Annotated in this window: 219 protein-coding genes and 10 tRNA genes (2 of these 229 only partly in view); 98 read left to right on the top strand and 131 right to left on the bottom strand. The window is 62.1% G+C overall.

Annotated elements, in window-relative coordinates:
• The 3 genes from ACSQ2A_RS06045 to tpiA form a co-directional block, all read right to left on the bottom strand.
• On the bottom strand, positions 1-197 hold the 5' end (the start) of the coding sequence (locus ACSQ2A_RS06045; protein ID WP_295412222.1) for a CTP synthase. Its footprint begins 1,432 nt before the window's first position; the window shows 197 of its 1,629 coding nt (coding positions 1-197); its start codon is at positions 195-197; its stop codon lies beyond the left edge, outside the window.
• 114 nt (positions 198-311) lie between these two features.
• Entirely contained in the window at positions 312-881 is a 570-nt protein-coding gene (secG, locus tag ACSQ2A_RS06040) for a preprotein translocase subunit SecG (RefSeq protein WP_436071461.1), read from the bottom strand.
• Positions 882-991: 110 nt separating this feature from the next.
• Complete coding sequence (gene tpiA / locus ACSQ2A_RS06035) at positions 992-1,744, bottom strand: triose-phosphate isomerase (protein ID WP_295412226.1); 753 nt, start codon at positions 1,742-1,744, stop codon at positions 992-994.
• 122 nt (positions 1,745-1,866) lie between these two features.
• On the opposite strand from tpiA, the gene ACSQ2A_RS06030 reads away from it, so the two are divergent.
• The 7 genes from ACSQ2A_RS06030 to ACSQ2A_RS06000 all read left to right on the top strand — a co-directional run bounded on the left by ACSQ2A_RS06030 (position 1,867) and on the right by ACSQ2A_RS06000 (position 9,569).
• On the top strand, positions 1,867-3,738 hold the full coding sequence (locus tag ACSQ2A_RS06030; protein WP_436071460.1) for a SurA N-terminal domain-containing protein: 1,872 nt from the start codon (positions 1,867-1,869) through the stop codon (positions 3,736-3,738).
• A 36-nt stretch (positions 3,739-3,774) separates the two neighbouring features.
• Positions 3,775-5,283: an anthranilate synthase component I gene (trpE, locus tag ACSQ2A_RS06025; protein WP_436071459.1), complete on the top strand. Its 1,509-nt coding sequence runs from the start codon at positions 3,775-3,777 to the stop codon at positions 5,281-5,283.
• Between the two features lie 177 nt (positions 5,284-5,460).
• Positions 5,461-6,060 (top strand): anthranilate synthase component II, encoded by a 600-nt coding sequence (locus ACSQ2A_RS06020; RefSeq protein WP_436071458.1) that lies wholly within the window; start codon positions 5,461-5,463, stop codon positions 6,058-6,060.
• A complete protein-coding gene (gene trpD, locus ACSQ2A_RS06015; protein WP_436071457.1) occupies positions 6,057-7,079 on the top strand; it encodes an anthranilate phosphoribosyltransferase in 1,023 nt (340 codons plus the stop codon). The genes ACSQ2A_RS06020 and trpD overlap by 4 nt, the downstream gene beginning before the upstream one ends.
• A complete protein-coding gene (gene trpC / locus ACSQ2A_RS06010; RefSeq protein ID WP_436071456.1) occupies positions 7,076-7,888 on the top strand; it encodes an indole-3-glycerol phosphate synthase TrpC in 813 nt (270 codons plus the stop codon). Before trpD ends, trpC begins: the two co-directional genes overlap by 4 nt.
• On the top strand, positions 7,888-8,370 hold the full coding sequence (gene moaC, locus ACSQ2A_RS06005; protein WP_436071455.1) for a cyclic pyranopterin monophosphate synthase MoaC: 483 nt from the start codon (positions 7,888-7,890) through the stop codon (positions 8,368-8,370). The genes trpC and moaC overlap by 1 nt, the downstream gene beginning before the upstream one ends.
• Positions 8,367-9,569, top strand: coding sequence for a molybdopterin molybdotransferase MoeA (locus ACSQ2A_RS06000; protein ID WP_436071454.1), 1,203 nt, complete (start codon positions 8,367-8,369; stop codon positions 9,567-9,569). Before moaC ends, ACSQ2A_RS06000 begins: the two co-directional genes overlap by 4 nt.
• On the opposite strand, the gene ACSQ2A_RS05995 is transcribed toward ACSQ2A_RS06000, so the two are convergent.
• The 4 genes from ACSQ2A_RS05995 to clpS form a co-directional block, all read right to left on the bottom strand.
• Positions 9,566-10,723 (bottom strand): MFS transporter, encoded by a 1,158-nt coding sequence (locus tag ACSQ2A_RS05995; protein WP_436071453.1) that lies wholly within the window; start codon positions 10,721-10,723, stop codon positions 9,566-9,568. The genes ACSQ2A_RS06000 and ACSQ2A_RS05995 overlap by 4 nt on opposite strands.
• A 109-nt stretch (positions 10,724-10,832) precedes the next feature.
• On the bottom strand, positions 10,833-11,054 hold the full coding sequence (locus tag ACSQ2A_RS05990; RefSeq protein WP_436071452.1) for a DUF2798 domain-containing protein: 222 nt from the start codon (positions 11,052-11,054) through the stop codon (positions 10,833-10,835).
• Positions 11,055-11,527: 473 nt separating this feature from the next.
• Positions 11,528-13,873 (bottom strand): ATP-dependent Clp protease ATP-binding subunit ClpA, encoded by a 2,346-nt coding sequence (clpA, locus tag ACSQ2A_RS05985; protein WP_436071451.1) that lies wholly within the window; start codon positions 13,871-13,873, stop codon positions 11,528-11,530.
• Between the two features lie 9 nt (positions 13,874-13,882).
• On the bottom strand, positions 13,883-14,302 hold the full coding sequence (gene clpS / locus ACSQ2A_RS05980; RefSeq protein ID WP_436071636.1) for an ATP-dependent Clp protease adapter ClpS: 420 nt from the start codon (positions 14,300-14,302) through the stop codon (positions 13,883-13,885).
• Between the two features lie 330 nt (positions 14,303-14,632).
• Here clpS and ACSQ2A_RS05975 point away from each other — a divergent pair, with 330 nt between their 5' ends.
• The 3 genes from ACSQ2A_RS05975 (at position 14,633) to ACSQ2A_RS05965 (ending at position 17,184) form a co-directional block, all read left to right on the top strand.
• Entirely contained in the window at positions 14,633-16,213 is a 1,581-nt protein-coding gene (locus ACSQ2A_RS05975) for a serine hydrolase (RefSeq protein ID WP_436071450.1), read from the top strand.
• An 84-nt stretch (positions 16,214-16,297) separates the two neighbouring features.
• Entirely contained in the window at positions 16,298-16,570 is a 273-nt protein-coding gene (locus ACSQ2A_RS05970; RefSeq protein WP_436071449.1) for a hypothetical protein, read from the top strand.
• A gap of 17 nt (positions 16,571-16,587) precedes the next feature.
• Positions 16,588-17,184 carry an alpha/beta fold hydrolase gene (locus tag ACSQ2A_RS05965; RefSeq protein ID WP_436071448.1) on the top strand — a complete coding sequence of 199 codons (597 nt, stop codon included), beginning with the start codon at positions 16,588-16,590 and terminating at the stop codon, positions 17,182-17,184.
• Positions 17,185-17,220: 36 nt separating this feature from the next.
• Here the strand turns inward: ACSQ2A_RS05965 and ACSQ2A_RS05960 are convergent, their stop codons facing one another.
• Positions 17,221-18,579, bottom strand: a complete 1,359-nt coding sequence (locus ACSQ2A_RS05960; RefSeq protein ID WP_436071447.1) for an MATE family efflux transporter — start codon at positions 18,577-18,579, stop codon at positions 17,221-17,223.
• Positions 18,580-18,862: 283 nt separating this feature from the next.
• Between ACSQ2A_RS05960 and ACSQ2A_RS05955 the strand changes: the two genes are divergently transcribed.
• The 4 genes from ACSQ2A_RS05955 (at position 18,863) to ACSQ2A_RS05940 (ending at position 22,076) form a co-directional block, all read left to right on the top strand.
• Positions 18,863-19,591 carry an AzlC family ABC transporter permease gene (locus ACSQ2A_RS05955; protein ID WP_436071446.1) on the top strand — a complete coding sequence of 243 codons (729 nt, stop codon included), beginning with the start codon at positions 18,863-18,865 and terminating at the stop codon, positions 19,589-19,591.
• Positions 19,575-19,883 carry an AzlD domain-containing protein gene (locus tag ACSQ2A_RS05950; RefSeq protein ID WP_295416286.1) on the top strand — a complete coding sequence of 103 codons (309 nt, stop codon included), beginning with the start codon at positions 19,575-19,577 and terminating at the stop codon, positions 19,881-19,883. The genes ACSQ2A_RS05955 and ACSQ2A_RS05950 overlap by 17 nt, the downstream gene beginning before the upstream one ends.
• 53 nt (positions 19,884-19,936) lie before the next feature.
• A tRNA-Leu gene (locus tag ACSQ2A_RS05945) sits at positions 19,937-20,020 on the top strand.
• 205 nt (positions 20,021-20,225) lie between these two features.
• Positions 20,226-22,076, top strand: a complete 1,851-nt coding sequence (locus tag ACSQ2A_RS05940) for a CASTOR/POLLUX-related putative ion channel (protein ID WP_436071445.1) — start codon at positions 20,226-20,228, stop codon at positions 22,074-22,076.
• 23 nt (positions 22,077-22,099) lie between these two features.
• Here ACSQ2A_RS05940 and ACSQ2A_RS05935 read toward each other — a convergent pair whose 3' ends face one another.
• From ACSQ2A_RS05935 to ACSQ2A_RS05920, 4 genes are all read right to left on the bottom strand, one after another.
• Entirely contained in the window at positions 22,100-23,077 is a 978-nt protein-coding gene (locus tag ACSQ2A_RS05935; RefSeq protein ID WP_436071444.1) for a DUF4344 domain-containing metallopeptidase, read from the bottom strand.
• A gap of 145 nt (positions 23,078-23,222) precedes the next feature.
• Positions 23,223-23,501, bottom strand: a complete 279-nt coding sequence (locus tag ACSQ2A_RS05930) for a hypothetical protein (protein ID WP_436071443.1) — start codon at positions 23,499-23,501, stop codon at positions 23,223-23,225.
• Between the two features lie 59 nt (positions 23,502-23,560).
• Positions 23,561-26,044, bottom strand: coding sequence for a penicillin-binding protein 1A (locus ACSQ2A_RS05925; RefSeq protein WP_436071442.1), 2,484 nt, complete (start codon positions 26,042-26,044; stop codon positions 23,561-23,563).
• A 223-nt stretch (positions 26,045-26,267) separates the two neighbouring features.
• Positions 26,268-27,509 carry an N-acetylmuramoyl-L-alanine amidase gene (locus ACSQ2A_RS05920; RefSeq protein WP_436071441.1) on the bottom strand — a complete coding sequence of 414 codons (1,242 nt, stop codon included), beginning with the start codon at positions 27,507-27,509 and terminating at the stop codon, positions 26,268-26,270.
• A gap of 611 nt (positions 27,510-28,120) precedes the next feature.
• Here ACSQ2A_RS05920 and ACSQ2A_RS05915 point away from each other — a divergent pair.
• Genes ACSQ2A_RS05915 through ACSQ2A_RS05905 form a run of 3 tightly spaced genes read left to right on the top strand, consistent with a single transcriptional unit; the run spans position 28,121 to position 31,966 of the window.
• Entirely contained in the window at positions 28,121-30,805 is a 2,685-nt protein-coding gene (locus ACSQ2A_RS05915) for an Rne/Rng family ribonuclease (protein ID WP_436071440.1), read from the top strand.
• A 39-nt stretch (positions 30,806-30,844) separates the two neighbouring features.
• Positions 30,845-31,534: a helix-turn-helix transcriptional regulator gene (locus tag ACSQ2A_RS05910; RefSeq protein ID WP_436071439.1), complete on the top strand. Its 690-nt coding sequence runs from the start codon at positions 30,845-30,847 to the stop codon at positions 31,532-31,534.
• A 60-nt stretch (positions 31,535-31,594) separates the two neighbouring features.
• Positions 31,595-31,966 carry a VOC family protein gene (locus tag ACSQ2A_RS05905; protein ID WP_436071438.1) on the top strand — a complete coding sequence of 124 codons (372 nt, stop codon included), beginning with the start codon at positions 31,595-31,597 and terminating at the stop codon, positions 31,964-31,966.
• A gap of 27 nt (positions 31,967-31,993) precedes the next feature.
• Here the strand turns inward: ACSQ2A_RS05905 and ACSQ2A_RS05900 are convergent, their stop codons facing one another.
• Together ACSQ2A_RS05900 and ACSQ2A_RS05895 are read right to left on the bottom strand one after the other, a co-directional pair.
• On the bottom strand, positions 31,994-32,497 hold the full coding sequence (locus ACSQ2A_RS05900; RefSeq protein ID WP_436071437.1) for a GNAT family N-acetyltransferase: 504 nt from the start codon (positions 32,495-32,497) through the stop codon (positions 31,994-31,996).
• A complete protein-coding gene (locus ACSQ2A_RS05895; RefSeq protein ID WP_436071436.1) occupies positions 32,494-33,645 on the bottom strand; it encodes a pyridoxal phosphate-dependent aminotransferase in 1,152 nt (383 codons plus the stop codon). Before ACSQ2A_RS05895 ends, ACSQ2A_RS05900 begins: the two co-directional genes overlap by 4 nt.
• A 156-nt stretch (positions 33,646-33,801) precedes the next feature.
• Here ACSQ2A_RS05895 and ACSQ2A_RS05890 point away from each other — a divergent pair, with 156 nt between their 5' ends.
• The 6 genes from ACSQ2A_RS05890 to ACSQ2A_RS05865 all read left to right on the top strand — a co-directional run bounded on the left by ACSQ2A_RS05890 (position 33,802) and on the right by ACSQ2A_RS05865 (position 38,547).
• The gene (locus ACSQ2A_RS05890) at positions 33,802-34,656 is read left to right on the top strand and encodes a DsbA family protein (RefSeq protein WP_436071435.1); all 855 of its coding nucleotides are present in this window, start codon (positions 33,802-33,804) and stop codon (positions 34,654-34,656) included.
• A 123-nt stretch (positions 34,657-34,779) separates the two neighbouring features.
• Entirely contained in the window at positions 34,780-35,217 is a 438-nt protein-coding gene (gene aroQ / locus ACSQ2A_RS05885) for a type II 3-dehydroquinate dehydratase (protein WP_436071434.1), read from the top strand.
• Between the two features lie 32 nt (positions 35,218-35,249).
• Complete coding sequence (gene accB / locus ACSQ2A_RS05880; RefSeq protein ID WP_295416316.1) at positions 35,250-35,741, top strand: acetyl-CoA carboxylase biotin carboxyl carrier protein; 492 nt, start codon at positions 35,250-35,252, stop codon at positions 35,739-35,741.
• Positions 35,742-35,755: 14 nt separating this feature from the next.
• Entirely contained in the window at positions 35,756-37,102 is a 1,347-nt protein-coding gene (accC, locus tag ACSQ2A_RS05875; RefSeq protein ID WP_436071433.1) for an acetyl-CoA carboxylase biotin carboxylase subunit, read from the top strand.
• Between the two features lie 49 nt (positions 37,103-37,151).
• Complete coding sequence (aat, locus tag ACSQ2A_RS05870; protein WP_436071432.1) at positions 37,152-37,787, top strand: leucyl/phenylalanyl-tRNA--protein transferase; 636 nt, start codon at positions 37,152-37,154, stop codon at positions 37,785-37,787.
• On the top strand, positions 37,774-38,547 hold the full coding sequence (locus ACSQ2A_RS05865; RefSeq protein WP_436071431.1) for an APH(3') family aminoglycoside O-phosphotransferase: 774 nt from the start codon (positions 37,774-37,776) through the stop codon (positions 38,545-38,547). The genes aat and ACSQ2A_RS05865 overlap by 14 nt, the downstream gene beginning before the upstream one ends.
• Here ACSQ2A_RS05865 and ACSQ2A_RS05860 read toward each other — a convergent pair.
• The 4 genes from ACSQ2A_RS05860 to ACSQ2A_RS05845 form a co-directional block, all read right to left on the bottom strand.
• Entirely contained in the window at positions 38,544-39,041 is a 498-nt protein-coding gene (locus tag ACSQ2A_RS05860) for a GyrI-like domain-containing protein (protein ID WP_436071430.1), read from the bottom strand. The genes ACSQ2A_RS05865 and ACSQ2A_RS05860 overlap by 4 nt on opposite strands.
• Positions 39,042-39,063: 22 nt before the next feature.
• Complete coding sequence (locus ACSQ2A_RS05855) at positions 39,064-39,849, bottom strand: SDR family NAD(P)-dependent oxidoreductase (RefSeq protein WP_436071429.1); 786 nt, start codon at positions 39,847-39,849, stop codon at positions 39,064-39,066.
• Positions 39,850-39,930: 81 nt separating this feature from the next.
• A complete protein-coding gene (locus ACSQ2A_RS05850; RefSeq protein ID WP_436071428.1) occupies positions 39,931-40,350 on the bottom strand; it encodes a DUF2155 domain-containing protein in 420 nt (139 codons plus the stop codon).
• 6 nt (positions 40,351-40,356) lie between these two features.
• Positions 40,357-40,755, bottom strand: coding sequence for an NADH:ubiquinone oxidoreductase subunit NDUFA12 (locus ACSQ2A_RS05845; protein WP_436071427.1), 399 nt, complete (start codon positions 40,753-40,755; stop codon positions 40,357-40,359).
• 135 nt (positions 40,756-40,890) lie between these two features.
• On the opposite strand from ACSQ2A_RS05845, the gene ACSQ2A_RS05840 reads away from it, so the two are divergent.
• The 3 genes from ACSQ2A_RS05840 to ACSQ2A_RS05830 all read left to right on the top strand — a co-directional run bounded on the left by ACSQ2A_RS05840 (position 40,891) and on the right by ACSQ2A_RS05830 (position 43,151).
• Positions 40,891-42,075, top strand: a complete 1,185-nt coding sequence (locus ACSQ2A_RS05840) for an MFS transporter (RefSeq protein WP_436071426.1) — start codon at positions 40,891-40,893, stop codon at positions 42,073-42,075.
• A 63-nt stretch (positions 42,076-42,138) separates the two neighbouring features.
• Entirely contained in the window at positions 42,139-42,555 is a 417-nt protein-coding gene (locus ACSQ2A_RS05835; protein ID WP_295416341.1) for a VOC family protein, read from the top strand.
• A 116-nt stretch (positions 42,556-42,671) separates the two neighbouring features.
• Entirely contained in the window at positions 42,672-43,151 is a 480-nt protein-coding gene (locus tag ACSQ2A_RS05830; protein WP_295416344.1) for a hypothetical protein, read from the top strand.
• Positions 43,152-43,198: 47 nt separating this feature from the next.
• Here ACSQ2A_RS05830 and ACSQ2A_RS05825 read toward each other — a convergent pair whose 3' ends face one another.
• Positions 43,199-44,110 carry an SMP-30/gluconolactonase/LRE family protein gene (locus ACSQ2A_RS05825; RefSeq protein ID WP_436071425.1) on the bottom strand — a complete coding sequence of 304 codons (912 nt, stop codon included), beginning with the start codon at positions 44,108-44,110 and terminating at the stop codon, positions 43,199-43,201.
• A gap of 190 nt (positions 44,111-44,300) precedes the next feature.
• Between ACSQ2A_RS05825 and ACSQ2A_RS05820 the strand changes: the two genes are divergently transcribed.
• Together ACSQ2A_RS05820 and ACSQ2A_RS05815 are read left to right on the top strand one after the other, a co-directional pair.
• The gene (locus ACSQ2A_RS05820; RefSeq protein WP_436071424.1) at positions 44,301-44,786 is read left to right on the top strand and encodes a CAP domain-containing protein; all 486 of its coding nucleotides are present in this window, start codon (positions 44,301-44,303) and stop codon (positions 44,784-44,786) included.
• Positions 44,776-45,003 carry a sulfurtransferase TusA family protein gene (locus ACSQ2A_RS05815; protein WP_436071423.1) on the top strand — a complete coding sequence of 76 codons (228 nt, stop codon included), beginning with the start codon at positions 44,776-44,778 and terminating at the stop codon, positions 45,001-45,003. Before ACSQ2A_RS05820 ends, ACSQ2A_RS05815 begins: the two co-directional genes overlap by 11 nt.
• A 129-nt stretch (positions 45,004-45,132) precedes the next feature.
• Here ACSQ2A_RS05815 and ACSQ2A_RS05810 read toward each other — a convergent pair whose 3' ends face one another.
• On the bottom strand, positions 45,133-46,293 hold the full coding sequence (locus ACSQ2A_RS05810; protein ID WP_436071422.1) for a D-alanyl-D-alanine carboxypeptidase family protein: 1,161 nt from the start codon (positions 46,291-46,293) through the stop codon (positions 45,133-45,135).
• 166 nt (positions 46,294-46,459) lie between these two features.
• Between ACSQ2A_RS05810 and ACSQ2A_RS05805 the strand changes: the two genes are divergently transcribed.
• A complete protein-coding gene (locus tag ACSQ2A_RS05805) occupies positions 46,460-47,029 on the top strand; it encodes a DJ-1/PfpI family protein (protein ID WP_295416357.1) in 570 nt (189 codons plus the stop codon).
• A 139-nt stretch (positions 47,030-47,168) separates the two neighbouring features.
• Here the strand turns inward: ACSQ2A_RS05805 and ACSQ2A_RS05800 are convergent, their stop codons facing one another.
• Both ACSQ2A_RS05800 and ACSQ2A_RS05795 read right to left on the bottom strand, forming a co-directional pair.
• Positions 47,169-49,592 carry a beta-glucosidase H gene (locus tag ACSQ2A_RS05800; RefSeq protein WP_436071635.1) on the bottom strand — a complete coding sequence of 808 codons (2,424 nt, stop codon included), beginning with the start codon at positions 49,590-49,592 and terminating at the stop codon, positions 47,169-47,171.
• Positions 49,593-49,711: 119 nt separating this feature from the next.
• Positions 49,712-50,104 (bottom strand): DoxX family protein, encoded by a 393-nt coding sequence (locus ACSQ2A_RS05795; protein ID WP_436071421.1) that lies wholly within the window; start codon positions 50,102-50,104, stop codon positions 49,712-49,714.
• A gap of 96 nt (positions 50,105-50,200) precedes the next feature.
• On the opposite strand from ACSQ2A_RS05795, the gene ACSQ2A_RS05790 reads away from it, so the two are divergent.
• Positions 50,201-50,620: a winged helix-turn-helix transcriptional regulator gene (locus ACSQ2A_RS05790; protein WP_295416363.1), complete on the top strand. Its 420-nt coding sequence runs from the start codon at positions 50,201-50,203 to the stop codon at positions 50,618-50,620.
• A 108-nt stretch (positions 50,621-50,728) separates the two neighbouring features.
• On the opposite strand, the gene ACSQ2A_RS05785 is transcribed toward ACSQ2A_RS05790, so the two are convergent.
• From ACSQ2A_RS05785 to mgtE, 4 genes are all read right to left on the bottom strand, one after another.
• Positions 50,729-51,634 carry a division plane positioning ATPase MipZ gene (locus tag ACSQ2A_RS05785; protein WP_295416366.1) on the bottom strand — a complete coding sequence of 302 codons (906 nt, stop codon included), beginning with the start codon at positions 51,632-51,634 and terminating at the stop codon, positions 50,729-50,731.
• 104 nt (positions 51,635-51,738) lie between these two features.
• Positions 51,739-52,164, bottom strand: coding sequence for a DUF1489 family protein (locus tag ACSQ2A_RS05780; RefSeq protein ID WP_295416369.1), 426 nt, complete (start codon positions 52,162-52,164; stop codon positions 51,739-51,741).
• Positions 52,161-52,838, bottom strand: a complete 678-nt coding sequence (locus ACSQ2A_RS05775) for a glutathione S-transferase family protein (RefSeq protein WP_436071420.1) — start codon at positions 52,836-52,838, stop codon at positions 52,161-52,163. The genes ACSQ2A_RS05780 and ACSQ2A_RS05775 overlap by 4 nt, the downstream gene beginning before the upstream one ends.
• Before the next feature lie 315 nt (positions 52,839-53,153).
• Positions 53,154-54,569 carry a magnesium transporter gene (gene mgtE / locus ACSQ2A_RS05770; RefSeq protein WP_436071419.1) on the bottom strand — a complete coding sequence of 472 codons (1,416 nt, stop codon included), beginning with the start codon at positions 54,567-54,569 and terminating at the stop codon, positions 53,154-53,156.
• Positions 54,570-54,721: 152 nt separating this feature from the next.
• Here mgtE and ACSQ2A_RS05765 point away from each other — a divergent pair, with 152 nt between their 5' ends.
• Complete coding sequence (locus ACSQ2A_RS05765; RefSeq protein ID WP_295416375.1) at positions 54,722-55,087, top strand: MmcQ/YjbR family DNA-binding protein; 366 nt, start codon at positions 54,722-54,724, stop codon at positions 55,085-55,087.
• Positions 55,088-55,090: 3 nt separating this feature from the next.
• Positions 55,091-55,627 (top strand): GFA family protein, encoded by a 537-nt coding sequence (locus ACSQ2A_RS05760; protein WP_436071418.1) that lies wholly within the window; start codon positions 55,091-55,093, stop codon positions 55,625-55,627.
• 60 nt (positions 55,628-55,687) lie between these two features.
• Here ACSQ2A_RS05760 and ACSQ2A_RS05755 read toward each other — a convergent pair.
• Positions 55,688-55,772, bottom strand: a tRNA-Leu gene (locus ACSQ2A_RS05755).
• A gap of 124 nt (positions 55,773-55,896) precedes the next feature.
• Positions 55,897-56,130: a FliM/FliN family flagellar motor switch protein gene (locus ACSQ2A_RS05750; protein ID WP_056308177.1), complete on the bottom strand. Its 234-nt coding sequence runs from the start codon at positions 56,128-56,130 to the stop codon at positions 55,897-55,899.
• Between the two features lie 75 nt (positions 56,131-56,205).
• On the opposite strand from ACSQ2A_RS05750, the gene lipB reads away from it, so the two are divergent.
• Positions 56,206-56,943: a lipoyl(octanoyl) transferase LipB gene (gene lipB / locus ACSQ2A_RS05745; RefSeq protein WP_436071417.1), complete on the top strand. Its 738-nt coding sequence runs from the start codon at positions 56,206-56,208 to the stop codon at positions 56,941-56,943.
• A 40-nt stretch (positions 56,944-56,983) separates the two neighbouring features.
• A complete protein-coding gene (locus ACSQ2A_RS05740) occupies positions 56,984-57,517 on the top strand; it encodes a DUF4282 domain-containing protein (protein WP_295416383.1) in 534 nt (177 codons plus the stop codon).
• Between the two features lie 55 nt (positions 57,518-57,572).
• On the opposite strand, the gene ACSQ2A_RS05735 is transcribed toward ACSQ2A_RS05740, so the two are convergent.
• Positions 57,573-57,950, bottom strand: a complete 378-nt coding sequence (locus ACSQ2A_RS05735) for a DoxX family protein (RefSeq protein ID WP_295416385.1) — start codon at positions 57,948-57,950, stop codon at positions 57,573-57,575.
• 239 nt (positions 57,951-58,189) lie between these two features.
• Here ACSQ2A_RS05735 and rimO point away from each other — a divergent pair, with 239 nt between their 5' ends.
• The 8 genes from rimO (at position 58,190) to folK (ending at position 65,139) form a co-directional block, all read left to right on the top strand.
• Positions 58,190-59,515, top strand: coding sequence for a 30S ribosomal protein S12 methylthiotransferase RimO (rimO, locus tag ACSQ2A_RS05730; protein ID WP_436071416.1), 1,326 nt, complete (start codon positions 58,190-58,192; stop codon positions 59,513-59,515).
• A gap of 46 nt (positions 59,516-59,561) precedes the next feature.
• Complete coding sequence (locus ACSQ2A_RS05725; RefSeq protein ID WP_436071415.1) at positions 59,562-60,479, top strand: DMT family transporter; 918 nt, start codon at positions 59,562-59,564, stop codon at positions 60,477-60,479.
• A 168-nt stretch (positions 60,480-60,647) separates the two neighbouring features.
• Positions 60,648-61,631 (top strand): sulfate ABC transporter substrate-binding protein, encoded by a 984-nt coding sequence (locus tag ACSQ2A_RS05720; protein WP_035080904.1) that lies wholly within the window; start codon positions 60,648-60,650, stop codon positions 61,629-61,631.
• Between the two features lie 66 nt (positions 61,632-61,697).
• Positions 61,698-62,534, top strand: a complete 837-nt coding sequence (gene cysT, locus ACSQ2A_RS05715) for a sulfate ABC transporter permease subunit CysT (protein WP_295416396.1) — start codon at positions 61,698-61,700, stop codon at positions 62,532-62,534.
• Positions 62,534-63,346, top strand: coding sequence for a sulfate ABC transporter permease subunit CysW (gene cysW / locus ACSQ2A_RS05710; RefSeq protein WP_436071414.1), 813 nt, complete (start codon positions 62,534-62,536; stop codon positions 63,344-63,346). The genes cysT and cysW overlap by 1 nt, the downstream gene beginning before the upstream one ends.
• 118 nt (positions 63,347-63,464) lie before the next feature.
• Positions 63,465-64,307, top strand: a complete 843-nt coding sequence (gene folP, locus ACSQ2A_RS05705) for a dihydropteroate synthase (protein ID WP_436071413.1) — start codon at positions 63,465-63,467, stop codon at positions 64,305-64,307.
• Positions 64,308-64,324: 17 nt separating this feature from the next.
• Complete coding sequence (folB, locus tag ACSQ2A_RS05700; protein ID WP_436071412.1) at positions 64,325-64,708, top strand: dihydroneopterin aldolase; 384 nt, start codon at positions 64,325-64,327, stop codon at positions 64,706-64,708.
• Complete coding sequence (gene folK, locus ACSQ2A_RS05695; protein ID WP_436071411.1) at positions 64,708-65,139, top strand: 2-amino-4-hydroxy-6-hydroxymethyldihydropteridine diphosphokinase; 432 nt, start codon at positions 64,708-64,710, stop codon at positions 65,137-65,139. The genes folB and folK overlap by 1 nt, the downstream gene beginning before the upstream one ends.
• On the opposite strand, the gene ACSQ2A_RS05690 is transcribed toward folK, so the two are convergent.
• Genes ACSQ2A_RS05690 through ACSQ2A_RS05670 form a run of 5 tightly spaced genes read right to left on the bottom strand, consistent with a single transcriptional unit; the run spans position 65,136 to position 69,326 of the window.
• Positions 65,136-65,915: an ATP12 family chaperone protein gene (locus ACSQ2A_RS05690; protein ID WP_436071410.1), complete on the bottom strand. Its 780-nt coding sequence runs from the start codon at positions 65,913-65,915 to the stop codon at positions 65,136-65,138. The genes folK and ACSQ2A_RS05690 overlap by 4 nt on opposite strands.
• A 1-nt stretch (position 65,916) precedes the next feature.
• Entirely contained in the window at positions 65,917-66,582 is a 666-nt protein-coding gene (locus ACSQ2A_RS05685; protein ID WP_436071409.1) for an HAD-IA family hydrolase, read from the bottom strand.
• Positions 66,579-67,568: an RluA family pseudouridine synthase gene (locus tag ACSQ2A_RS05680; protein ID WP_436071408.1), complete on the bottom strand. Its 990-nt coding sequence runs from the start codon at positions 67,566-67,568 to the stop codon at positions 66,579-66,581. Before ACSQ2A_RS05680 ends, ACSQ2A_RS05685 begins: the two co-directional genes overlap by 4 nt.
• Entirely contained in the window at positions 67,565-67,948 is a 384-nt protein-coding gene (crcB, locus tag ACSQ2A_RS05675) for a fluoride efflux transporter CrcB (RefSeq protein WP_436071407.1), read from the bottom strand. Before crcB ends, ACSQ2A_RS05680 begins: the two co-directional genes overlap by 4 nt.
• A 49-nt stretch (positions 67,949-67,997) precedes the next feature.
• Complete coding sequence (locus tag ACSQ2A_RS05670; protein ID WP_436071406.1) at positions 67,998-69,326, bottom strand: replication-associated recombination protein A; 1,329 nt, start codon at positions 69,324-69,326, stop codon at positions 67,998-68,000.
• Between the two features lie 148 nt (positions 69,327-69,474).
• Between ACSQ2A_RS05670 and ACSQ2A_RS05665 the strand changes: the two genes are divergently transcribed.
• On the top strand, positions 69,475-70,041 hold the full coding sequence (locus ACSQ2A_RS05665) for a hypothetical protein (protein ID WP_436071405.1): 567 nt from the start codon (positions 69,475-69,477) through the stop codon (positions 70,039-70,041).
• Between the two features lie 359 nt (positions 70,042-70,400).
• Here ACSQ2A_RS05665 and ACSQ2A_RS05660 read toward each other — a convergent pair whose 3' ends face one another.
• A complete protein-coding gene (locus ACSQ2A_RS05660; RefSeq protein WP_436071404.1) occupies positions 70,401-71,885 on the bottom strand; it encodes a Do family serine endopeptidase in 1,485 nt (494 codons plus the stop codon).
• 242 nt (positions 71,886-72,127) lie between these two features.
• On the opposite strand from ACSQ2A_RS05660, the gene ACSQ2A_RS05655 reads away from it, so the two are divergent.
• From ACSQ2A_RS05655 to ACSQ2A_RS05645, 3 genes are all read left to right on the top strand, one after another.
• The gene (locus tag ACSQ2A_RS05655; RefSeq protein ID WP_436071403.1) at positions 72,128-73,312 is read left to right on the top strand and encodes a hypothetical protein; all 1,185 of its coding nucleotides are present in this window, start codon (positions 72,128-72,130) and stop codon (positions 73,310-73,312) included.
• A gap of 295 nt (positions 73,313-73,607) precedes the next feature.
• Positions 73,608-75,875, top strand: a complete 2,268-nt coding sequence (locus ACSQ2A_RS05650) for an LLM class flavin-dependent oxidoreductase (RefSeq protein WP_436071402.1) — start codon at positions 73,608-73,610, stop codon at positions 75,873-75,875.
• Positions 75,876-75,886: 11 nt separating this feature from the next.
• Positions 75,887-76,429: an AAA family ATPase gene (locus ACSQ2A_RS05645; protein WP_436071401.1), complete on the top strand. Its 543-nt coding sequence runs from the start codon at positions 75,887-75,889 to the stop codon at positions 76,427-76,429.
• Here ACSQ2A_RS05645 and ACSQ2A_RS05640 read toward each other — a convergent pair.
• Positions 76,410-77,441 (bottom strand): NAD-dependent epimerase/dehydratase family protein, encoded by a 1,032-nt coding sequence (locus ACSQ2A_RS05640; protein WP_436071400.1) that lies wholly within the window; start codon positions 77,439-77,441, stop codon positions 76,410-76,412. The genes ACSQ2A_RS05645 and ACSQ2A_RS05640 overlap by 20 nt on opposite strands.
• A gap of 189 nt (positions 77,442-77,630) precedes the next feature.
• Here ACSQ2A_RS05640 and ACSQ2A_RS05635 point away from each other — a divergent pair, with 189 nt between their 5' ends.
• Together ACSQ2A_RS05635 and ACSQ2A_RS05630 are read left to right on the top strand one after the other, a co-directional pair.
• Positions 77,631-78,020, top strand: coding sequence for a YciI family protein (locus ACSQ2A_RS05635; protein WP_436071399.1), 390 nt, complete (start codon positions 77,631-77,633; stop codon positions 78,018-78,020).
• Positions 78,021-78,199: 179 nt separating this feature from the next.
• The gene (locus ACSQ2A_RS05630; protein ID WP_436071398.1) at positions 78,200-78,607 is read left to right on the top strand and encodes a GFA family protein; all 408 of its coding nucleotides are present in this window, start codon (positions 78,200-78,202) and stop codon (positions 78,605-78,607) included.
• Positions 78,608-78,898: 291 nt separating this feature from the next.
• On the opposite strand, the gene rplQ is transcribed toward ACSQ2A_RS05630, so the two are convergent.
• The 31 genes from rplQ to rpsL form a co-directional block, all read right to left on the bottom strand.
• Positions 78,899-79,321 (bottom strand): 50S ribosomal protein L17, encoded by a 423-nt coding sequence (rplQ, locus tag ACSQ2A_RS05625; protein ID WP_056308219.1) that lies wholly within the window; start codon positions 79,319-79,321, stop codon positions 78,899-78,901.
• A gap of 32 nt (positions 79,322-79,353) precedes the next feature.
• On the bottom strand, positions 79,354-80,373 hold the full coding sequence (locus tag ACSQ2A_RS05620) for a DNA-directed RNA polymerase subunit alpha (RefSeq protein WP_295416433.1): 1,020 nt from the start codon (positions 80,371-80,373) through the stop codon (positions 79,354-79,356).
• A gap of 100 nt (positions 80,374-80,473) precedes the next feature.
• Positions 80,474-80,866 (bottom strand): 30S ribosomal protein S11, encoded by a 393-nt coding sequence (rpsK, locus tag ACSQ2A_RS05615; protein ID WP_035080867.1) that lies wholly within the window; start codon positions 80,864-80,866, stop codon positions 80,474-80,476.
• A 151-nt stretch (positions 80,867-81,017) separates the two neighbouring features.
• A complete protein-coding gene (rpsM, locus tag ACSQ2A_RS05610) occupies positions 81,018-81,386 on the bottom strand; it encodes a 30S ribosomal protein S13 (RefSeq protein ID WP_295416436.1) in 369 nt (122 codons plus the stop codon).
• Between the two features lie 177 nt (positions 81,387-81,563).
• Positions 81,564-82,127: an adenylate kinase gene (locus ACSQ2A_RS05605; RefSeq protein WP_295416439.1), complete on the bottom strand. Its 564-nt coding sequence runs from the start codon at positions 82,125-82,127 to the stop codon at positions 81,564-81,566.
• On the bottom strand, positions 82,124-83,461 hold the full coding sequence (gene secY / locus ACSQ2A_RS05600) for a preprotein translocase subunit SecY (protein ID WP_295416440.1): 1,338 nt from the start codon (positions 83,459-83,461) through the stop codon (positions 82,124-82,126). Before secY ends, ACSQ2A_RS05605 begins: the two co-directional genes overlap by 4 nt.
• A gap of 227 nt (positions 83,462-83,688) precedes the next feature.
• Positions 83,689-84,192: a 50S ribosomal protein L15 gene (rplO, locus tag ACSQ2A_RS05595; RefSeq protein ID WP_436071397.1), complete on the bottom strand. Its 504-nt coding sequence runs from the start codon at positions 84,190-84,192 to the stop codon at positions 83,689-83,691.
• Positions 84,193-84,209: 17 nt separating this feature from the next.
• Positions 84,210-84,398 (bottom strand): 50S ribosomal protein L30, encoded by a 189-nt coding sequence (rpmD, locus tag ACSQ2A_RS05590; protein ID WP_295416445.1) that lies wholly within the window; start codon positions 84,396-84,398, stop codon positions 84,210-84,212.
• Positions 84,399-84,422: 24 nt separating this feature from the next.
• A complete protein-coding gene (gene rpsE / locus ACSQ2A_RS05585) occupies positions 84,423-84,956 on the bottom strand; it encodes a 30S ribosomal protein S5 (protein WP_291418191.1) in 534 nt (177 codons plus the stop codon).
• 20 nt (positions 84,957-84,976) lie between these two features.
• The gene (gene rplR / locus ACSQ2A_RS05580) at positions 84,977-85,339 is read right to left on the bottom strand and encodes a 50S ribosomal protein L18 (protein ID WP_291418193.1); all 363 of its coding nucleotides are present in this window, start codon (positions 85,337-85,339) and stop codon (positions 84,977-84,979) included.
• A 12-nt stretch (positions 85,340-85,351) separates the two neighbouring features.
• Positions 85,352-85,885 carry a 50S ribosomal protein L6 gene (gene rplF / locus ACSQ2A_RS05575; RefSeq protein WP_295416451.1) on the bottom strand — a complete coding sequence of 178 codons (534 nt, stop codon included), beginning with the start codon at positions 85,883-85,885 and terminating at the stop codon, positions 85,352-85,354.
• Between the two features lie 183 nt (positions 85,886-86,068).
• Positions 86,069-86,467, bottom strand: coding sequence for a 30S ribosomal protein S8 (rpsH, locus tag ACSQ2A_RS05570; RefSeq protein ID WP_035080850.1), 399 nt, complete (start codon positions 86,465-86,467; stop codon positions 86,069-86,071).
• Positions 86,468-86,479: 12 nt separating this feature from the next.
• On the bottom strand, positions 86,480-86,785 hold the full coding sequence (gene rpsN / locus ACSQ2A_RS05565) for a 30S ribosomal protein S14 (protein ID WP_295416455.1): 306 nt from the start codon (positions 86,783-86,785) through the stop codon (positions 86,480-86,482).
• A 30-nt stretch (positions 86,786-86,815) separates the two neighbouring features.
• Positions 86,816-87,373 (bottom strand): 50S ribosomal protein L5, encoded by a 558-nt coding sequence (rplE, locus tag ACSQ2A_RS05560; protein WP_295416458.1) that lies wholly within the window; start codon positions 87,371-87,373, stop codon positions 86,816-86,818.
• Positions 87,366-87,677, bottom strand: coding sequence for a 50S ribosomal protein L24 (rplX, locus tag ACSQ2A_RS05555; protein WP_291418204.1), 312 nt, complete (start codon positions 87,675-87,677; stop codon positions 87,366-87,368). The genes rplE and rplX overlap by 8 nt, the downstream gene beginning before the upstream one ends.
• Complete coding sequence (gene rplN, locus ACSQ2A_RS05550; RefSeq protein WP_035080843.1) at positions 87,677-88,045, bottom strand: 50S ribosomal protein L14; 369 nt, start codon at positions 88,043-88,045, stop codon at positions 87,677-87,679. The genes rplX and rplN overlap by 1 nt, the downstream gene beginning before the upstream one ends.
• A gap of 67 nt (positions 88,046-88,112) precedes the next feature.
• Positions 88,113-88,346, bottom strand: a complete 234-nt coding sequence (gene rpsQ / locus ACSQ2A_RS05545) for a 30S ribosomal protein S17 (protein ID WP_035080842.1) — start codon at positions 88,344-88,346, stop codon at positions 88,113-88,115.
• 12 nt (positions 88,347-88,358) lie between these two features.
• Positions 88,359-88,553, bottom strand: coding sequence for a 50S ribosomal protein L29 (gene rpmC, locus ACSQ2A_RS05540; RefSeq protein WP_056308254.1), 195 nt, complete (start codon positions 88,551-88,553; stop codon positions 88,359-88,361).
• A gap of 11 nt (positions 88,554-88,564) precedes the next feature.
• Positions 88,565-88,978, bottom strand: a complete 414-nt coding sequence (rplP, locus tag ACSQ2A_RS05535) for a 50S ribosomal protein L16 (RefSeq protein ID WP_046141104.1) — start codon at positions 88,976-88,978, stop codon at positions 88,565-88,567.
• Between the two features lie 15 nt (positions 88,979-88,993).
• The gene (gene rpsC / locus ACSQ2A_RS05530; protein ID WP_291406734.1) at positions 88,994-89,734 is read right to left on the bottom strand and encodes a 30S ribosomal protein S3; all 741 of its coding nucleotides are present in this window, start codon (positions 89,732-89,734) and stop codon (positions 88,994-88,996) included.
• Positions 89,734-90,114: a 50S ribosomal protein L22 gene (gene rplV / locus ACSQ2A_RS05525; RefSeq protein ID WP_035080834.1), complete on the bottom strand. Its 381-nt coding sequence runs from the start codon at positions 90,112-90,114 to the stop codon at positions 89,734-89,736. The genes rpsC and rplV overlap by 1 nt, the downstream gene beginning before the upstream one ends.
• 1 nt (position 90,115) lies before the next feature.
• Positions 90,116-90,394, bottom strand: a complete 279-nt coding sequence (gene rpsS, locus ACSQ2A_RS05520) for a 30S ribosomal protein S19 (protein ID WP_291418209.1) — start codon at positions 90,392-90,394, stop codon at positions 90,116-90,118.
• A 3-nt stretch (positions 90,395-90,397) separates the two neighbouring features.
• Entirely contained in the window at positions 90,398-91,237 is an 840-nt protein-coding gene (rplB, locus tag ACSQ2A_RS05515; protein WP_436071396.1) for a 50S ribosomal protein L2, read from the bottom strand.
• An 18-nt stretch (positions 91,238-91,255) separates the two neighbouring features.
• On the bottom strand, positions 91,256-91,549 hold the full coding sequence (locus ACSQ2A_RS05510) for a 50S ribosomal protein L23 (RefSeq protein ID WP_198875315.1): 294 nt from the start codon (positions 91,547-91,549) through the stop codon (positions 91,256-91,258).
• The gene (gene rplD / locus ACSQ2A_RS05505) at positions 91,546-92,163 is read right to left on the bottom strand and encodes a 50S ribosomal protein L4 (RefSeq protein ID WP_035080824.1); all 618 of its coding nucleotides are present in this window, start codon (positions 92,161-92,163) and stop codon (positions 91,546-91,548) included. Before rplD ends, ACSQ2A_RS05510 begins: the two co-directional genes overlap by 4 nt.
• On the bottom strand, positions 92,164-92,859 hold the full coding sequence (gene rplC, locus ACSQ2A_RS05500) for a 50S ribosomal protein L3 (RefSeq protein ID WP_291418216.1): 696 nt from the start codon (positions 92,857-92,859) through the stop codon (positions 92,164-92,166). It lies immediately after the preceding gene.
• Between the two features lie 87 nt (positions 92,860-92,946).
• Positions 92,947-93,255 (bottom strand): 30S ribosomal protein S10, encoded by a 309-nt coding sequence (gene rpsJ, locus ACSQ2A_RS05495; RefSeq protein WP_035080820.1) that lies wholly within the window; start codon positions 93,253-93,255, stop codon positions 92,947-92,949.
• A gap of 67 nt (positions 93,256-93,322) precedes the next feature.
• Positions 93,323-94,513 (bottom strand): elongation factor Tu, encoded by a 1,191-nt coding sequence (gene tuf, locus ACSQ2A_RS05490; RefSeq protein ID WP_303988545.1) that lies wholly within the window; start codon positions 94,511-94,513, stop codon positions 93,323-93,325.
• A gap of 70 nt (positions 94,514-94,583) precedes the next feature.
• The gene (fusA, locus tag ACSQ2A_RS05485) at positions 94,584-96,674 is read right to left on the bottom strand and encodes an elongation factor G (protein WP_303988548.1); all 2,091 of its coding nucleotides are present in this window, start codon (positions 96,672-96,674) and stop codon (positions 94,584-94,586) included.
• Positions 96,675-96,686: 12 nt separating this feature from the next.
• On the bottom strand, positions 96,687-97,157 hold the full coding sequence (rpsG, locus tag ACSQ2A_RS05480; RefSeq protein ID WP_035080814.1) for a 30S ribosomal protein S7: 471 nt from the start codon (positions 97,155-97,157) through the stop codon (positions 96,687-96,689).
• 14 nt (positions 97,158-97,171) lie between these two features.
• Entirely contained in the window at positions 97,172-97,543 is a 372-nt protein-coding gene (rpsL, locus tag ACSQ2A_RS05475; RefSeq protein ID WP_035080811.1) for a 30S ribosomal protein S12, read from the bottom strand.
• 498 nt (positions 97,544-98,041) lie between these two features.
• Between rpsL and ACSQ2A_RS05470 the strand changes: the two genes are divergently transcribed.
• Positions 98,042-99,142, top strand: coding sequence for an NAD(P)-binding domain-containing protein (locus ACSQ2A_RS05470; protein ID WP_436071395.1), 1,101 nt, complete (start codon positions 98,042-98,044; stop codon positions 99,140-99,142).
• On the opposite strand, the gene ACSQ2A_RS05465 is transcribed toward ACSQ2A_RS05470, so the two are convergent.
• The 4 genes from ACSQ2A_RS05465 to ACSQ2A_RS05450 all read right to left on the bottom strand — a co-directional run bounded on the left by ACSQ2A_RS05465 (position 99,139) and on the right by ACSQ2A_RS05450 (position 103,246).
• Positions 99,139-100,254, bottom strand: a complete 1,116-nt coding sequence (locus ACSQ2A_RS05465) for a Gfo/Idh/MocA family protein (RefSeq protein WP_436071394.1) — start codon at positions 100,252-100,254, stop codon at positions 99,139-99,141. The genes ACSQ2A_RS05470 and ACSQ2A_RS05465 overlap by 4 nt on opposite strands.
• 49 nt (positions 100,255-100,303) lie before the next feature.
• Positions 100,304-101,086: an ATP-binding cassette domain-containing protein gene (locus ACSQ2A_RS05460; RefSeq protein WP_303988573.1), complete on the bottom strand. Its 783-nt coding sequence runs from the start codon at positions 101,084-101,086 to the stop codon at positions 100,304-100,306.
• A 3-nt stretch (positions 101,087-101,089) separates the two neighbouring features.
• Positions 101,090-102,214, bottom strand: coding sequence for an ABC transporter permease (locus ACSQ2A_RS05455; RefSeq protein WP_436071393.1), 1,125 nt, complete (start codon positions 102,212-102,214; stop codon positions 101,090-101,092).
• An 81-nt stretch (positions 102,215-102,295) separates the two neighbouring features.
• Entirely contained in the window at positions 102,296-103,246 is a 951-nt protein-coding gene (locus ACSQ2A_RS05450) for a sugar ABC transporter substrate-binding protein (RefSeq protein ID WP_436071392.1), read from the bottom strand.
• Positions 103,247-103,446: 200 nt separating this feature from the next.
• Here ACSQ2A_RS05450 and ACSQ2A_RS05445 point away from each other — a divergent pair, with 200 nt between their 5' ends.
• Genes ACSQ2A_RS05445 through ACSQ2A_RS05435 form a run of 3 tightly spaced genes read left to right on the top strand, consistent with a single transcriptional unit; the run spans position 103,447 to position 105,184 of the window.
• Positions 103,447-104,001 (top strand): hypothetical protein, encoded by a 555-nt coding sequence (locus tag ACSQ2A_RS05445; RefSeq protein ID WP_436071391.1) that lies wholly within the window; start codon positions 103,447-103,449, stop codon positions 103,999-104,001.
• On the top strand, positions 103,998-104,600 hold the full coding sequence (locus tag ACSQ2A_RS05440; RefSeq protein ID WP_436071390.1) for a GNAT family N-acetyltransferase: 603 nt from the start codon (positions 103,998-104,000) through the stop codon (positions 104,598-104,600). The genes ACSQ2A_RS05445 and ACSQ2A_RS05440 overlap by 4 nt, the downstream gene beginning before the upstream one ends.
• Entirely contained in the window at positions 104,597-105,184 is a 588-nt protein-coding gene (locus ACSQ2A_RS05435) for a TetR/AcrR family transcriptional regulator (RefSeq protein WP_436071389.1), read from the top strand. The genes ACSQ2A_RS05440 and ACSQ2A_RS05435 overlap by 4 nt, the downstream gene beginning before the upstream one ends.
• A 47-nt stretch (positions 105,185-105,231) precedes the next feature.
• Here the strand turns inward: ACSQ2A_RS05435 and ACSQ2A_RS05430 are convergent, their stop codons facing one another.
• The 9 genes from ACSQ2A_RS05430 to secE form a co-directional block, all read right to left on the bottom strand.
• Positions 105,232-106,320, bottom strand: a complete 1,089-nt coding sequence (locus tag ACSQ2A_RS05430; protein WP_436071388.1) for an esterase-like activity of phytase family protein — start codon at positions 106,318-106,320, stop codon at positions 105,232-105,234.
• A gap of 296 nt (positions 106,321-106,616) precedes the next feature.
• On the bottom strand, positions 106,617-110,801 hold the full coding sequence (rpoC, locus tag ACSQ2A_RS05425; protein ID WP_436071387.1) for a DNA-directed RNA polymerase subunit beta': 4,185 nt from the start codon (positions 110,799-110,801) through the stop codon (positions 106,617-106,619).
• A 79-nt stretch (positions 110,802-110,880) separates the two neighbouring features.
• Entirely contained in the window at positions 110,881-115,014 is a 4,134-nt protein-coding gene (rpoB, locus tag ACSQ2A_RS05420) for a DNA-directed RNA polymerase subunit beta (protein ID WP_436071386.1), read from the bottom strand.
• A 475-nt stretch (positions 115,015-115,489) separates the two neighbouring features.
• Positions 115,490-115,861 (bottom strand): 50S ribosomal protein L7/L12, encoded by a 372-nt coding sequence (gene rplL / locus ACSQ2A_RS05415; RefSeq protein ID WP_436071385.1) that lies wholly within the window; start codon positions 115,859-115,861, stop codon positions 115,490-115,492.
• 57 nt (positions 115,862-115,918) lie between these two features.
• Positions 115,919-116,437, bottom strand: a complete 519-nt coding sequence (rplJ, locus tag ACSQ2A_RS05410; RefSeq protein WP_436071384.1) for a 50S ribosomal protein L10 — start codon at positions 116,435-116,437, stop codon at positions 115,919-115,921.
• Positions 116,438-116,731: 294 nt separating this feature from the next.
• On the bottom strand, positions 116,732-117,424 hold the full coding sequence (gene rplA / locus ACSQ2A_RS05405; RefSeq protein ID WP_436071383.1) for a 50S ribosomal protein L1: 693 nt from the start codon (positions 117,422-117,424) through the stop codon (positions 116,732-116,734).
• A gap of 5 nt (positions 117,425-117,429) precedes the next feature.
• On the bottom strand, positions 117,430-117,858 hold the full coding sequence (gene rplK, locus ACSQ2A_RS05400; RefSeq protein WP_035080780.1) for a 50S ribosomal protein L11: 429 nt from the start codon (positions 117,856-117,858) through the stop codon (positions 117,430-117,432).
• 182 nt (positions 117,859-118,040) lie between these two features.
• Positions 118,041-118,571, bottom strand: a complete 531-nt coding sequence (nusG, locus tag ACSQ2A_RS05395) for a transcription termination/antitermination protein NusG (protein ID WP_035080778.1) — start codon at positions 118,569-118,571, stop codon at positions 118,041-118,043.
• A gap of 36 nt (positions 118,572-118,607) precedes the next feature.
• A complete protein-coding gene (gene secE / locus ACSQ2A_RS05390) occupies positions 118,608-118,802 on the bottom strand; it encodes a preprotein translocase subunit SecE (protein WP_436071382.1) in 195 nt (64 codons plus the stop codon).
• A 257-nt stretch (positions 118,803-119,059) separates the two neighbouring features.
• Between secE and ACSQ2A_RS05385 the strand changes: the two genes are divergently transcribed.
• Positions 119,060-119,326 carry a hypothetical protein gene (locus ACSQ2A_RS05385; protein ID WP_436071381.1) on the top strand — a complete coding sequence of 89 codons (267 nt, stop codon included), beginning with the start codon at positions 119,060-119,062 and terminating at the stop codon, positions 119,324-119,326.
• Between the two features lie 8 nt (positions 119,327-119,334).
• Here the strand turns inward: ACSQ2A_RS05385 and ACSQ2A_RS05380 are convergent, their stop codons facing one another.
• Complete coding sequence (locus ACSQ2A_RS05380) at positions 119,335-120,033, bottom strand: carbonic anhydrase (protein WP_436071380.1); 699 nt, start codon at positions 120,031-120,033, stop codon at positions 119,335-119,337.
• 137 nt (positions 120,034-120,170) lie between these two features.
• Here ACSQ2A_RS05380 and ACSQ2A_RS05375 point away from each other — a divergent pair.
• Together ACSQ2A_RS05375 and ACSQ2A_RS05370 are read left to right on the top strand one after the other, a co-directional pair.
• Positions 120,171-120,246, top strand: a tRNA-Trp gene (locus ACSQ2A_RS05375).
• 123 nt (positions 120,247-120,369) lie between these two features.
• The gene (locus ACSQ2A_RS05370; RefSeq protein ID WP_436071379.1) at positions 120,370-121,155 is read left to right on the top strand and encodes a phosphodiester glycosidase family protein; all 786 of its coding nucleotides are present in this window, start codon (positions 120,370-120,372) and stop codon (positions 121,153-121,155) included.
• Here the strand turns inward: ACSQ2A_RS05370 and ACSQ2A_RS05365 are convergent.
• Genes ACSQ2A_RS05365 through ACSQ2A_RS05355 form a run of 3 tightly spaced genes read right to left on the bottom strand, consistent with a single transcriptional unit; the run spans position 121,152 to position 124,612 of the window.
• Complete coding sequence (locus ACSQ2A_RS05365; RefSeq protein ID WP_436071378.1) at positions 121,152-122,114, bottom strand: ABC transporter permease; 963 nt, start codon at positions 122,112-122,114, stop codon at positions 121,152-121,154. The two genes, ACSQ2A_RS05370 and ACSQ2A_RS05365, sit on opposite strands and share 4 nt — an antisense overlap.
• 2 nt (positions 122,115-122,116) lie before the next feature.
• The gene (locus ACSQ2A_RS05360) at positions 122,117-123,637 is read right to left on the bottom strand and encodes a sugar ABC transporter ATP-binding protein (protein ID WP_436071377.1); all 1,521 of its coding nucleotides are present in this window, start codon (positions 123,635-123,637) and stop codon (positions 122,117-122,119) included.
• A gap of 42 nt (positions 123,638-123,679) precedes the next feature.
• Complete coding sequence (locus tag ACSQ2A_RS05355; protein WP_436071376.1) at positions 123,680-124,612, bottom strand: substrate-binding domain-containing protein; 933 nt, start codon at positions 124,610-124,612, stop codon at positions 123,680-123,682.
• Positions 124,613-124,729: 117 nt separating this feature from the next.
• On the opposite strand from ACSQ2A_RS05355, the gene ACSQ2A_RS05350 reads away from it, so the two are divergent.
• Complete coding sequence (locus ACSQ2A_RS05350) at positions 124,730-126,181, top strand: xylulokinase (protein WP_436071375.1); 1,452 nt, start codon at positions 124,730-124,732, stop codon at positions 126,179-126,181.
• Positions 126,182-126,245: 64 nt separating this feature from the next.
• Here ACSQ2A_RS05350 and ACSQ2A_RS05345 read toward each other — a convergent pair.
• Positions 126,246-126,330, bottom strand: a tRNA-Tyr gene (locus tag ACSQ2A_RS05345).
• 200 nt (positions 126,331-126,530) lie between these two features.
• Here ACSQ2A_RS05345 and ACSQ2A_RS05340 point away from each other — a divergent pair.
• From ACSQ2A_RS05340 to ACSQ2A_RS05330, 3 genes are all read left to right on the top strand, one after another.
• A tRNA-Gly gene (locus ACSQ2A_RS05340) sits at positions 126,531-126,604 on the top strand.
• Positions 126,605-126,667: 63 nt separating this feature from the next.
• Positions 126,668-127,423, top strand: coding sequence for a 23S rRNA (guanosine(2251)-2'-O)-methyltransferase RlmB (gene rlmB / locus ACSQ2A_RS05335; RefSeq protein WP_353922259.1), 756 nt, complete (start codon positions 126,668-126,670; stop codon positions 127,421-127,423).
• Entirely contained in the window at positions 127,420-127,812 is a 393-nt protein-coding gene (locus tag ACSQ2A_RS05330) for a hypothetical protein (RefSeq protein WP_436071374.1), read from the top strand. Before rlmB ends, ACSQ2A_RS05330 begins: the two co-directional genes overlap by 4 nt.
• 63 nt (positions 127,813-127,875) lie before the next feature.
• Here ACSQ2A_RS05330 and ACSQ2A_RS05325 read toward each other — a convergent pair whose 3' ends face one another.
• The 4 genes from ACSQ2A_RS05325 to ACSQ2A_RS05310 form a co-directional block, all read right to left on the bottom strand.
• On the bottom strand, positions 127,876-130,512 hold the full coding sequence (locus ACSQ2A_RS05325; protein ID WP_436071373.1) for a molybdopterin-dependent oxidoreductase: 2,637 nt from the start codon (positions 130,510-130,512) through the stop codon (positions 127,876-127,878).
• Entirely contained in the window at positions 130,509-131,813 is a 1,305-nt protein-coding gene (locus ACSQ2A_RS05320) for an NAD(P)/FAD-dependent oxidoreductase (protein WP_436071372.1), read from the bottom strand. Before ACSQ2A_RS05320 ends, ACSQ2A_RS05325 begins: the two co-directional genes overlap by 4 nt.
• Positions 131,810-133,078: an MFS transporter gene (locus tag ACSQ2A_RS05315; protein WP_436071371.1), complete on the bottom strand. Its 1,269-nt coding sequence runs from the start codon at positions 133,076-133,078 to the stop codon at positions 131,810-131,812. The genes ACSQ2A_RS05320 and ACSQ2A_RS05315 overlap by 4 nt, the downstream gene beginning before the upstream one ends.
• 327 nt (positions 133,079-133,405) lie before the next feature.
• Positions 133,406-134,284: a polysaccharide deacetylase family protein gene (locus ACSQ2A_RS05310; RefSeq protein ID WP_436071370.1), complete on the bottom strand. Its 879-nt coding sequence runs from the start codon at positions 134,282-134,284 to the stop codon at positions 133,406-133,408.
• A 253-nt stretch (positions 134,285-134,537) separates the two neighbouring features.
• On the opposite strand from ACSQ2A_RS05310, the gene ACSQ2A_RS05305 reads away from it, so the two are divergent.
• The 7 genes from ACSQ2A_RS05305 to ACSQ2A_RS05275 all read left to right on the top strand — a co-directional run bounded on the left by ACSQ2A_RS05305 (position 134,538) and on the right by ACSQ2A_RS05275 (position 140,945).
• Complete coding sequence (locus tag ACSQ2A_RS05305) at positions 134,538-135,674, top strand: benzoate/H(+) symporter BenE family transporter (protein WP_436071369.1); 1,137 nt, start codon at positions 134,538-134,540, stop codon at positions 135,672-135,674.
• A complete protein-coding gene (gene mobA / locus ACSQ2A_RS05300) occupies positions 135,671-136,270 on the top strand; it encodes a molybdenum cofactor guanylyltransferase (protein WP_436071368.1) in 600 nt (199 codons plus the stop codon). The genes ACSQ2A_RS05305 and mobA overlap by 4 nt, the downstream gene beginning before the upstream one ends.
• A gap of 97 nt (positions 136,271-136,367) precedes the next feature.
• A tRNA-Asn gene (locus tag ACSQ2A_RS05295) sits at positions 136,368-136,443 on the top strand.
• 148 nt (positions 136,444-136,591) lie between these two features.
• The gene (locus tag ACSQ2A_RS05290; protein WP_436071367.1) at positions 136,592-137,821 is read left to right on the top strand and encodes an MFS transporter; all 1,230 of its coding nucleotides are present in this window, start codon (positions 136,592-136,594) and stop codon (positions 137,819-137,821) included.
• Positions 137,818-138,282 (top strand): SRPBCC family protein, encoded by a 465-nt coding sequence (locus tag ACSQ2A_RS05285; RefSeq protein ID WP_436071366.1) that lies wholly within the window; start codon positions 137,818-137,820, stop codon positions 138,280-138,282. The genes ACSQ2A_RS05290 and ACSQ2A_RS05285 overlap by 4 nt, the downstream gene beginning before the upstream one ends.
• 49 nt (positions 138,283-138,331) lie before the next feature.
• Positions 138,332-139,744 (top strand): cryptochrome/photolyase family protein, encoded by a 1,413-nt coding sequence (locus tag ACSQ2A_RS05280; protein ID WP_436071365.1) that lies wholly within the window; start codon positions 138,332-138,334, stop codon positions 139,742-139,744.
• 151 nt (positions 139,745-139,895) lie between these two features.
• Positions 139,896-140,945 carry a cysteine synthase A gene (locus tag ACSQ2A_RS05275; protein ID WP_436071364.1) on the top strand — a complete coding sequence of 350 codons (1,050 nt, stop codon included), beginning with the start codon at positions 139,896-139,898 and terminating at the stop codon, positions 140,943-140,945.
• 16 nt (positions 140,946-140,961) lie between these two features.
• On the opposite strand, the gene ACSQ2A_RS05270 is transcribed toward ACSQ2A_RS05275, so the two are convergent.
• Complete coding sequence (locus ACSQ2A_RS05270) at positions 140,962-141,657, bottom strand: glyoxalase superfamily protein (RefSeq protein WP_436071363.1); 696 nt, start codon at positions 141,655-141,657, stop codon at positions 140,962-140,964.
• Between the two features lie 233 nt (positions 141,658-141,890).
• Between ACSQ2A_RS05270 and cls the strand changes: the two genes are divergently transcribed.
• Positions 141,891-143,342: a cardiolipin synthase gene (gene cls, locus ACSQ2A_RS05265; RefSeq protein WP_436071362.1), complete on the top strand. Its 1,452-nt coding sequence runs from the start codon at positions 141,891-141,893 to the stop codon at positions 143,340-143,342.
• Between the two features lie 37 nt (positions 143,343-143,379).
• On the opposite strand, the gene ACSQ2A_RS05260 is transcribed toward cls, so the two are convergent.
• The 5 genes from ACSQ2A_RS05260 to ACSQ2A_RS05240 all read right to left on the bottom strand — a co-directional run bounded on the left by ACSQ2A_RS05260 (position 143,380) and on the right by ACSQ2A_RS05240 (position 148,921).
• Complete coding sequence (locus tag ACSQ2A_RS05260; protein ID WP_436071361.1) at positions 143,380-144,411, bottom strand: amino acid ABC transporter substrate-binding protein; 1,032 nt, start codon at positions 144,409-144,411, stop codon at positions 143,380-143,382.
• Between the two features lie 248 nt (positions 144,412-144,659).
• On the bottom strand, positions 144,660-145,460 hold the full coding sequence (locus ACSQ2A_RS05255; RefSeq protein ID WP_436071360.1) for an amino acid ABC transporter ATP-binding protein: 801 nt from the start codon (positions 145,458-145,460) through the stop codon (positions 144,660-144,662).
• A 4-nt stretch (positions 145,461-145,464) separates the two neighbouring features.
• Positions 145,465-146,592 (bottom strand): amino acid ABC transporter permease, encoded by a 1,128-nt coding sequence (locus tag ACSQ2A_RS05250; RefSeq protein WP_436071359.1) that lies wholly within the window; start codon positions 146,590-146,592, stop codon positions 145,465-145,467.
• A gap of 9 nt (positions 146,593-146,601) precedes the next feature.
• A complete protein-coding gene (locus ACSQ2A_RS05245) occupies positions 146,602-147,792 on the bottom strand; it encodes an amino acid ABC transporter permease (RefSeq protein WP_436071358.1) in 1,191 nt (396 codons plus the stop codon).
• 112 nt (positions 147,793-147,904) lie between these two features.
• Positions 147,905-148,921, bottom strand: a complete 1,017-nt coding sequence (locus tag ACSQ2A_RS05240) for an amino acid ABC transporter substrate-binding protein (RefSeq protein ID WP_436071357.1) — start codon at positions 148,919-148,921, stop codon at positions 147,905-147,907.
• A gap of 226 nt (positions 148,922-149,147) precedes the next feature.
• Between ACSQ2A_RS05240 and metC the strand changes: the two genes are divergently transcribed.
• Positions 149,148-150,326: a cystathionine beta-lyase gene (metC, locus tag ACSQ2A_RS05235; RefSeq protein ID WP_436071356.1), complete on the top strand. Its 1,179-nt coding sequence runs from the start codon at positions 149,148-149,150 to the stop codon at positions 150,324-150,326.
• Here metC and ACSQ2A_RS05230 read toward each other — a convergent pair.
• The gene (locus tag ACSQ2A_RS05230; protein WP_436071355.1) at positions 150,308-151,051 is read right to left on the bottom strand and encodes a phosphatase PAP2 family protein; all 744 of its coding nucleotides are present in this window, start codon (positions 151,049-151,051) and stop codon (positions 150,308-150,310) included. The two genes, metC and ACSQ2A_RS05230, sit on opposite strands and share 19 nt — an antisense overlap.
• 103 nt (positions 151,052-151,154) lie before the next feature.
• Here ACSQ2A_RS05230 and ACSQ2A_RS05225 point away from each other — a divergent pair.
• From ACSQ2A_RS05225 to ACSQ2A_RS05215, 3 genes are all read left to right on the top strand, one after another.
• Positions 151,155-151,231: transfer RNA gene (locus tag ACSQ2A_RS05225), tRNA-Pro, on the top strand.
• 28 nt (positions 151,232-151,259) lie between these two features.
• Positions 151,260-151,565, top strand: coding sequence for an ETC complex I subunit (locus ACSQ2A_RS05220; protein ID WP_436071354.1), 306 nt, complete (start codon positions 151,260-151,262; stop codon positions 151,563-151,565).
• Between the two features lie 122 nt (positions 151,566-151,687).
• Positions 151,688-152,554 (top strand): TraB/GumN family protein, encoded by an 867-nt coding sequence (locus ACSQ2A_RS05215; protein ID WP_436071353.1) that lies wholly within the window; start codon positions 151,688-151,690, stop codon positions 152,552-152,554.
• Between the two features lie 33 nt (positions 152,555-152,587).
• On the opposite strand, the gene ACSQ2A_RS05210 is transcribed toward ACSQ2A_RS05215, so the two are convergent.
• The 8 genes from ACSQ2A_RS05210 to ACSQ2A_RS05175 form a co-directional block, all read right to left on the bottom strand.
• The gene (locus tag ACSQ2A_RS05210; RefSeq protein WP_436071352.1) at positions 152,588-153,739 is read right to left on the bottom strand and encodes a Gfo/Idh/MocA family protein; all 1,152 of its coding nucleotides are present in this window, start codon (positions 153,737-153,739) and stop codon (positions 152,588-152,590) included.
• A gap of 80 nt (positions 153,740-153,819) precedes the next feature.
• Positions 153,820-154,878, bottom strand: coding sequence for a sugar phosphate isomerase/epimerase family protein (locus ACSQ2A_RS05205; RefSeq protein WP_295409934.1), 1,059 nt, complete (start codon positions 154,876-154,878; stop codon positions 153,820-153,822).
• Positions 154,879-155,015: 137 nt separating this feature from the next.
• Positions 155,016-156,158: a Gfo/Idh/MocA family protein gene (locus ACSQ2A_RS05200; RefSeq protein WP_436071351.1), complete on the bottom strand. Its 1,143-nt coding sequence runs from the start codon at positions 156,156-156,158 to the stop codon at positions 155,016-155,018.
• 2 nt (positions 156,159-156,160) lie between these two features.
• A complete protein-coding gene (locus ACSQ2A_RS05195; protein WP_436071350.1) occupies positions 156,161-156,910 on the bottom strand; it encodes a sugar phosphate isomerase/epimerase family protein in 750 nt (249 codons plus the stop codon).
• Between the two features lie 173 nt (positions 156,911-157,083).
• A complete protein-coding gene (locus ACSQ2A_RS05190; protein WP_295409942.1) occupies positions 157,084-158,166 on the bottom strand; it encodes an ABC transporter ATP-binding protein in 1,083 nt (360 codons plus the stop codon).
• A 4-nt stretch (positions 158,167-158,170) separates the two neighbouring features.
• Entirely contained in the window at positions 158,171-159,103 is a 933-nt protein-coding gene (locus ACSQ2A_RS05185) for a carbohydrate ABC transporter permease (RefSeq protein WP_436071349.1), read from the bottom strand.
• The gene (locus ACSQ2A_RS05180) at positions 159,100-160,041 is read right to left on the bottom strand and encodes a carbohydrate ABC transporter permease (protein ID WP_436071348.1); all 942 of its coding nucleotides are present in this window, start codon (positions 160,039-160,041) and stop codon (positions 159,100-159,102) included. The genes ACSQ2A_RS05185 and ACSQ2A_RS05180 overlap by 4 nt, the downstream gene beginning before the upstream one ends.
• Positions 160,042-160,134: 93 nt before the next feature.
• Positions 160,135-161,376: an ABC transporter substrate-binding protein gene (locus tag ACSQ2A_RS05175; RefSeq protein ID WP_295409946.1), complete on the bottom strand. Its 1,242-nt coding sequence runs from the start codon at positions 161,374-161,376 to the stop codon at positions 160,135-160,137.
• A gap of 234 nt (positions 161,377-161,610) precedes the next feature.
• On the opposite strand from ACSQ2A_RS05175, the gene ACSQ2A_RS05170 reads away from it, so the two are divergent.
• The 4 genes from ACSQ2A_RS05170 to ACSQ2A_RS05155 all read left to right on the top strand — a co-directional run bounded on the left by ACSQ2A_RS05170 (position 161,611) and on the right by ACSQ2A_RS05155 (position 164,355).
• On the top strand, positions 161,611-162,678 hold the full coding sequence (locus tag ACSQ2A_RS05170; protein ID WP_436071347.1) for a LacI family DNA-binding transcriptional regulator: 1,068 nt from the start codon (positions 161,611-161,613) through the stop codon (positions 162,676-162,678).
• Between the two features lie 50 nt (positions 162,679-162,728).
• Positions 162,729-162,805 (top strand) — tRNA-Arg (locus ACSQ2A_RS05165).
• Between the two features lie 218 nt (positions 162,806-163,023).
• A complete protein-coding gene (locus tag ACSQ2A_RS05160) occupies positions 163,024-163,347 on the top strand; it encodes a hypothetical protein (RefSeq protein WP_295409951.1) in 324 nt (107 codons plus the stop codon).
• 261 nt (positions 163,348-163,608) lie between these two features.
• Positions 163,609-164,355 carry an HAD hydrolase-like protein gene (locus tag ACSQ2A_RS05155; RefSeq protein ID WP_436071346.1) on the top strand — a complete coding sequence of 249 codons (747 nt, stop codon included), beginning with the start codon at positions 163,609-163,611 and terminating at the stop codon, positions 164,353-164,355.
• A gap of 110 nt (positions 164,356-164,465) precedes the next feature.
• Here the strand turns inward: ACSQ2A_RS05155 and ACSQ2A_RS05150 are convergent, their stop codons facing one another.
• Complete coding sequence (locus ACSQ2A_RS05150) at positions 164,466-164,930, bottom strand: ArsR/SmtB family transcription factor (protein ID WP_436071345.1); 465 nt, start codon at positions 164,928-164,930, stop codon at positions 164,466-164,468.
• Positions 164,931-165,090: 160 nt separating this feature from the next.
• Between ACSQ2A_RS05150 and trhA the strand changes: the two genes are divergently transcribed.
• On the top strand, positions 165,091-165,780 hold the full coding sequence (trhA, locus tag ACSQ2A_RS05145; RefSeq protein WP_436071344.1) for a PAQR family membrane homeostasis protein TrhA: 690 nt from the start codon (positions 165,091-165,093) through the stop codon (positions 165,778-165,780).
• Positions 165,781-165,784: 4 nt separating this feature from the next.
• Here the strand turns inward: trhA and ACSQ2A_RS05140 are convergent, their stop codons facing one another.
• Positions 165,785-166,243: a DUF192 domain-containing protein gene (locus ACSQ2A_RS05140; RefSeq protein WP_295409959.1), complete on the bottom strand. Its 459-nt coding sequence runs from the start codon at positions 166,241-166,243 to the stop codon at positions 165,785-165,787.
• Between the two features lie 53 nt (positions 166,244-166,296).
• Complete coding sequence (locus ACSQ2A_RS05135) at positions 166,297-166,920, bottom strand: cold-shock protein (RefSeq protein WP_084587561.1); 624 nt, start codon at positions 166,918-166,920, stop codon at positions 166,297-166,299.
• 187 nt (positions 166,921-167,107) lie between these two features.
• On the opposite strand from ACSQ2A_RS05135, the gene ACSQ2A_RS05130 reads away from it, so the two are divergent.
• From ACSQ2A_RS05130 to ACSQ2A_RS05115, 4 genes are all read left to right on the top strand, one after another.
• Positions 167,108-167,524 carry a VOC family protein gene (locus ACSQ2A_RS05130; RefSeq protein ID WP_436071343.1) on the top strand — a complete coding sequence of 139 codons (417 nt, stop codon included), beginning with the start codon at positions 167,108-167,110 and terminating at the stop codon, positions 167,522-167,524.
• A 295-nt stretch (positions 167,525-167,819) separates the two neighbouring features.
• Complete coding sequence (locus ACSQ2A_RS05125; RefSeq protein WP_295409965.1) at positions 167,820-168,296, top strand: YcbK family protein; 477 nt, start codon at positions 167,820-167,822, stop codon at positions 168,294-168,296.
• 91 nt (positions 168,297-168,387) lie between these two features.
• Positions 168,388-168,462 (top strand) — tRNA-Glu (locus ACSQ2A_RS05120).
• 60 nt (positions 168,463-168,522) lie between these two features.
• Positions 168,523-168,597 (top strand) — tRNA-Glu (locus ACSQ2A_RS05115).
• 104 nt (positions 168,598-168,701) lie between these two features.
• Here ACSQ2A_RS05115 and ACSQ2A_RS05110 read toward each other — a convergent pair.
• The gene (locus ACSQ2A_RS05110) at positions 168,702-169,565 is read right to left on the bottom strand and encodes a DMT family transporter (protein WP_436071342.1); all 864 of its coding nucleotides are present in this window, start codon (positions 169,563-169,565) and stop codon (positions 168,702-168,704) included.
• An 83-nt stretch (positions 169,566-169,648) separates the two neighbouring features.
• Between ACSQ2A_RS05110 and ACSQ2A_RS05105 the strand changes: the two genes are divergently transcribed.
• The 4 genes from ACSQ2A_RS05105 to ACSQ2A_RS05090 all read left to right on the top strand — a co-directional run bounded on the left by ACSQ2A_RS05105 (position 169,649) and on the right by ACSQ2A_RS05090 (position 173,972).
• Positions 169,649-171,058: a PLP-dependent aminotransferase family protein gene (locus ACSQ2A_RS05105; RefSeq protein ID WP_436071341.1), complete on the top strand. Its 1,410-nt coding sequence runs from the start codon at positions 169,649-169,651 to the stop codon at positions 171,056-171,058.
• A gap of 95 nt (positions 171,059-171,153) precedes the next feature.
• Positions 171,154-171,993, top strand: a complete 840-nt coding sequence (locus ACSQ2A_RS05100) for an alpha/beta hydrolase family protein (protein WP_436071340.1) — start codon at positions 171,154-171,156, stop codon at positions 171,991-171,993.
• A 113-nt stretch (positions 171,994-172,106) separates the two neighbouring features.
• Positions 172,107-172,772 (top strand): helix-turn-helix domain-containing protein, encoded by a 666-nt coding sequence (locus ACSQ2A_RS05095; RefSeq protein ID WP_436071339.1) that lies wholly within the window; start codon positions 172,107-172,109, stop codon positions 172,770-172,772.
• Positions 172,773-172,850: 78 nt separating this feature from the next.
• On the top strand, positions 172,851-173,972 hold the full coding sequence (locus ACSQ2A_RS05090; protein WP_436071338.1) for an epoxide hydrolase family protein: 1,122 nt from the start codon (positions 172,851-172,853) through the stop codon (positions 173,970-173,972).
• 29 nt (positions 173,973-174,001) lie between these two features.
• Here the strand turns inward: ACSQ2A_RS05090 and ACSQ2A_RS05085 are convergent, their stop codons facing one another.
• From ACSQ2A_RS05085 to ACSQ2A_RS05070, 4 genes are read right to left on the bottom strand one after another with little or no spacing between them, the layout of a single operon-like run.
• The gene (locus tag ACSQ2A_RS05085; protein WP_436071337.1) at positions 174,002-175,138 is read right to left on the bottom strand and encodes an iron-containing alcohol dehydrogenase; all 1,137 of its coding nucleotides are present in this window, start codon (positions 175,136-175,138) and stop codon (positions 174,002-174,004) included.
• Positions 175,131-176,060, bottom strand: coding sequence for a dihydrodipicolinate synthase family protein (locus ACSQ2A_RS05080; RefSeq protein WP_436071336.1), 930 nt, complete (start codon positions 176,058-176,060; stop codon positions 175,131-175,133). The genes ACSQ2A_RS05085 and ACSQ2A_RS05080 overlap by 8 nt, the downstream gene beginning before the upstream one ends.
• Positions 176,060-177,007 carry a 4-hydroxythreonine-4-phosphate dehydrogenase PdxA gene (gene pdxA, locus ACSQ2A_RS05075; protein ID WP_436071335.1) on the bottom strand — a complete coding sequence of 316 codons (948 nt, stop codon included), beginning with the start codon at positions 177,005-177,007 and terminating at the stop codon, positions 176,060-176,062. Before pdxA ends, ACSQ2A_RS05080 begins: the two co-directional genes overlap by 1 nt.
• Positions 177,004-178,176, bottom strand: a complete 1,173-nt coding sequence (locus ACSQ2A_RS05070) for a sialidase family protein (protein WP_436071334.1) — start codon at positions 178,174-178,176, stop codon at positions 177,004-177,006. The genes pdxA and ACSQ2A_RS05070 overlap by 4 nt, the downstream gene beginning before the upstream one ends.
• A 301-nt stretch (positions 178,177-178,477) precedes the next feature.
• Between ACSQ2A_RS05070 and ACSQ2A_RS05065 the strand changes: the two genes are divergently transcribed.
• From ACSQ2A_RS05065 to ACSQ2A_RS05025, 9 genes are all read left to right on the top strand, one after another.
• The gene (locus tag ACSQ2A_RS05065; RefSeq protein ID WP_295410589.1) at positions 178,478-179,980 is read left to right on the top strand and encodes an ABC transporter substrate-binding protein; all 1,503 of its coding nucleotides are present in this window, start codon (positions 178,478-178,480) and stop codon (positions 179,978-179,980) included.
• 80 nt (positions 179,981-180,060) lie between these two features.
• Positions 180,061-180,975, top strand: a complete 915-nt coding sequence (locus ACSQ2A_RS05060) for an ABC transporter permease (RefSeq protein WP_436071333.1) — start codon at positions 180,061-180,063, stop codon at positions 180,973-180,975.
• 9 nt (positions 180,976-180,984) lie between these two features.
• Positions 180,985-181,908, top strand: a complete 924-nt coding sequence (locus tag ACSQ2A_RS05055) for an ABC transporter permease (RefSeq protein WP_436071332.1) — start codon at positions 180,985-180,987, stop codon at positions 181,906-181,908.
• Entirely contained in the window at positions 181,901-183,514 is a 1,614-nt protein-coding gene (locus ACSQ2A_RS05050; protein WP_436071331.1) for an ABC transporter ATP-binding protein, read from the top strand. The genes ACSQ2A_RS05055 and ACSQ2A_RS05050 overlap by 8 nt, the downstream gene beginning before the upstream one ends.
• A complete protein-coding gene (locus ACSQ2A_RS05045; protein WP_436071330.1) occupies positions 183,507-184,550 on the top strand; it encodes a four-carbon acid sugar kinase family protein in 1,044 nt (347 codons plus the stop codon). Before ACSQ2A_RS05050 ends, ACSQ2A_RS05045 begins: the two co-directional genes overlap by 8 nt.
• Entirely contained in the window at positions 184,540-185,238 is a 699-nt protein-coding gene (locus ACSQ2A_RS05040; RefSeq protein ID WP_436071329.1) for a FadR/GntR family transcriptional regulator, read from the top strand. Before ACSQ2A_RS05045 ends, ACSQ2A_RS05040 begins: the two co-directional genes overlap by 11 nt.
• Before the next feature lie 44 nt (positions 185,239-185,282).
• The gene (locus ACSQ2A_RS05035) at positions 185,283-186,101 is read left to right on the top strand and encodes an N-formylglutamate amidohydrolase (RefSeq protein WP_436071634.1); all 819 of its coding nucleotides are present in this window, start codon (positions 185,283-185,285) and stop codon (positions 186,099-186,101) included.
• The gene (locus tag ACSQ2A_RS05030) at positions 186,098-187,948 is read left to right on the top strand and encodes a flavohemoglobin expression-modulating QEGLA motif protein (RefSeq protein ID WP_436071328.1); all 1,851 of its coding nucleotides are present in this window, start codon (positions 186,098-186,100) and stop codon (positions 187,946-187,948) included. The genes ACSQ2A_RS05035 and ACSQ2A_RS05030 overlap by 4 nt, the downstream gene beginning before the upstream one ends.
• 9 nt (positions 187,949-187,957) lie before the next feature.
• The gene (locus ACSQ2A_RS05025) at positions 187,958-189,004 is read left to right on the top strand and encodes a glutathione synthetase (RefSeq protein ID WP_436071327.1); all 1,047 of its coding nucleotides are present in this window, start codon (positions 187,958-187,960) and stop codon (positions 189,002-189,004) included.
• Here ACSQ2A_RS05025 and ligD read toward each other — a convergent pair.
• Positions 189,001-189,933, bottom strand: a complete 933-nt coding sequence (gene ligD, locus ACSQ2A_RS05020; protein WP_436071326.1) for a non-homologous end-joining DNA ligase — start codon at positions 189,931-189,933, stop codon at positions 189,001-189,003. The genes ACSQ2A_RS05025 and ligD overlap by 4 nt on opposite strands.
• A gap of 182 nt (positions 189,934-190,115) precedes the next feature.
• Between ligD and ACSQ2A_RS05015 the strand changes: the two genes are divergently transcribed.
• Positions 190,116-191,177 carry a DNA topoisomerase IB gene (locus ACSQ2A_RS05015; RefSeq protein ID WP_436071325.1) on the top strand — a complete coding sequence of 354 codons (1,062 nt, stop codon included), beginning with the start codon at positions 190,116-190,118 and terminating at the stop codon, positions 191,175-191,177.
• A gap of 43 nt (positions 191,178-191,220) precedes the next feature.
• On the opposite strand, the gene ACSQ2A_RS05010 is transcribed toward ACSQ2A_RS05015, so the two are convergent.
• The 4 genes from ACSQ2A_RS05010 to ACSQ2A_RS04995 all read right to left on the bottom strand — a co-directional run bounded on the left by ACSQ2A_RS05010 (position 191,221) and on the right by ACSQ2A_RS04995 (position 204,295).
• Positions 191,221-192,570 carry an HlyD family type I secretion periplasmic adaptor subunit gene (locus ACSQ2A_RS05010; RefSeq protein ID WP_436071324.1) on the bottom strand — a complete coding sequence of 450 codons (1,350 nt, stop codon included), beginning with the start codon at positions 192,568-192,570 and terminating at the stop codon, positions 191,221-191,223.
• Positions 192,571-192,593: 23 nt separating this feature from the next.
• On the bottom strand, positions 192,594-194,417 hold the full coding sequence (locus ACSQ2A_RS05005) for a calcium-binding protein (RefSeq protein ID WP_436071323.1): 1,824 nt from the start codon (positions 194,415-194,417) through the stop codon (positions 192,594-192,596).
• Complete coding sequence (locus ACSQ2A_RS05000) at positions 194,414-196,177, bottom strand: type I secretion system permease/ATPase (protein ID WP_295410010.1); 1,764 nt, start codon at positions 196,175-196,177, stop codon at positions 194,414-194,416. Before ACSQ2A_RS05000 ends, ACSQ2A_RS05005 begins: the two co-directional genes overlap by 4 nt.
• A gap of 72 nt (positions 196,178-196,249) precedes the next feature.
• Positions 196,250-204,295: a peroxidase family protein gene (locus tag ACSQ2A_RS04995; RefSeq protein ID WP_436071322.1), complete on the bottom strand. Its 8,046-nt coding sequence runs from the start codon at positions 204,293-204,295 to the stop codon at positions 196,250-196,252.
• Positions 204,296-204,651: 356 nt separating this feature from the next.
• Between ACSQ2A_RS04995 and ACSQ2A_RS04990 the strand changes: the two genes are divergently transcribed.
• Both ACSQ2A_RS04990 and ACSQ2A_RS04985 read left to right on the top strand, forming a co-directional pair.
• The gene (locus tag ACSQ2A_RS04990) at positions 204,652-206,052 is read left to right on the top strand and encodes a sensor histidine kinase (RefSeq protein ID WP_436071321.1); all 1,401 of its coding nucleotides are present in this window, start codon (positions 204,652-204,654) and stop codon (positions 206,050-206,052) included.
• Positions 206,045-206,701: a response regulator gene (locus ACSQ2A_RS04985; RefSeq protein WP_436071320.1), complete on the top strand. Its 657-nt coding sequence runs from the start codon at positions 206,045-206,047 to the stop codon at positions 206,699-206,701. Before ACSQ2A_RS04990 ends, ACSQ2A_RS04985 begins: the two co-directional genes overlap by 8 nt.
• A gap of 21 nt (positions 206,702-206,722) precedes the next feature.
• Here ACSQ2A_RS04985 and ACSQ2A_RS04980 read toward each other — a convergent pair whose 3' ends face one another.
• The 9 genes from ACSQ2A_RS04980 to recJ all read right to left on the bottom strand — a co-directional run bounded on the left by ACSQ2A_RS04980 (position 206,723) and on the right by recJ (position 217,425).
• Entirely contained in the window at positions 206,723-207,712 is a 990-nt protein-coding gene (locus ACSQ2A_RS04980; RefSeq protein ID WP_436071319.1) for a GlxA family transcriptional regulator, read from the bottom strand.
• Entirely contained in the window at positions 207,709-208,272 is a 564-nt protein-coding gene (locus ACSQ2A_RS04975) for a cysteine hydrolase family protein (protein ID WP_436071318.1), read from the bottom strand. Before ACSQ2A_RS04975 ends, ACSQ2A_RS04980 begins: the two co-directional genes overlap by 4 nt.
• 119 nt (positions 208,273-208,391) lie before the next feature.
• Positions 208,392-209,648, bottom strand: a complete 1,257-nt coding sequence (gene dinB / locus ACSQ2A_RS04970) for a DNA polymerase IV (protein ID WP_436071317.1) — start codon at positions 209,646-209,648, stop codon at positions 208,392-208,394.
• Between the two features lie 196 nt (positions 209,649-209,844).
• A complete protein-coding gene (locus ACSQ2A_RS04965) occupies positions 209,845-210,657 on the bottom strand; it encodes an ABC transporter ATP-binding protein (RefSeq protein WP_295410026.1) in 813 nt (270 codons plus the stop codon).
• Between the two features lie 11 nt (positions 210,658-210,668).
• The gene (locus ACSQ2A_RS04960) at positions 210,669-211,718 is read right to left on the bottom strand and encodes a FecCD family ABC transporter permease (protein ID WP_436071316.1); all 1,050 of its coding nucleotides are present in this window, start codon (positions 211,716-211,718) and stop codon (positions 210,669-210,671) included.
• Complete coding sequence (locus tag ACSQ2A_RS04955) at positions 211,718-212,749, bottom strand: FecCD family ABC transporter permease (protein ID WP_436071315.1); 1,032 nt, start codon at positions 212,747-212,749, stop codon at positions 211,718-211,720. Before ACSQ2A_RS04955 ends, ACSQ2A_RS04960 begins: the two co-directional genes overlap by 1 nt.
• Positions 212,749-213,702, bottom strand: a complete 954-nt coding sequence (locus ACSQ2A_RS04950) for an ABC transporter substrate-binding protein (RefSeq protein WP_436071314.1) — start codon at positions 213,700-213,702, stop codon at positions 212,749-212,751. Before ACSQ2A_RS04950 ends, ACSQ2A_RS04955 begins: the two co-directional genes overlap by 1 nt.
• A gap of 314 nt (positions 213,703-214,016) precedes the next feature.
• The gene (locus ACSQ2A_RS04945) at positions 214,017-215,252 is read right to left on the bottom strand and encodes a class I SAM-dependent methyltransferase (protein WP_436071313.1); all 1,236 of its coding nucleotides are present in this window, start codon (positions 215,250-215,252) and stop codon (positions 214,017-214,019) included.
• A gap of 382 nt (positions 215,253-215,634) precedes the next feature.
• A complete protein-coding gene (recJ, locus tag ACSQ2A_RS04940) occupies positions 215,635-217,425 on the bottom strand; it encodes a single-stranded-DNA-specific exonuclease RecJ (RefSeq protein WP_436071312.1) in 1,791 nt (596 codons plus the stop codon).
• 93 nt (positions 217,426-217,518) lie between these two features.
• Here recJ and ACSQ2A_RS04935 point away from each other — a divergent pair, with 93 nt between their 5' ends.
• Positions 217,519-218,079, top strand: a complete 561-nt coding sequence (locus tag ACSQ2A_RS04935; RefSeq protein WP_436071311.1) for a chloramphenicol phosphotransferase CPT family protein — start codon at positions 217,519-217,521, stop codon at positions 218,077-218,079.
• 173 nt (positions 218,080-218,252) lie between these two features.
• Here ACSQ2A_RS04935 and glpX read toward each other — a convergent pair whose 3' ends face one another.
• Both glpX and ACSQ2A_RS04925 read right to left on the bottom strand, forming a co-directional pair.
• Positions 218,253-219,239: a class II fructose-bisphosphatase gene (gene glpX, locus ACSQ2A_RS04930; protein ID WP_436071310.1), complete on the bottom strand. Its 987-nt coding sequence runs from the start codon at positions 219,237-219,239 to the stop codon at positions 218,253-218,255.
• A gap of 32 nt (positions 219,240-219,271) precedes the next feature.
• Positions 219,272-220,612, bottom strand: a complete 1,341-nt coding sequence (locus tag ACSQ2A_RS04925; protein WP_295410591.1) for a homoserine dehydrogenase — start codon at positions 220,610-220,612, stop codon at positions 219,272-219,274.
• A 232-nt stretch (positions 220,613-220,844) separates the two neighbouring features.
• On the opposite strand from ACSQ2A_RS04925, the gene ACSQ2A_RS04920 reads away from it, so the two are divergent.
• Positions 220,845-221,660 (top strand): hypothetical protein, encoded by an 816-nt coding sequence (locus ACSQ2A_RS04920; protein WP_436071309.1) that lies wholly within the window; start codon positions 220,845-220,847, stop codon positions 221,658-221,660.
• Here the strand turns inward: ACSQ2A_RS04920 and ACSQ2A_RS04915 are convergent.
• From ACSQ2A_RS04915 to rlmC, 3 genes are all read right to left on the bottom strand, one after another.
• The gene (locus ACSQ2A_RS04915; RefSeq protein ID WP_436071308.1) at positions 221,654-222,637 is read right to left on the bottom strand and encodes an ABC transporter substrate-binding protein; all 984 of its coding nucleotides are present in this window, start codon (positions 222,635-222,637) and stop codon (positions 221,654-221,656) included. The genes ACSQ2A_RS04920 and ACSQ2A_RS04915 overlap by 7 nt on opposite strands.
• A gap of 25 nt (positions 222,638-222,662) precedes the next feature.
• Entirely contained in the window at positions 222,663-223,634 is a 972-nt protein-coding gene (locus tag ACSQ2A_RS04910) for an iron-siderophore ABC transporter substrate-binding protein (protein ID WP_436071307.1), read from the bottom strand.
• A 71-nt stretch (positions 223,635-223,705) separates the two neighbouring features.
• Positions 223,706-224,194 carry the 3' end of a 23S rRNA (uracil(747)-C(5))-methyltransferase RlmC gene (gene rlmC / locus ACSQ2A_RS04905; RefSeq protein ID WP_436071306.1) on the bottom strand. The gene runs 666 nt beyond the window's last position, so only the last 489 of its 1,155 coding nucleotides appear in the window; its start codon lies beyond the right edge, outside the window; its stop codon occupies positions 223,706-223,708.

Below are 224,194 nucleotides of genomic sequence, written 5' to 3'. Positions count from 1 at the left end.
GCGCCGTCGTCGGTCACGAAGACCTCGCCGTGCTGGGTCGGCGACATCGTGCCGGGGTCCACATTGAGATAGGGGTCGAGCTTCCTCAGGCGGACCTTATAGCCGCGCGCCTGCAGCACAGCGCCAAGTGCCGCTGAAGCCAAACCTTTGCCAAGGGAGGAAACCACGCCTCCGGTGATAAAAACGTACCGAGCCATGGGCGATCACCATAAGCACATCATGAACGATTCGCAGAGCCGCATGATGCGGTCCACACAAAAAGAAGAAGGGGATGTTTCCATCCCCTTTTTCGGCGGTCGCCTTTCGGCGCTTTAGTTACCGGTTGTCGTAGCCGGCGTTTGCGTACCAGTCGCTGGGGCCGGAGCCTCCGGGGTCGCTTCGGAAGAAGCTTCCGGGGTCGCTTCAGAGGAAGCTTCCGGAGCCGCGGGCGAAGCTTCCGGGGTTGCCGCGGGGACCGGCAGGTCGCTGGTCGGCGCGGGAGCCGCAGGAGTTGTAGCCGGAGCGGGCGTCGTAGCAGGAGCCTGAGCGTCGGCCGGAACCGGAAGATCAGAGGTCGAGTCGCCCTGAAGCGCGTTCAGCGCATCAAGAACGTTCGACGGAGCCGTACCATCTTCATTGGTGGTCGTGGCGCTATCGAGAATGCTCGACGTGCCGCGATCAAACTCATTGAGAATGGTCAGGCCAATGGCCGTGGCGAAGAACAGGGTTGCCAGGATTGCCGTGGTGCGGGTCAGAAGATTTGCCGAACCACGCGCCGTCATGAGGCCGCCGCCGCCACCACCGCCGATGCCAAGCGCGCCGCCTTCGGAGCGCTGGATCAGGATGACGCCGATAAGGGCCACAACGATCAGCAGATAGACAACAATAAGGACGTTCGCCATGAGGTCTTGGTCTTCGCGTCAGTCAGAAAGGATGCGGCGTCATACACGCCTAAAACGGCAAAGGCCAGACCGTTGCCGCGAAATTCGCGACAACCGCCTATGCCGTCCGGTCATACCGCCGAGATAATGGTGTAAAAGTCTTTTGCCAAGAGGCTGGCACCACCGACGAGCCCGCCATTGACGTTTTCGACCGCGAGAATTTCGCGCGCGTTCACGGGTTTGAGCGAACCACCATAAAGAATGCGGAATTCCTGGCCGCGCGGACCGAAGCGCTCGACGAGGCGGGCGCGGATGCTGGCATGCATCTGGGCGATGTCGTCATTGCTGGGGGTGCGGCCGGTGCCGATGGCCCAGATGGGTTCATAGGCGATGATGACTTCGTGCTGGCCGGCACCATCGGGAATGGAGGCGGCGAGCTGGGCGGCGACGACGGATTCGGCCTGGCCTGCATCGCGCTGGGCTTCGGTTTCGCCAACACAGATGATCGGCTTCAAACCAGCGCCGATGGCAGCTTCGGCCTTGGAGCGAACCTGATCATCGGTTTCGCCATGATCGGCGCGGCGCTCGGAATGGCCAACGATGACGAACTGGGCGCCAGCATCAGCCAGCATATAGGCGGAAATGTCGCCGGTATGGGCGCCGGATGCATTGGCGTGGCAATCCTGGCCACCGGCCATGATACCGCTCGATGCACCCTGCGCCGCGACGGCGGCAACGAGGGTCGCCGGCGGGCAGATGACGACAACAGCGCGTGGAGCCTCGCCAGTCGTGAGCAAATGGGCCAGTTCAGTCAGCTCGTCGAGCGACTGGGACACCCCGTTCATCTTCCAATTGCCGGCGATCAGCGGTGAGATGGTGGTCAATCTAGATACTCCTGCCTCTTGCGCCAAAGTGGGCTTTGCCCTAACCCCGGCTGTCGGAAAGTCTTACTAGTCTCAGGTGACCCTTCGGGTAAAGCCTCAGACCCCAAACTGGAACGTTCGAAATGCTCGATGGTTTGCGTAGCTTTGCAAAATCCTGGCCGGGGAAAATCCTGGGGGCATTTCTGCTAGTGGGTGTGGCCGGCTTCGGTATCAACAACGTGATCACCGATCTCGGCAGCAATACCGTGGCACGCGTAGGCGACCAGGAAATTACCTCTCGCGAATTCTTGCGGGCCTATCAGACCCAGGCGAACAACCTCGCCAACCAGATCGGCCGCGTGCCGACCGTGGCTGAAGCCGAGGCCATGGGTCTGCCGACCTATGTGCTGATGAACATTTCGCAGGGCGAGGCGATGAATGTGCTCGCCAACCAGCTCGGGCTTGGCGTTTCTGACGCAAAGCTGGGCGAGATGCTGCGCGCCGACCCGTCCTTCCAGGGAACGCTGGGCAATTTCGATCCGGCGATCTTTACGCAGGTTCTGCAGGCCAGCGGCTGGACGGAGTCCGAATATTTCGAGACGCGCGGCAATGAAGCCAAGCGCGAGCAGCTGATCTCGGCGCTCTTTGCCGAAAAGACCCTGCCCGACGTGGCCCAGGGCCTGATCAACGACTATGCCGGTACGCAGCGCACCATCGACTATATCACGCTGACCGATGCCAATATCGAGACGCCGGCTGCCCCGACCGAGGAAGAGCTGACGGCTTACCTCACCGAGCACCAGGCCGAGTATCGCACGGTGGAAACGCGCAAGGTGCAGATGCTGGACCTGTCGCTGGCCTCGCTCGCAGCGACCAAGACGATCGAAGAAGACGCGATTGTCGCCGAATATGAACGCATCAAGGCAACGCTGACGACGCCGGAAAAGCGCACCATCGAGCAGGTCGTGCTCAATGCGGAGCAGCAGACCGCTTTCGAGGCTGGCCTTGCTGAGGGCAAGGATTTTGCGACGCTGCTGACCGAAAACGGCCTTACGGCGACGAGCCTTGGCACACTGACCCAGGCGCAGGTGACCGACACGGCACTTGCAACTGCTGCCTTTGGCCTTGCGCAAGGTGGTGTGACGCTGATCGACGGGGTGACCGGCAAGCGTGCCGTGCACGTTGCCGCGATCGAGGCAGCCGGCCAGCCGACGCTGGAAGAAGCGCGCGAGCAGATCGTGACCTCGCTGTCGATGGCTGCGGCTCGCAACGAAATCAACGACATTCTCGACCAGATCGAAGAACTCCGCGCAGCCTTCCGGCCGCTGACGGAAATTGCCGAGCGTTTTGGGCTCGATCTCTATGAGGCCGACGTGACCTCGGGCGGCACGCAGCTGGAAATCCTGCCGAACCTGCAGGCCGAAGAGCGCACCAAGGTGAGCCAGGCCATTTTCAAGGCGACCGCTGGCCAGCTGACGCCGTCGATTCCGCTGAGCGGCAATGCGCATGTTTTCTTCGATCTCGTCGAAGTGCTGCCGGCGCGCGACCAGACGCTGGACGAAGTGCGCGAAGACCTGACCGCGACGCTGATTGCCGAGCGGACCAATAATGCGCTGCTCGCCAAGAGCGAAGAAATCGTCGGGCAGCTCAAGGGCGGTTCGACGCTGGCCGACCTGGCGCTGACGCTCAACCTCTTCCCGCAGCTTTCGCCGCCCTTCTCGCGCTTCGGCTCGGATGATGGCAGCATCGATAGCGTCATTGCGCAGGCCGCGTTCAATGGCGGACCGGAGCACAAGGGCTCGGTGGTGAGCAGCACGGGCGAATTCATCGTCTTCGAGGTGGTGGAAAACACCGTGCCGACCGAACCGCTCGAAACCGCGGCAGCCGATAACCTGCAGAACGAAGCCAAGAACGGGGTCTATGGCGACTTCGTCGGTGCTGTGCGTGATGATGCAGGCCTGAGGATCAACCAGCAGGCGCTGCAGCAACTGCTAACTCTCAACTTCGGCCAATAGAACCGAGCCGCTTTACCACCAACCGTAGAGACCACGATGGGCGACGATTTTTCCACGCGTTTTGCAGAGCAATATGAAGCCGGCAAATCGCAGATCGTCTGGCGTCGCATCGTGGCCGATCTCGAAACGCCCATCGGGACCTATCTCAAGCTAGCGCAGGAACGGACCCATTCGTTCCTGCTGGAAAGCGTGCAGGACGGGACGACGCGTGGGCGCTATTCGATCATCGGGCTCTTGCCTGACCTGATCGTTCGGGTCGAGGACGGCACGGCGAGTGTCAACCGGCAGGCGCAGCTTGACCCAGATGCCTTTGAGGTGATGGAGGCAAAGCCGCTCGACGCGCTGCGGGGGCTGGTGGCGGAAAGCCAGATCGAAGTGCCGCCGGGGCTGCCGCCGCAATCGGCCGGGATTTATGGCTATCTCGGCTATGAGATGGTCCGCTACATGGAAGTGCTGCCCAACAGCAATCCGGACGATCTCAAGACGCCGGAAGCTGTGCTGATGCGGCCGTCGCTGCTGGCGATTTTCGATACGGTCAAGGACGAGCTTTATCTGACGGCACCCGTCTACGTGAAAGCTGGCGTTTCGGCGCGGCAGGCGCTGGAAGCGGCGGAAGCGCGGATCGATGATGCGATTGCCCGGCTTGGGCGGGCGCTGCCGGCCACCCCTGCCCTGCCCGATCTCGAATCCATCGAGGTGACCAGCAATACGTCTCGCGACGAATATTTCGAGATGGTGGCGCGGGCTAAGGACTATATCGCGGCCGGCGATATCTTTCAGGTGGTGTTGAGCCAGCGGTTTTCGGCTGATTTCACGTTGCCGCCGACGGCGCTCTATCGGGCGCTGCGCCGGACCAATCCCTCGCCATATATGTATTTCCTCGATTTCGGGGATTTTGCCGTGGCCGGGTCGAGCCCGGAAATTCTGGTGCGGGTGCAGAATGGCGAAGTGACCATTCGGCCGATCGCCGGGACGCGAAAGCGTGGCGCGACGCCGACGCGGGATCAGGAATTGGCGGCGGAGCTGCTGAGCGATCCGAAGGAATTGGCTGAGCATCTGATGCTGCTGGACCTCGGGCGCAATGATGTGGGTCGCGTGGCGGAGACGGGTTCGGTGAAGGTCACCGACAAGTTCTTCCTCGAATACTATTCGCACGTGATGCACATCGTCTCGAACGTGGTTGGCAAGCTCGATCCGCAATATGACTTTGTGGATGCGCTGTCGGCAGGGTTCCCGGCGGGTACGGTTTCCGGGGCGCCGAAGGTGCGGGCGATGGAGATCATCGACGAACTCGAAAAGTCGCGGCGCGGGATTTATGGCGGTTGCGTCGGGTACTTTGGTGCCGATGGGACCATGGATACCTGTATCGTGCTGCGCACCGGCATCGTGAAAGACGGCAAACTTTACGTGCAGTCGGGCGCCGGGATCGTGGCCGATAGTCAGCGCGAGCTGGAACAGCTCGAATGCGAGAACAAGGCGCGTGCCCTTTTCAGCGCGGCAGAAGAAGCGCTACGCTATGCCGGCGAAGCGGGAGTGGGACAGTGAGTTTTGTGTGTTTTGAAGCAAGGGATTCCCGCTTTCGCGGGAATGACACGGTGAGTGTGGAAGCACTCGGCGTCATCCCCGCGAAAGCGGGGATCTCCAATCGATGGCGGGGTCAGCTCTGAAACAGAGATTCCCGCTTTCGCGGGAATGACACCGTGGATTGGAGAAGGCCCCAAAATGACAAAAACCCTCGTCATCGATAACTACGACAGTTTTACCTACAACCTCGTCCATTTCCTGGGCGAGCTCGGCGCCAAGATCACCGTGCGCCGGAATGACAAGATTACCCTTGAAGAAATAGCCGCCATGGCGCCGGAGGCGATCGTGCTGTCGCCCGGGCCGTGCACGCCGACCGAGGCGGGGATTTGCCTTGCCGTGATCGATCGGTTCAAGGGGCAGATTCCGATGCTGGGCGTGTGCCTGGGGCATCAGGCCATGGGCCAGGCGCTGGGCGGCGATGTCATTCGCGCACCGCATCTGGTGCATGGCAAGACCAGCAAGATCAACCATACCGGAAAGGGTATTTTCCGGGGGCTGAATGCGGGTTTTGAGGCGACGCGGTACCACTCGCTGATCGTCAAGGCCGAGACGCTGCCGGATGTGCTTGAGGTGACGGCGACGACCGATGATGGGCTGATCATGGGCATGCAGCACAAGACGCTGCCGCTGCACGGGGTGCAGTTCCATCCGGAAAGCATTGCCTCGGAAAATGGTCATGCGCTGCTGCAGAATTTTCTGAACATTGCTCATGACTTCAACGGGCAGAGGGCGGCGTGATGGATATCAAGCAGGCTCTGCACAAGATTTCCGAAGGGCGAGATCTCGCGGGCGAGGAAATGCGCTCGGTGATGCGGCTGATCATGGAGGGGGAAGCGACGCCGGCGCAGCTCGGTGCTTTCCTCATGGGCATGCGCATCAAGGGCGAAAGCGTGGGCGAGATTGCCGCCGCGGTTTCGATCATGCGCGAAAAGATGGTGCCGGTGGATGCGCCCGAGGATGCCGTCGATATCGTCGGCACGGGCGGCGACGGCGTCGGCACGCTGAATATTTCGACGGCGGCTTCGTTCGTGGTGGCGGCAACGGGTGTGCCGGTGGCCAAGCATGGCAATCGGGCGCTGTCGTCCAAATCGGGTTCGTCGCAGGCGCTTGAGGCGCTGGGGGTAAAACTCGATCTGACGCCGGCGCAGATTGGCGAATGCATCAGGCAGGCCGGGATCGGCTTCATGTTTGCCCCTTCGCATCATCCGGCGATGAAATATGTGGGCCCTGCCCGCGCTGAACTCGGCGTACGGACGATGTTCAACTTGCTGGGGCCACAGTCCAATCCCGCGAGCGTGCGGCGCTACGTGCTTGGGGTTTATTCCGAGCAGTGGGTGGAGCCGGTGGCGGCGGCGCTGCTCGCGAACCGGGCGGTAAAAGCCTGGGTGATGCATGGCAGCGATGGACTCGATGAGCTTACCGTGACTGGGCCGAGCTTTGTGGCGCAGATTGCCGATGGTGACTTGCGCAGTTTTGAAGTGACGCCGGAACAGGCGGGGCTGAAAAGGCACGAATTGAAGGATATTCTCGGCGGCACGCCCGAGGAGAATGCGGCGGCGATCCATGCGCTGTTTGATGGCGCCGAGGGCGCTTATCGCGATATCGTGCTGCTCAATGCCGCTGCAGCGCTGATCGTGGCCGACAAGGCGGACGATCTCAAATCAGGCGTTGCCATGGCGAAGGAAGCCATCGACAGTGGCGCGGCGAAACAGACCCTGGCCAAGCTCGTGGCCGTTTCCAACGGACAGAATGCATGACCGACATTCTCAAACAGATCGAAGCCTACAAGCGCGAGGAAATCGCGGCGGCAAAGTCGATGCGGCCATGGGCGGAAGTCGTCGCCCAGGCGCATGACCAGCCCAAGCCGCGCGGTTTTCTGAAGGCGCTGAAGGACAAAAGGGCGAAGGGGCAATATGGCCTGATCGCCGAGGTAAAGAAGGCTAGCCCGTCCAAGGGGCTCATTCGGGCCGATTTCAATCCGGCGCAGATTGCGCGGGACTATGAGACGGCTGGGGCGGACTGTTTGTCCGTGTTGACGGATCGGCCGAGCTTTCAGGGTTCGCCGAGCTATCTGATCGAGGCGCGGGCGGCGACGAAGCTGCCGGTGCTGCGCAAGGACTTCTTGTTCGAGACCTATCAGGTGGCGGAAGCGCGCTCCTGGGGGGCGGACTGCATTCTGATCATTCTGGCGGCGGTCGGCGACGACGTGGCGCGCTATCTGCTCGATGCTTCGGAAGAATGGGGCATGGATGCGCTGGTGGAAGTACACGACCAGCTCGAGCTGGATCGGGCGCTGGCGCTGGATTCAAAATTCATCGGCATCAATAACCGCAATCTCAGGACGTTTGAGACGACGCTGGACACTTCGGTGCAGCTCGCCGTGGGCGTGCCCAGCAATGTGCTGCTGGTGAGCGAGAGCGGCATCGTCAATCATGACCATGTTCGCATGCTCGATGAGAAGGCCGGAATCGGCACCTTCCTCGTGGGTGAGAGCTTGATGCGGCAGGACGATGTGGTGGCGGCGACGCGGGCGCTGTTGCAGGGCGTGCCCGAGACGGTGCGCTGATGAGCGAGCGGCGCCTGACCCATCTCGATGCCAAGGGCGAGGCGCATATCGTCGATATCGGCGAGAAGGCGATCACGCGGCGGCGGGCAGTGGCGCAGGCGCGGCTGAGCGGCGAGGCAGAGACGATTGCCACCATTCTCGGTGGCGGGCTCAAGAAGGGTGATGCGCTGGCTGTGGCGCGCGTTGCCGGGATCATGGGCGCCAAGAAGACCAGCGATATTATTCCGCTTTGCCATCCGATTCCGCTGACCAAGGTGAGCGTGGAGATCGAGGGCGAGAATGAGACCACCATTCTCATTCGGACTGTTGCCGAGACGACCGGGCAGACCGGCGTCGAGATGGAGGCGCTGACGGCGGCGACGACCGCGGCCCTCACGCTTTACGACATGGCCAAGGCGCTCGACCGGGCCATGGTGATTTCAGACATTTGCCTCATCGAGAAATCGGGCGGCAAATCGGGCGATTATCGAAGAGAATCATGAGCCTGCTTCCGGTTGATGAAGCGTTGAATCGCATTCTGGCACGGGTGCCGGATGTGGTCGGCGAGAGTGTTGCACTGGCCGAGGCGGCGGGGCGCGTGTTGGCCGAGCCGGTGGTGGCGAGCCATGACCAGCCGCCGTTCAATGCCAGCGCCATGGATGGCTATGCCATGCGGGCGGCCGACGTGGCCGAGGGTGTCTGGCTCAAAATTATCGGCATGTCGCAGGCGGGCGCGGGTTTTGCCGGCGCGGTCGGCGTCGGCGAGGCGGTGCGGATTTTTACCGGCGCGCCGGTACCGGAGGGTGCCGATACCGTCATCATGCAGGAAGAGGCGGAGCGGAACGGGGATCTTGTTCGCTTCACGGCCCCTGCCCGGCTGGGTCATAGCGTGCGGCCGCAGGGTTATGATTTTGCGGTTGGCCGGACGATCCTCGAGCGCGGGACGCGGCTGGGGGCGTTTCAGGTGGCGGTCGCCGCGGCGGCAAATGCGGGAACTGTGACGGTTGCTCGGCGGCCAAAGATTGCGCTGCTGGCGACGGGTGATGAGCTGGTGCTGCCGGGGACGGCATTGGGGCCGGACCAGATTGTTGCTTCCAATAGCGTTGGACTGGCAGCGGCCTTGGCGCCCTTTGCCGAGGTGGTGACCGATTTCGGGATTGCGCGGGATAGACGCGAAGATCTCGATGCGGTGCTGGAGCGGATTTTTGCCAGCGAGCCTGATGTGGTGGTGACCACAGGTGGGGCGAGCGTTGGCGAGCATGATCTCGTGCAGGCGGCGCTGCTGGATCATGGGGTAACGCTGGATTTCTGGCGGATCAATATGCGGCCGGGCAAGCCGCTGATGTTCGGCACGCGGGGCAAGACGCTGGTGTTCGGGCTGCCGGGCAATCCGGTTTCGGCCATGGTGACGGCGGAGCTCTTTGTGAAGCCGGCGCTGCGGCATTGGCTGGGATTGGCGGATTTGGAGCCGCTGCGCTTGCCGCTGCTGGGGTCGACGCCACCCAATACGGCGCGGCGGCATTTTATGCGGGCACGGGTTTTGGTGCGCGATGGCGTTACCGGGTTGTTGCCAATCAATGAGACGGATAGCGGGCATACATCGTCGCTGGCGGCAGCAGATGCGCTGATTGTGCAGCCGGAGTTCGATCCGGGGCAGCAGGTGGGCACGGTGGTTTCGGCGCTGCCGATCGGGGCGATCTAGGTCGGTCGACGCTGGTTGAGCAGAACTAGAAGCCCCAGCGCCAGACCTGAACAAATTAACGAAGCGATGAGAACAGCTTGAGGACCGATGCCGTCTAGCAGCGCGATGAGCGCTGGAGGCGCGGCGGCGGAGATCAGGTTGAGCGGCAGAGCGATGCGCGTCAGGGCGCGGGCGTATTCGGCCTTGTCGTAAAAGACGAGTGGCATTGTGGCGCGGGCGACGGCCAGGGCACCGGCGCCGATGCCGTAGACCACGATGAAGCTGACGACGCCGCCCCATGAGGTGCCGAAGACCAGCAGCAGGATCAGCGACAGGACAAGGGCCGGCGCGGCGACGAGGGCCGTGGAGAGGCCGTCCCAGCGGGTGCCGCCGAGAAGATCGAGGGCCCGGGCGGCGACCTGAATTATGCCGAGGGATGAGGCCAGGCCAACGGCGAGGTCTGGTTGTACGCCGAGGCTTTTCAGCAGCTCGATCAGGATGGCGGAGAAGCCGAAGGTGACGAAGGCGTTGAGGGCGATGGCTGCCGCGACGAGATAGAACGTGGTTTGTGCTGGGGCCGCTGCGGGTTCGATGGTTTTGGCCGGAGGGGCGGCGGCGGTTTGAGGGTGCGGCAGGCCTAGGGCGTAGAGGGCGGCGGCGAAGAGCAGAAGAGCTGCGAAGATCAGGCAGATCGTGCGCCAGTCGGTGAGGCCGGCGAGATAGGCCGTGGTGGGCCAGAAGATGGTGCCGGAAAGGCCGGAGGCCAGCATAAGGAGGCCGATGGCGTTTTTGGCGCGAGCGCCGAGGGCCTCGTTGAGGGCGATGTGAGAGGCGGTCGAGAGGGAGGCCGAGCCCGCGAGGCCCAGGATGGCCCAGGCGAGAAAATAGGGAATGGTGCCGTGGCTGGCCGCGAGAAGGATGAAGCCGAGCGCGGACATAAGGGAGCCGGCGGCGAGCAGAGTGCGGGCGCCAAAGCGGATGAAGGCGGAGCCGAGGAGCGGGGCGCAGAGGCCCATCGTAACGTAGAAGACGGACGTGCCGGCGAAGATGACCGGCTGCGGCATGTCGAGATCGGCAGCCATGGTGCTGCCGAGGACAGCGAGGAGGCCGACGGTGCCCCAACCGATATTCTGGCCGATGGCGAGGACGATGAGATAGCGGAGGGTGACGGGCACGGGGTGATCGGCGGCAGGAGGGAACTAGCCGATATCGTGGTGCTGTAGAGGTTTGATGACAAGGCCTGGTCATCTCAGGATGGGCCCCGGCTTTCGCCGGGGTGACGTGTCAGGCGCGCGGGGCGGGTGCGATGGTGTGCGCCAGCTTGAAGGCGAGCGGTGTGACGACCTGGGTCATGATGAAGGCGATGGGCCAGGCGGTGATGAAGCTCAGCGGCCAATGGGAGAGGAAATCGGGGCCGACGGAGATGAAGCCCATGATGCCGGACATGGAGAAGGCCATGCCGAAGGTGATGAAGAGCTGGGCGAGGAAGAGGGTTTTCTTGGGCATTGAGGTTCCGTCGGTGAAGAGGCTGACGGAGAAAAGTCCCGGTCAGCACCATCTTCAGGGTTGAAGGTATGGTGCCTGTGGGACGCGGAAGCGTCGAAACCGCGGATGCGGGGCCGGGATACCAACCGGCGACGTCTTTTCGGCTTGGATGGTTTAGGGGGCGGAGGCAGTCGGGGCAAGGCGTGGGTGTGGATGGGAGGCTTGCGTTACGAGGGGTGGTGGAAAAGGGAAAAGTGATAGCAAGCGGATGATTCAGGGGAGCCACCATCCAGCGTGCGGCGGCGTGGACCACCGGGACGAGCCCGGTGGTGACGATCGAGGGGGGCGTGTCCGAGGAAACAGAGATCCCCGCTTTCGCGGGGATGACACCGTGGGGTGGTGGGGCATTTGCGCGCAACGCCCCTCACCCGGCGCTGCGCCCGGTGACAGAGAGTGGGTAAGAAAAAGGCCGGGATCGCTCCCGGCCTTTTGGCTTAGCTGTTCTTGTCGGCCGTGGCCTTGGGCTTTTTGGGCTTCGGGAGGGCCTTGGGCTTGGCTGGGCGCGGGGGGACCGCGATCAGTTCGAGCTTGGCTTCCGTGCCTTCGCCAACCACGGCAACGGTGACGTTGCCGCCGTTGACGAGTTCGCCGAAGAGCACTTGGTCGGCCAGCGGCTTCTTGACGTATTCCTGGATCACGCGGCCGAGGGGGCGCGCGCCCATGCGTTCGTCATAGCCGTGTTCGGCCAGCCAATCGGCGGCTTCCGGGGTCAGGTTGATCGTGACGCCGCGCTCGGCCAACTGGCCTTCGAGCTGCAGCACGAACTTTTCGACCACGCGGCGCACCACTTCGCGCGGGAGCGGCGCGAACGAGATGATGGCGTCGAGGCGGTTGCGGAACTCGGGCGAGAAGGTGCGGTTAACAGCCTCTTCGTCGTCCCCCTGCTCGCGCTTGCGGCCGAAGCCGATGGGCGCGCGAGCGAGTTCGGATGCACCAACGTTTGACGTCATGATCAGGATCACATTGCGGAAGTCGACCGACTTGCCATTGTGGTCCGTGAGCTTGCCGTGGTCCATGACCTGCAACAGGATGTTGTAGAGGTCCGGATGGGCCTTTTCGATTTCGTCGAGCAGCACGACGCAATGCGGGTGCTGGTCGACACCGTCGGTGAGAAGGCCGCCCTGGTCGAAGCCGACATAGCCCGGAGGCGCACCGATGAGGCGCGAAACCGTGTGGCGTTCCATATATTCGGACATGTCGAAGCGGAGCAGTTCAACGCCGAGGGTATCGGCGAGCTGCTTGGCCACTTCGGTCTTACCCACACCGGTCGGGCCGGTGAAGAGATAGGAGCCGATCGGCTTTTCCGGTTCGCGCAGGCCCGCACGGGCGAGCTTGATGGCCGAGGAGAGCGCGGTGATCGCCTGATCCTGACCGAAGACGACCGTCTTGAGGCTCTGTTCGAGACCCGAGAGCAGTTCGGCATCTGACTTGGACACCGACTTTGGCGGGATGCGGGCGATGGTCGCGACCGTGGCTTCGATGTCTTCGACATCGATGATCTTCTTGCGCTGGTCTTCCGGCAGAAGCATCTGACCGGCGCCGGTTTCGTCGATCACGTCGATGGCCTTGTCGGGGAGCTTCCGATCATTGATGTAGCGCGCGCTCAGTTCCACGGCGGCCTTGAGGGCTTCGTCCGTGTACTTGATCTTGTGGAATTCCTCGAAGTAAGGGCGCAGGCCCTTCACGATCTCGATGGCATCCGGAACGGTCGGCTCGTTGACGTCGATCTTCTGGAAGCGACGGACGAGGGCACGGTCCTTTTCGAAGAACTGGCGATATTCCTTGTAGGTGGTCGAGCCGATGCAACGGATCGCGCCTGATGCCAGGGCGGGCTTCAGGAGATTCGATGCGTCGAGCGCGCCACCGGAAGTGGCGCCGGCGCCGATCATGGTGTGGATCTCGTCGATGAAGAGCACCGCATTCGGCATCTTCTCGAGTTCCTTCATGACGGACTTCAGACGTTCTTCGAAGTCACCACGGTAGCGGGTGCCGGCAAGGAGCGAGCCCATGTCGAGGGCGTAGATGACCGCTTCCTTGAGCACTTCGGGCACGTCGCCTTCGATGATCTTGCGGGCGAGGCCCTCGGCGATGGCGGTCTTGCCGACGCCAGCGTCACCCACATAGAGCGGGTTGTTCTTGGAACGGCGGCAGAGCACCTGGATGGTGCGGCGCAGTTCGCTGTCGCGACCGATCAGGGGATCGATCTTGCCGGCGCGGGCCTTCTCGTTGAGGTTGACGCAGAAATCGGCCAGGGCCGAACTCTTCTTGCCTTCGGCAGCGCCACCTTCCCCATTGCCTTCACCTTCTTCGGTGCCGCGGACCTTGCGGTCTTCGGCGGGGCCGGACTTGGTGATTCCGTGGGAGATGAAGTTGACAGCGTCGAGCCGGCTCATGTCCTGCTGTTCGAGGAAATAGGCGGCATGGCTCTCGCGCTCGGCGAAAATCGCGACTAGCACGTTGGCGCCGGTCACTTCCTCGCGGCCGGATGATTGGACGTGGATAACGGCGCGCTGGATAACGCGCTGGAATGCGGCTGTCGGGCGCGCATCCTGGCCGTTCTGGACGACAAGGCTGTCCAGTTCCTCATTGATGAAGTCTTCAAGATCGCTCTTGAGCGCGTCGATATCGACATCGCAGCCATTGAGCACGGCGATCGTTTCGCGGTCGTCGGTCAGGGCCAGCAAGAGGTGCTCAAGCGTTGCGAACTCATGGTTCCGCTCGCGCGCCAGGTTCATCGCCTGATGCAGAGCCTTTTCGAGTCCGCGAGAGAATGAGGGCATATGATGTTCCTATTGCTTTTCCATCACGCATTGCAGCGGATGCTGGTTCTTGCGTGCCGTATCCATGACGCGGGTCACCTTGGTTTCGGCAACCTCGTATGGATATACGCCGCACTCACCGACCCCCTTCTGGTGAACGTGCAGCATGATCTGCATGGCGTCTTCGCGTGATTTGTTGAAGACGTCCTGCAGGACCAGAACGACGAATTCCATCGGCGTGTAGTCGTCGTTGAGCAGCAGAACCCGATAAAGGTTCGGCCGTTTGGTTTTGGGACGAGTTTTTGTGACGGTCCCGGTCTCGAAGCTGTTTCCGCCGTCTCCCTTACGTCCGCCATCATCGTCCTTCGGGCCGCCCACAAGCTTTCCGAGGGGCAGCTCGAAGCCTTTGGCGGGACGGTCAGACGGCGAATGGCTGGTGGAACGTGTCATATTCATAGCGGCATTTCTGGGAGGAACCGAAGCAGCTCTTCGGACCCATTATGTAGGCAAAAAGGTCCCCGTGTTAAGGGGCACATGATCCCGAAAAGTTGAGCGCCGTTATCCGGGCTTCGCCAAGAGCTTGCCGCACGGGCAAGAGAGAAGGTCGGGCGTGACCGGATTGCGACTCTGAGACAGAAATCGATGGCATTTTACGGAATGGTAACGGGGTGGGCCTATTCTGCATCAATGGCATGGATCGGGCGGGGGCCTCGATCTGCGAGGCCGTGTTTCAGTTGCGTACGGGCAGTTTAGCCCGATGAGTAAAGTTGGAGTTCCGGGTTGACCTTCCAGGCCATGACCCCTTGGCGCGCTTCGTTTGTCCGCGCCATCGCTGCGATTGCCCTCGTGCTGGGCCTTTCCCTGCACCTTGCGGCCCCGGCGCACGCCATCGAAAATCTCAGGAAATATGCCGGCATCGTGGTCGACGCCAAATCGGGCGAAGTCCTCTATGAGGAAGCCGGCGATTCCAAGCGTTACCCGGCCTCAGTTGCCAAGGTAATGACGCTTTATGTGCTCTTCCAGGAATTGAGTGCAGGCAATCTCAGCCTTTCCACCAAGATGACGGTTTCCAAGCACGCGGCTTCGGCCGTGCCGACCAAGCTTGGCCTCCGCGCTGGTTCGACCATTGCGGTGGAAGATGCGATCAAGTCGCTGGTGACCCTGTCGGCCAATGACATGGCCCGCGTGATCGCCGAACATATTTCGGGTACCGAGAGCAAGTTTGCCGAGCGCATGACGGCTACGGCCCGTGCCATGGGCATGCGCAACACCACCTATCGCAATGCTTCGGGCCTGCCCGATGGCGGCCAGGTGACGACGGTGCGCGACCAGGCCATTCTCGGTATCGCGATCTATCAGCATTTCCCGCAATACTACGAATTCTTCCAGACCACGGCCTTCCGCTACAACGGCAAGACCTATGGCAACCACAACCGCGTGCTTGGCTATATGGGTGCCGTCGACGGCATCAAGACCGGCTATATCAATGCCGCCGGTTCGAACCTTCTTACGGCCGCCCGCAAGGACAACCGCCACATCGTCATCGTCGCATTCGGCTTCAACTCGGCCGGCGCACGTGACGAGAAGGTGCGCCAGCTCGTTGCCAACTACCTGCCCAAGGGCCGTCGTGGCGACTATCTGCAGACGGCCATGGTTCCCCAGCCGGGTCGCCAGGGCAATTCGAACGTGCAGGTTGCCGTGGCCCAGCCGACGCAGCCGGTTTTCGTGATGCCCATGCCCCTGCCCGGCTTCCGCCTTGCCGAGCTTGCAGCGGCACAGAATGGTACTGCGCAGCCGCAGGTGGTCGTGGCTTCCGCTGCGCCGGTTCCGGCTGCTGCGCCCGCCGATATCGGTCTTCAGCCGGCTGTGCAGGCTGCTGCGGTGCTTGCGGCACCGACGCAGGCGCCGACCCCGGCTTATCCCAGCCAGGACATTATCGGCGCCTGGCTGAGCGACACCTATAATCTCGGCGCGCCGCCGGCTGCGCTTGGCTCGACCCGTCCTTCCGCGCCGCTGGCTCCGCCAAGCGATGTCGGCACCGGCGCGGCTCCCGCCCCGGCCGAGCAGCCAATCGACCTCATGACCAGCGGCACCGTCGATACCGCCGGCCTCGTCAATGGGGCGTGGATCGTGCAGATCGGCGCCGGCCCCTCTGAGGACAGCGCACGCTCGATGCTTTCGGACGCGGCAGGCAAGGTCGGTGGTCTTGGTGACTTCCGCTCCTATGTCGAGCGCTTCGAAAAGAACGGCCAGGTTTTCTATCGCGCCCGCTTCGTCGGTTTTGGTGACCGTGACGATGCGACGGCCATGTGCAACCGCCTCAAGGACGCCAATATGGCGTGTCTGGCGATGCAGGGCTGATGCCCCGACGGATAGTGACGCGACGGGCCGTTCGCCTGCCGCCTCTTGTGTAAGCAGTTTGGTGCCTGTGTTTGGAGTAGCCCAATGAGCGAACGCAATTCCCTGGTGGAACTGGCCAATTTTATCGGCCGCTCCCCCCTCGCCTCGCCCGATATGAGCTCGCGCAACAAAGCGCTGTCGGGCATGACGGAACGCCTGCTGCCCAAGCAGCGGCGCTCGGTGGGCGACCTGATGAACGTGGTTCTCACCTTGTCGGCCCGTACGCGCCGCATGGTGCAGGAGCCGGTCAATATCGACCTCGACGTATTTGCCCCGGGTGGCAAGCGCGCGCTGGTCATGCGTCTGGGCGACAAGTAGGGGCGCAATCCCTGCTTATGCCTGAAAAGACCCTTTTCCTGCCCGGTGCGGGTGGCAGTGCCTCGTTTTGGCGTCCCGTGGCGGATCGCTTGGGGATCGAGGGCACGTTCTTTTCCTGGCCGGGACTTGGAAATGAAGCGCCCGACCCGGCTATCACCAGCCTCGACGATCTCGTGGCGATGGTGGTCGAGCACATAGACGGCCCGGTCAATTTGGTCGCCCAATCGATGGGCGGCGTCGTGGCGATACGGGCGGCACTCGCCAAGCCGCAATTTATTCAGAAACTGGTACTGGCCGTCACATCGGGCGGATTGCCGCTTGCCGATTTGGGGGCGGCGGACTGGCGTGGTGACTACTACCGGACCTTTCCATCGGCGGCTCGGTGGATAGCTGCGCCGGGCGTTGACCTCTCCGACGAGATCAAAACGATCAAGGCGCCGGCCCTTTTGCTGTGGGGCGATAGCGATCCGATCAGCCCAATCGCGGTCGGGGAACGGCTCAGCAAATTGCTGGCGGGATCGGAATTGCATGTGATTGCGGGCGCAGGACACGATCTGGCCCAGACGCATGCGCCCGCTGTTGCCGATCTGATAGGCGCGCACCTGCGAGGTTAGGAGTGGAAGGGCGCCGAAGCGCCCTCCCCTTGGCGCTCAGACGAGCGCGACGATCTTCTTTTTCTTCCAGACGAAGTGGTACCAGGCAGCCTGCATGATCATCATGCCGGTGAAGCTGGCCGCATAGGCCACCCAGATGCCCGAGAGGCCGAGGCTGGTCTGGCTGAGCCAGACGGCGCCGGGCAGCTCGATGAGCAGGATGCCGGCAAGGGCGAGGAGCATGGGCGCATAGACCATGCCGCTGGCGCGCATCATGCCCGAGAACACCACGCCGAAGCCAAAGGGCACGATGGCCCAGAGCACGATGTGCAGGAGGTGCTGGGTCAGTTCGATGACTTCAGGATCGGTGATGAACAGGGACACCAGCCAGCCGCTCGCGAGATAGGCGATCAGCACGAGGCCGCCGGTGATGACGAGGTTCATCATCAATGCAGTGCGGGTGATCGCCTGGAGCTGATCGATGCGGCGGGCGCCGATGGCCTGGGCCCCGAAGATCGAGGTGGCGATGCCGATCGACATGGCGGGGAACTGGACATAGTTCAGCACCTGGTTGAGCGCGCCATAGGCCGCGGTGGCGTTGGAGCCGAAGCGGTTGACGAGACCTACGATGACGATGCCGGCGACGGAGGCCACGACCATCTGCAGGCCGGCGGGGACGCCGAGCTTGAGGATGAGCTTCAAAAGACCGAAATCGGGCTTGAGGGCACGCAGCAGGTCCATGTCCGGCGCCAGCGGCAGTTTGCGGGCGCGCATATAGAAGAACAGGAAAACCAGCACGACGACGAAGCCGGCGATGAACGCCCAGGCGGCGGCGTTGACGCCCAGCTGTGGCAGGCCCCACCAGCCCTGGATGAGGGCGGGTGTGAGGATCACACCGACGATCATCGAGAGCACCAGCGAGAAGAGCGGCGTGATGGTATCGCCGACGCCGCGCATGATCGAGGTGACGATCAGGAACAGGAAGAAGCCCGGCATGCCGAGGAACATGATGCGGCCGTAGTCGACCGCCGTCTGGCGGATGTTTTCCGGCGCGCCGAGCACGGACATGATGTCCTCGATCCAGATGCCGCCGATGATGGCGACGACGAGGCCGAGCACGATAGCCGTGGTCATGGTGGTGCCGGTGACCTGCTTGACCCGGACGAGATTGCGCGCGCCCCAGGCCTGACCGATCAGAATGGTCGAGCCGGCTGAAAGGCCGATGATGAAGCTGATGAGGAAGAACAGAATCGGGAAGAAGGTGGCGAGCGAAGCGAGGGCTTCGACACCGATCATCTGGCCGATGAAAATGGAATTGAACGTTCCCGAGAGGGCCTGAAGGATATTCGAGGCCATGAGGGGAAGCAGAAAGATGGCGAACCGCTGCCAGAGGGGGCGGGTGGAATGGGGATCCATAGGAACGCTCCAGGAGAACACGTCATTTGGCTATCGTCACGGCGGCAGGCCCCGAACCGGCGGAACTGAACAAATCAGATGGCCGGAGGGACCAATTCACACCCCAAAAACGAGGTGCCGGCTGGACGGGCGCTGGAGGCTTGGCAATGACACGCAGGTTGTCTACGCCGCCGCGTCAGGAGCGTCAACGCCGCGATGACGGCCGTGTGATCAAAGATGGCGATGGGAGTCATCAGGACTTGTCATCGATGTCCCCGCACATCTCCGTGCTAGAGAATGGCGCATGACAGATATTGCAGCCAGCCCCGATTCCAGGATGGATCAGTTTCTCGCAGGCGCCCGCGCCTGCGTGCCCGTTGCCATTTCCGTGGCAGCCTATGGCCTGGTCTGGGGTGTGTTGGCGCGGGGCGCTGGCCTCAGCCTCCTCGAAGTCATCATGATGAGCGCACTGGTTTTTGCTGGCTCGGCGCAATTCGTGGCGCTTGATCTCTGGACGACGACGCCGGCCGCGTTGCCGATCGGCGCGCTGGTGCTGGCGGCCCTGATCGTCAACCTGCGCTATCTGCTGCTGACGGCGACGCTGCGGCCGCTCTATCCGACCAAGGGGCTCCTCGGCGGCGCGTTCAGCATGTATCTGGTGACCGACGAAAACTGGGCCATGACAGTTGCCGCCATGGCGCGCGGACAGGGTTCGGTTGCCTTTCTGATGGGCGGCGGCGCGCTCGCCTGGATGGCCTGGATGTGCACCAATCTCGTTGGCTACGGGCTCGGTTCGGCTATCGACGATCCGGCGCGATGGGGGCTCGACTTTGCCTTTACGGCGACGTTCCTGGCACTGCTGCTGGGCATGTGGAAGGGCCGCGGCGATCTCGTGCCCTGGCTTGTGGCGGCGCTGGCGGCCATTGTGACCTCGTGGCTTGTCGAGGGAAGCTGGCACATTTTGGTGGGTGGCGTGGTCGGCAGCCTTGTCGGTGCCTTCCTGGAGACGCGGAAAAATGCTGACAAGTCCTGAGGCCGTCGCGGCCATTCTCGGCATGGCTTTGGTGACCATGGCGATCAAGGCCAGTGGTTTCCTGTTGGCCGACCGCCTGCCCCGGGACGGCTTTGCGGCCGCCTGGCTGCGGCACATTCCCGGCGCGGTGCTGGCGGCATTGGTGGCGCCGGCCGTGGTGACCGGCGGCGTGGCCGAGGCCATTGCGGCAGCGGCGACGGCGGCGGTCTTCATCGTCTCGAAAAATCTCTTTGCGGCCATGGCGACGGGCGTTGCCACGGTTTACGTCGTGCGCTTGCTGGTCGCTGGATAAACACGACCAGGCAGTTGCCAGCCGCACCGCTCTAGGCTAGGAACCGTGCCCGTGCCCCTCTGGCGGAATGGTAGACGCAGAGGACTCAAAATCCTCCGCCGCGAGGCGTGCCGGTTCGAGTCCGGCGGGGGGCACCATTTCACTCCTACATCGCTGCCAGTACTGCGCTTTCGGTCCATGCCCCCCGGCGTTCACTTTCTTTTGAGCGACCCGTTGGCCGGTTGAAGCTCTTGCGATAACAGACTCTCCGCGCGGCCGCGTCTGGCCCGGAGATTTCCCATTATGACCACCCCCAAAAGGCGTTCAATTCGTGCGCGCCTGAGCTACGAGTTTGACAAATCCATGTCAGCGGGCCCCGTGGCCCTGATCGGCTGGCTGGCCCTGCTGTCGCTGGTGGTGATCATCGTGGCCTCGGTCGTGCTCGTGCTGTTCCAACTGGCGCCTGAAGGTGGGCAGCCGGTGGACTTCCTCGAGGCCGCCTGGGAATCGCTGATGCGCTCGATGGACGCCGGTACAGTCGCGGGCGACACGGGCTGGAGCTTCCGGATGGTGGGGCTCTTGGTCACCATTGCCGGCATTTTCATCTTTTCGACGCTGATTGGCGTGCTGTCTTCGGGCATCGAGGGCAAGCTCGACGAGTTGCGCAAGGGGCGCAGCCAGGTGCTCGAGAAGGATCACACGATCATTCTCAACTGGAGCCCGTCGATCTTCGACGTGATCTCCGAACTTGTCGTGGCCAATCGCAGCCGGCATCGGCCGCGCATCGTCATCATGGCCAATCGCGACAAGGTGGAGATGGAAGACGAGATATCGGCCAAGGTGGCCGATCTCGGGAATACGCGCATCATCTGCCGTCGTGGCGACCCGACGGACCTTTACGATCTGTCGCTGGTAACGCCGCAATCGGCGCGCTCGATCGTCATCCTGTCGCCCGAGGGCGAGGATGGCAGCATGGATGACGCCGATAGCAGCGTCATCAAGACGATCCTGGCGCTGGTGCATGACCCGCGCCGCCGGGCGGAGCCCTATCGCATTGCCGCTGAGATTCGCGATACGGCGAATGTCGAGGTGGCACGCGTGGTTGGCGGGCGCGAGGCGCAGCTGGTGCTGGCGGACGAGTTGATCGGCCGCATCGTGGTGCATTCGAGCCGGCAGGCAGGCCTTTCGGCGGTCTATTCCGAACTGCTCGATTTCGAGGGTTGCGAGATTTACACGCTCGAGCAGGCAGGGCTGGTCGGCAAGACCTTTGGCGAGAGCCTGATGGTCTATGACACTTCCACGCTGATCGGCATTGTCGCGGCGGATGGGGCGGTGGAGCTCAATCCACCCATGGCGCGGCGTATCGTGGCCGGGGATCGTGCCGTGATCATCGCAGAGGACGACGCGGCCATCCAGATCAAGGCGGCGGGCACCCTGCCCGACCAGACGCAGATGCGGTCTTCGACCCGCGCCGCTGCGCAGCCGGAGCGCGTGCTGCTGCTGGGATGGAATCGGCGCGCGCCGATCATTGCCTATGAACTCAGCCGCTATGTCGAGCCGGGTTCGGTGCTGACCATTGCTGCGGATACGCCGACGCTGGAAGACGATGTCGCGGCGCTTTCGGTGGCCAATACCAATCTGCAGATCTTTTTCGGCCGCACGGATATCACCAGCCGCAAGGCGCTGGAGGGGCTCGATATCGCCAGCTACGACCACGTGCTGGTGCTGGGCTATTCGGACCTGCTGGCGCCGCAGCCAACGGATACGCGCACACTGGTTACACTGCTGCATCTGCGCAAGATCGCCGAGACGACGGGGCGCCGCGTGAAGGTGGTTTCGGAGATGGTGGACGTGCGCAATCGCGAGCTGGCCGAGGTCACAAGGGCAGACGATTTCGTGGTGTCCAACAAGCTCGTCAGCCTGATGCTGGCCCAGGCTTCGGAAAACGACGCACTGACGGCTATCTTTGACGATCTTCTGGATGAAGAGGGATCGGAACTCTATATGCGCCCGGCCGGCGACTATGTGGCGCTGGGCGTGCCGGTGAGCTTCTATACGATAACAGAGGCGGCTCGCCTGAGGGGCGAAGTGGCGATTGGCTATCACCGGCCGCGGCCGGATGCGGCGGCCAATGGCATTCTCATCAATCCTGCGAAGTCGGCTGCCGAAGTCTATTCGGAGCATGATCGGCTTATCATCCTGGCGCGCGAGTGACGCGCCAGGATTTTTAGGCAGGTTTAGTCTGCCTGCACCGTCATGAAGGTGTCGACGATGTAGTCCCAGCTCGCATCGTAGCGGGCGAATTCCTGCGGGCAGCGCAAGGCGCGGGCGGCTGGCAGGATGTTCAGGGCATCGGTTTTCTTGAGCCAGTCCATGACCTTGTCCTGATCGAAGGCCTCCGGGTTCTTGTCGATGGTCTCGAAGACCATGACCATGCCGGGGGCCAGGATGCGTGCGTAGGTATCCATGTCGGAACCGAGGACCAGGCACATGACGTCGTAGTAGCGCTGCTGGCCGAGGCTGTGCTCATTGGCCAGAATGGAGCGCGAGATGTCTTCGGGCGCGAAGGAAAGCTGCTTGAAGAAATAGGCGCCCAGGAGCGCGATGCGGGAGGGGCGATCCTCGAAGGCATCGCCCTCCTCGTCGGCTCCGATCAGGGTGAGCGCCGCGAACTGATCGACTGCATCTTCCTCACGGCCGGTGATCGGCAGATCATATAGCGCCGTCAGCCCATGGCCGAGTTCGTGGAGGAGCACGAAAAGAGTCGTACCGCTGAGAACGGTTTCCTGATCGGCCCAGCGGAAGAACTCGCCATCCTGGCCTTCGAGGTATTCGTAGGACTGGTTGTAGTCGGCAATCAGCTCGTAGCAGAAGGTGATGCTCTGCTCGCTGGGGCTCCAATATGCATTCGAATAGCCGCAATCGGTGAAGGTGACCGGGACGTCAACCGGCAGCGCGATCTGGTCGGCGAGTTCATCGAGAACGTCGGCGAAAAGCCCATCCTTCTCGAACTTGGTACGGACGAGGCCGATCTCGCGAATATTGCTCGGCTCAAAGGTCAGGACGAAGCGATGTTCACCGAGGACTGGTCCGGCGGCAGCGCCTGGCGTCAGCGCTTCGACCTCCACGTCTTGCGGAAACGTAACGATATCCTGCGCGAGCGCCGGGGCGGCAACCAGGCCAGTCAGCAGGCTGAAAAGTGTTAGTGAACGCAAAGTACGCCCCTCTTCCTAAAATCTACGGGCGCACCATAGGGATGGACCGAGGGATGAAAAGGGAAAGCCGGGGTCAGCGTGAAGGCTTTCTTTATGAGGCCGCACAAAGGTTTAGACCGCCTGACGGCGGACCGGACCAGTTTGCCTAGAAAACCGGGGTGACGGGTTTGGGGAAGTTGAGCTGATCGAAGCGACGCTGGAGCTGGATGTCGTCGATCTTCCGCTCGATCGTGTTGATTTCGACCTTGTATTGGTACTGCTCGGCCGTCTGCGCCAGTTCGCGCTGCATGCAGACCAGCCTCTGCTGGTTGGCTTCCAAGGCGGCCGCGGTGTCACCCGCCATCGGCGCCGGGCAAGCGGCCGAGGCCGGCACGATGGCGCAGGCGGCGAGCAGGATGGCGAGGAGCAGGCGTTTCGTTTTCATGACCTCAAGATGGGCGCTTGGTGTGCCGGGTGCAAATCACGAGAGAGGGACTGTGCGCTCTAGTTGCCCGACAGACTTTGTGCTGCCCCCAGGCTTGGATCGAGGAACTGGCCATTGCTGCTGGGCTGGGTGACGACGGCGCCGCCATATTGCTGCTGCATCTGCATCTGGCGCTGGGCCGCGTCATAGCCCTCGACATCGACCCCGATGACCGAGGTCATGAGGTTGGGGCCGGTGCCGGGCTTGAAGGCTTCCTGGATGCCGGCTTCGCCTTCGAAGGCCTGCACGCCGGAGCTGGGATTGATCCAGGCGGTGGTCATGCCGGCGGGCGTGTTGAACGGGGTCGGCGGCTTGCCGGCCATCGCCTTGGCCATGAAATTGGTGAAGATCGGCACGGACATGCCGCCGCCGGTGGAGGCCGAGCCCATGGAGCGCGGCTGGTCGTAGCCGATATAGATGCCGACGGCCAATTCGGGGGTGAAGCCGACGAACCAGGCGTCCTTGTAGTCGTTGGTGGTGCCGGTCTTGCCGGCCACGGGGCGGTTGAGGGCGCGGGCGGCGGTGCCGGTGCCGCGCTGGACGACGCCTTCCATCATGGAGGTGATCTGATAGGCGGTCATCGGATCGAGAACCTGGGGGCGGTTGTCGAGGATGCGGGGCTCGCCCTGTCCGTGCCAGTCCTCGGCAGAGCAGCCTTCGCAGATGCGCTCGTCGTGGCGATAGACCGTGTTGCCGTAGCGGTCCTGGATGCGGTCGATGAGGGTGGGCACGATCTTGCGGCCGCCATTGGCGATGGTCGCATAGGCCGAGGTCATGCGCATATTGGTGGTTTCGCCAGCGCCGAGGGACATGGCGAGAACCGGCTGCATGTCGTCGTAAATGCCGAACATGCGGGCGTATTCGGCGATCAGGGGCATGCCGATATCGCGGGCGAGGCGCACGGTCATGACGTTTCGGCTGCGCTCGATGCCGCGGCGAAGGGTTTGCGGGCCGTAGAATTCCTGGGCGTAGTTTTCGGGGCGCCAGATGGAGCCGTCGCCATTGCGGATTTCGACCGGGGCGTCGAGGACGACGGAGGCCGGGGTGTAGCCGTTGTCGAGCGCGGCGGCATAGACGATGGGCTTGAAGGAGGAGCCGGGCTGGCGCAGGGCCTGGGTCGCGCGGTTAAACTCGGACTCGGCGAAGGAGAAGCCGCCGACCATGGCAAGGACGCGGCCGGTGCGCGGGTCCATGGCAACGAGCGAGCCTTCGACTTCGGGCACCTGTTCGAGGGTAAAGATGCCGTCTTTGCCCGCGACCGGGGAGACGTAGACGACGTCGCCGACCTTGACGAGTTCCTGCACGGGCTTTGACAGCCAGCGGATTTCGGGGCCGGACAATGTGCCTTCGACGCGTGCGGGGCTCGAGGCGCCGTCGACGTCGTTTTCGGGGCGGAGGCCAATGCGGGCTTCATTGCCGGAGACGGCGAGCACGACGGCGAGCTGCCACTCGGGGACGTCGCTCAGCGGCTTGATCTTGGCCACGTCGAGACCCCAGTCCTCGCCCAGTTCGATACTGGCGACGGGGCCACGGAAACCACGGGTGTGGTCGTATTCGATCAGGCCATCCATGAGGGCGCGGCGGGCGTATTCCTGGAGGCGCGGCTCAAGCGTGGTGCGGACCGAGAGGCCGCCACCATAGAGCTGGTCTTCGCCATAGAGCTTTGCCAGTTCGCGGCGCACGTCTTCGGTGAAGTACTCGGCGGCGTAGACCTGGCTGCCGGAGGCGCGCGGGATGACGTTGAGGGGAGCTTCCTTGGCAGCGGCAGCTTCCTCGGGGGTCGCGTAGCCGTTTTCGACCATGCGATCGATCACCCAGTTGCGGCGCTCGATGGCGGCCTGCGGGCGGCGGAAGGGATGGTAATTGTTCGGGCCCTTGGGGAGCGCGGCGATGTAGGCAGCTTCGGGCAGTGTGAGCTGATAGAGCGCCTTGTCGAAATAATTCAGGGCCGCAGCGGCGACGCCGTAGGAATTGAGGCCGAGGAAGATTTCGTTGAGGTAGAGCTCGAGGATCTTGTCCTTGGTGAAGGTCGACTCGATGCGGATCGCAAGGATCGCTTCTTGGATCTTTCGATCCCAGGTCTGCTCCGAAGTCAGCAGGAAGTTCTTGGCTACCTGCTGGGTGATGCTGGAGCCGCCGCCCTGGATGGAGCTGTTGCCATCCATGCGGGCGAGCAGGTTGTCGCGCAGGGCGCGGACGATGCCGTCGATGGCGATGCCGTTGTGGGAGTAGAAGTCCTTGTCTTCGGCCGAGAGGAAGGCGTGGACGAGGAGCGGCGGCACGGTTTCGATCGGCTGGAAGAGGCGACGTTCCCTAGCGTATTCGGCAAGCAAGGTGCCGTCAGCGGCGTGGACGCGGGTGGTCACAGGCGGCTGGTAGTCCTTGAGGACGGTGTAGTCGGGCAATTGCGCGGAAACGGTGGCGAGGTACACGGCGGCAGCGGCGACGCCGCCAAGCGCCACGAACATGCCGAAACCGAAGAGCCAGCCGAGTAGACGAAACATGCGATCAGATACTCCACGGACGCCGGTTACGTTCGGCGGCCACCGTCGTTGTAGTTTTCACCGTGTCATCCCCGCGAAAGCGGGGACCTCAGTTCCCAAACAGGGGTTCCCGCTTTCGCGGGAATGACACCGTGGGGGTGGATAGATCCACATGGTTGTCGCCGAGACTCTCCCTGCATTTTTCAACAATAGCAGAGCGGGCGCGGGCGCTTAATCACTTTGCTTAGGGCTCGGCTTCGACGCTGTCGAAATAGGTGGAAATGCCGCGGGCAATGGCTTCGGCGGTGCGGTTCTGCCAATCGGACTGGGTCAGGTTGGTGATGTCGTCGACATTGGAGAGGAAACCCAATTCGATGAGCACCGAAGGTACGTCGGGAGCTTGCAGCACGAAGAAATCGGCCTGGCGCACTGGGAAGCGGCGCAGGGCGACGCTGGGCTCGAGCTGGTGCACGATGGATTGCGCGGCGACATAGGACTGCTTGCGCATTTCGCGGCGCATCAGGTCGAGGAGGATGTCCACGACCTCGGGCGCCATTTGCGGCATGGCAAAGCCGGCGATGACGTCCGACTTGTTTTCGGTGTCGGCGAGAACCTTGTCGAGCACGTCGGTAGCGTTTTCATCGCGCGTATAGACGCTGGCGCCGCGGATTTCGGGCTGCTGAAAACTGTCGGCGTGGATGGAGAGGAAGATATCGGCCTTGTTGGTGCGGGCGAGATCGACGCGCTCTTCGAGGCGGAGATAGGTGTCGTCTTCGCGGGTCAAGGCGACGTCGAAGCGACCGGATTCGACGAGAAGCTCCTGCAGGCGCAGGGAGAAGGCGAGGACGATGTCCTTTTCGCGCACGCCATTGGGGGCTTCGGCGCCGCTATCGATGCCACCATGGCCGGGGTCGATGACAACGAGCGGGCGGGTGGCGATGGGGAGTTCGGAGCCGCCGGCCGGGGTGGACTCGGCTGTCGTTTCGGCGACCACGGCCGAGGTTTCCTTATCACGCTCGACATTGGCGGCGAAGGTTTCGGCATCGGCGGGGATGATGTCGACGACGAGACGTGCGGGCTGGTCTTCGAAGGGATCGAGGACATAGGCCTGCTGCACCTGGGCGGGCGCCGACAGCGTGAGGGTGGTGCGGATGCGGTCGGAGGCGGCCTGCTCTACGAGGTAGGACTCGATGAGCGTGGTCTCGGAGGGTGCGCCGCTCGGCTCGGGCACCGAGAAGGTACCGGCGCGCACGTCGATGGCGAGGCGGTTGGGCTCGGACAGCGAAACGAAGGAGAATTCGGTTTTCGAGGCGAGGTCGATGACGAGGCGCGCGCGGTCTTCACCAACGGTGACGCGCACATCGATGACGTTGGGCAGGCCCACCGGAATGGCAGCGGGCGCCGCTTCCTGTGCGTGGAGCGCAGGGGCCGGGGCAAAAGCCAGGAAGAGCCCGAGGACGAGCGAGCGGATGACGCGTAGATTCAAAACTGGTCGGGCCCCATGCGTATGGCAAAACCGTGTCACATGCCCTTCGGGCGATTCTGCGGCATTTTCGGCTTATGCGATGATTTGCAACAGGGCGCAAAGAATGGCACCCGGCAAAAAGCCCGATATTCCTCACATTTAGACTTTCCTGTTGCCAATCTGGCGCAACCACCATACACGCTTATATGAAGGCGCAGGAGTTTCGCGAGCGCCAGCGAGAGGGTTCAGAATTGCCCTTCGCGCCGCTGCGGACCCCCAGCCGGCCAGTGTGCCACACAAGCACCTGCCCGGAATGAAAGCGGCGATTTTCAGCGCCTTCGCAAACGAATTTCGGTCCCTCACAGGGATCGGACGGTGGCGGGTCTTTGGGACCGGCCATCCAATAGGAAGAGGTCATATGGCCCGCAGGCGGACAAAGCGCGACGCGATCGATACGAACGATTGCCGTTTTGCTTCGCCCTTTCTCCCGGCCATGACCGAATTTGCCGGTGCGCAGAACGTGAGAGGTTCGCGCCCGATTGTTTTCAACACATTCGCCCCGCAACGCGCCGAGCCAGGTTCTCCGGTTCGCCGGCCGACGCCCTTTGGCGCGCGGGTGCGCGGAGTTTACTATGGCAACCAAGAGAATGCTGGTGGATGCCATCCACCCGGAAGAAACACGGATTGTTGTTACAGCCGGTAATCGGCTGGAAGAATTCGACTTTGAATCGGCGTCCCGCCGCCAGTTGCGGGGAAATATCTTCCTCGCCAAGGTGACGCGCGTCGAGCCGTCGCTACAGGCGGCCTTCGTCGAATATGGCGGCAATCGCCACGGGTTCCTCGCTTTCAGCGAAATCCACCCGGACTACTACCAGATCCCCGTCGCCGACCGCGAAGCCCTGCTGCGCGATGAAGAGCACGAGGAAGACCACCACGAGGAAACGGAAGACGCTGTCTCCGTGCCTGAAGGTGTGGCCGAAACGGAAGCAGAGGCTGATCCTCAGGACACTGAGGAAGAGAGCCATATCGAGCAGGCTCCGGCCAATACTGAACCCGTCGAGTCGATCGGCGGGGCGGATGCGCTCGAGGAAGTGCCGGAGCGTCGCCAGCGCAGCCAGCAGCGCCGTCACCAGTACAAGATTCAGGAAGTGATCAAGCGCCGGCAGGTGATGCTGGTGCAGGTGGTCAAGGAAGAGCGCGGCAACAAGGGCGCAGCTCTCACCACCTATCTGTCGCTCGCTGGCCGCTATTCGGTGCTGATGCCCAATACCGCTCGTGGCGGTGGCATCTCGCGAAAAATCACCAACGCTGCCGACCGCAAGCGTCTCAAGGAAATCACTTCGGACCTGGAAGTACCGCAGGGCATGGGCGTCATCCTGCGTACCGCAGGCGCGACGCGCACCAAGGCCGAAGTGAAGCGCGATTTCGAATATCTGATGCGTCTGTGGGAAAGCGTGCGCACGCTGACCCTGCAGAGCCAGGCCCCGTGCCTCGTTTATGAAGAAGGCTCGCTGATCAAGCGGACCATTCGCGATCTCTATAACAAGGACATCGACGAAGTGTTGGTGGCTGGCGACGCGGCTTATCGCGAAGCCAAGGACTTCATGAAGATGATCATGCCGTCCCACGCCAAGAACGTGAAACCGTATGGCGAAGAGCAGCCACTGTTCTCCAAGTATGGCATCGAGTCCCAGCTCGACCAGATGTTCTCGCCGGTCGTCACCCTGCCCTCCGGCGGCTACATCGTCATCAACCCGACCGAAGCACTCGTTTCGATCGACGTGAACTCGGGTCGCTCCACCAAGGAGCACAATATCGAGGACACGGCGCTCCAGACCAACCTCGAAGCTGCCGATGAAGTGTCGCGCCAGCTGCGCCTGCGCGATCTCGCCGGCCTGATCGTCATCGACTTCATCGACATGATGGAGAACCGCTCCAATCGTGCCGTCGAGCGTCGTCTCAAGGACGCGCTGAAGGACGATCGCGCCCGCATCCAGGTAGGCCGCATTTCGCATTTCGGCCTCATGGAAATGAGCCGTCAGCGTATCCGCTTCGGCGTTGTCGAAAGCTCGACCCACAAGTGCCCGATCTGCGACGGCACGGGTCTGGTGCGTTCGACGGAAAGCCTGGCGCTGATGATCATGCGCCATGTGGAAGACCACGTGCTGCGCAAGCAGGGCCAGTCGATCAATGTGCGCGTGCCGACCGACGTGGCGCTTTATGTGCTCAACTACAAGCGCGACACGCTGACTGCGCTCGAAGCGCGCAACTCGCTTTCGATCACCATCACCGCCGACAGCAAGCTGACCGGACACCAGTTCTCGATCGAGAAGGGTGAGACCCGCGTCTCCTCCTATGTCGACCAGCGCGCGGCGAGCCATGTGCGTGTCGACAGCGCCGTGATCGAAGAGATCGACGAGGAAATCGTCGAAGAAGAAGAGATCGAAGAAGAAGCCACCGAAGCCCGCCAGGAGAATGCTGGCGAAGGTGACGGCAATGGTCGTCGTCGTCGCCGCCGTCGTCGCCGTGGCGGCGCCAATGGCGAGCGCAACGAGGAACGGGCGCCGGTTCAGGCACGCGAGAGCGATGCCGAGGCGGGCGACGAAGACAGCGCCGACGAAGGTGGCGAGGCCGAGGGCGAAGAGGCGCCGACTGCTGACGCTGATGGCGAAACCCGCCGTCGCCGTCGTCGCGGCCGTCGCGGTGGTCGCCGTAACCGTCGGGACCAGGAAGGCGAAGTCGCGGCCGAGGGCGGCGAAGCTGCTGCACCGGCCGCCGGTGACGCCGAGCAGGTTGCCGTCGTTGAGGCGGTGCTGGCTCAGGCAGAGGTTGCCGAGGAAGCTGCGCCTGTAGCTGAGGCTGTGGAAGCCGTGGCGGAAGAAGCTGTTGCCGAAAAGCCGAAGCGCAAGCCGCGTGCCCGCAAGGCGAAGACGGCTGATGCTGAAGCACCGGTGGAAGTGACGGCTGAAGCTCCGGCGGTGGAAGCACCGGTGGCTGAAGAGGCTGCCGAGAAGCCCAAGCGCAAGCCGCGCACGCGGAAGAAGGCTGAGCCTGTGGCGGAAGAAGCTGCAGTGGTCGTCGAGGCTCCGGCCGAAGCGGCACCGGAGGCCCCTGCTCCGGCAGCAGAGCCGGTTGTCGCCGAAGCGACGGAAACCCGTCCGAAGCGCCAGAAGAAGGAGCTGCCGCCGGAAGGCGTGGTGGTTTCGTCGAGCGCCAAGCCGGCTGAAGAGGCTGCGCCCGCGGAGGGCGAAGGCGAAGCTGAGCCGGACAAGAAGAAGAAGGTCGGCTGGTGGCAGCGGCGCCTCGGTCTCGGCTAGGATTTTTGAGGGCGGCCTTCGGGCCGCCCTTTTTGTCTCATGTCCCGCGCTGCGCGTCTTCTCGATCTCCTGCAATTACTGCGGAACCGCCACCAGCCGGTGACGGGGCCTGATCTGGCGCGCGAACTGGGTGTGTCTATCCGGACGCTTTATCGCGATATCGCGACCTTGCAGGCGCAGGGGGCCGATATTCGGGGCGAGCCGGGGCTGGGCTATGTGCAGCGGCCGGGATTTACGCTGCCGCCGCTGATGTTTTCAGCCGATGAGATCGAGGCGATTGTGTTGGGATCGCGCTGGGTGGCGGCACGGGCGGATGACACCAGGCTCAGCGCTTCGGCAAGGCAGGCGATGAGCAAGATATTGGCGGTGCTGCCGGCTGATCTGCGCGATCGGGCCGAGGCGACGAACCTGCTGGTGGCGCGGATCGGGCTGGAGCCGGCGCAGGTGGATGCGGGGCAGATACGGCTCGCCATTCGGAACGAGCGCAAGCTGGTTATTCGCTATGATGATCTCAGCGGCGCGGCGACGGAGCGGGTGATCTGGCCGTTCATGATCGGTTTTTTCGAGAAGGTGCGGATTGTTGCCGCCTGGTGCGAGATGCGGCAGGATTTTCGCAGTTTCCGGGTGGATCGGATCAGTGGAATGACCGTGTCCGAGGAGCGCTATCCGAAGCGGCGCGCAGTGATGCTGAAAGAGTGGCGGGAGCGCGAGGGAATTGCGCCGCCGTGAGCCACTGCCGGAAACTGGCAGTCCCGGCTGATAGGTGTTCTCCATCGAAAGGAGAACGCCATGCGCACCCTCAACTACATCCTGCTGGCCGTTGCTGACCCTGCTACAAGCAAGCAGTTCTATTCAAACCTGCTGGGGCTCGAACCGGTTCAGAACTCGCCGACCTTCGTGCTCTACGTGTTGCCCAACGGCATGAAACTGGGGCTCTGGATCAAGGACGAGATCGAGCCAAAACCGCTGCCGGTTGGCGGGGTCGAGGTGACGTTTAGCGAGGATGACGACGCAGCGGTTCGAGCGACCTATGCGGACTGGTCGGGCAAGGCGAAGGTTTTGCAGGAACCGGTGGCCATGGACTTCGGCTTTACCTTCGTGGTGGAAGACCCCGATGGGCACCGGATCAGGGTTTTCGCGCGAGCGGCAGACCCACGGTGAGTTTCTTGGGCGCGGCTTTGGCCGCGCCTATTTTGTTGGATGGTAGCGGTAGACGACGTCGCCTTCGTCTTGCAGCGGGGCGTTGTCGTCGCGGGTGCCGCCGAGGCGGGCGGAGACGGCCATGGAACGGTGGTTCTCCGGATCGAAGTAGCTGACAAGGGTTGGCAGGTTCAGGTTGGCAAAGGCCCAATCGCGCAGGGCTTCTGCGGCTTCGGTGGCGTAGCCGTGGCCTTCAAAACCGTCATAGAGGAGCCAGCCGAGTTCCTTTTCGGGGAAGAGCGGGCCGTGGTTGATGCCGACCTGGCCAACGCAAATGCTGGTTTCCTTGACGTCGATCATCAGGGCGCCGTGGCCGTAGAGGGACCACAGGGCGACGTCGTGGCAGAACAGGCCCCAGGCGCCGCGGTGATCGAATGGGCCGCCCATGTAGATGGAGCGAGGCGAGGCCATGAGGGTGGCATAGGCCGGGAAATCCTCCATGCGCGGGGCGCGGAGGATGAGGCGTGGTGTTTCGAGCGTTGGGATGATCATGATCCGGCTGCCAGGAAGGTTTTGAGGCGGTCGAGGGCGAGATCGACCGTGTTGCGTGTGCCGGCATAGCTGAAGCGGACGAAGCCGTGTCCGTTGACGCGGTCGAAGTCGACGCCGGGGGTAGCGGCGATGCCCGCCTGCTCCAGCATCGATTCACAAAAAGCCAGGGAGTCGTTGGAAAACCTCGATGTTCCGGCATAGGCATAGAAGGCGCCATCGGCTGGTGAGGCTAGGTCGAAGCCGAGATTTTGGAGGCCAGTGGTCAGGGCAGCGCGGTTGGCGGCGTAGCTGGCTTTTTGCTCTTCGGAATAGTCGCGCTCATCGAGCGCTGCGGTCGCGGCGATCTGGCTGAGGGTGGGCGCCGAGATAAAAAGGTTTTGCTGCAGGATTTCGGCGCGGCGGATCAGTGCTTCGGGGAGCACCATCCAGCCGATGCGCCAGCCGGTCATGCAGTAGTATTTGGAAAAGCTATTGATGACGATGGCGTCCGAGGTCAGCTCGAGCGCCGACACTGAGGGGCCGCGATAGTCGAGGCCGTGGTAGATTTCGTCCGAGATCAGGGTGACGCCGAGGCGGCGGCAGGTGTCGATGACGTCGGCGAGGCCGGCACGATCGATCGCGGCGCCTGTGGGATTGGCGGGGCTGGCGAACAGGAGGCCTTCGAAGGGGATTTCGCGATAGGCGGCTTCGATGTCGGCGCCCGTAAGATGCCAGTTGTTGGCCGCCGTGACGGGGATTTCGGCATATTCGAAGCCGAGGCCGATGAGGGTGTTGATATAGGCGGGGTAGCCCGGGCGGGTGATGGCGATGCGGGCGCCGGGGCGGAAGGCGGCGTGAAAGGCGAGGATGAAGCCGGCCGACGAACCCATTGTGGCCAGAATCATTTCCGGGTTTACGGAGACGCCGTGCTGCTCGGCATAGTAGCGCGAAAGCGCCTCGCGCAGGTCGATGCGGCCCTTGGCGCTAGTGTAGCCTTGCGGGTCGGGCAAGGCGCGGGCGACAGCTTCGATGACTTTCGGGGCGGGCGGATGGCCGGGTTCGCCCAGCTCCAGATGGCAGATGGTGCGTCCCTGCCCTTCGAGCACCTTGGAACGGTTGAGAATGTCCATGGCGAGAAACGGCATGAGGCCGTCGGCTGCGGGGGTCATAGGCGGCTCCTTCTGGTCCATGGGGACTAGCCGGAAGCGCGGGTTCACTCAACAACAATTGAAGCAGCGCTTTAGACTGCGGCAATTGTCCGGTGCCAGATTGGGCCGAGGTCTGCTAGAAGGCCCATGCGCAGAATCTCTGGGAGCATCCGTCCGATGAATCGTCTGTCTATCGTGCTGGCCGCCGTGGCGGGAATTCTCGCGGGGGCGTTGGGCTATTCCCAGCTCAACCGGCCGGAGCCGCAGACAGATACGGTCGCGGTGCGCGCCATCGTCGAGAGCGTTCTTTCCGAGCACGAAGCGACTGCCAGCGCGGCGCCGCAGGCTGTGGCGGCGATCGATCCGGCGGTTCTCAACCCGATGATCGAAAGCTTCCTGATGAGCGACCCCAAGCTACTGCAGCGGCTGTCGGTGGCGCTTGATGAAACGTTGCGCACCGAGGAAAGCGCCAAGGCGCAGGTCGCGATCACCGAGATGCAGGACAAGATCTTCAATGATCCCGGCCAGGTGGTCTTGGGAAATCCGGACGGCGATGTGACGCTGGTCGAGTTCTTTGACTATAACTGCGGCTATTGCCGTGCGGCGCTGCCGGATCTGGCGACGCTGCTGGCGGAAGACCCGAACCTGCGGGTCATTCTCAAGGAATTCCCCATTCTCTCCAATGAATCCATCGATGCGGCGCGCGTGGGCGTGCTCGTCGGGGAAGCCGATGTCGATTACTGGGCTTTCCACGAAGCGCTGTTTTCGAGCCGTGGCAAGGTGGACAAGGCCGTTGCGCTGGACGCCGCTGGTGCGCTGGGCTTGAGCAAGGTTGATCTGGAGCTGAAGATGGGTGAGCCGAGCGTGGCCAAGACCATTCAGACTTCCTATGAGATTGCACAGGCGCTGGGGATTACCGGAACGCCGACCTATATCATCGGCAATGAAATCATTCCGGGTGCCATTGGTGTCGATGATCTGCGGACGCGCATTGCGAATATGCGGGCCTGCGGCCAGTCGGTGTGCAGTTAGCCCGAATCTCGCCCGACTCTCCCGTTAGACGCGCGGAAAGCACCGAGGAGGCTCGCCTTTTCGGTGCAATTCGTGTAACCGCCCTTGCACCGCCGGAAAGAGCCGGTGCACAACGAAAAGACTATGGCAAAGCACGTTCTCGTCCTCAACGGCCCGAACCTCAACATGCTCGGCAAGCGCGAGCCCGGAATCTACGGCGCTCAGACCCTGGCCGATGTGGAGGCCATTTGCAGCGCCGCCGGCGACGAATTCGGCCTTTCCATTGATTTCCGCCAATCCAATCACGAAGGCGAACTGGTCACCTGGATCCAGGAAGCGCTCGGCACGGCCGATGGCATCCTGATCAATCCCGGCGCCTATTCGCACACTTCGGTGGCAATCTATGACGCCTTCAAGGCCGTCTCGTTGCCCGTGGCAGAAGTCCATATCAGCAACATTCATCAACGCGAGGCCTTCCGACACCACTCTTATGTGTCGGCAGTCGCCTTCGGCGTCATTTGCGGCTTTGGTACGCTGGGGTATAGATTGGCCCTGGAAGCCATGGCTCAGAAACTCGCATAACGCTTCGACTGGAAGCCGGGAGACCGACAAGAATGACCAAGTCATCGCAGGTGGATCAGGACCTGATCCGCGCCATCGCCGAACTGCTCAACAAGGAAAATCTCGCCGAGATCGAGATCGAGCAGGAGGACCTCCGGGTCCGCGTCACCCGCTCCTATCCGGTTGAAGCACCGGCCTATGCCCCTGCCCCGCAGTATTATGCGCCGCCCGCCGCGCCGGCTGCTCCTGCTGCCCCCGCTTCGGTCGTTCCGGCTGCCGCTCCTGCGAGCAAGGAAGACCTGACCTCCAACCCCGGCACCCTGACCTCGCCGATGGTTGGCACCGCTTATCGCTCGCCTGAGCCGGGCAAGCCGGTTTTCGTCGATGTCGGCACCAAGGTCACCGAAGGCCAGACGGTTCTCATCATCGAAGCCATGAAGACCATGAACCAGATTCCGGCGCATCGCTCGGGCACGGTGACCCGTGTTCTCGTGAACGACGCGCAGCCGGTCGAATATGGCGAGCCGCTCGTCGTCATCGAGTAAGGAGGGACTTTCACGTGTTCCAGAAAGTCCTGATCGCCAATCGCGGCGAAATCGCCCTGCGCATCCTGCGCGCCTGCAAGGAACTGGGTATCCAGACCGTTGCGGTTCACTCGACTGCTGACGCCAATGCCATGCATGTGCGCCTTGCCGACGAAAGCGTCTGCATTGGCCCCAATGCGGCCAAGGACAGCTATCTCAATATCCCGTCGATCCTTGCGGCCTGCGAGATCACCGGGGCGGATGCCGTGCATCCGGGCTATGGTTTCCTCTCGGAAAACGCCCGTTTCGCCAAGATTCTCGGCGAACACAATGTGACCTTCATCGGTCCTTCGGCGCACCATATCGAAATCATGGGTGACAAGATCACCGCCAAGAAGACGGCGGTCGAGCTGGGCATTCCCGTGGTTCCGGGTTCGGCCGGGGCGGTCGAAACCGAAGCCGACGCGCTCAAGACTGCCAAGGAAATCGGCTATCCGGTGCTGATCAAGGCAACTGCCGGTGGCGGTGGTCGCGGCATGAAGGTGGCGCAGAGCGAGAAGGACGTGCTGGTCGCCTGGTCGACCGCCCGTTCGGAAGCCAAGGCCGCCTTCGGCAACGATTCCGTCTATATGGAAAAGTACCTCGGCAAGCCGCGCCATATCGAAGTGCAGGTGCTTGGCGATGGTCAGGGCAATGCCGTGCACCTGGGCGTGCGTGACTGCTCGCTGCAGCGTCGCCACCAGAAGGTGTGGGAAGAGGCCGGCGGCCCGACCATTACGGTGGAAGAGCGCGATCGCATCGGCGAAATCTGCGCCGCGGCCATGCGCAAGCTGAGCTATTCGGGCGCGGGCACGATCGAGTTTCTCTACGAGAACGGCGAGTTCTATTTCATTGAAATGAACACCCGCCTGCAGGTGGAGCACCCGGTTACCGAGCGCATCACGGGCATCGACATCGTCTATGAGCAGATTCGTGTCGCCTCGGGCGAAGCGCTGTCGATGACGCAGGACAAGGTGCAGTTCTATGGCCATGCCATCGAAGTGCGTATCAATGCCGAAGATCCGCAGACCTTTGCGCCCTCGCCGGGCACGATCACCTTCTATCACCCGGCCGGTGGCGTGGGTGTGCGCGTCGATTCCGCGGTCTACCAAGGCTACAAGATCCCGCCCTATTATGACTCGCTGATCGGCAAGTTGATCGTCTATGGCCGCACCCGCGAGGAGTGCCTCAAGCGCCTGAGCCGTGCGATCGACGAATTCGTGGTGGATGGGGTGAAGACTACCCTTCCCCTGTTCCAGCGGTTGATCAAGCAGCCCGATATCATTGCCGGCAACTATGATATTCACTGGCTGGAAAAGTTCCTGGCCGAGAACAAGGCCTGACAATTTAAAGGGGCGCTTTGCGCCCCTTTTTTCATTTTGCTGACTGAGCATGGCCCGCCCCACCGATCCCTTCGACATCGAGGTGACGCCCGAGCTGATCGTTCGGGCTTATCGCGCCGGCATCTTCCCCATGGCGGAAGATGCGGCGGATGAGGACCTTTTCTGGGTGAGCCCGGAAATGCGCGGGATCATGCCGCTCGACGGCTTTCATGCGTCGAAGAGCCTGCGCAAGGCCATGCGGAAATCGGGTTGGGATATTCGCGTCGATACCGATTGGGACGGGATCATCGAGGGCTGCGCCACCGTTGGCGAGGACCGGTCGACGACCTGGATCAATGGGACGATCCGGGCGGTCTATGGCGAGCTGTTTCGGCGCGGGGTGGCGCATACGGTGGAGGTCTGGGACGGGGCCGATCTCGTGGGCGGGCTTTATGGGCTGGCCATTGGCGGGGCGTTCTTTGGGGAATCCATGTTTCATCGGCGGACCGATGCCAGCAAGATGGCCATGGCGCATCTGGTGGAGCGGTTGAATGCCGGAGGGTTTCAGCTGCTTGATACGCAGTTCGTGACGCCGCACCTGGCTTCGCTGGGGGGTATAGAGATCGAGCGCGCGGATTATGAGGACAGGCTGGCGCAAGCGCTGGCGGTCAAGGGGAATTGGGGAGCCTGGGATGAATCCGCGTGAGCGACTGCCGCTGCAATTGAAGGCTTTGCAGGCGCGGGAGTGGGAGCCGATCACTATCGGGGAGTCGCAGGCCTCGGTGTGGCGTGTTCCGATGGGTGAGAGTGCGCTGTTTCTGAAGGCCGAGCCGGCGCATGCACTCGACGAAATGGGCGAGGAATTGCTGCGGCTCGATTATCTTGCCGAGATGGGTTTTCCGGCGCCGCGCGTGGTCGATCATATCATGGCCGACGACTTCAACTGGCTTCTCATGACGGCGGTAAAAGGCAGGGATTTGACTCACCTGGGGGATGAACCTCAGGTTTTGATTCAGGTGCTTGCGGATGGTTTGAAGCGGTTGCATGCGCTTGATCCGGCCAATTGTCCGTTCGATCATAATCTTACGAAGCGGCTTGCCGATGCTGAAGCCAATGTTTTGGCGGGGCGGATCGACGAGACGGATTTTGACGATGAGCGCGATGGCTGGACGGCGCAGCAAGTGTTCGACTGGCTCGCGAATAATCGGCCGGACGAGACCAATCGGGTGGTGACGCATGGCGATGCTTGCCTGCCGAATTTCCTGGCGGATGGGACGCGGTTCGGCGGTGTGGTCGATTGCGCCAGGCTGGGCGTATCGGATCGCTGGCAGGACCTGGCGCTGGCGTGCCGCAGCATGGAGTTCAATGGCGGCGAGAATTACGTTGCCGATTTCCTCGCCGCCTATGGGGCGGAGTTCGATGCGGAGCGCTATGCGTTTTATTGCGCGATGGACGAGCTGTTTTAGTCCTTTAGCTTGAAGGCCAGGGTCGTCACCCAGTCTTCCATGTTTGGCACCTCGGCCGGGTCGGATTCGTAGATCTCGAGCCGGCAGGCGAAGTGGTCGCCGTCGGGCCTTTCTTCCATGTCGAATTTCTGCTGGGTCAGGTTTGCCCAGCCGATCAGCATGCCGGTGACGGTGATCAGCTTGTCGGGGTGGCCGGTCCAGCTCAGACCGATGAAATTGCCGGCAGGGAGCGTGCCGTTCTTCACCTGCCCCTCTTCGGGGCCGAGGGCTTCGACGGCGATGCCGGCTTCGACATCGAGCGTGTCTTCCATGTTGATCCGGCGATAGTTGTAGAAGGCCTCGCCGGCAGGCTTGAGACCGTGCCTTTCGAGGTGTGCGAAGAGCTGCGGAAAGCCTTCGCGGGCCGGCTTTTGCATCTGCTGCATGGTCACGGTGAAGGGCACGTAGATATAGGGCTGCGCGGCGCGCTGCTCGGTTTTGGGCAGGGTCAGCATGGGCGGTTCTCCTGTTCTGCGTTCAATCGACCTGCGCGCCGCCGGTTGCATTGGCGAGCGTGGCGGTCATGCTGGAGGCGAGGTCGCTGGCGAGCAGGACCACCGCGTCAGCCACCTGCCCCAGCGAGGAGATGCGACGTAGCGGGGTATCCTTGGCGACCTCGGCGTGCATTTCCTCGAAAGTGATGCCCTTTTCGCGGGCGTGGATCAGCCAGGCCTCGCGCACGCCGGGAGCGTCGGGCGAACCAGGGGAGCGGACCCAGCAACAGCGGACGCCCTTTGGGCCGTTCTCGGCAGCGAGATGGCGGAGGTAGTGTTCCACCGCAGCGCAGGCGATGCCGAAGCCGCCCATTTCGGTATAGGCCTCGCGTGCGGCATTGGCGGTAATGCCGAGAATGGCGCCGCCGCCGTTCTCGCCCATGTGCCGGGCCGTGGTGGCGCCGATATTGAACCAGGATTTGAGGCCCCGCTCGACTGGCATGATGAAGCGATCGTATTCGAGGTCGATGATCGGCGTGCCTTGCGCATCGCCCCAATCGATGGCGCTGAAGACGACGTTGATGGGGCCACCTTTGCCGATTGCGTCTTGTAGATGCGCTTCGACCGAGGCGCGATCCAACGCGTCTACGGTGCCGACGTGAACGGTGCCGCCTTTGGCGCGCAGCTCCTCGGCAAATGCCTCTAGCCGTTCGCGGCCGCGGGCGGCCAGATGGACCACCGCCCCCTCGCGGACGAAGGCGCTTGCCACCGCGCCACCGACGGCGCCGCTGCCGCCATAGACGATGGCGGTCTTTCCCTTGAGCAGCATAGATCGTCCTCCCATGCGCGGCCGTAGCCGCCTCCTGCCACGACGGGCGAGGATGGGAGATTTAGACAGGCTTCTGAAGAATTATCGCTGGTCTGGTGGGGGGACGTTGGTGCTGGTTTTGCACTCGATCAGCCAGACGTCGTAAACCGGGTGGTCGACGGCGTTGAGCGCCGGGCTATCGGCAAACATCCAGCCGGTGAAAATGCGCTTGGCGGTGCCGTCGAGCGAGCGCTGGTCGACTTCGAGAAAGGCCGAGGTGCGCTGCAGGGTGTCGGTGGCGGGACGGTCGTAGCAGGCGCGTGGCGTTATCTCGAGGGCGCCGAAGAGGACGGTTTCGTCGATATAGACGTCAAAGCGCGTGATGCGGCCGGTGATCTTGTCGAGGCCGGCTAGGGTCGCGACGGGATGGGCCATGGGTTGCGCGCTGGCGGGCACAACAGCAAGCGCCAGCCCGAGGAAGGCTAGCGCAGCAAAAAGGCGGGAGAGGAAGCGCAGAGGCATGGGCCCTTATTCGGGCGACCAGGCCTGATAGTCGCCGGTGACGCGCGGACGCTCGCCGCTCTTGAGCAGGCTGCCATCGGGGCGATAGGCTTCCGCCGTGCCGGTGAGATTGGCCTGATGCGGCTTTTCCCAGTCGCGCGGCTTGTAGTTTGCGTCGGTCGGGACAACGTCGGTGCGGTAGTGCATCCAGCCGTGCCAGCCGGGCGGGATGGCCGAAGCGTCGGCGTAACCGGCATAGGTCACGTAGCGGCGGTTGGCCTTCTTGTCCTGATAGTAGCGGTTGCCGAATTCGTCGGAGCCGACATAGTTGCCGAAACGCTTGATCCAGAGACGCGTTCCCCAGGTCTGGCCGCGCCACCAGGCGAAGATTTCGGTGAGGAATTGCTTGGTATCAGACTTGGCCACGAGACGATTCCGCTCAACAGGAACGATTTGTCTGGCGGTTTATCATGCTCGCCGCGAGGAGCCTAGACCAAAGCGACGCATTTTGGCTGCAACTTGGCGCGAGCGCAGGCAGGAATGGCACGGGAGGAGAATGGGGTGAGGCTTTCTGCTTTTCTCAGAGTCTATTACGCCTATGCCTTCCTGTTCGACTTCATCTTTGCCTATGCCATCTATACGGCGCTGTTTTCGCTCGAAGGGCTGAGCACGAGTGAGATCGGCGTGCTGCTGGCCTTCTGGTCGGCTTCGGCAATTGTGCTCGAAATGCCGTCGGGGGCGCTGTCGGATCATTTTGATCGGCGCGTATTGCTGGCGCTGGCGCCGCTGGCGAAGGCCGGGACTTTTGTGCTTTGGGGGCTCGCACAGGGCGATTTCTGGATCTACGGCGCGGGCTTTCTGCTCTGGAGCCTTGGGCAGGCGCTGCAATCAGGTTCGCGCGAGGCGCTGCTCTATGAGCGGATGGCTGCCGAGGGGCGGACGGACGAATTCGACAAGGTGCTGGGGCGGGACAATGCCGCCGAAGGGCTGGGCATTGGGCTTGGCACGCTGTTTGGCGGGTTTGTCGCCTATTGGAGCTTTGAGTGGGCCATCTGGCTCTCTATTCCCCCGCTATTGGTTGCTGCCATTCTGGCTTTCTGGCTGGAGGATGTGCGGCGCAATGGTGGTGCCGAGGACGAGGCTGATGTGGAAGGTGGCTACTTCACGCATTTCGTCCACGCCTGGCGCGAGTTCCGCGAGCGAGCGGAGTTGCGCTTTGTCACCACCTATATTGCGACCGGCCTGCTGGTCTTTGAGGTGCTCGAAGAGTTTGACGAGCTTTACTACCTCGCCGTGTCGCTACCGGTCTGGGCCTGGGGCATCGTGGCGGCTGGGGTCGAGGCCATTTTTGCGCTGGCCAGCATTCATGCCTATCGACTGGCGGGGCGTCCCTGGCTCGCCTGGACGCTGCCGGCTCTGGGCGGGGTTTTGCTGATAGCGGCTTCGCAGGGGCAGACAGCGCCTTATGTACTGCTCCTTGCCGCCGGCTACATCGTGGTTGCTCCAGTGACGGTGCTGGCCGAGGCGCGCTTTCAGAAGATCATGGAAGGCAAGAGCCGCGCGACGACGACTTCGGCACTGGTGATGGCCGAGAATGTCGTGGGCATCGCGGCGACGCTGGCGTTTGGGTTTTTGGCCGATTGGGTCGGCATCCTCCCGGCCTATGGGTGGGCTGGGCTGGTCATGGCGCCTTTTGTGTTCTGGGTGATCGCGCGGCAGAGGCGGGGTTTTCGGGCGACGGATTAGCCACCTATTTCCCGTCACAAGACAGGTTTAGGCTGGGCCATCGGCCAGCGAGAGGAGACAGCCATGACCGTACGTCTCAATCCCTATATCAACTTCCGCAACAATGCCCGCGAAGCGCTTGCCTTCTATCACTCGATCTTTGGTGGCGAGCTGAACCTGTCGACCTATGCCGAGGGCGGCATGCCGCATGATCCGGCCGAGGCGCAGAAAATCATGCATGGGCAGCTCGACGCACCCAATGGCATGACGCTGATGATTTCGGATGCACCGGCCAGCATGCCCATCCCCGACGAGAGCAATATTTCGGTGTCGTTGAGCGGGGACGACGAAGCCACCTTGCGCGGCTACTGGAACGGTCTTTCGGCCGGCGGGCAGCCCATGATGCCGCTCGAAAAGGCGCCGTGGGGTGACACGTTCGGCATGCTGGTCGACAAATTCGGCGTGAGCTGGATGGTCAATATCGCCGGCCAGCCGGGCTGAGCACGCAAGGCGGGCCTTCGGGCCCGCCCTTCCCCAGATCACATTTCATCACGCAGGCGAACTCGCGCACTGCCGAGGCGTTGTGCCGTCATCTCGCACAGATAGGGAGACGAGAAATGGCGCAGATGCATCATCGCGGCGGGCTGGTGCCGCAGGAAACCAATTTTGACAATGCCGACCAGGCGGGCATTGCTCAACCCTATAGCCAGAGCGAAATCGAAGACCTGCTCTATGGCGACGACCGGCCGGTCGATGAACGTTTGGCGCGGCTTCGCGAGATGCGCGAAGAAACGGCCATTCGCGAAAGCGGCGACTGGGGGGATGAAGACCCCGCGGCCATGCTCGAGGAAATCGACCGGGCCATCGAGGAACTGAGCGGAGATCGCGAAGCCAGCGATGCCAATTTCGGCATCGAGGACACGATGCTCGATGACCCGTCAAATCACTCCCACGCCCTCTCGCCCGATGACGAGGATGCGCTGCGGGAGCTTTCCGGCGAAGCGCAGGACGATGGCGAAGACAGCTTTTACGAGGAAGACGAAGACGGCCCAGCAGATGATGACCACTGGGCCGGCAGCGAAGAATTCCGGCACTAAAGAGCATGTCCTTGTCCTGAAGCCGGTGACCACTGCAGGAGACTGCCCTAGGGCGTCTGGACACCCTTTGTAGCGAGATAGATCGAGTAGACCGAGGTGGTGGCGGTGATGAAGAGCCGATTGCCCCTCGGACCGCCAAAGGTAAGATTGGCGACGCCTTCCGGGACGTTGATGCGGCCGAGCAGCGTGCCGTCCGGGGCGTAGCAGTGAACGGCGGGACCGCCGCTGGTCCACACATTGCCGTGGACGTCCACGCGCATACCGTCCGGAATGCCGCTCGCGAGCGTGCAGAACTCGCGGCCATTGGCGAGGGTTTTGCCGTCGATCACGTCAAAAACGCGGATGATACGCGGGTGGTCTAGCTTATGGCTGGAGCCGGAATCGGCGACGTAAAGCCGCTTTTCGTCGGGCGAGAAGGCGAGGCCATTGGGCTGCAGGAAGTCGGTGGCGACGGCGGCCAGGGTGCCGGTATCGGGATCGAGGCGATAGACGTTGTGCGTTGCCTGTTCGGGCTCGGCCTGGAAACCTTCATAATCCGAGAGGATACCGTAGGTGGGGTCGGTGAACCAGACGCTGCCGCTTGAATGCACCACGACATCATTGGGCGAATTGAGACGCTTGCCCTCAAAACGGTCGGCGAGGACGGTGATTGTGCCGTCGTATTCGGTGCGCGTGACGCGGCGTTGGCCGTGTTCGCAGGAAACGAGGCGGCCCTGACGGTCGCGAGTATTGCCGTTGGAAAAGTTGGAATCGGCACGATAGACGGAAACCGCGCCGTCGGGCTGGTAGCGCATCATGCGGTGGTTGGGGATATCGCTCCAGAGGAGATAGTCGCCATCTTTGAACCAGACCGGCCCTTCGGCCCAGCGGCAGCCGGTATAGAGCTGCTCAAGCTGGGCGCTGCGGATGATGAGATCGCGAAAGCGCTCATCGATGACTTCGTGGACCGAGCCCGACATTTCTTCCCCTCCAGCGGCAGGAAAGATGTGCCCTGCCAAGACCCTGCCGCAAATGTGGCGGACAAGGCAGGGGCGACCATAATTGGGGGTTTTACGCGCGGCAATGCCGAAGCAGAGCGGATTAACCTCACATCAGGCTCGCCGTGAGATTTTGGCGGCAATCGGCCCCACGAGCCCAAAAAGGATTCCAATGAAAACCTCGTTTCTTCGTATCGCCGCCATCGGTGTTGCCCTTTCGGCCACGATTGCCATCGCCGGATGCTCGATGATGGGCGGCGGCGGCGCTGCGCCGACGGCCCTTGCCTCGGGCCTGACGGCCCGCATGGACCAGCCGAACGCGCGCCTTGATCGGGCGCAGGCCATCAACCTCGTCAATGCCTATCGCTCGACGCGTGGCGTTCCCGCGCTGGCGGCAGATGCGGGTCTCGATGGCACGGCACAGGCGCTGGCCAATCAGTATGCCCAGACGGGCACGGCTCCGGCGACGCCGGCTGGCATGACCGTGATGAAGCTCAGCGCGGGGTATGCGACCTTCGCGGATACGTTCTCGGGCTGGCGCAATAGCCCCGCCGATGCGGCGGGTCTTGTGGCGCAGGGCAGCAAGGCGGGCCTTGGCGTGGCCTACAATGCCGCATCCAGCTACGGGGTCTATTGGGTGCTCGTCGTTGCCAACTGAGCCCGAACTGATCGACGCCAGGGGGCTGAAATGCCCCCTGCCCGTGCTGAAGCTGGAAAAGAAGCTGGAAGGATTGGCGCACGGCAGCCTGCTTAGCGTTCTCGCGACCGATCCGATGGCTGCGATTGATATTCCACTCTACTGCCGGCAGCGCGGGCATGCCTGCGAGGCCAGCACAGAGGGCGAGGTGCTGCGGTTCGAGATCGTGGCTGGGTAGAGCCCCTACCGTCCAACTTTGCGCAGTGTCATCCCCGCGAAAGCGGGGATCTTTGTTTCAAGTCAGGGATTCCCGCTTTCGCGGGAATGACGCCGTGACAGAGTGGGCAACTGACGCGATGCCTTAAGATTACCTGAACACCGGCCGGGGGCGCGGATAGGGGATGCCGGGATTTCCCGCCAGTTCGAGGCCGGGACGGAGGCTGGCTTCGGTGGCGGTGTTTTCCGCGACGTCCTGAACCGGGAAGGCCGGGATGTGGGCCGGACGCGGGCGCGGCAGGACGATGCCGGTGCGCATGCGGCCAAGATCGGTGGCGACGTGCTCCACCGCGGCAATGGTGTCGGTGAGATAGCTCGGCTGGCCCTTGAGACCCATGGGGAAGACTGCTTCCTGGGCTTTCACATATTCTGCTGCGCCCTTGCCGCAGATATTGGGGCGCATATCAACCGGCGCTGCGCCGACAGCGTTGGCAAGAGTGAGGACGTTCTGGCCGGTGCCCGACGCGGAGCCCGAAAGGCCCTTGAGGAGGAGTTCGGCGGCGCGCTCGTTGCGATCGCGGCCCGAGGAGCCGCCGAGAACCACCGCCATGAGGCGGCGACCGTTGCGGTCGACATCGGCGACAAGGTTCAGGCCCGAAGCACAGACATAGCCGGTCTTCATGCCGATGGCGCCGGCGAAGGTTGTCAGGATTTCGTTCTGCGATTCCAGCTTCTGGCCGTTGATGCGAACAACGCTGGTGCGGAACATCTGCATGTATTGCGGAAAGCTCTGCTCGATATAGAGCGAGAGAATGGCGAGGTCGCGGGCCGTCGTCACCTGGCGCGGGTCGTGCAGGCCGTTGGAATTTACGAAATGGGTCGCCGTCAGGCCCATGCGCTGGGCGACGTCGTTCATCTTGGCAACGAAGCTGGCTTCATTGCCGCCAATGGTTTCGGCAATGGCAACGGCCATGTCGTTGGCCGACTTGACGATGAGAATGTAGAGCGCGTCTTCGAGCGACACCGAGGTATCGACCTTGAGACCGGAGCGGCTTGGGGCCTGGCTCAGCGCATATTTGGAGAGCGTGACCGGCGTTTCGAGCGTCACCGTGCCCTTGGCGATCTCCTCGAAGGCGACATAGGCGGTCATCAGCTTGGTGAGCGAGGCCGGGTGCCAGGGCTGGCCGGCATCCTCGGCGTAGAGGACCTGCAGGGTATCGCGATCGACGAGGAGGAGCGGGGTCGCCCATGCCGGCACCAGGCTTGCGCAGCTCAGGACAAGGGCAATGGCGATACGGCGCAACAACAGCACGGGGAATCTCTTAAGCAGGTCTTACGGGGGCGCGGCCACTCTTAGCAGCGTCCTTCTGAAGCCTCAAGAAATGGGGCAAAGTTTGACGCGACCGTGAATGGGCTGCTGACGCAGATTGTCGCGGAGAAGCGAAATCGTGAGGCTCGAACCACTAAGGGATTACGCCATGACCACTTTCGTTACCATTCTCACGCCCGGCTATGCCGATTGGGAAACCGCGCTGCTCAATGCCGCAGCCCGCAGCTACTATGGGATTAACACGCTTTTCGCGACGCCGGACGGCGAGGAAGTCGTGTCCTCGGGCGGGCTGAAGGTGACGCCGCATATGGCGGTGGCGGATATCAATGTCGAAGAAATCGATGCGCTGCTGGTGAATGGCGGCACGATCTGGAGCACGCCTTGTGCGCCGGATATTGCCGATGTGTTGCGAAAGGCGCACGCCGCCGGCAAGACGGTGGGCGGGATTTGTGACGGGACACTGGCGCTGGCGCGGGCGGGGTTGCTCGACGAGGTGGCGCATACGTCCAACGGGCCGGAGAGCTTGCCGGATACGGGCTACAAGGGCGTGGAGCACTATCGGGATCAGCCGCAAGCGGTTTTGGCCGGCAAGATCATTACGGCGCCGGGCACCGCGCCCGTCAGTTTCATGGGCGCGGTGTTTGAATCGCTCGGCATGCGCAACGGCGATATGGATTTTTATCTCGGGCTTTATGGGACCGAGCACAAGGCGGCTTAGAGGCCAACTTGAGTGACGCTCTCGCAGCGGGTGTCACCACCGGGCTTGTCCCGGCGGTCCCATGCGGAGACGAGATGGATTGCCGGGACAAGCCCGGCAATGACGATGGAGGGGAGAGCACGGCTCCCGTCCACACACCTTAGACGGGCAGCATCAGGATCGTGTCGCGCTTGATCGTCGCCGTCAGCGGTAGGTCGGCCGAGGATTGGCCGACGCGGAGGGTGAAGTCGCCGGATTCGACCAGCCAGTGCTTTGCTTCAGTGCGGAAGAAGGCGAAGGAGCGGGCGTCGAGGGTGAGCGTAACCTGGCGGCTCTCCCCGGGTGCGAGGGCAACCTTGGCGAAGGCTTTCAGTTCCTTCGCCGGACGGGGCGACGAGGATTCTTCGTCGGAGACGTAGAGCTGGACGACTGTGGATCCGGCGCGGGCACCGGTGTTGGTAACTCTCACGGTCGCGGTGACCTTGCCGTCGGCTTCGAAAGCGCCGTCGTCGACGGTGAGATCGCTGACAGTTAAGGTCGTGTAGCCCAAGCCAAATCCGAAGGGATAGAGCGGGGTCATACCGAGGCGGTCGTAGTGGCGGTAGCCGACGAAGATGCCTTCCTCGTAGCGGACCTTGCCTTCGAGGCCGGGATAGACTTCGCGGTCCTGGCTGTGGGCGGGGTTGTCGGACCAGCGCACCGGGAAGGTTTGCGGCAGGCGACCGCCGGGTTCGGCGACGCCAGTGAGGACGTCGGCGATGGCGTTGCCGGCTTCCTGGCCTGGGTACCAGGCCTGGAGGACGGCTCGGACCGAATTGATCCACGGCATTTCGATGGGGCCGCCGGTCTGGAGGACCACGACGGTGTTCGGGTTGGCCTGGGCGACGGCGGCGACAAGTTCGTTCTGGCGGCCGGGGAGTTCGATGCCGGGGAGATCGCTGCCTTCGGTGTCCCACTCGCCATTGCGGCCGATGAAGACCACGGCAGTATCGGCATTGCGGGCGGCGCGGACGGCTTCGGCGATGTCAGCGTCGCCGAGCGGTAGGCCGATGCCGCAGGCGAAGGCGGCGAGGCCGAGGGTGGCAAAGTCCTTGGTGGCGAATTCGATCGTCACGTCATAGGTGCGGCCGGCTTCGAGGTCGATGGTGCCGACGACTTCGTCGCAGCCCTCTTCGAAGAAGGTGCGGCCCTTGGTCCAATTGGTCCAGGCATCGGCGACGAGCTTGCTGTCGACAAAAACCTTGGCGAAGCCGGCGGAATAGATGCCGACGCGGTGAGTGCCGGATTTTTCGGGCGCGTAGGTGGCACGGACGCGGGCCGAGAAGTGCAGCGGATCGACCTTGCCGTCGGCGACATTGCCGATCCAGAAGGCCTGGGCGTCTTCCTGGGTGCCGATATGGACCGGCTCGCCGGCGAGCCTTTCATTGGCGAAGTATTCGACGGTGAGCGTGCCGCGGAGCAGCGGCTCGAAACGGTCATTACCGCAGCCGACGGCGTAGCTCAGTTGCTCATCGCCGAGCTGGGCAACGAGGCCTTCCCATGGCGAGACGCGATAGTGGGCGTTGAGCTGGGCGCTGCCGCCGCCCATGATCTGGGCGCGCTTGGCATTGGGGCCGATAACAGCAATGCGGCTTTCGGGCTTTAGCGGCAGGGCGCCGTTGTTCTTGAGGAGGACGGCGGCTTCGGCGCCGGCGCGGCGGATCAGGGCGCGGTGCTCGGGGCGGTCGTTGGCGTGTTCCTGATGCGGGCGGTGATCGTCGAGAGAGCCGACACGTTCCATCAGGCGCAACATTGCGGTTACGCGCTTGTCGAGGGTTTCCGTGGAGACTTCGCCTGAGTTGACGGCATCGACGAGCTTTTGGCCGCGGTCGCGGGCTGGGCCCGGCATTTCGAGATCAAGGCCGGCATTGACGGTCTCGGCGGTCGAGTGGGAGCCGAACCAGTCGGACATGACGATGCCGTCATAGCCCCATTCGTCGCGGAGGACAGTGGAAAGGAGCCAGTTGTGCTCCGAGGTGAAGGTGCCGTTGAGGCGGTTGTAGGAGCTCATCACGCCCCAGGTGCCGGCCTTCTTCACCGCCCATTCGAAGGGGATGAGATAGATTTCGCGCAGCGAACGCTCGTCGATCTCGCTCGACATGGTCGTGCGCTCGATCTCACTTTCATTGCCGACGAAATGCTTGATGGTGGCGCCGATCCCCTGCCCTTGCAGGCCCGTGATGTAGCCGACAGCGAGTTGGGCCGAGAGGAATGGGTCTTCTGAATAGCATTCGAAATTACGGCCATTGGTGACCGAGCGATGGATGTTGACCGTGGGCGCAAGCAGCATATGCGCGCCCTTGGATTTGACTTCGTCGGCGAGGGCAGCGCCGATTTCCTCGACCAGTGGAACATTCCAGGTGGCGCCGATGGCGATGCCGACCGGGAAGCTGGCGGATTTGACGCCGCCGATGAGCGAGCCGCCACCGCGGGCGCCGTTGGGGCCATCGGTAACACGCAGCTTGCCGATGCCGAGGCGGGCGATGGCGGGAACGGACCAGAAATCCTCGCCGGAGAGGATGGACACTTTCTCCTCAAGCGTCATTTCCGACAAAAGCTGCTCGATGCGATCGGTCACCGTATTCTCCTCCGGGCGTACTCTTGGCGCGAAGAAAGACAGGCCCCGCGTGGGCCTGTCAACCGTTCTACCTGTGGTAAATCTACTCAGCGGGGCGCGATTGGCGCTTTTCGCAGGCGCCCCCAGAGGACGAAGAGCGAGAGGGCCAGCAGGACGAAATTGACCGGCAGGACCTGGAATTCGCCGCGCATGCTGTGAAGGCCGATGGCGAGGACCTGGATGGCGGAAAAGCCGAGAGCGGCGAGTGGCGTCAGGAATGGCGCGATGCGCGTCGCGGCAGGGAGGATGATGCCGATGGCGCCTGCTACTTCCATGGTGCCGATGAAGCGGGTGAGCAATTCGGGATAATCGCCCGCATAGGACATGCCCGAGGCGACCAGAGCATCGATTGGCTGCGTGAGCTTCATGAAGCCCGCCATGATGTAGACGGCTGCCAGAACAGCCTGGGCCACCCAGAGCCCGATATTCCATTTGTTCATAGGTCGTTTCCCCCTGCGGACGACGTGTCGCACTAGTCACAACTAGTAACTGTGTTTATATTAGTGCCCAAGTACCCGCAACAAGGAGGCACAGCCATGTCACTGACCGATACATCCAAGCACGCAAATTGCTCCGCGATGTCCGATGTGCTGAGCCGCATTGGCGACAAGTGGAGCGTGATGGTTGTGGGCATGTTGAGCCGCAACGGCACGCTGCGCTTCAACGAACTCAAGCGCATGATCAACGGCGTTTCGCAGCGCATGCTGACGCTGACGCTACGCAATCTCGAGCGCGATGGGCTCGTGAGCCGCACGATCTATCCCGAGGTGCCACCACGGGTGGAATATAGCCTGACCGAAATGGGCAAGACCCTGCAGGAACCGATCAACGCGCTCTGGGATTGGACGGCGGAAAACCACCATTCCATCATCGATGCGCGCGACATCTATGATCAGCGCCAGCATGCCGTTGAAGCGGCGGAGCCACGCAAGATTGCTTATGCTCGCGGGCAGTAGGTAGCGGGTTAGCTTCCCAACCTCACAACACATCGTCATTGCCGGGCTTGTCCCGGCAATCCATTTGGCATGCGCGTGTGGCGGCATGGCCCTAGCCTACTCCAGAAATCAGCTTTCGGACGGCGCCATGTGCACGAAGCGATTGGCGTCGTTCCCGCGCGTTCCTGCCTCCAGCACTTCGCGGCGCGCTTCGGCGCGGCGGCTGAAGGGAAGGTTCAGGGCGGCGACGAGGGCGCGGTATTCCTGACGAGCGCTCGTGTGAGACATGGACGGGACGCCACCGAGCAGTTCGTCGTCCAGGGGGTCGAATACGGTCATGCCGGTCGCAAAGAGCGAGCGGAAGATCACGCGCTCGGCGATACCATCGGAAACGCGGCAGCCGAGGCGCATGGCGATGCGCTCGAGCATGGTCTGCACCTGCCGCATGTTTCGCGACGAGAGCATGGAAATGCGGTTGCGGACCAGGACCCAGTCGATGGTGCGGCCATCGATGGCGAGGCGCTCGGACCGGGCGCGCTGCACGAGACGGGCATAGTGGCTGAGTTCGCGCGGTTCGCCGGTCACGGGATCGACATGGGCCATGACATTGAGGTCGATGAGGCTGTCATTGACCGGGGTCACCAGAGTGTCCGCCAGCGAATGGGCGAGGCGCGTCAGGTTGGTATCGAAGCCCGGCGTGTCGATGACGATGAATTCGCTCGACTGCTCCACCTCGGCAATGGCCTGGCGGAAAAGGTCGAATTCGACGCGGTTGTTTTCCTTGAGGGAATCGCCGCGGGCCAAAGGCAGGTGGAAATGGGTCGTGTGGGGCAGGCTGAGGCCGCGCTGGCGGGCCCAGTCGCGCCGATTGCGCACATAGTGGGTCAGCGTCTGCTGGCGGCTGTCGACGTCGATGGAGGCGACCTTGTAGCCTTGGTAAAGCAGGTAGATAGCCAGATGGAAGGCCGTGGTCGATTTGCCCGACCCACCCTTCTCATTGCCAACGACGATAACATGCGCCGCCTGCCGAACCATCACGCCCCCAAATCAGTCGTCGGATTCTCGACTCTTCACGCCTTATGCACAAGTGGGGCGAAGATTAACAATCGTTAAACGATTAATGCAGCGCGATTGCAGGTTTACAACAGGCCGAGACGGGCCAGTTCCGCGGCGATCTCGACGGAGTTTTCGACGTCATTGGCCGCGATATCGGGCGGGGCATCCTTGGGCTCAAGGTAGCGCCAGCCCTGGAATGGACGCTTAGGGTATGGAATCGTGCGGATGAGCTCGGGCGACATGATGATGTCGCAGTAGTTCTTGCCCTCGGCGTCGGTGAAGGGCGCCAGGCGCTGAATCACCTGCCGGCAGACGATGGACCCGGCGATAACCCAGTAGATCGACCCCTTGCCTTCCATTTCAGCGACGCGCTTGGGCATCATGCGGGTGCGATGCACATGCACGTCCTCGCCGTAGTCGGCATCCCACCAATGGGCGCGTTCGTCGCGGTAGCTTTCCAGTTCTTCGAAGCTGGAAACGCCGACGCAGAGTTTGACCATATGGATCATGCGATAGTTCCGGGGGCAATACGGCCCTGAATGACATCGATCTCGTCGTTGTCGACGATCCATGGCTCGTGCCGGGCCAAGGCGAGCCAATCCTGAAAGGCGGGCAGGCTGTAGATGGCTTCGACATAGCCGGCGGCCGTGTCGGAAATGGGCAGCGCATAGGTGCGAATGCGGGTCGCGACCGGGGCAAACATGGCATCGGCGGCGGAAAAACTGCCGAAAAGGAACGGACCGCCGGAGCGCGACAGAAACTCACCCCACAGCTGCTCGATTCGGTGCAAGTCCTGGCGGACGAGGTCGGCATCGACCTTGCCGGGATGGGACGCGCGCAGGTTCATCGGGGCATTGCTGCGCAGGGCGGTGAAACTGGCATGCATTTCGGAGGCGGCGGAGCGCGCCAGGGCGCGATCGCGACGGTCGGCCGGCCAGATCTGCTTTTCGGGGAACTTGTCCGCCAGATATTCGATGATGGCGAGGGTCTCGGGAATGACGAGATCCTCGTCGATCAGAACTGGCACTTTTCCGGTGGGTGAGCGGGCCGCGAGCACATCGCGCCAGCCCTCGCCGGAGAGCATCAACACCTCGTCTTCAAAGGGCAGATCGAAGTGGCGCAGCACCAGCCAGGGGCGTAGCGACCAGGAGGAATAGTTGCGGTTTCCAATGAGCAGCTTCATGCGAAAAACCTTACTGCAAAAGGAAGGGCGCCCTGTGGCAAAGGGCGCCCTTCCCTAAATCTTTTCGGTGCAGAATGCCAGCTAGACGCCGGCGACCACCGAGATAACGAGCCCCATCGAGAGAAGAGCTACGAGGGCCCAGCTAATGGAATGCCAGGCCAGGGTCTTCGGTTGACTGCGCATTTTGCCGCTCCTTGTCAGCCGTCCATTCCGACCCGCTCAGGACGCTGCGAGGGGCCAGTCAGCAAGCGTTAACTGTGTCACGTAACCTTTGCAAGTGACCCATCTGCAACAGTGCATAACCGGTTTTGGATCCTAGAAAAGTCCGAACCAGAGGCCGGCAATGCCCAAAAAGGCGAAGAATCCAATGACATCGGTGATGGTCGTGACGAAGACCGCTGAGGCGATCGCGGGATCCGCCTTGAAGCGATCGAGGGTGAGCGGAATTAATATTCCTGCGGTGCCGGCAACGACGAGATTGATGATCATCGCCATCGCGATGACCGCGCCGAGCTGCACGTTGTTGTAGCGCACCCATGTGACGAGGCCGATGAGAATGGCGAAAATGACGCCATTGAAAAAGCCGACCACCATTTCGCGGCGAATGAGGCGGCGAAGGCGACCGCCCTCGAGTTCGCGCATGGCGATGGCGCGCACGGTGACGGTCATGGTCTGGGCGCCGGCATTGCCGCCCATGGAGGCGACGATGGGCATGAGCACGGCGAGTTCCACCATGTGCTCGATGGTGCCATTGAAAAGGCCGATGACCAGGGAAACCAGAACGGCCGTGACGAGATTGACGGCGAGCCAGGGCGCGCGGCTGCGGACGGTGTCCAAGGTGGTGTCGGACACGTCTTCGTCGCCCACACCGGCGAGGAGTTTGATGTCCTCGTCGGCTTCTTCGGTGATGACGTCGACCATGTCGTCGATGGTGAGGACGCCCACGAGGCGCCCGTTTTCATCCACAACGCCGACTTCCACGAGGTCATAGCGTTCGAAGGCGCGGGCGGCCTCTTCCTGATCCTCGTCGGCTCCAACCAGGACCAGATTGGTATTCATGATCGATTCGATTCTGGTGGCGCGCTGCGCGCGCAGCACCCGATCGAGCGGCAGTGTACCGAGAACTTTGTAGCCGGCATCAACCACGTAGAGCTGGAAGAACTCGTCCGGCAGGTCGCGTTCGGCGCGCAGGTAGTCGATCATCTGCCCGACCGTCCAGAAGGGCGGGATGGCGATGAATTCAGTCTGCATCCGCCGACCGGCGGAATCTTCGGGAAAATCGAGGCTGCGCTTGAGGCTCAGGCGCTCGAAGGTCGGCAGGGCCGAGAGAATCTCATTCTGGTCTTCCTCTTCGAGGTCCTCCAGAATCGCCACCGCGTCGTCGCTGTCGAGACCGGCCACACCGCGGGCGATTTCAGCGTTAGGCAGCGCCTCCATCAGTTCGAGGCGGATGCTCTCATCGACCTCGGTCAGCGCGGAATAATCGAATTCGTCCCCAAGCAGGCGCACGAGGGCCAGGCGCTCGTCGTGATCGAGCAATTCGAGCACGTCGCCGACGTCGGCCGTGTGCAGGGGCTCCATGACCAGAGCCACGTCTTCCGAGCGACCGGCCGCAAGGAAGGCCCGTAAGCGTTCGAGCCAAAGCGAACTGATGCGATCGTCCGCATCGCGGAACGCGCTGGGGTCCATCTCGGCCTCCGTGCCGAGTTCGGTCTCGAAATCGCTGCTCATAGGGAGCCCTTTGTGTGTCCTGGGGGTTTCAGGGGCAAGGCAAGCAGTAGCCAATCAGCAATAAAGGCGCCAGACTGCGTCTGCGAAGTTTTCTTCCAATTTTGCAACGGGCAAGACGATGCTGCCGGTGCGACCAAGGGATGGAGATGGTCATGTCGAGCCAGGACGCTTTCGATGCCGCCTTCGACCGGTTAGTGGCGCTAGCGGAGGCCAGGGGTCTGGCGCGTGTCGCCCGGTCGACGAGCTATGGCACCCCTGCCCTCAAGGTTGAGGACCGGACCTTTGTGCGGCTACTCGACGAAGAGACCATCGTTCTGCAGTGTCCCCTCGAACAGAAGGTGCTGCTGATGGAGATTTCTCCGGCCATCTATTTCGAGACCGACCACTATGTCGGCTATGACGCGGTGCTGGTGCGGCTGGCGGCCATCGACGACGAAGAACTGAGCCTGCGGCTGGAAGATGCCTGGCAGTTCAAGGCACCAATGGGCCGGAAACCGCCCGAGAAGAAGGACACCTAGCCGATGACCAGCACGACCCATCTGACCTGCGCCTGCGGGAAGCTCGAAATGGTTGTTACCGGCGAGCCCTTCATCACCACGGAATGTCACTGCAACAGTTGCCGTGACGCGGGGGAACGCATGGCAAAGCTCCCCCTGGCGAGGCCCATGATGGAGGAGAACGGGGGTACGCGTTTCGTCCTCTATCGCAAGGATCGATTCGAAATCACCAGGGGCAAGGACCTGCTGCGTGGCTATCGGCTGAGTTCGACCGCCCCGACGCGCCGCGTAGTCGCGGCATGCTGCAACAGCCCGCTGTTTCTCGAATTCAAGGGCGGACACTGGTTGAGCCTCTATTCGAGCCTCTGGCCGGAAGGACAGGCGCCAAAACCAGAAATCCGGACTGTCACAGGCGACCGCGGCGCGGATGTCATGCTGGACGATGCGATTCCGTCCGGCACGTGGCAGACCATGGGCTTTTACGGGAAGCTCCTCACGGCCTGGATCGCCATGGGCTTCAAGGTGCCCAATATCGAGATCAAGGAAGAAGCGGTGATCTGAGGCCCAGAAAACAAAAAAGCCGCCCGCAGGCAGCTTTTTGTTTCTCCCCCGGAGGAAGAATGGTGCGGTCGAGAAGACTCGAACTTCCACGCCTCGCGGCACAGCGACCTCAACGCTGCGCGTCTACCAATTCCGCCACGACCGCACATCTGTGGTAGAAGCTTCAATCGCCGAAGCGCCTGAAGCGAGTGGGGATGTAGCAAAGGACTTGGCGAACCTCAAGCACCTAAATCGAGATTTCTTTCAAGCCTGTGGAGAGACGCAAAAAATCAGCCGTGCTTGTAGACCTTTTCCGTGACGAGCACGCGAAGCTGCCCATCCTCGACATTCACCTCGCCGCGAGCGATGAGCGTATGGTTGGCATAGATGGAGAGCGGATCGTTCTCGCCCTGCTCCAATTCGATCACAGCACCGCGACCCATGCGCAACAGGTGGTGGATCGGCATGGTGGTTGCACCGAGTTCAACGGTGATATCGACTTCAATATTGTCGAGGGTGTTCATAAATAAGGGTCTTATGACAGGGCCGCTCGCGGAATGCCGGGGGCTTCGTGAATTAAGGATTGCTCAGGCTTGGTTATGGAAGTCTTAACAACGGCCAATGAGGCGTGCCAAATTCGTTCGAAATTGCATCGAGCCGATCGGAAGCCGGTCGATTGGGTGCAGTTCGAAGGGCTCATGGATTACGAGAGCACGCTCGCCGCGATGGAGAATCGCGCGGCTCTCGTTGCCGCAGGTGAAGCGCCCGAGGCGGTGTGGCTGCTCGAGCATCCACCGCTGTATACGGGTGGTACGTCGGCGCAGCCCGAAGACCTTATCGATCCACGCTTTCCCGTCTACCCTGCAGGACGCGGCGGACAATATACCTATCATGGCCCTGGCCAGCGCGTGGCCTATGTCATGCTCGACCTGACGCAGCGCGGGCGCGATATCCGCTGCCTCGTGAAAGGGCTGGAGCAGTGGGTGATCGACACGCTTGAGGCGCACAATATCAAGGGTGAGCGGCGCGAGGGTCGCGTCGGGGTGTGGGTGCAGCGGCCGGACAAGGGTTCTGGGCGCGAGGACAAGATTGCGGCCATCGGCGTGCGGGTGCGCAAGTGGGTGACGTTCCACGGCATTTCGCTCAATGTGGACCCGGATCTCGGGCACTATGATGGTATTGTGCCCTGCGGCATTACCGATCAGGGCGTGACCAGCTTTGAAGATCTGGGACAGCTCGTTTCCATGGCGGAAGTTGATTCCGTGATGCGCAGCACGTTCGAGACCATTTTCGGCCCCACTACCTATGCGTCCGCTGCACTTGCCAGCGTCGCATGAGCCTCTAATTCTGAGCAAATCCCGAATCGAGGAGCCCGGCATGACCACGGACGACCTGAAACGCCTTCTCACCCGCCAGACGCTGTTCCGGCTCGACGCCATCCTGTCGCCCCGCCTCGTGCCGATTCTCTATGCGCTGGGCCTGGCTTCCATCCTGCTCTGGGCCGTCAGCCATTTCTTCTTCCGCTTCGGCAGCAGTTTTGGCGATGGGCTTTGGGGGCTGCTTGAAATTGCCGTGTTCGGGCTTGCCGGCATCGTAGCGCTGCGCATCGGCTGCGAAGCGTTGCTGGTTTGGTTCAAGGCTCATGAAGCAGCTGGCGAAACCGTCAACCGTTCGCGCTATTCGGCTTCGCTGCTCGACGAAGTGCGCGACGCTATTCGCGACCTTGCCGAACATGGCGAGGAAACGGACTATGCCGAGGCTGATGAGTATTACACCCCGGCGACCGAGCCTCCACCGCAGATCACGCCCGAAGGCGATAGCGTGAGGCGCGAGCCCTCCAGCACGGCGGGCGAGCCTTTCAAGCCAAAGCGGACCGCAAAACGGACGCCGCCGACTTCGCCAATCACCTGAAACAAAAAGGCCGCCCGGATCACTCCAGGCGGCCTTTTTGTTACTCGGTGAGCAATCAGCTCTTGTTGACGCTCCAGGCGCCCGGACCGGCAAAAATCAGATAGAGGAAGACGAAGCAGAACAGGATTGCTGCGTCGCCGCCATTGTTGGCGGGGAAGAAATTAACCGGGGCGTGCGCCATCCAATAGGCGACCGCCATGGTGCCGGAGGCGAGGAACGCGGCAGGACGGGTGAAGAAACCGATGGCGATCAGCACGCCAGTGACGATTTCGATCAGGCCGGAAATCCAGAAGATCGAGAAGGCGGGCGGTGCGAATTCGGCAGCGGGGAAGCCCAGGAGCTTCTGCGTGCCGTGGGCGAGGAACAGCAGGGCAGTCATGATGCGCAGCACGGCGAGGGCCTGCGGCGCGTAGGCGGAGAGACGATCGGACATTTAAACACTCCCGTGTGCGGCGCCGAACTGACGCCAGAAGGAGACGCCTAACTCAGACTTCCGGTTCCAAAAAGTGAACATTTGGTAACGCACTGTTCGCTGTTTGTGATGTTCAAGAGTGCGTGTCCACCGCCTGGCGAAGGTCTGCCAAGCCCCGCACGAGGGTCAGTCACATTGCGTAACCGTCAAACTTTCTGTATGACGCGCCATCCAACGCAATTCCGGACCTTCGCACGCGCATGACTCAGGCGCCCAAAATCGGTTTAGTCAGCCTCGGCTGCCCCAAGGCGCTCGTCGACAGCGAACGCATCATGACGACCCTGCGCGCGCAGGGCTATTCGTTCAGTCGCGACTATGCCGGCGCCGATATCGTGCTGGTCAATACCTGTGGTTTCCTCGACAGCGCCAAGAAGGAAAGCCTTGAGGCGATCGGCGAAGCGCTCAACGAAAACGGTCGCGTGATCGTTACCGGTTGCCTCGGCGTCGAAGAGAGCATGATCCGCGAAACGCACCCCAATGTGCTCGCGATCACCGGCCCGCATCAGTATGAAGACGTCGTCTCGGCCGTGCATGACCACTTGCCGCCGGTGCCGAACAAGTTTGTCGACCTCGTGCCGGAGAGCGGGCTGAAGCTGACGCCGCGGCACTATGCGTATTTGAAGATTTCCGAAGGCTGCAACAATCGCTGCTCGTTCTGCATCATTCCGCAGATCCGTGGCGATCTGGCATCGCGCCCGGCCGCCGGCATTCTCTCCGAAGCCGAAGGGCTGATCCGTTCGGGCGCCAAGGAACTGCTTGTCATCTCACAGGACACCAGCGCGTACGGTCTCGACCTCAAGTATGCGACCTCGAAGTATCGTGGCCGCGATGTGAAGGCGAAGTTCTATGACCTCGCCAAGGAACTGGGCGAACTGGGTGCCTGGGTGCGCCTGCACTATGTGTACCCCTACCCGCATGTCGACCCGGTGATGGAGCTGATGGCCGAAGGCCTCGTCCTGCCCTATCTCGACATTCCGTTCCAGCATGCGTCGCCGAATGTGCTGAAGGCCATGCGCCGTCCGGCACATCAGGAAAAGACGCTCAACCGCATTCTCGACTGGAAGCGCCAGGTTCCTGACCTGACCGTTCGCTCGAATTTCATCGTCGGCTTCCCGGGCGAAACCGAGGAAGATTTCGAAATGCTGCTCGATTTCATCGAGGAAGCCGAAATCGACCGCGCCGGCTGCTTCAAGTACGAGCCTGTGACCGGCGCCACCGCCAATGAACTCGAAGGCATCGTGCCCGACGAGGTCAAGGAAGAGCGCTTTGCCCAGCTGATGGAAGTGGCGCAGAACGTCTCGTTCCACCAGCTGCAGAAGAAGGTCGGCCGGACCATCGACGTGATCGTCGACGACGTGCAGCCCGAGCAGAACCGCGCCATCGCCCGCTCCAAATGGGACGCGCCGGAGATCGACGGCCAGGTGATCGTCGATAATGCCACCGGCATCAAGATCGGCGACATCGTCTCGGTCACCGTGACCGACAACGACGAATACGATCTCTTCGCCGAACCGGCGAAGGCCTGATCCACCGCGACCTCCACAACATCCCCGCGAAAGCGGGGATTCTTTTTTGCGTGACGTCATGGAATTGAGCACAGCGACGAGCGGCGGGACCAAGTCCAGCTGGGGAACGGCGGGCGGCGTTGCGGCAGTGTTCATCTGGTCGATGACGGCGCCGATTGTGGCATCGGCTGTTGGTGTTGATCCGTTTCTTTATGTTGGGCTCGGCGATGGCGTCGGCGCGCTGGTGTTCATCGCCATGTGGATTCTGCGCCGCCAGAATCCGCTGCCCGAGCTCAGGACGGTTCCCATCTGGCTCTATGCGCTGGGTGTCATCGGCATTGGTGGCCACAACCTGACCTGGGTGGCTGCGCTGCAGCAGGCGCCGCCGCTCGAGGCGACGCTAATCATCTATACCTGGCCGCTGCTGGTGGTCATTCTCACCACCATCTCGCTGGGCCAGCGGTTCCGCTGGTTCCATGCGGTTGCGGGTGTCTTGGGGCTTGCGGGCATTGTCACGCTGCTGCTCGGCAAAGGGCTCTCCGTCGGTGGCTTTCACCTCATGCCGGGGCATTTCTGGGCCGTCATCTCGGCTGTCACCTGGGCAGTGTTTTCGGCCATGGCGGCGCGCTATCCGGCGAGCAGCAGCAATTTCCTTGGCGTCATTTTCGGTGCGAGCGCCCTCATCAATGGCTCGGTGTGGTTGTTCGCCCTCGGGGCACCGCCGGCGCCGGTTTCGAGCGTCCTCATCGTGGCGTCGGCCTCGATCTTCTTCGCGCTGGCCTATGCGATGTGGGATTTTGGGATGAAGCAGGGCAATGCGCAGCTGATCGGCGTGGTCAGTTTTCTCACCCCGGTGTTGACGGCAGTCTATCTGGTTGCGCTCGGGATCGCCGATCTGACGCCCTATCTCGTGTTGTCGCTGCTGCTGGTGGTTTCGGGCATCGGCGTTGCCAAATATGGCGAGAAGCTGCGTCCCGGGGCCTGAGGTGCCGAAACAAAATCGCGCCTTAGCGGCGGGGAGCGCAACGGCTTTCCCCTGCTTTCCTAGCCTGTAAATTAGTCATCCGAGCCAATCATTTAGCGCTTTACGACCAAAAAGCGGCGTCGCATCACCTGTGACCAATGCCTTCGCTTTCACGGAAATAGCGTCACAATGAACAAGCTTCTCCTGTCTGCCGTTGCGGCGCTCGCTCTTGCCAGCAGCCCTGTTCTGGCTCAGCCCACCGACATTCTCAACGCCTCCTACGACATCGCTCGCGAACTGTTCGAAGCCGAGAACGCTGCCTATGCAGCGACCGGCGCGACCGTGACGATCAACCAGTCGCATGCCGGCTCCTCGGCCCAGGCCCGCGCCGTTCTGGAAGGCCTGCAGGCCGACGTCGTCACCTTCAACCAGGTGACTGACGTGCAGAAGCTGGTCGAAGGCGGTTATGTCTCGGAAGACTGGACCAGCGACTTCCCGAACAATGCTGCGCCCTTCTATTCCTTCCCGTCTTTCCTCGTGCGCTCGGGCAATCCCAAGGCCATCAAGGACTGGGGCGATCTCGCCGCCGAAGGCGTGCAGGTGATCTTCCCGAACCCCAAGACTTCGGGCAACGGCCGCTACACCTATCTCGCTGCCCGCGCCTGGGCGACCGAGGCCTATGCTGGCGACGAAGCCAAGATCGAGGAATTCCTCACCAAGCTTTTCGCTAACGTTCCGGTCTTCGAAACCGGCGGCCGCGCAGCCACCACCGCCTTCACCGAGCGCCAGCTGGGCGACGTGCTGGTGACTTTCGAAGCCGAAACCCTGGCCGTCGTGAAGCAGCTTGGCGCCGACAAGTATGAAGCCGTCGTTCCCTCGGTCAGCTTCCTGTCAGAATTCCCGGTGGCTGTGGTCGACAAGGTCGTCGATGCCCGCGGCAGCCGTGATCTCGCCAAGGCCTATCTCGATTTCCTCTTCACGCCGGAAGGCCAGGAAGTGGCTGCTGCCAACTTCCACCGCCCGCAGGACGCAACTGTTGCCGCAGCCCACGCCGCGACCTTCCCGGAAATCCGTCTCGTGACCGTCGAAGACGCCTTTGGCGGCTGGGACAAGGTTGCGGCCGACCACTTCGCTGACGGTGGCCTGCTCGACAAGGTTTTCGTGAACCAGTAACGGCCCCGGCCAAACCAGTTTTTGCGGCGCGACTTCGGTCGCGCCGTATCGTATTTCGAGGAACGCATGGCACAGCATCGCAGCAAACACCTGCTGCCCGGTTTCGGGCTGTCCATGGGCATTTCGCTGTTCTACCTGACGCTCATCATCCTGCTGCCGCTCGCTGCCATGTTGCTCAAGGTTGCGGGCATGGGTTTTCCCGAGTTCTGGCGGATCGTCAGCTCGAACCGGGCGCTGGCGGCCTATCGGGTGACGTTCAGCTCGGCCTTCATTGCCACGATCATCAATGGCGTGGTCGGGCTGCTGCTGGCCTGGGTTCTTACCCGCTACCGTTTTCCGGGGCGGCGGATTCTCGATGCGCTGGTCGATCTGCCTTTTGCCTTGCCGACGGCGGTGGCGGGGCTCGTGTTGGTGACGCTCTTTGCCGATACCGGCTGGTATGGGCAGTTCCTTGAGCCCAATGGCATCAAGGTCAACTACACCCAGCTTGGCATCATTGCTGCGATGACTTTTACCTCCATTCCCTTCGTGGTGCGAGCTGTGCAGCCGGTGCTGGAAGAGGTCGATGTGGACTTCGAAAGCGTGGCGACGACGCTGGGCGCTTCGCGCTGGCAGGTTTTCACGCGGATCATCTGGCCGACCATCCTGCCGGCGTTCATTGGCGGCTGCGTGCTCTCCTTTGCGCGCTCGCTGGGCGAATTCGGTGCCGTCGTTTTCATCGCCGGCAACCTGCCGGGGCTGACGGAAATCGTCTCGCTGCTGATCTTCATCCGGCTCGAAGAGTACAATTATGAAGGCGCGGCGGCGCTTGCCTTCGTGCTGCTGGTAGTGGCCTTCCTGACTTTGATCGCCACCAACCTGCTCGCCGCCTGGCAGGTGCGCTATGTCGAGAGGCAGACCTGATGAGCCACTCGGCCCAGCGCAGCATCGGCGCAAATGTCCTTATCGGGCTTTCCTTTGTCTTTGTGGCCCTCGCACTGGTGGTGCCGCTGGCGCTGATCTTCAGCTTCGCGCTGCGCGAAGGTCTCGGCGCCTATTTCGACGCCATTCTGAAGCCCGATACGCTGCATGCGATCTTTCTTACGGTGATCACCGCGGTGATCGTCGTGCCGATCAACATGGTGGTTGGCGCGGCGCTGGCGTGGCTCGTGACTCGCTTCAAGTTTCGCGGGCAGCAATTGCTGGTCGCGATTATCGAGCTGCCGGCCGCCGTCAGCCCTATCGTGGCGGGCATTGTCTACCTGTTTCTCTATGGCAATCAGGGGCTGTTGGGGCCGCTGCTGCAATCGGTCGGGTTGCAGATCATGTTCACCCCGCTCGCCATCGTGCTGGTGAGCTTGTTCGTGACGGCGCCGTATGTGGCCCGCGAATTGGTGCCGCTGATGCGGCAGCAGGGGACGGATGACGAGGAAGCCGCCTTGTCGCTTGGCGCCAATGGCTGGCAGATGTTTTTGCGCGTCACGCTGCCCAATATCCGCTGGGGACTCGTCTACGGCGCGGTGCTGACCAATGCGCGCGTGATGGGCGAATTCGGCGCCGTTTCGGTGGTTTCCGGTTCAATCCGCGGGCAAACCAATACCTTGCCGCTGCAGATCAACCTGCTTTTCAACGATTTCAATATCGCCGGCTCCTTCGCGGCCGCCTCGACGCTGGCGCTGATCGCGGTGATCACGCTGGTGCTGAAATCAATGCTTGAGAGCTGGGAACGCCGCTAGCGGCTTTGACGCTGGTTCTGATAGGTTTTGAGGACAGACGCGGAGCGGCGCGCGCTGCCCGGCAAGAATACGCTTGAGCCGAAGCCTTGGCGCCCCTAAGCGAGGGGCAGGATTTGCAATGCACACGACTCATATCGTTCCCCTGCCCCATCGCCCTGCCCTGGAACTGGGCCCGCGCCCGCTCATCATGGGCATCCTCAACGTCACGCCGGACAGCTTTTCAGATGGCGGGCTGCACAACACGCTTGACCAGGCAGTGACCCATGCCCGCGCCATGCTGGACGAAGGTGCAGATATCATCGACATCGGTGGGGAAAGCACGCGACCGGGCTCGGAAACCGTGGCTGTGCAGGAGGAGTTGGATCGCGTTATTCCGGTGATTGATGCGCTACGCGGCGCCGGGATCACGGCGCCGATTTCCATCGACACGTGCAAGCCGCTGGTGGCCGACCAAGCCATTCAGGCTGGGGCCGATATCATCAATGATGTCTATGGGTTGCAGGGGCCGCCTGAAATGGCGGAGGTGGCTGCGCTTTATGGCGCGCCAGTGATCGCCATGCACTGGGACAAGAGCTGGGACGCGCAGACGCTGCCGCTGCCGGCGATGGTCGACTATTTTGCGAGGACGCTTGCCATTGCTGATGCAGCGGGGCTGGCGCGGACACAGCTGATCCTCGATCCGGGCTTCGGGTTTTCCAAGACGCTGGCGCAGAATTATCAGATTCTGCGGCTGCTGCCGGAGCTGGTGGAGGCCTATCCCGAGCATGCCGTGCTCGTCGGCACATCGCGAAAATCGATGATCGGCAAGCTGTTGAACAATGAACCGGGCGAGCGGCTGCCGGGGACAATTGCCACCACCGTGCAGGGCTATGAGCGCGGCGGGCATATCTTTCGCGTCCACGACGTTGCCGCCAATCGCGATGCCCTGCGCGTGGCGCAGGCGACCCTTTACGGCCCCTAAATCTTAGGACCATCTCAATGACCGCACCTTTTACGGGCGACCGCATCATTCTCCGCGATCTTGGCTTTTACGGCTACCATGGCTTCTTTGCCGAAGAGGAGCGGCTGGGCCAGCGCTTTTTCGTTGATCTCGAATGTGGGGTCGACCTGACCGCGCCGGGCGAGACCGACGCCATCGGGCACACGGTTTCCTATGCCGACATCTACGATGTGGTGAAAGCGACCTTTGAAAGCCAGCGGACCAAGCTGATCGAGGCACTGGGGCAGAACATCGTCACGGCGCTGTTCGCGCGTTTTGACGACATCAACTGGATCATCATCCGCATTCGCAAGCCCGAGGCCCCGATCGCCATGGTACGGGGCGAAGCGGCGGTCGAACTGCATCGCGTGAGGCCGGCGTGATGGCGAAGGCGTGGCTTAGTCTTGGCGCCAATATCGGCGATCCGCCAGCGCAGCTGGCCGAAGCCATTCGGCTGCTCGATGCGCATCCGAATATTGAAGTGGTCAAGCAATCGTCGGTGATTGCGACAAAGCCCTGGGGCAAGACCGATCAGCCGGACTTTGCCAATATGGCGGCGGAGGTCGAGACCGATCTCGAGCCCATCGACCTGCTGCATGTGGCGCTCGATACCGAGCGCGAAATGGGGCGGGTGCGGCACGAGGTTTGGGGACCGCGGCTGATCGATGTCGATATCATCGCCTATGAGCGGGTGGAAATGCAGACGGGGCGGCTGACCCTGCCCCATCCGCACGCGCATGCGCGCGATTTTGTGCTGGTGCCGCTGCGCGAGATTTCGCCCGAGACGGCGGAGTGGATCGCGGCGCGGGCTTAAGCCCGCAGCGCGTCCACGACAGCAACGGCAGTGTCGAATTCCACGCGGCGCTTGGCGCGGCGGGTCATGGCTTCTTCGTCTTCGCCCCAGAGGCGAATCTGGTGGTCTTCATCGACATGGGCGGCGGTCCAGACCTGCTCGGCGCTAAGCAGCTGATGCAGCAGGGCGATGGCGAGGAGGCCGGAACCGGTGATGCCGGTGATGGAGACGAGAGCTGTCAGTGAGAGAAGCCCCTGCTCTTCGAGCGCGGTATCGAGCTTGGTCAGCGTCGCGACCGGCTGGGGCTGGTGGATGATGCCGATGGTGGGTTGGAAGGCGACGTCGAAGTGGCGGGCTAGCGTGACCAGCGCGCCATCCCAATGCAGTTCCTGATCGTCGACCAGTTCCTGCGGCGTGTCGGCACGGTAGAGCAGCAGGTCATTTCCTGCGAACTTGCCAATTTCGGCGCGGAAGGCGGGGACGTTTTCGTCGCCGCTTTCGACAGCCGAATTGATCAGGCGCACCATGGGCATGGTGGTGGGGTCGATGTACTTGTCCTGCGCAGCCCATTCGCTGGCCATGGCCTGCGCGATAGAGAGGGCGGGGACGATCACAGGCAGCTTGCGGCCCGGCGTGCGGGTCTGCTTGCCGTCGAGCGTAACGGCATAGCCGCCTTCGACGCGGGCGACGTCGACTTCCTTGTAGAAGCGCTTGGGCAGCTCGACCTGATTGATGTGCTGCGCCTGACCGTAGCCAAACTCCTGATTTTTCAGGGCATCTTCCAGCTGATCGCGCATGTCAGTGTTCCAGTACTTTCTTGATGGCGAGAGGCAGATCGGCATAGGTGTCGACCAGCAGATCCGCGCCGGCAGCAAGCAATTCATGGGGATCGTGGTGGCCCCAGGTGACGCCGATGGCCTTGGTGCCGGCGGACTTCCCCATCTCGATATCAAAGGTGGTGTCGCCGATGATGACAGTGTCACGGGCTTCGGCGCCCGTCTCGGCCATGGCGCGGAGCATCATGCCGGGATGCGGCTTTGACGGATTATGATCCGGCGTCTGCAAGGTGACAAAGTGCCCGGCGATACCGTGGAGCTGGGTTAGGCGATGGACGCCATTGAGGCCCTTGCCGGTGGCGATGCCGAGCAGGGTATCGGGCCAGGTGGCAAGGAAATCGAGGGCTTCGCGGGCGCCGGGAAAGAGGCCTTCGCGGCCTTCGGCCTGCACAAGCGAGGCGCGGTACCGGCTGCGGTAGTCGTCGGCCAGCTTTTCGGCCAGTGGAGTCACTTCGGTGCCGAGCAAGGTGGCGATGGCGACCGGCAGGGACAGGCCGATGACACGGCGCGATTGCGCCATGGTCGGAGGCGTGAGGCCGGCGGCCTCAAAAGTCGTGGTCATGTGTTCGACGATCAGGGCCTCTGTGTCGATCAGCGTCCCGTCCATGTCGAACATGATCAGCTTCATGCATTGTCCTCAGGGTCGGTGTCCTGCACGTCGAAGCGCTCGGCGTCGAAGCCCAGGGCATCCCAGCTTTCGCGCATGTGCGGCGGCAAAGGCGCTGAAATATCAAGGCGTTTGCCATTGCGCAGCGGGAGGGCAATGCGGCGAGCATGCAGGTGCAGGCCTTCGCCGAGGCCGGGAGCCGGCATCCAGTTTTCGATATTGAAATAGCGGGGGTCGCCGATGATCGGCGTGCCGAGCTGGGCCATGTGGACGCGCAGCTGATGGGTGCGGCCGGTGACCGGCTTCAGCGTAACCCAGGCAAAGCGGCGGCTGGCAGTGTCGGTGGTCGAATAGTAGCTCGACGAGTGGACCGCGCCGGGGGCACCGTTTTTCACCACGACCATCTGCTCGCCATCTTCGGTGGCGCGCTTGGCGAGGAAGCAGGAGATTTCGCCCTGGCGCGGCGTGGGATTGCCGGCGACGAGGGCCCAGTAGATCTTGCGGGCCGAGCGCGACATGAAGACCTTGCCGAAATGCGTGGCCGCGGCGGCGGTCTTGGCGACGACGAGGCAGCCGGACGTGTCGCGATCGAGGCGGTGTACGAGGCGCGGGGCTTCTCCGAGCTTGTTGGGCAGGCTCTTAAGAAGACCGTCGAGGTGGCGCACGGTGCCGCTGCCGCCCTGCACGGCAAGGCCGTGGGGCTTGTTGAAGACGTAGAGGTCATCGTCCTCATAGAGGATTATGTCCTTGAGAAATCTCACATCTTCCTGATTGACCTTGACCGGGCGAACGGTGCCGGGATCATCGACGGGCGGAATGCGGATAGCCTGGCCCGCGGCGAGGCGCGTGCTCGTCTCGACCTTGGCCTTGTCGACGCGCACTTCGCCATTGCGGATCAGTTTTTGCAGGCGGCCGAAACCGACCTGCGGGAAATGCCGGGCAAACCAGCGATCGAGACGCATGCCGTCTTCGTCTGCTGTGACTTCCCGATGTTGAACGCCACTCATGCGGGGCTGCCTCTGGTTATCAAAAGGCCGAGATATAGGCCTATGAGACAAACTACAACTGACAAGGCGACATAGGTGATCGCCTGAAACAGTTCGCCGCGCTCGATGAGGACGATTGTGTCGAGGGAAAAGGAGGAGAAGGTGGTGAAGCCGCCGAAAATTCCGACGGCGACAAAGAGCCTTAGCTCCTCCTGATTGGCGGGGAGAAGTTTGGCCATGAGGCCGACGAAGAGGCCCATGGCGATGGAGCCGATGATGTTGATGAGGAGCGTCGCGAGCGGAAAGCCCATGGGCCAGAGGCGGCCGATGAGGCTCGAAAAGCCGAAGCGGGCCATGGCGCCCAAGGCGCCGCCGGCGCCGACGAGGAGGAAGCCGTTCATGGCTGGTCCGATCTGAGGCGAGAATAGCACGACGACGGTGGCACGGGGATTACTCGTCCAGGCCATTGCGATTGCGGGATTTTTCGGCGCGGAGGCGGGCGAAATAGTCCATGCGCTTTTTCAGATCGCGCTCGAAACCGCGTTCGACCGGATGATAAAACTGTTGCCGGCCAAGCTTTTCCGGGAAGTATTCCTGGCCGGAGAAAGCGTCGGGGACGTCGTGGTCGTATTGGTAGCCGTCGCCATAGCCTTCGCCCTTCATCAGCTTGGTGGGGGCGTTGAGGATGACCATGGGCGGCATGGGCGAACCGGTTGATTTCGCTAGTGAAATCGCCGCTTTGAAGGCGGTGTAGACGGCGTTCGATTTTGGCGCGAGGGCGAGATAGACGACGACTTGCGCGAGGGAGAGTTCGCCTTCGGGAGAGCCGAGCATCTGGTAGGCGTCGCGGCCGGCGATGGCGAGAGGGAGCGCTTGGGGGTCGGCGTTGCCGATGTCCTCGGAAGCCATACGAATCAAGCGTCTAGCAAGGAACAGCGGGTCTTCGCCGGCATCGATCATGCGGGCGAAATAGTAGAGCGCCGCGTCGGGATCGGAGCCGCGGATGGTTTTGTGCAGGGCCGAAATCAGGTTGTAGTGACCGTCCTGCGCCTTGTCGTAAATCGGCGCTCTGCGCTGCACTACGGTTAGCAGACTGTTAGCATCGAGCGTCTCATCGGAGCGAGCCGATGCTAAAATCTCTTCGACCAGCCCCAAAAGCGCGCGACCGTCGCCATCGGCGAGGCCGAGGAGGGTCTGGCGCGCTTCATCGGTGAGGGGCAGTGAGGAGCCGAGGAGCGTTTCGGCGCGCTGGAGGAGCAGTTCGAGATCGGGCTGGCCCAGCGACTCGAAGCGCAGGACCTGGCTGCGGGACAGAAGCGCGGCGTTGAGCTCGAAGGACGGATTTTCGGTAGTGGCGCCGACGAGGACGACGGTGCCGTCTTCCATGACCGGAAGGAAGCTATCCTGCTGGGCGCGGTTGAAGCGATGGATCTCGTCGACGAAGAGCAAAGTGCGGTGGCCGGAGAGGCGTTCGAAGCGGGCTTTCTCGAAGACCTTCTTGAGGTCGGCGACGCCGGAGAAAATGGCCGATATTTGCTCGAAGCGGAAGCCGATCTGGTCGGCGAGGAGACGCGCCACGGTGGTCTTGCCGGTGCCGGGTGGGCCCCAGAGAATGAGCGAGCCGAGGCGGCCGGAGGCGAGCATGCGGGTGAGCGTGCCGTCGGGGCCGAGGAGATGGGTCTGGCCGATCACTTCATCGAGGGCGCGCGGGCGCAACTGGTCCGCAAGCGGACGGGCCTTGTCGGTTTCGTTGGGATCGGCGGCGAAGAGATCGGACATGGGGGCTCAATAGCAAATTGTGCGGCGCGTCGCACCCGCTTCGTGACGGTTCAGTTGCCGTTCAGCGGGCGGAGGATAGTTGCCGCATCGCGCTGTTGCCATGGGTCGGGCGACGGGTTCAACTGTGCCTGGAGAAGAGGGATTGCACATGCTTGGTCGTTTGGTCGCCGCTGTGGCGCTGGTTTGTCTGTCGGGGTCGGTTGTGATGGCGCAGGAGGATGCGGTGGGAGCGCCGGGGCCGTTTGTGCTTGAGGGGGAGAGTTTTGAACTCGCATGGACGAGCCACCCGACGGACACGTTCTACAAGCAGGAATATGTGCCTGAGGGGCAGAGCGTTGAGGCTTATGAGCAGATGTTCATGGTGGATGTGCTGACCAATGGGATTTCGGTTCGGGACGCGGCCGGGACCATGGTCGATGGGCTGAAGCAGAGGCAGGCGGCTGATCCGGTGGTGAACTTTGCGCTGATCGAGAATGAGGCGACGGGAGAGATCATTCTGGATTTTCTGATGAGTGATGACAGCAGTGGGACGGTGATCGTGGAGTGGAACGCGTATCGATACGTGCCGCTGGAGGATGGGGTGGCGATGTTTGGGATCAGCCGGCGGGGGTATGACGAGGGGGCGAGTGAGTTGCTGAGGGGATTGAAGGGCTGGCGGATGGGGACGATTGAGGCGCTGGCGGTGATGGAATTGCCGGAAGTGGTGGTGGAGTAAGGGCTGAGGATTCAGTGGGTTGGGGCCTTGGATTGAGAGATTGATTCAGAGCGTGCGGCCCCACCCCCTCCCGTCCTCCCCCATCTAGGGGGAGGTGTCGCATCGCGCGTGGTGCACAATCCTGCCCGAGCCACTGTCCCTTCACCTCCCCCTAGATGGGGGAGGCCGGGAGGGGGGGGCACCCACTGGCTTTCAAACAGAGATTCCAGCTTTCGCGGGAATGACACGGTGGGTGTGGGGAGCGCTGCGCCATCGGCCGTCATCCTCGGGCTTGACCCGAGGAGACTTCACTTGCGGGAAGTGTAGAGCCCTCGGGTCAAGCCCGAGGGTGACGACTTTCGGGGACGATGCGCGCCGGCCTATCCGCTGACGATGGCCCTGCTCACCCGACCATCCCGCTGCAAAATAATCTGCCACGTCCTGACCCGCTGCGATGCTGTGGTGCTGAACGTCTGGGCGTCTTTGATGTCGGTGTCGTTGAGCTGGAGGATCACGTCGTCCACCTGGAGGCCCATGGCTTCGGCGGGGGAGTTGGGGGCTATGGCGGTGATGAGGACGCCAGTGGCGTCGTAGGGGAGGTTTTTGCTCTCTGACAAAGCCGGGTCGAGCTGGCGGACGGTGACGCCGGAGAAGCGGGAGTCGGCCGAGATGGTGGCGATGGCGCTGTCGGCTGGTGCCGGGGCGGCTTCGACGGGGAAGTCGAGCGTGTCCGTTGCGGTGCCGCGCAGGCGTTCTAGCTTGGTTGTTTGGCCGATCGGTTTTGTCGCGAGGCGGAAGTTGAAGGCGCTGGGGTCGTCTATGCGCTGGCCGTCGACCGAGAGGATAACGTCGCCGGACTGGAAGCCGGCGCGGGCAGCGGGGCCATTGGGGGCGACGTCGGTGATGAGGGCGCCGTGGGGGGCGTCCATGCCGAGGCTGTTGGCGATGTCGGAATCGACGGCCTGCATTTTGGCGCCGAACCAGGGGCGGACGATTTCGCCACCATTGACGCCGGCATCGGCGACGAGCTTGGCCATGTTGGCGGGAATGGCGAAGCCAATGCCGACGGAGCCGCCGGACTGGGAATAGATGGCGGTGTTGATGCCGACCAGACGCCCCTGCATGTCGACCAAGGCGCCGCCGGAATTGCCGGGATTGATGGCGGCATCGGTCTGGATGAAGAATTCGTAGTCGGAGCTTTCAACGCCGGTGCGGGCGAGAGCGGAGACGATGCCTGAGGTGACAGTCTGGCCGACACCGAAGGGATTGCCGATGGCGAGGACGAGATCGCCCACGAGTAGCGCGTCGCTATCGGCGAAGGTGATGGCCGGGAAGGTGACGCCGCGGGTGTCGCGGACGCGAAGGACGGCGAGATCGGTCTGCTTGTCTTCGACGACGACATCCACGGCGAACTCACGGCCGTCGCTCAAAGCGATGCGGACGTCGGTGGCGCCGTTGATGACGTGGGAATTGGTGAGGATCACCCCTGCCCCATCGACCACGACGCCGGAACCCAGCGAGCGGGATTCGCGCGGGCGGGTCTGAAAGTATTGATCGCCGAAGAAGCGGGAAAAGAAGGGGTCATTGGCGAAAGGCGACGTGGCCTGGGATTCGATGCGGGTGGCATAGACATTGACCACCGAAGGCGAGACGGCCTGGACGATGGGGGCGAAGCTGAGCTGAACCTGCGGCTGACTGGTGGGCACGGTTCGCGTCGCGGCGGCGAGCGGGGGCGCTTCGGCCTGCGTCTGAGCTGTTTGAACCTGAGCCTGCCCCGGTGCGTTCCAAGGGGAGAAGGCCAGTGTGCCGCCGATGGCGATGACCGCTACGGCGAGACCCGAAAAGACGAGCGTTCGCAGAGACATGGGTAAACCTTTGGCTACGGGAATCCGGTCATTTGACCGTCCGAATGCGACGCGAGCAGAACGCCCGGAATCTGTCATGAAAATGACGTTCGAACATTGTTGTTTCCATGGGCAAATAAACGTTTGCGCGAGGGGGCACACGGCCCTATATGCAGCGCTCAATTTCGCGTCGTTTACGAACCGGAAAGATCTAGACGCCGCGAGTTTCCTTCCCTCTCCAGCCCCGAAAGGCCTGTTGTCCAATGACTGACGAGCCGAAGACCGTTTACGCCAATACCTCCGCGCTGATCGCGGCAGAGGCGCCGGACTTTCCCTCCTTCCTCTTCTCTGAGAAGGAGTTCCATAGGGCCGTGAAGGTTTTCAAGAAGGGCTTTGACGGCCTGCTCACCTATGCGGTGAAGTGCAATCCGTCGCCGCACATCATTGCGCAGCTGCACAAGGAAGGCCTCAAGGCGTTCGACGTGGCTTCGAACACCGAAATGGAACTGGTGCGCGACTATGCGCCCGGCGCCGTGATGCACTACAACAACCCGATCAAGAACAAGCGCGAGATCGAGCGCGCTTACGAAGAGTTCGGCGTTCGCTCGTTCACCATCGACCACCCGCAGCAGCTCGACCAGCTCGCCGCCGTGGTTTCGCCGTCACGTGACGTCGAGGTTACCACTCGTTTCAAGGCCGGCAAGGCGCTGAAGTCTTATGACTTCGGCATCAAGTTTGGCGTGATGGAACAGGGTGCGGCCGAAATCGTGCAGGCCGTGGAAAAGATGGGCTATACGCCCAGCCTTTGCTTCCACGTCGGTTCGCAGTGCGAAGACGCTTATGCCTATGAGCGCCACATCGCGGCGGCGGCACGTATCGTCGAAGAGAGCGGCATCGAACTCAAGCGCCTCAATATCGGTGGTGGCTATCCGGCCCCCTACCCGACCAGCGAAGCGCCGCCGATGGACTATTACTTCGAGACCATCTCGCAGGCCGTTACCGACCACTTTGGCGACAAGAACAAGCCGGAGCTGATCATCGAGCCGGGCCGTGCGCTCGTGACCTCGTCGACCTCGCTGCTGCTGCGCGTGAAGCATCAGCGCGGCGGGCAGTCGGTTTATGTCAATGACGGCGCCTACGGCTCGCTGATGGAAGTGAAGTTCATGCACTTCACCCCGCCGGTGCGCGTGTGGCGCGGTCCGCGCGTGCACGACAATAACCAGGAATTCTCGGAGTTCACCATCTGGGGTCCGACTTGCGACAGCTATGACGTGCTGCCGCAGGTGTTCACCCTGCCGGCCGATATCGATGAAGACGACTGGATCGAATTCGGCCTGATGGGAGCGTACACGCAGGCTTCGCTGACGCCGTTCAACGGGTTTGATCGTCGCGATCAGTATTGGGTAGACGAGGTTTACACCGGCAAGGATATGGCGCCGGCCGAGTGAGGGTTTTTGCCTCCTGAATGATTGGGCCCGTCCTGGTGAGAGCTGGGGCGGGTCTTTTGTTTCCAAGCGCTCGATGCAGCACCCTCCCCTTGACGGGGAGGGTTGGGGAGGGGTGGTCGCACGCTCTGCCATCGGGGCTCCCTCACCCCCTCCCATCCTCCCCCGTCAAGGGGGAGGTGCCGCGACGGTGGGCGGGGCGAAACCGAGTGTTCGCCGGTCACACCCATGTGTCCACTTGCGTGGGCGCCGGTAGTGCCTAAATAGTCGGTTACCATTTGTAACCATTGAGCCTGCCATGACCGATTATGGGCACGAGCTGAAGTTCGGCACTTTTATTACGCCGAGCGCACAGCAAGCCGATGACGTGGTCGCCCTGGCGCAGCTGACTGAGGCTGCGGGGCTAGACCTCGCCACGTTTCAAGACCATCCCTATCAGAGCAATTTCCTCGACGCGTGGACATTGCTGAGCTTTGTGGCGGCCAAGACCGAGCGCATCAGCCTTGCCGGCAATGTGCTGAACCTGCCGCTGCGGCAGCCCGCCGTTTTGGCGCGGGCGGTGGCGAGCCTTGACCTCCTCTCGCATGGGCGCGCGGAGCTGGGGCTGGGCGCCGGCGCCTTCTGGGACGGCATCAAGGGCATGGGCGGCGAGGAATTGACGCCGGGCCAGGCCGTGGATGCGTTGGAAGAGGCGATCGATGTCATTCGCGGCATCTGGGATGCCGGGAAATCGGGCGGCGTGCGGGTTGATGGGAAGTATCACAGGGCGGCCGGCGCGCGGCGTGGGCCCCTGCCCGCGCATGGCGTCAGCATCTGGCTCGGGGCGCTAAAGCCGCGCATGCTAAAACTGATCGGGCGGAAGGCGGACGGCTGGCTGCCGTCGATGAGCTACATCAAATCGCCCACGATTGCAGAGAGCAATGCGATCATTGATGCGGCAGCGATTGAGGCTGGGCGTGATCCGCGGGAAATCCGGCGGCTGATCAATGTCGGCGGGCGGTTGGCGACGCCAGAGGATGTCGAGGCGCTGGTCGAGCAATTGACTACGCTGGCGCTCGAGCATGGGTTTTCGACCTTTATCCTGCCGGCCGATGCGCCTGGAGCGATCGAGACTTTCGGCAAGGAGGTCGCGCCGGCGGTGCGGGCGCGGGTCGAGACGGCGCGGAAGGCCGCGGGGACACGGACCGGCCCGGTGCGGAGTGCACGGGCGCTGGCGGCGCGGCGCGATGGGATCGACTATGATGGCGTGCCGGCGGCGTTGGGGCAGCGCGTGGTTGAGCCGGGCGATCATGATTTTTCAAAACATCGCTCGACCTATATTCACAAGGGCAATCCGGGGCTGGTTCTGCGGCCTACGACGGTTGAAGAGGTGCAGGAGGCTATCACCTATGCCGCGCGGCAGGATGTGCCGCTGGCGGTGCGGAGCGGCGGGCATGGCATATCGGGGCGGTCGACCAATGATGGTGGGCTGGTGCTCGATGTGGGGCAGCTCAATTCGATCCGGCTGATGGACGAGAAGACGGGGCTGTTCCGGGTTGGGCCGGGGGCGCGCTGGGGCGAAGTGGCCACGGCGCTGGCGCCGCATGGGCTGGGCATGAGTTCGGGCGATTATGGCGATGTGGGCGTGGGTGGTCTCGCGACGGCCGGCGGGATCGGGTATTTCGCGCGAAAGCATGGGCTGACGCTTGATCATGTGCAGGCGGCCGAGGTGGTGTTGGCCGATGGCTCGTTCGTGCGGGCGGATCGGGAGAACCACGCCGATCTCTTCTGGGCGCTGCGTGGCGCGGGCGGCAATTTTGGCGTGGTGACGGCGCTGGAACTGGATGCCTATCCGGTCGGGAATGTCGTCTTTGCGCAGCTCACTTATGATCTTTCGGATGCAGAGAGCGTTTTGCCGCGATGGGCGGAGACGGTGATCGCGGCGCCGCGGGAGCTGACGAGTTTTCTGACCATGGTACCGGGACGTTCGGGCAGCGGGCCGATTGCGCAGGCGAGCGTTGTCATCATGAGCGATGATCCCTCGGTGGCCGAGCCGATGCTGCAGCCGTTCCTGCAGGTCGGGCCGTTGCTGGGAAGCCAGGCCTATATCATTCCCTATACGGCGCTGGTCGAGAGCCATTTTTCGGGGCATGACGGGGCTGGTGGGCTGGTGTCGCGGGCGGGGTTGGTGACGAGTCTGACGCCAGCTTTGGCCGAGGGGATGGCGGAGCTCTTGGCAGCGGGCGCGACCAATATGATGCAGTTGCGGGCCGTGGGCGGCGCGGTGAATGATGTGGGGGCCGACGAGACGGCCTATGCGCATCGGCACCAGAATTTCTCGCTCAATGCGGGCGCTTATGGCGATGCCATGGCGCGGCGGCTGGATGCGATCTGGCCTTCGGTTTCGAAGGAGCTGGATGGGCTCTATCTCAATTTTGAGACGGGGACCGAGCCGCACTTGCTTGAAAAGGCATTTCCGGGCAAAACGCTCGCCCGCCTGCGCCGGCTCAAGGCCAAGTATGATCCCGGCGGGTTGTTCAATTCGAATTTCCCCATTCCGCCGGCTTCCGAGGAGGCCGCTGCCTAGGAGCGACGATCATGGACGATCTGCCGGAACTTTCCACTTTGGGCCGGCGGATCATGATTGTTGGGCCGACCAATGCGGGGAAATCCACACTGGCGGTGGCGATCGGGGCGAAGCTTGGGATTCCGGCACAGCACGTGGATCTGTTTCGGCATGCCCCGAGGACGGATTGGGTGCAGCGGCCGGATGAGGAGTTCGAGGCGCTGCATCTGGCGGCGATTGCGGAGCCGGAATGGGTGATGGACGGGAATTATTCCGCCATCATGCCTGCACGGTTGCAGCGGGCCACGGGGATTATTGCGCTCGATGATGAGCTTTGGCGGCGCTGTTGGCGGTATTTCCGGCGGACGTTAGGAGTACGGCGGGCCGGGGCGCTGGAGGGCAATAAGGACTCGATCAAGTGGGCGATGATCCACTGGCTCTGGCATACGCGCAATTCCGGCGCGAAGCTGCGGGCTATGGCGGAGGGCACGGGGTTGCCGGTGGTCGTGTGCCGGAACGAGCGCGAGCTGGACCGGCTCTATCGGGCCTGGGGACTTACTTTGGCTTTGGCTTGATGAGGTTGAAGCGGATCAGGCTTTCGGCGGCGCTGAGGACGGCTTCTTCGGAGGTGTGATAGGCGCGGCTGAGGAGCTTTTCGCCCTTCCGTCCGTCAAAATGCTTTTGGTTGCCGATGTCGTTGATGATCTGGCGGACGGGACCGCCCATCAGGGCAAGGATGCGCATTAGCCAGTCGGGGACGGTTTTGAGGGTCACCGGGTAGTCGGGATAGGCCTTGCGGAGGATTGCCGCGACGTCCTCAAAACTTTGATAGGAGCCTGTGCAGAGGTAGCGCTGGCCGATGCTCTCCGGGTTCTTCAGAGCGGCGAGGTGCATGGCGGCGACGTCGCGGACGTCGCTGATGGCAAAGCCGATGCGGGGCATGGCGGGGGTGGAGCCGTCGAGGAGACCGCCGACGAGGCCGAGAGAAATACTGGTTTCCGGGTCGCTGGCGGGGCCGAGGATGGCGCCGGGGTGGATGGTGGTCAGTTGCATGCCCTGGCCATTGGCGAAGGCCCAGGCGGCCTGCTCGGCGCGGGTCTTGCCGATGCAATAGGCCCAGGGGCGGCGCATCTTGGTCAGGTCGGTGAAATCGGTTTCGGTATAGGTGCGCGGGCCGGCTTCATGGCCGTGGCCATAACCGACCGTGGCGATGGACGAGGTCATGATGATGCGGCGGACGCCTTCGGCGCGGGCGAAGCGCAGGATGCGCTCGGTGCCTTCGACGGCGGGGCGGATGACGGTGGACGGGTCCTTGGGTTCTTCGGCTGATATGACCGTCGCGACATGCATGACGGCCTGCACGTCTTCCATGGCATAGGCCCAGCCGGCATCGTCGAGCAGGTCGGCTTCGACGATTTCCAGGCGATCTTCAGTGCGGGGCGCGAGGAGGTCCATGGCGGCCTGGATCGAGGTCAGCTTGCGGCGGTTGCGCACTGTGCCGCGGACGCGAAAACCGGCGCGCAGGAGTTCGCCAATGACGTGCTTGGCCACGAAGCCTGAGGCTCCGGTGACGAGGATGCGGTCCATGAATCTACCCCAACTAGACTGCCCTGCCCTACACGCTCAGGCAGACTCGCGGAAGCGGCATTTGGTTTGTCCGGGGGACATTGGAAAAGGCGGCGACAAGAAAATGGGATAAATTAGTCTGAGTTCCGTCGCACCACTCGTCTAGGTGTGACGGCGGGAATGGCCTGCCGGTTTCGAGAGGAGACTAAAATGCAATTCCTGGTCGCAATTCACCTGCCTGACGACTACGACCCGTCCAAGGAAGACGCGGGCCTGATCAAGGATATTTCCGATCTGAATGAAGAGATGATCGCCAAGGGGGTGCGGGTATTCGTTGGGGGCCTGCAGACGGCGACGCGCGCCAAGACGATCCGGGCGCGGAACAATGGTGGCATGGTGGTTACCGATGGTCCGTTCGTCGAGGCCAAGGAGCATGTCGGCGGGTTCTGGGTGCTGGAATGTGCGAGCGAAGAAGAGGCGCTTGAGTGGGGGAAGAAAGCGACGGTGGCATGCCGGGCGCCGGTGGAGGTACGGCAGTTTATGCAGGTGCCGCCGGAGAGGTTGAAGGCGCGGGCAGAGGCTGAGGCGCGGGCGCAGTAAGGTCTCCCTGCCTCAAAGGTCCCCCACCCTCAATCCTTCTCCCCTAAAATCGCTCCACTGGAGCGATTTTGCCTACGGCCGGGTCGAAGCCCACAAGGGGGAGGGAGGCGCTCGCGGTAAGGTCGCGGTCCAACGCGTTGCTCCCTGCCGAAGCGCGCTACACATCCTGGAGAATGGTTATGAAGGTCGACGGCTCCTGTCATTGCGGTGCAATCCGCTTTGAAGCTGAGATTGATCCGGACAAGGTTCGCGTCTGTCATTGTACGGATTGCCAGCAGCTCTCCGGTACGGCGTTCAGGGTGGTGGCGCCCTGCCCCGAGCAGCGGTTTCATCTGCTGCAGGGGACTCCGAAGATTTACGTCAAGACGGCGGAGAGTGGGCGGCATCGGCAGCAGGCGTTTTGTGCCGATTGCGGGTCAGGGCTTTATGCGACGTCCGATGAGCCGGCTGGGAAGCGGAGTTTTGGGCTTCGGGTCGGGGTTTTGGCGCAGAGGCGGGAGTTGGAGCCGAAGCGGCAGTTTTGCGTGAAGTCGGCGCTGCCGTGGTTGCCGGCGCTTCCGGGGACTGCGGTGGAGGATAATGGATAGGCGGGGTGCTTAGGCTGCCGACACTTGTTCTTCGTCACCACCGGGCTTGTCCCGGTGGTCCATGCGGAGGCGAGACGGATTGCCGGGACAAGCCCGGCAATGACGATGGAGGGTGGAGATTTGAGCTTGCGGCGGGGGTAGTCGCAGCGGAGCGCGAACCGAGTGAGATTCCCGCTTTCGCGGGAATGACCCCGTGTGTGGGGGAATGGCACCGTTGGTTGGACCAAATCCCCGCAGAAAACAAAAAGGGCGGCCACTGGGGCCGCCCTTTGAATTTGGGGGAAGCGACGCTTACGCGGCTTCGGATTCTTCTTCGTTGTACTGGACCGGACCGGAGTCGAGGCCCTTGGCGTTGACGTCGCGATCGACGAACTCGATCACGGCCATCGGCGCGTTGTCGCCATAGCGGAAGCCGGCCTTCAGGATGCGGATGTAGCCGCCCTGACGTTCAGCATAGCGCGGGCCGAGAACGGCAAACAGCTTTGCAACCTGGCCTTCGTCGCGGATCTGCGCGATGGCCTGGCGGCGAGCGTGCAGGTCGCCGCGCTTGCCGAGGGTGATCAACTTCTCGACGATCGGACGGAGGTCCTTGGCCTTGGGAAGCGTGGTAACGATCTGCTCGTGCTTGATCAGCGCGGCGGACATGTTGGCGAACATCGCCTTACGGTGGGAAGCGGTACGGCTGAGTTTGCGGCCGCGATTACCGTGTCGCATGGGTATCTCCTAAAAATCTTGGCAGCGCGCGATCAATAATGATCTTCGTAGCGCTTAGCGAGGTCATCGATATTCTCGGGCGGCCAATTGGCCACGTCCATCCCGAGATGAAGCCCCATCTGTGCCAGGACTTCCTTGATTTCATTGAGCGACTTGCGGCCGAAATTCGGGGTCCGCAGCATCTCGGCTTCCGTCTTCTGGATAAGGTCGCCGATGTAGACGATGTTGTCGTTCTTGAGGCAGTTGGCCGAACGGACAGACAGTTCGAGCTCGTCGACCTTCTTGAGCAGCGCCGGGTTGAAGGCGAGTTCCGGGACAGCGTCCTGGGCCTTTTCCTTGGTGGGCTCTTCGAAATTGACGAAGACCGAAAGCTGGTCCTGAAGAATACGCGCAGCATAAGCCACGGCATCTTCCGGCGAAATGCCGCCATTGGTCTCAACGGAAAGCGTCAGCTTGTCCTTGTCGAGGCTTTCGCCGGCACGGGTCGCATCAACCTTGTAGCTGACACGGCGCACAGGCGAGAACAGGGCGTCGACCGGAATATAGCCAATCGGCGCATCTTCCGGACGGTTCTTGTCGGCCGGGACGTAGCCCTTGCCGGTATTGACGGTGAACTCGATGTTGATCTCGGCACCATCGTCGAGATGGCAGATCACGAGCTCCGGGTTCAGAACTTCGATATCGCCGGAGACCTTGATGTCGCCAGCGGTCACGGCGCCCGGACCCTGCTTGGAGAGAGTAAGACGCTTCGGGCCTTCGCCACCCATCTTGATGGCGATTTCCTTGACGTTCAGCACGAGGTCGGTGATGTCTTCCCGAACGCCGGGAAGCGACGAGAATTCGTGCAGAATGCCATCGATCTGGATAGCGGTTACCGCCGCGCCCTGAAGCGACGACAGCAAGACGCGACGCAAGGCGTTGCCAAGGGTCAAGCCATAGCCGCGTTCCAGCGGCTCGGCGATAACCGAAGCATGACGCGAGTCAGCGCCATCCGAAACAATCTCCAGCTTGGTCGGCTTGATAAGTTCCTGCCAGTTCCTCTGGATCGTCACGGTATTGTCCTTTCAAATTCGCGGCCTCGGAGGCCGCACCGCCGCAAACACAATAGAACCCCTGGCCCCGGGGCCAGGAGTTTACCAAGTGGTCTAGTCTTTAGACGCGGCGCCGCTTGCGCGGACGGCAACCGTTGTGCGGAATCGAGGTCACGTCGCGGATCGAGGTGACGTTGAAACCAGCAGCCTGAAGAGCGCGGAGCGCAGATTCACGGCCCGAACCGGGACCACGCACTTCGACCTCAAGGGTCTTCATGCCATGTTCCTGAGCCTTCTTGGCAGCATCTTCGGCAGCAACCTGGGCAGCATAGGGGGTCGACTTGCGCGAACCCTTGAAGCCCATCACGCCCGACGAGGACCACGAAATCGTGTTGCCCTGCATGTCGGCGATGGTGATCATGGTGTTGTTGAAGGAGGCGTTCACGTGTGCAACGCCCGAGGTAATGTTCTTGCGCTCCTTGCGGCGGATGCGCGTGGTATCAGTCTTTGCCATTCAGGTCCTCTTGGGTATCGGCGCTGCCGTAATGCCAGCAGCTCCACCACGGAAGAAGCGGATCTGAAATTTGGCTTTCCCCTCACGGAGTAGCCAATCTCGATCCGCCGCTTCCAAATCAAAATGCCAGCCTGCACATGCAGGCGTGGAATTACTTCTTCTTGCCAGCGATCGGCTTTGCCGGGCCCTTGCGGGTGCGGGCATTGGTGTGGGTGCGCTGACCGCGGACCGGCAGGCCACGACGGTGGCGCAGGCCACGATAGTTGCCGAGGTCCATCAAGCGCTTGATGTTCATCGCAACGTTACGGCGAAGGTCACCTTCCACGACGTAGTCGCGGTCGATTGCTTCACGGATCTGGATCACTTCAGCGTCGGTCAGTTCGTTGACGCGACGGTCAGCCGGAATACCGACCTTGGTAGTGATATCATTGGCGAACTTTTCGCCGATCCCGTGAATGTACTGCAGCGCGATTACAACGCGCTTGTTCGTCGGGATATTGACGCCAGCAATACGAGCCACGTCTGCTCTCCTTCATTCAACACGCGCCATCGCGGCGGGTGTCATTCAAACAACAAGGGACCGGATCTCGATCCCCACCTAATGTGAGAAACCGAACCCAGCCCAATAATCCATGAGACTGGTGCGGTTCTTTAAGGATTCGACAAGGCGAAGTCAACAGTCTCGCCTTGACGAAGATTAGTTAGCGAGGGCCGCCTTTATGGCCGCCGTCACCGTTTCGACCGCTTCCATGCCGTCGACCGTCTTCACCAGACCCTGCCGGCTGTAATAGTCGACGAGGGGCGCAGTGCTGGTCTGATAGACATCGAGGCGCTTGCGGATGACCTCTGGGTTGTCATCCGGGCGATTGCTGTCCTTGGAGCGCTGAATCACGCGGCGCACCAGTTCGTCGGCATCGGCAGTCAGCTCGATAACGGCATCGAGCTTGATTCCCTTGGCCTTGAGCATGTCATCGAGGGCCTGGGCCTGCGCAATGGTGCGCGGGAAGCCATCGAGGATGAAGCCGGGCTTGCAGTCCTCGGCATCGATGCGTTCAGACACGATGCCGTTGACGATAGCGTCCGAGACGAGATCGCCCCGATCCATGATCGCCTTTGCTTCGAGCCCAAGGGGCGTCTGAGCGGCGATAGCGGCCCGCAGGATGTCACCAGTGGACAATTGCGGGATGCCGTAGGCCTCAACCAGAATCTTTGCCTGCGTGCCCTTCCCCGCCCCTGGCGGTCCCAACAGGATCAGTCTCATCGGCGCTTGCCCCCTCCAAGGCGAGATTTCTTCAACAGCCCTTCATATTGCTGGGCCACGAGATGGCTCTGGATCTGGCTGACCGTATCGAGGGTCACCGTCACCATGATCAGCAGCGACGTACCGCCAATAAACTGGCTGACCGCCAGCTGGCTGAACATCACTTCGGGAATCAGAGCCACAACAGTGAGATAGAGTGCACCGATAACCGTGATGCGCGTCAACACATAGTCGATGTGCTGGGCGGTGCGTTCACCCGGACGGATGCCCGGAATGAAGCCGCCGGAACGCTTCAGGTTGTCGGCCGTCTCCGTCGGATTGAACACGATGGCCGTGTAGAAGAAGGCGAAGAAGATGATGAAGAAGGCGAACAGCGCCAGATAGAGCGGCTGGCCGCGACCGAGGAGCGCGGTCACCGTGGTGAGCCAGCCCGGCGCGTTGCCCTGAGCAGCAAACGACGCGATGGTCGCGGGCAGCAGCAGGAGCGAGGAGCCGAAGATCACCGGGATAACGCCCGAGGTGTTGAGCTTGAGTGGCAGGTGCGACGACTCGCCCTGGAACATCTTGTTGCCCACCTGGCGCTTCGGATACTGGATCAGCAGCCGGCGCTGGGCGCGCTCGAAGAAGACGATGGCAGCGATCACCACCAGAGCCAGGACGATCATGCCGAGAGCAGCAAAGCCGGGAATCGCGCCGGTACGGCTGAGTTCCAGAGTCTGGGCGATGGTCGAGGGCAGGTTTGCCACGATACCGGCGAAGATGATCAGCGAGATACCATTGCCGACGCCGCGCGAGGTGATCTGCTCACCCAGCCACATCAGGAACATGGTACCGCCGACCAGCGTGATCACCGTCGAGAGGCGGAAGAACCAGCCGGGATTGAGAACCACGCCCTGGCTGCCTTCCAGACCCACGGCAATGCCGTATGCCTGGACGGCGCAGAACACGACCGCCAGATAGCGGGTGTACTGGTTCATCTTGCGGCGACCGGCTTCACCCTCTTTCTTGAGGGCTTCGAGGCGCGGCGAGGCCGTGGCGATCACCTGCACGACGATGGACGCCGTAATGTAGGGAATCAGGTTGAGCGCGAAGATGGCCATACGTTCCACGGCGCCGCCGGAGAACATGTTGAACATCCCGATGATGCCCTGCTGGCTCTGCTCGAAAGTCGCGCGGAACGCATCGGGGTCGATGCCCGGAACCGGAATGAAGGTGCCCAAACGATAAACAAGCAGCGCGCCCAGTGTGAACCAGATGCGCTGCTGCAGGGCTTTCGCCTTGGAAAAGGTCGAGAATGAGAGATTGCGAGCTAGCTGCTCGGCTGCGGACGCCATACTTCGCTCCCTAGAGCCTGATATGAGCTGAACGCGTCAAATCGTCGGCTCTAAAATTTCGTTGCCGCAGGGATCTTTGCGAAAAACGGCTGGCGTTTCCCACCCCCTGCTCCGTGGCTTTGAGGCCAGGCGCGCTCGGAGCGCCCAAGGAGCATATAGGACTGCCACCCTGACGCAACAAACCAAAAAAGCGCACCCGACCGCAGGGCCGGGTGCGCAAAGCCAAATTACTTGGCAGCGTACGGAGTCTTCTTCCAGGTTTCCTTGACGGGGATCACGTCAACCTTGCCACCAGCAGCTTCGATAGCAGCCGCAGCACCCTTGGTCACGTGATCAACCTTGAAGGTCACCTTCTTGGAAGTGAAGCCAGCCGAGCCGATCAGGCGCACGCCGTCCTTGGGACGACGGATCACGCCGGCAGCGACGAGCGCTGCTGCGTCAACCACGCCCTTAACGTCCAGCTTGCCGCTGTCGATATAGGCCTGGATGCGATCGATGCGAACCTGGTTCCAATCCTTGGGGTTCCAAGCATTGAAGCCACGCTTCGGCATACGCATGTGAAGGGGCATCTGGCCGCCTTCAAAGCCGTTGATCGCGACACCGGCGCGAGCCGTCTGGCCCTTGCCACCACGACCACCGGTCTTGCCAACGCCGGAGCCGATACCACGGCCAACGCGAACGCGGACCTTAGTCGAACCGGGGTTGTCGCGAAGTTCGTTCAAACGAGTCATTTGTCGAGCCTTCCCTCTTACTCGCCGAGTACACGGACGAGGTGCGGGACCTTGTTGATCATGCCACGGACTTCGGGCGTATCAATCAGCTCGCGCTCTCTGTTCATCTTATTCAGCCCGAGACCGATCAGGGTCGCGCGCTGGCTCTTTTCGCGGCGGATCGGCGAACCGATCTGCTTCACGGTGATAGTTTTCTTGTCAGCCATTGTGCTTCTCCGTTCCTACGGGGCTCAGGCTTCGACAGCAGTCTCGCCGCGGCGAGCTTGCAGTTCGGAGACCTTGAGGCCGCGGCGGGCAGCCACGGCGCGGGGGCTATCGACGTTCTTGAGAGCGTCGAAAGTCGCGCGGACCATGTTGTACGGGTTCGAAGTACCGGTGGACTTGGCGACGATGTCGTTGATGCCCAGGGTTTCGAAGACGGCGCGCATCGGACCACCGGCGATGATGCCGGTACCCGGAACGGCTGCACGCAGCACGACCTTGCCGGCGCCGTGGCGACCGGTGATGTCGTGGTGCAGCGTGCGGGCGTCGCGCAGCGGCACGCGAATCATCTGGCGCTTGGCCTGTTCCGTTGCCTTGCGGATTGCCTCGGGAACTTCACGGGCCTTACCGTGACCGAAACCGACGCGACCCTTCTGGTCACCCACAACGACGAGGGCTGCGAAGCCAAAGCGCTTACCGCCCTTCACAACCTTGGCCACACGGTTGATGTGGACCAGGCGATCGACGAACTCGCTTTCGCGCTCTTGAACGTCTCTGCTCATAATGTTTTTCCTCGCCGCTGTTAGAACTGCAGACCGCCCTCACGGGCAGCATCTGCAAGGGCCTTAACGCGGCCGTGATAAATGTAAGCGCCGCGATCGAAGATCACTTCGGCAACACCAGCCTTCACACCGCGCTCCGCGATCAGCTTGCCAACGACGGCAGCTGCCTCGGAAGTGCCGCCGCTCTTGAGCGAGCCACGCACGTCCTTCTCGAGGGTGGAAGCCGCTGCCAGCGTACGACCGTTCGCGTCGTCGATGATCTGGGCGTAGATATTCTTGTCCGAGCGGAAAACGCTGAGACGGGCGCGACCAAAGGCACGAGCCTTGAGCGCCTTGCGGACACGAGCCTTGCGGCGGTCTGCACCTTTTGCACTGATAGCCATAGGTGGCGCTCCTTACTTCTTCTTGCCTTCTTTGCGGAAGACCTGCTCGCCGGCGTAACGCACGCCCTTGCCCTTGTAGGGCTCGGGGGGACGCCAGCCGCGGATCTCCGCAGCGACCTGACCGACCTGCTGCTTATCAATGCCGGTGATGACGATCTCAGTCGGAGCCGGCACGGCCAGGGTGATACCCTTGGGAGCCGGATAGATCACTTCGTGGCTGAAACCGAGCGAGAGCTTGACGTCCTTGCCCTGCAGTGCGGCGCGGTAACCGACGCCCTGGATGGCCAGCTTCTTCTCGAAACCAGCGCTCACCCCGGTGACCATGTTCTGGATCAGCGCGCGGGTGGTGCCCCAAGCTGCACGAGCTTCACGGGTGTCGTTAGCGGGGGTGATGACGATGCCATCCGAACCCTGCTCAATGTTGACGATATCCATGAGCGTGAGGCTCAGTTCGCCCTTCGGGCCCTTGGCGGAGACGACACGACCATTGATCGTGACCGTAACGCCATTAACCGGGGCCACCGGTTTCTTGCCAGTACGTGACATTCTATATCCTTGAGTAATCGTCTTACCGCGCAGCCAATGCGCGTGAAAGTGCCCGAAAACGGAGCCGACCAGCGTTTCCGAGAAACGTTGATCGCGCTCCTATCAGTTTTTGCCGCACATTCAACAGGAAAGTGGAATCCACTCACCCTCGAAGTGCTTCAATGAGCTTCGGGCCCACACGCATTAGAAGACGCGGCAGAGTACCTCGCCACCAACGTTAGCGGCCTTGGCTTCGTGGTCGGCCATCACACCCTTGGGGGTGGAGAGGATCGAAACACCGAGGCCGTTAGCCACCTGAGGAATATTCTTAACCGACGCGTACACGCGGCGGCCAGGACGGGAAACGCGCTCGATGGTGCGGATCACGCCTTCATTGTCCGAATACTTCAGTTCGATTTCGTATTCGGCAGCGCCGTTCTCGAACTTGGTCTCCGAGTAGCCGCGGATGAAACCCTCGGACTGGAGAACATCCAGCACGCGACCACGAAGGGTCGATGCCGGAGTCGAAACGGTATTCTTGCGACGCTCCTGAGCGTTGCGGATGCGGGTCAGCATATCGCCGATGGGATCGGAAAAGCTCATCTGTGTCTCTCCTTACCAGCTCGACTTAACGAGACCCGGGATCTGACCCAGGTTGCCCAGCTGACGCAGGGCGATACGGCTCAGCTTGAGCTTGCGATAGTAGCCACGCGGACGACCGGAGACTTCGCAACGGTTGCGAACGCGAACCTTTGCGGAGTTGCGCGGCAGTTCGGCCAGCTTGAGGGTCGCCTTGAAGCGCTCCTCAATCGGCAGATTCTGGTCCTTGACGGTCGCCTTGAGCTCGGCGCGCTTGCCAGCATACTGCTTGGCGAGCGCAGCGCGCTTATTGTTCTTTTCGATGGAGCTGGTCTTTGCCATGTCCTGATCCTTTATCCCTTCCCTGCCCGCTTACTGGCGGAACGGGAAGTTGAAAGCGCGCAGCAGAGCACGAGCTTCATCATCCGTCTTGGCAGTCGTGGCAATCACGATATCCATACCCCAGACCTGATCGATCTGATCATAGTTGATCTCGGGGAAAATGATGTGTTCCTTGATGCCCATGGCATAGTTGCCACGGCCGTCGAAGGAGTTCGGGTTCAGGCCACGGAAGTCGCGGACGCGCGGCAGTGCGATGTTCACCAGACGATCCAGGAACTCGTACATGCGGGTCTTGCGCAGCGTGACCTTCACGCCGAGCGGCATTTCTTCACGGACCTTGAAGCCGGCGATCGACTTGCGGGCATGAGTGATAACCGGCTTCTGGCCAGCGATCTTCTCAAGCTCGGCAGCAGCCGACTTGACCTTCTTGGTGTCGTTGACGGCTTCGCCAACGCCCATGTTCAGGACGATCTTGTCGAGCTTGGGCAGCTCCATGACGTTCTTGTACTCGAACTGCTTGGTGAGTTCGGCACGAATGGTCTCGTCATAGTAGGTGCGCAGGCGCGGAATGTAGACGGTCTCAGCCATCGATCTGGTCTCCGGTCGACTTGGCGACGCGGGTCTTCACGCCGTCCTTGATCTGGAAACCGACGCGAGTCGGCTTGCCAGCCTTGTCAGCAACGGCCAGGTTCGACAGGTGGATCGGCGCTTCCTTGGTGAAGATACCGGCGTCCTGCGAGGCAGTCTGCTTCTGATGCTTGCGCACAAGGTTGATACCCTGGACAAGCGCCTTGGTTTCGGTTGGGATGACAGACAGGACCTGACCGGTCTTGCCCTTGTCCTTGCCAGCCAGGACGACGACTTTATCGCCCTTCTTGATCTTGGAGGCCATTACAGCACCTCTGGGGCGAGCGAGATGATCTTCATGTGGTTGCGAGCGCGGAGTTCGCGCGGAACCGGTCCGAAGATACGGGTGCCGATCGGCTCTTTCTGATTGTTAATCAGAACCGCGGCGTTCTTGTCAAAACGGATGACGGTGCCATCGGGGCGACGGATGTCAGTCGCGGTGCGAACCACCACGGCCTTCATTACCTGGCCCTTCTTAACGCGGCCACGCGGAATAGCGTCCTTGACCGAAACGACAATAATGTCGCCGACCGAGGCGTATTTGCGATGCGAACCGCCCAGCACCTTGATGCACATGACACGACGAGCGCCGGAGTTGTCCGCGACGTCGAGATTGGACTGCATCTGGATCATAACTGGATGCCTTCTAGTTGAACCGGCTGCACCGTCATCCGGCTCGCCGACCTAATTTCAATTTCTCTTACGCAGACGGAACAAGCGTCCAGCGCTTGTTCTTGCTGATCGGCGCGGTCTCTTCGATCCACACCACGTCACCGACTTTAGCCACATTAGCTTCATCGTGGGCGTGGTACTTCTTGGAACGACGCACTGTCTTCTTCAGAAGGGGGTGCGTGAAACGGCGCTCGACGCGGACGACGATCGTCTTTTCGTTAGCGTCGGAGACAACAGTCCCCTGCAAAACGCGCTTTGGCATGGGTTTTATTCCTTACTTAGCTGCGTTCTGTTGGCCGAGGATCGTCTTGATCCGCGCGATATCGCGGCGGACTTCCTTGACCCGGGCCGGCTTTTCCAACTGCTGAGTAGCGCGCTGGAAACGCAGGTTAAACTGTTCTTTCTTCAGGTCGACGAGCTGATCTTTCAGTTCGTCTGCGGTTTTGCTCCGCACATCACTGGCTTTCATGCTCGTGTTCCTTAGTCGACAATGCGCGTAACGATGCGCGTGGTGATCGGCAACTTCATTGCTCCGAGGCGAAGCGCCTCCTTTGCAACGTCTTCGGGTACGCCGTCAATCTCAAAAACGATGCGACCCGGCTTTACGCGCGCCGCCCAGTACTCCACGGAACCCTTACCCTTACCCATTCGGACTTCGGTGGGCTTCTTGGAAACCGGCAGATCCGGGAAAATCCGGATCCAAACACGACCCTGACGCTTCATCTCACGAGTGATAGCGCGACGGGCCGCTTCGATCTGGCGGGCAGTAACACGTTCCGGCTCGGTGGCCTTGAGTGCATACTGGCCGAACGCCAGATCGGTACCACCCTTGGCCAGGCCATGGATGCGGCCCTTATGGGCCTTACGGAACTTAGTACGTTTCGGTTGCAGCATAGTCGTTCAACCTTCTTATGCGCGTTCGCGATCGCGGTCGCCGCGTTCACGACGCGGTTCGCGCTCAGAACGCTGGCCACCTTCACCACCACCTTCGGTGGCGCGACGCTCATGGGCGGACGGATCATGCTCAAGGACTTCGCCCTTGAAGACCCAGACCTTGATGCCGATGATGCCATACGTGGTTTCAGCTTCAGCCGTGCCGTAGTCGATGTCGGCGCGCAGGGTGTGCAGCGGCACACGGCCTTCGCGGTACCATTCGGTACGGGCGATATCGGCACCGCCGAGACGGCCACCAACGTTGACGCGGATGCCGCCGGCGCCCATGCGGATTGCAGTCTGCACTGCACGCTTCATGGCACGACGGAAGGCAACGCGGCGTTCCAGCTGCTGGGCAATGCCCTGGGCAACGAGGGTCGCGTCGGTTTCCGGCTTGCGCACTTCAACGATGTTGATGTGCACTTCGCTGTCGGTGAACTTCTTGACCTTGGCGCGGATCTTGTCGATGTCAGCGCCCTTCTTGCCGATCACAATGCCCGGACGGGCAGTGTGGATCGACACGCGGCACTTGCGGTGCGGACGCTCGATGACGATCTTCGAAACGGCAGCAGCCTTCAGATCCTTCATCAGAGTGGTACGGATCTTCAGGTCTTCCTGGAGCAGCGTGCCGTATTCGCCCTTGTTGGCGAACCAGCGGCTATCCCAGGTGCGGTTGATGCCCAGGCGGAAGCCAATGGGATTGATCTTCTGGCCCATTATGCGGCCTCCTCAACTTGCCGGACGATGATCGTCAGATGCGAGAATGGCTTCTCGACACGAGCCGACTTACCGCGACCGCGGGCCATGAAACGCTTCATGACCAGCGAGTTGCCGACGAAGGCTTCAGCAACGACGAGAGCGTCGGTGTCGAGGCCGTGGTTGTTCTCAGCGTTGGCGATGGCGCTCTCGAGCACCTTCTTCACCTGGCCGGAGATGCGCTTGTGGCTGAATTCGAGATCGGCCAGGGCCTTCTCAACCTTCTTGCCACGGATCAACTGCGCGACGAGGTTCAGCTTCTGAGGGCTGATGCGCAGCATGCGCAGGACAGCCTTAGCCTCGTTGTCTTTGAGAGCGCGCTCAGTCTTTGGCTTGCTCATCTTACTTCCTCTTGGCCTTCTTGTCGGCCGCGTGACCGTAGTAGGTACGGGTCGGGGCGAACTCGCCAAACTTGTGACCGATCATGTCTTCGGTGACGGACACCGGAACATGCTTCTGGCCGTTGTGCACGCCGAACGTGATGCCGACAAACTGTGGCAGGATCGTCGAACGACGCGACCAGATCTTGATCACATCGTTGCGGCCCGAGCTCAGGGCCTTCTCGGCCTTCTTGAGCATGTAGCCGTCGACAAACGGCCCCTTCCAAACTGAACGGGTCATGACTTACCTGCCCTTCTTCACGTGACGGCTGCGAACGATAAACTGGTCCGTTGCCTTGTTGGAACGCGTACGCTTGCCCTTGGTCGGCTTGCCCCACGGAGAAACCGGGTGACGGCCACCAGAGGTACGGCCTTCACCACCACCATGCGGGTGGTCGACCGGGTTCATGGTCACACCACGGTTGACCGGCTTCTTGCCGAGCCAACGGTTGCGACCGGCCTTGCCGAGCGAGGTATTGGCGTGGTCCTGGTTGGACACGGCGCCAACGGTGGCGAGGCACGAACCATGGACGCGGCGCTGTTCGCCCGAGTTCAGGCGAAGGATCGCCCAACCCTGGTCACGGCCGACGTACTGGGCATAGGCACCGGCAGAACGGGCGACCTGGCCACCCTTGCGGGGCTTCAGTTCGACGTTGTGCACGATGGTGCCGACCGGCATACGCTCGAGCGGCATTGCATTGCCCGGCTTCACGTCGACAGTGTTCATCGAGGAGATGACCTTGTCGCCGGCGGCCAGACGCTGCGGAGCAACGATGTAGGCCAGTTCGCCGTCTTCGTACTTGACGAGAGCGATCCATGCGGTGCGGTTCGGATCGTATTCGAGACGTTCAATCGTCCCGACTGCGTCGAACTTCACGCGCTTGAAGTCGATCATGCGGTAAGAGCGCTTGTGACCACCACCACGGTGGTAGGCAGTGATGCGACCGGTGTTGTTACGGCCGCCGCTCTTGTTCAGGCCTTCGGTCAACGACTTGACCGGGGAGCCCTTCCAGAGTTCCGAACGGTCGGTCGTGATAAGGGTACGACGGCCTTCGGAGGTGGGATTATAAGTCTTTAGAGCCATTTTGCTGTCTCTTGTCCCTTAGAGGCCGGTCGAAATATCGATCGACTGGCCGTCGACGAGGGTCACGATGGCCTTCTTAACGTCATTGCGGACGCCAACCTTGCCACGGAAGCGCTTCACCTTGCCCTTGCGGACCAGGGTGTTCACTGCCTTGACCTTGACCGAGAAGAGCTGCTCAACGGCGGCCTTGATCTCGGTCTTGCTGGCATCAATCGCCACGTCGAAAACGACCTGGTTGTATTCCGAAGCCATCGTCGACTTTTCGGTCACGACGGGGTTACGGACGATATCGTAAGCGGCAAGCTTGTTCATGCGAACCTCGCTTCGAGCGCTTCGAGCGCTGCCTTGGTCAGGACGAGCTTGTCGCGCTTCAGGATCGAAACAACGTTGATCCCCTGGATCGGCAGCACGTCGATGTTCGGGATGTTGCGGGCGGCCAGAGCAAAGTTCTGGTCGACGTTTGCGCCATCGATGATCAGCGCGCTTGCCCATTCCAGCTTACCGAACGTGGTACGCAGAGCGGCCGTCTTGGCTTCAGCCTGAGCAACGCTGTCGAGAACGATCAGCGAGCCAGCCTTGGCCTTGGACGAGAGAGCGTGCTTGAGAGCGAGAACGCGGACCTTCTTGGGAAGATCAATCGCGTGGCTACGCGGGGTCGGACCGAATGCACGGCCACCACCACGGAACTGGGGAGCCTTGCGATCGCCGTGACGAGCGCCGCCGCCCTTCTGCTTCTTGAACTTCTTGCCCGTGCGCACGCCTTCGGAACGGTTCTTCACGTCGTGCGTGCCGGCCATTGCCTTGAGTTGCTGGTAGCGAACCATACGGTGCAGGATGTCGGCGCGGACTTCGAGACCAAAGACATCGTCCTTGAGATCGACCGTACCGGCGGACTTACCGTCGAGAGTGGTTACCTTGAGTTCCATTTACTTCGCTTCTCCCGCAGCAGCGGCCTCGAACGAACCCGGCAGGGCAACGTTCGCGGGAGCCGGCTTCTTGACGGCGTCCTTGACCATGATCCAAGCGCCCTTGGCGCCCGGAACCGAACCCTGGATCAGCAGCAGACCACGTTCCACGTCGGTCTTGACGACCTTGACGTTCTGCGTGGTGATGCGACGATCGCCCATGTGGCCCGGCATCTTCTTGTTCTTGAAGGTCTTACCCGGGTCCTGACGGCCACCGGTCGAACCGATCGAGCGGTGCGAAACCGACACACCGTGGGAAGCACGCAGACCACCGAAGTTCCAGCGCTTCATACCACCGGCAAAACCCTTACCGATCGACGTACCCGTGACGTCGACAAGCTGGCCCTCGGCGAAGTGATCCGCCTTGAGGGTGGCGCCAACCTCGATGAGGTTTTCAGCATCAACGCGGAACTCCGCGACGTGACGCTTCGGCTCGACCTTGGCAACGGCGTAGTGGCCGCGCTCAGCTTTCGAGACATTCTTGGCCTTGGCCTGGCCTGCGCCGAGCTGCAGAGCAACGTAGCCGTCCTTCTCGACGGTGCGCTGTGCTACCACCTGGCAGTTCTGCAGGGCCAGCACCGTGACCGGAACGTGCGAGCCGTCCTCGGCGAAGATGCGGGTCATCCCCAGCTTCTGTGCGATCAATCCAGAACGCATCGGTTATACCTTCTTGTTGGCGCTCTGCCGGGTCATGGCTTCAGAGGACCCTTTTTGCGGCAGGCGCGGAAACTTATTGTCGTATTCTTAGAGCTTGATTTCGACGTCGACGCCGGCGGCGAGATCGAGCTTCATCAGTGCATCGACCGTCTGAGGGGTCGGGTCCACAATGTCAAGCAGACGCTTGTGGGTCCGGATCTCAAACTGCTCACGCGCCTTCTTGTCGATGTGCGGCGAGCGGTTGACGGTGAACTTGTCGATGCGGGTCGGCAGCGGAATCGGACCGCGAACCTGGGCACCCGTACGCTTTGCGGTGTTGACGATCTCGCGGGTCGAAGTGTCGAGCACGCGATGGTCAAACGCCTTGAGGCGGATGCGGATATTCTGACCGTTCATCTTCTCAAATCCTGACGGAAAAAGATCGCGGCGCGCTTAATCGCGCGCCGCGAATGTCTCAAAAGGCTTACTTCAGGATCGTGGCGACGACGCCCGAACCAACGGTACGGCCACCTTCACGGATAGCGAAGCGGAGCTTCTCTTCCATGGCGATCGGAACGATCAGCTGAACGTTGATGTTCAGGTTGTCGCCCGGCATCACCATCTCGGTGCCTTCGGGAAGGGTCACGATGCCGGTCACGTCCGTGGTACGGAAGTAGAACTGCGGGCGGTAGTTGCCGAAGAACGGAGTGTGACGGCCGCCTTCTTCCTTGGTGAGGATGTAGACCTCAGCCGTGAAGTCGGTGTGCGGGGTCACGGAACCGGGCTTGCAGAGAACCTGGCCGCGCTCAACCTGAGTGCGGTCGATACCACGGATCAGAGCGCCGATGTTGTCGCCAGCTTCACCCGAATCGAGCAGCTTGCGGAACATTTCGACACCGGTAACGGTGGTCTTCTGGGTTGCCTTGATGCCGACGATTTCGACTTCTTCGCCAACCTTGACGATGCCGCGTTCGACGCGACCGGTAACCACGGTACCACGACCCGAGATCGAGAACACGTCTTCGATCGGGAGGAGGAACGGCTGGTCAACCGGACGTTCCGGCTGCGGGATGTATTCGTCAACAGCAGCCATCAGCTCGAGAACGGCGTCGTGGCCGAGCTTCTGGTCCGAGTTTTCGAGAGCGGCGAGAGCCGAGCCCTTGATGATCGGAATGTCGTCGCCCGGGAATTCGTAGGACGAGAGCAGTTCGCGAACTTCGAGTTCGACGAGCTCGAGCAGTTCCGGATCGTCGACCATGTCGCACTTGTTCAGGAACACGACGAGAGCCGGCACACCGACCTGACGAGCGAGCAGGATGTGCTCACGGGTCTGGGGCATCGGGCCGTCAGCAGCCGACACGACGAGGATCGCGCCGTCCATCTGGGCAGCACCGGTGATCATGTTCTTCACATAGTCAGCGTGGCCGGGGCAGTCGACGTGAGCGTAGTGACGCTTTGCAGTCTCGTACTCGACGTGAGCGGTGTTGATGGTGATGCCGCGGGCCTTCTCTTCAGGGGCCGCGTCGATCTGATCGTACGCCTTGAAGGTCGCGCCGCCGGTCTCAGCCAGCACCTTGGTGATCGCTGCGGTCAGCGAGGTCTTGCCATGGTCAACGTGACCGATGGTGCCGATGTTGCAGTGCGGCTTGGAGCGGGAAAATTTTTCCTTACCCATAGCTTTTCTCCAAATTCGTCAGCGCAATGGCCGACATACAGTTGAGTTTCTTGACTAGCTTGCGCTGGTTTTAGGCGTACTTGGCCTGGACTTCGTCAGCGACAGCCTGCGGGACCTGTTCGTAGTGATCGAACACCATGGAATACTGTGCACGACCCTGGCTCATGGAGCGCAGCGAGTTCACATACCCGAACATGTTTGCAAGCGGCACGAACGCATTCACGACCTGAACAACACCACGGCCTTCAGTGCCCTGGATCTGTCCACGACGCGAGTTGAGATCGCCGATGACGTCGCCCATGTAATCTTCCGGCGTGACAACTTCAACCTTCATGATCGGTTCGAGAATTTTCGGACCGGCTTCACGAAGAGCCTCACGGAAGCCTGCACGGCCGGCGATTTCGAACGCGAGCACCGAAGAGTCGACGTCGTGGTAAGCGCCGTCGGTCAGGGTGACCTTCACGTCAACGACGGGGAAGCCGATCAGCGGGCCTGCGCCCATGACCGATTCGACACCCTTGAGCACGCCCGGGACGTATTCCTTGGGAACAGCGCCGCCGACGATGGCGTTGACGAACTCGAGGCCCTTGCCAACTTCACCCGGCTCGACAGTGATCTTGATACGAGCGAACTGACCCGAACCACCCGACTGCTTCTTGTGGGTGTAGTCCTTGTCGGTCTTGCGCGTGATCGTCTCACGGTACGCAACCTGCGGCTGGCCGATATTGGCTTCAACCTTGAACTCGCGACGCATACGGTCGACGAGAATGTCGAGGTGAAGTTCGCCCATGCCCGAGATGATGGTCTGGCCGGATTCTTCGTCGGTCTTGACGCGGAACGACGGATCTTCAGCTGCCAGGCGGTTCAGGGCGAGGCCCATCTTTTCCTGGTCGGCCTTGGACTTCGGCTCGACGGAGATGTCGATAACCGGATCCGGGAAGATCATGCGCTCGAGGATGACCTGCGAGTTGGTCGGAGCCAGCGTGTCACCGGTCGTGGTGTCCTTGAGGCCGACGATGGCGACGATGTCACCAGCAAAGGCTTCAGTGATCTGCTCACGGCTGTTGGCGTGCATCTGGAACATGCGGCCAACGCGTTCGCGCTTGCCCTTCACGGTGTTTTCCAGGCTGATGCCGGCTTCGAGGTGACCCGAATAGATGCGGCAGAAGGTCAGCGTACCCATGTGCGGGTCGTTGGCGATCTTGAAAGCCAGCATCGAGAGCGGTTCAGCATCGTCAGCGTGACGTTCGATCGGCTGCTCGGTCTTGGCGTCGATGCCCTGGATAGCAGGAACGTCGAGCGGGGACGGCAGATAGTCGATAACGCCATCGAGCAGGGGCTGCACGCCCTTGTTCTTGAACGCCGAGCCAGCGAAGACCAGGAAGAACTTGGCACCGATGACGCCCTGACGAAGCAGGCGACGGATGGTGTCGTTGTTCGGCACTTCACCGTTGAGGTACGCTTCCATCGCAGCGTCGTCCATTTCGACGGCGGCTTCGATGAGCTGTTCGCGGTACTTGACGGCCTTGTCCTTGAGGTCGGCCGGAATGTCGACGACATCCCACTGAGCGCCGAGCTCTTCGTTGCGCCACACCAGAGCATTCATCTCGATGAGGTCGACAACGCCCTTGAATTCGGTTTCAGCGCCGATCGGCAGCTGAACCGGAACGCCACGGGCGCCGAGACGCGAACCGATCATTTCCACGCAGCGGTAGAAGTCGGCGCCGGTCTTGTCCATCTTGTTGACGAAGATGAGACGCGGAACGTGGTACTTGTCAGCCTGACGCCACACGGTTTCGGTCTGCGGTTCAACGCCAGCATTGGCGTCGAGCAGAGCTACGGCACCGTCGAGCACGCGCAGCGAACGTTCGACTTCGATGGTGAAGTCCACGTGGCCGGGGGTGTCGATGATGTTGAAGCGGTGCTGGGTACCGTTGCGGTCCTTCCAGAACGTGGTCGTAGCGGCCGACGTAATGGTGATGCCGCGTTCCTGTTCCTGCTCCATCCAGTCCATGGTCGCAGCGCCGTCGTGGACTTCGCCGATCTTATGGGACTTGCCGGTGTAGTAGAGGATGCGTTCGGTCGTGGTCGTCTTGCCAGCATCGATGTGAGCCATGATGCCGAAGTTACGATACAGATTAATAGGATATTCGCGTGCCATAGGGCGCTCCTACTACCAGCGGTAGTGCGAGAAGGCACGGTTGGCATCAGCCATACGGTGCGTATCTTCGCGCTTCTTGACGGCCTGACCACGGCCATTCATCGCGTCCATGAGTTCGCCCGAGAGGCGCTCACGCATGGTGTTCTCGCCACGCTTGCGGGCGGATTCGATGAGCCAACGGATGGCCAGGGCCTGCTGACGGTCAGTGCGGACTTCAACCGGAACCTGGTACGTAGCACCACCAACGCGGCGCGAACGGACTTCAACGGCCGGACGGATATTGTCCAGGGCGTTGTGGAACACAGTGATCGGGTCCTGCTTCGTCTTGGTTTCGACGATGTCGAAAGCGCCATAGACGATGGATTCTGCAGCCGACTTCTTGCCGTCCTTCATGAGCGAATTCATGAACTTGGAAACGACCAGATCGCCGAACTTGGGATCAGGAATAACTTCACGCTTCTCGGCGCGGTGACGACGGGACATCGCTCAATATCTCCTTACTTCGGACGCTTCGCGCCATACTTGGACCGGCGCTGCTTGCGGTCCTTCACGCTCTGCGTGTCGAGGACGCCGCGGAGCACGTGGTAGCGAACGCCCGGCAAATCGCGAACGCGACCGCCGCGGATGAGCACAACGGAGTGCTCCTGCAGATTGTGACCCTCACCCGGGATGTAGGAAATCACTTCGCGCTGGTTGGTCAGGCGAACCTTCGCAACCTTACGCAGAGCCGAGTTCGGCTTCTTCGGGGTCGTGGTGTACACACGGGAGCAAACGCCGCGCTTCTGCGGATTGGCTTCCATGGCGGGAACTTTGTTCCGCTTTGGCTTGCTGGCGCGTGGCTTGCGGATCAGCTGATTAATGGTGGGCATTGCGCTCTTTCCATCGTCCAAAAATTCTAGTTCGGTCTACACAAGCAAACCAAAGTGGCGCTCATCCGAACCTACAAAGGATCGGGCGGCGCCCCAATTTGCAGCGGACCAGCCCCAAAAATGAGGACGGTCATGCGCACATTGATTTGCTTCGTCTAGTTACCCGACAGTGTGTTTGATTGTCCTGGATTCCCGCGCTAGATGGCAGGGACCCGGTGTGACAACCACGACCGACCGCTAAGGTAGGCGCTGTTTAGAACCGTTGACTCGCTCAGTCAAGGATTCTTTCGCGGAAAAATTCGCGGGAGAGCTATGCATTCCGGGAGGTTTGGCCCGTTTGACGCTCCATTGGCGCAATGGACGGATTCGCCCGAAGGCGTTCGGCAAGGGTTAACAGAGTCTCATTTTGAGTCACACATGGGAGCCCTGCCCGCTTCACCGACTTGCCTCTCTCCATTGCTGCACCTAACTCTGGACCGCCTGCCGGAGTTCTCTCACTTGACCGACCAAACACCACGCGCCGCCCTCAAACTCGACATCGTGGTGATCGGCGCAGGACAGGCGGGATTGAGTTCGGCGTATCATCTCAAGGCATTGGGTCTTGCGCCGCAGCGCGATTTTCTGGTTCTGGACCAGGCGCCGCAGGCGGGTGGTGCGTGGCAGTATCGCTGGCCATCGCTGACCCTGAGCACCGTCAATCGGGTGCATGATCTGCCGGGGATGGGGTTTGCGGAGTTTGCGGGAGGCGATGACAGTGTGCAGGCCTCGGTGGCCGTGCCGCACTATTTCGCTGCCTATGAGGAGCATTTCGAGCTGGGCGTGGTGCGGCCGACGCATGTGAGCGTGGTCTGTGACCGGGGAGAACGGTTGCGAGTCGAGAGTGATCGCGGGCTGTTTTCGGCGCGTGGAATCATCAATGCGACCGGGACCTGGGAGAAGCCGTATATTCCGGAGTACCCGGGCGCTTCGAGCTTTGGCGGCCGCCAGCTGCATACGCGGGACTACAAGTCGGCGGACGAGTTTGCCGGAAAGCATGTGCTTGTCGTCGGGGGCGGGATTTCGGCGGTGCAGTTGCTGGGCGAGATTTCCCAGGTGACGCGGACCACCTGGGTGACGCGCACACCGCCACGTTGGCGGGAGGGACCGTTCAGGGAGGAAGACGGACGCGCGGCCGTGGCCTTGGTCGAGGAGCGGGTGCGGGCGGGATTGCCGCCCCGGGCGGTTGTTTCGGTGACCGGTTTGCCGGTGACGCCGGCGATCGACGCCATGCGGGCGCGCGGGGTGCTCGAGCGGATGCCGATGTTTACGGAGATCACACCTAACGGGGTGCGCTGGGAGGATGGGACGGCGCTTGATGTCGACGTCATCCTCTGGTGCACGGGATTTCGAAGTGCGCTCGATCATCTGGCGCCGTTACAGCTGCGCGAGGAGAGTGGCGGGATCGTCATGACCGGGCGGCTGGCGACGCAAGTCGCGAAAGACCCGCGAGTGCATCTGGTGGGCTATGGGCCTTCTGCCTCGACGATTGGGGCGAACCGGGCCGGCAGTGCGGCGGCCCGGGAATTGACGGCGTATCTGGGGCTCGATCGGAAGAGCTAGGCGAGATCGATCCAGCGCTGCTCTTCGTGGCTGCGGGCCATGGCGTGGACGGTGCGCTCGATCTCGAGCCCGTTGGCGAAGTCGACCACCCTGCCCTTTTCACCGGAAATGGTTCGCAGCAGTTCGTGGCATTCGATGACTTTCAGGTCGTTGAAGCCGAGGCCATGGCCGGGCGCGGGGATGAAGCGGTCATAGGGCTTGTGGGCGGGCGCGGCGATGATGGTCTGGTAGCCCTGGGCGGTTGCCGGTCCGGTGGCGCGATAGAGCTGTAGCTCGTTCATGCGCTCCTGATCGTAGACCAGGCTGCCGGCGGAGCCGAAGATCTGGAGGGCGATGCGGCCCTTGCGGCCCCAGGCGGAGCGATTGACCGAGAGGACGCCGCTGATGGCACCGATCTCGAAGAGCACGCTGGCTATGTCGAAGGTTTCAACCGTGCGGCGGATGCCATTACCCGTTGGGCGGTCGGGATAGGGTTTCGACTGGTGGGCGAAGACTCGGGTCGGGTTGCCGAGGAGAGTCTGCAGAAGGCTCAGCGGGTGGACGGCGAAATCGTCGAGGGCGCCATAGCCGGAGCTGGCTTCGCTCTTCCAGTAGAACTGGGCCTCGGGGTCGGCCATGAAATCTTCGTCCATTTCGACGCGGACGTGATTGACCGTGCCGATGGCGCCGGAGGCGATGAGTTCACCGATCTGCCGGACGAGCGGGTTCTGGATGTAGTTGTAGCCGAGGATGGCAACCTTGCCGCTCTTGCGGGCGGCGGCTTCCATGCGCTGGGCTTCAGAGAAGCCGACGGCCATGGGTTTTTCACACCAGACGTGCTTGCCGGCTTCGAGAGCGGCGACGGCCATCTCGGCGTGGAAGGCGTTGGGGGTGGTGATGGAGACCACCTGCACTTCGGGATTGGCGATGAGATCGCGCCAGTCTGCGGTCGCGTGCTCGAAGCCGAATTCTTCGGCGCGCTGGCGGGCCAGGTCGATATTGGCTTCGGCGAGGTGGACGAGGCGCGGTCGGGGGCCGGAGCCGAAGACGGGTTTGACCGAGGTCCAGGCCAAGGCGTGGCACTTGCCCATATAGCCAGTGCCGATGAGGCCGACGCCGATGGTGTCTGTCATGATGTCCTCAAGATGATGGCGGGGCGCCCGGCGGCGCCCCGGTCGATTGCTAGATGGTGCCGCCGAGGGAGCTGCTGAGTTCGGCCAGCTCGGCGCCGCCGGCCATCATGTCCTGCAGTTCCTCGGGTTTGAGTTCGCCCTTGCGGGCGGTGCCGAGAGTCTTGCCGCGATTGAGGACGGTGAAGCGATCGCCCACTGCCATGGCGTGGCGGACATTGTGAGTGATGAAGATGATGCCGACACCGGTTTTTCGCACGCGGTCGATGGTGGCGAGGACATTGGCTGTCTGGCGGACGCCGAGGGCGGAGGTTGGCTCGTCGAGGATGAGCACCTTGGCACCAAAATAGACGGCGCGGGCGATGGCGACGGTTTGACGCTCGCCGCCCGAGAGGGTGCCAACGGCCTGGTCGGGTTCACGCAGGTTGATGCCCATGCGGCGCATTTCGTCGAGGGTGACCTGATTGGCCTTTTCCATGTCAAGGAACTGGAAGGGTCCCCAGCCCTTTCGCGGTTCGCGGCCCATCCAGAAGTTTCGCGTGACCGACATGAGCGGGATCATCGCTAGGTCCTGGTAGACCGTGGCGACACCCGCAGTCATGGCATCGCGCGGATTGGCAAAGTTGATCTTTTCGCCATTCATGCGGATTTCGCCCGAGGTCGGCTTGTGGACGCCGGCCATGGTCTTGATGAAGGTCGACTTGCCGGCGCCATTGTCGCCGAGGAGGCAATGGCACTCGCCGGGCATGACGGAGACGGAGACGCCGTTGAGGGCAATGACGGGGCCGAACTGCTTCTTGATGTCGATGAGTTCGATGAGGGGTGTGTCGGCCATGACTCAGCGCTCCCCCGTGATCAGGCGGCGGATATAGGTATTGAGGATCACCGCGAAGAGCAGGATGACGCCGAGGAAGACGCGGAAAAGCGAGCTTTCGACGCCGGCGAAGAACAGACCTTGCTGCACGACACCGAAGATCAATGCACCGAGGGCGGCGCCAATGACCGAGCCGTAGCCGCCAGTGAGCAGCGCGCCGCCGATGACCACAGCGATGATGGCTTCGAACTCCTTGAGGAGGCCGCGGTCGGCGGCGGCGGAGCCGAATTCCATGACCTGGCAGGTGGCGAAGACTGTGGCGCAGAAGGCGGAGAAGACGAACATGGCGATTTTTACCCGGTTCACCGGGACGCCGACATAGCGCGCGGCCTTGGCGTCGCCGCCGGCAGCGTAGATCCAGTTGCCGAAGCGGGTACGCGTAAGCAGGATGTGACCGAAGATGATGAGGGCGAGTGCCCAGACCATCAGCATGGGAATGCCATCGACGACGGGCTGCCCTGCCCTGTTGCCGGCCTGGAAGGTGGCGATGAGGCCCATATCGGCCAGCCAGACGAAGAAGAAGCCGAGAATCTTGCCGCCGAAGAACGGGGCGAGCCAATCGCCTTCCGCCGCTTCGCGAACGCCGCCGATGATGGTCTGACGGGTCGTGGCGATGGAGAAATAGATGGTGAGGCCGCGCAGGATGTAGAGCGAGGCCAGGGTGACGATGAAGGATGGCAGGCCAGTCTTGATGACGAGGTAGCCATTGGCCATGCCGATCAGCATGGCGACGATGAAGGCGGCGATGATGGCGGCCCACATGGGCCAGCCCAGATGCACGCTGAGAAGCGCGATGACAATGCCGGCAAAGCCGATCATCGAGCCGACGGAGAGATCGAATTCACCGGCGATCATGAGAAGGCAGGCGCCGACCGCGATGATGACGAACTGGGCGGAGACGACCCCCCAGTTCATGATGCCATCGGCGGCGAACATGCCGGTGCCACCGGCGACGAGGGCGAAGTAGACGAAGACCAGGACCGTTCCGGTCATGGCGCCCAATTCGGGGCGCACGAAAGCTCGACGCAGGGCCGACTGGCGCTGGATGCGCTCGTCTGCGGCCGCCACGCCCGAAGGCTGCTCAACCATTTTCTTGACCTTGTGCTGAAGGGCGCTCACGGCGCCACGAGGGCAATCGGGGCCGCAGAGGCGGCCCCGAGCTCGTAAAGATCAGCGGTACTGACCGGCATATTGCTCGACGAGAGCAATATTGTCCTTGGTGATGAAGCCCGGGCCGGAATTGATCGAATTGCCCGGGACCACGCCGTAGCGGGCCAGATTGGTCAGGATGACCACTGGCAGGTAGCCCTGTAGGTAGGGCTGCTGGTCGATGGCGAAGTTGATGGTGCCATCCTTGACCGCAGCGGCGATTTCGCCCGAAAGGTCGAAGGTGCCGAAGAAGATGGCGCCGGCTTTGCCGTTGTCATTGAGCGCGGCGATGGTCGGATGGGCCGAGGTGGGGCCCAGGGTCAAGATGCCGTTGGTATCAGGATTGGTCTGGAGATAGGCGGCGACCTTGGACTGGATTTCACCGGGGTCCTGGCCGGCATCGATCATCTGGTTGCCGAGTTCAACGCCGAGCGCGTCGGCAAAGCCCTGGCAACGTTCAACCGAAGCCGGGTTGGTGATGTAGTGATTGACGCAAAGGAAGCTGGTGACGCCAGCGGCCTTGGCCTTTTCACCGGCGCCGAAACCGGCGTCGTATTCGGGCTGGCCGACATGGAGCAGCGCACCGATCTGCTTGGACTGTTCCACCGTGCCCGAATTGATGGTGATGACGGGAATGCCGCGCGCCACGGCATCGCCGAGGGGGCCAGACAGAACGTCGAAGTCGGCAATGGTCGAGATGATGCCGTTCGGATTGGACGCCGCCGCCTGCTCGATGATGCGAGCCATGTCGGCGAGATCGCCGGTCGGCGGATTGCGGTATTCAACGGTCACGCCCATCTGCTCGCCCGCCAAGGCAATGGCGTTCTTGATGGTGTTCCACCAGCTGTCGGAATCCGGCGCGTGCGACACGAGCACGAACCGCTCGCCCTCGGCCGCGGCCGGGATTGCAACGGCCGGCAATGCAATGGCAGCCAGCGCCAGGGCCGCCAGGCCCTTCGTCAGAATGTTCATCGATTTCCTCCCTTGTGAACGAAGATCACAAATGGCTTATACATTCCATTTTGGATCCATCACGAAACAAACATTCCATTTTTATCTGTCATGGTCAAGAGAGGACTTTTTCGGGCCGGGCGACATGGTCCTGCGTCCTTGGGCCCTCCATTGACAACTTCAATGCAACAACATACCAACCGGTCGGTCTGGAGGATTTGATGTTGCGCACTCTCACGATACCATCCTGGCTGCACGATGTTTTTGGCGAGCAGCAGCAACCGCTCGAACTGGTGGGGATCATCGCCTTCGGGCTGGGTGTACCGGTTGCTGCCGTGTTGCTGGCGCCTGCGGCTTTTGCCGAGGTGCCGATCTGGCGGTCGGCACTGGCGCTGCTGTTGATCGCGGATATTGCGGCGGGGTGCATTGCCAACCTGACGGCAGGAACCAATGACTTCTATGCGGCGCGACCGCGAAACCGCCTGGTGTTTCTGGCGGTGCATGTCCACATCCTGGCGGTCGCTTTTTTGCTCAACCTCGACATGGTGATGGCTGCAGCGATCTGGGCCTATACGATTGCGGGCGGGGTGGCGGTGAATGCGCTGCCGCGGGGGTCCGGGCAGCGGGTTGCTGCGGGCCTGCTCTTTGCCGTGGGCGGAAGTGCACTGATTTTTCTGGCCGGCCAATCCACACTGCTTGCGGCTGTGGGATTGCTGTTCATGCTCAAGGTAATGGTGAATTTCTCCGTCGATCACCGGGCCGAGGCGCGGTCATGACGGTCCGGGCATTGCAGGCGTCGGACCGCGGGGCCTTCATAGAGGTGATGGCGGCGGCGTTTCGGTGGGATCCATTGATCGTTGCGGCAATCGGCGAACGACCGGAGGCATTGCGGGCGTTTCTGTCCTTCATGTTCGACATGACCAAATTGGTGCGTGGGAGGCGGTTGGGCGTCTTCGAGGGGGAGAGGCTTGCGGGCTGTGTGCTCGTCGAGCCACCCGAAGGACGAGGTTTGGTTGATGGGCTGCGGCTGGTGGGTGCGGCCATCCGGTTTTTGCCGGTCGCATTGCGGCTTCCGAGGACAAGCACGGCGCTGTTTAATCGCTATCTCAACGTTACGCGTGCGGCCGCGCCGCGGGAGCCCCATGCCTATCTCACGATGGTGGGCGTGGACCCGAGGCATCAGGGCAAGGGGCTTGGGCGGGTGCTGATTGAAGCGGCCGCAGATGCGGCGGCGGAGATGGGCGCGGCGGGGGTGGCGCTCGATACCGAGAATCCGGTGAATGTGCCATTGTATGCAAAACTCGGCTTTATCCAGACCGCACGGCTGGAGCTTGGCCCGTTCACCAGTTTCTGCATGTATCGCTCGATCCGATGACCCAAACCGACACTCAGGCGCTGCTGGCGAGCCACGCCCTGCGCCTCTTTCTCGAACATGGCTATGAGGGGACCAGTCTCTCGGACCTGATGAAGGCCAGCGGGCTCTCGAAGGGCGCGGTCTATCACTATTTTCGCAGCAAGGAGGAGCTGTTCGAGGCGGCCATCGAGCAGTTCTTCCTGCGTTTCCTGCCCGGAGAACAGAGCGGGGTTGAGGCGCAGAAAAGCCTGCGTGCCTGCGTCATGTCCATGGTGGAGGGTTATTGCGGCATGCTGGCCGCAGTGGCTGAGGCGACGCCGGATCGATTGGCCTATTTTCGGTTTCTGATCGCCATTGCGCCGAAGATTACCCCGCAGCTGCAGGAGCGGCTGGCACTGGCTCGCCGGCAGATCGTCGAGGCGGCGCTGAAGGAGCAGGAGGCGAGACAGCTCACGCGCGCGGTCGAGGCCGAGGATATTGCCGATCAATGCCTGGCGCTGATCGAGGGCACCGGGTTTCTCGCGACGATATCGGCAGAGCCTGGGGACGAGGAGCAGGCGCTGCGGCGGATTGTCGGGCGGTATCTCGACGGGCTTTATCGCTGAGAAACGAAAAGGGCCCCCGAAGGGCCCCTTCCCTTTTGTCGGAAAAATCACTCTGCGATGGTGAGAACCACGAACTGGGTGAACTGGCCGTTGGCGTTGAAGTTGTTGTCGGAGGCGATGACCAGGGTCTTCTTGCCATCGACTTCCGGGCCAAAGGTGAGGGATTCGATGTTGTCGATGTCGAGGCCGAAATCGCCTTCAGCGAGGGTGAAGGCTGGTTCCTTGGTGATGGCCACGGCGTCGGCAGCGGCCTTTTCCTGGCCGTTGATGTCGGTGGCGCCATCGAGGCTAGCAGCGAAGAAGTTGATCTGGTTGCCGACGCCCGAGGCGAAGGAGCGTTCCACCACAAGGAAGCGGCCGTCATCGAGGGTCAGGAATTCGGAGACGCCGTTGTCGTTGAAGATGTCGCCGGTGGTCGCGGTTGGCGCGATGGCGATCGGGTTGGTTTCGTAGATGTATTCGGCGGTCGGCTGGCCCGAGGCGAGGTCTAAGGCAATGACGCGAGAGGGCGAGCCAGCTTCGAGGGTGGCTTTGGCGCCGTCTTGCGCGAGGGCGTTTTCGGTGGCGGCGTAGAGGGTCTTGCCGTCGGCCGAGAGGGTCAGGGCTTCGAAGGCGAGGTTGCTGTAGACGCCGGTAGTCTTGTCGGCATTAGGGAAATAGTAGTCCGGCACGGCGAAGGAGCGAAGCATGGTGCCGTCGAGGCGGGCTTCGTAGATGCCGGGGCGGCCGGAAACGTCGCCTTCGCTCGACCAGAGAATGGTGCGGGTGGCCGGGTTGAAGCGGATGGATTCGGGGTCGATGCCATTGAAGGGGAAGGCGTTGCCCTCGAGGTCGCGCAGGGTCACGCGGCGGATGACGTCGACGGCGGAAAGGCCTTTGGCGTCGATCTTGAGGCCGATCTCATAGTAGCGGGCCGGAGCGCGCTGCGAGCGGTCGTCGGAGATGGCGTAGAAGAGGCCGGAGCGGGCGTCGTAGTCGAGGCCGGAGATGCCGCCGAATTCCTCGCCGGCGATGATGAGACCGGTCGGCAGCGTGATCGAGCCGAGGAGGTCGACCTTCATTGCCGCGTCCTGGGCGAAGGCGGGCGTGGCGAGGAGAATAGCGAGAGCGGCGAGAATTTTAGTCTTGGACAGCATGGAAAACCTCCGTCGGGCGATGGTGGGATTTTCTAGGCCCCGGGCGTGAAGGCGCGATTGCAGGCGGGTGAATGGGGGATGACAGCGGGGCTCTTATCACCCCTACCCGCGTATAGGCTCAACCACGAGGCGTCACCCTCGGGCCTGACCCGAGGAGACTTCACTTAGCCAAAGCGCCGCAAGTGTAGAGCCCTCGGGTCAAGCCCGAGGGTGACGGTTCGGGGGGTGAAGGCCTGGGTGGGCAAACAAAAAGGGGCCCTTGCGGGGCCCCTTTTCTATTCTTTGGTTCGAAAACCTTACTCGGCAGCGGGCGCTGCGAGGCGGGTGGTTTCGGCCTGGCGGCGGCGTTCCTCGAGGATGAGGTCGTCGCGCTTGGAGGCGATGAGCTTGGCCTTGGTCTGGCCGGCACCGGTACCGGCCGGGATGAGGCGGCCGACGATGACGTTTTCCTTGAGGCCTTCGAGAAGGTCGGCCTTGCCGGACACGGCAGCTTCGGTGAGCACGCGGGTGGTTTCCTGGAAGGAAGCCGCGGACACGAAGGAGCGGGTCTGGAGCGAAGCCTTGGTGATGCCGAGCAGAACCGGGTTGGCGGTTGCCGGCTTCTTGCCTTCGCTGACCAGCGCGTCGTTGAGCTCGTCGAAGTCGAGCTTGTCGAGCTGCTCGTCCTTGAGCAGGCCAGACTCACCCGGATCCACGATTTCGACCTTCTGCAGCATCTGGCGAACGATCACTTCGATGTGCTTGTCGTTAATCAACACGCCCTGGAGGCGGTACACTTCCTGGATCTCGTTGACGAGGTAGCGTGCCAGTTCCTCGACGCCCTTGATGGCAAGGATGTCGTGCGGAGCGGGGTTGCCGTCCAGGATGTATTCGCCCTTCTCGATGGTGTCGCCTTCCTGGAGGTGGAACGGCTTGCCCTTCGGGATCAGGTATTCAACGGGATCAGCACCGTCCTCGGTCGGCTCGATGATGACGCGACGCTTGTTCTTGTAGTCGCGGCCGAAGCGGATGGTACCATCGATCTCAGCGATGATGGCGTGATCCTTCGGACGACGAGCTTCAAAGAGTTCGGCAACGCGCGGCAGACCGCCGGTGATGTCCTTGGTCTTGGCGCTTTCGAGCGGGATACGCGCGAGAACGTCACCCGGCGCAACCTTTTCACCCGGCTCGACGGCGATAACCGCGTCGACGGAGAGCAGGTAGCGGGCGTCGCCACCACGGTCCACCTTGGCAACCGAACCGCCGCGGGCAATGGCGAGTGCGGGCTTGAGGCCCTCACCACGCTGGTTGCCGCGCCAGTCGATGACAACGCGCTTGGTGAAGCCGGTGGCTTCGTCGGTGTTTTCCGCAACGGAAGCACCGTCGACCAGATCCTCGAACAGGACCTCGCCTTCGACTTCGGCCAGGATCGGACGGGTGTACGGATCCCATTCGGCCAGACGCTGGCCACGACGGACAGAGTCACCGGCCTTGACGAGGAGCTTCGAGCCGTAGGTCACCTTGTGGGTGGCGCGTTCCTTGCCTTCGCCATCGAGGATGACGAGCGACACGTTACGGGCCATGACGACCTGCTTGCCACCTTCGACAGTCGCGAGGTTCGGGTTGCGAACTTCGATCTTGCCTTCGGCACCGGCTTCGAGGAACGAGGAGTCAACCACCTGGGCCGTACCACCGATGTGGAACGTACGCATGGTGAGCTGAGTACCGGGTTCACCGATCGACTGGGCGGCGATAACGCCGACAGCTTCACCGATATTGACCGGGGTACCACGAGCAAGGTCACGGCCGTAGCAAGCGGCGCAGCAGCCCTGGCGGAGATCGCAGGTCAGCGGCGAACGGATGCGGATCGACTGGATGCGCGCTTCTTCGATCACGTCGACATGCTTCTCTTCGAGCAGAGTGCCCTTCGGAGCGATCAGGTCGCCGGTCAGCGGGTGGAAGACGTCGTCGGCAGTCGTACGACCGAGAACGCGCTGGCCGAGCGAAGCCACGATCTGGCCAGCATCGACGATCGGTTCCATGGTCAGGCCGCGTTCGGTGCCGCAATCATTTTCGATGATGATCGCGTCCTGTGCCACGTCGACGAGACGACGGGTCAGGTAACCCGAGTTTGCGGTCTTCAGAGCGGTATCGGCCAGACCCTTACGGGCACCGTGCGTCGAGTTGAAGTACTCGAGAACGTTGAGGCCTTCCTTGAAGTTCGCGGTGATCGGCGTTTCGATGATCGAGCCGTCCGGCTTGGCCATAAGGCCGCGCATGCCGGCGAGCTGCTTCATCTGGGCCGGTGAACCACGAGCACCGGAGTGGCTCATCATGTAAACCGAGTTGATCGGCTTCTGACGACCCGTTTCCTTGTCGATCTGAACGGCAGCAATGCCCTTCATCATCTCTTCGGCGATCTTGTCACCGCACTTGGCCCAGGCGTCGACAACCTTGTTGTACTTTTCGCCCTGAGTGATCAGGCCGTCATTGTACTGCTGCTCGAATTCCTCGACCAGCTTACGGGTGTCTTCCACGATCGTGTACTTGGACGCAGGGATAACCATGTCGTCCTTGCCGAACGAAATGCCGGCGTCGCAGGCGTTCTTGAAGCCGAGCTGCATGACGCGGTCACAGAAAATGACCGTCTCCTTCTGACCGCAACCGCGATACACGGTGTCGATCATCTTGGAGATCATCTTCTTGGTCATCAGCTGGTTCGCCGTGGCGAAGGGCACAGCCGGATTCTTGGGCAGAATCTGACCGATCAGCATACGGCCCGGAGTCGTGTCGACGATCTGGGTGATCTGCTTGCCGTTTTCGTCCCAGGCGGGAACGCGAGCCTTGATCTTGGTGTGGAGCGTGACGACCTTGTTGTCGAGCGCGTGTTCGAGTTCGGCATAGGAACCGAACGACATGCCCTCGCCCGGCTCACCCTCTGCCACGATCGACAGATAGTAGAGACCGAGAACAATGTCCTGGCTCGGCACGATGATCGGCTGACCGTTCGCGGGATGCAGGATGTTGTTGGTCGACATCATGAGCACGCGGGCTTCAAGCTGGGCTTCCAGCGAGAGCGGAACGTGTACAGCCATCTGGTCGCCGTCGAAGTCGGCGTTGAAAGCCGAGCAGACGAGCGGGTGCAGACGGATGGCCTTGCCTTCGATCAGGATCGGTTCGAAGGCCTGGATGCCAAGACGGTGCAGCGTGGGCGCGCGGTTCAAGAGAACCGGGTGCTCGCGGATGACTTCGTCGAGGATATCCCAGACTTCGGGCTTTTCCTTTTCAACCAGCTTCTTGGCCTGCTTGACGGTCGAGGAGAGACCCTTGGCTTCGAGGCGCGAGTAGATGAAGGGCTTGAAGAGCTCGAGCGCCATCTTCTTGGGAAGACCGCACTGGTGCAGCTTGAGGTACGGGCCCACCGTGATGACCGAACGACCCGAATAGTCGACGCGCTTGCCGAGCAGGTTCTGACGGAAGCGGCCCTGCTTGCCCTTGAGCATGTCGGACAGCGACTTCAGCGGGCGCTTGTTCGCACCGGTGATGGTGCGGCCACGGCGGCCGTTGTCGAAGAGCGCGTCCACAGCTTCCTGCAGCATGCGCTTTTCGTTGCGGATGATGATGTCCGGAGCGCGCAGTTCGATCAGGCGCTTCAGGCGGTTGTTGCGGTTGATCACACGACGGTAGAGGTCGTTGAGATCGGACGTAGCGAAGCGGCCGCCGTCCAGCGGGACGAGCGGGCGGAGTTCGGGCGGAATGACCGGGATGATGGTCATGATCATCCATTCGGGCTTGTTGCCCGAAACGATGAACTGCTCGACGATCTTGAGGCGCTTGGCCAGCTTCTTCGGCTTCAGCTCGGTGGTCGACTCGGCGATCTCGACGCGGAGGTCCGCAGCGATCTTTTCGAGGTCGAGGTTGAGCAGGATGTCGCGAATGGCTTCAGCGCCGATCTTGGCGGTGAAGCTGTCGGCACCGTATTCGTCCTGCGCATCCAGATACTGTTCTTCAGTAAGAAGCTCGTTCTGGGTGAACGGGGTGAGACCGGCATCGAGAACAACATAGTTCTCGAAGTAGAGGATGCGCTCGATATCCTTGAGGGTCATGTCGAGCAGCAGGGCGATGCGGCTCGGCAGGGACTTCAGGAACCAGATGTGGGCAACGGGAGCTGCCAGTTCGATGTGGCCCATGCGCTCGCGGCGAACGCGAGACAGGGTGACTTCAACACCGCACTTTTCGCAGATGACGCCCTTGAACTTCATGCGCTTGTACTTGCCGCAAAGACATTCGTAGTCCTTCACGGGGCCAAAGATACGCGCGCAGAAGAGACCGTCACGCTCAGGCTTGAACGTACGGTAGTTGATGGTCTCGGGCTTCTTGATCTCGCCGTAGGACCAGGAAAGGATCTTTTCCGGCGAGGCGATGGAGATCTTCATCTGATCGAAGGTCTGCACCGGGACGGCCGGGTTGAACGGGTCCATGACGTGGGAATGATGGTTCATCAATTCTCTCCTCTATCCGCCCCGACCGCAGCCAAGCTGACGGTCGGGTTGGAAGGTGAATGGGGGTGGAAGTGCCGGATTATTCCGCCGCTTCCTGAGGAGGTGCGAGCTCCGGCTGGTTGGGGTCTTCCACTTCGCGCATGTCGAGTTCGACATTGAGACCGAGCGAACGGATTTCCTTGACCAGAACGTTGAAGCTCTCGGGGATGCCCGCTTCGAAGGTATCGTCGCCACGGACGATCGCTTCGTAGACCTTGGTACGACCAGCCACGTCGTCCGACTTGATGGTGAGCATTTCCTGGAGCGTATAGGCGGCGCCATACGCTTCGAGGGCCCACACTTCCATCTCGCCGAAACGCTGACCGCCGAACTGCGCCTTACCACCGAGCGGCTGCTGGGTGACGAGCGAGTAAGGACCGATCGAACGCGCGTGGATCTTGTTGTCCACGAGGTGGTCGAGCTTGAGCATGTAGATGTAGCCAACCGTCACCTGACGATCGAACTGCTCACCGGTACGGCCGTCATAGACGGTCGACTGACCCGAAGCCTTGAGGCCTGCCTTTTCGAGCATGACCACAATGTCGGCTTCCTTGGCACCGTCGAAGACCGGAGTCGCGATCGGCACACCCTTGGAGAGGTGCTCGCCGAGGCGGACCATGCCATCGTCGTCGAGATCGGTGATGGCGGTGTCGCCAGCAAACAGCTCCTGCACTTCCAGACGCAGTGGCTTCAGATCACCATTGCGCTGGTAGGCACGAACCATCTGGTCGATCTTCTTGCCCATGCCGGCGCAGGCCCAACCCAGGTGGGTTTCAAGGATCTGACCGACATTCATACGCGACGGAACGCCGAGCGGGTTCAGCACGATATCAACCGAAGTACCATCTTCGAGGTACGGCATGTCTTCGACGGGAACGATGCGGGAAACCACACCCTTGTTACCGTGACGGCCAGCCATCTTGTCGCCCGGCTGGATCTTGCGCTTGGTTGCGATGAAGACCTTGACCATCTTCATCACGCCCGGCGGAAGTTCGTCACCGCGCTGGAGCTTGTCGACCTTGTCGATGAAGCGCTGTTCGAGCAGACGACGGCTTTCTTCATACTGAGCATGGAGGGCTTCCATCTCGGTCATGACCTTGTCGTCTTCGATCGCGAACTGCCACCACTTCGAACGCGGCTGCGCTTCGAAGATGGAGTCATTGAGCTTGGTGCCAACGACATAGCCCTTCGGGCCAGCCGTGGCGGCCTTGCCGAACAGCATTTCCTTCAGACGTGCATAGACGTTACGGTCGAGGATCGACTGTTCGTCGTCGCGGTCCTTGGCGAGACGTTCGATTTCTTCGCGCTCGATAGCCATGGCGCGCTCGTCCTTGTCGATGCCGTGGCGGTTGAACACGCGCACTTCAACGACAGTACCAGCATCGCCCGGCGGAACGCGGAGCGAGGTATCGCGAACGTCCGAGGCCTTTTCACCGAAGATGGCGCGGAGGAGCTTTTCTTCCGGCGTCATCGGGCTTTCGCCCTTGGGCGTGATCTTGCCGACCAGGATGTCGCCCGGCTGAACTTCAGCACCGATGTGAACGATACCGGCTTCGTCGAGGTTCTTCAGAGCTTCTTCCGAAACGTTCGGAATGTCGCGGGTGATTTCTTCCGGACCAAGCTTGGTGTCGCGGGCCATGACTTCATATTCCTCGATGTGGATCGAGGTGAAGACGTCCTGCATCGCGATCTTTTCGCTCAGGAGGATGGAGTCTTCGAAGTTGTAGCCGTTCCAGGGCATGAAGGCGACGAGCACGTTGCGGCCGAGGGCGAGATCGCCCAGTTCGGTCGACGGACCATCGGCGATGATATCGCCCTGGTTGACGTGATCGCCGACGACGACCAGCGGACGCTGATTGATACAGGTCGACTGGTTCGAACGCTGGAACTTCATCAGGTTGTAGATGTCGACGCCCGACTTCGACGCATCGGTTTCTTCCGTTGCGCGGATAACGATACGGGTCGCGTCCACCTGGTCGACGACACCCTTGCGCTTGGCAACGATGGCGGCGCCCGAGTCACGGGCCACGACCGGCTCCATGCCGGTGCCCACGAACGGGGCTTCGGCGCGTAGCAGCGGCACAGCCTGACGCTGCATGTTCGAGCCCATGAGAGCGCGGTTGGCGTCGTCGTTTTCAAGGAACGGGATCAGCGAAGCAGCGACCGAAACCATCTGCTTGGGGGAAACGTCCATAAGGTCGACGTTTTCCTTGGGCGTCAGGCCGTTGTCACCGGCGTGGCGAGCCACGACCAGATCGTCGGTCAGCGTGCCGTCCTTGTTCACCTTGACGTTGGCCTGAGCGACGTAGTGCTTGGCCTCTTCCATGGCGGACAGATAGACGACGTCCTCGGTCACCTTGCCATCGACGATCTTGCGGTACGGAGTTTCGATGAAACCGTACTTGTTGACGCGGGCGAAGGTCGAGAGCGAGTTGATCAGACCGATATTCGGGCCTTCCGGCGTTTCAATCGGGCAGATACGGCCGTAGTGGGTCGGATGCACGTCACGGACTTCAAAGCCAGCGCGCTCACGGGTGAGACCACCAGGTCCAAGAGCCGAAAGACGGCGCTTGTGGGTGATTTCGGAGAGCGGGTTGGTCTGGTCCATGAACTGGGACAGCTGGGACGAGCCGAAGAACTCGCGCACAGCGGCGGCAGCCGGCTTGGCGTTGATCAGGTCCTGAGGCATGACCGTGTCGATTTCGACCGAGCTCATGCGCTCCTTGATGGCGCGTTCCATGCGGAGCAGGCCAAGGCGGTAGGAGTTTTCCATGAGTTCGCCGACGGAGCGAACGCGGCGGTTGCCGAGGTTGTCGATGTCGTCGATCTCGCCGCGGCCATCGCGCAGGTTCACGAGCGTGCGAACGACTTCGACGATGTCTTCCTTGCGCAGGGTGCGCATGGTGTCCGGAGCGTCGAGTTCGAGACGCATGTTCATCTTGACGCGACCAACGGCCGAGAGGTCGTAGCGTTCGCTATCGAAGAACAGCGACTGGAACATGGCTTCAGCCGTGTCCACGGTCGGGGGTTCACCCGGACGCATGACGCGATAGATGTCGAAGAGCGCGTCTTCACGCGTCTCGTTCTTGTCCACGGCCAGCGTGTTGCGCAGGTAAGCGCCAATGGTGATGTGGTCGATGTCGAGGATCGGAAGCTCGTCAAAGCCGAGGTCGACAAGCTTGGTCAGCAGCTTTTCGTCGAGCTCGTCACCGGCTTCGGCGTAGATTTCACCGGTCTTGAGGTTGACGATGTCTTCGGCAATGTAGGTGCCATAGAGGTCAGCATCGACCGCGAGCAGGTGCTTCAGGCCTTCTTCAGCCAGCTTCTTGGCCTGACGGGCCGAGAGCTTCTTGCCGCCTTCATGGACGACGTCGCCGGTCTTGGCGTCGATGAGATCGTGGGTCGGCTTGGCGCCCTTCCACTTCTCGGCGTCGTAAGGAACGCGCCAGCCCTTGTCGGTCTTTTCGTAGTTGAGGGTATTGTAGTAGGTCGCGAGGATTTCCTCGGCGTCCATACCCAAAGCCTTGAGCAGCGAAGTGACCGGAATCTTGCGGCGACGGTCGATACGCGCAAAGACGATGTCCTTGGCGTCGAATTCGATGTCGAGCCAGGAACCGCGGTACGGGATGATACGACCGGCGAACAGGAGCTTACCCGACGAGTGGGTCTTGCCCTTGTCGTGGTCGAAGAACACGCCCGGCGAACGGTGCATCTGCGAGACGATGACGCGCTCGGTGCCGTTGACGATGAAGGTACCGTTCGACGTCATGAAGGGCATGTCGCCCATATAGACGTCCTGCTCCTTGATATCCTTGACGGAGCGAGCACCGGTTTCTTCGTCCACTTCGAACACGATCAGGCGCAGCGTGACCTTGAGCGGGGCAGCGAAGGTGATATCGCGCGCACGGCACTCGTCGATGTCATACTTGGGCTGTTCGAATTCGTAGCGAACGAATTCAAGCGAAGCAGTGTTCGAGAAGTCGGTGATCGGGAAAACCGAACGGAAGACGGACTGAAGCCCTTCATCACCGCGACCGCCCTTGGGCTCGTCGACCATGAGGAACTGATCATAGGAAGCCTTTTGGACTTCGATCAGGTTGGGCATCTCCGTGACTTCGCGGATGGAACCGAAGGACTTGCGAACCTTGCGGCGGCCGTTGAACGTGGTAGCCATGAAAGCTCCTGTTTCTGGTTGTCGCGCCCTGCCCCAGCGAGGCATTGCGCTCCATTTTGCTTTTGTCTCGGAGGCAGATATCCAAAGACCCGACTATCAGCCGTCGGCGCTCGGGATATATGCCTGTTAGTCATTTTCGCCCTCAGGGTTGAAGGCGCTTCAGTTTCTGCATGCCTCTATCCCGAAACCGGGAGACATGCCGTAGTCAGGTCTATTCGATGCCGCATTAACCCCGCCCACAGACCGATGGGCGTGATCACAGCTACGTGAGAAACAGCTAAAGACCCGCTTGGGACCATGCCCGAAGCGAAGTCAACAGAGGCTTCAACGTGCCCGCGACATCCAAAATCGTCATATATTTCCGCAAATTGGCGCCAGAACCCATCCAATCGGCCCGGCGAATCGTTCCGTAAAAACAGAACAGCGAGATGGCACATATAGCGCCACCTCGCCAATTTCAAGTGCTAAAGCGAACTTACTTGAGTTCGACCTTGGCGCCAGCTTCTTCAAGCTTCTTCTTGATGTCTTCGGCTTCAGCCTTCGAAGCGCCTTCCTTGATGGCCTTCGGAGCGCCTTCAACCAGGGCCTTGGCTTCGCCGAGACCCAGGCCGGTGATGGCGCGGACTTCCTTGATGACGTTGATCTTGTTGTCGCCGAAGGAGGCGAGGATCACGTCGAATTCAGTCTTTTCTTCAACGGCAGCAGCCGGAGCGCCAGCAGCAGCAGCAACTGCAACCGGAGCAGCGGCGGAAACGCCCCACTTTTCTTCGAGGAGCTTGGACAGTTCGGAAGCTTCCAGAACGGTCAGGGCGGAGAGGTCATCAACGAGCTTGGCGAGATCGGCCATTTTTTACTCTTTCCAGATTGTGTTTCAGTTCGAACAGGTAGTTTTGGTCGGAACGGCTTATGCCGCTTCGCTCTTTTCGGCGTGCGCTGCGAGAACGCGAGCAATGCCCGCACCCGGCTGCACGAGAATGGAAGCGATGTTCTGTGCCGGCTGCTTGACCAGACCTGCGAGCTTGGCGCGCAGTTCGTCGAGCGAGGGCAGAGTTGCCAGGGTCTTGACGCCATCGACGTCAAGAGCAGTCGTACCCATTGCGCCACCGAGAATAACGAACTTCTGGTTCTTCTCGGCGAAAGCCGCTGCGATTTTCGGCGCAACGATCGGGTCTTCCGCGTAGGCAATCACGGTCGGGCCGGTGAACAGGCCCGAGATGTCCGCGACATCGGTTTCCTTCAGAGCGAGCTTGGCAAGGCGGTTCTTGGCGACTTTGACCTTGCCGCCCGCCTTCTTGACCTGCACGCGCAGATCAGTGAAAGCGGCAACGGAAAGACCAACGTTCTGCGCGATGACGATCGATCCAGCGCCCGAGAGGGCTTCCTGGAGCGACGCTACGACTTCGCGCTTTTCCGCTTTTTCCATGCTAGTCTCCACTAGACTAGGCCCAGTATGCCGAAGCATGCAGGGACCATTGCCAATTGCTGCCCCCTCCCCTTTCGGATCGGAGAGCAACGGTTAGGTGCCTGCCAACCGAGCGCCCAGAGGGCCCTGGTCTAGGTTCGAACCGAAACCGAAATTTCGGTGTCTCACCCCGTCTATTGCTGGCTCCGGATGGACTTAACGACTTTGCAGTCGGCCGGCAGTCTCGGACAGGACTTTTGCCACTCTTGCGAGAGGCGACACCGGGCGGCCGAAACCGCCCGGAATTAGGAATTCTTAGAGAGCCGTACCCGGCTCGACATGGACGCCCGGGCCCATGGTGGACGACACGGAGACCTTCTTGACGTAGGTACCCTTGGCGCCAGCAGGCTTGGACTTCACGACGGCGTCGGTGAAGGCCTTGATGTTCTGGAGAAGTGCTTCTTCCGAGAACGAGACCTTGCCGATACCGGCATGGATGATACCGGCCTTTTCGACGCGGTACTCGACAGCACCGCCCTTGGCAGCGCCGACAGCACCCTTCACGTCCATGGTCACGGTGCCAACCTTCGGGTTCGGCATCAGGTTGCGCGGCCCGAGGATCTTACCGAGGCGACCAACCAGCGGCATCATGTCCGGGGTAGCAATGCAGCGATCGAAATCGAGCTTGCCGCTCTGGATGATTTCCAGGAGGTCTTCGGCGCCGACGATGTCAGCACCAGCGGCCTTGGCTTCGTCAGCCTTGGCGCCACGGGCGAACACGGCGACGCGAACGGTCTTGCCGGTGCCGTTGGGCAGCGAAACAACGCCACGAACCATCTGGTCGGCGTGACGCGGGTCAACGCCGAGGTTCATCGCGATTTCGACGGTTTCGTCGAACTTGGCGGAAGCCTTCGACTTGACGAGCTTCACAGCGGCGTCGAGCGAATAGAGCTTGTTGCGGTCGATGCCCTCACGAGCAGCGGCGACCTTCTTTGCGATCTTTGCCATCTAAATCAGCCCTCGACCTGGATGCCCATGGAACGGGCGGAGCCGGCGATCATCGAGATTGCGGCCTCGACGTTGTCGGCGTTGAGATCAACCATCTTCTTCTCGGCGATTTCACGCAGCTGAGCCGTCGTGATCGTGCCAGCCGATTCCTTGCCCGGGTTCTTCGAACCGGACTTGAGGTTGACGGCCTTCTTGATGAAGTAGGTAACCGGCGGCTGCTTCATCACGAAGGTGAAGCTCTTGTCGGCGTAAGCGGTGATCACGACCGGAATCGGAGCACCCTTTTCGATCTCCTGCGTGGCCGCGTTGAAGGCCTTGCAGAATTCCATGATATTCAGACCGCGCTGACCCAGAGCCGGGCCGATCGGCGGGGAGGGAGTTGCGGAACCCGCAGCAACCTGCAGCTTAACGTAGCCAACGATTTTCTTTGCCATTTTCTATCCTCTATGTGCCGAAACCGGCAGTTGAGCCGTGGTGCGGGGTTGATAGACGGCTTGGCGACCGCCATCCCCTTCCACGGGTTTTCGGCAATTCAGCTCGCGCTGAACGCCGTTGCGATTTTGGCTTGCGCCAAAACGCTGGGGGCGATTTTTGGCTCTCGCCAAAAACGCTGCGGTTAGACCTTTTCGACCTGACCGTATTCGAGCTCCACCGGAGTGGGGCGCCCGAAAATCGAAACTTCCACCTTGAGGCGGGAGCGCTCCTCGTCGACTTCTTCCACGATGCCATTGAAGCTGGCAAAGGGACCGTCGGAAACGCGAACGCTTTCGCCAACCTCGAAGCTGACGGAAGGCTTTGGATGCTCGACGCCTTCCTGCACCTGCTGCAGGATCGACATGGCTTCCTTTTCGGAGATCGGCATGGGCTTGTTATCAGCACCCAGGAAACCGGTCACCTTCGGCGTATTCTTGATCAGATGGAACGTCTGATCGGTAAGATCCATCTTCACCAGCACATAGCCGGGGAAGAACTTGCGTTCCGTATCGACCTTGCGGCCGCGACGGATCTCGACGACCTTCTCGGTCGGCACGATGACGTCGTCGAACAGGTGTTCGAGCTTGGTCTGGGCGACCTTTTCCTTGATCGCATCAGCCACTTTGCGCTCGAAGTTCGAGTACGCCTGAACAATGTACCAGCGCTTGGCCATGCCGCCTCGCCGCTCCTCGTTAGTCGCCTGATCCGCTTAGCGGATCGAAAGCATCAAAGACACCAGCCACGAAATGACCTGATCAGCGAGCAGGAAGAACAAGCTCGCGAAGGTCACCAGTACCAGCACCATGATGGTCGAGATCACAACCTCGTTCCGGCCCGGCCAAGTGACCTTGGAAACTTCCGAGCGAACCTGCTGCAGGAAGGTGATCGGATTGGTACGGGCCATAGTCGATTCCGGTTGTTTTGGTGCAAAACCAAAGGCCGCGCAGGACTCCCGCACGGCTGGATTGGGGGTATCTATTCAATCTCGAATGCAATTGCAACCGTCATTAACGGGACGGAAGGCTTTCGCCCGCGCGAGGCAAGCACGCAACAGGCATAAAGCATATTTGGAAAAACCTGTGGAAGCCTCTTGCTTCCGAATCAAGGTTGGAATTGGATTGAATTGCGACCAAAAGGTGGCGCCGCCGGGGGAGGCATTCCATGTCTTTCGAAATCAAGTCTTGCCAGCTGATGCATTTCGGCCCGCACAAGGCCATTTCGGGGCGCGTTGTCGGCGCAGTACGCGTGCGGATCGGCGAAGATTTCCTCGGCACCCACACGGACTACACGCTGGACCTCAAGGTGAAGGCCGATATCGGGGCTGCAAGCTCCGAAGCCATCCGGCATGCCCTGCTTGGTCATGCTGCGCGCCAGCTCAACAAGCTCAAGCTGCGCCACCAGCAACGCATGCCGATGGCGGCTGAGTAGTTTTCGCCCTAGAGCAGAGTCACCTGCCCTGTTTCCAGATCGTATTGTGCGCCGACGATGCGCAGGCCGCTACTCTTGACGCGGGCGGCGAGGATCGGCTCGGCTGTTTCGAGGCGTATTACCGCGTTTTGCACATTGGTCGTGATGGCGAGGCCGAGCGGATCGGATGGCGATTGGGCCAGAGCGGTTTCGGCGGCGGGGCGGATCGACTCGATCATATCGGGCAAGTGGCCGGGTAGAGCGAGACCATCGCGCACTACCTTGATGGCCGCATCGACGGCGCCGCAATTGGAATGACCCAAAACCATGATCAGCGGCGTTTCGAGGAAGTTGATCGCATATTCGAGGCTGGCCAGGCCATCGTCATTGACGAAATTGCCCGCAACGCGGACGACGAAGAGGTCGCCGGGGCCCTGATCGAAGGCCAGTTCAGGCGCGACACGGGAATCGGCGCAGCTCAGAATGGCGGCGAAGGGGCGCTGGGTCAGGGCGCGCGCGGCGCGGCCGACGGAAAAATCGATATTGGTGCGCTCCCCGGCGACGTAGCGGGCATTGCCTTCCACGAGGCGCTTGAGAGCCTCGTCGGGTGAGACGGCCTGCTCCTGGGCAAAGGCTGGCAGCGCACTGGCCGAGAGCGCTGCGAGGCCGCCCAGCAGAACGGAGCGGCGCGACGAAGCAAAGGTTTTTGAGTTACAGGCCAGGCACATGACAGATCCCCCAATTTGTCGCGAGCAAATCTGGAGCAAGGAGGTTGCCAAGTGGTGACCGGGGAGCAAACTGTGGGCGAACGCACATGACCCACTTGCACGCCGCGCGCTTTGCTATTAGACACACCCTCGCCTGAAGGGGTTTAGCTCAGTTGGTAGAGCATCGGTCTCCAAAACCGAGGGTCGTGGGTTCGAGTCCCCCAGCCCCTGCCAGGCAATAATTTCCAATATTTTTGATTTTGATGACCGCCGTCTGGCGGTTTTTTGCGTTTGTTGGCGCGCCCGCGAAGATGCGTCGCACTTGTGCGCGGGACAGCGGGCGGCGACAATCGCCCCATGTTTACTCCCCCTGCTTCGCTTCGGACCGCAGCCATCTCGCTGCTCTTCGGGGCATTTTCCGCCCTTGTGATCACCCCTTCCCTGGCTGCGCCGAGTTGCGCGACGGAAGAATTCGAGGTCGCGCGCTATACTGTTTGTGATGTCGGCAATGCCGGGGACATCAGCTTGTTTTGGGAGGGCGAGGATGGGCCGTACCGGTCGTTCTCGAAGCTGGCGGACTCGCTGAAGGCGGGTGGCGAAGATCTGCGCTTCGCCATGAATGCCGGCATGTACGATACCAATTTCAGGCCGCTGGGGCTTTATGTCGAGGACGGCGCGGAGAAGGTTCGGATCAGCACGGCGGAGGTGGCTCCGGGCACGCAGCCGATACCGAACTTTTTGAAGAAGCCAAATGGCGTTTTCTATGTCGACCAGAACGGCAAAGCCGGCATCCTGACGACAGAGGCTTTTCTCGCGGCGGAGATGGAGCCGCGGATTGCCACGCAGTCAGGTCCGATGCTGGTGATCGATGGGGAATTGCATCCCATGCTGATCCCCAATTCGACGGATAAGACGGGGCGAAGCGGGGTCGGTGTTTGCGAGAATGGCGTGGTGCGCTTTGCCATCAGCGATGGGCGCGTGAATTTTCACGAGTTCGCGCGGCTGTTTCGGGACAAGCTCGTCTGCGCCAATGCGCTGTTCCTCGATGGCGGGCGTGGCGTGGGGCTCTATTCGCCCGAGATGGGACGCAATGACTTTTCCTGGCACGGCGGCTATGGGCCGATGTTCGGGATTGTCGATTAACGTCTGCCCTGCGTGACCGAGCTGGCCGCAACGGCGAGGAGGATCAGCGCGCCCACCAAGACTTGGCGAACATAGCTGTCGACGCTCATTTGGGTAAGACCGTTGTCGAGGACGCCGAGCACGATGACGCCGACGACGGTGGCGAGGATGCGCGGTTCGCCGTGGCGGCTCATGGTGGTGCCGAGGAAGACGGCGGCGATGGCGTTGAGCATGAGGCCGCTGCCCTGCACCGGATTGGCCGACGCAACGCGGCTCGCATACATCAGGCCGCCCGCGGCGGCCGCGAGGCCGGTGAGCGAGAAGGCGATGAGGCGCAGGCGCTTTACGGCGATGCCGCTGAGATGGGCGGCTTCCATATTGCCACCGATCGCGTAGAGGCGGCGGCCGTAGGTGGTTTGCTCAAGCAGCACCCAGACAGCCAGCACGACGACGACGGCGATGATGGAGAGGTTGGGCAGACTGACGGCTACGCCGCCCCATTCGCCGAGCGGAATGCCACCGCGGGCGAAATTACCGAAATCTTCGGGAATGGCGCGGCCGGAAATGGTCTTGCCCCCGCTGACGACGAAAGCGATGCCGGAGAACATGGTCATAGTCGCCAGTGTGGCGATGAAGGGCAGAATGCCGACGAGGCTGACCATGGCGCCGTTAAAGGCGCCGCCGAGGAGGCCGACGAGGAGCGCTACCGCGACTGCGGCCCAGATGGGTTGGCCGGCGGCCATCATCAGCGCGGCGACGATGCCAGCGAGGCTCGCGGCGGAACCTACGGAAAGATCAAAATCGCCCATGACCATGACGATGGTCATACCCGCCGCCACCACCATGAGCATGGAGGTCTGCTGGGTGATGTTTAGCCAGTTGCGGGCCGTGGGGAATGTGCCGGGGAGCATGGCGGAAAAGAAGACGAGGATGGCGACGAAGCCGATCAGCGTGCCGTAGCGGCGGATAAAGAGCTGCATGTTCAGGCAACCATACCGGTGGGCCGGCCGTAACAGAGATTGATGAGATCGTCTTCGCGCAGACCTGCGGCGTCGACAATGGTGGTGATTTCGCCCTGGCGCATAACGGCGATGCGGTCGCTGATACCGATCAGTTCGGGGAGATCGGAGGAGACGAGAATGACAGCGGCGCCGTTGGCGGTGAGTTCGCGGACGATGGAATAGATATCGAACTTTGCCCCGACATCGACGCCGCGGGTGGGTTCTTCGAGGAGGAGCAGGCGCGGATTTCCGGCGACTGCCTTGGCGAAGACGACCTTTTGCTGATTGCCGCCGCTGAGCTCGAGGACGTCCTGCGCGGGGCCGACAGCCTTGAGGCGCATATTGGCGCCGAGTTCGGCGGCGAAACTCTTTTCGCGATTGGGGGTCAGCCAGGTGCCCGCGCGGCTCTGGCGCTTGAGATGGGCCAGCGTGATGTTTTCGAAGATTGGCCGGCGCATGACGAGGCCTTCGGCGCGACGCTCGCGGGGGACATAGGCGACGCCGCTTTGCCAGGCGGCGGCGGGCGAGGATGGCATGTAGGGCGTGCCGGAGAGGGTCATGGTGCCGGCGGTACGCTTAGCGTCACCAAAGATGGCGCGGATGAGTTCGGCCTGGCCGGAGCCGGAGAGGCCGGCGATGCCCAGCACTTCGCCCTCGCGTAACGAAAGGCTGACCGGATTGAGGCCCGTGGTTGCAAGGCCGGATGCCGCGAAGACGGTGGTATCGCGCGGCTGTGCCGTGGCCTTGGGATAGGCTTCTTCGACCTTGCGGCCGATCATCAGCGAGACCAGATCGTCATGGGTGATGTTGGTTAGGGCGCCGCTGTCGATGGAGCGGCCGTCGCGCAGGACGGTGGCCTTGTCGCAAAGGGCCATGATCTCGTCGAGGCGGTGAGAGACGTAGAGCACGGAGCTGCCCGAGGCGCGGATTTCGCGCAGGACGCGGAAGAGGCGTTCGCTTTCGTCGCGGGTGAGCGCGGCAGTCGGCTCGTCCATGACATAGAGTTTTGCGTCGTCGAGAAGCGCGGCAGAGATGCGGACGAGCATCTGGTCGCCGAGGCTGAGGGTGCCGAGGTTCTGGCTGGGGTCGATGTGGTCGATGCCGAGGCGATCGAGAGCGCGCTGGGCTTCGCTGTTGAGGGCTTTCCAATCGACCAGAAGGCCAGCGCGGCGCGGATAGCGGCGGCCCATGAAGATGTTTTCGGCCACCGACAGGGTCGGGACGACGTTGAATTCCTGATGGATGAAGCGAAGGCCGAGACGGTAGGCGGCCTTGGTCGAGTCGATGCTAACGCGCTCACCATTGACCGTGATTTCAGCCGTGTCGGCGGCCACGACACCAGCCAGGATCTTGATGAGCGTTGATTTGCCCGCACCGTTTTCGCCCATCAGGGCGTGGATTTCACCCGGTGCAATGACGAGGCTTGCCCCGGACAGTGCCGGGACGCCGGCATAGGCCTTGGTGACAGAGGTTGCGGACAGCAGAGGAACAGAAGGGGCCATGGTTGGCCCCTTCCCTATTGGATTTTCTGACAAGTCGGCAAGTTATTCCGCAGCGTTCGCCGCGGTCACCAGCTTGGTCGGCACATAGGTCACCGACTGGAGGATTTCCTCGCCAGCGAGGACGCGGGCGACGGCTTCGGCAGTTGCGGCGCCGATGCCGGCAAAATCCTGGGCGACGGAGGCTTCGAAATTGCCGCCGGCGGCGATGGCTTCGCGAGCCTGGGGATTGGCGTCGATGCCGGTGATGACGATGCCTTCGCCGGAGCGGCCGGCATCCTCAATGGCCTGCAGGGCGCCGAGGGCGGGCTGGTCCCAGGCGGCCCACACCGCCTTGATGCTGCCGGGTTCGGGATTGGCGGCGAGGATGGCTTCCATCTTGGCGCGGCTGTCGGCAATGCCGCCATCGGAGACGTCGGGCGTCACGCGGTCGAGGACCTTGATGTCAGGGAAATTGCCGAAGACGGCATCGGCGACGACGCCGCGCACCTGCACGGGCGGGAAGGCGTCGAAGACGAACATCACCACATTGCCTTCGCCCTTGATGCGGTCAGCAACGTAAGTGGAGGTTTCGGCGGCCATGGCATAGCCGTTGGAAGTGACATTGGTGACGAGGAGCGGATCGGCGCCGGCGTCCATGCCGAAGACGGGAATGCCGGCATCCTTGGCGGCCTGGAGACCCGCGGTCACCTGGGTCGGATCGACATTGATGACGATGGCATCGACGTTCTGCACCACGAGGTCTTCAATGCGGCTGATGACGGCGGCGACGTCGCCGGCGGTGTCGATAACATTGACTTCCCAATCGTTCTCGGCGGCGACGGCTTCAAAAGCCTCGACATAGAACTGCGTACCCGGCTGGGCCATGTAGGGTGTGACGATGGCGACCTTGGCCTGAGCCAGCGCGGCGCCCGTGCCCAGAGCAGTGGTTGCGAGAAGAATGCCGGCAAATGCCAGGGCGGATTTATTGAGCGACACGAAAGAGCCCTCCTGCTATCCCCGCCGGCGGGACAGCTGGCGGTTGTTTTCCTTGTGCTTCAAGGCACTATAAGGGGCGCCTGCCGGACAGCAAGCGGGATTTGGGGGAGAACGGGCGTGGATTTCTGCCTGATCGGAATCGATGTCGGAACGACGTCCACAAAGGCAACGCTGATCGACCAGAACGGCGTGCAACTGGCGAGCTTTTCGCGCCCGCATCCGACCTCGCGGCTCACTCCAGGCATGGCAGAGCAGGATCCGCAGGACTGGATGGATGGCGTGCTCGGCGCACTGGGGCAGTTTTCGGGTGCCGTCGATCCCGCGCGGGTTTTGGGTATTGGCCTCACCTCACAGGTCAATTCGCACGTTTTTGTCGATGGCAAGGGCGAAGCGGTACGGGCCGGGATCACCTGGCAGGACACGCGGGCGGCCAGCGATGCTGCAAAGCTCGATGCACAGGTGACGGCAGAACAGAAAACAGCCTGGTTTGGCGGGCCGGTGCCGATCGATGCCAGCCATGCCCTGTCACGCATGGCTTTTGTGGCGCGGACGGAGCCGCAGAACTGGGCGGCCACGCGGCATGTGCTGCTTCCCAAGGATTTTGTCGCACTCAAGCTCACGGGGGCCGTATCGAGCGATCCGGTCGCGGCGGTGGGGCTGGTGAGCGCCTCGGGCGCGTATGTGGGCGAACTGCTCGATCTCTTGCCGGGCAGCGCTGAAAGGCTGCCGCCGCTCTTTCCATTTCATCACATCGCCGGATGTGTACGGGCGGGACTGCCGTTTGCAGGGCTTCCAGTGACGGTGGGAGCGATGGATGCCTGGGCCGGCATGTTTGGCTGCGGCGTGGTCGAAGATGGCGATGCCATGTATCAGTCCGGCACCAGCGAAATTCCGGGCGTCATTTCGAGCAAGGTGGTGCCGACGCCGGGCGTGATCCTCTTTCCGCCTTACGAGGGGATGCGTATGCATGCCGCACCGACGCAGTCGGGCGGCGCGGCGCTGGCCTGGTTATCGACCTTGCTGGGGCGCAGCCCGCAGGAGCTTTCAGACCTCGCCGGCAGCTGCGTTCCGAGCGCCGACCTGCCCTATTTCCTGCCGCATCTGGCGGGCGAGCGGGCGCCGATCTGGGATAGCGCGTCGCGCGGCACCTTTGCCCGGCTCGATGCAAATGCGGGCCCGGCTCAAATTTCGCGCTCGGTGATGGAGGGCGTCGCCTTTTCAGTGCGCTGGGCGTTTGAGGCGCTGAGCAATTCGGCGGGCAAGAAAATTGATGTCGCCAATATCGGCGGTGGCGGATCGCGCTCGGATGTCTGGTGCCAGATTCGCGCCGATGTGCTGGGCATGACCCTCAAGCGTACCGTGGTGCCGGACGCTGCAGCGCTCGGTGCTGCGATTCTGGCAGGTGTGGGCAGCGGGGCCTTTGAGGCTCTTGCGCCAGCTGTGCGGCAGCTGGTTCGGTTCGAACGGAGTTTTGAACCGGACGTGCGGCTGGCAGCTCTTTATACAGAGCGGTTTGAGCGCTTCCAGTCGCTCTACGAGACGCTAAAACCGTTCAACGCGCGGTTCTGAGGTTCGGAAACAATTAAGGCCCCGCTCTGGGGGCCTATACGTCCGGCCCGTCTTGGGGCCGAGGTGGTGGAGGGGACTGGATTCGAACCAGTGTACGCTAAGCGGTCAGATTTACAGTCTGATGGATTTAACCACTCTCCCACCCCTCCACATTCTCGGGTGAGACAACGAAGCGCTGGGCGTTTCGTCGGGGCGGTTTATGGTTGGCTGTCGCAAAGGTGTCAACACCCTTCCGTCACGCATGTGCAGAAATCTTGTGATAGGTGAAAAAACTGGAGCTATCCCCAAGCCCCACTTGCCTTGTTGGCGAGGTTCGGGATAAGCCAATTTCGGCTTTAGCCTCACAAGGGCGGGTATAGCTCAATGGTAGAGCAGCAGCCTTCCAAGCTGAATACGCGGGTTCGATTCCCGCTACCCGCTCCAGATTTCCCGTACGCGGTGGACACCGCGCTTGCGGGGCGTGCGGAAAGGCGCTAGGCGCTTTCTATGAGCCGCAACAAATTTCCGCCCAAGCCCAAATACGATCCCAATGACGGACCGGTTTATCTCTATGGCCTGCACACTGTGCGGGCCGCGCTGGATAATCCCCTTCGCGTCAAAAAAGAACTTCTGGCGACGCCAAATGCCCTTAGCCGCCTGAACGAAATCGGTCAGATCGGCAAGGTGAAGGTGCGCGAGACGACGCCCAAGGAGCTTGACCGGCTGCTGGGCGGCGATGCCGTGCATCAGGGCGCGGCGCTGGAAGTCGATCCGGTGAGCCGGTTCGGCCTCAACGATATCCAGCAGCTCAAGCTCGTGGTCGTCCTCGACCAGCTGACCGATCCGCACAATGTGGGTGCGATCCTGCGTACGGCCTGCGCCTTTGGCGCCGATGCTGTCATCACCACCGCGCGTCATTCGCCGCAGGAAACCGGCGTGATGGCGAAGGCGGCTTCAGGTGCGCTCGATCTCGTTCCTATGATCGAAGTGACCAATCTCGCCAGCGCGCTCGAAACGCTCAAGGAGCGTGGTCTGATCGTGCTGGGCTTCGACTCCGACGCCCCTGCCCCGCTGCGCCCCCGCACGGACGACCGGCCCCTGGCCGTAGTGCTTGGCGCCGAGGGCAAGGGTTTGCGGCAGCGGACGCGCGAACTCTGCGACGAAATGGTACGTCTCGACATGCCGGGCCCGATCAAGTCGCTCAACGTGTCCAACGCCGCCGCTATTGCGCTATTCGCCGCCACGGCAGGTAGACAGGGATGAGCACGTTCGAGCCCTTCGCCATCGCCCTGAGGCTGTCTGGCCTCACGCTGCAGCAGTTTGAGGCCGAAAAGGCGCTCAAGCAGCTTCTGGTGCGTTATGAGCCGGAAGATGCAGAAGGCAGCTTTTACGGTCAGGTCGACGTGCCGGTGGAAAATGCCATCAGGTCGCTGCTGGAGCTGGCAGATCGTACCGGACCGGTGATCGAAGCGATGCTGGCCGACCGTCGGCTGGGTCGCGCTGTGCTCGATCTGGCTTTTGACTATCCGCAGGAAGGCGAAGCCATGTCGGCCCGGCTGCCTGCCCATGTCGCGGCAGCCATTGCCAAGCACGGCATCGATATCGAATTTTCGGTCTATCTGACCGATGTCGAGGATGACGACGAATACTGATCGTTTGGCACTAGCGGAATTTCTGGGAAAGATTCCGCTAGTGCCGCTAAGCGATTGTAATCTCTATGCCGCCGAGGCCTGAAGCCGCTCGATTATGCGCCGGATCTCCGGGCGGCAGGAGCCGCAATTGGTGCCTGCTTTGGTGCAGTGGCCGACTGCCTCGACGGTGTCGCAGCCTTGTTCCGTGATAGCGGAGGCGATCGTATTTGCGCCCACCGAGAAGCAGGAACAGACCACCGCGCCCTTGTCCGGCATGTCGGCCCCAGGCCGACCGGCGAGGACGGCGGAGGCGGAAAGGTTTTCGACTTCGAGCAGCTCGGTTGCCCACTGCCGCGAGACAACAACCGGATCGGGCGAGGCATAGAGGGCGAGGATCAGCTTTCCGCCATCGAGCACGGCGTAACTGCGCCGACCGGAGCGCTCGTCGACAAGGCTTCTCGTGCGTGCCGTTGCCGGCAGGCTGAAGCTGGTGCGGAGCCAGGTTTCCCAATCTGATGGTTCGTCGAACCAGGCGAGCTCTCCCCGTGTCCCGCCCGTGCTTGGCGCGATGGCCCAATAGAGGTCGGCGAATTTTGGCGATTGCGCGGATACGAAAAAGCCATAGAGGCGCACCCGGACGGGTTCGATGTGGCACAAGGCCATCTTGAGAGCTGGTTGGCCGGAAACGGGGTCGGTCTTCGAGCGAACCAGGGCGTCGATGCGGCCGTTCGAGGAGAATTGGTCGGTCCAGTGCATGGGCACGAACAATTGGCCGCGCGGTTGGCGATCGGTGACGATGGCCCGCAGGACGGCGCTGCCCTGGTTGTTGCTGACGCGCACCAGAGTGGCGCCCCTCACGTTGAGGCGACTGGCGTCGGCGGGATTGATCTCGACGAATGGCTCGGCGTAGTGCGCGGACAGGCGCCCCGTTTTGCCGGTCCGAGTCATGGTGTGCCAGTGATCGCGTACCCGGCCGGTATTGAGAACGAAGCTGCCGGGGGCAGTTTGGATCACGGGCGGCGGCGCGACGGGGACGAAGCGCGCCTTGCGATCGGGGGTGAAAAAGCCGGCATCGGCGAACATGCGGGCCATGGGTTTGCTGCGCACGGGCCATTGCGTGGGCGCGATGGAAGCGTAGTCGGCGTCGGCGAGGCCCGAGAGGTCGAAATCGCGCTTTCCTTCGTTTTCGAAGCTCGATAGGGCGACATGCTCGGCGAAGATTTCGCCGGGCGAGGAATAGCTGAAGGCTGCATCGAAGCCGAGGCGTTTGGCGACTTCCTTGATGATCCACCAATCCGGACGCGCTTCGCCCGGCAGCGCCAGGAATGGCCTTTGGCGGGACATGCGGCGCTCGGAATTGGTGACGGTCCCTTCCTTCTCGCCCCAGCCGGCCGCGGGCAGCCGAACATGGGCTTCGCGAGCGGTATCGGTATGGGCGTTCATATCGGAGACGACAACGAAGGGGCAGGCGCGCAGGGCGGCGCGGACGCCGTCGGCATCGGGCATGGAATCGACGGGATTGGTCGCCATGATCCAGACGGCCTTGATCTCGCCACGCGCCATGGCGGCAAAGAGGTCCACCGCCTTGAGGCCGGGCTTGGTGGCAACCGAACTTGTGCCCCAGAAGCGGCCGACACGATCGATGGCTTCCTCGGTGAAATCCATGTGGGCAGCCAGCATATTGGCGAGCCCGCCGACCTCGCGGCCGCCCATCGCATTGGGCTGGCCGGTGACGCTGAACGGCCCCATGCCCTTGCGGCCGATGCGGCCGGTGAGGAGGTGGCAATTGATGATGGCGTTGACCTTGTCGGTCCCGGCTGCCGACTGGTTCACCCCCTGGGAATAGACGGTGACGGCTCTTTCAGTTGCGGCGAACCATTCGTAGAACCGGGCGATGTCTTCTGCCGGTGCACCAGATGCCGTTGCGACGCGATCTACCGGCCAGTCTTCGGCCACGATAAGGGCGGCCTCGGCGCCGCTTGTGTGCTCGTCAACGAAGCGTTGATCGGCAAGGCCGTTGCGGGAGAGGTGGGCGAGCAGCCCGACGAAAAGAGCACTGTCGCCATCAGATTGGATTGGCAGATGCAGGTCGGCGATGTCGGCGGTTGCTGTTCGTCTGGGGTCGATCACCACTACGCGCATGCCGGGCCGGTTTGCCTTGGCGGCGGCGAGGCGCTGGTAGAGCACTGGATGGCACCAGGCGAGGTTCGATCCCACCAGCACAACGAGGTCGGCGAGTTCGAGATCTTCGTAATTGCCGGGGACAGTGTCCGAGCCGAAGGCGCGCTTGTGGCCCGCGACCGAGGAGGCCATGCAGAGACGTGAATTGGTGTCGATATTGGCGGTGCCGACAAAACCCTTCATGAGCTTGTTGGCGACGTAGTAGTCCTCGGTCAGCAGCTGGCCCGAGCCATAAATGGCGACCGAATTGGGTCCGTATTCGTCGATGGCTTGACGAAATTTCGTGGCGACGAGGTCGAGTGCTTCGTCCCAGCCAACCCGGTTTCCGTTGATTTCAGGATGCAGCAGGCGGCCTTCGAGCGAGAGAGTTTCGCCCAGCGCCGAGCCCTTGGAGCAGAGGCGACCGAAATTGGCGGGGTGATCGGGATCTCCAGAAATGGAGACCGAACCGTCTGGCTGCGGCGTGGCCAGAACACCGCAGCCGACGCCGCAATAGGGGCAGGTTGTCTTGACGGTCGTCGTGGAAGTCTGGGCGATCATGCAGCACGTTTCGTTGGGTAGTTGAGGCGGCCGTTGCAGTTGCGGCGATCAGCCGGCGACGCTGCAACGGCCACCATAGGGTCCACGGGGGCGCTCCCCTGGTAGGCTTCGCCAAAGACCAGCATGTCGCGCTTGTCGGCGGTCGGTGTGCGCTGCTTCAGAAGATCGAAGAACCAGGGGCCATCGCCGGTTTCGCCATAGAGGACGGCGCCGACGATACGGTCGTCGTGCAGCACCAGGCGCTTGTAGACGCCGCCTTCCTCGTCCTGCAGCACGATTTCTTCATGGCCGTCACGGCCGGCGAAATCTCCGGCCGAATAGATGGAAATGCCGGTGACCTTGAGCTGGGTCGCGGTCTCGACTGGCTGGAACGTTGCTTCCTTGCCGGCGAGCGTATCGGCCAGCACCGCGGCCATGTCGTAGAGCGGCGCCACGAGGCCATAGCAAACCCCATTGTGCTCGACGCACTCGCCGAGCGCATAGATATGCGGGTCGGACGTCCGCATCTGGTCGTCGACCACGATGCCGCGTTCGACGTGAATGCCCGCGTCGGTGGCGATACGGGTTTCGGGGCGGATGCCGACGGCCATCACAACGATGTCCGCAGGGCAAAGCCGCCCGTCATCGAGCACGACCGCCTCGGCCTTGCCATGACCTACAATGGCGGATGTCTGGGCGTTACAGAGTATTTCGATGCCACGATCCTCGAAGGCGCGTTGCAGCATGCGGCCGGCGACGGGGTCGAGTTGCCGGTTCATCAGGTGGCCCGCGGCATGGATCACGGTTGCAGCCATGCCACGCAGGCGCAGGGCTGCGGCGGCCTCGAGCCCGAGAAGCCCACCGCCGATAACCACGGCCCGCGTTCCGGGACGGGAGGCAACCTTGATCATGGCCTCTACATCGTCGAGGTCGCGGAAGGCGAGAACGCCTGGCAGGTCCTTGCCGGCGACCGGCAGGACGAAGGGCGCCGATCCCGTTGCGATGATGAGCGTGTCGTAAGGCGTTTCACCACCGCGGGAGATGACGAGCTTGCGATGCCGGTCGATGGCTGTGACGTGTTCGCCGAACCGGGTACGGACCTCATGACGGGCATACCAGGCCGCGTCATGGGTCACGGTTTCCTCGAAGGTCTTTTCGCCTGCCAGCACCGGAGACAGCATCAGCCGGCTGTAATTGCCGCGGGGCTCGGCCCCAAAAAGCGTGACCTCATACTGTCCCGGCGCATTGGCGAAGATGTGCTCGAGGGCGCGGCCGGAGGCCATGCCGGCCCCGACCACGACCAGTCTATGTTTCGCCGTCATGCGGGCTGCCCAACTGGCTGCCGGTCGATGCGCCGCACCGCCAGGTGCATCCACAGGAAGGCAGCAGCCACGAGCACGAAGAGCGCGATGAAGCAGCTCGACCAGATGCCGGTGACATCGTTGAGGTAGCCGAAGAGCAGCGGCAGGATGAAACCGCCGAGGCCGCCAATCATGCCGACCAGACCGCCGACGGCGCCGACGCTCTGCGGATAGTAGACCGGGATGTGCTTGTAGACGGCAGCCTTGCCCAGGCTCATGAAGAAGCCGAGCACGAAGACCAGCGCCACGAAGGCCCAGGGATTGAGTTCGAAGTGCAGCGTGACGGGACCATTGATGCCCGCGACCACGAAGTCGGATGTCGGGAGGGCCAGGATGGCGGTGACCAGGAGGGAAACACCAAAGGTCCAGTAGAGCACGGTGCGGGCGCCGATACGGTCCGACAGGGTGCCGCCATAGGCGCGGAAGATACTGGCGGGAACCGAATAGAAGGCGGCGACCAGACCGGCCGTAGCGATATCGAAGCCGTAGACGCCGATCAGGTAGCGCGGGAGCCAGAGCGTCAGGGCCACGAAAGCGCCGAAGGCGAAGAAGTAGTAGAGCGCAAAGCGCCAGACCTGCACGTTGCGCAGCGGGGCGAATTCACCGAGCAGGCTCTTGGGCTGGTAGCTTTCCTTGCGGCGCTGCACGATGACCGGGTCGTCCTCGGTGGTGAACCAGAAGACCACAGCCATGATGGCGAGCGCGGCGGCCCAAATCAGTGCGACTGACTGCCAGCCCCAGGAAAGCATGATGAAGGGCGCGAGAAACTTGGTGACCGCGGCGCCCACATTGCCGACGCCGAAAATGCCGAGCGCAGTGCCCTGCTTGGAGGCAGGGTAGAAGCGCGACACATAGGCGACGCCGACTGCAAAGGAGCCACCGGCAAGCCCGACGCCAAGCGCGGCCAGCAGGAACTGCTCGTAGGTTTGGGCAAAGGACAGAAGGAAAGTGGCAAGCGCCGCGGCGAGCATGGTGATGACATAGACGATGCGGCCACCCATGCGGTCGGTCAGCACGCCCAGAAGCACGCGCACCAGCGATCCGGTCAGCACCGGGGTGCCAATAAGAAGGCCAAACTGCGTCTCGCTCAGCCCGAGCTCCGTCTTGAGCCCGACGCCGATGATGGAAAAGATGGTCCAGACCGCAAAGCACACGGTGAAGGCTATCGTGGACATTGTCAGGGCGCGGGTGGGGTGCGCCGAGGAAGTCGACTGCATGTGTGTCATGCCTTTCATCCCTACAAAAACAAAAAGCTGCCAATGGAAGCGCAGACCGGTCTTGAACCCAGTCGCAAATCCATTGGCAGCTTTGCCTGTGGCATCCCTCATTGGATGCCCGATCAAACAGCTCGCTAAGAGCAGTCTCGGGGATATCTATGCAGCTAGCGTGCCAAGTCGATATTGGCCGCGAAATGCAAGGAATTCAGATGTTTGTCATTTTGGCAGCATCGCCTCAAGGACGCCGTGCGCACAAATCGGCGGCACACGCACATAAATTATGCATTGCGTGGAAATGCAAAAGGAACGTGCATTGCAGGTTTCAGGTCGAACAGATCAGAGAACGGCGCCGTCTTCAGCAAAGCCGGCGGTGATGAGATCGCGGCCAAAGACCGAATTGTCCCGCGGCACGAGGCGCACGACACTGTAGCCGCGACGAGCGAGCTGATCGAGGAAGATTGGCAGCATGTCCACTGTACGCTGGTGGATGTCGTGGAAGAGGATGATGCCACTGCCACGGGCTTCGAGGCGGCTTAGCGTGCGCGCGGCGACAACAGCGGGCGTATCCTTAAAGTAGTCCTTGGAGTCGATATCGACATCGAGCACGACTGCGCCGCTCTGGATGAGGCCGGTGCGCAGGAAACCGGTCTGCGACAGATAGGGGAAGCGGAAGAAGGGGGAGAGCTTTTGTCCGCCGCCGGCGAGAGCGGCAGAAACCGCTTCTTCGCCCTTGACGATTTCTTCGATCGCTTCCTGGCGGGACAGATCGCCTAGATTGACGTGACCATAGGTGTGGCTGCCCACGGTGTGGCCGGCAATCGCCACGCGCTGCGCCAGCCGCGGATTGGCGGCGGCAGAGGAGCCGAGCATGAGGAAGGTTGCCTTGACGCCGTAGTCGGACAGCGTCGACAGAATTGTCTCGGTCTTGCCGGCGCGCGGGCCATCATCGAAGGTCAACACGACTTCGCCTGGATGCAGAATGATGTCGGCCGTGGTCGAAACGGCCAGCGTGCGGCCGCCGATACTGCGCGGCGCGAAGATTTCATTCGGGAGCGGCTGCTCCATCTTGAGCACGGCCGGAACGGCGATGGCGGAGGTCTTCATCGCATCCACCACCGGCGTAGCGCTTAGCCGTTGCGGGCTTACCGGCTTGGCACAGCCACCCAGCATGATGCCGGACACCAGAAGGCAGAGCAGAAAGCGGGAGGGCAGCACGATGAGCACTCAACATCACATGAATCTGAGTGCGAGAATTTGCGATTATGGTTAATTTTCCCCTCGCGAAAACTTAAGAAGAGCTTACCGATCAGAGAGTTAGTCTTGCCAGACCCCTTGAACCAAAGGGAAAACCGGTAGACCCAACCCAAAAAAACGTTAGCGTGCCGCTGTCTTGCGAAGGGGAATCGCCATGCATGGGGGCTCACAATCCATCGCGCCGACCGGGCGCAGGGAATTCTTGCAGCCCATCATGGCGGGCACGCTGGCGGCTATCGTCGGCTATGCCAGCACCTTTACCCTCGTTCTCGCTGCGCTGACCGCCGCAGGCGCTTCGCCGCAACAGGCAGGTTCGGGCCTGTTTTCGGTCTGCCTCGCGCTTGGCGTGCTCAATATCGTTGTGGCGTTTCGCGCCAAGGTACCGATCAGTTTTGCCTGGACCACGCCGGGCGTCGCGTTTCTGCTGACGGTGGGCGAACCTGTCGGCGGCTTTCCCGCTGTGGCCGGCGCTTTCCTTGTGACCGCAGCGCTGGTCGTGCTGACGGGGCTGCTGAAGCCGCTGGCGCGCCTGATCGCCGCCATTCCCGCGGCCATTGCCAATGCCATGCTGGCCGGCATGCTGCTGACGCTCTGTCTGGCGCCGGTTACGGCCCTGGCCGAAGCGCCCTTGCTGGCCGCGCCGATCCTTCTGGCATGGATGCTCGGGCTTCGGTTTGCGCGACGCTATGCCGTGCCGATTGCCGTGGTGGTCACGGGGATCGTGCTTGCGCTGACGACGCACTTGCCCGAAGGCGCGCTCGACGGCACCTGGCCCACGCTGCTGCCGGTTATGCCGGAATTCACCTGGGATGCCATCGTGAGAATCGGCCTGCCGCTCTACGTCGTTACCATGGCCTCGCAGAATCTCCCCGGGATCGCGGTGATGAAGGCCAACGGCTTTTCGCTCGCCCCTGCCCCCATTTTCGTGATGACCGGCATTGCCAGCGGCCTTACGGCGCTGTTTGGCGGGCAGACAATCAACCTGGCCGCCATCACCGCCGCGATCTGCGCGGGGCCCGAGGCACATCCCGACCCGCAAAAACGCTGGCCGGCGCCGGTTGCGGCCGGTGGGGTCTATATCCTGCTGGGTCTTGCAGCGAGCCTTGCCGCCGCCTTTATTGCCGCCTCGCCACCCATTCTTATTCAAGCCGTGGCTGGCCTCGCCTTGCTGTCGAGCCTCGCCTCGGCCCTGTCCGGCGCGCTGGCGCAGGAGGAATCGCGGCTGCCTGCGATTCTCACCTTTGTCGCTACAGCATCGGGAATCACCATTTTCGGCATTGGCGCTCCCTTCTGGGGGCTTGTCGGCGGCATCGTGCTCTTGCTGCTCCTGCGGCAACCCGCACAAAAATGAGCAAAACGTTCGGCCTGATATTGGCCGGCGGAGAGGGCTCGCGCCTTGACGGGGTACGAAAGGCCGATCTCAGGATTGGCGGCGTGCGATTGCTGGAGCGGGTAGCCAGGGTCTTCGAGGCCCAAGTGGCCGAGTTGCTGATTGCATCAGGGCAAGAAGGCACGATTGGGCCGCACGTCTGCGTCCTCGATGAAAACACGACGCGTATGGGGCCGCTGGCCGGCATCAGGGCAGCCGTTCGCTATCTCGAAACGCGAGCGGAGGCTGGGGATATGCTGGTGACGGCGGCAGTGGATGCGCCCTTCCTCCCATCCGACTATACCGAGCGCCTCAGCCAAGCGGCTGCGGAATCAGGCGCGGCCTATGCCGCGTGGGGCGACAATATCTATCCCACGAACAGCGCCTGGCGGATCGGCGCGCTGCGCGATGCCCTTGAAGAGACAAGCGAATCTGCTGGCCCGAAGTCGATTCTGCGCAAATTGGACGCCGTGGCAGTGGATTGGACCGCAGAGGCGGCGACCGATCCCTTTTCCAACCTCAATACGCTTGATGACCTGATTGCCTTGCAACGCCGGGCATTTGCGCTGGGGATATGACACATTTATTCACAGGCTCCGCAATAAGGGCTTGGCAAACCAAACAGGTTTGGGTACACGGACCTCGCCTTCGACGCCGAGGGCCATACCGAAGTGTTCCGCGATAGCTCAGTTGGTAGAGCGTTCGACTGTTAATCGAATGGTCGCTGGTTCGAGTCCAGCTCGCGGAGCCATTCGGGTCTCTTTAGACCCGTCCCCCCAAATGATCCGGCACTTGTTGAACCCACATCGGGTTGCACAAATTTTGCTCATTCTGGGCTGCAAAGGTTGCCGCGCTGAGATCATAGGGCTAGGAGGAGGTTCCTTCCTGGATTGTCCGACATGACCACGCAAACGAGCAGCCCTGCCGCAACGGCGGGCCATCAAACCGCCCTGACCATCATTTTTGCCGTCAGCGGTGCGCACCTCCTCAATGATCTGCTGCAATTCCTGCTGCCGGCGCTCTATCCGCTGCTCAAGGACAATTACGGGCTGAACTATCTGCAGATCGGCCTGCTCACGCTTGGCCAGCAGATCACCGCCTGCTTCCTGCAGCCGATCTTTGGGCTGCGTGGCGATCTCAAGCCCAATCCCTATAGCCTGGCTATCTCGCTGACGATCGTTACCATCGGCGTGCTGGGCCTCGCCTTTGCCAATGGCTTTACCTGGCTGTTCATTGCCGCCGTGGTCATGGGCACGGGTTCGGCCCTGTTCCACCCGGAAGCCTCGCGCGTGGCCCGCATGGCTTCGGGCGGCAAGCTCGGCTTTGCCCAGTCGCTGTTCCAGGTCGGCGGCAATCTCGGCACTGCCTTTGGTCCGCTGGCCGCGGCGCTCATCCTCATTCCCATGGGCCAGCAGACCACCGCATGGTTTCTCATTGCCGGCTTTGCGGGCATTGCGCTGCTCGTCTATGTCGGCCGCTGGTTTGTCGAGCACCAGCGCCAAGCGGCATCGCGTCCGGCTGTAAGCCACAAGAAGCCGGCGCTGTCGCGCAATCGCCTCATCGTCGCCTTCGTCGTCATCGGCGCGCTGCTGCTCAGCAAGTTCATCTATATCGAAGGCCTCAAAAGCTATTACGCCTTTTTCCTCATGGAAAAGTTCAACCTGTCGGCACCGGAAGCCCAGCTCTACCTCTTCCTGTTCCTCGGCTCGGTGGCCGCCGGCACGTTTATCGGCGGGCCGATCGGGGACCGCTACGGCCGTCTGTCGGTGATCTGGGTTTCGATCCTCGGCGCCCTGCCCTTCACACTGCTGCTGCCCTATCTCGATCTCTATGGCACCGCCGCCATGAGCGTCATGACGGGTCTGGTTCTCTCCTCGGCCTTCTCGGCCATGGTGGTTTATGCGCAGGAGCTGGTACCGGGTAAGGTCGGCATGATTGCCGGCTTCGTCTTCGGTTTTGCCTTTGGTATCGGCGCGCTCGGCGCTGCAGCCATGGGCGCGCTGGCGGACTGGATCGGCATTATCCCCGTCTTCCAGATTTGCGCGTTCCTGCCGGTTCTTGGTATTCTTACTATCTTCCTGCCGAGAACTGCGGAACTGCACCCCGAAGCAAAGGAGAAGCTGGCATGAGCGACAACATCGATCTCGACAACGAAAGCCAGATCACGCTCACGCGAAAAATCGGCGCCAATGTGAGCGATGTCTTCTCCGCCTGGACCGATCCCGCCCTGATCGAACAGTGGCAGGTCGATGAGGCCGAGTTCGATGCCGTCAAAGGTGGCGAATATCGCTTCGTCACCTATGCCGACGAGGACGACGACGCCGACCACGAAGTAACCGGCGAAATTCTCGACATTGTCGAGGACAAGAGGCTGGTCATGTCCTGGGTGCATCGGGACGAGGAGAATGACGAAGAACTACTCTTCGTGCTCGACATCACCTTTCGGGCTATCGACGACGACAATACCGAAATTACCCTTGTCGAACGCGGCCTGCCGCATGCCGATCCGCAGACGCGCATCTTCTCGATGGAAGCCTGGAGCTCCGCGCTCGAGCAATTGGCAGAGGTGATGGAAGAGGTTCTGGACTGAACCGATCGCCGCTGCCGGTCGTAGTGCCGGACAGCATCGGAGCAGAACCGTGGACCGACCGACAAGCCTAGCCTGGCTGCGCAATGATTTGCGCCTCAGCGACAACCCTGCCTTGCTGGCCGCGCGTGCGGATGGCGGCAGGGTTATTGCTCTCTATGTCCACGAAACCGACGAAGGCGTGCGCGCGCCCGGGGGCGCGGCGCGCTGGTGGCTGAACAAGAGCCTCGAAGCACTTGGAAAGGCTCTGGGGCAAAAAGGAATTCCGCTACTAGTCCGCTCCGGCGAGGCGGCGGCAGTCCTCGACAAGGTGATTGCCGAAGAAGGTGTGCAGGCCGTGCACTGGAACCGGCGCTATGCACCGGGCGAGCGGGAGCTTGACCAAGGTATCAAGACCGATCTCCGCCGGCGCGGGCTTAGCGTTGCTTCCCATGTCGGCAATGTGCTCGCCGAGCCCTGGACCATCGCCACAGGGCAAGGGAGACCTTACTCCGTCTTTTCTCCATTCTGGAAAACGCTCAGGGATTGTCGCATCGACCCGCCGCTGCCAGCGTCTGATATGGTCGGAGAGGCTATCGAAGCCGAGAGCTATGACAGCGACTACCGGGCGCCGAAATGGTCGCGGAAGCTCGAGGGGCAATGGCAGATAGGGGAGAGTGCGGCGCAGTCGTCGTTGCACGATTTTCTGGACGAAAGGCTGGAAGGCTATCCGGAAGGTCGCGACTTTCCTGGGCGTGATGTCACGTCGCACCTGTCACCGCACTTGCGCTTTGGGGAGATCAGCGCGCGGCAGGTCTGGTACGCGACGCTGGCCCGGATGGAGGCTGAACCAGAGGTCAAACCGGCCGCGGAAAAATTTCTCTCCGAATTGGCCTGGCGTGATTTCAGCTATCATCAGCTTTACCACCGCCAGGACATCGCCACGGTGCCGATGCAGGAAAAATACGGCGGGATGCGGTGGCACAGCGACGGCAAGGCGGAAGCCGTCTGGCAAAAGGGCCAGACGGGCATTCCGATCATCGATGCCGGCATGCGCGAGCTCTGGCAGACCGGCTATATGCACAACCGGGTGCGGATGCTGGTCGCGTCCTTTCTGACCAAGAATATGCTGATCGATTGGCGCAACGGCGAACGCTGGTTCTGGGATTGCCTTGTCGACGGCGACGTTGCCAACAACCCGGCAAGCTGGCAATGGGTGGCCGGCTGTGGTCTGGACGCGGCGCCCTATTTCCGGATTTTCAATCCCGTCACCCAGGGCGAACGGTTCGATGAAGCCGGCGACTATGTGCGCAAATGGGTGCCTGAGTTGAAGGACATGCCGGACAAGTGGGTGCATGACCCCGCCAGTGCTCCGGACTTCGTATTGCGGGAGGCAGGCGTCTCCATCGGCACGACCTATCCGCGGCCCCTTGTTGACCTCAAGGCCTCCCGACAGCGGGCGCTGGACCGGCAGGCGGAGCTTTAGAAAAAGAAACCGTCTTTTTCGACTCCGCCAGCCGAGGGTTTCGTTCCATGGCCGAAGACCGGAAAGTCGTGCCATTGCCGGTGTTTGACACTTGTTCGTGACGGGTCTGACCCATACTTTGGTTGTTCAGCAACAAGAGTCCCGGACGATCATGGCCAAGCACGAAGACCTCATTTCCGCCATCGGCAATACGCCGCTTATCCGTCTCAACCGGGTGTCGGCGCTGACGGGATGCGAAATCTGGGGCAAGGCCGAATTTCTCAATCCGGGGCAGTCGGTTAAAGACCGTGCCGCGCTGTTCATCATTCATGATCTGGTGAAATCCGGCGCACTGAAGCCTGGCGGCACGATTGTCGAAGGCACCGCGGGCAATACGGGCATCGGCCTGACGCTGGTGGCCAATTCGCTGGGCTTCAAGTCGGTGATCGTCATTCCCGAGACGCAGAGCCAGGAAAAGAAGGACGCCCTTCGTCTCTATGGCGCGCAACTGATCGAAGTACCGGCGAAGCCCTACAAGAACCCCAATAATTACATCAAGATTTCCGGGCGCCTGGCGGAGAAGCTCAATCGCGAACTGCCCGAAGGCGCGGTCTGGGCCAACCAGTTCGACAATGTTTCGAACAAGCGCGCCCATATCGAAACCACCGGGCCCGAAATCTGGCGCCAGACCAATGGCCGTATCGACGGGTTCATCACCGCCGTCGGCTCGGGCGGTACGCTGGCGGGCGTTGCCGAGGCGCTGCGTTCGCGCAATCCCGACATCAAGATCGGCCTGGCCGATCCTGAAGGCGCGGCGCTTTACGAATACTATGCCAATGGCACGCTGAAGTCCGAAGGCAATTCGATCACCGAAGGCATCGGCCAGGGCCGTATCACTGCCAATCTCGAGGGTCTGAAGGTCGACCTGCCCTATCGGATTTCCGACGCTGAGGCCCTGCCCTATATTTTCGACCTGCTCGAATATGAGGGCCTGTGCCTGGGTGGTTCGAGCGCGATCAATATTGCCGGTACAGTGCGCATGGCGCGCGATCTCGGGCCGGGCAAGACCATCGTCACCGTGCTCTGCGACTACGGCAACCGCTATGCCAGCAAGATCTTCAACCCGGAATTCCTGCGGTCGAAGGACCTGCCGGTGCCCGCCTGGATGGACGACCGGGCGCCGATCGATATTTCGGACATCATCGAGGCAGAGCCGGCCTGAGGCCGGCTCGCCGTCTTCAGGCGAAGCCCAGATTGGTCGGGCGATCATTTCGGTAGCCGCGCCGACGCGAAGGCGCATCGGTTGCGGCTATGCTCTCGACCGCAAAACTGCGGGCCCAAAGCTTTCCTCGACCTCGCAAGAGAAAGCCGAAATGAATGCTAACCGCTTCTTCCGGCACATCGAGAGCGATCGAAAAGCGCCTCCAGTCCTGTGTTCCGCCTAGCGGGACGCCGGGCTGGTCCAACAGATTGTCAAAGCGGATGGCATTGGCCCGCTGACCGTCCACCCGCAGCCAGATCGTTCCGGACCCATCAAGATTTTCCGAGGCCAGTTCGCATTCGACGCGAATGGCGTTGCCGAGGTACGGCTCGGCCGCAATGCTCTGCGAAAGCGTGGCAAATTGGCTGGCCGGCAGATGGTCCGCCAGGGGTGTGCTACTGATGACGGCGCAGCCTGGCCTTTCCGGATCGAGGCCCATGGAGAAATAGCCGTCTCGATTGCCATTGCCATCCTGCCAGCCTTCCGGAATGGGCAGCGGCTTCATGATCTGCTCCATCGTATCGATCCGCGCGCTCAGTATGTTCCAATTGGCAAAGCCGAACTGGCGCGCGACCATTTCGAGACTGTCGCTGTGCGATAATTGCCGGCCGCGCTCGGCCAATGCCTGCCGCAGCAGCTTGGCCATGAGTTTTGCGTCCATGAACGTATGCATGGTCTGAACCTCTCTGGCGGGCGTATCGAAGTCAGTGCTCGCATTGCTGACGGTTCGCCCGCTTATGGGGTCAAACCAATCTCGAAGTCGTGCATTCACCATTCCCAAGGGATGCGAGCGGCCGGCTGCACGGACCGTTACCAATGCTAGCGAGGCAGCGGCGCGTGTCAACGCGGTATTGTCGAACGCCGTGTGGCTGATAGATTGCGCATCAACATCTTGGAAGGATCGCCGTGTTCGGCATTGATGATATCCTGCGGGCCATAGTCGCCGATCTGCATCTGGTTGCGGCGATCATGGCGGCGATCTATTTGCTGGCCTTTGTTTGTGCGGTGCGGGAAATCTTCAATTCCCGAACATCGCAGGGCTCGATCGCCTGGCTCATCTCGCTGGCGCTGCTGCCGTTCCCGACGGCCTTCCTCTACATGATCTTCGGTTGGAAGTTCTTCGACGACTACGCCACCGACCGGATCAAGAATGGTCGTGCTGATCGGCCGCTTCGCGCCCAGGACCTGGCGTTGATTGACCGGGAGACGGATGCCAAATGGCCCGTTCAGGTGCAGGTTTCCGAGCTTCCGTTCCTTCGAGGCAATGACGTCGAGCTGCTGATCGACGGAACGGCGACCTTCGACTCCATCTTTGCCGGGATAGACGCGGCGGAACACTATCTGCTGGTGCAGTTCTATATCATCCGCGACGACCGGCTGGGTCAGCAACTGGCAGAGCGGCTGATCGCCAAGGCGAAAGCCGGGGTCGAGGTTCGCCTGCTCTATGACGACATCGGCAGCACCGGCATGCCGAAGCGGTTTCGTACCCAGATGCGCGACGCCGGGATCAAGGTTGCCGGTTTCAACCAGCGCCATAAATTCCTGCGCGTCTATGGGCCTACCCGCATCAACTACCGCAACCACCGCAAGATCGTGGTCGCCGATGGCAAGCATGCCTGGGTGGGCGGGCACAATGTGGGCGTTGAATATCTCGGCGAGAATGCCAAGTTTGGGCGCTGGCGCGACACGCATGTGCGCGTTTCGGGGCCGGCAGCTCTTGGATGCGCACTGCTTTTCCGCGAGGACTGGGAATGGGCGACGGGCGAACGCCTGCCGGCGACCCCACCCAAGGATCTTGAAACGCCGGGCGATCAATCCGTTCTGGTCATGGGCAGCGGCCCGGCGGACCAGCTCGAGGAATGTGCCATTGCCTATGTCGATCTGATCGGCCGCGCCCGGAAGCGCCTATGGATCGTCAGCCCCTATTTCGTGCCGGACACCGACATCAGGACCGCGCTTTTTGCGGCGCGGCTGCGCGGGGTGGATGTGCGCATCATGTTGCCGGACAATCCGGACCATGCACTGGTCTGGCTCGCCAGCATCGCTCACGCCGACGCCATGGTGGAGCACGATATCGCGGTCTATCGCTATACAGACGGGTTCCTGCACCAGAAGGTGGTGCTGATGGATGACGACATTGCTACGGTTGGCAGCGTCAATTTCGACAACCGTTCCTTCGCCATCAATTTCGAAATCACGCTCTGGTTCACCGATGACAAGGCGATTGCCGATGTCGAGAACATGCTGGACGACGATTTCAAGGTCTGCCGGCAGGTCAGCCTGGCGGAGGTCTCGACCCGGCCGGTGACGCTGTATTTCCTCACGCAGGCGGCGCGCCTGTTCTCACCGCTACTGTAGGACCAAGCGACTTCGTCTCAGCCTGAGCCGAATGGTCCTAGCGGATCGGCGGAGCGTAGAGCAGGCCGCCATTGCTCCAGAGGGCATTCTGGCCGCGTAGCATGGCGGCGCCGGTTTGCGGACCGAAATGGCGATCGAAGAGCTCGCCATAATTGCCTACGGCACGGATGGCATCGGTCATGAAGCTCGGACGCAGGCCGAGAGCCGTGCCGAAATCGCCTTCGACGCCCAGCAGGCGGCGGACATCGGCTGAGCGCGCGGCGGTCAGGGAGTCGATGTTGAGGCTCGTGACGCCGACTTCCTCGGCGGTGATGAGCGCGAAAATGGTCCAGCGGACGATTTCGAACCACTGGTCGTCGCCGCCTGGCACGACGGGGCCCAGCGTTTCCTTGGAAATGCGTTCGGGCAGGATGCGGTGCTGGGAGGGGTCGGTCAGTTCGCGGCGAATGGCCTGCAGCTGGCGGCCCGAAGCGGAGATCACGTCGCACATGCCGGCCCGATAGGCTACGATGAGATCGGCGATGTCCTCGTAGACGACGTCGGTATAGCTGGTCTGATTTGAGAAGAAAAAGTCGTCGAGAGCCTCGACCGCGTCGGAAGCATCGACCACGCAGACGGTGACATTGTTGAGCTCGTAGGCCGAGACGACGCTGAGGGATTGGGGGACGAGAAACCCCTGCCCGTCGAAGAAGCTCGGCGTGACGTAGCGGGCGCCATAGCGAAGGTCGCGGCCGGCAGTCCAGGCGCCGTTGCGCATGAGCACGTCGACCGCCCCAGTCTGCAGCGGAGCAAAACGTGCCTCGCCGCGGAAGGCGCGGAATTCGATGAGATCTGGGTTGCCGAAGACCGCGGCGGCAAGGGCGCGGCAGAGGTCGACGTCGAAGCCCGACCAACGGCCATTGGCATCCTGCTGCGCAAAGCCCGCCAAGGGATTGCTGGAGCCGCAGACAAGGAAACCGCGCTCACGTACCGCATCAAGCGTCTGTGCGCTGGCCGCGGAGACGGCAAGCGAGAGGGCGCAGGCAAAGCCCACCGCCAGCGGCAGCAATCGCTTGAAAACTGGGGTCAATCCGCGGCTTCCCTTCGTGGCCCCGCATATTGGCAGGGCAAGGCGCCGGGTCAAGGCGGGGATTGAGTTGGAGGGCGCAATTCCACCGGACAATGAGGGGGGCGTCGGGGCGGTGGTGGTCCCCTCTCCTGTTGAGGAGAGAGGGCCCTGCGTTTGTTGTGCCTCCGTGCCATTCGACCATAGGTCTCATGGCCTTCTCACCTAAGATCGCTCCACTGGAGCGATCTTGCCTGCGGCACGGCTCGAAGTCAGTGAAGGATCTGGCTTAGGAACAGCTTGGTGCGTTCATGCTGCGGGTTGGAGAAGAACTCTTCCGGTTCGTTCTCCTCGATGATCTGCCCCTGATCCATGAAAATGACGCGGTTGGCCACCTGGCGGGCGAAGCCCATTTCGTGGGTCACGCAGATCATGGTCATGCCTTCTTCGGCAAGGTTGATCATCACTTCGAGCACTTCCTTGACCATTTCCGGATCGAGCGCCGAGGTGGGCTCGTCGAAGAGCATGATCCGAGGCTGCATGCAGAGCGAACGCGCGATGGCAACGCGCTGCTGCTGACCGCCCGAGAGCTGGCCGGGAAACTTGTTGGCCTGCTCGGGGATTTTCACACGCTCGAGATAGTGCATGGCGGTCGCCTCGGCCTCGGCCTTGGGGATGCCGCGCACCCAGATCGGGGCGAGGGTCAGGTTTTGCAGAATGGTCAGATGCGGGAAGAGATTGAAGTGCTGGAACACCATGCCGACTTCGCGGCGCACTTCGTCGATGCGCTTGAGATCGGCCGTGAGTTCGGTGCCATTGACGATGATCTGGCCTTCCTGGTGCTCTTCCAGGCGATTGATGCAGCGAATGAGCGTCGACTTGCCGGAGCCCGAGGGACCGGCAATGACGATACGCTCGCCCTTCATCACGCGCAGGTTGATGTCGCGCAGCACGTGAAAATCGCCATACCACTTGTGCATGTTGACGACGTCGATGGCGACTTCGGTCTTGGAGACCTGCATCTGGCTGGTGTCGATTTCTCGTTCGACGGTGGTTTCGGAAACCTGGGACATGGAGCTACCTCTTGTAGCCAGTGTTAAGGCGTCGCTCCATGTACATGGAGTAGCGAGACATGCCGAAGCAGAACACCCAGAAGACCATGGCGGCAAAGATGTAGCCGGTGGTCGCGGTGTTTGCAGACTGCCATTCGAGTGCGGTGTCGTTCTTGGTCTTCACCGCTTCGAGCAGATCCTTCATGCCGACAATGTAGACGAGGGACGTATCCTTGAACAACGAGATGAAGTTGTTCACGATGCCCGGGATCACGTGCTTGAGCGCCTGTGGCAGGATGATGAACCACATGCGTTTCCAGTATCCCAGCCCCAGGGCGGACGCCGCTTCATATTGCCCGCGAGGAATGGCCTGGAGGCCGCCGCGGACAACTTCAGCCATGTAGGCCGAGGTGAAGAGCGTGACGCCGACGATCGCCCGCAGGAACTTATCCACGGTCATGCCTTGCGGCATGAACAGAGGCAGCATGATCGAGGCCATGAACAGAATGGTGATCAGCGGCACGGCGCGGATGAGTTCGATGAAGCCGACGCAGACGGTCTTGATGATGGGCATCTGCGACTGGCGGCCAAGCGCCAGAATGACGCCCAACGGGAAGGACAGGGTAATACCGATCACAGAAATGATCAGGGTAACCAGGAGACCGCCCCACTTCTCGGTCGGGATGACCTTGAGGCCGAAAACACCGCCGGCCAGCAGGAAGTAGCTAACGATGGGATAGACCACGATGAAGAGGATGGCATTTGTCCGCTTGAAGGGGACCTTGGGGATCAAGAGCGGCACGAGGAGGATGACGCCCAAGGCAAAGACAATGTTCGGGCGCCATTGTTCGGCGATGTCATAGAAGCCGTAAATGAAGAATTCCATTTCGGCAGCGATATAGGCCCAGCAAGCGCCGGCATTTTCCATGCGGCACTCTTCGACCGTGCCGTTGGGCCCCACGGCATTGCCGAAGAAGAAGCCGTAAAGCGGCGGTACGATCCAGGCGAGGAACAGCAGGCCCAGAACAGTGAGCACTGTGTCGGTCGGCGTCGAAAAGAGGTTCTTCTGAGCCCAGGCAATGGCGCCCGTGGTGCGTACGGGTGCCGGGCGGGCGGTGACAAGTTCAGAGCGGACGAATCCAATATCGGTCATCAGATCCTCCTACCGTTCCACCAGCTTTACCCGGGCGTTGTACCAATTCATGATCGCCGAGGTGAGCAGGGAGAAGCAGAGATAGACCAGCATGGTGATGGCGATGCATTCGATCGCGCGGCCGGTCTGGTTGAGGGCGGTGCCTGCAAAGACGTTCACAAGCTCGGGATAGCCGATGGCGGCGCCGAGCGAGGAGTTCTTCGTCAGGTTGAGGTACTGGCTGGTCAGCGGGGGAATGATGACCCGCATGGCCTGGGGCACGATGACGAGGCGGAGCCGGTCATTTTCCTTAAGGCCAAGCGACTGAGCCGCCTCGGTTTGTCCGCGATTGACCGACTGGATGCCGCCGCGCACCGTTTCGGCGATGAAGGCTGCCGTATAGATGGTGAGGCCGAAGGCCAGCGCGACGAATTCTGGCGGCAGCGCGAGGCCACCCTTGAAGTTGAAGCGCTCGAGAACCGGCGGTTCGAAGGTGACGCTGGCGCCGCTGGCTACGAAGACGAGCCCCGTGACGCCAAGCAGAATTGCCACTGAGGTGAGAAACACCGGGAAACGCTTGCCGGTGGCTTCGAGACGCTTCTTTGCCCAGTGCCGCAATGCCAGGACACCAAGAATGGCAAAGGCGAGACCTATCCAGACGAAGCCAAACTGCTCGTCGGGTATGGGCCTTGGCACGAAAATGCCGCGCTGGTTGATGAAGGAGTCGAGCGGCAAAGCGATCGAGTCTCGCACTGCCGGCATCGCCTTGAGCACGGCGAAATACCAGAAGAACAATTGCAGCAGCAGCGGGATGTTGCGGATGACTTCGACATAGACAGTCGCAAGCCGCGAAACGATGAAGTTGCTGCTGAGCCGGGCGATACCGATGGTGAAGCCCAGGATGGTGGCGCAGATGATGCCGATAAAGGCAACGAGCAGGGTATTGAGCAGGCCGACCAGGAAGGCTTGCCAATAGTAGGACTCGCGCGACCATGGCAGGAGCGAGAAGCTGATGTCGAAACCGGCTGTCTTCCAGAGGAAGTCAAAACCGGTCGTCTTGTTTTGTGCCGCGAGATTGGCGGCGGTGTTGCCCACGATCCAGAAGATGAAGCCGACAAGGATGACGGCAACAACGATCTGGTAGATGATCCCTCGGATCACCGGATCATTGTAAAAGCTGACGCGGGGGGCAGCGTCGTGCCCCAGTTCGCGAGTGGTCATATGATACTGTCCCTTGGCCGCAAGTAACCGCTATGCGCCCTTTTGAGGCGCCATAGGTGACAGAACAAAGAGACCGGCGCCCACTTTGGGGCGCCGGCACAATTCGTTCAGATTAGCGGATCGGCGGGGCGTACTGGATGCCGCCGTCTTTCCAAAGGGCATTCAGGCCGCGCTCGAGCCCAATCGGGGTTGCGGGGCCGACGTTGCGGTCATAGGACTCGGCATAGTTACCGACATGCTTGATGATCTGGTAAGCCCAGTCCTTGGTCACGCCGAGCGGCGTGCCGAAGTCGCCTTCGACGCCGAGGAGACGCTTGATGGCCGGGTTATCAGAGCCGAGCATCTCGTCGACATTGGCCGAGGTCACGCCGAGTTCTTCAGCTTCGAGCAGGGCGAAATAGGTCCAGCGAGCAAGGTTGAACCACTGGGTATCGCCAGCGCGAACCACGGGGCCAAGCGGCTCCTTGGAGATGATTTCGGGCAGGATGATGTGATCATCGGGATTGGCGAACTTGGAACGTTCGGCAGCAAGAGCCGAAGAGTCAGTGGTGTAGACGTCGCAACGGCCATCTTCGTAGGCCTTCACAACTTCGTCCTGGTCCACGAACACCACGGTGTTGAATTCCAGGCCATTGGCAGCGAAGTAGTCGGCTGCGTTCAATTCGGTGGTGGTGCCGGATTCGATGCAGACAGCGGCGCCGCTGAGGTCGAGAGCGGATTCGATGCCGTCGGCCTTGCGGACCATGAAGCCCTGGCCGTCATAGAACATGGTGCCGACAAAGCTGATGCCGAGCTGGGTGTCGCGGCTCATGGTCCAGGTGGTCGTACGCGACAGCACGTCGACTTCGCCGGCGGAAAGGGCCGTGAAGCGTTCCTGGCTGGTCAGCGAGGTATAGCGGACAGCTTCGGCATCATTGAAAACGGCTGCTGCCAAGGCACGGCAAAAGTCGACTTCGATGCCGGTCCACACATTGTTGGAATCAGGCGCAGAAAAGCCCGGCACGCCCCCGGTCACGCCGCACTGCACATATCCCTTTGCCTTGACGTCATCCAAAATGGCGGCCTGAGCCGAGACCGCCGTAAGACTCAGTATCGCCGATGTTGCAAGCGTTACGAGCTGTTTTTGCATTTGTTTGCCTTTTGTTTCCTGACCCTCATGTCCCAGAGTTTCTTCCGAAACTTGCGTCCCGGCGTCTCCGGCGGCACCGCCCGCCTTTGAGCAGCGGTGAGATGCTGTTAAGCATGCAAGCGCCTCTCGACGCTAACGTCAAGGGTAGAAGGTATATTGGGACAGCAATTCTGTCTCTTTTTTAGCCAGAAGATGAATCTGACCCGATTTTGAGCACACAACAGGCATGAACAGCTTTTCTTCCAAACCGCCCTCCATCGAGACCATTCTCACCCATGCCGGGCGCGATCCGGACAGCCAGTTTGGCTTCGTGAACACGCCCGTCTATCGCGGCTCCACCGTGCTCTTCAAAACGCTGGCGGATCTCGACGCGCAAAAACAGCGCTTCCTTTATGGACGCGCGGGCAATCCGACGACCGAGGGCGTCGAGGAAGTGGTGACGGCGCTGGAAGGCGCCTATCGCACCAAACTGGTGCCATCGGGCCTGGCTGCCATCACCATCGCCATGCTGTCCTGCCTCAAGACAGGCGATGACATTCTAATTACCGACAGCGCCTATGAGCCGGGCCGAAAATTCGCCGATGGCTATCTGACGCAGATGGGCATCACAGCGCGCTATTATGACCCTCGCATCGGCGCGGGGATTGCCGATCTGATGCAGCCCAATACGCGGGCAGTGCTCGCCGAGAGCCCCGGTTCGCTGACCTTCGAAATTCAGGACATTCCTGCAATCGCCAAGGCGGCGCATGCCAATAATGCGCGACTGATCGTCGACAATAGCTGGGCGAGCCCCATCTACCACCGGCCGCTGGAGCTTGGCGCCGACATCGTCGTGCATGCCGCCACCAAGATGTTTGTCGGGCATTCCGATGCCTTTGCCGGAACCATTTCGACGACCGAGGCCGCCTGGGCCGATGTATCGCGGGTTCGCACCCTGCTGGGCTTTTTTACCTCGGGCGATGACGCCTATCTCGTCTCGCGCGGACTAAAAACCCTCGCCATTCGCATGGCGGCTCATCAGGAGCGGGCGCTGGAGATTGCACGCTGGCTGGAAGAGCAGCCCGAGGTCACCTCGGTGATCCACCCTGCCCTGCCAAGCCATCCGGACCATGCGCTGTGGAAGCGCGACTTTACCGGGTCAGGCAGTCTCTTTTCCTTCGTGCTGCAACCCGGTTCCCGCGAGGCCCTGGCGGCATTCGTCGACCAGATGAAGATTTTCTCGATGGGCTATTCGTGGGGCGGCTTTGAAAGCCTGTGCCTGCCTGTCGCGATCAAGGGAGCACGCTCGGCCCAACCATGGACGAACGAAGGCCATCTCATGCGGCTGCACATAGGCTTTGAGGACATCGAGGACCTCAAGGCCGACCTGCGCGCCGGCTTCGACCGCTACGCCAAGGCGCGCTGAACCAGCCGGCGCAAGGCCGGCACACCACGGAAACGAACCCGCCCGTCGGGCATGGCTTTGAACAGCCAGCGCCGGCGGGCGAAATAGTTGCGCACCGCATAGGTGCCAATGGCACCGAGGGCAAAGCCGGCCAGGACGTCAGTCGGATAGTGATCGCCGACAACGACGCGAGACACGCCCGTCACCAATGCGATAATCAGGAAAAGCCGGAAGAAGCGCGGGGCGACAAAGCCGACCACGACGGCGGTTGCCATTGCGGTGGTCGAATGACCCGATGGAAAGCTCTGAAACGTCCAGTCATTGAGCAGATACTGGAAATCGAAGGCGCCAAATTCCTCGAACACGGTCGGGCGGCCGCGCCCGAAAAGGCGCTTTAGAAGATTGACCAGAATGCCGGTGCCACCGACGGCGGCAAAGACGAAGCCGGACAGCAGCGCCAGCTCATAGAGCGCGCGCCGCCAGCGCGACGTACGCTTCCAGAGACGATAAGTGGCGAAGCTCAGCAGAAAGATGATCCCACTGGGAATCAGCACCCAATCGGAAAGGCCGAAATGGGTGACGAACTGAAACGGCTGGCGCCATTCGACGGCCCAGGCAATGGCACTGCGCGAGGCGTAAACGTCGAAGAAAAGCAGAATGAACAGCGCGAGAATGAAAAAGGCCAGATAGTCCGGCCAATTTCGGCGATCGAGCCCCAAAGGCCAGCGTTTGCTCAGGTCAACCATGGCGCCTATTTGGTCGGAAGCTGCGATGCCGTCAATAGCGTGCAGTAGTGCACTGCCGCCCTTGCCCTTTGGTGGCGAACAGGCTAACGGAAGGGCGCGACGTCGGAGTGTAGCTCAGCCTGGTAGAGCACCGGTTTTGGGAACCGGGGGTCCAAAGTTCGAATCTTTGTACTCCGACCATTCGCACGCATCGTGTTGAGGACTTTGCATGACCGCCCGTATCTACCGCCCTGCCCGCAACGCCATGCAGTCTGGCAAGGGTAAGTCCAAGCAGTGGGTTCTGGTTCACGAGCCTGCCGCCGCCCGCCAAATCGAGCCGCTGATGGGCTATACCAGCAGCTCCGATATGCGCCAGCAGATCAAGCTGTCCTTCCCGACGCTGGAAGAGGCCGAGGCCTATGCGCAGCGCAATGGCATCGAATACACCGTGCAGCCTGCGCATGATGCCACGCCCAAGCGCGTGAGCTATCCGGACAACTTCAAGTCCGATCGCAAGACACCCTGGACGCACTGATCTCAGCGTCAGCAAGAGAATCCGTAAGGCGCCACAAGCGATTGTGGCGCTTTTGTTTTTGGTCGCCCTCTTCAAGCTTTGCCGGTATCGTTCGGACTAGTCCGAAGACAGGGAGAGCCCGATTGTTCATTCGCCGCAGCCTCGCCGTTCTGACCATTGCGCTCGCTTTCGCCGGCGGCGCTCAAGCAGCGCCCGCGATCTGGAAGGTCAGCGACGAAGACAGTTCCGTCTGGCTTTTCGGCTCGATCCACCTGCTGCCGCCGGGAACGGAATGGCGAACCGAAATTTTCGACAATCTGATCGATGAGGCGGACAGGGTCTATTTTGAGACCGATCTTGGTCCCGCGGCGCAACCGAAAATCATCGCCCTCACCATGGAGCAGGGCTTTGCGCGGGATGGTCGGCTGCTCAACCAGAGAATCAGCGAGAAGCTGATGGGCAAGGTTCGCTCGGCGGCGGAAAGGTTCGCCGTGCCGGTGCCAACGCTGCTGGCCATGCAGCCGTGGATGGCGGCGAGCACCATTTCAGTTTCTGCTCTGGTGCAGGCCGGGTACGACCCCAATGCAGGCGTCGACACGATGCTGCAGCAGGAAATTTCGGTGGAGCGCCAAGGCTTTCTGGAAACTGCTGAGGAGCAGATCGACGTCATCGCTGGGGGGAGCGAGGCGGATCAGATCATCATGCTTGAAGCGACACTGGCGGAAGCCGAGCGCATCGTGACCATGATCGACGAGATGAAGGATGCCTGGCTCGGCGGCACGCCGGAGACGCTGGCCGACCTGTTCCTTGCGGAGATGGGCGCCTATGGCGAGGGCTTCATGGATCGGCTGATCGTGGACCGCAACGAGAACTGGGTCGAGCAGATCGAGGTGATGCTGGCGGAGAACGAGGCGGCTTTCCTTGTGGTGGGTGCCGGGCATCTCGTGGGCGAGTACAGCGTCGTCAAGCTATTGGAACAGCAGGGCTTTCCGAGCGAACGCGTGCAGTAGGAGGTCGCCCGGCCGGGGCCGGGCGACTGGGAATCAGACGTCGGCGAGACGCGTCCACTTGCTTTCGTTCTGGCTGGACTTCACCGAAGCGGTGATGAACTGCATGCCTTCGACGCCATCGGCGAGCGAGGGCAGCAAAGCTTCATAGGCAGCGCCATCGCCGCGGATGACGGAAGCGAACTGGCTATAAAGCGTCGCGAAGGCTTCCAAATATCCTTCTGGGTGACCGGAGGGAATGCGGACATTCATCGAGGCTGCCGGCGGCAGGGAGATCGAGCCGCCGCGGGTGAGCAGCTGCTTGGGTTTGCCAAACTCGGTGAACCACATGTAGTTCGGATTGTCCTGACGCCATTCGATCCCGCCCTTGTCGCCATAGACGCGGAGCTGCAGGCCGTTTTCACAGCCCACGGCGACCTGACTGGCCCACAGCATGCCCTTTGCGCCGCCTTCGAAGCGCAGCATGATGTGCACATTATCATCAAGCTGACGACCGGGGACAAATGCGGTTAAGTCCGCTGATACTGCTTCGGTTTTGAGGCCAGTAACAAAGCGGGCGAGGTTGTAGGCGTGGGTGCCGATGTCGCCGATGGCCCCGCCGGCGCCGGAGCGGGCCGGGTCGGTGCGCCAGGAGGCCTGCTTGTTATCTTCGGTCGTGGCCTCGGTCAGCCAATCCTGCGGGTATTCGGCCTGGACGACGCGGATCTTGCCGAGGGCGCCTGATGCGACGAGCTCGCGGGCCTGACGGATCAGCGGATAGCCGGTGTAGTTGTGCGTAAGGAGGAACTTTGCGCCGTTTTTCGGCTTGATTTCCAAAAGCTTACGCGCGTCTTCGAGGGTCGACGTGATCGGCTTGTCGCAGATGACGTGGATGCCGGCTTCAAGGAAGGCTTTGGCCGGGCCGAAGTGCATGTGGTTGGGCGTGACGATGGAAACCGCCTGAATGCCGTCCGGGCGGGCAGCTTCCTTCTGGGCCATTTCTTCGTAGGAAGTGTAGATGCGGTCTTCGGCGAGGCCGAGGTTTTTGCCGGATTCCTTGGCGACTTCGGGGCGCGAGGAGAGCGCGCCGGCCACCAGATCATAGTCGCCATCGAGGCGGGCGGCGATGCGGTGGACGTAGCCGATGAAGGCTCCCGTGCCGCCGCCGACCATGCCGAGACGAATGCGCTTTGCGCCGTTTTCAGCCATTTTGCGGCTCCTTAATGTTAGCAGACTGTTAGCATCGAGAGGGTCATTGGCGCCAATGCGTCAATGACCCGCTGTTGGGCTCAGCTCAGGCCAAGCATCTTGCGGTTTGCGGCCTTGTCGGTACCGCCCGAGGCGAAATCGTCGAAGGCCTTTTCGGTGACGCGGATGATGTAGCTCTTGATGAGCTCGGCGCCTTCACGGGCACCGTCTTCCGGATGCTTGAGGGCGCATTCCCATTCGAGCACGGCCCAACCCTTGAAGTCGTTGGCGGCCATCTTGGCGAAGATCGCCGGGAAATCGACCTGGCCATCGCCGATGGAGCGGAAGCGCCCTGCCCGGTCGACCCACGACTGGAAGCCGCCATAGACACCCTGACGACCGGTCGGGTTGAACTCGGCGTCCTTCACGTGGAAGGCCTTGATGCGATCCTTGTAGATGTCGATGTAGTCGAGATAGTCGAGCTGCTGCAGGACGAAGTGGCTCGGATCATAGAGCAGGTTGGCGCGCGGGTGGTTTTTTACGCGCTCGAGGAACATCTCGTAGGAGACGCCATCGTGCAGGTCTTCGCCGGGATGGATTTCGTAGCAGACGTCGACGCCGGCTTCATCGAAGGCGTTGAGGATCGGCGTCCAGCGGCGGGCGAGTTCGTCGAAGGCTTCTTCGACAAGGCCAGCGGGACGCTGCGGCCACGGATAGAGATAGGGCCAGGCGAGCGCGCCCGAGAAGGTCGCGTGCGCATTGAGGCCGAGGTTTTTCGACGCCTTGGCGGCGTTGAGCATCACCTGGACCGCCCATTCCTGACGGGCCTTGGGATTGTTGCGGACCGATTCCGGAGCGAAGCCATCGAAGGCGGCGTCGTAGGCCGGGTGAACGGCGACGAGCTGGCCCTGGAGGTGGGTCGAGAGTTCGGTGATCTCAAGGCCGTGGCTGTTCACGATGCCCTTGATCTCGTCGGCATAAGTCTTGGAATTGGCGGCCTTTTCGAGGTCGATGAAGCTCGATACCCAGGTCGGGATCTGGACGCCCTTGTAGCCGAGCCCTGCCGCCCACTTACAGATATTGTCGAGATTGTCGAAGGGTGCCTTGTCGCCGGCAAACTGGGCGAGAAAGATTGCGGGGCCCTTGATCGTGGTGGCCATGAGATTCTCCTCTTGTGGCCCCGTAAAACCGCCTCGCGGGGCTCCTCTTGATAATCAGGGCGACGATTGCTCGCCGCCCTGACATGTTAGGTCGCAGTTTTGACCGGCATACGAAGCCTGTCAATGAAGTACGTTCATCAGGCCTTGAGCAGGGCCTTGGCTTCCTCGATGCCGAGGGCCAGCGGACGCTCGCAGGTGGTCTGCAGGGTCAGGACCTGGCCGGTTTCGCCGGCCTTGAGGAGACCCGTCATCACTTCGACGACGTGCAGAGCAACGTCGAGGCCGCAGCGGGCGTTCTGGCCGTTCTCGATCGAGAGCATCATGTCGGCAAGACCGGCGCAACGGTAGTTGGCGCGCGGCACTTCCTTGTCGAGGTCCTGGTTCGGCTTGCCGAAGGGGTGATCCCAGGGCGTGACCGCCGTGCGGATGCCTTCGATGCCGGTGGTCGCGAGATCACCGCCGAAGAAGTTCGGATCGGGCACGAAGATCGAGCCGTCGGTGCCGTAGAGCTCGATATTGTGGTGGCCGTGAGCCGCCACGTCCCAGCTGGCGCCGATGGTGATGATGGCGCCGGAATGGAACTCGAGGACGCCGTGGATCGTGGTCGGGGTGCCGACCTTGATCGTGGTGCCCTTGTAGGGGCCTTCGGCGCTGACGATACGTTCGGCGCGGGCGCTGCCGGTGAAGGCAGAGAGGCGCTTCACAGGGCCGAGCAGGTGCACGAGGTCGGTGATGTAATAGGGACCGAGATCGAGGATCGGGCCGCCGCCGGGCTGGAAGAAGAAGTCCGGGTTCGGATGCCAGTGTTCCATGCCGCGGCTCATGACGTGGGTCGTGCCGCTCATGATCTTGCCGAGCTTGCCCGAGTCGATGATTTCGCGGGCCTGCTGGTGGGCGCCGCCGAGGAAGGTATCGGGAGCCGAACCAACCTTGAGACCGCGCTCATCGGCTGCCTTCTTGAGGGCAAGGCCCTCTTCGACGGTCAGAACGAAGGGCTTTTCGGAATAGGCATGCTTGCCGGCCGAAACGATGTCGGACGACACCTTGTAGTGGGTTGCCGGGATCGTGAGGTTCACGATCACGTCGATCTCGCTGTTCTTCAGCAGCTCGTCCGGGGTCTGGGCGGCAACGCTGAATTCGTCAGCGCGCTTCTTGGCGGCTTCGGGCAGAATGTCGGCCACGGCGCGCACTTCGAGCCCCTTGAACAGGGGCGCGAGGCGGAGGTAGGCGGCCGAGATATTGCCGGCACCCATGATGCCGACGCCATAGGTCTTTGCCATTGTCAGACTCCGTAGCCCTTAAGAGCGGCCGCCGCATTGCGCGCGAAGCGAATGGCGTCGCTTGGCTTGTCGTGCTCGGCGACGAAATAGCGGGCCTTGGTCTTGGCCTTGATCGCCTTGATGTAATTCGGCCAGTCGAGCGTGCCGGTGCCGACGTCGGCCCAACCGTCTTCGTCGAGCTTTTCACCGGCGGGCGCGATGTCCTTGACGTGAACGGCCGTGATGCGGCTGCCCAGCTTGTCGATCCAGAACAGAGGATCTTCGTTGGCACGGATGACCCAAGCGAGGTCCATTTCCCACTGGGTGTCCGGCGACGCATCGAGGATCAGTTCCATCGGCGTCTTGCCGTTGGCGTCCTTGGCGAATTCCCAATGATGGTTGTGATAGCCAAAGCCCTTGCCAGCCGCCTTGAACGCAGCAGCGATCTTGGCGAGACCTTCGGCAAAGCCCTGCCAATCGCCAGTGCCGTTGCGGTAATTATCGGACGGCGGCGCGGGGCAATAGACGGTCTGGATACCGACGGTGTCGACAATGCGGAGCGCAGCGTCGGTGTCTTCCAGCTGCGAATAGCCCATATGGGCGGTGGGCATGGAGAGGCCGGCACTCTTCAAGCTCGCGGCAAGCGCGGCGGGATCGGCGAACTGGCCGCCCCAGCCTTCGACCTGAGTATAGCCCAGACCAGCCAGGGTCTTGAGCGTTTCGTCCAGCGACGCTTCATTGCGTGCGCTGTAAAGCTGATAGGAAAAGTCCATCACAGGCCTCTTTGGTGTGTTGCATGCGGCCGCATCGAGAGATGCCAGATAACCAGACCGGGCGGCGCATTCGCGTCACAACGGCAGGTCTATCGCCGCAAAAGTAAGCCGCCGGCTGTCCGGCGGAAGAAGCGGCGCCACGGATGGCGCCGCCAAAAGATATGAACGGTCTTTTAGAGACGGTTTTCGGTTTCGGCGTTGAACAGCGAGCCGCGAGCGATGTCGAAGCCGATGGTCACCTTGTCGCCGACATTGAGCGGAATGTCGCTGCTGCAACGGAAGGTCACCGGAATGCCGGCGACCTTGGTCCAGGCCAGGGTTTCAGAGCCCATGGGCTCGACGATTTCGATCTCGGCCGTGGTCCGGTAGGGCACATCGTCGGCATCTTCGCCGAGGAAGATGTGCTCGGGGCGGACGCCCAGGACGGCCTTCAGCGAACCAGCGGGGGCGGCAGCGAAATCATAGGCGCCAACCGGGATCTTCGTGCCATCGGCAGCGGTGAAGGTCGTCCCATCGACCGTGCCGGCGATGAAGTTCATCGACGGCGAGCCGATGAAGCCGGCCACATAGAGATTGGTCGGCTTGTTGTAGATGGTGTGCGGATCAGCAAGCTGCTGGATCACACCATTCTTCATGATGGCGATACGATCGGCGAGCGTCAGAGCCTCGATCTGGTCGTGGGTCACGTAGATCATGGTGTTCTTCAGGCGCTGGTGAAGGCGCTTGATTTCAACGCGCAGATCCGAACGCAGTTTTGCGTCGAGATTGGACAGCGGTTCGTCGAAGAGGAACACGTCCACGTCACGCACGAGCGCGCGGCCGATGGCGACGCGCTGGCGCTGACCACCGGACAGATTGGCCGGCTTGCGGTTGAGCAGCGGCTGGATCTGCAGGATTTCGGCAGCACGGGCAACGCGGCGGGCGATCTCGTCCTTAGGCATGCCGGCGACGCGGAGGCCAAAGGAGAGGTTCCGTTCAACCGTCATCTGCGGATAGAGCGCATAGGACTGGAACACCATGCCGATGCCGCGGTCCTTGGGCTCCAGCCAGGTGACGTTCTTGCCACCGATGAAGATCTGACCGTCGGAGACGTCGAGAAGGCCGGCAATGCAATTGAGCAGGGTCGACTTGCCGCAGCCCGAAGGCCCGAGCAGCACGATGAACTCGCCCTGGGCAATGTCGAGATTGAGGTGCTCAAGCACCTTCACATTGCCGAAGTTGAGCGAGAGGTCCTTGATGGAAACACTGTGTTGCATTGGGTTATCCCTTCACCGCACCGGCGGCAACGCCGCGGACGAACCACTTGCCGGATACGAAGTAAACAGTGAGCGGCACGAGACCGGTCAGCACGGTGGCGGCCATGTTCACGTTGTATTCGGGCGTGCCCTGGGCCGAGTTGACGATATTGTTGAGCTGGACGGTCATCGGGTAGTTCTGCGTGCCGGCGAAGACGACGCCGAACAGGAAGTCGTTCCAGATGCCGGTGATCTGCAGGATCAGCGCCACGACGAAGATCGGCAGCGACATGGGGAGCATGATCTCGAAGAAAATGCGCCAGAACCCTGCCCCGTCGACGCGCGCCGCCTTGAACAGTTCCTGCGGGAGCGAGGCAAAGTAATTGCGGAACAGCAGGGTCAGGATCGGCATGCCGAAGACGGTGTGGATGAGAATGACGGCCTGAAGAGAACCGAAAATCCCCATTTCACGCGTAATCATCACCAGCGGATAGAGCATCACCTGATAGGGGATGAACGAGCCGAAGATCAGGATGGCGAAGAAGATTTCCGAACCCTTGAAGCGCCAGTTAATCAGCGCATAGCCGTTCACCGCCGCAATGAAGATCGAGACGATGGTGGACGGAATGGTGATCTTCACCGAGTTCCAGAAGCCGGGCGACAGGCCCTGGCAGGTCAGGCCCGTGCAGGCGCTGGTCCAGGCCTTGACCCAGGCATCGAAATTGGGCGCCTGCGGCAAGGCAAAGATATTGCCGAAGCGGATTTCGGGCATGGTCTTGAGCGAGGTGACGACCATCACGTAGAGCGGGAAGAGATAGTAGAGCGAGAACATCACCAGCACCGAATAGATGATGATCTTGCGCGGGGTGAAGAACGGCTTGGGACGCGGGCCCCGCGCTTCGACGACTTCGCCTGAAGCAACGGGTGCGGAACCGGTCACGGTTGCGGTCTGGCTCATGTGCGTTTGCCCTTTCCGCCAAATTCGAGATAGGCCCACGGCACCATGATGATGAGAACCGTAAGCAGCATCATGGTGGCAGCGGCCAGACCCTGGCCGATATTGCCGCCCGAGAACATGTAGTTGAAGACGTACTTTGCCGGCACTTCCGAGGAGATACCCGGGCCGCCATTGGTGAGCGCCACCACGAGATCATAGAGACGGACAATGCCCGAGCCGAGGATCACGATGGCGGTGATGAGGACGCCGCGCATCATCGGGATGACGATGGACACATAGGTGCGCCAGGTGGGAATGCCATCGACGCGCGCGGCCTTCCAAACTTCTTCATCGACGCCACGAAGACCCGCGAGCATCAGCACCATGCAGAAGCCCGTACCGTGCCAGAGGCCTGCGATGAGCATTGCAAAGAGCACCATGCGCGGATTGGCGATCCAGTCGAAGCTGAAGTTGCTCCAGCCCAGGTTGCGCAGGGTCCCCTGCAGACCGAGGGTGGGGTTCATGATCCACTGCCACACAAGGCCCGTCACGATGAACGAGAGGGCGAAGGGGTAGAGCATGATCGTGCGGAAAGCGCTTTCGAACCGGATCTTCTGGTCGATCAACACGGCGAGGATGAACCCGATCACCAGCGTGAAGACCAGCGACATGGCGCCGTAAGCGACGAGGTTTGTGACCGACACGTTCCAGCGCGAGGTCTGGAACAGACGCTCGTATTGGTCAAAGCCAACGAACTTGCCGGTCGGCAGGAGCTTGGAGTTCGTGAACGAGTAATAGACCGTCCAGATGGTGCAGCCCACAAACACGACGAGCACCGTGGCCATCATCGGCAGCGCGGCGATCTTGGCGGGCAGGTTGTGAAACAGAATTCTTTTCAGCAGGCCGGGCCGATGGGACGTCTCGGCGCCCGCCTCAAGGGGAACGGCAGTGTCCGCCATGTATCTCTCCAAGAGGACGTGGTCGACCTTGTCGAGCAAGGCCGACCACGAGTTTCAAAGGCGGGAGCGGACTCCCGCCAGCGTAGCGAAGGATCAGTCAGCCGACTCGATGATCGAGGCGTAGCGCTCGACGTAGTCGTCAACGGTGATGCTGTCGTCGTCGAGGAACTCGATGTTGAGATCCTGGAGCTGCTGCTGGGTGTCGCTGGAGAGAGCGAAGTCACCGGACGGCAGCAGGCCGTTCTTCAGCAGACCAAGGGCCTTCTGCATGCACGGATTGGCAGCAGAGAGGTCGATGTCGGTGCGGATCGGCATGGAGCCCTTGACCAGGTTGAACTTCAGCTGGCCTTCCGGCGAGATGAGGATCTTGGCCAGTTCGGTCTGGGCGTCGATGACAGCCTGATCGGTGCCTTCCGGCAGAACCGGGAAGTAGAACGAGTCGCCGCCGCCGGTCAGCTGATCGCCGAGACCGAGAGCCGGGAGACATTCGTAGTTTTCGCCGGGGACGCCGCCAGCAACCTGAAGGTCGCCCTGCAGCCAGTCGCCGTGGATGTTGCCGGCAGCTTCGCCCTTGAGGAGCTGGGTGCCGACGTCACCGAAGGACGGGACCATCATTTCAGGCGAGATCACCTGACGGAGCGAGTCCATGGCTTCGGCAACCTTGCGGAATTCCGGCCCACGAACAGCTTCGCCCGACTTGTCGCGGTTGACCTGGAGAACCAGCTCGCTGCCGCCAATGCCCGACATCAGAACGCCCGGGACGCCCGAGATCGGCCAACCGGTGGCGAGACCGAACGGCAGAATGCCGGCTTCCTGGAGCTTCGGCCACGAAGCGACATACTCGTTCCAATCCTTCGGAACGGGCGTGCCGGCCTTTTCGTAGGCAGCGGTGGAGAGCCACAGCCAATCCCACGAGTGGATGTTGATCGGGAAGCAGTAGATCTTGCCGTCGTAGGTGCAGGGCTCGAGCAGGGACTGGTCGACATAGAAGCCGAGGCCGCCCATTTCTTCCACGATCGGGGTCAGGTCGCGGATGAGACCAGCCTGGATCAGTTCTTCGGCGTCGCGGCCGGTGTTCATCTGGGTGGCGCCCATCGGGTCGCCGCCGATGATGCGGCTGATGATGACGGGGTTGGCGCCGGTGCCCGAACCAGCCAGGGCCGAGTCGACCCAGGTATTGCCGGTCTGCTCTTCGAAGAGCTTGGCGAATTCGGCGATGGCCGCGGCTTCACCAGCCGAAGTCCACCAGTGAGTCACTTCGAGATCGACGGCATATGCAGACGTCGAACCGAGCAGCGCGGTTGCCATAGCGGCAACCACTGCAAACTTCTTCATAGGAATGTCCTCCCAACGAACACGAGGGGCTATGTACCCCATTCATGCTGCCGACCTGCGGGTCCCCGTTTCCTCCAGACACCCCGACCGGCCGCGTGTAATCGATTGCATAACTAATCGAAACTGGTTGTGCAATCGATTTCAGGAGTTTCATACACGTCTTGCGGACCTGTCAAGATCGATTTAGACAGAATGCAATCCTGACAGCGAGAGGGGGCGCTGCCGGACGTGAGTATGGAAAGAAAAACACCGACAATTCAAGACGTTGCGCGGTTTGCTAACGTCTCGACGGCCACGGTCAGCCGCGCCCTCTCCTCACCCGAAAAGGTGAGCGAGGGGACGCGTGCCCGTGTTTCCGAGGCCATTCGTGTAACCGGTTACACTCTCAATCAGGCAGGCCGCTCATTGCGGCAGCGGTCGGCCAAAACCATCCTTGTCGCCCTGCCCGACATTAGGAATCCTTTCTTCTCTTCGATCCTCGACGCGATCGAGCGGGAGGCGGCGGCGCGCGGCTATGGCGTGCTCGTGCTGAACCTTTATTTCGGGCACGAGACCATTCGCCGCCTGCAGGATTTTCTGCTCTCGAACCGGGCCGACGGATTGCTGCTTCTGGATGGTTCGGTGGACACCCACCTGCTCCAGACGCTCGCCGGCCAGGCCGAGACCATTCCCATCGTCGTCGCCTGTGAGGAAATTCCGAATTCGGGGTTTCACACCGTGCTCACCGACAACGTGGACGCGGCCGAGCGGGCGACACAGCATCTGCTCGATCTTGGACACCGGCGGATCGGCCACCTGCTGGGGCCGGAGCACAATGTCGTGTCGCGCGAGCGGTTTGCTGGTTTTGCGAGGGCACTGGCGGGCTCTGGTCTGGCGCCGGTGCCGGAGTGGAGTTTTCGAGGCAATTTCGATATGGAAAGCGGCTTTGCCGCCGCCGCGCGTTTCCTCTCGATGACCGAACGTCCCACGGCCATTTTTGCGGCCAATGACGAATCAGCCATCGGCTTTCTTTCCGGCTTGCGGCAGCACGGCATCATCTGTCCGCGGGACATTTCAGTCGTGGGGTTCGATGATCTTGGAGTGGCCCCGCACTATGTGCCGCCGCTGACCACGATGCGCCAGCCGCGCGAGGCGCTCGGCCGCATGGCGGCAGAGGCACTCATCGATCTCGTGGAAGACCCCGAGGCCCTCGGCATGCCGCTCAGGATCGTGCTGCGCTCAGAACTCGTCGTGCGCGAAAGCACTGCCAGAATTGCCCGCGATGGCACAGGCAAGGCCCGATCCGATAACCATTCTTCTTGAAGCCGCAGGCATTTCTTTTTTCGCCAGATCAGCTAAAGGAAGGCGCGTGCGGTCCCGTAGCTCAGCTGGATAGAGCAGCAGCCTTCTAAGCTGAAGGTCACAGGTTCGAGTCCTGTCGGGATCGCCAGATTTTTTCCCGTTGGTTGCTTCTTTCTTTTTTGGGCAAGTCGCCTGACGAGGCATGCTTGCGTACCCACGACGCGAAAATTCGAACGCTTTCAGGTTATTGTCGACTTGCCGGACCCGCGACGGGCTCTCAAGTAGACTCGCTTTCATCGACTTGCGCCTACATGAGCTTACCAAATAAAGTTCCCATGCGGAGGGCACCGCGTTTAGGGGACAATCATGCATAAAGCTTTGGCAGGCGCAGTGCTTGCTTTAACCGTCGTAGTCGTCGATGCCGCGGCTCTTGATCGCCGCGTGCGCATCAACAACGAAACCTCGTTTGACATCGTTCGATTCTACGCCTCGAACACGGGCACCAACTCGTGGGAGGAGGACATTCTCGGCGAGGACATCCTGCCGGCTGGCTACAGCGTCATGATCAATATCGACGATGGCAGCGGCTACTGCAAATATGACTTCCTGGCGGTGTTCGAGGATGGCGACCAGGTTCAAGCCTCCAACAAAAACGTCTGCGAACTGAGCGAATTCAGCTTCACCGAATAGACTCGCTGCCACAGTTACGTGACCCACAGGCGATCTACATGTGGGGAATTCCTGTCTGACTGAACGCCACCGGAATGGCGGGGAACCAACTACATGCCCCGCCTCTGGATACGTGGCTAAAGCCAGGGAATCCGCCAGCCTCAGGGCCTCAAGATCGGCCCTGAAGCGTCTTCATCGTGCCGATTGAGCACAAGCAATTGACTGCCTGGCAGGCACTTGGGGTTGTGCGCTTGGTTAAAATACGGCAAATTTGGGGACAATTTGGGGGATGCTACGCTGGATCCAAATCTGACGGCACCGACCATCGTACTGTTCGACCTCGATGGAACATTGGTTCATCACGTCAATCCGCGCGTCCTGCAGACGCTGGAATTTCTTGATGACTGTTCGCACCGGGCTGCGCGACTGGTGGCACGTTTCCGGCTGATGCGCCGGCAGTGCGTGGCCGCGCCGCACAAGTCGCCGAAGCTGCTCGTGCACCGTGCCATTCATCGCGTGCGCCGGAAATCGGTCGAGGAAATGCTGGTGCCCTGCGAGACCCTGCGGTCGGTGCTGGAGCGGCTGCGCGCCAATGGCGTGCTTCTCGCCGTGGTCAGCAACGGGCTTGGTCGTGGCTATGGCCATGATGTGCTGGAAGCCTTCGACCTCAAGAAATATTTCTCGGCCTGCGTGTTTCGCGAAGATGTCGGCCGCGGCAAGCCCTGGCCCGATTCGATCCTGGCGGCGCTGGCTGGCCTTGGGCGCGATGTGAGAGCGCGGGACGTCATCTGGTACGTGGGCGACCAGCGCAAGGATATCGATGCGGCGATGGCAGCAGCGGCTAGCCTCGCTCGCCCCATCGTGCCAATTGCCCTTGGCCCGCGTGCGGCCTTGAGAGCGGTCGACGGCGATTGTCCGAATCTTCAGATTGCTTGGTCGGCTCATGAGCTTGAGCGGGTCACGGTAGATCTGTTTGAGGTGCCGGAAGAAAGCACCGTGCTCGCCCCCTACCCTGTCGTATCCGCCTGACAAGCGAGGCGCCTCACGCGCCCGAGATATGTCTTGAGCTCTCAGGATGGGCCCCGGCCTTGGCCGGGGTGACGACGGGGGCGTGTGCTTCTGCTGAGCAGCGAAGCGCTCTAGAAATCAAAACCCATTTGGCTCGTTGAGGGTGGCGCTGGAGCCGGTGCCGGCACGGGCTCCCTAGCGGGCTTTTCGGCGCTGACGGCGGGTTTCTTCTTCGGCGCTCGGGCGGGATTGGGGGCGACGGAAGCTTCAGCGACCACTGCGACGGGCGCTTCTTCGACAACCTCCTCCAGTGCGGCTTCGGCCGAGCGAATGGTTTCGAGCCAGGTTCGCGCCGCATCGAGCTTGGCAGGCCGGAAGGCGTAGACGTTCTCGCGCCCCTTTTTCACCTCGGCAACGAGGCCCGCGGATTTGAGAACCCGCAAATGCCGCGATATGGCCGGGCGGCTGATGGAGAAAGCCTCGGTCAGGACGTGGACCGGTGTGGGGGCCGCTTTCAGGATCTCCAGAATCCGGCACCTGGTGGTGTCGGCGAGGGCCGAATAGAGGGCAATCGGGGGTTTGGACTTTCTGCTCATGATGTGAGGCCTACGTAACTGAGGCGTTACAGGTCAAGCGAGCGAACCCTTTCTTCACCAGAAACGTTGGTGTCGCGTTGAGGATGACATCGGAATGCCGTGTAGAGGCAATAGATTGGTCACATCCTTCGCCGCAGTCTGGCGTCCAGGAGGAGTTGTCATGAGCTACGCAGCAGGTCCCAAATCCTATTCCTGGTGGAGCCGTGAGCAGCGGCCGTTCACGCCGGCCGAACTGATCGTCGATGCCGCTGTGCATATCCTGGGCCTCATTGTGGCGATTGCCGCGGGGGCCATCCTCCTGGCCATGACGGCGATGCATACGGCGCCGGAGGCTTTTCCGGCCCTGATCGTCTATGTTGCGACGCTGGTGGCCGTGTTGGGCATATCCCTGGCCTACAATATGTGGCCGATTTCGCCGATCAAACGGCACCTGGCGCGCTTTGACCAGGCGGCGATTTTCCTTTTCATTGCCGGGACTTATACGCCATTTCTCGCCGTGATCGGCGGCACGCAGGCCGGCGCGATCATGATGAGTCTCGTCTGGGGTGCATCGCTGATCGGGGTGGCGCTTAAGCTGATCGTGCCGCAGCGCTTTGGGCGGCTGGCGATCCTGCTCTATCTCGCCATTGGCTGGAGCGGCATTGTCGTGTTTCAGGCGCTGGCGCAGGAATTGCCGAGTTCGACGCTGTGGCTCTTGCTGGCCGGTGGCGTCACCTATTCGGCCGGAATCATCTTCCACCTTTGGGAAAAGCTCAAGTTCCAGAATGCCTTATGGCATGTCTTCGTGGTGGCGGGCGCCAGCCTGCACCTTTGGGCGGTGCTCGACTGCATGGTCATTCACCGCCTCTGAAGAGCTACTTGGCGGCGGTGATGCGGGGGTGGGTGACGGTATCGCCTGCCTCGATGCCGAGCTCGACACTGCGGCCGCCCGGGATTTCCAGCACGAACTGAACGGGGCCATCGGACGGGATGCCGGTGGGGTCGTGCGGCCTGGCGTTGACGTGGATGTTTTTCACGACGCCTTCGCCGGTGATGAACAGCATATCGAGCGGGATGAAGGTGTTGCGCATCCAGAACGAGACTTCCCGATCATCGAGGAAGTCGAAGAGCATGCCGGCGTCGGGAGCGAGTTCCTGCCGGTACATCAGGCCCTGAGCCCGGCTTTCGGCGGTGTCGACGATCTCGATATTGAAGGTGTGATCGCCGTCGGCGCTGTGGATCGTCAGCTTGGATTCGTCGCTGCAGGCGGCCAAAGGCAGGCTCACGGCAACTAGGGTCGCCGCGACAGCAAGTGCCCGGAATTGGTGCAACATTGGGTATGCCTTTGCTAGCAGACTGTTAGCATCGAACTGGGCTCAGGCCTGGCTCAATGCGAAGACGGTGCGTCGCCCCAACCGTCGGGTCGAATTTCGGCGACCATAAGGCCCTTTGGACCATTGCCGTAGCGCACGAGCACGAACTGGCCGGGGCGCAGTTCGGTGATGCCGAAACGGCGCAGGGTTTCCATGTGCACGAAAACGTCTGGAGTACCTTCGCCCGCGGAGAGGAAGCCGAAGCCGCGAATGCGGTTGAACCACTTTACCTCAAGGCGAACCATGCCAGAGCTTGGCTCGACGACGACATGGGTGCGCGGGCTCGGCATCTGGGCTGGGTGGCGGGCGGTCGACTCGTCCATCGAGACGATGCGGAAGGCCTGCAGGCCACCGGGGCGATTGAGCGCCTCAACAACGATGCGGGCGCCTTCATAGGCGGTCTGGTAGCCGTCGCGGCGAAGACAGGTGACGTGGAGCAGGATGTCGGCCAGGCCATTGTCCGGCACGATGAAGCCAAAACCCTTGCCGGCATCGAACCACTTGATGGTTCCGGCCACTTCGATGGTGTCAACAGCGGCCCCGTCCTGTCGCGCGGACAGGTTTTCGCGCTCACCAGCTTCGGTGTCGTGAGACGGATTCGTGGGATTTCCACTATCGCCGTTAATATTGGCCCCCATGCCGCAACGCCCTTTTGCAACTCCCGTGACCACGGGTACTCGACAATACCAACGCACTCTGTCCGATTCAGTCTCAAAAGTTAAGAAGGTGTTGCGAAATAGTTGTATGAGCCGGGCCCGGTTGTCGTTGCGGCCAGCGCCTGCGCTTGTTAGGCCGGTATCACGATCGTGCGAAAAGGAGGCAAAAATGAAATATCTGCACACGATGGTGCGCGTCACCGATGTCGAGGCGAGCCTCAAATTCTACTGCGACGGCCTCGGCCTTCAGGAGGTGCGGCGCACGGACAATGAAAAGGGTCGCTTCACCCTGATCTTCCTGCGCGCGCCCGGCGACGAAGGCGGCGAAGTGGAACTGACCCATAACTGGGATCCGGAAGTTTACACTGGCGGCCGGAATTTTGGCCATCTCGCCTACCGCGTGAAGGATATTTACGCGCTTTGCCAGCACCTGCAGGACATGGGCGTCACTATCAACCGGCCGCCGCGTGACGGGCACATGGCCTTTGTGCGCTCGCCGGACGGGATTTCGGTCGAACTGATTCAGGACGGCACCCTGCCCCCGCAGGAGCCCTGGGCTTCAATGCCGAATACCGGCAGCTGGTAAGCAATTCCGGGAGCCCGAACTGCTCCCAACCATCCGAGCACGGCGTCATTCCCGCGAAAGCGGGAATCCCCTTGCGCAGAAACAAAGAATCCCGCTTTCGCGGGAATGACGCCGTGTTTTTGAAATGCAGCGGCGGCTGGCCTGGAGGCTCGGTGCCCCGTTGTTCCGCCTTCACGATTCGCTAACCGTGCTGCTTAGCGCGCGGTTAGCGAAACCCTTCTAATTTTAGCGACTGAACCGTTCAGCCCATTGTGTGTGGTGCTTTTGCCACAGCGGGCAAATCGGGAAAGTTGCCATGCCCCATTTTCTTCGCTCTGTCCTCGCTATCGGCGCCGTCGTAACCACGCTGGCGGCCTGTGTACCCATGGCCATGTTCGCCAGTGGCAGCGGGTCGGGCTATTCGGGACTGAAGGCCGATTGGGGAACCTATGTCGCGTCCAGCACGGTCAACGCGTTCTGCCTGTCGCCGCAACTGCGATTCCTGATCTGGGAATTCGAGGGGCATTTCGGCAAGAAGGTGGTGATGCAGTCGGGCTATCGCGACAACTATCACAATGCGGCAGCCGGGGGCGCCGACAACTCCTATCACACCAAATGCATGGCCGCGGACTTCTACATTCCGGGCGTCGACAAGAGCCGGCTGATCGAGTTCGCAATGCGCACTTCGGCCGTGGGCGGGCTCGGCTGTTATCCAGGCCGGAACTTCATTCATGTCGACGTTCGCGACCGCCCGCGCGGCTACAATCGTCCCGTCACCTTCTCAGGCTGTTGATAACTTTCGGCTTTTTGAAAAAAGTGCGAAATCTCGTTCGAGGGGGTTGCGCATCAGAAAAGCTCCCTCTATACGACACCCAGCGTTGAGCGCGCCCTTCGTCTATCGGTTAGGACGGCACCCTTTCACGGTGCAGAGAGGGGTTCGATTCCCCTAGGGCGTACCACGCTTCTCCCCCACATTGTGCCGGGAAAGCGGGTTGGCTCAGGCGCTCAACTCGGCTTAGGCGCCCATCGTCTAGCGGTCAGGACGACGCCCTCTCACGGCGTAAACAGGGGTTCGATTCCCCTTGGGCGTACCAGCACTTTCAAAGACTTGGCGCAGGCAGCGCGCTTCCTCTCAAGCACTATTCGAATACGGAATCGCGCGGCGAATTTTGCGCGAACCGGTTTCGTCCGCCCTTCCCTACTTTCCGAATCTTCGTGCGCCGGCGACGCAGGCGATTACCGCAAGGGTGACCAGCAGCATTGCCGGTGTCACCGGCTCGTGCAGCAGGGTCGAGGCCAGTGCCAGGCCAAAGAAAGGCTGCAACAGCTGGAGCTGGCCTACGGCGGCGATGCCGCCCTGCGCCAGGCCGCGGTACCAGAATACGAAACCGACCAGCATGCTAAAGACCGACACGTAGCCCAGGCTCAACCAGGCCGGCGCTGCAATGCCCGACAGGTTTGATGGCCAATGGACCATGGTGAGAATCGCCATGATGGGCAGCGACAGCACCAGAGCCCAGGAAATGACCTGCCAGCCGCCTAGAGAACGCGACAGCTTTGCCCCCTCTGCGTAGCCAAGACCGCAGGCGATGATGGCGGCCAGCATGAGAGCATCGCCGAGCGGCGAGGCCGTCAGGCCCTGCGCGAAGGCGAAGCCGGCGACGAGCGCGCTGCCCAGAATCGAGAACAGCCAGAAGGTAGGCTTGGGCCGCTCGCCGCCCCGCAACACACCGAAGATCGCCGTGGACAGCGGCAAGAGCCCGACGAAAACGATCGAGTGAGCGGAAGTGATGTGCTGCAGCGCCAGTGCGGTCAGCAGCGGAAAGCCGACCACGACGCCCAGCGCCACGATCGCGAGGGACAATAAATCCTGCCTGCTTGGCCAACGTTGGCGGAAAATGAGGAGAAGGCCAAGCCCCAATGTGCCAGCTATGGCGGCGCGGGCGACCGTCAGGAATATGGGGTCGAATGCCTGCACGGCGACGCGCGTGGCCGGCAGCGAGCCGCTGAAAATGATGACGCCGACCAATCCATTGATCCAGCCACTTGTTGATCGGTCCATGACGCACTCCATTCGTTGATGGCTTATGCGCGTGGGCAGTTGCCTGGGCCAGCTACGATCCAGTACAATTTGGCAGAACTGTTATGTTCGCTGGAGCAGTACGGATGAGCCTTTCTCGGACTGAGATGGTTATGGCGGCGATCAGGCAGCGCATTGCCGGGCGCAGCCTCACCGCCGGTGAACGGCTGCCCTCGGTTCGTAGCCTCGCCAAGACCATGGCTGTCTCGGTATCGACCGTGGTGGAGGCCTATGCGCGGCTCGTTGCTGAAGGGGCGATACAATCCCGACCGGGGGCCGGCTTCTATGTTGCCAACCACGCGGCGCCGCTCGCGCTATCCGAGGTGGGGCCGAAGCTGGACCGGGTGGTAGACCCCTTCTGGGTGTCGCGGCAGTCGCTTGAAGCCAATGATGCCGCGCTGAAGCCTGGATGCGGGTGGCTGCCGCCTTCATGGCTCCCCGAGGATGCGATGCGTCGCGGATTGCGAACGCTGTCGCGAAGCGATGGTCTGGCACTGTCGGAGTATGGCACCCCGCTCGGCCTGCGGGCGCTGCGGCAGCTCATATCCCGGCGCCTCGCGGACCACGGGGTGGAGGCGGCGCCCGACCAGATCATGCTGACGGAAAGCGGCACCCAGGCCATCGACCTCTTGTGCCGGTTCCTGCTGGAGCCGGGCGATACCGTGCTGATCGACGACCCGTGCTATTTCAACTTCCAGGCGCTGCTGCGCGCGCATCGGGCGCATCTGGTCAGCGTGCCCTATACGCCGAATGGACCTGACACGGAGGCCTTTGCCGCTGTGCTCGCCGAGCACAAGCCCCGGCTCTACATCACCAATTCCGGCATTCACAATCCGTCCGGTGCGACGCTGTCGCCCGTGGTGGCGCATCGGGTGCTCAAGCTGGCGGAACTTCATGGTCTGACTGTCATCGAAGACGACATTTTTGCCGATTTCGAGATCAGCCCCGCCCCGCGTCTGGCGGCTTTTGATGGCCTCGACCGGGTTATTCAGATCGGCAGCTTTTCCAAGACGCTTTCGGCCGCGGCGCGGTGTGGATTCATTGCGGCAAGGCCGGAATGGATCGAGGGGCTGACGGACCTCAAGATTGCCACCAGTTTTGGGGGTGGGCGGCTTAATGCCGAACTGGTGCTGAACGTTTTGAGCGACGGCGGATATCGCAAGCATCTGGACGGCCTGCGCGGCCGGTTGGCGAAGGCGCGGCGCGACATTGGCGGGAAGCTACGTGGTCTGGGGATCGAACCCTGGATCGAGCCGCAGGCCGGCATGTTCCTGTGGTGCGCATTGCCCGATGGGCTCGATGCCGCGGATATCTCGCGTGCAGCATTGGCGCATAATGTCGTGCTGGCGCCGGGAAACGCCTTCAGCCTGGCTCAGGACGCCAAAAGCTATCTCCGCTTCAATGTTTCCCAATCGGGCGACGAGCGGATTTTTGACGTGCTCAGCGCCGAAATGAAAAAACCGGCACCTAAGTAGCGGCGCAAGGTTGTCGGATTTCTTCAATCCGGGGCGGCGCCCAACGGCTAGAACAACAGCATCAACCTCTGGAAATGCCAACAAGGAGAATGTCGATGTCGTTTCTTCGTATCACCACCAAGGCCGTCGTTGTTCCGCTCGTTTTCGCGCTTGCTGCGGGTGTCTCGCAGGGCGCCGAGACGGTTGTTGATCTTCCCAATGGGCTAGTGGGCACACTGGCCGTGCCGGAGGACGGCGCCAATGGCCCGGCGGTCGTGATGCTGCACGGTTTTGGCAGTTCGCGCGACGAAGTCGGCGGGCTCTTTGCCATGCAGGCCGAAGCGCTGGCGGCTGAGGGTATCGCTTCGCTCCGGATCGACTTCCGCGGCTATGGCGAAAGCAGTGGCGACATGGCCGACACGACGCTTGAAGGGCTGGTTGCCGACGCAGCGGCGGCCCGCAGCTATCTTGCCGAAGTCGATGGCGTGGACGCTGCCCGCATCGGCGTCGTCGGCTACAGTTTTGGGGCTGCCGTTGCCATGCTCGAACCGGATGATTTCGCTTCGGTCGTCGTCTGGGGCCAGATGGGTAACCTGCAGGCCGAGTTCCACGAATTCCTCGGCCAGGATTTTTATGACAAGGCCAAGGCCGAGGGCGTTGCCAGTCTTGATCTCGGTTGGCGGGTGATTTCCCTCAAGCAGGAATTTCTCGATAGCGTTGCGCAGCATGACCTCGCGGATAGCTTTGCGGGCTATGCGGGACCATTCCTGACCATTGCCGGCGAGAGCGATCCGGCGAGCGGCTATTTTGAACAGTATGTTGGCCTTGCGGCGGGCAAGACTGAGGCGCTGGTCATTCCTGGGGCAGATCACATGCTGGGGGTCTTCAGCGATGAGCCCGAGATCGGCCGGCAGGTGATCGACAAGACCATGGCGTGGCTGAAAGAGACGCTGTAACTCAATCAAACAGAACGAATGGCCGGGCCAGCGCCCGGCCTTTTCGCGCCGACGATTGCGCAAATTGCCAAACCCGGTCAGATTGCCCGAACGCAACTCGGGCGAACGCGGGCATGCATACTGTCGTAAAACTCGATGGCTGGTCGTCGCCGGTGGTGCAGGCGGTGACGCACACCACATTCAACAGCCATGGCAGCACGTTGATGCAGCCGGACGGCTGCTGGGATTTTGCGATCCTGAAATCGGCAGCCGGCACGACGGTGCTGCGGACGGGCCTGACGACGTCGGCGGTGACGCACCAGTTTTCGGCGGGTGATGAGATCCTGTCGATCGCCTTCAAGCCCAGCAGTTTTATGTCGCTCATGCCGGGCGAAAGGATGCGCGACGAGGGGGTCGTGTTGTCCAATATCGGCCGTGATCGCTTTTCGTTGGGCAGCGATGTCCTTGAGATACCGACCTTTGAGACCGTGGACAGGTTTGTTGCCAAGCTGATCGGCAATGGCATTGTCGAGGACAATAGCCTTGTTGCGTCGGTCGTGTCCGGCCATCCCATGGCCATGTCGGAGCGGACGATGCAGCGGCATTTTCTGAGGACCACAGGGCTCACCTACAAGGCCTTTACGCAGATCGAGCGGGCTCAGAAGGCGCTGGGCCTGTTGCAGCAGGGGCGCCCGGCGGCCGATGTCGCCTTTGCGCTCGGCTATGCGGATCAGCCGCACATGATCCGCTCGGTCAAGGCGATCATGGGCCTGACGCCTGGGCAGATTGCCACCCGGTAGATTGTCGGAAATCTTCAATCCTGCGGACGGCCCGCTGGCTAGAAAGGATGCACTTTCACCCCAGCAAGGACGCAGCAAATGACCGATATTCGCCCCTTCAAGATCACCATTCCGGAAGCCCAGCTGACCGACCTGCAGCAGCGGCTGGCCAATACCATTCTCGCCAGCGAAGCTCCCGGAGCGGGCTGGAGTGCCGGACCAACCGCCGGCTTTGTGACCGGGATGATCGACCGCCTGCGCAATGGCTTTGACTGGCGCGCGGCGGAGGCCGGGATCAACCAGCATCCGCAGTTCATCACCGAGATCGATGGGCAGACCATTCACTTTCTGCATGTGAAGGCGGGGACGGCAGACGCGATGCCGCTTCTGTTGCTGCATGGCTGGCCGGGCTCGTTTGTCGAATTCCTCGACGTCATTGCGCCGCTCACGGCGGCGGGCTTCGATCTGGTTGTTCCCTCCCTGCCCGGTTTTGGTTTTTCCGGGCCGACCCGCGAGGCGGGATGGAATGATGGCCGTATCGCTGCGGCTCTGCTCGAGCTGATGTCGCGTCTGGGTTATCAGCGTTTTGGTGTGCAGGGTGGCGACGCGGGGGCGGTGATTGCGCCCACTATTGCCCGGGCGGCGCCGGATCGGGTGATCGGTGTGCATGTCAATGCCGCCACCATGGGCTTTATTCCGATGGGGCCGATCGAGCCGGAGGATATCGCCACGTTCACTGACGCCGAAAAGACACGGCTGCAGCGGTTGCAGCAGTTCATGGCGGAGCGTTTTGGCTTTAACGCGCTGCAATCGAGCCGGCCGCAGACGGTGGCTTATGGGATTTCGGACTCGCCGGCGGGTCTTATTGCCTGGCTGGGCGATATGTTCGCCGGCTTTGGAGACAGTCCAGACGCGATTGCGAGGGACAAGTTCCTGACCAATGTGCTGGTTTATTGGTTTACGGGCACCGCGGCGTCGTCGATCCGGCTCTATTACGACAACGCGCATGATCCGGAGGCCTGGAATCCGAAGCCTAATTCGGGCGTACCGACCGGGGTTGCGGTGTTTGGGCGGGATGAAGTGGCGATCCGGCGTTTTGCGGAGGGTGGCAATACCATCGTGCGCTGGACGGAGCTCGACAGCGGCGGGCACTTCGCGGCGCTGGAAGTGCCGCAGGTGTGGGCCAAGGAAGTTGCCAGCTTCTTTGAGAGTCTCAAGTGAAGTGGGGGTGGCGGCGCGAGCCGCCACCTTCAATAGGCGTTCTGGTAGATCGCGAGAATATCCGGCACGCCCAGGGGGCGGGGGTTGTTGTCGATCAGGCGCTTGATGGCGAAAGCCTCTTCGGCCCAGAGCGGGAAATCTTCCGCTTTGGCGCCGTGGCGCGAGAGCTGCATTTCAACTCCGAGATCCCGACACCAATTGAGCGCACTGGCGAGGACGATACGTTCGTCCGCATGAGCGGGAAGGCCGAGGGCGGCGAGAACGGCCGCGGTCTTTTCCGGTCGCTCCGTGGCGTTGAAGGCGAGGACGTGAGGGAAGACGATCGCATTGGCAAGGCCATGCGGAAGCTTCAGGCGGGTGCCGAGGGGATAGGCGAGCGCGTGGCCGCCGGCGGTGTTCACCGGGCCGAGGCAGATGCCGCCATAGTAGGAGGCGAGCATCATGCCGGCGCGGGCTTCGGTATCCTGACCGTTGGCGACGGCGCGGGCGAGATATTTCCCCACCAGCTCGATGCCGAGGGTGGCGTAACCGTCGATCAGCGGATGCGACTTGATGTTGGTGAAGGATTCCACGCAATGCGCGAGTGCGTCGATGCCGGTGGCCGCGGTGACGACTGCGGGAACTGAATAGGTCAGTTCGGGGTCGAGCACCACGATATCGGCCAGCATGTGCCGGCTTTCGATGGCGAGCTTGGCGAGGGTTTCGGGATTGGTGACGAGAGAGCGGATGCCCGCCTCGGAGCCCGTTCCGGAGGTGGTGGGGACCTGGGCGAGCGCGGTGCGGCGGCCCAAAACCTTGTTGACGCCGACGACGTCGAGAATGGACTGCTCGCTGTCCCAGAGCACGGCGACGAGCTTGGCCACGTCCATGACGGAGCCACCGCCGAGGCCGATCACGAGATCGGGCTTGAAGGCACGGGCGGCGGCGAGGACGGTTTCAAAGGCCGGCAGATCGGGTTCGGGCGGGATATCGACGAAGGTTTCGATGGTACCCTTGAGGCCGATGCGCGAGGCGAAGCCGACGGTGGGCGCCATGGCGACGACGAAGATGCGGCTAAAACCATCAGCCCATTCGGCGAGGCGCGAGACGGCGCCGGCACCGATTTCGAGACGCGATGGCTGCAGCAGGGTGATCGGCCGCGCCATGGAGAGGATGGGTTCAGACATTTTCTTGCGCCTCCAGCTCAGCCATCTTGGCCCAGACGGTGTTGAGCTCGGCCGGAGACAGGTCGACCAGCGGCGGGCGGACGCGGGTCCAGCCGGCGTGGTTGCGGCGCTTGGCCAGCATGGCCTTGATGGTGGGAAGCTGCACATAGGCGTTGGAGAGATCGCGCCAGGCGTTGATGCGGGCCTGGGCGGCATCGACCTTGTCGCTCTGGCTGTCGTCGAACCAGTTGTCGAAGACGACGCGCAGGTGCTTGCCGATGAGATTGGAGCTGGAGGTGATGCACCCTGCCCCGCCCGAGCGCAGCAGGGGCAGCATGAAGGGGTCGGCGCCGGCGAGGACGGAGAAATCCTGGAAGGCCGAGGCGAAGGCCTGCATGCTTTCGATCTTGCCCGAAGAATCCTTCACGCCGACAATGATGCCGGGGAAGGTCTCGCGGAGGCGCGCGGTCAGTTCGAGCGAGATGCCGATCTGGGCGATGGGCGGGATGTGGTAGAGAATGACGCGCAGGTCATTGCTGCCGACGCCTTCGATGAGTTCGGCGTAGAAGCGGAAGAGGCCCTCGTCGCTGACACCCTTGTAATAGAAGGGCGGCAGGACGACGCAGGCTTTTACGCCGGCTTCGACGGCATGCTTTACGAGTGTGATGCTGTCGGGAACGTTGGTCTGCGAGGTGCCGGGGAGAAGGCGCTGCGGGTCGATGCCCGAGGCGATGACATTTTCAAGCAGTTGCTGGCGCTGGGCGATGCTGAAGGAATTGGCTTCGCCGGTGGTGCCGAGAAGCGCCACGCCATCGCAGCCCTCTTCGATGAGCGCCTTGCAGTGCGCGGCGAAGGTGGCGTGATCGGGCGAGCCGTCTTCGAGGACGGGTGTCGCGGAGGCGCAGAAGACGCCGGAGACAGGGAGTTTGGTGGCCGGATTCATCACTTCTTCCCCGAAACTAACCGCCGCGCATAGGCGATGGCGGACTTCATGTTGACGTGGTTGGCCTTGCCGGTGCCGGCAATGTCGAAGGCGGTGCCGTGATCGACCGAGGTGCGGTCGATGGGGAGGCCCAGCGAAACGTTGACGGCGGTATCGAAGGCAACGAGCTTGATCGGGATATGGCCCTGATCGTGATACTGGGCGACGACGAGATCGAAGGCGCCGGTATAGGCGCGGTGATAGACCGTGTCGGCCGAGATGGGGCCGACGACATTGATACCTTCGGCCTGGGCCATGGCGACGGCGGGGACGACCTGCAAGTCGTCTTCATTGCCGAAGAGGCCGCTTTCGCCGCAGTGCGGATTGATGCCGGCGACGGCGATGCGAGGATTCTCGTAGCCGATACGCTTGAGGTGTTCGTTGCCGGTGCGAATGGTCGCGAGGATGCGTTCGGGCGTGGCGCGGTCGATGGCGGTCTTCAGGGACACATGGGTCGAGACGTGAATGACCTTGAGCCGTTCGGAGCCGAGCAGCATCCATGCCGTCTTCTGGCCGGTCAGATGGGCGAGCATGCCGGTGTGGCCGTCGTAGTGATGACCGGCGAGGTTCAGCGCTTCCTTGTTGATCGGGGCGGTGACGATGCAGCCGATATTGCCGGCTTCGGCATCGCGGACCGCCTTTTCGATGAAGCGGAAAGCGGCGTCGCCACCGCGCGGGTCGAGCTTGCCCCAGGGAAGCGGACCGCCTTCGATGGGGAGATCAACGACCACAGCGTCGAGATCGAGCGTGGCGCCGACGGCGTCGCGGGCTTTTTCGAGGGTTTCGCGATTGCCATAGATGCGGGTACGGGCGCGTTCGTCGGCGGACATTTCCGCCACGGCTTTCACCGAGATCTCGGGGCCGACGCCAGCCGGGTCGCCCATGGTAATGCCGATGATGTCGCTCACGAGTGTTCTCCGTCGATCCATCCCGCGGGGAGACGGACATATTTGATGGCGCGCCGGAAGTAGGTGTAGGCGACGTGCAATGCGCCGTCCTCGCCTTCCAGCAGATAGGGATAGGACAGTTCCTTGTTCCGCCCGTCGACGGAATTGTTGGAAAGGCAGGTGCCGGGGCTATCGTCCACGATGCGGCGCAGCGGCCAGGTCTTGCCGCCGTCGCTCGATACGAAAAGCGTCATCGGCGCGCGGGGCACGCCCCAGATCGGCGCACAGCCGCCGGAGGCGTCGGGGCGATCATCGCCCTCTTCGATTTCATCATAGAGCGATACACGGCGATCGGACGAGGTTGCGGCCGAGGTCGGGTTGCAGAGCATGGCCAGACGCCCATCGGCGAGGCGGATAACGTTGATCGAGGAATTGTTGTTGGGCACATCGGTCGGCGCGGGCGCGGACCAGGTGAGACCGCCATCGAGGCTTTCCGAGCGATGGACGAAATCGGACTGGCGGCGACGGTAGAAGGCGACGAAATGATCGCCATCGAGCGGCACGATGGTCATGTGGACCGAACCGATCGAGCCGGGAACCTCGGACATGGTCCAGGTCTGGCCTTCGTCATGGCTGATCGCCACCGCGGCCGTATCGTGGCTGCCATTCCAGCGCTGGCCGGGACGGGAGATGCAACGGAAAATCGGCATCATCCAGGCGCCATCATTGCGCTTGATGAAGCGGCCACGAATGAAGCTGCCGAGCGGCAGGTCGATCGTGCGCGGCTCATCGCCAGCAAGGGTGCCGCCGGAGACGGAAATGGTGCGGGCGCGCAACAGGCACTCGTCCTGATTGCCCGAGGGCTGGGCCGTGTGAAAGAGCTGCCACTGGCCGAGACCGTTGCGCCAGAGAACCGGGTTCTGTTCGGAGCGATCGGGATCATGGCTGAGGCGTACGGACGGGCCCCAGCTCGCGGCGCCTGATTTCAGCGTCGTGGCATAGATGGAGATATCCGACTTGCCTTCGAGCGTACCGCCGAACCAGAGGCAGGCGAGCGTGCCGTCGTCCAGACGTTCAATGAAAGCGGCATGATTCTGCACCATGGGCGAGGGCAAATATGCCTCTACCCGCCCATCGGCGCCTGCCACTAAACGACCATCCATACGGGCCGCAATTTCCTCCGGCGACATAGCTCTCCCCTTCGTTTGGTTGCGCCAAACTCCACACATTCACACATGTTGTCAAGTTCATGTTTGGTCCATTTCACAACACCAGACAACACGGCTTCATTTTTTATATTGTATTTTCAATGTGTTAAATCGACACTGCGGCCAGATTTGTAATCTCGATCATTTTTGGTTTGACAACTAATGATCGAATGGAAATAGTCCCTGCCCAAGGAAGGACCCTGTCCGTCCCCGGAGGAATTTGCATGAGCGCATCCGCAGCGCCGCTCATGGCACCGTCTAGCTGCGATGGGAGGTTACATTGTTGCTAAAGCCGATTCTGGTCGGCGCCCTGCTGGCGTCCACGACCATTGCACCTGCCCTGGCGCAGGCCGACACCGACATCACCGTGGTTTTGAGCGAAGAACTCGATCTCGTTGAACCCTGTATGGCCACGCGCTCCAACATTGGCCGCGTTGTGCTGCAGAACATCAGCGAAACGCTGACCGAACTCGACGTGCGCGGCGACAAGGGCCTGACCTCGCGCCTGGCTGAAAGCTGGGAAGACAAGGGCGACGGCACCTGGCAGTTCAAGCTGCGTCCGGACGTAAAGTTCTCGGATGGCTCGGCTTTTGACGCCGCCGACGTCAAGCACTCGTTCGACCGCGTTTTCTCGGACCAGATCACTTGCGAGAGCAAGCGCTACTTCGCTGACACCGCGCTTACCTTCACCGTGGTCGATGACCTGACCATCGACATCAAGGCCGAACCGGCCCAGCCGGTGCTGCCGCTGCTGATGAGCCTTGTCACCATCGTTCCCTCGGAAACGCCGATGGAATTCGTCCGTGACCCGATCGGCACCGGCCCCTACAAGCTGACCGAATGGACCGCCGGCCAGCAGATCGTGCTGGAGCGCCGCGACGACTATTGGGGTGAAGCCCCGGCCGTGACCAAGGCCACCTATGTGTTCCGCTCCGAGCCGGCCGTTCGTGCCGCCATGGTGGAAGCCGGTGAAGCCGATATCGCGCCGCAGATCACCGCCGAAGTTGCCAACAACCCGGCCACCGACTTCAGCTACCTCAATTCGGAAACCGTCTATCTGCGTATCGACAGCCAGGACGCCCCGACGACCGACATCCGCGTTCGCAAGGCGCTGAACGCCGCAATCGACCGCGAAGCCTTTATCGGTACGGTTCTGCCCGAAGGCACCGAGCTGGCTGTGGCCATGGTGCCGCCGACCACGCTCGGCTGGAACCCGAACCTGACCCCGCCGGCCTATGATCCGGACCAGGCAAAGGCATGGCTCGAAGAAGCCAAGGCTGAGGGTGTCGATACGAGCCTGCCCATCGAGATCATTGCTCGTACCGAAAACTTCCCGAACGTAACGGAAGTGGCCGAGGCGCTGACCGATATGCTGACCGAAGTGGGCTTCAATGCCTCGCTGCGCATGGTGGAAGTCGCCGAGCACGAGCAGTATTACTCCAAGCCGTATCCCGAAAGCGAAGGCACCCGCCTGGTTCTTGCCCAGCACGACAATAGCCGCGGCGATCCGGTATTCTCGATGTTCTTCAAGTATGCGAGCGAAGGCACCCAGTCTGGCGTCAACGATCCCAAGGTTGACGACCTGATCGCCCGCGCCTCGGCTGCGACCGGCGACGAACGCGCCGCCCTCTGGTCCGAGCTCTTCGCCTATATCCACGATGAAGTCGTGGCCGACGTCCTGCTGTTCCACATGGTTGGCCTCAGCCGTGTCAGCGAGCGTCTCGACTTTACCCCGACCATCGCAACCAATCAGCAGCTGCAGCTGAGCGAAATCGGCTTCAAGTAAGACCTGTTCAGGGTCCAAACTCGGAAGTGCCGGGGTCTCTCCGGCACTTCATCATTCCAAGCATTTTTCGGGTGACCGGCATGACCAAAATGATCGGACAGCGAGCGATCGCCAGCCTTCTCTCCCTCCTCGGATTGATGATCCTGGTGTTCTTCCTTTCGCGCTTGACCGGCGACCCGGCAGTTCTCTTCCTGCCCATCGACGCCACCGAAGAAATGAAGCAGCAGTTCCGCACCCTGCACGGGCTTGACCTGCCGCTCATCGAGCAGTTTGCCCGCTATGTCTTGGACCTCTTGCATCTCGATTTTGGCGAAAGCCTGCGCAAGGCGCGGCCGGCCATCGATGTCGTGCTCGAAGCCTATGCCTGGACGCTGCCGCTGGCGCTGATCACCATGGGCCTTGTTGTTACCTCGGCCATCATTCTGGGCTCGCTCGCGGCCTTCAATGTCGGCGGGTTCTTTGATCGGCTGGTGTCGATCATCTCACTGATCGGTGCTTCGGCCCCCGATTTCTGGATCGCCATCGTTGCGATCGTTATCTTCTCCATTGGTCTTGGCTGGGTGCCCACTTCCGGTGTTGGTACGCCACTGCACTGGGTGCTGCCGATTGCTGTGCTGTTCATCCGGCCCTTTGGGCTGGTGGTGCAGGTGGTGCGCGGGTCGATGATCTCGGCGCTGGGCGCACCCTATGTGAAGACCGCCCGGGCCAAGGGCGTAAAGAACCTGCCGCTGATCTTTGTGCACACGCTGCGCAATGGCATGCTGCCGGTGATCACTGTTATCGGCGACCAGGCTGCGGCTCTGCTCAATGGCGCTGTTATCGTCGAGACCATTTTTGGTTTCCCCGGCGTCGGCAAGCTGATGATCGACTCGATCCTCCAGCGCGACTTCAACGTGGTGTTGGCGGCCATCATGGTCACGGCCGTCGCCATCTTCATCATGAACATCCTGATCGACATCGCCTATGGCCTGCTCGATCCGCGAATTCGAAACTAGGAGGCGATGATGGCAGACCTGTCGCTCGCCAAATCCACTGCGCAAGACAACGTGCGGGGCCCCTCTCTGCTCTCCATGCTTTGGCGGGACAAGCTGGCCTTTACCTCGGCCGTGGTGCTGATCGTCATCGTGTTGTTTGCGGCTCTGGGCCCTGCCCTGCTTGGCGAGCTTGCTTCGGACCAGAACCTGCGCGGCCGCAATTTCCCGCCCTTCAGTTTTGAGCGCGGCTGGGCCTTTGTCCTTGGCGGCGACTCTCTCGGCCGCCCGATGCTGGCGCGTCTCGTCGTTGCGGCGCACTCGACCATGCTGATCGCGGCCGGGACGGTGCTTGCAGCGCTGACCGTGGGCGCTGGGCTTGGCCTCGTGGCTGGGTATATGGGCAAGACGACGTCGCAGGTGATCATGCGCCTGGCTGACGTGATCATGTCCTTTCCCTCGCTGCTGATCGCGGTTGTGGTGCTCTATGTGCTGGGGCCGTCGATCCCCAACATGATCCTCGTTCTCGCCATCACCCGCATTCCGATCTATCTGCGCACGACCCGCGCCGAAGTTCTGGAAGTGCGCGAGCGCATGTTCGTGCAGGCGGCGACGGTGATGGGGGCGAGCCATGCTCGCATTATCCTGCGGCACATCCTGCCGGTGGTGGCGCCGACGCTGGTGACCATTGCGACGCTCGATTTCGCCTTCGTCATGCTGGCTGAGTCTTCGCTGTCCTTTCTCGGTATTGGCGTGCAGCCGCCTGACATTACCTGGGGCCTGATGGTTGCGCAGGGCCGGCCTTATCTCAACACCGCCTGGTGGCTGGCCTTCTGGCCGGGCCTGATGATCGTGATCACCGCGTTGTCGCTGAACCTGCTCTCGAACTGGATGCGCATTGCGCTCGACCCCGCCCAGCGCTGGCGCCTGGAAGCAAGGAAGACCAAGAATGTCTGAGCCCCTTCTGAGTGTTCGCAACCTTTCGGTCGACTTCCACACCGCCCGTGGCACCGTCAATGCGGTGAAGAATGTGAGCTGGTCCATCGGGCGCGGCGAAACGCTGGCCATCCTGGGCGAAAGCGGCTCGGGTAAATCGGTCTCGGCCAATGCGGTGATGAACCTGCTCGATATTCCGCCGGCGGAAATCGTCTCGGGCGAAATATTCTATGAGGGTGAGGACCTCCTCAAGGTCTCCTACGAGAAGCACCGGGCGCTGAATGGCAAGAAGATTGCCATGATCTTCCAAGACCCGCTGGGGCATCTCAATCCCGTCTATACGGTCGGTTGGCAGATCATCGAAATGATGACGGCACATGGCCGCCCCGCCGATATGGCGCGGGCTCGGGCCATGGAGCTGATTATCCGGGTCGGCATTCCTGAGCCTGAAAAGGCGATGCACAAATATCCGCATCAGTTTTCCGGCGGCCAGCGGCAGCGCCTGATGATTGCCATGGCGCTGATGCTGAAACCCGACATTCTGATCGCCGACGAGCCGACCACTGCGCTCGACGTGACCATTCAGGCCGAAGTGCTGGCGCTGCTCAAGGAATTGCAGGCCGAGACCGGCATGGCGCTGGTGCTGATCACCCACGACCTTGGCGTTGTCGCCGAGATTGCCGACCGGGTCGTGGTGATGAACAAGGGCGAAATCGTCGAGGAAGGTTCGGTTCGCGACGTCTATCATAGCCCCAAGCACCCCTACACCAAGAAGCTGATCGATGCGGCGCCCGGCAAGGGCGAGATCAAATTGCTCGACGAGGCCGCGCCGCTGCTGCTCGATGCCAAGAAGCTGTGCAAGACCTATGGCAAGTTTCATGCGCTGAAGGATGTGTCGCTGACGCTGGCGCGTGGGCAGAGCCTGGCCGTGGTTGGCGAAAGCGGCTCGGGGAAATCGACGCTGGCGCGCACACTGCTCCGGCTTGAGGAAGCGGATAGCGGCGAAGCGTTCTGGAAGGGGCGCGACCTGATCAGCATGGGCCGAAGCGAACTGCTCGGCGTGCGCCGGCAGATCCAGATGGTTTTTCAGGACCCGACCCAGTCGCTCAATCCGCGTATGTCGGTCTTTTCGCTGATCGCCGAAGGCTGGGACATTCACAAACTCATGCCCGACCGCAGCAAGCGCCGGGCGCGGGTGATCGAATTGCTCGAACAGGTCGGCCTTTCGGCCGAACATGTCGACCGCTATCCGCACCAGTTTTCGGGCGGGCAGCGCCAGCGTATCGCTATTGCGCGGGCTCTGGCGCTCGAGCCGGAACTGATCATCTGTGACGAGGCGGTTTCGGCGCTCGACGTTTCCATTCAGGCGCAGGTGATTGCCCTGCTTGATGGCCTGCGGCAGCGGCTGGGCATCTCGTTTCTGTTCATCGCGCATGATCTTGGCGTGGTGCGCGACTTTGCCGATACGGTCATCGTCATGAAATCGGGCGAGATCGTTGAGCGCGGGCCGACGGCGCAGATTTTTGAGGCGCCGCAGCATCCCTATACGCAGCGCTTGCTGGCCGCCAATCTAGATCCCGATCCTGACGTGCAGGCACAAAGGCGGGCAGTTCTTAGCCATGCTTGAACGGGCGATCATAGCCGACGATCTGACCGGCGCATTGGACGCAGCAGCGCCCTTTGCGATGCGCGGTATTTCGACGGCTGTGGCGCTCAACCCGGCAGCCTTGCCTCAGGCCATTGCGACGGGGGCGCGTGTCGTCGGTGTTTCGACCGATAGCCGCGAAATCTCGGCTGAAGGCGCTACGACCGCAGTCCGCGCGGCACTGGCTGCGCTGCCTACTGGAACGGCGCTGTTCAAGAAGGTGGACTCGCGGCTCAAGGGCAATATTGAGGCAGAGCTTGATGCGATCCCGCACGGGCAAAGCCTTGTTGTGCCGGCCATCCCCGCTTTTGGGCGCTGGATGAAGAATGGCCGGATCGGCGGTTTTGGCGTCGCGGAGCCTATCGAGGTCGCCAAACGGCTTGGGCGGTATGCTGGAACGGCCATCGTGCCCGATATCGCCGATCAGGCTGATATCGAGAAGGCCCTGCAAAAGGGATTTGACCTGCCAATCGGCGCGCGTGGTCTTGCCGAGGCGATGGCCAAGGCCATGGCGCCCGATGCCGGCGAGGCCGATATTCTCTGGCCCGAAGGTCGTGCCTATTGCGTCATTGGCTCTACCGATCCGATTACGCTGGCACAGCTCGACCGCTTGCGCGCTGGCGCTGCGGATATCGCCTATGTTCCGGCGCCGAACGGGCAAGGCACCTCTGCCGTTGGCCCAGCGCGACTGACCATTATTCAGGCGGTGCCCGGTTTATCCCCGGCCGATGGCAAGACGGTGGCTACCGCTCTCGGCAAGACCCTTGCGAGCCTCTCCCCGCCTCCTGGCTCGCTGCTCGTTCTCTCGGGCGGGGCCACGGCGCAGGTTATTCTCGAGCAACTTGGCATTGCCGTGCTCGAACTCTTGGGAGAAGCCCTGCCTGGCCTGCCCATTGCCCGGGCGGGAGGCTTGACTGTCGTCACCAAATCGGGCGGGTTTGGCGATCCGGACACCTTGTCCACCCTATTCGCCCCATATCTCAGCGTCGGGAGCCTCGTGCACAGCCATGTCGGATAGTCTCACCGGGCGGCGCAATCTTGCTGATACGGTTTTCGACCGCATCCAGCGCTCCATCAAATCGGGCGCCTATGCGGTGGATGAACGCCTGCCGACCGAACATGCGCTGGCCGCGGAGTTCCAGGTTTCGCGCCCGGTGATCCGCGATGCACTGCAGCGCCTGCGCGACCAGGGCATGATCTATTCGCGCCGCGGCGCGGGCAGTTTCGTGCGTGAACAGGGCATTCGCGAGCCACTTGGCTTTGGCCAGATGGAGAACCTGTCGGACCTGCAGCACTGCTATGATTTCCGCCTGACTATCGAGCCGGAAGCGGCTGCCATGGCGGCGCAACGCCGCTCGCCCGAGGCCCTGCAGAAGATCAAGACCGCGCTCAACCTCCTGCGTGATGCCACCAACCGGCAGGCGCACCGCGCCGATGCCGATTTCATGTTCCACCTCAGCATCGCGCAGGCTTCGGCCAATCCCTATTTCGTCACGGCCATGCAGGCGCTGGAAGAGCATATTGCCGTGGGCATGCGTCTCCATGGTCTGTCGCTGCGGCGCACGAATGATGGTCTGGGGCATGTGCTGACCGAGCACACGGCGGTCTTTGACGCCATCAGTGCGGGGGACGTGGAAACCGCGCGCAGGCTGATGCGGGATCACCTCGCCGGATCGCGAGATCGCCTCTTCGCACCCAAGCCCTAGTATCCACACGGAACCTCCTGGCGGGCCGACACGTTTTCGTGCCCATGGAGCCAAGCGTCACTTCTCTACCCAAAGACCCGTCTTCCCTTTGGTCGATCCACCGGGGCCGGTCGCCTCTTATTGGCACCGCCATTCACGATGGCCATCTGATCTGGCCACATCTTGAGGCCAGGATGGCTCTCGATGAAGCGGGCCGGTTGCGCGAGGAAGACCCTTTTACCGCCCAGTTCATCGCCGATATGGCGAACCGCATGGTCGTGCACCGGTCGCGGTTTGAGCTTGATCTCAATCGGGCACCGGATGGCGCGATCTATCTGCATCCCGATCAGTCCTGGGGCCTTAGGGTCTGGCGGGATCAGCCGGAGGCGCAGGATGTGGAAGCGCTGATGCGGCAGCATGCGAGCTATTATTCCACGCTGCGCCATATCCTCTCCGACATCGAGGCCGAACACGGCGGCTTCGTATTGCTCGACATGCACAGCTACAATCATCGTCGGGCCGGCGCGGCGGCGCTTGCGACCTCGCAGGACGAGGCGCCAGACATCAATATCGGCACGTCGTCGATGGACAGGGCGCGTTGGGCGCATGTGCTCGACCCGTTCATCGATTGTCTTCGCCAGCACAAGCTGGGCGGACGCTCGCTCGACGTGCGCGAAAACATCGCTTTTGCCGGCAAGGGAGAGCAGACCCGCTTCGTGCATGAGCATTTTCCGCAAACAGGCTGCGCCATTGCCGTGGAGTTCAAGAAGATCTTCATGGACGAATGGACGGGCGAGCCGGACGAGGCTGCCATAGCCGATTTGCGGGAGGCAATCCGGTCTTCCCTCCCCGTGCTTGAAGCGGCCCTGGACGCAAGGAGATGACCGGAAAGAACGACCTGCTCGACATTGCCCAGCTCGAGGAGTGCCTTGAGCGCGAGGATCCCATTCGCCTCGATCTCAACGGACGGGGCCGGCTTTATGTCGACCGGCCGATGCCGTTCATTGCCGTCTGTATCGGACGACAGGCGCAGCCGGCGGCGCGCGAGGCGGTGACGGCGAATGCCGCCTATCTTCTGGTCCGGAATGCCACGGATGCCATTGCGGTGCTGTCGGTCGTCGGCAAGGCGATGCAGAAGCGTTTTGGCGGCTTTCTGGTCATCGACATTGGGGAAATGGCGGAAGACCGGCTGGCCGCCGATGCGCCCTATCTCGCACCCTTCGCGGTGAGCGTTTCCAATACGCCGGACCAGGCGGCACAGGCCGCGGCGGCCTCCTTTGCCAGCGCCATGCAAAAGGTCGATTCCCGCTATCGCTCGCCGCGGATCGAGCGAATGGCGGCGGCCGAAGACAGGGCCGCGGGGCTTGCGCGAAGGGTCACGCGATTTGGGGTGCTGACCATCCGCTTTGCGCCGATCTACAGGGCGCCGCAGTCAAAGAACATCTATCCCGAACTGCGCGACCGGCTGGCGGCCAATATCGTCGATGCAACCCTGCGGGGCGCGGCCGAGTTTGCGCGCGCCGGGACCGGCATTTCGATCACCACCCACCGGGCTCTGGGCCGGCGCGTTTTCATCGATGCGGTCGGTCGCGCCGACCGGGCCATCGACGACATTGCCGGGAGCTTCGATTTTCTGCTGGCGGTTACGCCGATCAATGCCGAGGCGGCATGGGCCGAATTCAGCGCGGCCGGCTTTGAGCGGGCGCCGCATTTTCTCTATCGTCCGCTCACCTTCGAGGTGGCTGCGACCAAGAAGGCGCTCTTCGCCATCGGGCTCGATCATTTCGAGGATCCCGTGCTGTCCCGGCTCTACCGGGAAAAGCAGCAGGAACTGGACCTGCAGCTCTCGATGTTATCGCTGCGCGATAACAGACAGTTCAAGGAGTTGGGCCGAGCGCTTTATCAGTCGGTTGAACCCCGGCTGGTGCAAATGGCTGGTGATATTCTTGCCGCCACGGCCCGCAAGGCCGGCAGGAACGAGGCCGAGAATGTCGATTACCGCTTCGTGGAAAAGCGGGCGCAAGCCATGATTTCCCGCTATTCCGGCCAGGCCAGCGGCTTTGCCGCAGAAATCGATATTCGCGACGACCTGCCGGCAGGCTTGATGGTCTCCAATGGCAGGTTGCTGATCTCGCGCAATACCAGAGTGGCCCGGGATCGCGTCGAGGCGTTGCTCAGCCATGAAGTGGGTGTACACCTGCTCACCTATTTCAACGGGTCAGGTCATGGCCTCAGACTCTTTCGCTCTGGCCTCGCCGGCTATGAGGGGACGCAGGAAGGACTGGCTGTTCTGGCCGAATTCCTGGCGGGTGGCATGAATGTCGCGCGCCTGCGATTGCTGGCAGGACGTGTGCTGGCGGTGGCCGCCATGCTGGACGGCGCCAGCTTCGTCGAGACATTCCGCCTGCTGAGCAAGGAGCATGGTTTTTCCGACACCAGCGCTTTCAGCGCCTCGTTGCGGGTCTATCGCGGCGGAGGCCTCGCCAAGGACGCCATCTATCTGCGTGGCTTGCTGGAAATCCTGGCGCACCTTCAGGCTGGCGGCTCGCTGGAGCCGTTCTGGCTGGGCAAGATCGCCGCCGACCACTTTGCCGTCATGCAGGAATTGAGCACGCGCGGGTTGCTCAAGCCCGCCCGGATCGAACCGCAATTTCTTTCCATCAAGGGCGCCGAAGCGCGCCTTGACCGGCTTCGTGCCGGCCTTACCCCCATTGACCTCATTCAAGCCTAGGAGCCGGGCATGCGCGTCGCCTTTTTCGTCAATTCCATCGAAGATGAAACGCCGAATTTTTCGACGACCGCGCTGGCTCTGGCCGCGCTCGGCCGCGGGCACGAGATCTGCTACGTCACCCCGTCCGACTTCGTGCTGCGGGCCGATGACAGCCTTTCGGTCTGGGGCAGGACGCTGCCGGTATCGAGCTACAAGAAGACGGAAACGCTGCACAAGGATCTCGTCGGCGATAAGGCCGAGACGCGCATGTTCGACATCAGCGAGATCGATGTGCTGTTCCTGCGCAACGATCCGTCCCTCGATGCGAATGATCGCCCATGGGCCGCCAATATCGGCGTGATCTTCGGGCGGATGGCAGCGCAGCGCGGCACGCTGGTGGTCAACGACCCCGACGGGCTGGCCCAGGCGCAGAACAAGCTCTACTTCCAGGATTTTCCGGCCTCGGTTCGCCCCACGACGCTGATCTCCAAGAATATCAAGGAGATCCGCGATTTCATCGATGGCCAGAAGAAGGGCGCGATCGTCAAACCGTTGCAGGGGTCGGGGGGCAAGAACGTCTTCAAGGTCGCTTCGCCCAAGGACGCCAATCTCAACCAGATTTTCGAGGCCGTGAGCGGCGAGGGTTACCTCATCGCGCAGGCCTATATGCCGGAGGCGACAGAGGGGGATGTGCGGTTCTTCATGATGAACGGCCGGCCGCTGATGCGCGATGGCAAATATGCCGCTTTCCGTCGTGTGCCGGCCAAGGGCGAAATTCGGTCGAACGTGCATGTCGGGGGCGGACCGGCGCCGGTCGAAGTCACGGACACCATGCTCGCGATCGCCGAGACGGTGCGGCCAAAACTCATTCAGGACGGCATGTTCCTGGTGGGGCTCGATATCGTCGGGGACAAGGTGCTGGAGATCAACGTCTTCACTCCGGGCGGGCTCAACAATCTCTCCCAGATGTACGACACCAACTTTGCCGAGACGGTCATTACGGCACTGGAGGAAAAGGTGGCGATCAGGCAGGCCTATGGCCAGCGCCTCGCCAATCGGGAACTGGCGACGCTTTAGGTCTCTTCTGCGCCGACCGCCTTGAGCAGTTTGGCGGTCAGCACCTGCCTTTGCTTGAAGTAGTCGGCCCAGACGTCCTTGTCCTTGGCGCGGGCTGCGGCGGCCTTCAGCGAAAAGCCGTTGGCTTGCTTGAGTTTCGGCACTTCGTCCCAACTCACTGGCACAGCCACCGGCGCGCCCTGGCGTGACCGCAACGACCAGGGGCAGATGGCGGTGGAACCGCGTTCGTTGCGTAGATAATCAAGGAACAGCCTGCCCTTGCGCTGCGCCTTGGAGAGGTTGGCCGTGAAGCGATCCGGCTCATCCTCAGCCATGTTCTGCACGAAAGCGCGGCAGAATGCCTTGGCGTCAGGCCATTCCCTGTCTGGCTTGAGCGGCACAACCACGTGGATGCCCTTGCCGCCTGAGACCAGAGGATAGCTCTTGAGATCCAGCGCTTCCAAACGGTCACGAATATCGGTCGCGGCGCTGGTGATGGCGAAGAAATCGAGCCCTTCATCGGGATCGATGTCAAAGACCAGCCGGTCGGGCTTTTCGATATCAGGGAAGCGCGAGCCCCAGATGTGCCATTCGAGCGCATTCATCTGCGTGCCCGCAATCAGGCCGGCCAGTTCGGTAATGTAGAAATAGTCCTGCTTGTCGCCATCCTTTTCGGCGATCGTCCTGGAGAGCATTTGCGGCGGGAAGCCACCGGTATCGTGCCTCTGGAAGAAGCAATGCCTGGTGGGGCCCTGCGGGCAGCGCACAAGGCTAAGCGGCCTGTTTTCGATGTGCGGCAGCATGACCGATGCCACGTCTTCGTAGTAGGCCACCAATTGCGCCTTGGTGATGCCCTGCTCCGGAAAGACGACCCGATCGGGCGATGTCAGCCGCACGCCGAGGCGCTCGGCGACCTCCTCACCGTCATCAAGGGTGACTGGCGTTTCCATTTGACCTCCCTGGCCGGGCTTGTCGTCATGCAGCGCGATGAAAGTCCGCTGCGCATTAGGTCGTCCCGGCTTTTTCGCCGAGTCAACGCCGCTTGCGGCGGCGCGTTCCGGCCTTCACCTTTACGCGCGTCGGGAACGCTTTGCCGGCCCCGTTCATTCGGGGTGCGGAGGAGCACGTAAAGATGCGCGTTGCACGACAGGTTCTGGACCGGATGCGGGCCGACGAGATGGGCCCCGCCCTGGCCTTTTCCTCGGACGAGGAGACAGGCTGGCGACGGCAAAGGCGCGGTACCGGCTTTTCGTATGTCGACGAGACAGGGAGCCGTCCGAGCAGACATGAACTCGCCCGCATCCGCGCGCTCGTCATTCCTCCCGCCTGGGCAGGCGTCTGGATCTGCAAGGACGCCGGCGGCCACATCCAGGCCACTGGACGCGATGAGAAGGGCCGCAAACAGTATCGCTATCATGCAGACTGGACCGAGCATCGCAGCACGACCAAGTTTCATACGCTGACCGACTTCGCCAAGGCATTGCCGGCGTTACGACAGCAGGTGGAAAGCGATCTACGCCGCCGCTCGCTCGGCTATGAGCGTGTCGTCGCCTCGGTGGTCTGGCTGCTCGACAATAGTTTGATCCGTGTCGGCAATCCCGCCTATGCCCGCCAGAACAAGAGCTTTGGTCTGACGACGCTGCGCAATCGCCATGTCGAAATCACCGGTTCAACGCTGCGGCTCAACTTCAAGGGCAAGTCTGGCAAGGAATGGCGGCTGCAACTGACGGATCGGCGGATCGCCAAACTGCTCAGAAGCCTGCAGGACATGCCGGGGCAGCATCTGTTCCAGTATGAAAGCGATGCCGGGCGCTGCGCCATCTCCTCACGCGATGTGAACGACTACATCGCCGCCTTTGCCGGGCCAGGCTTCACCTCGAAGACATTTCGCACCTGGGCGGCCAGTGTGCGCGCCTTTGGGCTCTTTGCTTCCACCGAAGTGCCCGAGACCAAGACGGCCCAGGCCCGCACCATCAATGCCGTCATCGACCAGGTCGCGGCCAAGCTGGGCAATACCAGGGCCGTTTGCCGGCGGAGCTACATCCACCCAGCCGTTCCCGAGGCCTGGCAAAAGGGCGAACTTCGCCGTTCGGGCCGATTGGCAGAGATCGAGGGGCTAGATGAGGACGAAGTGGAAACCGCTGGATTCTTGAGGAGGCTGGCGCGGCGCCAGGCGCAGGCGGTTGCCGGGTGATCGTCGGAGACCGTGACCGTGCGGAGGCAGGCTGGCTCGACATTTACTCCTCCCTGAATGCACGGGTTATTTGGTCTGTGAATGGTTTAACGAAGTAGGCGATTGCGACCTGTTCTTCGGTTTGGACGAAGACTTCCACGGGCATGCCGGGGACGAGGCCGGTGGGGCCCAATTGGTCGAGGTCATCGGTGGGGTCGGCCTCGGCGAGATAGTAGCTCTGGCCCGACTGCGGGTCGGTGGTTGCGGCGGCCGAGATGCGGGTGACCAGGCCCGCGATTTCGGGGGTGGTGCGCTGGTTGAAGGCGGAGAAGCGGAGTTTGACGGGTTGCCCGAGGCGGAGCTGGTCGATGTCGTTGGTGGCGACGCGGAACTCGATCTTGAGGTCCGCATCGGTGGGGACGATGGTCATGAGTTTTTCGGCCGGCGTGATGACGCCACCAAGAGTGGTGACGGAGACCTCGTTGACCGTGCCACTGACCGGGGAGCGGATGATGGTGCGGGCCTGGCGGGCATCGACTTCGGTCAGGCGGTCGGTGAGTTCGGCAAGGCGCGCGTCGACGGTGCGCAATTCGCGTAGCGCCTCCATGCCGCCGGTCTGGTCGATGGCAAGGATCTGCAGCTCGATTTCACTGATGCGGGCATTGGCCCGGGCAATGCCGGCGGCGATCTCGCCTTCGGAACCCATCATGCGGGCGAGCTCGCGGTCGGTGGCATTGAGCTTGGTGGTTTCAATCAGGCCCTTGCCCGCAAGTTCGCCCATGCGGGAGCGTTCCTCGCGGACCAGCACGAGTTCGTCCCTGAGGGCAGAGTTCTGGTAGTCGAGCCCGGCAATCTCTTCGCGCAACTGGGCAACCTGCAGCTCCAGCTGCGAGCGCAGCGATTGCTGGTTGAGCCTGGTGCTGTCGAACAATTGCTGCTCGCCGGCCAGGATCGGGGCCGCGCCGGGATAGCTGGCGAGGTAGTGTTCGGGGAAGTCGATTTCATTCTCCTGCCCTGCCTGGGCCTGGAGCCGGGCCTGCCTGGCGACCAGTTCGGCCAATTGGCCGAGGAGGATCGAGCGCTCGGTACGGATCTGCACGTCATCGAGCCGGAACAGAACATCGTCCTTTGCGACAATATCGCCCTCGCGCACCTCGATGGCGCGCACGACGCCGCCATCGAGGTGCTGGATAGCCTTGACCTCATCGTCGACGAGGACGGTGCCGAGCGAGATGACGGCGCCGGAGAGTTTTGCCGTGGCCGACCAGCCGCCGATGCCGACGACCAGCAGCACGGCGAAGATGCTGCCGGCAATGACCCGGCCGCGCAGCCCAAAACTGTCCTGGTCAGCGCGTCGCGTCCGATGATTGACGGGTTTGGCGGTGAAGGCGGCATAGGTGTCGATCGTGGTCATCACGCAGAACTCCGGAACGCAGGTCAGACGATGGTGTGTTCGATGGTGAAGGGCAGTTGGATGCCATCGACGCGGATGGCGATTTCGAAGACGTCGTCGCCATCGACATCGGCCTCGATGATGGAATGGTCGATATCGTCATAGCGCTCGTAGCGGACGCGGATCGGCAGGTCCTCGCGGTCGCCCTCGTCGAGCTCTTCATAAAAATCTTCGAAGCGCTCTTCCTCGGTGCGGGCCGCTTTGCGGGAGATGTCGTAGTCCGCCACGCGGATGCGATCGCCGACCACGAAGTCGAGGATGTCGTGGACGAGCTGCCGGCTGAGGCTTGGAGCCTCGTCGATCACGGTGAAGATGAAGAGGTCGTCGCCGCGCCCGCCGGTGATGACCGTGGCCGTGGTGCCGATGAAGAAGGTGTCATTGCCGCTGCCGCCAATGGCTGCTTCCATGTTTTGGAACGTGTCCGTGCCCATGCTGTCGCTGGTGGCGAGGCCGGTGACGAAGTCGACGATGAGGTCGTCGGCGCTCTCGGAATAGTCGAGCGTGTCAAAACCCTCGCCGCCATCGACATGGTCGTCGCCTGAGCCGGGAGCGATAGTGTCGTCGCCGTCTCCTCCATTGATGATGTCGTCGCCTGTGCCACCCTCGATGGTGTCGTTGCCTTGGTCGCCATGGATGATGTCATTGCCGGCTTCGCCGAAGAGCTGGTCATTGCCGGGGCCGCCGCCGATGGTGTCGTTGCCCTCGCCGCCGAAGATGATGTCATTGCCTTCATTGCCAAAGAGGGTGTCGTCGCCGTCCCCGCCAATGATGTGGTCGTCGCCGAGCCCGCCGGTGACGCTGTCATTGCCGGCGCGGGCGTCGATGATGTCATGGCCGGACAGAGCATCGATGTCGTCGTCCCAGGGGGTGCCGGCATAGACGTCGGCATTGGCGGTCAGGTGCACCTGGTTGCGGACGATCTCGAGACTGGCGGTCTGCACGATCTCGATCAGGCCATCGCTGATCTCATAGGTGAAGGTGACGAGCCCGAGCATGCCGGGGAGCGTCGTCAGGGTCCAGCCTGCACTGGTCTGCACCAGGGTGGCGCCAGTGACGGTGAGGTCGTTGATGGTCAGGATGTCATTGTCGGGATCGCTGGCCCCGAAGAGCAGCTGGGAGAGACCGATGAGGACGACCTGGCCGGCAAAGACGTCGTGGAGGCGGACCGGGCCCAGAACGGTGGGGGCGCGGTTGATGTCGTCGTCGTCATCCTCGTCGTCTTCGTCCGGGTCGGCATTGTCATTGTCGCCGTCGTCCTCGCTGGGGCTCGGGGTGTCCTGATGAGACTTTGGACCAGAGGAGGACGGGGTGATGTTCGGTTCGGCGCGATCGAAGAGGGCAGCATTGTCGTTCTGCGGCCGGTAGTGGACGGCAGCAGGGAAGAAGGGGGCGACATTGGGGCCCAGGAAGTCGAAGGAGGCCGCGGTATAGTGGAAGGCGATCGGGTCGGGCATGGTAAAAGCCTCGTCCCAGCCGAGGGCCGCGTGACGCACCGCGCTCCGGGGCTGTTCTTCCTCGATGCCGCCGGTGGTCATGAGATCGACCCCGGGGCCGCCGGGCTCGTGGCGGGTGCCGCGGGGGGCGCCGCTATTGGCGGCGGGATTGGCTTCGGTGCCCGGGGACACATGGTCCTGGGCGTCAGCGGGGAAGACGCTTTTCACATAGGCGGCGATGCCGGTGAAGAACAGCGCCAGATAGACCGGCAGGCGCGAGGTTTTCTCGGGAACGTTGAACTCGAGCTTTTTTCTGAGGTCGGCCGGATCGGATTTTTGGTGCTGCTGCTGGCTGGATTTGGCCTCGATGATCATGCCATGCCTCCCGTTTCCGTCCGCGGCTCGACCACTTTGAGGCCACCGGCATTGGTATTGAGGTTGGCCTGGCGCTGGCCGGCAACGATCTCTTCCTTGGGACCGAAGGCGGTGAGCCGGCCATTCTGGATGACCGCCACCATGTCGACCTCGGCCAGGATCGAGGGGCGATGGGCAACGACAATGGCAATGCCGCCACGGGCCCGGATCTGGCGAATGGCCAGGTTGAGCGCCTGTTCGCCCTCGGCATCGAGGAAGGCATTGGGTTCGTCCATGATGACCACGAAGGGATCGCCATAAAGCGCCCGGGCCAGGCCAATGCGCTGGCGCTGGCCGGCCGAGAGGGCGGTGCCCATGGGGCCGAGCTGGGTGTCATAGCCATCGGGGAGCCTGACGATCATCTCGTGCACGCCCGCCGCCTTGGTGGCCGCGACAATGGCGCGGGCATCGCGCTGCGGGGCCAGGCGGGTGATGTTTTCCACGATCGTGCCATCGAGCAGGGCCACGTCCTGGGGGAGATAGCCCACATATTGGCCTAGCTTGTCCTCGTCCCACTGGGTGAGGTCGGCCTCGTCGAGACGGATGGCGCCGCGCAGGGATGGCCAGATACCGGTGAGGGCGCGAACCAGCGTGGTCTTGCCGCCGCCGCTGGGGCCGATCACCCCAAGACCCTGGCCGGCATTGAGCTCGAAGGCGACTTCGGTGAGGAGGACCCGGCCACTGGCCGGCGCAGCCACCGAGATCTTGTCCACTTTGAGCGACTTGGACGGGGCCGGTAGGTCGAGCGGCTTGGTCATGTTGGAGAGGGCCACCATGGTATCGCGCAGGCGCTTGAACGCCTGGCGGGCGGCAACGACGCCCTTCCAATTGCCGATGGCCATGTCGATGGGGGCCAGGGCGCGCGAGGAAGCGACGGAGACGGCGATGATGGCGCCGGCAGACATCTGGCCCTGAATGGTGAGATAGGCACCGACGCCCAAAAGGGCCGATTGCAGCACCATCCTCAAAATGCGCGAGAAGGCGCCAAAGGTGCCGATGACATCGCTGGCGCGGGTCTGCAGGGTCAGGTGATCCTGATTGACCTCGTTGAAGCGGCTGACGGCCCGGCCGGCAAAGCCCATGGCCTTCAAGATATCGGCATTGCGGGCATTGGAATCGGCCACGGCATTGCGGGTGAGGAAGGCCTGCTGGGCCGCTGCGGCCAGTTTGCGCGACTTGAGTTCGGTCCAGATGGTGAGGAGGGTCAGGACAAAGGCGCCACCCAGCGTCAAAGCGCCGAGCACGGGGTGGAGGAAGTAGACGAACAGAATGTAGAGCGGCACCCAGGGCAGGTCGAACAGGGCCACCGGGCCCTGGCTGCCCATAAAAGTGCGGATGGTGTCGACGTCGCGGCCGCGTTCCAATGCCTCGCCGGTGGAAAAGCCGAAGCGGGGCATGTCGACGCTGACGCGATGGGCAATGGGGGCCAGCATGCGATCAAAGCGGGCGCCGATGCGCACCAAGAGCTGGCTGCGCACGATGTCGAAGACGCCCTGGAAGAGATAGAGGCCGATAACGAGGATGGAGAGCGCCAGGAGGGTCGGGATGGAGCCGCTGGTCAGGGCCCGATCATAGATCTGCAGCATGTAGAACGAGCCGGTCAGAGCCAGCACATTGATGATGCCCGAGATCCAGAACAGGAAGACTGCGACGCCCTTGAACTCCCGGCGCAGCATCTCGTCGCCGCGATGTTCGGCTAAAACCTTTGTCGTCGATGCCATGATCAGCCCCCGGAATGGTGGATTATCGAAAGGAAAAAGCCCGGCCGGTTAAACCGGCCGGGCAGTTGGAGGCTAAAGGTTGAAGTCGGTGCCGGTCAGGGCGTGGTTGCCGGCAATGCTGATCCGGAACTCGGGGGCATTGTCCCCGGCCGTATTGCCCGAGATGACGGTATATTCCCCATCCTCCCGCGTCTCGTGGGTGACCACGATCTGGCCCGGGGCCGTGGTGGAGGTTTGGAGGGTGAAGCTGTTGTTCCCCGCCACCCCGGCATTGGCATCGATCCCCGAGAGATCGATCTTGTCGCCGGCCTCAAAGCCCTTGATCGTGTCGCCATGGGCGGCAGTGGCCGATCCGAAGACGAAGATGTCTTCACCCGCCCCGCCATCCACCACATTGACGGCATTGCTCATGGTGATCACGTCATCGCCCGAGCCGGTGGTGACATTCTCCACCCCATAGAGCGTATCGGTGCCACTCTGGCTCGACACCGCGCTGCCGCGGCCACCCACCCCAGTCCCCAGGTCCACCGTGGCATCGGCGGTCAGGAAGGCCAGGTCCAGCGTGTCATTGCCGGCATCACCCGAGATCTCGCCACCATAATAGGTGTCATTGCCATCGTTCAGCGAACCGACGAAGAGGTCGTTGCCGGCGCCGCCAAAGACGGTGTCGTCATCTGCCCCGGCATCGATGAGGTCATTGCCCGAGCCACCGAAGAGGCGATCGTCACCCGCCTCGCCATAGATCAGGTCATCGTCATCGCCGCCGAAGACATCATCGTCGCCATCATCGGCAAAGACCACATCGCGACCCGCCCCGGCATCGACGAAGTCATCACCGGCACCGGCCCGGATCACGTCAACCCCGGCATTGGCGATGATGTAGTCCGTCCCGGCAAAGCCGAACACCAGGTCCCCACCAGACGTTCCCAGCAACACATCATCCTGAGGCGTCCCAAGAACAGGACCACCAGCAGACGAGGCGTCGTCATCGTCATCGTCGTCGTCGCAGTCGTCGTCTTCGTGATCGTCGTCTTCGTGATCGTCTTCGTCCTCATCGTCCTCGTCGTCGTCACCGCCAATCTGCGGGCCCTCGCCGGTCGCCACGTAGGAAATGCTGTGCTGGCCATTGGTCAGCGTCGTGACACCATCGGTGGTGGATGAGGTGTATTCGGCGGGATCCGCGCCGATGGGCAGTTCGATCACGTCTTCAGGCCGCAGCGTTCCGATAATGGTGTCGTGGCCGCCGTTGGAGCGGAAGACGATGCGGTGCGCCGAGCTCAGGGCGGAGATATCGACGGTGTCGTCACCAGCGTCACCTTCGATGGTGATGGTATTGAGACGCAGGCTGGTGGTCGAGAAGTCGCCGAATATCTGAATGGTATCGCCGCTGGCCGTGGTGTTGCCGGCCGGGTCGATACCGTTGATGCGGATTTCTTCGATCTCCCGCAGTTCGGCGATGACGGTTGCCGGAGCGGCACCGACCTGGCGGGTGATGACGATTTCCGTCAGGGCTGCCGAGACGAAGCCTGCGGTCGTTGCCGCGGCCTTGGTGTAGATGCGGTAGGTTTCGGCCAAGGCATTGCCGTTGACGACAAAGGTGTCGCCGGCCGTTCCTTCCGTGCCGCCATTGACCGTGTCGCGACCATCGGTCGGACCCGAGACATTGGCGTTCCAGATGATTGTGTCGTCGCCGGCATCGCCGTTGAGGGTGTCGGCCCCCTCCCCGCCGGTGATGATGTCATTGCCACCACCGCCACTCAGAGTGTCATTGCCGCCTAGACCGTTGATGGTATTGGCCTGGTCGTTGCCAGTGATGGTGTTGGCACCATTTGTCGGATTGCCGACGGTCGCAGGGGCGCTCTGGGCGAGAATGAAGTCGGCGCTGGTGACATCGTTGCCGTCTACTTCTTCGATGAAGATGGTGCCGATGACAGTATTGGAGGCATCGCGCACGGTGACCCGCGTGTCGTCGGTCCCAGCATCTTCCACATCCTCGATGGTGACGCGGGTCGCGAAGTTGGCAGCAGTGACGCCTAGCGCACTAAGATCGATCATGTCCTGGTTGTTGATGCTGCCGCCACTGGCGTCGAAACCGTGGATGGTGTCATTGCCGAAATTTGTGGCCGTGTAGCGGACGATGTCATTGCCATTGTTGCCGGCGCCGAGATGGATGGTGTCGTCGCCTTCGCCGCCAATCAGGATGTCGGTGTCGTTTCCGCCACCACCATGCAGGATGTCGTTGCCAGTGCCACCATCGATGAAATCGGCGCCGTCGCCGCCATTGATGGTGTCGTTTCCTCCGCCGCCAAAGAGCTGGTTGGCGGCGTCATTGCCGGTGATGACATTGTCGAGCGCGTTGCCGGTGCCATTGATGCCGCCGGCATCCTCGTCCAGCGTGAGATTTTCGAGATTGGCACCGAGGGTATAGGTGGCAGTAGCGATGATCGTGTCCGTGCCGCCATTTGCGGCCTCGACAACCACGTCGCCGGCCGTGACCACATAGGTGTCATTGCCACCGAGCCCGGTCAGCGTGTCCACCCCTGCCCCGCCCTCGATGACATTGGCAAGTTCGTTGCCGATACCGGCAAAGGTGCCGGCGCCGATATAGGTCAGGTTGTCGACATTGGCGCCTAGGGTATAGGTGTCGAGATCGGTGCGAACTTCATCAGTGCCGCCGCCGAGGGCCTCGACCACCACGTCGTCAGTGTCATCGACGGTGTAGATGTCATTGCCGGTGCCGCCCACCATGGTGTCGGCGCCCGTTCCACCGTCGAGCTCATCACTGCCGGTGCCGCCAACCAGCAGGTCATCGCCGTCATTGCCGAAGAGTTCGTCATTACCATCATGGCCGAAGAGCAGGTCGTCACCGGTATCGCCAACCAGCTCGTTGCCGTTACCCGAGCCAGCGAGGAGCGTGTTGACCCCGGCGGCCGCCGTGCGGTTGCCATTATCGTCGGTGCTGAGGGCATAGTCGCCGTCGAAGGCGTAGCCTTCATAGGTGGCGCCATCGAGATTGATGGTTTCGACAGCCTCGGCGGCGGCATCGTAGTGATCGTTGACTGTAAGCTGCTGGCCATTGAATTGCAGGAACAGATCGTTGCTGCCGCCGCTGAAGGCGGTGAGGCCCGTGAGCGTTCCGGCACCGATCACGATCCTGTCCGTGCCGTTGGCGTCGGTGATGATATCGTTGCCGTCACCCAGGTTGACTACATAGGTATCGTTGCCGGAGCCGCCATTGAGTGCGTCTGCGCCCGTGCCGCCGACCAGCGTATCATTGCCGTCACCTCCATTGAGCGTGTCGGCGCCATCGCCACCGAGCAGGATGTCGTCGCCAGCGCCGCCGTTGAGCGTGTCATTGCCGTCGCGGCCGGAGATAAGGTCGTCGAGCCCGGTTCCAGTGTTCACCAAGGTGCCGGTGAGCGTTTCACCAGCGCTGGTGCCTTCGATGACGTTGAGGAAGCGGCCATCGCTGAAGGCCAGAAGTTCGATATTGCGGAAGGTGTCCTTGCCGTCCGAACGCAGGTTCGGGGTGCCCTCCTCCTGTTCGGGCAGGTCGTCATCGTTTTGCACCTGCACGAAGCCGGTATGATCGATGAAGAGGCTGTCGTCGGAATTGAGACCGAAACTGTAGTTGGCGCGGGCGTCGGTATAGACCGCGCGGTCGATATCGCCTGCGACATTGCCGTTGATGATTTCGCGGACGATGCGGAGCGCGCCTGGGTTGATGGCACCCTCCAGCATCCAGGTGGTCAGCGGTTTGGTGACGGCGACGATGTTCGCGCCGGCTAAGGCGACAAAATCGCCAGTCGTCGCGTGGCGATATAGGGTGACGGCGCTTTCCATTGCGTCGGCGGAGAAGACCGTCCCGGCCTTGGACGTGCCCGCGATGCGGACGTTGAGCCACATGTCGCCGTCAATGACGTCATTGCCGGCCAGCCCCTTGATGGTGTCGCTACCGCCACCGCCGAGCAGGATGTCCGAAGCATCAGCCGTTTCGAGCACGACGGATTCGACGACTTCATTGTTGCCGGTTTGCTGGGTTCGGGTGATGTGGGCGACGAGGGCCCGCAGCCCGGTGATCAGGTCGACATTCTTTTCGAGTAGCGCGTTGGAATAGCTGTCGAGAGCGGAATCTGCGTTGGGGATGGCCGCGGTGCCTTCGGCTTCGGCGCGGGTATTCACCGCGACGTTGCGGCCGGTCAGAGTGTCGTCCTTCACCCAACCCGACAGGCCTTCCACGAGATCGAAGCGATCGCGCAGGATGAAGGCTTCCTGGGTTTCGAAGATGGGGATGCCGAGGTCGGAATTGGCGGCCTGGCTGTCGCCCTTGTGAATGGCCCAGTCAAACCCGGCCATGCCGTTGGAGCGCTGAATGCCCTCGCTATTCTGGGACATGATGTCGTCGCCAGACTCGCCGTCATAGTCGGTGTCGCCACCGCCGCCGAGCAGGACGTCATGCCCGATGATCGAGGAATTGAAGAAGAGCTCGGAGTTTTCACCCGCCAGCGTATCGAAGCGATCCCCGCCCTCGATCCAGTCGTCGCCTTCGTTGCCGAGCAGGAAATCGCCGCCCGTGCCGCCGAGGACGAAGTCGTTGCCGGTGCCGGCAAAGACCTCCTTGCCGTCGGGGCCGGCGATGAGGAAGTCACTGCCCTGATTGCCGAAGATCAGCGACAGGCCCGAGCCGCCATGGATGACGTCGTTGCCTTCATTGCCGTGCAGGAAATCGGCCTCGCCGATATCAGTGCCGGCATTGGTGATGATGTCGTCACCCGTGCCGCCAAAGACCTTGTCGACCCCGTAACCGGCCTCGATGCGGTCATTGCCGCCCTTGCCCCAGATGGCATCGTCGCCGCCGCCTGAGACGATGGTGTCATTGCCTTCGGTGCCGCCGATGGTGAAGTGCTCATTGCTGTTGACGCGGATATAGGCGGCAATGGTGCTGGTATCGCCTGCAGCGATCAGGTTGCCGGCGGCGTCGCGCCGTTCAACGATATTGGCAAAGGGCAGGTAGGGATTGTCCTGGGTCGGATCGTCGCCGAGCTGCTTGCTCGGATCCATTTCCAGGGTCGGCATTTCGAAGGCGGAGAAGAGATTGCCGGGCAAGGCCGTCTGGTCCGTGCCGCCGAGGTCGGTATTGCGCATGACCAGTTCGGCGAAGGTGTTGTTTTCCAGCTCGTTGAGCAGGTTCAGGCCCTGGGTACGCGACAGGTAGTAGAACCGGTCGGCGTCCTGCAGATTTTCCATGGTCATCTGGAAGACGAAGGCGAAGGTCGAGCCCAGCATGCCGCCGAAGGCCATCTTCTTTTCGGCCAGGCCGCCGATCCAGAAATCGACATCGTTGAGGCCGCCGAGCTTGGCGTTGGCGTAGGCGCCCGTGGCATTGAGGAAGTCGAGCCGGTCCGCCGGTGCGCCCGTGCCGCCCAGTACGAGCAGCGTGGCCGCCTCGCGCAGTTGCTCGACGGTCTTGGGGTTGGCCTGGGTATTGAGCAGGGACTCGTGGGTGCCATAGGCCGCGATGAAGTTGATGATCGAGGCCGGGTTCATGAGATTGAGCGCGAAATCGGCCCAGCTCGTATAGGGCTTGAGCAGGGTATCGCCGGTTTCGTCGTAGAATTTCTGGCGTCCGACGTTGAGCGGCGGCGTGCCCACATCGCGACCGCGGGCGAGGTTGATCGCGGCGAGATCGAGCGGAATGCCGAGCAGCTGGTTACGCAGCACGTCGGTGACGAATTCGTCGATGGCGCTGCCGACCTGGCGGGTCATGCCGCGAATGATGGCGCCAGACGCTTCCTCTGCGGTTGTGCCCAGGGATTCGTACATGACGGGATTGAGAAAGCCCGAGAACAAGGAAATTTCGTTCTCTATCGGGTTGCCGGTAACCGCATCCATCTGGATGACGTCGATGTTCTGCCGCAGCATGGAGTGACCGAAGCGGTAGACGACGTGGGCGAATTCGGCGGCGATGCTGGGATTGATATCGGCGGAGGGCTCGAAGACGAAGGCGTCAATATCGGGCTGCATCATGCGGCCGAATTCTTCGAAGACCAGGTGCTGGTATTCCATTTCATTGGTGAAGCGGCCGGCCTGGAAGAGGCGTTCGCCATCCCAGACGAGGGCGTTGATTCCCGCCTGCGTCGTGGGAATGGCGGTGACATCGACCCGTAGCCACTGGTTCAGGAAATTGAGATCGCCGCTCTCGAGCGCGATCTGCTTGGTCATTTCCACGATGCGATTGTGCTCGGCGTGGAAGACCTGGTGGACGGCGGTCAGGGCGATGTTCTCGTTGACGCGACCATCGCCGGCGATGAAGTGACGATCGAGCAGTTCGTCGTCGTATTGGGTGTTACGGCCCATGACGCTGGGAACGGTGTTGCCCGTCAGGCTGTCCGGATCCTCCTGGAGCACACCCCCGGCAGCCACCGGCACTGCCGCATGGGCGATGTCATCGAGGAAGGCGTGGCCGGTGAGGACGACGCCGAGGGCGCTCACCGGAGCGCCGGGGTTACCCTCGCGCAGCACATCATCGATGGTGCCCAGAATGCCATCCGGGCCCCAGCCTACCACCAACTGCGGATAGCCATTCGGGCCAGGGATGAAGTTGCCATATTCATCGGCGGCAATCAGCGGGATATTGCCGACATTGAGATCGGTGAGGTCGATGCCGAGGACATCCCGGGCCTGCGCCTTGATATCGGCCCAGGTGGCAAGACCTCCCTTGAGCCCTTCGAGCAAGAGACCCGAGGCGATCGGCTTGCCATCGGGACCATCGATATATTCGCGCATGAAAACCTGTTTGGACGCGGTCGAGGCATAGGTCTGGTTCTGGTCGACCCACGGCGTCGTCAGGTTCTTGGGGCCGGCGCCATCGTCAGCCGTGCCAAGAATGCCATCGGCGCCGGGATTGACGGTGACGCGGGTGACCGCGATGTAGTTCTGGCCGCCAACTTCATAGAGCGGATCATCGACAGCCAGCGGCACATAGACCGTGCCATTGCCGCCCTTGGCCACGAGATCGAGGCCGTGATCGAAGAACTGGCCGAAGATCGTCATCCAGCCATTGAAGGGCGAGGACAGGCCCTCGTCGGGCGAGACATTGGGCAGGAGGACCGTATTACCATCCATCTCGACGCCATGTGCGGCGAGAAGCACCGTGAGATGGGCCTGGGCGGCCGCGAGATCCGGCGCCGACTGCAATGCCGCAGCGAGATCCGCCTGCGCTTCGGTGAGCGCATCGGCCGCCGCACCGATGACGGCCGACAACGCAGCCGACGACGCAGCTGCGTTGGCCTGCGCGGTGACCAGATTGGCCTCGGCCGTTACGACCGCTGCCTGCATGAGATCGGAATGGGCGATGGCATTGGCAAAGGCGACGCTCTGATCGGCATTGGGAACGCCATCGATCAGGAGGGCGGTGACGGCGGCAACCGCTTGCGCGGCGGCCAGCTGCGCGGCATCTCGGGCGTCTTCCGCCGCTGTCAGCAAGGCCTGATCGCCAGCAGCAGCAGCAATCAGGCTCCCGGCATCGGCGTTGGCCTGCGCCAGCGCGGCTTCGGCCGCATCGACTGCCGCCTCGAGATTTGCGATCTGCTGAGCGGATGCATTGCCTGTCGTGGCTGCGTCGACCGCCCGCTTGGCATCGACGATTTGGCCGAGAATTTCATAGAGCTCCGCGGCGGGAACGCCGGCCAGTGTCAGCGCGGCGGCGATGGCGGCTGGATTATTCAGCGTCTGATCGACGATGAGATTGGAAATGATACGCGGATCGGCGTCGATGACGGTGGCCGATGTCCCGTAGTTGTTGTTGCTATAGGGCGGCGCACCCGGGGCGGGGTTAAAGCTGTAGCTGTCGCCGTCCCCATCGTTGAGATAGGTCGGGGTGAAGAGGCCAGGAAAGCTCTGGTCGGAGGCGCCCCAGTTTTCCCGGCCGGGCAGCAGATTGTTGTAGCTGCCATCGACGGTGCGGAGGCCATAGGGCAAGAGGTGTGCCTGTGCGAGGCCATCATTGCCGCCATAACCCGCGACCAGCGCTGCAAGATCTCCGCCATCGGCGTGTGCTTCCGCGATCTCGATCTGCTTCAGGATGAATTCCAGATCGTGCTTTACGAGCGTTACCATTGCCATCTCCCAAACAATCGAAACCGCTGCAGGGGCCAAACACTGGGCGCAGGGGTTTTCGTTATGGAGACGCTAAGACGGCAACGACCCGGCCGTAATATCGGTAGGTCTTGAGACTTTTACCCTTGAAGTCGGAACCGGTCCTATCGGCGCGGTTAGCGCGCGACTAGCCAAGTGGCTAGGGCCTTGGTCGAGCGTTTTTATCCACGACTCAAGAAGTTGCGTTGTTGAAGCCGAAATATTGGAGGATGGTAATTGTTCCGGCGCGTCATGTTTGCCGGAGAAGGACGGAGAGATCTGAAAGTGTTTTTGGGGAGTCTTCCGCTGCCATCGTCGCCCGGGGGGCGTATCGGGAAATGATCGGGCTCAGGCAGCATTTTCAGGGTGCTGTTCTGCGCTGGCGCGACCTTGAACTTGCGACGCAATATCTGATCGCCAGCGTGTCCATGGTGCTGCTGGTCAGTGCCGTTTCGGGCATGCTCATCAGTGCCGTTCTCAACCAAAGCGAGATCAACGAACGAACCCAGCAGACAGCACTCTTTCTCGATGGGGTGTTTTCCACGATGTTGCAGGACGTGGCCGATGGAGGCGAAATTTCCCGCGACAACATCGCTCGCATGGACACATTGATGGCCAAGGAGGATTTTCGGGATCGGTTCCCCTACCTCGAAGTTTGGCTGCCAAGCGGCGAAGTCGCCTATTCCAATTCGACCTTCCTGATCGGCCGCAAGTTCGCCCTGCCTATCGAAGCGCGCCATGCATTTGAGGGGCGTGTCACCTCCACATTTGCGGATCTGGGGGCGGAAGAGCACACGCTGCGCGAGCTGCAGGCGGGCCTGCTTGAGGTCTATGCACCCGTCCACAGGCTAGGCAGCGACGAGATCATTGCCGTGGTGGAAATCCACGAAACGACCGAAGCGCTCGAGCATTCGCTGACCAATACAACCCTGCTCGTCTGGTCATTCGTTGTGGCGGGCGCCCTGGCAGCGATCATCGTGCTTTTTGGCATCGTGCAAAGGGGCAGCCGGACCATTCAGGCGCAAAGACACGATCTTGCCGAGCGATTGAAGGCTTCACTGCATCTGCGGGCGCAGGTGGGGGAGGTGCAGGAGGCGCGCCGGCTTTCGGACAATGCCGCGCTGCTGGCTGAAAAACGCCTGAAACTGGCGAGCGCAGACCTCCACGATGGCCCATCGCAACTCATCAACTTCGCTCTTCTCAAGGCGCAGGAGAGTGCCATCGCGAAAACGCCGGCCGAGCGCCAGCGCATATTGAACGCGATGCGCACCTCGCTGATCACCGCATTGTCGGAAATCCGGAGCATCAGCCACGGGCTCATTCTGCCCGATATCGCCAATCTGTCATTCGACGCGATCGTTGATCTCGCTATCGAGGCACACGAAGCGCGTACCGGAGCAAGCGTCATTCGCAAGGGGGAGTTCGGCCCGGCCAACGCGGGCCTCGAGACGCAGATCGCGCTCTATCGGATCGTGCAGGAGGGATTGAACAACGCCTTCCGGCACTCCCAGGATTCGAGCGTCACCGTTTTGTGCGAAATGTCGGGGCAGCGTGCACGCATAGAACTGCGCAATGCGATTTCGACCGCGCGGCCGCGCGAGCCGCATGAATTGTCCGGCATGGGCCTCGATGGCCTCAAGGCGCGCGTGGAAATCCTCAATGGCACGTTCGCAGCGCGGCGGATCGGGGACGAATTTTCGCTTGATGTCAGCCTCGATATGGAGCGGCAAGATGACTGAGGTCACCACCGTCGTCTTTGTCGACGACCACGCCATTTTCCGCGCCGGACTGGCCCAGGCGCTTGCCACTTCGGACAAGATCGAGGTGGTCGCGCAAGGGGGCAGCCCTGCCGATGCCATCGAGCTGGCGTCCCGGCACCGGCCCGACATTCTGCTGCTCGACCTGTGGATGCAGCGTGCCAGCAGCGTGGGGCATATTCGTTCAATTCTCGATGCCAGTCCGGGCACCAAGGTCGTTATCCTGACGGCCTCCGAGGAGGGAGTCGACGTTGTCGCCGCCATGAGCGAGGGGGCGGCGGGTTTCGTTACCAAGGAAACATCGCCGGCCGACCTCATCGCCATCATCAACGACGTGCAGAGCGGGGAAACCTATCTCTCCACGCGATCGCTCGCCGGCTGGCTGACGACGCTCAACAACACGTCCAAGGCGGAAGCCGATCGCGACTCGGTCGCCGCACTCTCCGAGCAGGAGCGCGCCGTGTTGCGCTCTATCGCGATGGGCAGCAGCAATGGAGAGGTCGCCAAGCATCTGGGCATCAGCATAGCGACGGTGAAATACCACCTCGGCCGCATCTTCGTTAAGCTCGGGGTGCGCAACCGGGTGGAGGCAGCCGTATTTGCGCGCAGCATGTTTGAGGGGGAAGGCTGACCGCTGGCTTCGGCGGGTGTTCTAGCTCAAGCGGCGGACGGCGCTGGGCGGGGTTTCGCTGACGCGGCTCCAGGCGCGGCGGAGCTGGCGGCTGGAATTGAAGCCGGCGCGCTCGGCCACGCGTTCGATATTGAGACGGGTCTCGCTCAGCAATTGCTGGGCGAGGGCCACGCGGAGCTTGTTGAGATAATCGGGAATGCTCATGCCGGTGTGGTCGTTGAAGAGGCGGCTGAGGTGGCGCGGGCTGGCGATGGCGATGGGCGCGAGGATTTCGAGGGACCAGTCGCGGGTGGGATCGGCGGTGATTGCGTCCTGCACGCGATGGATAGCCGGGTGGATGTGGTTGCGGCCCTCGAGCCAGGGGGATAGCTGCGGATCGGTACCGGCGCGGCGGAGATAGACGACCAGTTGGCGGGCGACGGCGGCGGAGGTTGCGGGGCTCGTGAGGCGGCCGATGATGTGCAGCATCAGATCGATGCCCGCGGTGATGCCGGCACTGGTGTAGCGGTTGCCATCTTCGACATACAGGCGATTTTCCAGCACTTTTGCCGTTGGCGCCACGGCGGCCAGGTCGCCGCAATCGGAAAAATGGGTGGTGCAATTGACGCCGTCGAGAAGGCCTGCGCGGGCGGCGAGGAGTGCGCCGGAGCAGATCGAGACGAGAAGGGTCTCGGGCTGGACGATGCGGCGGAGCCAGGCGACAGCTTCTTCGGAGCCGGCGTTGAGCGGGTCCATGGGATGGCCTGCATCCATCGGCTCTTCGGTGTGACCGGAGAGAATGATCATGGCGCCCTGCTCTATCGTCTCGGGCAAAGGCTCGATGCCGGAGACTTTCAGGCCGATGGAGGTCGTGACCTCTGACAAGGCGCCGACATAACGGACGTCAAACTGCACCTGGTCCTGGGCGCGATTGGCGTAGCGCAGGGCTTCGACGGGTCCTGCGACATCGAGCAGCAGCGTCCGCGCCGGCAGGACGACATAGGTCGGGATGCGGCGCGGCGTTGATGTCATGCGGCGGCGGCCTTGGGTGCGCCGGCGAGGGCTTCGGCGATGGTGCAGACCCTAGCGAAGCGGCCATCGAGGACGGCGGCGGTGCGGGCCTTCAGCTCTTCGACAGTCCAGGTTTTGCCGGTGGCGTCGGTGAGCGGCATGGTATGGGTGGCTTCGGTGACATAGTCGACCTGCCAGCCGAGGTCGGAACCGTGGCGGGTGGTGGTTTCGCAGCACTGCTCGGTGCGGATGCCTGAAATCACGAGGCGGCGGATGCCGTTTTCGACGAGAAAGACTTCAAGTGGTGAGCCGACAAAGGCGGAATGGCGCTGCTTGATGAATTCGAGGTCGGGCTTGTCGAGCTTGAGATCGCTGATGGGCGTGACAAAGCCGGAGGCGATTGAGAAAATGCCGTCCGGCTCGCCGTGGAAGACGCGGACGATCTTCCAGCCTTTTGCCAGGGCGCCATCGATCAGGGCCTGCTGGTTCCGGAGATAGGTCGGGCTATCCACTTCGTGCCAATTGGCGCGCTGGCGGAAACTTTCCTGGGCATCGATGACGAGAAGAGCCGTATCGGTCATTTCTGGACACTCCGTTGTGCGGGATATGACGCGATCCTAGGCTTTCTGTCGAGGATTTCGAGGCATGGGCGAGACGACTAGCGGACAAAAAAGGACAAGCGGCTGGTGCGCCATTCCTGCTAGCTCCGGCCAAGGTCCTTTTCGGCCAGCTCGCGAAAAGCGTCGGGGACGGAGTTTTTGCGCTCGAGGTGGGCGGCGGCGTAGCCGATGGCGTCGCGGCCGAAGCGGTTTCGGGCTTTGTCCATGGCGCGATCGGCCGACCAGCGGGCAGCGCCCTGGCGCGAGCCGGGGCGGCGCTTTTCGTCGTCGAGGCCGAGGGAGAGTTCGAGCTGGATCTGGCGCTGCTCCTCGATATGCGAGACCGAGACGGCGAGCAGTGAGATCGTCTTTTCCTTGGGGTGGTCAGCGAGGGCCTGGCGGACCAGTTCTTCGGCAATTTCCGCGACGATCAGGGTGGCCGAGACGGGCGCATCGAGCGTCATGGCGCGGGTGACGGCCCGCATATCGGCAAAGCGCACGCGGACGGTGATGGTGCGACCGGAGAGGGATTTTGCACGCAGGCGCGAGGTGACGCGATCGGCAAGGTGCTGCAAGACGGGTTTGAATACCGCTTCGGTAGCCGGCTGACGGCCTAGGGCGGATTGGGCGCCGGCGGAGCGGGCGCGATGCTCCCTGACAATGGCGCGGGTGTCGCGGTTCCAGGCGAGGTCGGAGAGCTTTTCGCCAGCGGCGTCGCCGAGAAGGCCGCGGAGGGAGCGGCCGGGGGTGTTGGCAAGCTGGCCAATGGTGAGGATGCCTTCGGCCTTGAGCTTGCCTTCGGTGACAGGGCCGACGCCCCACATCAGGCCGACGGGTAGATCGTGGAGGAAGTCGAGTTCGGTGGCCGGATTGACGACGACCAGTCCATCGGGCTTGGCGACCTGGGAGGCGACCTTGGCGAGATGTTTTGTGCGGGCAACGCCGACCGAGATGGGCAGGCCAAGTTCGTCGCGGACGCGGCGGCGGACGGTTTCGGCGATTTCGCGCGGCGAGCCGAAGAGGTGGGTGCAGCCAGCGACATCGGCGAAGGCTTCGTCGATGGAGATGCGTTCGATCAGCGGGGTGTAGTCTTCAAGGACGGCGATGGCTGCGTCGCCCAGGCGCTGGTACTGGTCGAAATTGCCACGGACGAAGAGCAGATGCGGGCAGAGTTCGCGCGCGTTGCGTCCGGACATGCCACCGCGGACGCCGAAGGCCTTGGCTTCATAGGAGGCCGCGAGGACGACACCGCCGCCCACGGCCATGGCCTTGCCGCGCAGGTCCGGGTTTAGAAGCTGCTCGACCGAGGCGTAGAAGGAGTCGAGATCGGCGTGGAGGATCGTTGCTTCTGTCGACATGATGCCACCGGATGCCGGCTCTTCTTTGTTCGCTATTTGTTCACTTGCGAACTTTGGAGTCAAGCTCGCTGAGAAAAAGCGAAAAAGGTTGGAACCGATCCGGAGGCGGCGCGTTGTGTCTAAATCGGAAAGCGGTAGAAAATATCGAAGACCGATAAACGGCCCCGAAGGCGAAAGCCTCCGGGGCTTTTTGCTGTCAGGCGACAGCCTTTTCCACGTGGTGGCGGCCGATGGGTACGATCATCGGGGTGTCGGAAATGGGATCGACGACGATGCGTGAGGTCATGCCGAAGACTTCGCGGACGACCGCTTCGGTCATGACGTCCACGGGGCGGCCTTCGGTGACGATCTTGCCGGATTTCATCGCGACAATGTGGTCGGCGTAGCGGCAGGCGAGGTTTAGGTCGTGGAGGACCACGACGACGGTGCGGCCGCGCTCTTTCACCAGATCGGTAAGCAGATCAAGGACTTCGACCTGGTGGTTGATGTCAAGGAAGGTGGTCGGTTCGTCGAGGAGAAGGAGATCGGTCTGCTGGGCGAGGGCCATGGCGATCCAGACGCGCTGGCGCTGGCCGCCGGAGAGTTCGTCGACGGGACGGTCGGCCAATTCGCCCATATCGGTGGCGCCGAGGGCTTCGGCGACGGCGGCGTCGTCTTCCGGGGTCCAGCGACGGAACCAGCCTTGGTGCGGATAGCGGCCGCGGCCGACGAGGTCGGCGACGGTGATGGCGTCGGGGGCGATGGGGGATTGGGGGAGGACGCCGAGAAGGGTTGCGACTTCGCGGGTTGGCATCTGGTGGATGGGCTTGCCATCGAGATAGGCGGCGCCCTTTGTGGGCGTGAGCAGGCGCGCGAGGCCACGCAGCAGAGTGGACTTGCCGCAGGCATTGGCGCCGACGATGACGGTGAGCTTGCCGGCAGGGACGTTGAGGTTGAGATCGGAGACGATTTCGCGGTCGGCATAGCCGAGGTGCAGGCCGGCGGCCATGAGCTGGTGGTTTTGCGTCATGTTCGTCTCCTTCAATTCACCCGGCCGGAGCGGCCGGAGACGACGAGCAGCCAAAGCAGGAAGACTGCGCCGAAGCCGCCGGTGACGACACCGGTCGGCAATTGCATGTTTGGCAAGGCGTGTTGCGCCAGAAGGTCCGATACCAGCATGACCAGGGCGCCAACGAGGCCGGCCTGGGGAATGCCGCGCCCTGCCCCGCCCATGAGGCGGCGGGCGATGGGGCCGGAGACGAAGGCGACGAAGCCGACGGGACCGACTGCGGCCGTGGCGAAGGCAGCGAGGGCTACGCCTGCTACCATGAGGCCCAAGCGGGTTTGTTCGACGCGGGTGCCGAGGGCGTGGGCGGTGTCGTCGCCCAGTTCCAGCCCGTCGAGGCCGCGCACGAGGATGACCAGCAGCGGCAGGGTGACGACGAGCATGGCGGCGAGGACGATGGAATCGCCGGGGCGCGCGGCATTGAGGCTGCCGACGAGCCAGGCCATGGCCTGCTGCACTTCGAAGAGGCGGGCGCGGGTGAAGAGATAGGAGATGACGGCGCTGAGCATGGCGGCAGCGCCGATGCCGATGAGCACGACGCGATAGGCGGTGACGCCATTGCGCCAGGCAAGGATGTAGATGGCAAAGGCCGTGAGGAGCGCACCGGCGAATGCGCCGAGGGAAACGGCGAGGCCGGTCCAGCCCAGGACAATGATGCAGAAAACAGCGGCGGCGCTTGCGCCGTGGGCGATGCCGATAATATCGGGGCTCGCCAAGGGGTTACGCAGCAGAGTTTGGAAAATGATTCCGGAGAGGCCGAAGGCGGCGCCGGACAGTAACGCCAGGAAAAGGCGCGGCACGCGGACCTGCAGAACGATGAAATCGACGCCCTTATTGGTGAGGCCGGTCAGCGGGGAGAAGAGCGAGCGGATGATTTCTTCGGGCGGTACCGGGAAATCGCCGAGGGTGAGCGCCGCGGCGCTGGCGAGGACCAGAGCCAGGACGAGGCCGAGGGTGACGCGGCGGCTTTTGCTTTCGCGCTGGCGGCGGACGTTGGCGATGTAGCTGGTGTCGATTGCGGTCATCACAGAGCCGCCAATTTGCGGCGCCGGACCAGCGCGATGAAGAAGGGCGCGCCGATGAACGCGGTGACGATACCGACCTGCACTTCGCCCGGCGGGGCAATGACGCGGCCGATGACGTCGGCGCCGAGGAGCAGAATGGGCGCCATCAGCATGGAATAGGGCAGGATCCAGCGATAGCCGGGGCCGGTGATGGCGCGGGCGACATGGGGGACGGTGAGGCCGACAAAGGCGATGGGGCCCGCAGCGGCAACGGCGGAGCCAGCGAGGACGACGGACGCGAGGCCGGCAAGGCCGCGGGAGAGGCCGATGCGCTGGCCGAGAGAACGGGCGACATCGTCGCCCATGCTGAGGCCGTCGAGGAGGCGGGCCGTGGCGAGGGCGAGCACGGTGCCTGCGAGAATGAAAGGGCTGACCTGAAGGGCGATTTCCATGGAGCGGCCGGCCAGCGATCCAACCTGCCAGAAGCGCACTTCATCGAGCGTACGCGGGCTGGTGAGCAGGATGGCATTGATGATGGCCTGCATGACCGCGGTCATGGCGGCGCCGGCAAGGGCCAGCTTGATGGGTGTGGCGCCTTCGCGGCCAAGTGAGGCTACGGCATAGACGACCAGCATGGCGGCACCGGCGCCAATGAAGGCGAGCCAGACATAGGCCGTCAGTTGGGTGATGCCGAATACGGATACGCCGAGGACGACGAAGAGAGCAGCGCCGGAATTGATGCCGAGGATGGACGGATCGGCCAGCGGATTGCGCGTGGCACCCTGGAGGACCGCGCCGGCAAGGCCGAGGGCGGCGCCGACGAGGACGCCGACGACTGTGCGCGGCAGGCGCAGGTCCCAGATGATGCGGTGTTCGGTCGAATTGGGATCGTAGGAAACGAGCGCGGACCACACCATGTCGATGGGAATGGGCCGCGCACCGGTTGCCATTGAAAGCAGGACGATGGCGAAAAGCGCCGCGCCCAAAAGGGCGAGACCGAGGCCGAGCGTTGCCGCGCGGCCTGCTTTCTTATTCGCCTTCTCCGCCTGCATCAGGGGGTGAGATCGGCATTGGCCGCGTTGATGGCCGTAGTCAGTTCGGTGAGCGCGGCAGCGTAGTGCGTGTAGTTACGCAGCCAGAAAGCCGGCCATTCGGCGACCTGGCCGGCCTTGGCGCCCGGATTGAGCGTCCAGGTGGGCTGGGCCAGCGCCGTCTTCATGGTGGCGGGCGAGCGATTGTCGACGAGGATCAGATCGGCCGGGTATTTGTCGGCGTTTTCCCAGCTGACAGTCTCAAAATAGTTGTTGCCTGCGGCGTCGACACCTTCGGGTTCGACGAGGTCGAGGCCCCAGGACTGCATGTCGAGCAGCTCGGCCGCGCCGGCAGGATCGGCAACGTAGAGGGCGTCGTCGCCGGCATAGACGGCGAGAACTTTCAGGCCCGACTTGGCTGCGATGGCGGACTTGAAATCGGCCAGGGCGGTTTCGAAGGCGGTCTTTTCAGCGGCAATGGAGGGCTGGGCGAGATCGGCGCCGAGGCTGGCGGCGAGGGTTTCATAGTCCTCGATCATGCCCAGGATGGAATCGCCGGCCGAAACGCCGGTGATGGGAGCGAGCTGGGTCAGCAGCGTGACCACATCTTCGCCGCCGGACCAGGTAGCGTTGCGATCCCACCATTCGGCAAGGACGAGATCGGGATTGAGGGCGGCGGCCTTTTCGATATCGACCTCGCCCCAGGCCTGGCCGATGATTTCGATGCCGGTGAGATCGAGACCCTGCAGAGCCTTGGCGTCAGCAACCGGACCATCGGCATAGATGCCGACGGGGCGAATGCCGAGCGGGATGAGGCCAGCGGCAGCATCCTGGCTGGCGATAATGCGCTGCGGGGCGGCGTCGAGCGTGACCGTCTGGCCTGAGCCATCAGTGTAAGTCCAGGGTTCGGCATGAGCCGCGGCGGACAGTGCAAGTGACGACAGGGCTGCGAGAGCGAAGGCGCGAAGGGTCATGGGCTCACCTGGTTGCAAAGTGAGCGTTTTTTGCCTCGGTAATATTGAATGGTCAAGTCAAGTTTATAGGGTGCAGGGCGGTGGCGGAACGCCGCTGAAGGCGGGGACGTCGTATGTGGACCTTGGCCATTGAGTATGCCAGCACCCCCTCCCATCCTCCCCCGTCAAGGGGGAGGTGCTGCATCGAGTATGGGGCCAGACTGTACAAAAGCACCGGCCGCCCCCTTTGTGGGGAGGGGTGTCGCGGCAAAATCCCCGCTTTCGCGGGGATGACGTTGTGGAGAAGAAGGGGCGAGGAAGGGGTGAGCCCAGCCTCACGCAGGACGGCGGTACTGGTAGATGCCGACGTCGATGGAGCCTTCGGTGAAACCGGCTTCGCAATAGCTGAGATAGTAGACCCATTTGCGCTTGAAGGTCTCATCGTAGCCGAGCGGAGCGATCATGGGCCAGCGTTCGAGGAAGCGGTCGCGCCAGAGTTTTAGCGTCTTGGCGTAGGACAGGCGGAAGGTCTCGACGTTTTCGAGAACCAGACCGTATTTTTCGCCGAATTCGCGCATCACCGTTTTGGTCAGCAGCATGCCGCCGGGGAAGATGTAGCGCTGGATGAAGTCGGGGCCGCTGCGGTAGCCGTCGAAATCGGCTTCGTTGATGGTGATGGCCTGGATGGCGGCGGTGCCGCCGGGCTTCAGGCGATCATGAATGGTCTGGAAGTAGCTCGGCCAATTGTCCTCGCCCACCGCCTCGATCATCTCGATGGAGCCGATGTGGTCGAACTGACCTTCGGTGTGGCGATAGTCTTCGAAGACGAGCTTCGCGTACTTGTCGAGATCCTGGCGCGCCAGGCGTTCCTGGCCGTATTTGAGCTGTTCGGCGGAAAGGGTAATGCCGCGCAGGTTGGCCTGGTAATCGCGCGCGACGGTTTCGGCAAAGCCGCCCCAGCCGCAGCCGATTTCGAGCACGGAGGAGCCGGGCGTGACGCCGGCCATATCGGCGACGCGGCGATATTTTGCCACTTGCGCTTCTTCGAGGCTCTGATCGCCGGAGGTGAAAAGCGCCGAGGAATAGGTCATCGAAGGGTCGAGCCACTGGCCGTAGAAGTCGTTGCCGAGGTCGTAGTGCTCGGCGATGTTCTTCTTGGAGCCTTCGAGCGTGTTGCGGCGCGACAGGTGATAGTGCAAGTCCGTGGCGGCGCGGCGGAAGAAGCCCTTGTTGGCGCTCTCGAACATGTCGCGGTTTTGCAGGAAAAAGCGGAACAGCGCTGTGAGATCGTCGACCTCGATGTCGCCATTCATATAGGCGGCGGCAAAGCCGACAGTGCCGCGGCGCATGGCCTCGGTGATGACCCTAAAATTGTTGAGCCGCAGGACGGCGTGTTCGCCCGTCTTGGTATTGCCCATGGTCCGCGTGCGACCATTGGGCAGAATGACCGTCACGGCCCCGAACTTGGGATGGCCGATCAGGGCAAAGCCGATCTTTTCGACGAGAAAGGAGGCAAAACGCGTCCAGGGCGTTGCGCCAGTATTGGAGTGGTCTACCGCTGTCTTACTCATTGCGCCGCTACATCCAACCATCGTGATGCGGGCCGGAGCGAGCCAGGCAAATTGCACAGCTTCGGCCGCGGAGGCATCCCCTTGAGCCGAAGCAGTAGTGCTTCCCAGTGGATGCATATCAATAGTTTAACGGGCATTAACGGATATGCAAGCAGCAGTTTGATGCCCGATGCCGGCCCGTCAAGGCGCGGCAAGCTGGGATCGAAACGCTCCACAAAATGGCTGAAAAAATGATTCCGGGAACCGAACCAAGCGGCTGAAAAGCCTGGCCTCCCGGTGTTGCTGAAAGCACTGGATAAAGCACGCACGAAAGAGTTCCCCACATAGTCTCATATTCGACTACGAGGCGAATAACGCATTGGATCTGGATTGAGTTTCCTCGCTACCGCGGAATCCGCGCGATATCGGTGAGCCGGAACTGGACCTGTTCGCGGCCCTGATAGTGATCGAGCGAGAGGCTGCCGGCAAAATGCAGGGGCTGTTCGCTATCGCGCAGCAGGATGTCGCCGAGAGGCGTGCCAGCGGCGCGGAAGGCAATGGCTTTGAGCTTTGCGCCATCGTCTGACGACAGGGTGAAACTGACATGGCCGCCCTTGCCGACGACCTGGGCAAAACGCGCCCGGTGGGACGGGAAGGCGAAGACCGGGCCGGGATTGCCGGAGCCGAAGGGGCCAGCGCGTTCGATATTGTGGAGGAGGTCGACGGTGGCGCCACGGGCGGTGAGGGCGGCGTCGACCTTGAGAGCGGAGGCGGCGCGGGCCGTCGTGACGCTGCCGCTGAGTCGGTCGGAGATGAAGGAGCGGAAGGGGCCGAGATCGCCGGGGCGAAGGGTGACGCCCGCAGCCATGGCGTGGCCACCGCCCTTAGGGATCAAGCCGGCTTCGACGGCGGCGATGACGGCACTGCCGAGATCGACGCCGGGCATGGAGCGACCGGAACCGGTGCCTGTGCCATCGGGGTGGAGGGCAATGGCGAAGGCGGGACGATCAAAGCGCTCTTTTAAGCGCGCGGCGACCAGGCCAACCACGCCGGGATGCCAATTGGCAGAGGCCAGAACGAGAATGGGAGGCCCCTCGCCTGCCCCGATTTCGGCAGCGGCGACGGATGTAGCTTCCTCGACGGCTTCGACTTCGATGCGTTGGCGTTCGGTGTTCAGCTCATCGAGCTTTGCCGCGATGACGAGGGCCTGGTGCTCGTCGTCGAGCGCAAGGAGTTGGGTACCGAGGGCGGCATTGCCGATGCGGCCGCCGGCATTGATGCGCGGGCCGATGAGAAACCCCAGATGATAGGGATTGAGCGGGCCACTGACGCGCGAAGCGAGGGCCAGAGCGGCCATGCCGTGGTTGTCGCCGCGGCGGGCGACTTCGAGGCCGCGCAGGACGAAAGCACGGTTGAGGCCGACCAGGGGCACGACGTCGCAGACGGTGCCCAGGGCGACGATGTCGAGCAATTTCAAAAGGTCCGGCAGACCGGTATCGCCACGCTGGCGCAGGGCGCGGTTTACGGCGACCAGAACCATGAAGGTGACGCCGGCCGCGCAGAGATAGCCGAGGCCGGAAATGTCGTCGGGGCGGTTGGGATTGACCAGGGCCGTGGCGGGGGGAAGGTCGTGGTCGGAGAGGTGGTGGTCGATCACCAGCACATCGACGCCGCGGGAGCGGGCGTGGGCGATGGGGCCATCGCTGGTGGTGCCGCAGTCGAGCGTGATGATGAGCGAGGCGCCGGCGTCGATCAGCTTGTCCATGGCGGCGATGTTGGGGCCATAGCCCTCAAAAATGCGATCGGGGATATGGACCTGCGGGGTCAGGCCGAAATGGGCGAGATAGCGCACCATGAGGGCGCAGGAGCTGGCGCCATCCACGTCATAGTCGCCGAAGAGGGCGATGGATTCATTGTCGGCGATGGCGCGGGCGAGACGGTCGGAGAGGTCATCCATGGCCGTCAGCGTCGAGGGATCGGGCATCAGGTTGCGGATGGTGGGTTCGAGATAGGCCTGGGCGGAATCGATATCGACGCCCCTGCCCGCGAGAATTCGCGCCAGGATATCGGAGATGCCGGCACGCTGGGCTATGGCCGTGGCCATGCGCGCGCCCGCGACGTCGAGCCTGTCAACCCAGGCCCGGCCCAGGACCGACTGAGTGACGTCAAGAAAATTGCGGCGCGTTTCCAGCATGGGCTGGTGTTAGGCGATTTAGCTCAGAGGGGAAAGGGGTTGCCGCGTGTTGTGTGTGCATGCTTGTTGCGCCCGGCAATTCAGGAGTGAGCGATGACGGGCAAGGCGAGCATCATTTTCCTGCATGGTGCTTCGAGCAGCGGGAAGTCCACCCTGGCGCGGGCGCTGCAGGATCGGATCGAGCGGCCGTTCTGGCACATTTCCATCGACCATCTGCGCGACTCGGGCGTGTTGCCGCTGGGGCGGGTTAAGGCGGGCGACTTCAATTGGCGCGAGATGCGGGCGCCGTTCTTTGCCGGCTATCATGCGTCGCTGGCTGCCTATGCGGCGGCGGGGAATAATCTCATCGTCGAGCACATTCTGGATACGCCGGGTTGGCAGGGCGAATTGGCGGAGCTGTTTCGGCCATTCGATGTGCTGTTCGTGGCGCTGCATTGTCCGGTGGAGGAGCTTAATCGGCGGGAACTGGCACGCGGGGATCGGCCGGTGGGCAGCGCGGAAAAGGATGCGCTGACGATCCATGAGGGGCGTCGGTATGATCTGGAGCTGCAGGCGGAGGGTGGGATCGAGGAGAATGTGGAGAGGGTGATGGCGGCTTGGCGGGGCGATCGGGCGGCGTCGCGGTTCTTTGAGGTGGCGGACGGGAAGCAGTGAGGCTCCTCAGCCCCACCCCTCACCGTGTCATTCCCGCGCAAGCGGAAATCTCCTTGCACAGAAACAGAGATTCCCGCTTTCGCGGGAATGACACCGCGCTTTTGAAAGGCTCTGGCGGACGAGTGTCCTACCCCACTGGGTATTGCCATACTGGCCAGACCAGGATCCGCAAGCTACCTTGCGTGCCTTGCCTTGATCCATCGCGTCGTCTGGCTCCAGGAGCGCATGACGACGGTTGAGGTCTCGACCCATTGGCGACGGAGTTTTACGCCTTCAACGAGGGAGCCGTCGGTGATGCCGGTGGCGGAGAACAGGACGTCGCCAGAGGCGAGGTCGCCGACATTGTAGACCCTATTGGCATCGGTGATGCCCATTTCGCGGGCGCGGCTGCGCTTGTCGGGGGTGTCGAGGATGAGTTTGCCCTGCATCTGGCCGCCAATGCAGCGGAGGGCGGCGGCGGCTAGGACGCCTTCAGGGGCACCGCCGGAGCCGAGATAGATGTCGACGCCGGTATCTTCGGTGTTCACCGCGTGGATGACGCCGGCAATGTCACCGTCGCTGAGGAGTTTTACCGAGACGCCTGCCATGCGGAGCTCTTCAAGAAGGCCGGCGTGGCGCGGGCGATCGAGGACGATGGCGGTGATTTCGGAGACGGGCACGCCCTTGGCCTTGGCCAGTGCCTTGACGTTTTCGGTGGCGGACCACTCGATATTGACGGTGTCGGCCGGATATTCGGCGCCAATGGCGATCTTGTGCATGTAGACGTTGCGGGCAACGTTCAGGAGCCCACCGCGCTCGGCCATGGCGAGGACGACGAGGGAATCGGGCTGGTTCTTGGCGCAGAGGGTGACGCCTTCGAGGGGATCGACGGCGATATCGACCTCGGGGCCCTCGCCGGTGCCGGCGGGCTGGCCGACATAGAGATCATCGCATTCGAACTCTTCGCCCTCGCCGATGACGATGCGGCCGGCGATAGAGACGCGGTCGAGTTCGGCCCGCATGGCTTTTACGGAGGCCTCGTCGGCGGCCTTTTCGTCGCCCTTGCCGCGCCACTCGGCGGCGGCGATGGCGGCGCGTTCGGTGACGCGCACCATTTCGAGGGTCAGCGAGCGATGGAGGTGTGCCGGCGATCTGCCGTCATCGGCCTTGCTGAGCTTCATTTTCTCTCCCGGTGCCTGGCACCGGGAGGGTGTCAGAGCTTCTCGATACGAATGAGTTGCGGTTCGCCGACTATGAAGCCGTCCGCAGCGATTTGCGCAAGCGCTTCGCGCACGGATGATTCCAAAGTCTGTTGGGTAATCATCACAACGGTGCGTGAAGGCGAGCCATCGGGGGCGATGGCCTTGGCGGCCAGATCGGAGCGCTGGATGACCGAATCGATGGAAATCGACTTTTCACCCATGCGGGTGGTGATGGCGGCGAGTGCGCCGGGCACATCCTTGGCGGCGAGGCGGATGTAGAAGCCGCCTTCATGGGCGCGAGCCGGTGCTTCGCGATAGGGCAGCAGTTCGTCGCTCGGCACGCCAAGCGGCGGCACGCGGGTGCCGCGGGCGATATCGAGGATGTCGGACAGGACCGAAGAGGCCGTGGGCGGGCCACCGGCGCCGGGGCCGGCGAGCAGGAGCTCGTGGACATGGTCGGTTTCCAGCGCAACGGCGTTCATGACGCCATCGACGCCGGCAATGGCCGAGCCCTTGGGCACGAAAGTGGGGTGCACGCGCTGCTCGATGCCGCTTGCGGTGCGTTCGGCGATGCCCAGCAGCTTGATCTTGTAGCCGAGGTCGGCGGCGACCTGGATGTCGTGCTGGGTGATGCGCGAAATGCCTTCGATACGCATCTTGTCGGGCGCAATTTCGTAGCCGAAGCAGAGCGTGGCGAGGATCGAGAGCTTGTGGGCGGTATCGAAACCTTCGACGTCGAAGGTGGGATCAGCTTCGGCATAACCCAATGCCTGCGCGTCCTTAAGGCAATCGGCGAAGGTGATACCTTCATTGCCCATGCGCGTCAGGATGTAATTGCAGGTGCCGTTCATGATGCCAAAGACCTTCGCGATGCGGGCGGAGCCCAGGCCTTCGCGCAGAGTCTTGATGACGGGGATGCCGCCGGCAACGGCCGCTTCGAAGCCGAGCTGGGCGCCCGATTCTTCGGCGAGTTTTGCCAGCAGAACGCCGTGCTTGGCGAGAAGTGCCTTATTGGCGGTGACGACGGGCCGGCCGATTTCGAGCGCGGATTTGACCGCGGCGAAGGCCGGGCCATCTTCGCCGCCGATGAGTTCGACGAAAAGATCGATGCTGTCGGACTTGGCGAGGGCGACCGGATCGTCGAACCACTCGAGCCCAGAAATATCAATGCCGCGGTCGCGGGATCGCGAGCGCGCGGCAACGGCGGTCACCTGCAATTGGCGGCCAAGTTTTTTGTTCAGCTCGGCGCCGTCTTTCTGAAGGATACGGACGAGCGTAGCGCCGACATTGCCGAGGCCGGCAACGCCGATGCGGAGCGGCGTCTGGGTTTCCGTTTCGCCGAATTCGGTCATGGCCTTGAGGATGCGCGCGCGCGTTTCGCTGCGCGGTTCGCGACCGTCACGCAGGTCGAAGACGAAGAGCGGATCGCCTGCTACAATGCGGCCAAAACGGGTCGGAGTCCAACCGCGGGCGGAGATGAAAGATTCGACGGATTGGCGGAAAGACTGGATATCGCTCATGGTGCGCGACATGTGCATAGGAACTTGCCTAGAGGTCAATAGGAATTTTGTAGGCATTGCCGCAATGTGGTTTGCGGCAGCGCTGGCAGTGCAGGCGCAGGAGGTGCAGACGGCCCTCGCGAATCCCGAAGCGGAGGCCGTGGCGGGTGTTTCCTATGCCGATCTGGTGGCGATGGCGCTGCCGGGAGCGCATCTGGCGGACGGCACTGTGGTGGTCGATCGCGATGTTGCCCTGCCCCACATCGAGGGCGAAGATTTCGCCATAACGCTGACGGCACCGGTTGGGGTGAACTCCATCGAGGCGGCAAAGGTCAGTGTCGACGGACGGCCACATCTGGCGCTGCTGATCGATCTTGCCGAGGGCGATGATGCCGCAGGGCCGGTGGCGGGGCTGGCACTGTTTGGTATTGCGGGCGAGCCCAAGCTGGTTGACGTGGTCGATGTCGGGTTCGACCGGATGGTGAGCTTTGCCGAACCTGCCAGCCTGGCGGTGGGTGGAGGGCAAAGCCTGCTGCTCGTCAGCAACCAGCATGGCAATGCCGGGCAGTTCTATGATGCGACGAGCATTGTCGAACTGGTCGAGGGCAAGCTTACGCTCGTCGATATGGTGATGATGCTGAGCGATCTGGGTTGCGCCGGGAGCCGGACGCAATCGGTGGCCTATGAAACGGACGGTGCGGCGGAAACGCCGGCGCCTTTTGAGATCAAGGTCACTGACAAGACCGAGGGTTCGACCGCCCCTTGTGAGGGCACGGAAGCGTATGAGCCCGGCGCGGCGAACTATGCGGTCACCTATGCCTGGGACGAAGGTGCTTCACGCTATGTTGCCGAGGGCGACGGCTGGGCCGCCCTCGATGAGGTGAATGGCGAGCGCTACTGAGCCTTGGCGGCGGTAGCGGCGCGACCGACTTCGGCGGCGACCTGGGGAAAACCCCAACGCAGCGAAACCGGGGTAACCGCGCCGCTGACGGCCATGGTGATCTCGTCGCCGACGAGCTTGGTATAGGCTTCCTTGGCGACCAGCGGGGAAAGCTTGATCAAATCCATGCTGAAGAAGTCGTCGGCAGACTTCTGGTCGTTGAAGAAGCTCAGCAGCATGTCGGCGGGAATCTTGTCGAAATTCTCGTAGCTGACGAAATAGGAAATGCCGGTATCGTTAGGGATGGCTTCGCTCGGCTCGGGTGCGGAGACGAGACCGATATCGACGAAGAGCTGGACGCGCGGATCGCCTTCGAGACGCACGGAAACCTGGCCGTCATTGCGATTGACGACATTGGCAAAGACCGTGCCCTTGGCATCGGGGTATTTGCCGATTTCGGCTTCGAGGAAGGCCTGCGTATCGGCGACCAGCTTGTCGGCCTCGGCGGAGAGGCCGAGGGCCTTGCCGGTGAGAGTGACAACATCCTGCCAGCCGGCGAACCAGGGCTTGTCGGGATAGGCGACGACCGGAGCGATGTTGCTCAAGAGTGCGTATTCGTCGGCGGTCAGGCCCGAATAGGGGGCGATGATCACGTCGGGCGACAGAGCAGCGATGGCTTCGAGCGGCAGTTCGGTGACGTTGGGCAGAATGGTGGGCATGGCAAAGCCGTGTTCGGCGATGGCCGCTTCGGTCCAGGGCAGAAGGCCGTCTTCGCCGCCGGCATAGGCAAAGAAGGGGATGCCGACCGGAGCGACACCGAGATCGATCACCACGTCCTGCGCCGACCAGCCCCAGGTGACGACGCGTTCGGGCTTGGCTTCAATTGTTGTCGAGCCGAGCGCGTGCTCGATGGTGACGGGGAAGGTGTCGGCGGCGAAGGCCGATACGGAAATGCTTAGGGCTGCAGCGAGGGCAAGGGCGCCAGTGAGCTGATGCATGGTGTTTCTCCTAGATTACGACGGCTTACTTGCCGGTGACTTTCTCGGCAGCAGTGGCCAGGACATCGAGGTAGGTCGGGAAACCCCAATGCAGGGACAGCACGCTCGGCGGCGAAACGGCAGCGACGTTCTCGGTGCCGACGAGCGCGGCGAGGCCACCATTGACGATGGGGGGATAGTTGGCCGCATAGGATTTTGCGAGCCATTCATCGAGTGCGGACTGCTCTTCGTAATAGGTGACGAAGATGTCGCCCTTCAGATTGTCGAACAGTTCATAGCTGAGGGAATAGTAGAAAGCGCCGTCATTGGGTGCGTTCTCGGCGACGCTGGGGTCGAGGGTCATGCCAAGATCGGTGAGAAACGACATGCGCGCATCGTTCGGCGCATAGACGGCAATGGAGCCATCGTAGTCATTGGCGCTGGCAAAGGTGATTTCCTTGAGCGCCGGGTGTTTTGCCACTTCACCTTCGAGCCAGGTGGTGGTTTCGGCAACGAGGGCCTCGGCTTCATCGGCCCTGCCGAGAGCCTTGCCGATCGTCGTCGTCACTTCCTGCCACGGCGTGGACCAGGCATCGCCGCTATAGGCGACGGTGGGGGCGATGGCCGAGAACAGGGCGTATTGCTCTTCGGTGATGCCGGAGAAGACGGCGAGGATCAGATCGGGTTCGAGCGCGGCGATCTGCTCAAAGGGGGGCTCGGAGCCATTTTCGAGGACGGTCGGCTTTTCGCCCTCGACCTTGGCAAGTGCTTCCTCGATCCAGGGTTTGATACCGTCTTCGCCGCCGCCATAGGCGTGGAAGGGAATACCAACCGGCGTGACGCCGAGAGCGATGACGGCGTCTTCATTGCCCCAGCCCCAGGTGACGATCCGCTTGGGCTCGGCGTCGATCGTCGTTTCGCCCCATGCATGCTCAAGCGTGACGGGGAAGTCTTGGGCCAGCGACAAGGTCGGCGTGGCGGCCAGCAGGGTGGCGAAAACCAGCGAACGGAGGATCATGGATCACCTTCTGTATGGAAGTGCTTCTCCATACAAAAGGTGATTTCTGATGTCATGTAATATTTGGTGCTTCAGTGTGCCGATGAGCGGCGGGTCAACAGCACCATGACCTCGTAGTGGTCGGTCTGCGGGAACATGTCGAAGAGACGGATAAATTTGGGTTCGTAGGCGGGCATGGCGGCGATGTCGCGAGCCAGTGTGACCGCGTTGCAGCTCGAATAGATGATGGTCTGTGAGCCCGAGGTTTCGAGCGTGTCGCAGAGCCTGTCGCCGAGCCCGCGGCGTGGCGGGTTTACGATGATGGTGTCGGGTGCTTCACCGGCGACAAGGGCGGTCGCGTCGCCGGCGGCAAAGGTCACGTCGGTGAGGCCGGCGTCGGCGGCGCTGAGCCGGGCGGATTCCACCGCGGGTTCGCTCAGTTCCACTCCGTGGACGCGCCGACCGGGCGCGGCGACATGGAGGGCAAAGCCCCCTACCCCGCAATAGAGGTCCCAGATCGACTGGGCGCCGACTTCGTCAACCCACTCTTGCGCCTGGAGGTAAAGCCCCTTGGCGATTTC

Source organism: Devosia sp. LjRoot3 (assembly GCF_964252865.1).
Lineage (GTDB): Bacteria > Pseudomonadota > Alphaproteobacteria > Rhizobiales > Devosiaceae > Devosia.
This window is presented reverse-complemented; position numbering and strand designations above follow the sequence as displayed.

Coding starts and splice junctions, on each gene's coding strand:
- ACSQ2A_RS05665 (WP_436071405.1), top strand. CDS start 69,475: ATGCTTGGTCGTTTGGTCGCCGCTGTGGCGCTGGTTTGTCTGTCGGGG.
- ACSQ2A_RS05890 (WP_436071435.1), top strand. CDS start 33,802: ATGAATCGTCTGTCTATCGTGCTGGCCGCCGTGGCGGGAATTCTCGCG.
- ACSQ2A_RS05270 (WP_436071363.1), bottom strand. CDS start 141,657: ATGCATACGTTCATGGACGCAAAACTCATGGCCAAGCTGCTGCGGCAG.
- ACSQ2A_RS04985 (WP_436071320.1), top strand. CDS start 206,045: ATGACTGAGGTCACCACCGTCGTCTTTGTCGACGACCACGCCATTTTC.
- rplB (WP_436071396.1), bottom strand. CDS start 91,237: ATGGCTCTAAAGACTTATAATCCCACCTCCGAAGGCCGTCGTACCCTT.
- ACSQ2A_RS05370 (WP_436071379.1), top strand. CDS start 120,370: ATGTTTACTCCCCCTGCTTCGCTTCGGACCGCAGCCATCTCGCTGCTC.
- glpX (WP_436071310.1), bottom strand. CDS start 219,239: ATGAAGCTCAGCAAGGCCGATGACGGCAGATCGCCGGCACACCTCCAT.
- ACSQ2A_RS05655 (WP_436071403.1), top strand. CDS start 72,128: ATGACTGACGAGCCGAAGACCGTTTACGCCAATACCTCCGCGCTGATC.
- ACSQ2A_RS05195 (WP_436071350.1), bottom strand. CDS start 156,910: ATGGACTTTTCCTATCAGCTTTACAGCGCACGCAATGAAGCGTCGCTG.
- recJ (WP_436071312.1), bottom strand. CDS start 217,425: ATGCTGGAAACGCGCCGCAATTTTCTTGACGTCACTCAGTCGGTCCTG.
- rplD (WP_035080824.1), bottom strand. CDS start 92,163: ATGGAACTCAAGGTAACCACTCTCGACGGTAAGTCCGCCGGTACGGTC.
- rpmD (WP_295416445.1), bottom strand. CDS start 84,398: ATGGCTGACAAGAAAACTATCACCGTGAAGCAGATCGGTTCGCCGATC.
- ACSQ2A_RS05645 (WP_436071401.1), top strand. CDS start 75,887: ATGGACGATCTGCCGGAACTTTCCACTTTGGGCCGGCGGATCATGATT.
- ACSQ2A_RS05230 (WP_436071355.1), bottom strand. CDS start 151,051: ATGGTTGACCTGAGCAAACGCTGGCCTTTGGGGCTCGATCGCCGAAAT.
- ACSQ2A_RS05860 (WP_436071430.1), bottom strand. CDS start 39,041: ATGCTGACCCTGCCCAAAACCGAGCAGCGCGCCGCGCAGCCCTATATC.
- ACSQ2A_RS05855 (WP_436071429.1), bottom strand. CDS start 39,849: ATGCTGCTCAAGGGAAAGACCGCCATCGTCTATGGCGGCAGCGGCGCC.
- ACSQ2A_RS05200 (WP_436071351.1), bottom strand. CDS start 156,158: ATGGCAAAGACCTATGGCGTCGGCATCATGGGTGCCGGCAATATCTCG.
- rplC (WP_291418216.1), bottom strand. CDS start 92,859: ATGCGTTCTGGATTGATCGCACAGAAGCTGGGGATGACCCGCATCTTC.
- ACSQ2A_RS04920 (WP_436071309.1), top strand. CDS start 220,845: ATGTGGTTTGCGGCAGCGCTGGCAGTGCAGGCGCAGGAGGTGCAGACG.
- ACSQ2A_RS05680 (WP_436071408.1), bottom strand. CDS start 67,568: ATGAGTGGCGTTCAACATCGGGAAGTCACAGCAGACGAAGACGGCATG.
- mobA (WP_436071368.1), top strand. CDS start 135,671: ATGAGCAAAACGTTCGGCCTGATATTGGCCGGCGGAGAGGGCTCGCGC.
- ACSQ2A_RS05255 (WP_436071360.1), bottom strand. CDS start 145,460: ATGTCCCAGGTTTCCGAAACCACCGTCGAACGAGAAATCGACACCAGC.
- cysT (WP_295416396.1), top strand. CDS start 61,698: ATGGCACAGCATCGCAGCAAACACCTGCTGCCCGGTTTCGGGCTGTCC.
- ACSQ2A_RS05820 (WP_436071424.1), top strand. CDS start 44,301: ATGAAAACCTCGTTTCTTCGTATCGCCGCCATCGGTGTTGCCCTTTCG.
- secY (WP_295416440.1), bottom strand. CDS start 83,461: ATGGCGTCCGCAGCCGAGCAGCTAGCTCGCAATCTCTCATTCTCGACC.
- rpsE (WP_291418191.1), bottom strand. CDS start 84,956: ATGAGCAGAGACGTTCAAGAGCGCGAAAGCGAGTTCGTCGATCGCCTG.
- ACSQ2A_RS05055 (WP_436071332.1), top strand. CDS start 180,985: ATGGCAGACCTGTCGCTCGCCAAATCCACTGCGCAAGACAACGTGCGG.
- ACSQ2A_RS05360 (WP_436071377.1), bottom strand. CDS start 123,637: ATGGCCCCTTCTGTTCCTCTGCTGTCCGCAACCTCTGTCACCAAGGCC.
- ACSQ2A_RS05240 (WP_436071357.1), bottom strand. CDS start 148,921: ATGCAAAAACAGCTCGTAACGCTTGCAACATCGGCGATACTGAGTCTT.
- ACSQ2A_RS05910 (WP_436071439.1), top strand. CDS start 30,845: ATGTCCCGCGCTGCGCGTCTTCTCGATCTCCTGCAATTACTGCGGAAC.
- ACSQ2A_RS05185 (WP_436071349.1), bottom strand. CDS start 159,103: ATGAGCCAGACCGCAACCGTGACCGGTTCCGCACCCGTTGCTTCAGGC.
- ACSQ2A_RS04980 (WP_436071319.1), bottom strand. CDS start 207,712: ATGACATCAACGCCGCGCCGCATCCCGACCTATGTCGTCCTGCCGGCG.
- ACSQ2A_RS04945 (WP_436071313.1), bottom strand. CDS start 215,252: ATGAGTAAGACAGCGGTAGACCACTCCAATACTGGCGCAACGCCCTGG.
- ACSQ2A_RS05305 (WP_436071369.1), top strand. CDS start 134,538: ATGGCGGGCACGCTGGCGGCTATCGTCGGCTATGCCAGCACCTTTACC.
- ACSQ2A_RS06000 (WP_436071454.1), top strand. CDS start 8,367: ATGAGCCTGCTTCCGGTTGATGAAGCGTTGAATCGCATTCTGGCACGG.
- ACSQ2A_RS05690 (WP_436071410.1), bottom strand. CDS start 65,915: ATGCGCGATCAGCTGGAAGATGCCCTGAAAAATCAGGAGTTTGGCTAC.
- ACSQ2A_RS05080 (WP_436071336.1), bottom strand. CDS start 176,060: ATGAATCCGGCCACCAAACTCCCTGTCTCCGGCGTCTTCTGCGCCTCC.
- ACSQ2A_RS05380 (WP_436071380.1), bottom strand. CDS start 120,033: ATGTGCCTGGCCTGTAACTCAAAAACCTTTGCTTCGTCGCGCCGCTCC.
- crcB (WP_436071407.1), bottom strand. CDS start 67,948: ATGAACGGCTTCCTCCTCGTCGGCGCCGGCGGCGCCTTGGGCGCCATG.
- rpoB (WP_436071386.1), bottom strand. CDS start 115,014: ATGGCTACCACGTTCAACGGCCGCCGCAAGGTTCGCAAGTCCTTCGGT.
- rplQ (WP_056308219.1), bottom strand. CDS start 79,321: ATGCGACACGGTAATCGCGGCCGCAAACTCAGCCGTACCGCTTCCCAC.
- ACSQ2A_RS05050 (WP_436071331.1), top strand. CDS start 181,901: ATGTCTGAGCCCCTTCTGAGTGTTCGCAACCTTTCGGTCGACTTCCAC.
- ligD (WP_436071326.1), bottom strand. CDS start 189,933: ATGGAAACGCCAGTCACCCTTGATGACGGTGAGGAGGTCGCCGAGCGC.
- ACSQ2A_RS05830 (WP_295416344.1), top strand. CDS start 42,672: ATGGCGCAGATGCATCATCGCGGCGGGCTGGTGCCGCAGGAAACCAAT.
- ACSQ2A_RS05950 (WP_295416286.1), top strand. CDS start 19,575: ATGCTGACAAGTCCTGAGGCCGTCGCGGCCATTCTCGGCATGGCTTTG.
- ACSQ2A_RS05895 (WP_436071436.1), bottom strand. CDS start 33,645: ATGACCCCCGCAGCCGACGGCCTCATGCCGTTTCTCGCCATGGACATT.
- trpE (WP_436071459.1), top strand. CDS start 3,775: ATGGGCGACGATTTTTCCACGCGTTTTGCAGAGCAATATGAAGCCGGC.
- rpsN (WP_295416455.1), bottom strand. CDS start 86,785: ATGGCAAAGACCAGCTCCATCGAAAAGAACAATAAGCGCGCTGCGCTC.
- ACSQ2A_RS06020 (WP_436071458.1), top strand. CDS start 5,461: ATGACAAAAACCCTCGTCATCGATAACTACGACAGTTTTACCTACAAC.
- ACSQ2A_RS05605 (WP_295416439.1), bottom strand. CDS start 82,127: ATGAGACTGATCCTGTTGGGACCGCCAGGGGCGGGGAAGGGCACGCAG.
- secG (WP_436071461.1), bottom strand. CDS start 881: ATGGCGAACGTCCTTATTGTTGTCTATCTGCTGATCGTTGTGGCCCTT.
- ACSQ2A_RS05825 (WP_436071425.1), bottom strand. CDS start 44,110: ATGTCGGGCTCGGTCCACGAAGTCATCGATGAGCGCTTTCGCGATCTC.
- rpsQ (WP_035080842.1), bottom strand. CDS start 88,346: ATGCCAAAGCGCGTTTTGCAGGGGACTGTTGTCTCCGACGCTAACGAA.
- ACSQ2A_RS04990 (WP_436071321.1), top strand. CDS start 204,652: ATGATCGGGCTCAGGCAGCATTTTCAGGGTGCTGTTCTGCGCTGGCGC.
- ACSQ2A_RS04960 (WP_436071316.1), bottom strand. CDS start 211,718: ATGACCGCAATCGACACCAGCTACATCGCCAACGTCCGCCGCCAGCGC.
- ACSQ2A_RS05140 (WP_295409959.1), bottom strand. CDS start 166,243: ATGTTGCACCAATTCCGGGCACTTGCTGTCGCGGCGACCCTAGTTGCC.
- folP (WP_436071413.1), top strand. CDS start 63,465: ATGCACACGACTCATATCGTTCCCCTGCCCCATCGCCCTGCCCTGGAA.
- ACSQ2A_RS05915 (WP_436071440.1), top strand. CDS start 28,121: ATGGCAACCAAGAGAATGCTGGTGGATGCCATCCACCCGGAAGAAACA.
- ACSQ2A_RS05180 (WP_436071348.1), bottom strand. CDS start 160,041: ATGGCGGACACTGCCGTTCCCCTTGAGGCGGGCGCCGAGACGTCCCAT.
- ACSQ2A_RS05720 (WP_035080904.1), top strand. CDS start 60,648: ATGAACAAGCTTCTCCTGTCTGCCGTTGCGGCGCTCGCTCTTGCCAGC.
- ACSQ2A_RS05095 (WP_436071339.1), top strand. CDS start 172,107: ATGCATACTGTCGTAAAACTCGATGGCTGGTCGTCGCCGGTGGTGCAG.
- ACSQ2A_RS05965 (WP_436071448.1), top strand. CDS start 16,588: ATGCCTGAAAAGACCCTTTTCCTGCCCGGTGCGGGTGGCAGTGCCTCG.
- ACSQ2A_RS04955 (WP_436071315.1), bottom strand. CDS start 212,749: ATGCAGGCGGAGAAGGCGAATAAGAAAGCAGGCCGCGCGGCAACGCTC.
- ACSQ2A_RS05900 (WP_436071437.1), bottom strand. CDS start 32,497: ATGATCATCCCAACGCTCGAAACACCACGCCTCATCCTCCGCGCCCCG.
- ACSQ2A_RS05190 (WP_295409942.1), bottom strand. CDS start 158,166: ATGCAACACAGTGTTTCCATCAAGGACCTCTCGCTCAACTTCGGCAAT.
- rpsG (WP_035080814.1), bottom strand. CDS start 97,157: ATGTCCCGTCGTCACCGCGCCGAGAAGCGTGAAGTTATTCCTGATCCC.
- ACSQ2A_RS05285 (WP_436071366.1), top strand. CDS start 137,818: ATGAGCGACAACATCGATCTCGACAACGAAAGCCAGATCACGCTCACG.
- ACSQ2A_RS05465 (WP_436071394.1), bottom strand. CDS start 100,254: ATGACAGACACCATCGGCGTCGGCCTCATCGGCACTGGCTATATGGGC.
- ACSQ2A_RS05040 (WP_436071329.1), top strand. CDS start 184,540: ATGTCGGATAGTCTCACCGGGCGGCGCAATCTTGCTGATACGGTTTTC.
- ACSQ2A_RS05805 (WP_295416357.1), top strand. CDS start 46,460: ATGACCACTTTCGTTACCATTCTCACGCCCGGCTATGCCGATTGGGAA.
- ACSQ2A_RS05250 (WP_436071359.1), bottom strand. CDS start 146,592: ATGACCGATATTGGATTCGTCCGCTCTGAACTTGTCACCGCCCGCCCG.
- ACSQ2A_RS05905 (WP_436071438.1), top strand. CDS start 31,595: ATGCGCACCCTCAACTACATCCTGCTGGCCGTTGCTGACCCTGCTACA.
- rpsC (WP_291406734.1), bottom strand. CDS start 89,734: ATGGGCCAGAAGATCAATCCCATTGGCTTCCGCCTGGGCATCAACCGC.
- dinB (WP_436071317.1), bottom strand. CDS start 209,648: ATGTCGACAGAAGCAACGATCCTCCACGCCGATCTCGACTCCTTCTAC.
- ACSQ2A_RS05955 (WP_436071446.1), top strand. CDS start 18,863: ATGACAGATATTGCAGCCAGCCCCGATTCCAGGATGGATCAGTTTCTC.
- ACSQ2A_RS05150 (WP_436071345.1), bottom strand. CDS start 164,930: ATGAGCAGAAAGTCCAAACCCCCGATTGCCCTCTATTCGGCCCTCGCC.
- ACSQ2A_RS04950 (WP_436071314.1), bottom strand. CDS start 213,702: ATGACCCTTCGCGCCTTCGCTCTCGCAGCCCTGTCGTCACTTGCACTG.
- ACSQ2A_RS05940 (WP_436071445.1), top strand. CDS start 20,226: ATGTCAGCGGGCCCCGTGGCCCTGATCGGCTGGCTGGCCCTGCTGTCG.
- ACSQ2A_RS05010 (WP_436071324.1), bottom strand. CDS start 192,570: ATGACCACGATCGACACCTATGCCGCCTTCACCGCCAAACCCGTCAAT.
- ACSQ2A_RS05650 (WP_436071402.1), top strand. CDS start 73,608: ATGACCGATTATGGGCACGAGCTGAAGTTCGGCACTTTTATTACGCCG.
- ACSQ2A_RS05640 (WP_436071400.1), bottom strand. CDS start 77,441: ATGGACCGCATCCTCGTCACCGGAGCCTCAGGCTTCGTGGCCAAGCAC.
- ACSQ2A_RS05275 (WP_436071364.1), top strand. CDS start 139,896: ATGGCCAAGCACGAAGACCTCATTTCCGCCATCGGCAATACGCCGCTT.
- ACSQ2A_RS05070 (WP_436071334.1), bottom strand. CDS start 178,176: ATGTCGCCGGAGGAAATTGCGGCCCGTATGGATGGTCGTTTAGTGGCA.
- accB (WP_295416316.1), top strand. CDS start 35,250: ATGACCAAGTCATCGCAGGTGGATCAGGACCTGATCCGCGCCATCGCC.
- ACSQ2A_RS05015 (WP_436071325.1), top strand. CDS start 190,116: ATGCGCGTTGCACGACAGGTTCTGGACCGGATGCGGGCCGACGAGATG.
- ACSQ2A_RS04995 (WP_436071322.1), bottom strand. CDS start 204,295: ATGGTAACGCTCGTAAAGCACGATCTGGAATTCATCCTGAAGCAGATC.
- ACSQ2A_RS05365 (WP_436071378.1), bottom strand. CDS start 122,114: ATGCAGCTCTTTATCCGCCGCTACGGCACGCTGATCGGCTTCGTCGCC.
- rlmB (WP_353922259.1), top strand. CDS start 126,668: ATGAGCCGCAACAAATTTCCGCCCAAGCCCAAATACGATCCCAATGAC.
- fusA (WP_303988548.1), bottom strand. CDS start 96,674: ATGGCACGCGAATATCCTATTAATCTGTATCGTAACTTCGGCATCATG.
- ACSQ2A_RS05775 (WP_436071420.1), bottom strand. CDS start 52,838: ATGAAGCTGCTCATTGGAAACCGCAACTATTCCTCCTGGTCGCTACGC.
- rpmC (WP_056308254.1), bottom strand. CDS start 88,553: ATGAAAGCCAGTGATGTGCGGAGCAAAACCGCAGACGAACTGAAAGAT.
- ACSQ2A_RS05800 (WP_436071635.1), bottom strand. CDS start 49,592: ATGACGCTTGAGGAGAAAGTGTCCATCCTCTCCGGCGAGGATTTCTGG.
- ACSQ2A_RS05635 (WP_436071399.1), top strand. CDS start 77,631: ATGCAATTCCTGGTCGCAATTCACCTGCCTGACGACTACGACCCGTCC.
- ACSQ2A_RS05930 (WP_436071443.1), bottom strand. CDS start 23,501: ATGAAAACGAAACGCCTGCTCCTCGCCATCCTGCTCGCCGCCTGCGCC.
- ACSQ2A_RS04975 (WP_436071318.1), bottom strand. CDS start 208,272: ATGACCGATACGGCTCTTCTCGTCATCGATGCCCAGGAAAGTTTCCGC.
- ACSQ2A_RS05790 (WP_295416363.1), top strand. CDS start 50,201: ATGTCACTGACCGATACATCCAAGCACGCAAATTGCTCCGCGATGTCC.
- mgtE (WP_436071419.1), bottom strand. CDS start 54,569: ATGAGCAGCGATTTCGAGACCGAACTCGGCACGGAGGCCGAGATGGAC.
- ACSQ2A_RS05460 (WP_303988573.1), bottom strand. CDS start 101,086: ATGGCCGACACACCCCTCATCGAACTCATCGACATCAAGAAGCAGTTC.
- ACSQ2A_RS05510 (WP_198875315.1), bottom strand. CDS start 91,549: ATGAACAAGCTTGCCGCTTACGATATCGTCCGTAACCCCGTCGTGACC.
- ACSQ2A_RS05210 (WP_436071352.1), bottom strand. CDS start 153,739: ATGGCTGAAAACGGCGCAAAGCGCATTCGTCTCGGCATGGTCGGCGGC.
- ACSQ2A_RS05835 (WP_295416341.1), top strand. CDS start 42,139: ATGACCGTACGTCTCAATCCCTATATCAACTTCCGCAACAATGCCCGC.
- rpsK (WP_035080867.1), bottom strand. CDS start 80,866: ATGGCAAAGACTGATACCACGCGCATCCGCCGCAAGGAGCGCAAGAAC.
- ACSQ2A_RS05025 (WP_436071327.1), top strand. CDS start 187,958: ATGCGCGTCGCCTTTTTCGTCAATTCCATCGAAGATGAAACGCCGAAT.
- ACSQ2A_RS05970 (WP_436071449.1), top strand. CDS start 16,298: ATGAGCGAACGCAATTCCCTGGTGGAACTGGCCAATTTTATCGGCCGC.
- ACSQ2A_RS05850 (WP_436071428.1), bottom strand. CDS start 40,350: ATGCCTCTGCGCTTCCTCTCCCGCCTTTTTGCTGCGCTAGCCTTCCTC.
- ACSQ2A_RS05320 (WP_436071372.1), bottom strand. CDS start 131,813: ATGACGGCGAAACATAGACTGGTCGTGGTCGGGGCCGGCATGGCCTCC.
- rplV (WP_035080834.1), bottom strand. CDS start 90,114: ATGAGCAAGCCAAAGACTGAGCGCGCTCTCAAAGACAACGAGGCTAAG.
- rplR (WP_291418193.1), bottom strand. CDS start 85,339: ATGGCTATCAGTGCAAAAGGTGCAGACCGCCGCAAGGCTCGTGTCCGC.
- ACSQ2A_RS05735 (WP_295416385.1), bottom strand. CDS start 57,950: ATGTCCGATCGTCTCTCCGCCTACGCGCCGCAGGCCCTCGCCGTGCTG.
- ACSQ2A_RS05740 (WP_295416383.1), top strand. CDS start 56,984: ATGACCACGGACGACCTGAAACGCCTTCTCACCCGCCAGACGCTGTTC.
- rpsS (WP_291418209.1), bottom strand. CDS start 90,394: ATGACCCGTTCAGTTTGGAAGGGGCCGTTTGTCGACGGCTACATGCTC.
- ACSQ2A_RS05430 (WP_436071388.1), bottom strand. CDS start 106,320: ATGCTGTCCAAGACTAAAATTCTCGCCGCTCTCGCTATTCTCCTCGCC.
- ACSQ2A_RS05160 (WP_295409951.1), top strand. CDS start 163,024: ATGCATAAAGCTTTGGCAGGCGCAGTGCTTGCTTTAACCGTCGTAGTC.
- rpsJ (WP_035080820.1), bottom strand. CDS start 93,255: ATGAACGGTCAGAATATCCGCATCCGCCTCAAGGCGTTTGACCATCGC.
- aat (WP_436071432.1), top strand. CDS start 37,152: ATGGCCCGCCCCACCGATCCCTTCGACATCGAGGTGACGCCCGAGCTG.
- ACSQ2A_RS05170 (WP_436071347.1), top strand. CDS start 161,611: ATGGAAAGAAAAACACCGACAATTCAAGACGTTGCGCGGTTTGCTAAC.
- ACSQ2A_RS05175 (WP_295409946.1), bottom strand. CDS start 161,376: ATGAAGAAGTTTGCAGTGGTTGCCGCTATGGCAACCGCGCTGCTCGGT.
- ACSQ2A_RS05765 (WP_295416375.1), top strand. CDS start 54,722: ATGTCGAGCCAGGACGCTTTCGATGCCGCCTTCGACCGGTTAGTGGCG.
- rplE (WP_295416458.1), bottom strand. CDS start 87,373: ATGGCTGAGACCGTCTACATTCCGCGCCTGCGCACCTACTATGACGAG.
- ACSQ2A_RS05630 (WP_436071398.1), top strand. CDS start 78,200: ATGAAGGTCGACGGCTCCTGTCATTGCGGTGCAATCCGCTTTGAAGCT.
- aroQ (WP_436071434.1), top strand. CDS start 34,780: ATGGCAAAGCACGTTCTCGTCCTCAACGGCCCGAACCTCAACATGCTC.
- ACSQ2A_RS05125 (WP_295409965.1), top strand. CDS start 167,820: ATGCCCCATTTTCTTCGCTCTGTCCTCGCTATCGGCGCCGTCGTAACC.
- ACSQ2A_RS05455 (WP_436071393.1), bottom strand. CDS start 102,214: ATGGTTGAGCAGCCTTCGGGCGTGGCGGCCGCAGACGAGCGCATCCAG.
- ACSQ2A_RS05220 (WP_436071354.1), top strand. CDS start 151,260: ATGACCGCCCGTATCTACCGCCCTGCCCGCAACGCCATGCAGTCTGGC.
- ACSQ2A_RS05990 (WP_436071452.1), bottom strand. CDS start 11,054: ATGCCCAAGAAAACCCTCTTCCTCGCCCAGCTCTTCATCACCTTCGGC.
- rpsL (WP_035080811.1), bottom strand. CDS start 97,543: ATGCCCACCATTAATCAGCTGATCCGCAAGCCACGCGCCAGCAAGCCA.
- ACSQ2A_RS04910 (WP_436071307.1), bottom strand. CDS start 223,634: ATGATCCTCCGTTCGCTGGTTTTCGCCACCCTGCTGGCCGCCACGCCG.
- ACSQ2A_RS05030 (WP_436071328.1), top strand. CDS start 186,098: ATGACCGGAAAGAACGACCTGCTCGACATTGCCCAGCTCGAGGAGTGC.
- ACSQ2A_RS04925 (WP_295410591.1), bottom strand. CDS start 220,612: ATGACCGAATTCGGCGAAACGGAAACCCAGACGCCGCTCCGCATCGGC.
- rplJ (WP_436071384.1), bottom strand. CDS start 116,437: ATGGAAAAAGCGGAAAAGCGCGAAGTCGTAGCGTCGCTCCAGGAAGCC.
- trhA (WP_436071344.1), top strand. CDS start 165,091: ATGAGCTACGCAGCAGGTCCCAAATCCTATTCCTGGTGGAGCCGTGAG.
- ACSQ2A_RS05385 (WP_436071381.1), top strand. CDS start 119,060: ATGTCTTTCGAAATCAAGTCTTGCCAGCTGATGCATTTCGGCCCGCAC.
- rplN (WP_035080843.1), bottom strand. CDS start 88,045: ATGATCCAGATGCAGTCCAATCTCGACGTCGCGGACAACTCCGGCGCT.
- ACSQ2A_RS05330 (WP_436071374.1), top strand. CDS start 127,420: ATGAGCACGTTCGAGCCCTTCGCCATCGCCCTGAGGCTGTCTGGCCTC.
- tuf (WP_303988545.1), bottom strand. CDS start 94,513: ATGGGTAAGGAAAAATTTTCCCGCTCCAAGCCGCACTGCAACATCGGC.
- ACSQ2A_RS05450 (WP_436071392.1), bottom strand. CDS start 103,246: ATGAACATTCTGACGAAGGGCCTGGCGGCCCTGGCGCTGGCTGCCATT.
- folK (WP_436071411.1), top strand. CDS start 64,708: ATGGCGAAGGCGTGGCTTAGTCTTGGCGCCAATATCGGCGATCCGCCA.
- ACSQ2A_RS05660 (WP_436071404.1), bottom strand. CDS start 71,885: ATGTCTCTGCGAACGCTCGTCTTTTCGGGTCTCGCCGTAGCGGTCATC.
- rplL (WP_436071385.1), bottom strand. CDS start 115,861: ATGGCCGATCTCGCCAAGCTCGTTGATGACCTCTCCGCCCTGACCGTT.
- rplA (WP_436071383.1), bottom strand. CDS start 117,424: ATGGCAAAGATCGCAAAGAAGGTCGCCGCTGCTCGTGAGGGCATCGAC.
- rplF (WP_295416451.1), bottom strand. CDS start 85,885: ATGTCACGTACTGGCAAGAAACCGGTGGCCCCGGTTAATGGCGTTACG.
- ACSQ2A_RS05085 (WP_436071337.1), bottom strand. CDS start 175,138: ATGTCTGAACCCATCCTCTCCATGGCGCGGCCGATCACCCTGCTGCAG.
- ACSQ2A_RS05060 (WP_436071333.1), top strand. CDS start 180,061: ATGACCAAAATGATCGGACAGCGAGCGATCGCCAGCCTTCTCTCCCTC.
- ACSQ2A_RS05205 (WP_295409934.1), bottom strand. CDS start 154,878: ATGGCCACCACGATCAAGGGCCCCGCAATCTTTCTCGCCCAGTTTGCC.
- ACSQ2A_RS05685 (WP_436071409.1), bottom strand. CDS start 66,582: ATGAAGCTGATCATGTTCGACATGGACGGGACGCTGATCGACACAGAG.
- ACSQ2A_RS05245 (WP_436071358.1), bottom strand. CDS start 147,792: ATGACCACTCGCGAACTGGGGCACGACGCTGCCCCCCGCGTCAGCTTT.
- moaC (WP_436071455.1), top strand. CDS start 7,888: ATGAGCGAGCGGCGCCTGACCCATCTCGATGCCAAGGGCGAGGCGCAT.
- trpC (WP_436071456.1), top strand. CDS start 7,076: ATGACCGACATTCTCAAACAGATCGAAGCCTACAAGCGCGAGGAAATC.
- ACSQ2A_RS05130 (WP_436071343.1), top strand. CDS start 167,108: ATGAAATATCTGCACACGATGGTGCGCGTCACCGATGTCGAGGCGAGC.
- cysW (WP_436071414.1), top strand. CDS start 62,534: ATGAGCCACTCGGCCCAGCGCAGCATCGGCGCAAATGTCCTTATCGGG.
- ACSQ2A_RS05135 (WP_084587561.1), bottom strand. CDS start 166,920: ATGGGGGCCAATATTAACGGCGATAGTGGAAATCCCACGAATCCGTCT.
- rplO (WP_436071397.1), bottom strand. CDS start 84,192: ATGACTCGTTTGAACGAACTTCGCGACAACCCCGGTTCGACTAAGGTC.
- metC (WP_436071356.1), top strand. CDS start 149,148: ATGAACAGCTTTTCTTCCAAACCGCCCTCCATCGAGACCATTCTCACC.
- ACSQ2A_RS06030 (WP_436071460.1), top strand. CDS start 1,867: ATGCTCGATGGTTTGCGTAGCTTTGCAAAATCCTGGCCGGGGAAAATC.
- rpsH (WP_035080850.1), bottom strand. CDS start 86,467: ATGAGCTTTTCCGATCCCATCGGCGATATGCTGACCCGCATCCGCAAC.
- ACSQ2A_RS05780 (WP_295416369.1), bottom strand. CDS start 52,164: ATGATCCATATGGTCAAACTCTGCGTCGGCGTTTCCAGCTTCGAAGAA.
- ACSQ2A_RS05435 (WP_436071389.1), top strand. CDS start 104,597: ATGACCCAAACCGACACTCAGGCGCTGCTGGCGAGCCACGCCCTGCGC.
- ACSQ2A_RS05750 (WP_056308177.1), bottom strand. CDS start 56,130: ATGAACACCCTCGACAATATTGAAGTCGATATCACCGTTGAACTCGGT.
- secE (WP_436071382.1), bottom strand. CDS start 118,802: ATGGCCCGTACCAATCCGATCACCTTCCTGCAGCAGGTTCGCTCGGAA.
- ACSQ2A_RS05035 (WP_436071634.1), top strand. CDS start 185,283: ATGGAGCCAAGCGTCACTTCTCTACCCAAAGACCCGTCTTCCCTTTGG.
- ACSQ2A_RS04935 (WP_436071311.1), top strand. CDS start 217,519: ATGACGGGCAAGGCGAGCATCATTTTCCTGCATGGTGCTTCGAGCAGC.
- ACSQ2A_RS05445 (WP_436071391.1), top strand. CDS start 103,447: ATGTTGCGCACTCTCACGATACCATCCTGGCTGCACGATGTTTTTGGC.
- ACSQ2A_RS04915 (WP_436071308.1), bottom strand. CDS start 222,637: ATGCATCAGCTCACTGGCGCCCTTGCCCTCGCTGCAGCCCTAAGCATT.
- ACSQ2A_RS05960 (WP_436071447.1), bottom strand. CDS start 18,579: ATGGATCCCCATTCCACCCGCCCCCTCTGGCAGCGGTTCGCCATCTTT.
- rplX (WP_291418204.1), bottom strand. CDS start 87,677: ATGGCCTCCAAGATCAAGAAGGGCGATAAAGTCGTCGTCCTGGCTGGC.
- rpoC (WP_436071387.1), bottom strand. CDS start 110,801: ATGAACCATCATTCCCACGTCATGGACCCGTTCAACCCGGCCGTCCCG.
- ACSQ2A_RS05000 (WP_295410010.1), bottom strand. CDS start 196,177: ATGGCATCGACGACAAAGGTTTTAGCCGAACATCGCGGCGACGAGATG.
- ACSQ2A_RS05760 (WP_436071418.1), top strand. CDS start 55,091: ATGACCAGCACGACCCATCTGACCTGCGCCTGCGGGAAGCTCGAAATG.
- ACSQ2A_RS05290 (WP_436071367.1), top strand. CDS start 136,592: ATGACCACGCAAACGAGCAGCCCTGCCGCAACGGCGGGCCATCAAACC.
- ACSQ2A_RS05440 (WP_436071390.1), top strand. CDS start 103,998: ATGACGGTCCGGGCATTGCAGGCGTCGGACCGCGGGGCCTTCATAGAG.
- ACSQ2A_RS05005 (WP_436071323.1), bottom strand. CDS start 194,417: ATGATCATCGAGGCCAAATCCAGCCAGCAGCAGCACCAAAAATCCGAT.
- rimO (WP_436071416.1), top strand. CDS start 58,190: ATGACTCAGGCGCCCAAAATCGGTTTAGTCAGCCTCGGCTGCCCCAAG.
- ACSQ2A_RS05925 (WP_436071442.1), bottom strand. CDS start 26,044: ATGTTTCGTCTACTCGGCTGGCTCTTCGGTTTCGGCATGTTCGTGGCG.
- folB (WP_436071412.1), top strand. CDS start 64,325: ATGACCGCACCTTTTACGGGCGACCGCATCATTCTCCGCGATCTTGGC.
- ACSQ2A_RS05670 (WP_436071406.1), bottom strand. CDS start 69,326: ATGTCCGATCTCTTCGCCGCCGATCCCAACGAAACCGACAAGGCCCGT.
- ACSQ2A_RS05315 (WP_436071371.1), bottom strand. CDS start 133,078: ATGACACACATGCAGTCGACTTCCTCGGCGCACCCCACCCGCGCCCTG.
- ACSQ2A_RS05795 (WP_436071421.1), bottom strand. CDS start 50,104: ATGAACAAATGGAATATCGGGCTCTGGGTGGCCCAGGCTGTTCTGGCA.
- ACSQ2A_RS05785 (WP_295416366.1), bottom strand. CDS start 51,634: ATGGTTCGGCAGGCGGCGCATGTTATCGTCGTTGGCAATGAGAAGGGT.
- ACSQ2A_RS05045 (WP_436071330.1), top strand. CDS start 183,507: ATGCTTGAACGGGCGATCATAGCCGACGATCTGACCGGCGCATTGGAC.
- ACSQ2A_RS05100 (WP_436071340.1), top strand. CDS start 171,154: ATGTCGTTTCTTCGTATCACCACCAAGGCCGTCGTTGTTCCGCTCGTT.
- rplP (WP_046141104.1), bottom strand. CDS start 88,978: ATGCTGCAACCGAAACGTACTAAGTTCCGTAAGGCCCATAAGGGCCGC.
- lipB (WP_436071417.1), top strand. CDS start 56,206: ATGGAAGTCTTAACAACGGCCAATGAGGCGTGCCAAATTCGTTCGAAA.
- ACSQ2A_RS05090 (WP_436071338.1), top strand. CDS start 172,851: ATGACCGATATTCGCCCCTTCAAGATCACCATTCCGGAAGCCCAGCTG.
- ACSQ2A_RS05325 (WP_436071373.1), bottom strand. CDS start 130,512: ATGATCGCCCAGACTTCCACGACGACCGTCAAGACAACCTGCCCCTAT.
- ACSQ2A_RS04965 (WP_295410026.1), bottom strand. CDS start 210,657: ATGACGCAAAACCACCAGCTCATGGCCGCCGGCCTGCACCTCGGCTAT.
- nusG (WP_035080778.1), bottom strand. CDS start 118,571: ATGGCCAAGCGCTGGTACATTGTTCAGGCGTACTCGAACTTCGAGCGC.
- ACSQ2A_RS05110 (WP_436071342.1), bottom strand. CDS start 169,565: ATGGACCGATCAACAAGTGGCTGGATCAATGGATTGGTCGGCGTCATC.
- ACSQ2A_RS05865 (WP_436071431.1), top strand. CDS start 37,774: ATGAATCCGCGTGAGCGACTGCCGCTGCAATTGAAGGCTTTGCAGGCG.
- ACSQ2A_RS05105 (WP_436071341.1), top strand. CDS start 169,649: ATGTTCGCTGGAGCAGTACGGATGAGCCTTTCTCGGACTGAGATGGTT.
- rplK (WP_035080780.1), bottom strand. CDS start 117,858: ATGGCAAAGAAAATCGTTGGCTACGTTAAGCTGCAGGTTGCTGCGGGT.
- clpS (WP_436071636.1), bottom strand. CDS start 14,302: ATGACACGTTCCACCAGCCATTCGCCGTCTGACCGTCCCGCCAAAGGC.
- clpA (WP_436071451.1), bottom strand. CDS start 13,873: ATGCCCTCATTCTCTCGCGGACTCGAAAAGGCTCTGCATCAGGCGATG.